We start from the raw sequence: 230,686 nt of genomic DNA, 5'->3' as shown, positions 1-230,686 counted from the left end.
CTCCGCCGCCACGCCTTCCTCCTCGTCCTGCTGGTCCTCGGTACCGCGCTGCGCGTGCTGACCTGGGTCGCCTACCGGCCCGCGCTGCTGTACATCGATTCGTTCCGGTACCTGGACAATCTGCAGGGGCTGCGTGCCGACCAGCTGAACCCGATCGGCTACGACCTGCTGCTGCGGCCGCTGCTCGCGGTCGGCGGCCTCGCGTTCGTCGCCGCGGTGCAGCACCTGGCCGGAATGGCGATCGCGGTGGGGATCTACGCGCTGGCGCGGCGGCTGGGCGCGCGGCACTGGGTGGGCGCGCTGGCCGCCGCGCCGCTGCTGCTCGACGCCTACCAGCTGCAGATCGAGCAGAACATCATGTCCGAGGTGCTGTTCGAGGCACTGCTGCTCGGACTGCTCTGGCTGCTGCTGGCGAAGGGGAAACCGAACTGGCGGCGGATCGCGCTCGCCGGGCTGGTGGTCGGATTCGCGGTGCTGGTGCGGCTGATCGGCATCGCACTCGCCGTGCCGTTCCTGCTGTACGTGCTCGCGGCGGGCCGCGCGTGGCGTTCATCGCGCGGCTGGCGCAACGCCGGCATCGGCGTGCTCGCGATGCTCGTCGTGGTCGTGCCCTACGCGGCGGAAGTCAAGGCGCAGACCGGAAAATGGGGGCTGACCGGCCCCTCGGGCAACATGCTCTACGGCCGTACCGCGGCGGTGGCCGACTGCGCGAACCTGAACCTGGAACCCACGCTGCAGGTCTTCTGCCCGGCCAATCCGGTCGGCACCCGGCGGGTGGACGACTACACGCACGCCGACTTCGACCCGGCCTGGCCCGGGCCGCTGCCGCCCGGCGCGGACAAGAACGCACTCGCCACCGAGTTCGCCTACGAAGTCCTCGAGGTGCAGTGGTGGGACGTCGCGAAGGCGATCATCGGCGACTTCTCGAAGAGCTTCCACTTCGAGCGCGCGAGCGCGGTCAACGACGTCGAGGTCGACCGGTGGCAGTTCCAGCAGACCTATCCGCTGTGGGCCGACGCGCCGCTGGTCGCCGCGTACACCCGTCAGTACGACGGGGTCGACCCGAGCGTCGACGAGCCGATCGCGACGATCCTGCGGCACTACCAGTTGGGTGGCGGCTTCGTGCCCGGCGCGGTGCTCGGGTTCTTCGCCCTGCTCGGGCTGGCCACCGTGCTGCGCCGCAAGAAACCCGGTGACCCGGCACGCGGTGGCGCCCTCTTCGCCGCGGGCGCCGGCCTGTTCCTGCTCTTCGCCTCAGCGGTGTTCGAATTCTCCTGGAGGTACCAGTTGCCCGCACTCGTCCTGCTGCCCGCGGCCGGCGCGCTCGGCTTCACCACGCTCACCGCGGCGAGCCGGCGCCGGCTCGCCGCGTACCCCGACGCGGTCGACGACGGTGCCGTCGCCGACTTCCACGAACGCCATCCCGGCGCGGAGCTGTCCGAGCTGACCGTGGTGATCGCCGCCTACAACGAAGCCGGCGGTATCGGCCAGGTGCTGGAGGACATGCCCGAGGAGTGCCGCGGGCTCCGGGTGGACGTACTGGTGGTCGTCGACGGCGGTACGGACGACACGGCCGCTATCTCCGAGAAGCACGGCGCGTACGTGTGCGTCGCGCCGGCGAACCGCGGGCAGGGCGCCGCGCTGCGCCTCGGGTACCACCTCGCGGCCGAGAACGGCGCGAAGTACATCGTGACCACCGATGGCGACGGCCAGTACGACAACAGCGAAATGGCCGAACTGGTCGGCCCGCTGCTCGACGGGACCGCGGACTTCGTGACCGGCTCACGGCGGCTCGGCCACGAAGAGGCGGACAACCGGATGCGCTGGCTGGGGGTACGGGTCTTCGCGTGGCTGGCGTCGCTGCTGACGCTGCGCCGGATCAGCGACACCTCGTTCGGCTTCCGCGGCATGCGCGCGGACCTCGCCTGCGCCGTCCCGCTGAACGAACCGCAGTACCAGTCATCCGAACTGCTGCTGGGCGTGACGGCGCGCGGGGCCCGCGTGCTCGAGCGGCCGATGAGCATGCGGCTGCGCAAGGCGGGCAAGAGCAAGAAGGGCGGCAGCCTGGTCTACGGCGCGAACTACGCCCGTGTCATGACGGGGACGTGGTGGCGGGGGTACGTGCTGCGTCGCGGGCGAACACGAAGCGGTCGAGCAGCGTGAACTTCAGGACGAACACCAGCGCGTAACTGACCACGTACGCGGCGTCGAGGACCACGACCCACCACACGTGCGGCAACGCGAGTGGCGCGAGCAGGTGGCCGGTGAGCGTGGTCAGGCCCACCGAGGCGAAGCCGCCCAGGGAGATGACGGCGACGTAGGGCAGCAGCTCTCGGCCCATCTCGGGCCGTCCGCGGCGGCCCCACACCCAGCGGCGGGTGAGGAAGAAGTTCAGCACCGCACCGGCGGCGAAGGCTGCGCCGCTGGCCAGCCACGGTGCCCCGCCCACGGCGAGCGCGGTGAGCAGCACGGCCTGGCTGAGCAGCGTCGCGGCCACCGAGCTCGTCGCCGCGCGGGCGAAGCGCACCAGGCCCCGGCGCCGCCGCGGTGGCGAATCCGGTGATTCCTCCGCCGTGCGAGGTTTCACCGGGTTGGTTACCGTCGTCATGTCCCCAGTCTCCCCTCGGGCCGTCCGGACCGCCGAACGGCCCCCCGGCACACAGCGGATTCACAGGTTCCCCCCAGGTGCGCATCAGCACCCGGCCGTTAAGGTTCGGACCCGGTCAGAGCGTCATGTACAAAGAGGAATCAGCGTGCTTGTCGCGTAAACAAAACGAAAGGCTCCTCCATGCGAGTGCTGGTTCTCGGCGGTGACGGATACCTCGGTTGGCCCACAGCGCTGCACCTGTCGGACAAAGGTCACGAAGTGGCCGTTCTGGACAATTTCGCACGGCGCGGTTACGACGTGGAGCTCGGTGCCGAGAGTCTCGTCCCGATCGAAGACCTGTCCACCCGGATCGAAGCGTGGCAGGAGGTGTCCGGCCGGACAATCGCGTCCTACGAAGGCGATCTGCTGGACGCCGGGTTCGTCTTCGACACGGTGCGGGACTTCCGGCCCGAGTCGATCGTGCACTTCGCCGAGCAGCGGTCCGCGCCGTACTCGATGATCGACCGCGAGCACGCGGTCTACACCCAGCACAACAACGTGGTGGGCAACCTCAACCTGCTCTACGCGATCGCCGAGATCGACCCGGACATCCACCTGGTCAAGCTCGGCACCATGGGCGAGTACGGCACCCCGAACATCGACATCGAGGAAGGCTGGCTCGAGGTCGAGCACAACGGCCGCCGCGACCGGATGCTGTACCCGAAGAAGCCGGGCTCGTTCTACCACCTGTCGAAGGTGCACGATTCGCACAACATCGAGTTCGCCTGCCGGATCTGGGATCTGCGTGCCACGGACCTGAACCAGGGCGTGGTGTACGGCCAGCAGACCCCGCAGACCGCGCTCGACCCCCGGCTGGCCACGCGGTTCGACTACGACGCGGTGTTCGGCACGGTGCTGAACCGGTTCGTCATCCAGGCCGTGCTGGGGCAGCCGCTCACTGTGTACGGCGAGGGCGGGCAGACCCGCGGCGTGATCGACATCCGGGACACCGTGGAGTGCATCCGGCTGGCCGTGGAGAACCCGGCCGAGCGCGGTGAGTTCCGCGTGTTCAACCAGATGACCGAGAGCCATTCGGTGGCGCAGATCGCGGACATCGTGGCGAAGTGCTTCCCCGGCCCGGTGCAGATCGAGCACCTGGACAACCCGCGGGTGGAGCAGGCCGAGCACTACTACCACGTCAAGCACACCGGGCTGGTCGAGCTGGGCCTGCAGCCGCACCTGCTCTCCGACACCCTGATCGAGTCGATGTTCGATCTGGTGGGCGCGAACAAGCACCGGGTCAACGACGATCGGCTGCATCCGACCGTGCGCTGGCGGGGCGCGATCAAGTCCTGATCTCCCGGCCGCTCGGCCGTCCGCCCGGGAATTGTCGGTGCCGGATGCGAAGCTGGTCCGGTCAGCCCCGAGAGGGGACGCGGATCGGCCGAGCGGCAAGGGAATCGTGGCAGACGAGGTGGCGGCGCGCTGGAGCGCGGACCGGGTGAGCGGGCTCGCCCCGGACCCGGCGTCGGCGAAAGCCGCGCGGGGGCTGGCGGTCCCGCAGAAGTGGTCCGGCGCCGGAATGTCCGGGCGGGCGTTGTGGGGTGCGTGCCGCGGCAGCGGGCGCACGCCGTACCGCACCGCGGTGGAGCCGGCCGGGCCGGCGTTCCGGTGCAGCTGCCCGAGCCGCAAGATCCCGTGCAAGCACGCGCTGGGGTTGCTGCTGCTGTGGTCGGCCGGGCGGCTGCCCGCGGCGGAGGAGCCGGAGTGGGTGCGCGACTGGATGTCCGAACGCGCCGCCCGCGCGGTCCGGGCGCCGCGTGCCGAAGGGCCGAAGGACCTCGAGGCGGCGGAGAAGCGGGCCCGGGAACGGCTCGCCCGCGTCACCGCCGGTGCCGCCGAGCTGCGGGACTGGCTCACCGACCGGGTGGCTGCCGGTCTGGTGGGGCTCGAACACACGCCTGAGGAGCTGTCCGCGGTCGCCGCCCGGATGATCGACGCGCAGGCGCCCGGCCTGGCCGGCGGCCTGCACCGGGCCGCCGCGCTGGTCGGCCGTGGCCGCGACTGGCCGGAGCGGCTGCTGGCCGAGCTGTCCCTGCTGTACCTGCTCGCCGACGCGGTGACCCGGCTGGACGAGCTGCCCGCCCCGCTGGCGGCGACTGTGCGGAGCCGGCTGGGCTTCCCGGTGAGCACCGCCCAGGTCCGGGAATCCGGCGAACGGGTGGCCGACCAGTGGCTGATCACCGGCGCGGCGGACGAGGAGCAGGACACGCTGCGCACCCGCCGCACGTGGCTGCGCGGCCGGCACACCGGCCGGGACGCGCTGGTGCTGTCGTTCGCCCCGCCGGGCCGTCCCCTGGACAACACCCTGCCGCCGGGCTACGAGACGACCGGAGAACTGGCCTTCCACCCGGGCGCGGTCCCGCTGCGGGCAGTGTTCACCCACCGCGAGAGCACCACCCCGGCCCCACCACCGCACGCGACCGACGCACCCCACGGAACGCCCGGCGAAGCGCCGCACACCAACGACGGACGACGGACCCGCCCCACCGCCGCGGTCGGCTTCGACGCGGACGCCCCCAGTGACGCCGCCCGCCTCAACGCGGACGACCTCACCGACGCCGCCGGTCTCAACGCAGACAGCCCACCCACCGGCCGCGACACCGACAACCCGCCGACCGACGCGGTCCACCTCGACGTCGACAACCTCACCGACGCCGCCGGTCTCAACGCCAACGACCCATCTGCCGAAGCGGGCGGCACGCCCCGGCCCGACGCGCGCGAAGACTCGGTCACCGAAGTGGACCGCCCGAGCGCTCCAGACAATCCTCCCGCCAGCGCGGCACACAGGTCCCCACTCGAAACACGCGGTGGCGCGTACGCCGGAGGCCGCGACCTTTCCAACAACACAGACGACGTGCCTTCCTCCGACGCACCGATTTCCGAGAACGACGACCCACCTGTCCCGGGAAGCACTCCGGAGGACGGAACCGCCCGCCCCTCACACCCCGACGTGGATCTCACCGACCGGTCCCACGACGCAGCTCCTCCGCAAACACCCGCCACCGCCTCGCACCACAGCACTTCCGCGGAACCACCTACCGCCTCCGCACCGCACGCCCCCACTCCCCCCGAACCACCCACTTCCGCCGCGCACCACGGCACTCCTCCGCAACCACCCACCACCTGCCCACCGGATCACCCCGCTTTCCCGGAACCACTCACCACCGCCCAGCACCACCCCACTCCCTCACAGCCGCCCACCGCCTCCGCACCGCACGACCCTGCTCCTCCCGAGCCACCCACCACCACCCCGCACGCCCCCACTTCCCCGCAACCGCCCACCGCCTCCGCAACGCACGACCCTGCTCCTCCCGAGCCACCCACCTCCACCCCGCATGTCCCCACTTCCTCACAACCGCCCACCGCCTCCGCACCGCACGACCCTGCTCCTCCCGAGCCACCCGCCATCACCCCGCACCACCCCACTCCCTCACAACCGCCCACCGCCTCCCCACCGCACGACCGGCCGCACCCCGCGACGCCACCGCTGCGGCCCGTCGCCGGCGCGTCGGCATCCTCCGTACCGCCTCGCCCGCATGCGGCCGGTCCCGAAGCGGCGCAGGCGTTGCCCGGAGTTTCCCCCGCCGTCGCAGGGAAAGCCGCGTCTGCGGGGGACGTTTCGCCGGACGGTGGGGCCGTGGCCGGCGTGCTTGCCGCCCACGCCGGTGCGCTTGCCGCCGATCCGTGGCTCGATCGGTGGCCCGTGGTGCTGTGCGGGGTGGTCCCGGCGAGGCATCCCGGCGGCTGGGCACTGTCCGATGTGGATGGACAGGCCCTTCCGCTGAGCCCGGCGGTGGACCCGTGGCCGTTGCTCGCCGTCGCGGCGGAGGGGCCGGTGACCGTCTCGGGTGAATGGACGGATGCCGGGCTGCGGCCGCTCACCTGCTGGTACCGCGGCGGGATGGTGCGGCTGTGACCGGCCCGAACCCACCCCGCGAGGGCACGCGATGACGACCTGGGACGAGGTGGTCGGCGCGGTGCTGCTCGGCACCCGGCGCCGCGGCGTCGACCTGACCGGACTGCCGGACGGCGTTCGGGCGCTCGCCGAGAGCCGTGGGACAGCGGCCGAGCAGGCGCTCGTCGCGGCCGCGGTGATCACGGGGTACCGCCGAGCCGGGCGGCGGGCCCTCGCCGACGTGCGCCCGGCCGAGCCGGCTGCTCCGGACGGGCGCCCCTTCCTGCCGTCCCGCGCGCGGGAACGCCTGGTGCGGCTGCTGTCCGCGAACCGTCCCGAGCTCCTGGAGGAATGGCTCCACGCGGTCGCCGCCCGGAAGCTGCGGGTCCCGGCCGAGCGGTTGCCCGCGCTCGCCGACGCGGCGCGGGTCCGGGTCTCGCTGCGGGCGCCGCTGGCCGAGGTCGCCGGGGCGGCCGGGGCCTGGCTCGGCCGGCACAACCCGGACTGGGCGTTCCTCATCGCGACCGGCGACGACACCACCGACGCCTGGCAGTTCGGCACGGCCGCGCAGCGTCAGGCCTGGCTCGCCCGGACTCTGCGCACCGAGCCGGACCGCGCGCGGGAGGCGTTGGCCGGTACCTGGCACACCGAGCCCGCCGATCTGCGCGCCACCTTCCTCACCATGCTCGGGGAACATCTCGCCGAACGGGACGAGCAGTTCCTCGAGACCGCGCGCGCCGACCGTGCGGCCGGGGTACGGGACATCGCGCTGCGGTTGTCCGGCCGGTTTCCCCGATCCGCCTTCGGCGAACGGATGGCCGCACGGCTGCGTGCCTGCGTCACGGTCCGCACCCGTGCGTTGCGGGCGGACATCCTCGAGTTCACCCCGCCCGCCCCGGACGACGCGCTGGCCCGCGACGGGATTCGCGTGCCGCCTGGGCCTGGGCAGGGCGCTGCGCGGCTGCGTGCGGTCATCGCCGCGACGCCACTGCGGTTCTGGGTTCCCTTCGGTACGCCGGGGGAACTCGCGGGGATGCTCGTTGCGGGTGTTCCGCTGAACGTGGTGCGCGAAAGCTGGGCCACCGCCGCGCTCCGCCAGCGCGACGAGAGCTGGGCGCAGGCACTCGTGGAAGCCGAACCGAGCGGCCGCGGCACCGCCGAGCTGGTCGGCGTGCTGTCCCCCGCGCGTCAGGCCGCCGCCGTCGCGAAACTCGCCCGCGGGCTGCCGATCGAGACACTCACCCGGCTGATCCTCGATCTGCCCCGGCCGTGGCCGGCGCCGCTCGGGCAGGTGCTGCTCGACTGGGTCGCCGAACAACCCGACCACCGGCTCGTGGCCCACGCGGCCGCGCTCGTCGCCCAAGCCGTGCCCCCGGAATGCCTCGGCCACCCGCTGGCCGACGTCCCGCCGCCGGGCGAGGCGGCGCCGTGGCGCCGCGCCGTCGCCGAAACCCTCACCTTCCGCCGCGAAATGCACGAGGAGCTCTCATGACGTCCGCAGTCCTCCAGCCGCACGCCGAACAGGAGTACGCCGCGGAATTGGCCGCGCTGGCCGCCTCCGACGACCGGGCGAAACCCCCGTCGTGGCGGCTTTCGCCGTGGGCCGTGGTCACCTACCTGCTCGGCGGCCGGCTCGACGACGGTACCGAGATCACCCCGAAGTACGTGGGGCCGCGGCGGTTGATCGAGGTCGCCGTCGCCACCCTGGCCACCGATCGCGCCCTGCTGCTGCTCGGCGTGCCCGGTACGGCGAAGACGTGGGTCTCCGAACACCTCGCGGCGGCAGTGAGCGGGGATTCGACGCTGCTGGCCCAAGGCACCGCGGGCACCACCGAGGAGCAGATCCGCTACGGCTGGAACTACGCGCGGCTGATCGCCGAGGGCCCGAGCGACCGGGCGCTGGTGGAAAGCCCGGTGCTGCGCGCGATGCGTGAGGGCAAGGTGGCCCGGCTCGAGGAGCTCACCCGCGTTCCGGCGGACGTGCAGGATTCGCTCATCACCATCCTGTCCGAGAAGACACTGCCGATTCCCGAGCTGGGCACGGAGGTCCAGGCCCGGCCCGGGTTCACGCTCGTGGCCACCGCCAACAACCGCGACAAGGGCGTGAACGAGCTGTCGAGCGCGCTGCGGCGGCGGTTCAACACCGTCGTGCTGCCGTTGCCGGACACCGCCGAGGCGGAGGTCGAGATCGTCCGCCGGCGGGTCGGGCAGCTGGGTGCCGCGCTGTCGCTGCCCGCCGACGCGGCCGATCTCGCGGAGATCCGCCGCGTGGTCACGGTGTTCCGCGAGCTGCGCTCCGGCCGCACCGAAGACGGGCGCTCCGCCGTCAAGACGCCGTCCGGCACGCTGTCCACCGCGGAGGCGATCAGCGTGCTCACCGGTGGTCTCGCCCTCGCCGCGCACTTCGGCGACGGCGTCCTGCGGGCACACGACGTCGCGGCCGGCATCCACGGCGCGGTGGTGAAGGATCCGGTGGCCGACCGCGCGATCTGGGCCGAGTACCTGGAAACCGTGGTCCGCGAACGCGAGGGCTGGGCCGACTTCTATCGCGCGGGCCAGGAGATCGCCGGATGAGCACGTACCTGCTCGGGATCCGGCACCACGGACCGGGCTCGGCGCGGGCGGTGGCCGCGCGGCTGGCGGAGCTGACGCCGGACGTGGTGCTGATCGAGGGACCGCCGGAGGCCGACCGGCTCGTCGACCTCGCGGCAGGCGAGGACCTGCAGCCGCCGGTGGCGTTGCTGGCGTACGCGGCCGACGACGTGTCGCGGGCGGCGTTCTGGCCGTTCGCGGTGTTCAGCCCGGAGTGGCAGGCGTTGCGCTACGCCACCCGCGCCGGGGTGCCGGTGCGGTTCTGCGATCTGCCCGTGGCACACCAGTTCGCCTCCGGTGAGGATCCGGCCGGACCGCACACCGATCCGCTCGCCGAACTCGCCGCGGCCGGCGGCTACGACGATCCGGAACGGTGGTGGGACGACTTCGTCGAATCGCGCCGCGGCGGCGAGACACCGTTCGAGGTCATCGAGGAGGCGATGACCGCGCTGCGCGAGACCGAACTCCCCGAGGATCCGCACGAGCGGCGCCGCGAAGCCGCCATGCGCCAGGTGCTGCGGAAAACGCGCAAGGAGGGCTTCGAGCGGATCGCGGTCGTGTGCGGGGCGTGGCACGTGCCCGCGCTGGCCGATCCGCTGCCGCCCGCCACCCGTGACCAGTCCGTCCTCAAAGGACTGCCGAAGCGCAAGGTCGTCTGCACCTGGGTGCCGTGGACGCACGGCAGGCTCGCCTCGGCCACCGGCTACGGCGCCGGCGTGCGCTCCCCCGGGTGGTACCACCACCTGTTCACCGCCGCCTCGGACGTGACCACGCGCTGGCTCACGGCGGTCGCCGGAGTGCTGCGGGAGGAGGACCTTCCGGTGTCGACCGCGCACGTGATCGAGGCGGTCCGGCTCGCCGAAGCGCTGGCCGCGCTGCGGGGGCGGGCCTCGGCCGGGCTCGCCGAGGTCGACGCGGCCACCCGCGCGGTGCTCTGCGCCGGCGACGACGTGCAGGCCGACCTGGTCACCCGCCGGCTGGTGGTCGGCGAGCTGCTGGGTGAGGTCCCGGAGTCGGTGCCGCAGGCACCGCTGGCCGCCGACCTCACCGCCACCGCCCGGCGGTTGCGGCTCAAGCGCGAGGCGGTGACCCGGGAGCTGAACCTCGACCTGCGCACCCCGGGCGGGCTCGACCGGTCGCGGCTGCTGCACCGCCTGCTGCTGCTCGATATTCCGTGGGGCGAGCCGGAAGTCTCCTCGATCCGTGGCAAGGGCACGTTCCGCGAGACCTGGACGCTGTGCTGGGAGCCCGGCTTCGAGGTCGATCTGGTCGCGGCGGCCGCGCACGGCACCACGGTGCCCACAGCCGCGGCTGCGGTGGTGCGCGAATCCGTGGCCTCGAGCCCGCCGCTGGCCGACATCACCACGGCGGTGGAGAACTGCCTGCTGGCCGACCTCGGCGACGCGTTGCCCGACGTGCTGACCGCGCTCGACACCCGCGCGGCAGCCGACGCCGACGTCGCGCACCTGATGGCTGCGTTGTCCCCGCTGGCGCGGGCCACCCGGTACGGCGACGTGCGCGGCACCGGAACCGGTCAGCTGCGCGAGGTCGCCGATCGTATTCTCGCGCGGGTGTGCACCGGGCTGGCCCCCGCCGTGCACGGCTTGGACGAGGAGGCCGCCGCACAGTTCTGCGAGCTGATCGAGCAGGTCCACGAAGCGGCGGACCTGCTCGGAGAGGCGGCCCGGGAACGCTGGCTCACCGCGTTGGCCCGGCTCGCCGCCGGTGGTTCGCTGCCGCCGCTGCTCGCCGGCCGGACCGCCCGGCTGCTGCACGACGCCGACCTGCTCGCCACCGCGGACGTCGAACTCCGGCTGGGCCGGGCGCTCACCGCCGGCGTCGCCCCCGCCGACGCGGCAGCGTACGTGGAGGGCTTCTTCGCCGGTGGTGGGCTGCTGCTGATCCACGACGAGCGGATGCTGCACGTCGTGGACACCTGGCTCGGCGCAATCCCACCCGACGTGTTCCCGGAGGTGCTTCCCTTGCTGCGACGGACTTTCGGGGCCTTCGCCGGACCGGAGAAGCGGGCGATCGGAGAACGTGCCGTCGCCCTGTCCTCGGCTGTCCCCGCGGTCGCGCGCGCCGAGGACTTCGGCGACGCCGGGCGCGGCGAGGCCGTGCTGCCGGTCTTCGCCGCCCTGCTGGGAGCCACCCGATGAACGACGAGAGCGCCCGCCGCTGGCGCCTCGTCCTCGGCGGGGAGGAGGACGGCACCGGCCGCGGGCTGTCCGAAGAGGACAGCGGGATAGACGGTGTGCTGGCCGCGCTCTACGACGAACGCAGCGCGAGCACCCGGGGTGGTGATCGGCGCGGCGGCGGACTGGGCGCGTCGGCGCCGCGGGTCGCACGGTGGCTGGGCGACATCCGGCAGTACTTCCCCGGTTCCGTGGTGCAGGTGCTGCAACGCGACGCGGTGGACCGGCTCGGGCTGACCCGGATGCTGCTGGAACCGGAGCTGCTCGCCGCGGTGGAACCGGACGTGCACTTGGTGGGCACGCTGCTGTCGCTGAACGGAGTACTGCCGGAGGAGACGAAGGAGACCGCCCGCACGGTCGTGCGCAAGGTCGTCGCGGAGCTGGAGGAGCGGCTCGCCGAACGCACGCGTTCGGCGGTGCGCGGGGCACTCGACCGCGCGGCCAGGGGCCGGCGGCCGCGGGGCGGGGACATCGACTGGGACCGCACGGTACGGGCAAACCTGCGGCACTACTCCCCCAGCCTCGGCACGATCGTGCCGGAGCGGCTGATCGGCTTCGGCCGCCGCGCGAACAGCGTGCGGCGGGACGTGGTGCTGGCCGTGGACCAGTCCGGGTCGATGGCGGAATCCGTGGTGTACTCCGGGGTGTTCGGCGCGGCGCTCGCCTCGATGCGGGCGCTGAGCACGAAATTCGTCGCGTTCGACACCGCGGTCGCGGACCTCACCGACCACCTCGACGATCCGGTCGACCTGCTCTTCGGCACCCAGCTCGGCGGCGGCACGAACATCGCCCGCGCGCTGGCCTACTGCCAGGGCCTCGTCGAACGGCCCGAGCGGACGCTGCTGGTGCTGATCAGCGACCTGTACGAGGGCGGGGTGCGCGAGGACCTGCTGCGCCGGGTCGCCGAGCTGACCGGCGCCGGAGTACAGGTGGTGACCTTGCTGGCGCTGTCGGATTCGGGCACCCCGTTCTACGACCACGACAACGCCGCGGCGCTGGGAGAACTGGGGGTCCCGGCGTTCGCCTGCACGCCCGACCGGTTCCCGGACCTGCTGGCCGCGGCGTTGCGCCACGAGGACCTGAGCCGCTGGGCGACCGGGGACTAACCACGGACCCGCCGGTGTTGAGACCGATGCGGCCGACCACGCCGCACCCCGACCCAGGAGAGGACGGCAGTCATGAAGGTTCGCACCTCGGTCCGTTCGCTGGCCCGCCGGCCCGGCGCCCAGGTGATCCGCCGGCACGGCAAGGTCCTGGTGATCAACCGGGAGCACCCGCGCGGCAAAGCCCGCCAAGGCTGAACCCCCCGCCACCCGGCGCGGCAAAGCCCGCCAGGGCTGAACCCCCCGCCGCCCGGCGCGGCAAAGCCCGCCAAGGCTGAAATTGCCGCCCGGGTGGCAAAACTGACGAGGCCTGAATCCCACCACCGGCACGACAAAGCCGGCCGGGCCTGTTACCCGGGTGGCAGGCCCGACAAGGCTGACCACCACCAGCACGACGAATCCGCCGGTGCCGAGCACGACCCGCGCGGCGGGAATCGCGCGGCTGGCCGCGGCTGGTGCGACCAAGCCCGCGAGATCTGGTGATGGCGGGCTGCTGCCGGCAGCTCGCCGGCCGGGCGAATCCCGTCCGCGTGCGGCTCAGCCCCTCGCCGGCTGGGGCGGTGAGGTCGGCCGGCGTGAGGTCTGTCAAGCCCCTTTGCCGCGCGGTCTCGATACCGGAACCGCAGCCGAGGCGGCTGAACCTCAGCCAGCGCCACAAGCCGGCCACCACAAGCCCAGCCAACGCCGGAACCCCACCCGAGGCAGCTGGGGCCCCGCCGGGCCGGGTCGGGAACCACCGGTCCGGCGGGGAGATCACGGGTCACCGCAACGGGATCACCTGGGTGGCGCCGAACGTGCCTGCCAGTGCGACTTTCACGGTGCGGCGGCGCACCGTCACCGTGACGTGGTTCTGGCGCTGGGTCGGGTCGGACACGGCGAGCTGCCAGCCCGAATCGCTCCGGCCGAGCGCGAGAGAGACGGGTCCCGAGACAGTGACCTCGTCCACGTTACCCGCACCGTAGAAGTTCGCCAGCAAGGTGTTGTCCCACAGGCGCACCGCTTGCGCTGTCGTGGTGTTGGCCCGGATCCGCCAGGAGAGCGTCGAAGCGGCAGTCCCCGGACGCGAGGCCGTCGGCAGCACCGCGTAAGCGTATTTCGCGTCCACGGGGTTCGTGCCGTGCTCGATCAGCAGCTTCTGGTACCGCCGGGTGTAGGGATCGGTCGTGCCCTTCGTGTTCGCGCCGGTGTCGATGTCCCGCCACGCGCCGGTGCGGTCTTCGCGCAGCGCGGTCACCGAGACCTCGTCCAGTAGGACATACCCGGCCACGTCCTCGAGATGCAGCCACCGCGGATTCCGCAGTGTGCTCGACGTCGCCGGGACGAGCCGTCCGTCGGCCAGCAGCACACGCCGCCCGTTCTCGCCGAGGTTGCGGTTTTCCATCGTCGTGCGCACCGGCTGCCCGGACGTGCCGGTGATTCCGGCACCGAGGCACACGATGCCCGAAGGCGTGAAGAACCACGACTTCTTCGCCGAAACCGTGCCGTCCTCGGAGACGAAATCCATCGCGTACGCGCCGTGGCGGGCGTCCCAGCGCACGCCGCCGACGTGGTCCTTCGTCGACAGCGGCGTGGAGCCCAGCGGACCGGGTGGGCCGGCTTTCGCCGTCGTGCCCGGCAGCAGCAGCGGGTCGACAGTGGGCCAGTACGCGTCGGAGTAGTGGCCTTTCGCGTTCGGCAGGAACAGGTACAGCACGCCGTCGCCGACGTTCCAGCCGTGCTGGTTCATCCCGTTGATCGCCTCGTAGCGGGAGATCCGCGTGGATCCCGCACCGAGCGACGCGGACCAGCCCCCGGTCACGTGCACCATGCGGTCCTGCTGGCCGAACACCCGGTGGGCGGCCACGATCGGCGCCGGCCGGATCTGCCCGGCGAGCATGTCCTGGGCGAATTCGATACCCGGCGTGCCCACGAGGTCCGGTCCGGGGGCGAACCGCTCCGGGTCGGGAATTTCCAGGAACGGCGCGTGACTGCCTTCCGCGATCCACTCGGCGGCGAGGCCGGACAGCTCCGCGCGGGCCTCCCCGGTCGCGGAACGCGCGAGCACGAGCGTGGCGACGGTCAGCTGATGCCCGATGTCGTGGCCGGTTTCGCCCTGCCGCGACAGCATCCGGCCACGCACCGGCTCCATCAACGCACCGGCGTGGACGAACGGTGCGAAGGCGTCGCCGACGAGTGCGTACACCTTGTTCTTCAGCTCCGCCGGCGGCGCGTACTCGGTGCCCTCGGTCACGTGGATCGTGCCGGAAAGCGCGGTCAGCAGCACGATTCCGTAGTGCCCGGCGTACGGGATGGTCTCGTGCTGGAGGAAGGACCCGTCGACGTGGAAGCCGTCGCCAGCGGCCCGGTCGAGCCTGGCGAGCACGCTCGCCGCACCGCCGCCCGCGACGTCGGTGAGGGCGTCGACCCCGGTCCGGATCCACGCCGTGTCGCCGGTCAGCGCGCCGGAGACGATCGAGATCAGCGCTTTGTCCGCTCGGTTGGCGCCGGTTTCGACGACCTCCGGATCGTTCGCACGCCGGTTCGGGTCGCCGGCGAAGCGCTTGACCGGGCTGACATAGCGGGCCAGCTCGTCCGCGGTCAGCCGGTCCGCCACGCTCACCAGGATCTGCAGAAGGTAGTACGGGACGCCGATCTCGTAGGTGTACCAGTTCCCGAGCTCCTCGATATCCGGGTGGTACTGACTGGCGTACAGCAGCTGCAGCGCTTTCCCGATCCGGGCCGGCACCTCCGGGTCAGCGCTGAGCGTGCTGCCGGGAGTGCCCCAGTCCACCGCGATCGCCCGCAACCGCGCGTACATCGAGGTGGTGTAGTCACTACCCGGACCGAGCGGCAGGTCACTCCATAAAGGACCTTCGCCGGACACGGACATGGTGTCATGGTACGACTTCGCCACCCGGCCGAGGTTCTTCAGCGCGGCAGTGCGCTCGGGCGAGGGCCGGTTGATCCCGGTCTGCAACTCCCGGTACCCGGCGACGATGGCAGCGAAGGGATCGGCCGCGGTGCGCCCCGCCGCGCAGGCGGGCCGCACCGCGGCGGTCAACGCGGCCGTGGCCGCTACGACGGCGCCGCCACGCAGCGCGGTTCTCCGGTTCACGGGCATGACAACGCCTCCCAGGAGCAAGAAGTGCGGCTTGCGGATCCGTGGCGGCGGTCTGCTGTTGTGGGTGGTGCGAAAGGGTCAGCGCACCCCGTCGGTGCGGCGGGGCAGCTGCCAGGGATTGGCCTCACGCAGCGGCTCGGGCAGCAGTGCGTCGGGGAAACCCTGCCACGCCACCGGGCGCAGGAACCGCTCGATGGCCGCGGTGCCGACCGACGTCGTGGTCGGCGCGGTGGTGGCGGGGTACGGGCCGCCGTGCTGCTGTGCCCAGCTCACCGTGACACCGGTCGGCCAGTCGTTCCAGAGCAGCCGCCCGGCCAGCCTGGTCAGCGACGGCAGCAGCGCACGCACGTACTCTGCCTCGTCCTCCTCGCCCTGCACGGTCGCGGTGAGCCCGGGGTCGAGCGTGTCCAGCACCTCGATCAGCTCGGCCTGATCGGTGTAGGTGACGATCAGCGAAGCCGGGCCGAAGTGTTCCTCGCGCATCGCCTCACCGCCGGCCAGGAACTGCTTGGCCGTGGTGCTCATCAGGCTCGGCGTGCAGCCGAGCTCCCGCCGGTCGCCGTCCGCCACCACCGAAACGCCCGGCGCTTCCCGTAGTGCGCTCAGCTTGTCCGAGAACCCGGTGGCGATCCGCTCGTTCAGCATGTCCTGCCGCGCGACACCGCCGACGGCCTCGCGAAGGATGTCCTCCAGCCCATGCCCTTCCGGCAGGAACAGCAGGCCCGGTTTGGTGCAGAACTGGCCGGCTCCGAGGCTGAAGGATCCGGTGTAGGCCCTGGCGACCGCTTCGCCTCGCGCGGCGACCGCACCCGGCGTGACCACCACCGGGTTCACGCTGCCCAGCTCGCCGTAGAACGGGATCGGCGTCGGCCGAGCCATCGCGATGTCGAACAGCGCCCGCCCGCCGGGAACGGAACCGGTGAACGAGGCAGCCGCGATCCGCGGGTCCTTCAACGCGCTCACGCCCTCCTCGACCCCGTGGATCACGGCGAACGCGCCGTCGGGAGCCCCGGCGGCGGCCAGCGCGCCGGCCACGATCTCCCCCGTGCGGGAGGAGAGCTTTTCGTGCCCCGGGTGGGCCTTCAGCACCACCGGGCATCCGGCGGCGAGCGCGGCCGCGGTGTCACCACCTGCCACGCTGAAGGCGAACGGGAAGTTGCTCGCGGCGAACACCAGCGCCGGCCCGATCGGCACGAGCGCCCGGCGGATGTCCGGGCGCGCGCCCATCGGCCAGTCCGGATCGGCGTGGTCGACCGTGGCGCCGAGGTACGCGCCGTCGCCCAGCACCTCGCCGAACAATCGCAGCTGGAAGGTGGTGCGGGCCAGCTCGCCCTTCAGCCGGGGCGTGGCGGGCAAGTGGGTTTCGGCGTGCGCGAGCGCGACCAGCTCGTCGGCTTCGGCGTCGAGGGCGTCGGCCACGGCGGTGAGCCAGCCGGCCCGTTCGGCGGGCGTGCTCGCGGCGAACGGGCGCGCGGCGGCGGCCGCCGAGGTGAGCACCCGTTCCAGGTCCGCTGCGGAGGTTTCCAGGCTCATGATCTCCTCGTTCGGTTCACGACGGTTGCTGGGCGGCGGCGACCGCGGAAAGCAGGTCCGGCCAGCGCGCGGGACCGGCCAGGCCCAGATGGTAGAGGTGCAGTTCGGTGGCGCCCGCCTTGCCGAGCTCGCGCACGTACGCCTCGATGTCCGGCACCGGGCTCGCCGCGACGGCGGTGACGTAGCTGCCCACCGCGACGTCCGCGGGCAACGTCTTCCGGGCCGCGGCCACCGTCCGGACGCTTCCCGGGCCCGGCGCCCAGTTTTGCAGGACCACAGCTGCCGTGTCACCGGCAGCGGCCGGGGTGAGCCCGGGCAGCGCACCGGTGGCCCACGGATCCAGCGCACCGTGCAGGACGACTCGCGTACCGGGCTCCAGCTTCTCGAGCACCGCCGCGCGCAGCGTGTCCGTGGCCTGCTGCCGCCCGGCGAGCAGCAGCTCCTTCAGCGATCCCGGGAGCCGGTCCTCGGTCACCGCGATATCGGCCGTGGCCAGCAGCCGGTGCACCTCCGCGCGCAGCTTTTCGCGCACCGCTTGGGGATTCTTGCCGTTCCAGCTTTCGGCACACGCGTCGCAGCAGCAGATCGAAAGCACCCGCGCGACCGCCGGCGCCCACACGCCGTCGGTCTTCTCGTGCTGGTGCTGGTGCACCACGCCGAGCGGACCACAGGCTTCCAGGATCACCGACGACAGCTCGAGTCCCGCGACGGCTTCGGCGACCAGCGTCGCGGCGTACTCCCGCACCGCGGGCTGCGCAGGACACAGCGCCCACGGGTAGGTCTCCCCGAAGCAGTTCTGCACCGCGTAACCCGGAAACGCCGTCCCCAGCTGGGAATTGTGCGTCACCACGAGCCACGCGGCGGCCGGCATCCCCGCGGCGTTCAGCAGACGTACGGCGTCGCCGCCGCTGTCCGGCTGCGCCACCCAGTCCGGAACCGCGGGCACCAGCTCGCGCCCTTCCCACGCCTCTTCGCGCACCGGCCGATAGAACGCCGCGGTGCGCGCGACCACCGACGTGCGCTCAGCCGACCACGGCGTGGCCGCACGGGTGCTGTGATAGCTCAGAGCGACCGCCACCTCGTCGACATCGAGGTCACGCGCGCGTTCGACGAAACCCGGGTCGCCGAGCACGTCCCACGGGTAGGCGTATCCGGTCACCTTCACCGAGTCACCACCTCGCGGTGTTCGGCTCGAATCCCGGCCGGTACCGGCGCATGTAGGTCACGTCGTCCCGTTTGGTCAGTCCACATCGGACGTAGTCCTCGTGCGCGCGGGCGAGCGAGTCCTGGTCCAGCTCGATGCCTAGGCCCGGCTTGTCCGGCACCGGCACGGCACCGCCGGTGAACTCCAGTGCGCCCGGCGTGATCACGTCTGCGGTCTTCCACGGCCAATGCGTATCACAGGCGTAGGTCAGATGCGGCGTCGCGGCGGCCACGTGCACCATCGCGGCGAGGCTGATGCCCAGGTGGCTGTTGGAGTGCATGGACAGCCCGATGCCGAAGCTCTCGCAGGTCACCGACAGTGCCTGCGTGTCCCGCATCCCGCCCCAGAAGTGGTGGTCGGACAGCAGCACGCCGATCGCCCGCGCGCGGAAGGCCGGCTCGATGTCCCCGAAGTTCACCACGCACATGTTGGTGGCCAGCGGCATGCTCGCCCGCTCCGCCACGCGTGCCATGCCCTCGATCCCCGGCGTCGGGTCCTCCAGGTACTCCAGCACGCCTTCGAGTTCCCCGGCCACGCGCGCGCTCGTCTCCGGCGTCCACGCGGCGTTCGGGTCGATCCGCAACGGATGGCCCGGGAACGCCTCGGCGAGGGCACGGATGCCCGCGATCTCCTGCTCCGGCTCGAACACACCACCCTTGAGCTTGATCGAGCGGAACCCGTACTCCCCCACCATCCGCGCCGCCTCGCCGACGAGCGCCTCCGGGGTGACGACCTCGCCCCAGCTGTCCTCGTCCGCGCCGAGGTGCGCGCCGTACTTGTAGAACAGGTAGGCGGAGAACTCGACCGCGTCACGCGCCTTGCCGCCGAGCAGATCCACCACCGGACGGCCGAGCGCGTGCCCCTGCGCGTCCAGGCAGGCCACTTCGAACAGCGAGTACACGCTCGCGATCGTCTTGCGGATGGAGAATCCGCCGATCAGCCCGTGCTCGTCGGTCAGCACGGCGCCGGCCAGCGTGCGCGCGACGACGCGCTTGAGCCCCGGCAGGTCGAAGACGTCGTGCCCGGCCAGCTCCGACACGACCTTGCGCACCTCGCCGAGGAACGCCTCGTCGCCGTAGGACTCGCCCAGCCCGACCACGCCGTCTTCGCAGACCAGCTGCACCACGCTGCGCAACGCGTACGGCTCGTGCACACCCATCACGTTCAGCAGCGGCGGGTCCGCGAACGCGACCGGGGTGAGCACCACGTCCCGGATCTTCATCAACGGGCCTCGATCCGCTTCAGCACTGCGAAGCCGTCTTCGACGATCGTCCCCAGCCGGTCGATCTGCTCGGCAGTCGGCTCTACCAACGGCGGCCGTACCGTGCCGACCTTGTCGCCGCGCAACCGGGCGGCCGCCTTCACCAGCGACACCGCGAAGCCGGGTGTTTCGTCGCGCAACGCCACCAGCGGGACGTAGAACCCGGCGAGCAGCGCGTCCATCGCGGCCTCGTCGCCTTCACCGAGGGCACGGTGGAAACGGTGCGCGATCTCGGGCGCGAAGCAGTGCACAGCCGAGGAATAGCGCGCCACGCCGATCGCCGCGTACGCCTTCGCGGACACTTCAGCGGTCGGCAACCCGTTGAAGAACAGGAACTCCTCCGAACGCCTCGTGCCCAGCGCGCGGATGGTGGTGACGATGCGGGTCATCGTGTCGACGTCGCCGTAGCCGTCCTTGATCCCGGCGACGGACGGGATGTCCAGCAGCTTTGCCGCCGTCGGAGCGCTGAACACACCGGTGCCGCGGTGGTAGACCACCACCGGCACGGTGCTGTCGCCGACCGCGAAGCGCACGTACTCGGCGAGCCCGGCCTGCGGGCCCTTGACCAGATACGGCGGCAGCAGGAGCACTCCGTCCGCACCGCCGGCCTGCGCCGCGGCCACGCCCGCGCGCGCGTTCGCGGCGCCACCGCCGGCCCCGACCCACACCGGGACGCGGCCCGCGGCCACCTCACGCGCCTTCGCCAGCGCAGCGGCGACCTCGTCGGCCGAAAGCGAGCTGAACTCACCGGTGCCGCACGCGACGAACAGCGCGCCGGCACCGGCGGCGATGTGGCCTTCCACGTTCTCCGCGAACCCGTCGAGGTCGACCTCGAGGTCGTCGGCGAACGGCGTCAGCGGGAACGCCAGCAGGCCGTCCAGCGCGATCTCGGTCTGTGCCATCAGTTTCTGCTCCAATGTTCACATTCTTGAATGGAGTCTGTTATCGTGACCATATTCATCCACAAGAACGCAGTTCGGGACGCTAATATGGCCGGACTCACAAGTCAACGCCCCCGGTCGGAGGACGCACATGGCGCAGAAACTCGCCGCCGCAGGCACCCCTGGCACGCCGGAGCACGCCGCGGGTGGCGAGCCGGGCGCGTCGGGCGTGAAGTCCGCCCGGCGCACCATCGACCTGCTCGAGACCTTCGCCGCGAACGACGTGTGGCTCTCCCTGTCGGACCTGCACGCCCGCACCGGGTTCCCACGGTCCAGTCTGCACGGACTGCTGCGCACCCTGCTGGATGCGGGCTGGCTGGAAGCGGACGCGAACTCGGCGCGGTACCGGCTCGGCGTGCGGGCGCTGATCTGCGGGACCGCCTACCTGGACCGCGACGCGATCGTGCCGTTCGCCACCGAGGCGCTGGAGCGCATCCGCGAGAAAACCGGGTTCACCGCGCACTTCGCCCGCCGCAACGGCACCGAGGTCGTGTACCTGGAAACCCGCGAATCACAGCACTCCACCCATCTGGTCTCCCGGGTCGGGCGCACGCTGCCGGCGCACGCCACCGCGCTGGGCAAGGCGCTGCTGGCCGAGCTGACGCACGAGGAGATCGAAGACCTCGTGCCGGCCGAGCTCTCGCCGCTCACTTCGCACACCATCACCTCCCGCGAGGCACTGCACGCCGACCTCGCACGCACGCGTGACCGCGGATACGCGGCCGAGTTCGAAGAAGGCACCCCGGGCGTGCGCTGCGTCGCCGCGGTGATCCCGTACCGCATTCCCGGCACCGACGCGATGAGCTGCTCGATGCCGGTCGGCCAGGTGAGCGATGCCGACGCCGAACGCGTGGGCACGCTGCTGGCCGAAACCACCGCCGAACTCGGCCAGCAGCTGCGCCGGGCCGGCATCCGCTGACCCCCCTTCCCCGCCTCGTGCGTGGCGACGCCGGTTCCGACCGGCCTCGCCACGCACGAGTCCAGCTCTGTTCGCGAGAGGACTCCCCCATGCCAGACCAGCGTGTGCTGATCACCGGAGCGGCCGGCGTCGTCGGCACCCTGATGCGGCCGCGGCTGCGCAAACCCGGCCGGGTGCTGCGCCTGTTGGACCTCGCCGGGCAGCCCGCGGCTGAGCCCGGCGAAGCGGTCGAAATCCTGACCGGCTCGGTCACCGACGCCGCGACGATGGCCGCGGCGTGCGAGGGCGCGGACGCGCTGATCCACCTCGGCGGGCACAGCCGGGAGAACTCGTGGGAAGCCACCCTCGACGTGAACATCAATGGCACGCACACCGTGCTCGAGGCAGCCCGCGAGGCCGGGATCAAGCGGGTGATCCTCGCCTCGAGCAACCACGCGGTCGGGTTCCGCCGCATCGCCGACGCCGGCGAGAGCGGGCTGCCCGCCGATTCGAGCCCGCGGCCCGACACCTACTACGGCGTCAGCAAAGCCGCCATCGAGGCCCTGGGCAGCCTGTACGCCTCGCGTTTCGGCATGGACGTGATCGTGGTGCGGATCGGCTCGTGCTTCGAGACCCCGCTGCCGCTCGGTCCGCGTGGACTGGTCACCTGGCTGTCCCCGGACGACGGTGCGCGACTGTTCGAGGCGTGCCTCAGCGCGCCCTCCCCCGGTTACCGGCTGATCTGGGGCGTCTCGGACAACACGCGGCGGATCTACTCCCTCGCCGAAGCCGAAGCGCTGGGCTACACCTCACACGACGACGCCGAGGTCTTCGCCGAGCAGCTGGCCGGACAGCCCGGACCGTCCGGGATCGCCGCGGAATGCGTCGGCGGACCGTTCTGCACCGCGCCGCTGGGGGCGTTCAACCCGCTGTGACGCACCCGCGCTGAGACACCGCGGCCACCGGCAGCGCGGTCATCGGCACCGCGGCGCGACTGCCTGATCGACCCACCGCATGTCTTCGGCAGTCTGGAGTGGACTGTCGCAGAGGGACAGTCCACTCCGGACTTGCTCACAGCGTCGGGCGCCGTTGCCCACCGCGGCCGGCGACCTCGCCCCAGTCCTGTTCCAGCGCGTCCCGCAGCGCCGGCATCCGCTGTGGCCCGATGCGTTCGGCCAATCCGGCTTTCGGTTCGCGCCGCAGCTCGCGTGCCTGCCGTCGCCGGACGATGCCTTCCGGGGGCGGCACGACGAGTTTCGACCGGCCGAGGTCGGCCATCGGCATTCCGCCGGGGTCGAGCTGGCTCAGCAGGGTCGCGTGCGCGGGACTCACCCAGCCCGGCTCGCCGCGCCGGCCGGTCGTCACGGCGCCGCGAAACCAGTCATGCGCCCGCCACAGCAGGGTGGCGCGAGCGTTCTCCTACGACGAGCTTTCGACCGACGGACCCCCGCTGCCCCACCTTCCGGCGAAACCGGAAGTGGCCGCCGACTGGCGACGGAGGCTGGCCGACTTCACCGAACTCTCGGCCACTACCTGGACGAGCCGCGGTACGCCCCGTTCCGGGAGACCCTGCAGGAACTCGGGGTCCCGCTCTACCTGCACCCGAACCCGTGCCGTCGGACGAATGGCAGATGCTGCGCGGATATCCGGGACTGGACCACGCGACCTGGGGCGGAAACCAGCGCACCGGCGGGCACGCCCTGCGGCTGATCTTCGGCGGCGTCTTCGACTGGTTCCCCGGCGCCCGGCTCATCCTGGGGCACATGGGTGAGTTCCTGCCCGCGCAGCTGTACCGCATCGACGCCCGCTACCGCGACCTGGCCCCCGAGCTGCAGCCTCCGCTGGAGCGGCTGCCCTCGCAGTACTTCGGGCGGAACGTCACGATCACCACGTCGGGGGTGTTCTCGCACGCGGCACTGCTCGACGCGATCGCCGAGATCGGTGCCGGCAACGTGCTGTTCTCCCTCGACTATCCGTTCGAGGCGGGGACTCGCGATTGGTCACAGCCGCGGCAGCGGGAACTTCCCGAGCCAGCGGTCGAAGAACTCCGCCAGCGAACGCCCCGCCTGCTTCTCCGCCAGCGCGACGAAATCCTCGGTACGCACCACTGCGTGCCGGTACTGCGCCGCCCACGCTTTCACCACCGCGAAGAACGCCGCGTCCCCGATTTCACCGCGCAACGCGTGCAGGGTGAGCGCACCGCGCTTGTACACGCGTTCGTCGAACATGCGTGCCGCGCCGGGATCGCCGATCGCCACGTCGGCCGGTTCGGCACGGACGTGGTCGTACCAGCCGCGGGCTTGCGACGCCGTGGACTCTCCGCCGGATTCCTCCGACCACAGCCATTCGGTGTAGGTCGCGAACCCCTCGTTGAGCCAGATGTGCCGCCAGTCGGCCACGGTCAGGCTGTTGCCGAACCACTGGTGGGCCAGCTCGTGGACCACCAGTCGCTCGTGCGTGCGGTGACCGTCCACGTGGTTGGCCCCGAAGATCGACATCCCCTGCGCTTCGATCGGATCGTCCAGTTCGTCGTCGGTCACCACGACCACGTACTCGCCGAACGGATAAGGCCCGAACCATCCTTGCAGCGCGGCCATCATCCGGCCCTGCCGCCCGAAATCGCGGATGAACTGCCGCCGCAGCCGGGGCGGCACGGCGGCCCGCTGCACGACCCCGCTCCCCGGCGAGGACAGTTCGCCGGCCAGCTCGATTTCGTCGTACCGGCCGATCTGCACGCTCATCAGGTACGCCGCGGTCGGCTCCGCCCGCTCGTAGACCCATCTCGTGGTACTCGCCGCCTGATGGCGCGACATCAGGTTTCCCGTCACCACCACCAGGTACGGCGACGAGGCGGCCACCGCGACCCGGTAGGACGCCTTGTCGGCGGGGTGGTCGTTGCACGGGAACCAGGAGGGGGCGCCGACCGGCTGGCTCGCCACCAGCGCGCCGTCGGTCAGCTCGTCCCAGCCGATGTCGCCCCAGCGGCTTCGCACCGGCTTCGGGTTTCCGGAGTAGCGGACCTCCACCCGGAACACCGCACCGGCCGGGATCGGGCGCGCGGGACGGACCTGCAGCTTCAGGCCACGCCGCAGGTACTTGGCGGCCCGGCCCTCGACCAGCACCCGGCCCACCCGGAACTCGCCGAAGTCCAGCGAGAACCGCGACAGCGCCTGAGTGGCCTCGCAGGTGAGCACCGCGGTGGCGGCGAGCCGGTTGGGGCCGATGCGGTAGTCGAGGTCCAGATCGTAGTGCCGGACCCGGTACCCGCCGTTGCCGTGGTCCGGGAGGTACGTGTCGCCGGAGGTTTCCGCACCGGGCGCCGGTGCGGCTGCCTTCGTACTCACCCGAGAAGAACCCCGCTTCCGCCTGCTGTGCTCGTCATCAGCATCGCGCGCCCGCGCCGGGACCGCAACGCTCGCCGTGGACTGTGGCCTGCTACCCGCGCCAGACCGAGATCGGGTTGCCCAGCCAGCGGGTGTCCGCCGGCACCGCGTCGCCCCGGGTCACCAGCGAACCCGGGCCCACCGTGGTGCGCGCGCCGATACTCGCGCCGGGCAGCACGATGCCGTGCTGGCCCAGCGTCGCGCCCTCGGCCACCTCGACCCGGGACATGGTCATGATCCGATCGTGGAACAGATGGGTCTGGACCACGCAGCCGCGGTTGACCGTCGCGCCGTCGCCGAGGGAGACCAGGTCGGACTCCGGCAGCCAGTACGTCTCGAGCCACACGCCCCGGCCGATTCGCGCGCCCATCGTGCGCAGCCAGGCGTTCAGCAGCGGCGTGCCGCCGAGCGAGCCGACCAGCCACGGCACGGCGAACGTCTCCACGAACGTGTCGGCCAGTTCGTTGCGCCACACGAAGGAACTCCACAGCGGATGGTCGACCTCGCGGAACTTCCCGACCAGCAGCCACTTCGCCGCGGTCGCGGTGAGCGCGGCGACGATCCCCGCCGCCAGCAGCACCGGACCGGCCAGCAGCGCGGCCACCAGGAACCCGGCCTCGGCGGCCAGCGCCAGCAGCGTCACCGCGACGCCGACGGTCAGCGCGACCCCGCACATCACCGGCACGATCCGGCACAGCTCCACCAGCGCCCGCGCGGCCTTGAGGTGCAGCGGCGGCGTGTAGGTGCGGCTGGTGTCCGCGTCACCGACCGCCCTGCGCACCGGCAGCGGCGGCATCCCGAGGTAGGACGAGCCCTTCTTCGCCTTGGCCGGCGTGGACGAGAGCACCCCGACCAGTCCGCGTTTGGGCACCGAACGGCCCGGCGCGGTCATCCCGGAATTGCCGAGGAAGGCCTGTTTGCCGATCCGCGCGGGCGCCACGTGCAGCCAGCCGTGGCCCAGTTCGTAGGTGGCCACCATGGTGTCGTCGGCGAGGAACGCACCACTGTCCACTTTGGTCATCTTGGGCAGTGCGAGGACGGTGGACGCCTCGACGCCCCGGCCCACCTTCGCCCCGAGCAGCCGCAGCCACACCGGGGTGAACAGGCTGGCGTACAGCGGGAACAGACCTTCCCGTGCCATGCCCATGAGCCGTTCGGTGGCCCAGACCTGCCACGCGACCCGGCCGTGCACCGGGTGGTAGCCCTCGACCAGGCCGGCCGCGAGCGACCGGACTCCGATCAGCACGAGCAGCGCGTACGCGAGGAAGTAAGCGAGGGTCGCGAGCGGCACCGCGGCGAGCGCGCGAAGCCCGGCGTCGGCGAGCGTCGGCGCGCCGGCGATCGCGGAGCCCAGCACCGCGACTCCGGCCAGCGCGGCGATTCCGGGCAGCAGCCCGAGCGTCAGCGACGTCGCGCCGTAGACCGCGGCCCAGAACCGCGAACGCGGCGGACGGCTCGCCGGCCATTTCAGCGCGTCCTTGACGTCCTTGCCCACGCGGACCGCGGGCGAACCGGCCCAGCGCTGCCCGGCCGGGACCGCACCACGCACGGTCGAACCCGCGGCGATCTCCGCGCCTTTGCCGACCCGCGCGCCGGGAAAGAGTGTGCTGCGTGCGCCGACTCGTGCCTCGGCACCGATCCGGACCTTGCCGATGTGCACCAGGTCGCCGTCGACCCAGTGCCCGGACAGGTCGGCTTCCGGTTCCACCGCGGCCCCGCGGCCGAGCTTGAGGAACCCGGTGACCGGCGGCGGCGAGTGAAGGTCCACGTCCCTGCCGATGCGCGCACCGAGTGCCTTCGCGTACGTGGTCATCCACGACGCGCCGGCCACACTGTCCGCACCGCTGAACCCCGCCAGCTTCTCCGCGGTCCACAGTCGCAAGTGGACACTGCCACCCCGCGGGTAGCTGCCCGGGCGCACGCCGGACAGCAGTATCCGGGCACCGCCCGCGGCGATCGCGATCCGGCCGGCCGGACTGAACAGCACCAGCCAGGCGAGCACCAGCCACGCCCAGTTCAGCGTGGGCGCCCAGGAAAACCCGAGCAGCGCCAGCACGTTCGAACCCGCCCCGGCGAGCGTCGCCCAGCGCAGCCCGACCAGCCCCATCAGCGGGACCATCAGCAGGCTCTGCAGTACGCCCGCGCGCCGCGGGACCGGCGCGATGTCGCGGCGTTCGGTCTCCCGGACCGACAGCGCGTCGAGTTTCGCGGCCAGGTCACCGAGCTTCGGGTGCTGGTAGATGTCGCTGACCGACACGTCGGGGTGCCGGGTCCGGATGCGGGCGATCAGCTGCGCCGCGGTGAGGCTGCCGCCGCCGTGAGTGAAGAAGTCGGCGCGCGCGGTGCTCACCGAGACGCCGAGGATCTCGCCCCAGCCCTCGGCCAGCCACGCCTCGGTGGGGGACAGGCCGGCCGCACTCGCGTCCACAGTGGACAGTGGCCAGGGCAGCGCGGCCCGGTCCACCTTGCCCGAGGTCCGGGTCGGCAGGCCGGCGACCACGGCCAGCAGCGGTACGAGCGCGGCGGGCAGCTGCGCGCGCAGCCGGGTGGCCGCGTCGTCGAGGTCCAGCGACCGGCCGTCCTCGGGTACGAGATAGCCGACCAGCACCTGGTTGCCCGCCTTGGTACGACGGATCGCGGCCGCGCCACCGAGCACGCCGGGCAGCGCCTGGAGCGCCGCGTCGACCTCACCGAGCTCGATGCGGCGGCCACCGAGCTTGACCTGCTCGTCGAGCCGGCCGAGGAACAGCAGGCCCTCGGTCTCCGCGCGGACCATGTCCCCGCTGCGGTACGCGCGCTCCCAGCCGAGTGCCGGCAGCGGTGCGAACTTCTGCGCGTCCTTCTCCTCGTCGAGGTAGCGGGCGAGCCCGGCCCCGCCGATGACCAGCTCGCCGGTCTCGCCCATGGCGACCAGCTCACCGTCGTCGTTCACCACCGCCAGCTGCCAGCCCGCCAGCGGAAGGCCGATACGCACCGGACCTTCGCCGGTCAACTGCGCGGCGCAGGCGACCACAGTGGCCTCGGTCGGGCCGTAGGTGTTCCAGACCTCGCGGCCCTCGACGGCGACGCGTTCGGCCAGCTCCGGCGGGCACGCTTCGCCGCCGAAGATGAGCAGCCGCACGTCTTCCAGCGCGTCCGCGGGCCACAGCGCGGCGAGCGTCGGCACCGTCGACACCACGGTGATGCGCTGCGCGACCAGCCACGGGCCGAGGTCCACCCCCGTGCGCACCAGCGCACGTGGCGCGGGCGCCAAGCAGGCGCCGTGCCGCCAGGCCAGCCACATTTCCTCGCAGGAGGCGTCGAAGGCCACGCTCAGTCCGGCCAGCACCCGGTCGCCCGGCCCGATCGGCTCGTCGGTGAGGAACAGCTGCGCCTCGGCGTCCACGAACGCGGCCGCTGAACCATGCGTGACGGCGACGCCCTTGGGTTTTCCGGTGGAGCCGGAGGTGAAGATGATCCACGCGTCGTCGGCCGGGCCGGGGCGCCCGGTGCGGCCGCCCGGCGTGCCGTGCGCGGTGATGGTGCCGTCGGTGACGACCGCGGCGACGCCCGCCTCGCCGAAGACCAGCTCGGCACGCTCGTCCGGGTCGTCGGCGTCGACCGGCACGTAGGCCGCGCCGACCGACAACGTGGCCAGGATCGCCACGTACAGCTCGGCTGTGCCGGAGGAGATCCGGACGCCGACGCGGTCGCCGAGGCCCACCCCGTGCTCGCGGAGCCGGCGCGCGTAGTCCTCGATCTCCTCCAGGAGCCGCCGGTAGCTCAGCGTGCTGACGCCGTCGTCGAGCGCCGGGGCGTTCGGGTGCCGTTCGGCCGTGGTCGTGAGCACGTCGAGCAGCGTGCGACGGACAACGGCGGACTCGGTGCGGAACAGCGCCGGTGCGAGCGCGGCTTCGACCGCGCGGGCCAGCTCGGTGCTGCCGGAATCAGCGGTCAGCGTCACCGGAGGCCGCCGGCGGGCCGGGCGGCTCCGGGTTTCCGGACGGGGGCGGGCAGGGTCGTACGCTGGGCGCGCAAGCCCATCACTCACCTTTCGCGAGCCTCAATCGGGCTGGCTCTCCGATTGAGGCGCCCGGTGCGAGACGTCCACATTACGCACCCGGGCCCGCCCCATCACGCGAGGGTAACGACCGCGTGGCGGACGTCACCTCTCCCTCGGCGGCGGACGGTCAGCGGCGGCGGGCCGCTTTACCGCCCGCCTTGGGCTTGGGCTTCTTTTCCCGCACCCGCACGTTCACCCGGACGGGACTGCCCGGAAAGCCGAACTGCTCACGGAACTTCCGCTCGATGAAGCGCCGGTAGCCGGCCTCGAGGAACCCGGTGGTGAACAGCACGAGCGTGGGCGGCCGGATGCCGGCCTGCGTCGCGAACAGCACCTTCGGCTGTTTGCCGCCGCGCACCGGCGGCGGGGTGGCCGCGACGAGGTCGGACAGCCACCCGTTGAGCTGGCCGGTGGGCACCCGCTGGTCCCACGACTTCAGCGCGGTGCGCAGGGCGGGCGCGAGCTTGCGCACCGAACGGCCGGTGAGTGCGGAGATGTTCACCTTCTCCGCCCACGGCACGCGCACCAGTCCGCGGTCCAGCTCGCGCACCATGGCGTGCCGGCGGTCCTCGTCGACCAGGTCCCACTTGTTGAACGCCAGCACGCACGCACGGCCCGCCTCGACCACCATCGTGAGCACGCGCAGGTCCTGTTCGGACAGCGGTTCGGCGGCGTCCAGCAGCACGATCGCGACCTCGGCCGCGTCGATCGCGGTCTTCGTGCGCAGCGAGGCGTAGTACTCCGCGCCGTTGGCCGAGTTGACCCGTTTGCGCAGCCCGGCGGTGTCCACGAACCGCCAGGGCTCGCCGTCCAGCTCGACCAGCGAGTCCACCGGGTCGACGGTGGTGCCGGCGACCGAGTCGACCACCGCGCGCTGCTCGCCGGACAGCTTGTTGAGCAGGCTCGACTTGCCCACGTTCGGCTTGCCGACCAGCGCCACCCGGCGCGGTCCGGCGCTGACCGTCCCGATCTCGCGCGGCGCGGTCGGCAGCGCGGCGACGACCGCGTCGAGTAGATCGCCCGAGCTGCGGCCGTGCAACGCGCTGACCGGATGCGGCTCACCGAGGCCGAGCGACCACAGCGACGCGGTGTCGGCGAGCAGCCGGTCGTCGTCCACCTTGTTCGCCGCCAGCAGTACCGGCTTCTTCGAGCGCCGCAGCACCCGCGCGACGGTCTCCTCGGTGGTGGTCGCGCCGACCGTGGCGTCGACGACCAGCAGCACCGCGTCCGCGGTCTGCATGGCCATCTCGGCCTGCGCGGCCACCGCCGCCTGCAGGCCGGTCGCGTCCGGTTCCCAGCCGCCGGTGTCGACCAGCGTGAACCGGCGGCCGCTCCAGTAGGCGTCATAGGCGACGCGGTCGCGGGTCACCCCCGGCACGTCCTGCACCACGGCCTCGCGGCGGCCGAGGATCCGGTTCACGAGCGTGGACTTGCCCACGTTCGGCCGGCCCACCACGGCCAGCACCGGCTGGGCGAGGTCCGCCTCGCCGGCCGCGGCCTCGGCCTCGATCCGCGCGTCGAGCGCGGCGAACTCGGACTCGTCGGACCAGGTCCCGTCGATCTCACCCAGCCCCGCGACCGCGTCCGCGGAGGCGGCATCAAACCCCGCCGACGCACTCTTTCCCGCGGAGGCGGCATCAAACCCCGCCGACGCATTCTTTCCCGCGGAGGCGGCATCAAACCCTGTCATCGTTTCCCACTTCACCTACGGCGTGGCGAACCCGTGTTCGCCACGCCAGTCGTCCAAAGTCCGCACGAGCGCCGCGAGCTCCCCGCGGAGCTCCTCGGTGCCCTGGTCGAGCCCGGTCCGTCCGGGGCCGACCTTCGGCGTGAACGGCTCCCCGACGAGGAGGTCCACGCGGGGGCGCCAGCGCCGGCGGCCGTCCGCCGGTTTGCGCGTGCCCCTGGTCGCGATCGGCAGCACCGTGGCGCCGGTGGCGCGCACGAGCCACGCCGCACCGCGTTCGGCCGCACCGACGTCACCCTCGCCGCGGGTGCCTTCCGGGAAGACACCCACCACGCCACCCGCTTTGAGCACACCCACGGCGGTCATCAGGGGGGCGCGGTCGATCTCGCCCCGGCGTACCGGGATCTGCCCGATCGCCCGGAGGAACCAGCCACCCACCCCGGTGAACAGCTCGGCCTTGGCAAGGAACGCGCTGCGCCGCGGCAGCATTCCGATGATCAGCTGCGGATCGACGTTGGAGCTGTGGTTCCCGATCACCACGACCGGCCCGTCGGCGGGCACGCGGGCACGCCCGTGCACGTGGATCCGGAACGCCGGACGCAGATAGTACCGGCCGGAGAACCGCCCGATGTCGTGCAGGAGTCCGTTCGCGCCCTCGGGAAGGGCGCCGCTCACGAGCCGACCTCGGCCTCAGCCGGGCACCCGGCCAGCAGGCCACGCCGGCAGGCCAGCTCGGACAGCGCCACGATCACCTGGTCGATCGTGAGTTCGGAGGTGTCCACCGGCACCGCGTCCTCGGCCGCGCGCAGCGGCGAGGCGGCGCGGCTGGAGTCGAGCCGGTCGCGCCGCTCCACGGATTCGCGCGCGTCCGCCACGCTGGTGCGGCGGCCGGCGGCGCTGTCCTGGGTGTTCCGGCGAGCGGCGCGGATCTCGGCCGACGCGGTGAGGTAGACCTTGAGCGGGGATTCGGGGGCGACCGTGGTGCCGATGTCGCGGCCTTCGACCACGATGCCGCCGGTCTCGGCGAGCACGTCGGCGATGATCCGGCGCTGGCGGGCGACCAGCAGCTCGCGGACCTGCGGTACCGCCGACACCGCGGACACCGCGCCGGTGACCTCGGGGCCGCGGATCTCCGCGGCCACGTCCTGACCGGCGAGCCGGACCTCGGGGCGTTCCGGATCGGTGCCGATGGCGAACTCGGCGTCGTGGGCGAGGTGCCCGACCGCCTCCGCGTCGCCGGGGTCCGTTCCCGAGCGCAGCACGGCGAGCGTGACCAGGCGGTACATCGCGCCGGTGTCGAGGTAGCCCGCGCTCAGCCGGCCGGCGAGGGTGCGCGCCACCGTGGTCTTGCCGGTTCCGGACGGCCCGTCCAGCGCCACCACCCCGCGTAGGGCTCCGGTCACCGATTCACTCCTCGCGTCGTCCTGGTCGTCGGCCACCGCTCATTCTGCCCGGCGTGCGTGCCGGCCGGTCAGCCGGGCGTCCCGGCGAACCGCGTGACGAGCAGCGCCAGCCGCTCCGCGCGGTATCCCGGCGGCTGGCGCCCGCCGCGGTCCAGCGTGACCAGGCCGTGCAACGCCGCCCAGAACACCTCGGTGAGCGTTCCGGAATCCAGATCCCCCGCGGTCGGAGCGAGCACCTCCCGCAGGGTCTCGAAGCCCGTGCGAAGGATCGGCGGCGTGTCGTCCGCGCCGAACGGCAGATCGGTCGCGAGCGTGAACATCGCGTCGTACAGCGCCGGCTTCTCGTCCGCGAACGACAGGTAGGCCTCCGCCACCGCCCGCACCCCGCCTTGACGGGCCGCGGCGATCTGTTCGGCGAACTCGGTGAAGCCCTCCAGCGCGGCGGCACGCATGATCGCGTCCTTGCCCGTGAAGTGGCTGTAGAGCACCGGCTGGCTGTACTCGATGACCGCGGCCAGCCTGCGGGTGGTGACCGCCTCCCATCCCTCCGCCTCGGCGAGTTCGCGTGCCGCGGACACGATCCGCTGTTCTCGTTCCGCCCGGTCCCGTTCCCGGCGCAGTCGCTGGCCCATGACCCGATACTAGCACTGCTAGACAATCTAGCGTCGCTAAGTTAGCGTTGACAGAATTCCTAGCGTTGCTAGTTACCAGGGGAGAGAATCATGATCGTCACCGCGTACGTGCTCGCCGGTGTCATCGCCGCCGGCATCATCTACATCGGCATCACCTACCTGCTGACCCCGGAGAAGGCCGCCGCGACGTTCGGGCTGCCGGTGCTGCCGGCCGGGAGCACGGCGTTCTTCCGGATCAAGGGCGACCGGGATGTCGCGTCCGGCCTTGCGCTCGGGGCGGCGATGCTCGCCGGCAGCCCGCAGGTGGTGGGCTGGATCGTGCTGGCCGAGTCGTTCGCCGCGTTCAGCGACATGCTGATCGTGCTGCGGTACCGGGGGAAGCGGGCACTCGCGTTCGGCGTGCACGGGGCGACCGGCCTGGTCATGGTGGCGATCGCGCTGACGCTGGTGCTGGCGTGAACCTGCCGGGGGAACTCCTCGAAACGGACAATCGGCGGATGGGTTACCGTGGCGGGTGTGAACGTCGAAGTCACCCCCCTTCCCGGCATCGGTGTCCGCAAAGACTTCGCCACCCGTGGCGGACGGCGCATCGGCGTCGTCACCCAGCGGGACGGCAAGATCGAGCTGATCGTGTCCAAATCGGACGATCCGGATGCCTGTCTCGCCTCGCTGCCGCTGAGCGCGGAGGAGGCCGGCGCGCTGGCCAACCTGCTCGGTGCGCCGCAGCTGGTGGCGCAGCTCAACGAGGAGCACCGCGAGCTGCCGGGCATCAACACCAAGCAGCTGCCGATCACCGAGAACAGCCCGTTCGACGGCCGCACGCTCGGCGACACCGCGATGCGCACGCGCACCAGCGTGTCGATCGTCGCGGTCATGCGGGCCGGCCAGGTGCACCCCTCCCCCACGCCGGACTTCCTGTTCACCGCGGGTGATCTGCTGGTCGTGGTCGGCACCTCGGAAGGTCTCGAGGCCGCCGCCAAAATCCTGAAGCACGGCTGATGGATCACACCGCGCTGTCGCTGATCGAGCTCGGTGCCGTCTTCTTCGCACTCGGGGTGCTCGGCAGGCTGGCCGGCCGGATCGGACTCTCCCCGATCCCGCTGTACCTGCTGGGTGGCCTGTGCTTCGGGTCCGGCGGCCTGATCCCGCTCACCGACATCGGCGATTTCACCCATCTGGCCAGCGAGATCGGCGTGGTGCTGCTGCTCCTGCTGCTCGGGCTGGAGTACTCCGCGGCCGAACTGTTCACCGGGCTGCGCCGTTCGTGGACGGCCGGGCTGCTGGACATCGTGCTCAACGCCGCGCCGGGCGCCGCGGTCGCGCTGCTGCTGGGCTGGGGCCCGATCGGCGCGATCGTGATGGCAGGCGTCACCTACATCTCCTCGTCCGGGATCATCGCGAAGGTGCTCGGCGACCTCGGCCGGCTCGGTAACCGGGAAACGCCGGTGGTGCTGTCCATCCTGGTGTTCGAGGACCTGGTGATGGCGCTGTACCTGCCGATCCTCACCGCGATCCTCGGCGGGGTCAGCCTGCTGGGCGGGCTCGAGGCGGTCGGCATCTCGCTGCTGGTGATCACCGTGGTGCTGGTGATCGCGCTCAAGTTCGGCCGCTACGTCTCCGCGCTCGTGGACAGCGACGACCGCGAGGTGTTCCTGCTGAAGATCCTCGGCGCGGCCCTGCTGGTCGCCGGCCTCGCCTCGGCGATGCAGGTGTCCGCCGCGGTGGGCGCGTTCCTGCTCGGCATCGCGGTGTCCGGGTCGACCGCGCACAACGCGACCCGGCTGCTGGAACCGTTGCGGGACCTGTTCGCCGCGGTGTTCTTCGTGGTGTTCGGCCTCAACACCGACCCGAAGTCGATCCCGCCGGTGCTGGGCTGGGCGGTGGTGCTCGCCGTGGCGACCACGCTCACCAAGGTCGGCACGGGCTGGTGGGCCGCGCGCCGGCAGAACATCGGGAAGCTGGGCCGCGCCCGCGCCGGTGCGGCGCTGGTCGCCCGCGGGGAGTTCTCCATCGTGATCGCCGGCCTCGCCGTCACCGCCGGCGCGGTCGACGGGGAACTCGCCGCGCTCGCCACCGCGTACGTGCTCCTGATGGCGGTGCTCGGCCCGACCGCCGCCCGCGTCGTGGAGCCGATCGCGAAGGCCCTGCAGCGCAAGCGCAAGCCCCCGGCCGAACCGGAACCGAAGACCGAAGCCGCCAAGACCGAGGCCGACAGCCAGCCGGTCACCGGCAGCTGAGCCCGCGGATCACCGCAGATCGCCACTCGCCCGCCCGGCGACGTGTGCCAGCGGACCGGCCGGGAGCCGGTCCGCCCGCGGCCCGGCCGGCACCGCGCCGGCCAGCGGGATCCGCACGGAGGTCTTCGCCAGGTCGAGCGAGAGCTTCGGGAGGTTCGCCGGTGGGGTGATGAAGTCGATGTCGGTGCCGCCGATGACCAGCGCGAGCCGGTGCCCCGCCGGGACGACGTGGTCGGTGCTGGCCAGCCGGAACGTCATGGAGTACGGCGTGCCCGGCGTCAGCGGGGATTCCTCGCTGAGCGACTGGTGGTTGGCCAGGTCGGCCCAGCCGCGGCTGACGATCGTGTAGTCCACGTCCGCGATGTCCGCGCTGGTCGTCTTGTAACAGGCGTCGTCCCCGGTGGCGTTCTCCCCCCAGCAGGTCTCGTCGCTGCCGGTCGTGATGCCCTCGCCACCGGCAGAGAAGTTGCGGATCTTCGCCGGGCCGTAATCCACGAGCATCGCGGACAACCGCGCCGAGTCGGTGCTCGGCGTCGCGGTCACGGTGACCGACGAGGTGCCGGAAACCTGCACCGGCGACGACAGCGCGCCGGTGCTGTAGAGCACCCGGTCCGCGGAGGTCTCCGACGGGTTCGCCGCCCAGGCGTCCTCACCGGTCTTCGCCCGGTCGGTGAACGACGCGGTACCGGACCCGGCGCCGGTGCCCAGCGTCCCGATCCCTGGCGTGCTGCCCGCCTGCAGGTTCAACGTGGTCTCCGACGCGTCCTTCGCCGGGTACGCCGGCTGGTCCGCCCACTGGTCGGGCTCGCGCTCGACGGTGGCCACCGGTTCCTTCTCGATGCCGTTGTCGATGTCCAGCAGGTAGTGGTCGAACCAGCGGTGCAGGGTGTCCACCCATTCGGTGCGCCGGTAGTCGAACGGGTCCACGTGCCCGGTCTGCGACAGCCAGATCTTGCGCTGCACCCCGGCGGCCGCGAGCCCGTCCCACCACTGGCCGAAGTTGATCGTCTTCACGTTCAGGTCGTTGACGCCGTGCGAGACGAACACGCTGGCGTGCACATTCTTCGCCTGCGCCGCGTAGTCCCGCTCGGCCCACAGCGGGCCGTAGTCGCCGTTCTGCGTGGCGCCGTCGGCGAGCTTCTTGTTCTGCGCGGAACAGTCCTGGCCGCCGTTGCGGTTTTCGACGGTCTGCGCGAGCCCGTCCGGGTCGAAGCCGAAGGTCGCGCCGTCGGAGCGGTAGTAGTCGTACCAGGAGCTGATCGCGGAGATCGGCACGATCGTCTTGAGCCCGTCCACCCCGGTGGCGGCGACGCCGTTGGCGATCGTGCCGTCGTAGGACTTGCCGATCATGCCGACGTTGCCGGTGCTCCAGTCCGCACTCACCGCGCTGCCGCCGGATTTCGCGCTGTAGGCGGTGGCGCGGCCGTTGAGCCAGTCGATCACCGTCTTCGCGGACGTGACGTCGGACTTCCCGCCGACGTCGACGCAGCCGGTCGACCGGTTGGTGCCGGCCAGGTCCACCAGCACCACCGCGTACCCGCGCGGGACGAAGTAGTTGTCGTAGTAGAGCGGGAACCCGACCGGACGGCCCTGGTCGTCGTAGGTCTTGAACTCGGTTTCGTTGCCTCGCCCGACCGAGGAGTAGTACGGACTGGCGTCCATGATCACCGGTACCTTCCCGCCCGAGGCGGCGGGTTCGGCGGGACGCACGATGTCCGCGGCGACCCGGTCGGTGACACCGTCTCCGTCCCCGTCGCGGCCGATGTCGACCCACACCGTCTCGCGGATCGCCCCGGCGAAGTCGTACTGCGGCTCGGTGGCCGCCGCAGCCGTGGCCGGGGTGGCCACCAGCCCGGCCGCGAGCACCGCGGCCACGCAGAATCCGGCACGCACGCGCATTCCCTCGCCTCCCAGCGATCTCGGATGATGCTCACGCTAGGAGTGCGCCGGCCCGGCCACCACGGCGGAAAGTGGGGTCTTGCCCGGCGGGCCCGGTGGAGGTGCCCGCCGGTCCGGCTCAGAGACCGACGTTGCGGTACAGCGAACCGACCTCGCCGCGGTTGAGCCGGCGGATCGTGCCCGGACGCTGGCTGCCGAGCTGGACGTCCCCGACCGCGGTGCGCACGAGTTTGCGCACCGGATGCCCGGCCGAGGCGAGCAGCCGGCGCACGATGTGCTTGCGGCCCTCGTGGATCACCAGTTCCACCATGGTCCGGCCGGAGTGCATGTCCTTGACCCGGAACTGGTCGACCTTGACGATCCCGTCCGGCAGCTCCCAGCCGGATCGCAGCTGCTTGCCCAGACCGCGCGGGACCAGGCCCTCGACCTCGGCGAAGTAGGTCTTGAGCACGCGGTAGGACGGGTGCATCAGCCGGTGCCCGAGATCGCCGTCGTTGGTGAGCAGCAGCATGCCCTCGGTGTTCTCGTCGAGCCTTCCGACGTGCACCACGCCGGGCGTCTCCTCCCAACGGCCGCGCAGGTAGTCCCCGACGCACGGGCGGCCCCGGTCGTCGGACATGGTGGAGTGCACGCCCTTGGGCTTGTTGAACGACAGGTAGACCAAGTCGTCGCGCAGGTTGACCCGCGTGCCGTCGACGTGGATCACCGCCTCGTCCGGATGCACGCGGCGGCCCAGCTCGGTGACCACCGCGCCGTCCACCTCCACCCGGCCGGCCTCGATCAGGTCCTCGGCCGCGCGGCGGGACGCGATGCCCGCCTGCGAAAGGACCTTCTGCAGCCGGACGCCGTCGGGATGTTGCTCAGATGTCATCGATGGAGTCCACTTCGGGTAGCAGCGGAGCGATCGGGGGCAGGTCGTTCAGCGACGACAGCCCCAGCCGCTCCAGGAACAGCTCGGTCGTCACGTAGAGCGTGCCGGTCGTCTCCGGATCGGTGCCCATCTCCTCGATGAGCCCCCGCGCCAGAAGGGTCCGGATCACGCCGTCCACGTTCACGCCACGCACCGCCGCGACCCGCGCACGGGTCACCGGTTGCCGGTACGCGATCACGGCGAGGCTCTCCAGCGCGGCCCTGGTCAGCTTCGACCGCTGGCCGTCCAGCAGGAGCTTCTCCACGAACGGGGCGTAGGTGTCCCTAGTGTAGAACCGCCACCCCTCACCGACGCGCCGCAGGTCGATCCCGCTGGCCCGCTCGGTGAACTTCTGCGCCATGGTCGACAGCGCGACGGTCACCCTGGCCACCGGCTGCTCGAGCGTTTCCGCCAGGCTCTCCTCCGCGGCCGGCGAATCGACCACGAGCAACAGCGCCTCGAGCGCGGCCTCCAGCGCCTCGTCGTCCTCGATCGCGGGCAGGCCGCTGTCCTCGGCGTCCTCGACGTTCTCCTCGCCGGACGCGTGGCCGGTCGCGTCGCCGGTCGGGAGGACGGACTCGGGCACAGGAGCGGATCCGGGTCCGTCCTCGACGGCCGGCTCCGCGGTTTCCGGCTCGGCTGCCGGGGTTTCCGGCTCGGCGGCCGCCACCACAGCCTCCGGTTCTTCCGGCGGCTCAGGGTCCCCTTGTGGTGCAACGGTTTCCACCGCGGTCTCGACACCTGCGTCCGCCGGATCCGCAGGGGGCGGGATGTGGTCGTCTTCGGTGCTCACCCGTATTCCTCCTGTTCGGCCGCCGCGCGGTCGTGGGCCGCGGCGGCGGACGCCTCGGCGACCGTGCCGCCGGTCCAGCGGACGTGCAGTTCGGCCAGTGCCTCCAGCTGGTCGAACTGGACGGTCGACTCGCGGTAGAGCTCCAGCAGCGCGAGGAACCGCGCGACGATCTCCACCGTGTGCTCGCAGTCGGCCACCAGTTCCTTGAACGTGGCCTGACCGGACTCGGCGAGCCTCATCCGCAGCAGTGCGGCGTGCTCGCGTACCGACACCCGGCCCATGTGCAGGTGCGCCAGCGACACCGTCGGCGGCGGTTTCGGCCGGAACACCGCCACCGCGATCTCCGCGAACCGCTCCGGTGTGACGCCGAGCATCACCTCGGGCAGCAGCCCGACGTACCGTTCCTCGAGCGCCACCGACCGCGGGTAACGCCGCAGCGCCCCTTGTTCCAGCTCACCGAACAACGCCGCCACCTGCTTGTACGCGCGGTACTGCAGCACCCGCGCGAAAAGCAGGTCCCTGGCCTCGAGCAGGGCGAGGTCGTCCTCGTTCTCCACCTCGGCCGAGGGCAGCAGCCGGGCCGCCTTGAGGTCGAGCAGGGTCGCGGCGATGACCAGGAACTCGGTGGTCTCGTCGAGGTTCCAGTCCGCGCCCAGTGCGCGGGTGTAGGCGATGAAGTCGTCGGTGACCTGGTGCAGCGCCACCTCGGTCACATCGAGCTGGTGCTGGGAGATCAGCTGCAGCAGCAGGTCGAAGGGGCCCTCGAAGTTCTGCAGCCGCACCTTGAACTTCGACGTGCTCAGTTCCTCGGCGAACCCCTCGGGGATGGTGCCGCCGTGCACGGTCTCGTGCACGGCGGGTGCTTCCGGGGGCCCGGCGGCCGCCACGTCCTCGACGGCTTCCGGGGCCGCCGCTTCCGGCTCCGGCTGCACGGCCGATGCCGGTTCGTCCATCAGCCTTCGGCTCCGCCGTCCTCGTCGACCGCACGCAATCGTTGCACCAGCACCGATTCCTCGCCGCGCTGGTCGAGGTCGGCCAGCAGCACGGCGACCGCCTCGCGGACCAGCCTGCCGCGATCGACCACCAGGTCGTGCTTGGCCCGCAGGTTCAGCCGGGCCTGCTCCATCGCGAGCAGTTCCTCACCCGAAACGTAGACGGTGATCTTCGCGTCGTGCTTGGTGCGGCCCGAACCGCTGCGGGTGGCGCCTCGCGTGAGCTGGTCGCCGTCCCGCGGTTTCTTCGCCGGCGGCTCGGCCGGCGCCGGTGCGACGGGGGCCGGGGGCCGTTCGAGTGCGGGGCCGGCGGCGCTGGAGGTGAGGCGGAACAGCTCTGCGGCTCCGGGCAGGGAAGCGCGCCTGCTCACCGAGCGATCACCTCGCGGGCCAGCTGGCGGTACGCCGCCGCGCCGGCGGACTTGGGGGCCCAGGTCGTGATCGGCTCGCCCGCGACTGTCGTCTCGGGGAACCGCACGGTGCGGTTGATCACCGTGTCGAACACGGTGTCGCCGAATGCCTCCACCACGCGAGCCATGACCTCCTTCGAGTGCAGGGTTCTCGGGTCGTACATCGTGGCGAGAATCCCCACTATGTCCAGTTTGGGGTTGAGCCGTTCCTGCACCTTCTCGATCGTGTCGATCAGGAGCGCGACGCCTCGCAGACTGAAGAACTCGCACTCCAGCGGGATGATCACGCCGTCCGCGGCGGTCAGCGCGTTCACCGTCAGCAGGCCGAGCGAGGGCTGGCAGTCGACAAGAACATAGTCGTAGTCGTTCATCACCGGACGAAGGACCCGTAACAACGTGTGCTCGCGCCCTACCTCGGCGACGAGCTGGACCTCCGCCGCGGACAGGTCGATGTTGCTCGGCAGCAGGTCAACGCCGTCGACGCGGGTTTTCCGGAGCACGTCCTCGATCTGCACCGAGCGCTCCATGATCACGTTGTAGACCGTCTGGTCCAGTTCGTGCGGCTGGATGCCGAGTCCGACCGACAGCGCGCCCTGCGGGTCGAAGTCCACGAGCAGCACCCGGCGGCCGCACTCGGCGAGCGCCGCGCCGAGGTTGATGGTCGAGGTGGTCTTGCCGACGCCGCCCTTCTGGTTGCACATGGCGAGCACCCGCGCCGGCCCGTGCCGCTCGAGCGGCGGCGGCTCGGGGACCTCCCGCCACGGCCGTCCGGTCGGCCCGATCCCGCTCTCCGCGCGTTCCTTCGCCCGGGCGCGGGCGCGTTCCGCCCGGGACTTCGGTGCGCGGTCCGGCTCGTCGCCCTCGTGCTCGGCGGGCGTGGCGATCTCCGCGCGGCCCAGGTTCGCCGCGGCCGACCCGGCGGACGCGGCCGGGCGCTCCGGCTGGTTCGGTGTCGGTGTCGGTGTCGACATGGCGGGAAAGCTCCTCTTCGGCGTGGTCCCCGGCAGCCTATGCGGGATTCCGGAGCACCGGCAAAGCGCCGCGCCGGACCGCCGGGGGCGAGTCACCGCAGCGTGCGAACGCCCTTGGCGGTCAGCCGAGTGCGCGCGGATGGGCCGTCGCGTACACCTCGCGCAGAGTTGTGACGGTGACGAGCGTGTACACCTGCGTGGTGGTCACCGACGCGTGGCCGAGCAGCTCCTGCACCACCCGGACGTCCGCCCCGCCTTCCAGCAGATGCGTGGCGAACGAGTGGCGCAGCGTGTGCGGTGAGACGGCAGCCGTGATCCCGGCGCGCTCGGCGGTGTCCTTCAGCACCTGCCACGCGCTTTGACGGGAAAGTCTGCTGCCGCGCGCGTTCAGGAACAGCGCGGAGGTACCTCGTCCGCGCACGGCGAGCCCGGGACGAGCGCGGACGAGGTAGGAGTGCAGCGCTTCCAGCGCGGGGCGGCCGATCGGTACCAACCGCTGCTTGCCGCCTTTGCCGTCCAGCAGCACGGTCCGCTCGTCGTCGTCGACGTCGTCCACGTCGAGCCCGACCGCCTCGGAAATGCGCGCTCCGGTGGAGTAGAGCAGTTCCAGCAACGCACGATCGCGCAGCGGACGTTCGCCGTCCGGCGGCGGAGTGTCGAGCAGCTTGAGCACGTCGGCCACCGGCAGGGCTTTGGGCAGCCGTTTCGCCGCCGCGGGCGGGCGCACGTCGCGGGCCGGATCGTGTTCGGTGATGCCGTCCGCGTGCGCGAATTTGTGCAGGCCGCGCACCGCGACGAGGGCCCGCGCGGCCGAAGAAGCAGCCAGCGGACGGTGTTCGTCGTCGCCCTCGCGCAGCGCGGCGCCGAAGGACGTGACGTGGCCGGGCACCACCTCGGGCAGGCGCTCGACGCCTTCCGCGGTCAGATGGGCGGCGTAACGGCGGAGATCGCGCGCGTAGCTGTCGAGCGTGTTGCGAGCCGTGCCCCGCTCGACCACCAGGTGGTCGAGGTACGCGGCGATCACGTCGGTCACGCCCTGGCTCGTCACGCGGACACTCTAGCTCCGCGGTCCGTGAAGGAGGCCTTCACGGACTACAGGACCGCGCACCGGAGGGGAGGGCGAAGCGTCAGCCTTCGGCGAGCCGCTGGGCGAACCGGCTGGACCGGTCGCGCCACGGTGCGTCGGCCGGGCGGGCCGGTGCGGCGCCGGAGAGCACCGCGTGCGCGGCGAGCACTCCGGACACCGTGGCGCCGTTAACCAGCTCGCCGGCCAGCGCCATGCGCACCGCCTCGGCCAGCGGGAATTTCCGCGCCACGAGGTCGGCTTCCTCCTCGCCGAGCAGTTCACGGTCCACTTCGGACAAGTCACGGGCGAGGAAGACCCGCACCACCTCGTCGGTGAAACCGGGCGAGGCGGCCACGTCGACCAGCGTCACCCAGTCACCGGCGGTGAGGCCGGCCTCCTCGACCAGTTCGCGTCGCGCCGAGTCCACCGGGTCCTCCCCCGGCTTGTCGATCAGCCCCGCGGGCAGTTCCCACAACCGGTGCCCGAGCGGGTGCCGGTACTGATGGATCAGGGTGACCTCGTCGTGCTCGTCGAGCGCGAGGATCGCGACCGCCCCGAGGTGCTCCACGACTTCGCGCTTCGCGGTCTTCCCGCCGGGCATCACCACGTCGTCGATGCGCAGCCCGACGACCCGTCCGATGTGGACGACCTCGCTGCCGGCGACGGTGAACTCGTGCTCGCCGGGGGCGCTCACCGGGCGGCCACGGGCGGTTCGGTCAGCGTGACCGGCAGCCGCTCGGCGACCTTGCGGTCCACCACGGCTTTCACGAACGCGCCGAACAGCGGGTGCGGCCGGGTCGGGCGGCTCTTCAGCTCGGGATGCGCCTGCGTGCCCACGAAGAACGGGTGCACGTCCGCGGGCAACTCCACGAACTCGACCAGCCGCTCGTCCGGCGAGGTGCCGGAGAACACCAGCCCCGCCTCGGACAGCTGCTCGCGGTAGGCGTTGTTCACCTCGTAGCGGTGCCGGTGCCGTTCGGACACCTCGGTGCTGCCGTAGGCCCTGGCCACCTGCGAACCGGCCTTGAGCTTCGCCGGATAGGCACCCAGGCGCATCGTGCCGCCCATGTCGCGCTCGCCGGCCACCACGTCGCGCTGGTCGGCCATGGTGGAGATCACCGGATGCCGGGTGCTCTCCTCGAACTCCGCGGAGTTGGCGTCCTCGATCCCGGCCAGGTGCCGGGCCGATTCGATCACCATGCACTGCAGGCCGAGGCACAGGCCGAGCACCGGCACCCCGCGGGTGCGCGCGTACTCGATCGCGCCGACCTTGCCCTCGATGCCGCGGATACCGAACCCGCCGGGGATCAGCACACCGTCCACATCGGACAGCACGGAGGCCGCGCCGGACGCGGTCTGCGCGTCGTCGGAAGCCACCCACTTGATCTCCACCTTGGCCCGGTGCGCGAACCCGCCGGCACGCAGCGCCTCGGTGACCGACAGGTAGGCGTCGGGCAGATCGATGTACTTGCCCACCACGGCGACCCGCACGACCTCGGCCGGGTTGTGCACGCGGTCGAGCAGGTCGCCCCACACCGTCCAGTCGACGTCGCGGAAGGGCAGCCCGAGCCGCCGCACCACGTAGGCGTCCAGCGCCTCGCCGTGCAGCACCTTCGGGATGTCGTAGATCGACCGCGCGTCCGGGCAGGCGATGACCGCCTCGGAGTCCACGTCGCACATCAGGCCGATCTTGCGCTTGAGGTCCTCCGGGATCTCGCGGTCGGCCCGGCAGACCAGCGCGTCGGGCTGGATGCCGATGTTGCGCAGCGCGGCCACCGAATGCTGGGTCGGCTTGGTCTTGAGCTCACCCGAGGGGGCGAGGTAGGGCACCAGCGACACGTGCAGGAAGAAGCAGTGGTCGCGGCCCACGTCGTGGCGCACCTGCCGGATCGACTCGAGGAACGGCAGCGACTCGATGTCGCCGACCGTGCCGCCGACCTCGGTGATCACCACGTCCGGCGTGCTGCCGTGCTCGTCCGGCTCGGCCGCCGCGGTGATCCGCTTCTTGATCTCGTCAGTGATGTGCGGAATGACCTGCACCGTGTCGCCGAGGTACTCGCCGCGCCGTTCCTTGGCGATGACCTCCGAGTACACCTGGCCGGTGGTCACGTTGGCCTTGCCGTCCAGATCGCGGTCGAGGAAGCGCTCGTAGTGCCCGATGTCGAGATCGGTCTCCGCGCCGTCGTCGGTGACGAAGACCTCACCGTGCTGGAACGGGTTCATCGTCCCGGGGTCGACGTTGAGGTACGGATCGAGCTTCTGCATCGTGACGCGAAGCCCGCGCGAGGTGAGCAACTGACCGAGGCTGGACGCCGTCAGCCCCTTACCCAGAGAGGAGGCGACGCCTCCGGTGACAAAGACAAACTTGGTAGCCCGCGACTGAAGTCCCACGGGCCGCCAGCATATCGCACCCGCGCGGAACCGCTCGGCAGCCCGACCGGCAGCGCGTCGCGCTAGGGTGCTCCGCGTGACGGATGCGCACGAAGACCACTGGGCGGCCCCGGTCGCGAACACCCCTCTCGACGCCGCGGTGCGCGTCCCGGGATCGAAGTCGATCACCAACCGCGCGTACGTACTCGCTGCGCTGGCGAGCGCGCCGACCCGTGTGCGCGTGCCTCTCGACTCGCGTGACACCCGGCTCATGCTCGGCGCACTGGCCACCCTGGGTGCGCGGTCCGAGCAGACCGCGGACGGCTTCCTCGTGCACCCGCTCGGCCCGGCCGGAGGCCGCGTCGACGAGGCCACCGTCACAATGGGCAACGCCGGCACCGTCGCGCGGTTCACCCCGGCGCTGGCTGCGCTGGGCAGCGCCGCGGTGCGGTTCGACGGTGACGAGGCGATCCGCCGGCGCCCGATCGGCCCGTTGCTGACCGCGCTGCGACGGCTCGGCGCGCGCATCGACGACGAGGGCCGCGGCGCTCCGCCGTTCACCGTGCACGGCGAAGGGGGGCTTCGCGGCGGCAAGGTCGATCTCGACTCGTCGGCGTCCAGCCAGTTCCTGTCCGCGCTGTTGCTTGCGGGCCCAGCGTTCGACCAGGGCATCACCGTGCGCCTCGTGGGAGACGCGCCGCCCAGCGAGCCGCACATCGCGATGACGCTGGACATGCTGCGCCGCTTCGGTGCCACTGTGGAGCGTGAAGGCAGCGAATTCCACGTCGCACCGTCGAAGCTGTCCTGTCCGGAGTATGTGGTGGAGCCGGACCTTTCCACGGCGGCACCATTCGCTGCCGCCGCAGTGGTGGCCGGCGGCACCGTACGCGTACAGGGCTGGCCGAAGTACACGACGCAGCCGGGTGACTGGCTGCGCAGCCTGCTGCCCGCGCTGGGCGCGAAGGTGACGCTGGACGACAGCGGGCTCACGGTCACCGGCGGATCGGTGATTCCCGGGGTGGAACTCGATCTGCACGAGGTCGGCGAGCTGACTCCGGTCATCGCGGCCATGCTGTGCTTCGCCGAGGGCCCGTCGGCGATCTCCGGCGTGGCGCACCTGCGCGGGCACGAGACCGATCGGCTCACCGCGCTGGCCACCGAGCTGTCCGGGCTGGGCGCGGGCGTGACCGAAACCGGGGACGGGTTGCGCATCACCCCCGCGCCGCTGCACGGCGGGGTGTTCCGCACCTACGACGACCACCGCCTGGTGATGGCCGCGGCAGTGCTGGGCCTGCGCGTGCCCGGGGTCCGGGTGGAGAACCCGGGCACGGTCGGGAAGACCTTTCCGGAGTTCACCGGGACCTGGGACGGTCTGGCCGGCTGAGGGCCAGCCGGCGGACCTCCTCCGCGACCAGCTCCGGTTCGGTGATCGGCACGAGGTGCCCGGAGCGGTGCGCGTACACCTGCCGCCCGTGCGGCGAATTCGCCACGCGATGTGCGTGCGCCGCGTTCGCCTGCGCCCGCACCGCGGCGTTCATCCCGTCCCCCGCACGGCCGCCGGACAAGATCGTCACCGGGATGCCGCGGGGATCCGGTGGCGTGGTTCGCCAGGCGGCCAGCTCGTCGAGGAACGTCCGCGCCTGCTCACCCATCGTGCGCATCACCTGCGGGGTGAAGGCTTCCCGGACGAGGTCGCGCCGCACGTCGTCCGGGACCGCGCGCAGCATCGGGCGGTACAGCGGCTTCAGCAGTCCCACGGAGGCGAGCCCCACGCCGAGGCGCGCGAAGATCCGCTCGTTCCGGCGGAACCGCGGCGAGAACAGCACTTCCGCGGCTTCGTCGGTCGGCTCGACCAGGGCCAGTCCGGCGATGTCCGCGCCGGTGCGCGCAGCGGCGAGCCGGACGATCGGGCCGCCCGCGCTGTGCCCGGCCAGCACGTACGGCCCCGGACCGAAGTGCGCGAGCACCTCGACCAGGTCCGCCGCCATTCGGTCGAGCGTGCGCCCGGCCGGATCCGGGGCACTGCGCCCGAGCCCGGACCGGTCGTAGACCACAGTGCGCGCGAACTCCGCGACCAGTGGCTGCACCAGCCCCCACGACGAACGGCTCGCCGCGGCACCTGCTTCGAACACCACCTTGGGCGCGTCCGCCGGACCGGGCCGCACCATCGCGTGCAGCCACCTCCCGTCCGAGGTGGACAACCACTCCGGAACACCTTGCGTATGCGCCATTCCCGCCCTCCGGACCACCTCTGCCGCCGGTAGCTCCACTGTGGACACGCGTTCGCCATGCACTGGCACGCGGGACCTCACCCGGCCGGACGCTCGTCCTCGCCGTCCGCACCGAAGAGCGCCCGCAAGGTCACCGCGCGGTTGACCCGGACGTGTTCGGCGGCGAGTTCGCGAGCGCGCGCGGCGTCGCCGGAGGCGATCGCCTCGACCAGCCGGCGGTGCTCGCCCAGCAGGTCACTCCAGTGTTCGTTCTGGCTGGTGAGCCAGCGCAGCCTGCCTTCAAGCGGCTGCAGCACGGTGGAGAGCAGTCCGTTGCCCGCGATCGTCACGATCTCGTCGTGCAACCGGCTGTTGAGCGTCGCGATCCGCGCGCCGTCGCCGCGCTGGGTGGCGCGGGCGGCCTCGGCCAGCAGCCGCTCGAGCCGGCGCAGCTGCGGCTTCCCGGCCCGCTCGGCGGCCAGCCCGGCGGCGAGGCTCTCCAGCGCCTCCCGCACGTCGAACAGCTCCTCGACGTCGACCCGCGCGAGCTGACGCACCACGACCCGCCGCGGCGACTGCACGACCAGGAACCCCTCGGCCTCGAGGCTGCGGATCGCCTCGCGCACCGGCACCCTGGACACCCCGAGGTCCTCGGCCAGCTCCCGTTCCACGAGCCGGTCACCCGGCCGCAGCCGGCCGGTCAGGATCCGCTCGCGCAGCTCGTCGCGCACCCGCTGCCGGGTCGCCGCGAACGGCCGGCGGTCGTCGGTGCTGCTCACCGGTCCCCTCTCTCCGCGGACGCCGGCGAGAACACCCGCCCGGCACCGGCGAGTTTATCGCCGGAAGGGTTGACGCGGCGGGACAGCGGGGTGATATTTGGGATACCAAGCTTTGGGATACCAAATCTGCCGGACCGCTGAGCGGAGGCCCGCATGAAAGCCGCCTCGTCCACCGGAACCACCACCAGCCTGCCCGCCGAGCCGGATCCCCGGCTGTGGAACGCCGATCTCGCCCCTGCCGGGAAACGCACCTGGAAGGTCTACGACATCTTCGCGCTGTGGATGTCCGACGTGCACAACCTCGGCAACTACACCTTCGCCGCCGGGCTGTTCGTGCTCGGCCTCTCGGCCTGGCAGGTGCTCACCGCGCTGCTGTTCGGGTTCGTGGTCATCTTCGCCGGGATGAACCTGATGGGCCGGATCGGGCAGCGCACCGGCGTGCCGTTCCCGGTGGTCGCGCGGATCAGCTTCGGCACCTTCGGCGCGAACCTGCCCGCGCTGATCCGCGCGGTGATCGCGATCTTCTGGTACGGCATCCAGACCTACCTCGCCAGCGTCGCCATCACCCTGCTCGTGCTGGCCATCGACCCGGCGCTGAAACCGTGGACCGAGCACAGTTTCCTCGGCCTGCACGCGCTCGGCTGGATCTGCTTCCTCGCGCTGTGGCTGGTGCAGGCGCTCGTGCTGACCCGCGGAATGGAGGCGGTGCGCAAGTTCCAGGACTGGTGCGGGCCGCTGATCTGGGTGGTGATGATCGCGCTCGCGGTCTGGATCCTCGCCGCCGCGCACTGGCGGATCTCCTTCACCGCCAGCCCGCGCTCGCTGCCGGCCGGGGAGCAGGTGCGCCAGTGGTTCGGCGCGGCCGGGCTGATCCTGTCCACCTACGGCACGCTGATGCTCAACTTCTGCGACTTCTCCCGCTTCGCACCGGACCAGAAAACCGTGCGGCGCGGGAACTTCTGGGGCCTGCCGGTCAACTCCTCGGCGTTCGCGCTGCTGTCGGTCATCGTGACCGCGGGCAGCCTGCAGGTCTTCGGCGAGGCGATCACCGACCCGGCCGAACTGCTGGCCCGCGTGCACAGCACCCCGGTCCTCATCATCGGCGCGCTGACCTTCGCGATCGCCACGATGGGAGTGAACATCGTGGCCAACTTCGTCTCCCCCGCCTACGACCTGGCCAACATCTGGCCGAAGCGGATCTCGTTCACCGTCGGCGGGATGATCAGCGCGGTGGCCGCGCTGTGCGTGCTGCCGTGGAAGCTCTACTCGTCGCCGGTGGTGGTCAACTACTTCCTCGGCGGGCTCGGCGCGTTCCTCGGGCCGCTGTTCGGGATCATGGTCGTGGACTATTACCTGGTGCGGCGCGGGAAGGTCGACGTCGGACAGCTGTTCGCGCGTGAGAGCGTCTACCGCAAGGTGAACCCGCGGGCGATGGCGACGTTCCTCCCGTGCGCGGCGCTGTCCGCGGTGATCGCGCTGGTGCCCTTCTTCGCCCCGGCCGCGCCGTACTCCTGGTTCCTCGGCACCACGACCGCCGGGGCGCTCTACTTCGCCGTCTCGTCCCGGCAGCGGAGGGCCGCATGCGCATCCTCGTGACCAACTGCAACACCACCGAGGCGATGACCAAGGAGATCGAGGCCGGGGCCCGCGCGGCCGCGAGCGCGGGTACCGAGGTCTTCGCGCGCACGCCGTCGTGGGGCCCGGAATCCGCGGAGGGCTGGCTCGACAGCTTCCTCTCCGCGGCCGCGGTACTGGACCTGCTGCGGAACATCGACGAGCCGTTCGACGCCGTGGTGATGGCCGGGTTCGGCGAGCACGGCCGGGAGGGTGCGCGGGAGCTGCTGGACGTGCCGGTGGTCGACATCACCGAGGCCGCGGCGCATCTGGCCGGGCTGCTCGGGCGGCGCTACGGCGTGGTCACCACGCTGGACCGCACCTGCGGGCTGATCGAGGACAGCCTGCACAGCGCCGGCGTGGACCGCAACTGCGTCGCGGTGGCCGGAGCGGGGCTGGGTGTGCTGGAGCTCGGTGACGAGGCCCGCACCGAAGCGGCCCTGCTGACCGCCGCCCGCCGGGTGCGGGACTCCGGCGCCGAGGTGCTCGTGCTCGGCTGCGCCGGGATGACCGGGCTCGACCGGCGGATGTCCGCACTGCTCGACGTGCCCGTGGTGGACGGCGTCGCGGCGGCCGTCCGGCTCGCGGAATCCCTGGTCGCGTTGGGCCTGCACACCAGCAGGGCCGGGTCCTACGCCCGGCCGCTGGACAAGCACCGCCAGTGGCCGAGTGGCTGAGGATCAGGCCGAGGCCCGTACCCGCGCCCGCCCGGTCAGCGCCTTGCTCCACGGCACCCGGCGCAGCACCGTCACGATGGCGAAGGTCAGCGCCACCGTGAGCGGATAGATCACGAACGTCGTCCACGGGGCGCCGTAGCGGTCGCCGACGAACGAGATCAGCGGCGCCAGCAGGGCGAGCGCGAGCGGGTGGGACAGGAACACCGCGAACGAGCGGTCCACCGCCCAGGAGACGAACCTCCCGGCCCGCTGCCTGCCCTCGGCCCATCGGCTGCCCGCCAGGTACAGCCCGCAGACCGCGGCGACGATCCACGGCAGCAGGTACGGCCGGTACGCGTCCGCCGCCGACTCCGGCCACACTCCGTGCCGGACGCTGAGGAAGTAGCCGGTTTCGGTGATGACCAGCCCGGCCACGAGCGCGGCCACGACCCAGCGGACGTGCCCGCGCAGCCAGTCGTGCACCGTCTCGAGGTGGACCGCGGTGACCATGCCGAGGACCGAGTAGAACTGGTAGGGCAGCAGGGTGACGAAGAACCGGCTGAGCACGCCGTAGTCGAGGCTTTCCGGTGGATAGCTCAGGAACACCATCACCGCGATCTGCACCACGCCGGACACCGCGAGCACCGGCAGCGGATGGCGCCGGATGAGCCCCACCAGCTTCAGCAGCAGCGGGAACAGCAGGTACACCTGCAGCGTCACGAGCAGGAAGTACAGGTGGTACCAGGCGGTGCCGGTGCCGATCTCGATCAGCAGCGCCCGCAGCTGACCGGACAGCGGGCCCACCGGCTGCGGCGAGGTCAGCATCGAATAAGCCCAGTAGAGCACCGACCAGACCACGTACGGCACCGCGACCAGCGGCACCCGGCGGCGCCAGAACTTCTTCGCCTGCAGCGGCCGGCTCCGGTACTGGAACATCAGCACGAACGTGGTCAGTGCGAAGAACGCCGCACGGGCGAAGTGCAGCGGTACCTCGAACGCGCCGGCGGGCACGTCTTCCGGATAGGTCGTGGCGACCAGCACGTGGATGAAGATCACCACGGCGAAGGTGAGCACCCGGTACAGGTCCAGCTGTCGCAGGTGGGGCGATTTCGCCGCCGGCGCGGGCGCCGGTTCCTCCGCGTGGGCACGCGGCATCTCGGTGGTCGTCATCGTCGAGCCATGCTCCCGGGGTCGTTGGCGATCATCGTGCCAGATTCGCCTGCCAGGCTGTGAATGACCCATGTTCTCGCTGAGGAGAACCTGATGCAGCCTCACCGGGGTGGGATGTCCGGCACACTCGTCCGGATGCTGGGAACCGGCTGGTTTGTACCACGCGAAAATCGGCGGCGACCCGGGGCTCCCGCACCCTCGAAGGGATCCCCGTGCCGCCGCCGATGCGCGGAAGCCGCCGCTCAGTTGCCCTCGGAACCCACCCCGGGTGCGGGAGCCTGTGCGTTGCCTGCGATGCCGTAGCGGCCGGCGGCGCCCTCGAGCTGTTCCTTCAGCGCCAGCAGGGTCGCCACCCGGCCGGCCTGGGAGTCGACGTTGTCCACAGTGGACAGAATCGAGGTCGACGAGGTGTCCGCGCGGACCACGCCGAGCGGCCCGCTGCCCTCGGCCGAACCCGGATCGCCGGCGAGCACCGTGCCCGCCCCGGAGCGGTCGAGCTGCGCGGCGAACCTCGCGATGGAGGCCGCCCGGTCGCCGGCGCCCTCACCGGACTGCTGCGCTCCGGTGAGCACGATCGCCAGCTGCGCGGGCTGCACCCCCTGGCTCGGCTTGACGAACCCCCCGTCGGTGAGCCCGCCGAGCGCCGCGGCCAGCTCGTCCGGGCTGGACTGCGGCTTGGCGCTGCTCTTGTCCAGCAGCAGCACCGATCCCAGCAGCGCGCCGGCGAGCGTGCCGGAATCACCCGCGGTCGGGAACTGCGCCCCGGCAGGCTGCAGCCGGGTCACCACGTCCCGCAGCTGGTCGGCCTTGGCCGGATCAGTGAACGACTCGGTCAACTGCAGCTCCCCGGTCACCGAGGCACCGGACTGGCCGACGAGCTTCTTGAGCGCGTCGCGGTCGGCCGGGCGGGCGTCCTGCGTGGTGACCAATACCACGCTGCGCTTGTCCAGTGCACCGGCCACGATCTTCGGCCCCATCGAACCGGCGAACGCGTCCGCGTCCGACAGCCGGGCGTTCAGCACGTTGCGCTGCGCCTCCAGATCGGACACCTGGGTGCCCAGGTCCTTCTTCTGGTCCGAGAGCCCGGACAGCAGCGAGCCGTTCAGCGCGGTCGAGCCCAGCACCACGCCGACGGCCAGTGCGAGGAAGCACGCGGTGATGGAAACGATGTGGTAGCGCAGGGAAATCACGTGAAGAGCCCCTTCACCCAGGCGGTGAACGTGGACCAGGTGTGCTGGATCCAGTCCAGGTAGACGGAACCGACGTCGGACACGAGCAGTGCGGCGACCACCACGACGACGGCGGCGAGGACGAGCAGCGCGACGGCGCCGAGTGACACCCGGCTGCGGTGCAGCGTGGCGACGGCTTTGCCGTCGACGAGCTTGGTGCCCAGCTTGAGCCGGGTGAGGAAGGTCGAGGGGTTGGACCCGGACCGGCCGTGGTCGAGGAACTCCCGCAGCGTGGCCTGGAAGCCGACGGTGACCACGAGGCTCGCGCCGTGCGCGTCGGCCAGCAGCAGCGCGAGGTCCTCGGCGTTGCCGGACGCGGGGAAGGTGACCGCGCCGATGCCGAGGTCCTGGATCCGCTCGACGCCAGGGGCGTGCCCGTCCGGCTGCGCGGGCACCACGACCTCACCGCCGCCGCGCAGCGTGGCGGTGCCGATGCCGGTCGGGTCGCCGACGACCACGTCCGGGGTGTAGCCCTGCGTGCGCAGGGTGTCCGCGCCGGCGTCCACCCCGATCAGCACCGGACGGTGCTCGCCGAGGTACTTCTTGAGCCGCTTCAGGTCCTCCGCGTGCCCGGTGCCGCCGGCCACGACGAGCACGTGCCGGTCACGGATGGCGACCTTCAGCTCCGGCACGCCCACGCCGTCGAGGATCAGCGTGCGTTCGCGGCGGAGGAATTCGATGGTGTTCGCGGAGAAGGCCTCCAGCTGGGTCGACATCCCGGCCTTGGCCTCGATCATCTGGTCCGCGACACTCTCCGCGGTCTGCTCCACGCCGGTGGCGAGCTGGCGCTCGCCCAGGTACACCGCGCCCTCGTGCACGCGCAGTTTCGTGCCGTCCTTGACCGTGCGCAGCAGCTCGCCGCCCACCGAGTCGATCAGCGGGATCCCCGCCGCGACGAGGATTTCCGGCCCCAGGTTGGGAAACCGCCCGGAGATCGACGGCGAGGCGTTGATCACGGCGGCGACCTCCGCGGCCACCAGCGCGTCGGCGGTGGCACGGTCCAGATCGAGCTGGTCGAGCACGACGACGTCGCCCGCGCTGACCCGGCGCAGCAGCTCCCGCGTGCGGCGGTCGGCCCGCGCGACGCCGGTGATGCCGGGGAGGGCTTCGTGGTTCCGCGCGAGCAAACCGGTGAGCTTCATGTGGCTGATGGTGACAAACTTGTCCCCGGGAGTACCGCCGACGCGCCGAAGCGGACGTGACTCGTTGTGCTGCCGTGCGCTCGCGCCGTGCTCCGGTTCAGGGGCGGCCGCCGGTCGGTTCGTCCGCGAAACCGAGATTCCACCAGGGGCTCGCCGGATCGTTCAGCAGCAGGTGGTGGACCCGCACGGCACTCCGGTAGTGCTCGCCGAACTGTTCCTCGTCCAGCGCCAGCACCCGGCCCAACACGAAACCGGCGGACAGCTGTGCCCATGACTCGTGGTAGCGGCGGGCGAGCGCACCGGCCTCCAGCACCTGCAGTTCGGCGGTGAGCTCGTCGCAGTGCCCGACTGCCAGGCCACGACGCACCAGCTCCAGCACCCGCGCGACGTCCCAGCCGAACGTGCTGCCCACCACCGCGTCCGGCGGCAGTACCGCGTCCGCCCGGAGCCGCTGCTCGTAGCGCACGATCCGGCGGACCGCGTCGACGAGCGCATCCGCTTGCCCGGACAGGTCGTTCTCCGCGCACCAGCTCGCGACCAGCCGTGCCCACGACAGCGGATCGAGCTCCGCACCACCGCGTGTCCGCAGCGCGAGCGCGACCGCCTCCGGGGTGAACCGGCGGCGGTCACCGAGCAACCCGTCGACCGCGGCACGCCAGCCCGCCGTGTCCGTGACGCCCCACCAGTCCCGCAGCCCACGGACTTCGGCGACGTAGTCGTGGTAGCGCGCGTCGAGCAGGTTCCACGGCTCCGCGACGAGGACCGCCTGCGGCACTCCACAGGCGAGCGCCCGCGCGATCGGGCCGTCCAGATGCCCGTAGCTCACTGTGTTGAGCCGCTCGACCTGCTGTTCCACCGCGGTGAGCCGATGCGGGTTGGCGTCGAGCCACGGCTGCACGACGGACGCGTCGACCCGCCATTGCGCGGACGTGCCGCGGTTGAACACCACCTGCTCCCCCGGGCCGAGGCCGCAGGTGGCCCAGTCGAGGTCGCCGCTGAGGAACACCACACCGGCCCCGAGATCGGGCACCGCACCGCGGGTGAAGACCTGCAACGACGGCTCGCCCTCGTGCGCACAACAGATTCGGGCGGGCACCCACACGCGCTCCCGCGCGAGCTGCTCCGCCTGGTCCCGGTGGATCGGCACGAACAGCTCCTCGTCACCGAGGAGCCCGAGGAACCGGTCGAGGTCGCCGTCACGGCACGCCCTCGTCAGCTCGGCCTCGACGTCGACGGCCGCGGCCCAGGTCATACGCGGTGTTCCGTCCTTCCTGATTCCGGACACGAGTGGCCGGCTGACCGGCTCTGGTGCGCGGCCGGTGCTGGTGCCCGGCCGGTGCTGCGGACGGCGCCGGACGCGGGAGCCGATCCGTTCCCGGGGCGCCGCGCCGCGAGCTTCCGACTTTTCGCTCCTGGGTCGGTTTCCGCCTTCCCGCTCCCAGGTCAGCTTCCGGCTCTCAGGTCAGCTTCCGGCTTCCGGCCCTCGGGCCGCTCTCCGGCGCCCGTGAGTGCCGCGGTCTCTCCGGCCACGGGCTCAGGCTTTCTTGGCCCGTTTGCGTTTTGCCGCACCGCCGGCTTTCCCGGCCGGCGCGGCGCTCTTGTCCTTCTCCGCCGCCGCGAGCAGTTCCTCCGCGTGCGCCCGGCCGGTCTCCGTCCCGTCCATCCCGGCCAGCATGCGGGCCAGCTCGCGCACCCGGTCGCCCTGGTCCAGCAGCTGCACGCCACTGCGCGTGACCCCGCCGCTGGTGCCCTTGTCCACCACCAGGTGCTGGTCGGCGAACGCGGCCACCTGCGGCAGGTGCGTGACGACCAGGACCTGGTGGGTGCGGGCGAGCCGGGCGAGCCGGCGGCCGATCTCCACCGCGGCCCGGCCGCCGACGCCGGCGTCCACCTCGTCGAACACCAACGTCTGCACGGTGTCCGCGTGGGCGAGCACGACCTCGATGGCCAGCATCACGCGGGACAGCTCACCACCCGACGCGGCCTTGTGCACCGGCAGCGGCGGCGCGCCGTCGTGCGCGCGCAGCAGCAGTTCGACCTCGTCGACGCCGTCCGGGCCGGCGTGCACCGCGTGCCCGTCGATGGCCAGCGCCTGCTGGTCACCCCGTTCGGCCGGACGCTGTTCGACGGTGACCTCCAGCTCCGCCTGGCCCATCGCGAGACCGGAGAGCTCCTTGGTGATCGCGGTGGCCAGCTCGGCGGCCGCTTTGCCACGCGCCGCGGAGACCTCGGTGGCGTGCCCCACCAGCTGCTGCGCCAGCTCGTCCCGGCGCGCTGCCAGCGCCCCCAGCGCTTCTTCGGAGGTGTCCATCGACTCGAGCCGGCGGCGGGCGTCGTCCGCCCACGCCAGCACCCCGTCGACGTCCGCGGCGTACTTGCGGGTGAGCCGTTTCAGGTCCGCCTGCCGCGCGAGCACCTTCTCCAGCAGCGCCGGATCGGCGTCCAGGTTCTCCACGTAGCCGCCCAGCTCCGCGCCCACGTCGCCGAGCAGCACGGACGCTTCCTCCAGCCGCGGCACGAGGTCGCGCAGTGCGGAGTCCTCGGCGGTGCTCAGCCGGCGCACGGCCTCGCCCACCAGCCCGAGCGCCCCCGGCGCGTCCGGATCGCCGTCCGCGGAACCGGAGACCGCCGCATGGGCCTCGGTCGCCGTCGCCCGCAGCTCGTCGACCGCGGCGAGCCGCTTGATCTGTTCGGTGAGCTCCACGTCCTCGCCCGGTTCCGGGGCGACCGCGTCGATCTCGACCAGACCGTGCTTGAGCAGATCGGCCTGCTGCGCCATCTCCCGGGAACGGGTCGACCGCTCGGTCAGCTCGGCGAGCACGGCCAGCCACTCCGTCCGCGCTTCGCGGTAGGCCGCCAACGGCTCGCCCACGGCGTCGCCGGCGAACCGGTCGATCACCGCGCGCTGCTCGGCCGGACGCAGCAGACGCAGCTGATCGTTCTGCCCGTGCACGGCGATCACCTGCTCGGACAGGTCGGAAAGCACCCCCACCGGCACCGATCGGCCACCCAGATGGGCTCTGGAGCGGCCGTCGACGGCGACCGTGCGCAAGGCGATCACGCTGCCGTCCTCGTCGACGTCCGCGCCCGCGTCGGTGACGATCCGGCTCGCCGCGTCGTCGTCGCCGAGGGTGAACCGGCCCTCGACGAACGCCTTGAGCATTCCGTTCCGCACCTTGGACGCCTCGGCCCGCCCGCCGGAGAGCAGGTGCAGCCCGGTCACCACCATGGTCTTGCCCGCACCCGTCTCACCGGTCACGACGGTGAAGCCCGGGTGCAGTTCGAGCAGGGCTTCCTCGATGACCCCGAGGCCCTGGATGCGCATCTCGGCCAGCACGAGGCCTACCGTAGCGGCCCCCACCGACCTTCGGGGCGCCCGAGGCCCGGTCAATCCTCTTTTCGCTGGTCGAACACCTGTGCGGGCGCGTCGCGGAAGTCAGACCGCGCGGCCGCCGGAGCGCCGTTCGCGCCAGCTGCGCACCGGCAGGCCGAACTTGTGCACGAGCCGGTCGGTGAACACGCCCTCGCGCAGCCGCACCAGCCGCACCGGCTCCTGCCCGCAGACCACCTGCGCCAGCGCCCCCGGCGGCAGGTCGAAAGTCCGCAGTCCGTCGCAGGTCAGCACCGCTTTCGGACCGGTAGGATCGATCGCGACCGAGATCACCGACGAGGGCGAGACGACCAGCGGACGGGAGAACATCGCGTGCGCGTTGTTCGGCACGACGAGCAGCGCCTCGACGTCCGGCCAGAGGACCGGGCCCCCGGCGGAGAACGCGTAGGCGGTGGAGCCGGTGGGGGTCGCGCACAGCACGCCGTCGCAGCCGAACGACGACACCGGCCGTCCGTCGACCTCGATCAGCGCGTCCAGCACCCGTTCGCGGGTGAACTTCTCGACGCTGACCTCGTTGAGCGCCCACGTCCGGTACAGCTCGGTGCCCGCGTCGGTGACCGTGACGTCGACCGTCATCCGGTCCTCGACGTGGTATTCGCGGTCGACCACTCGCTGCACGGCGTCCCCGAGAGCCTCCGAATCGGCCTCGGCCAGGAAACCCACCCGGCCCAGGTTGACCCCGAGCACCGGCACCCCGGCCGGACGGGCCAGCTCGGCCGCGCGCAGCAGGGTGCCGTCGCCGCCGAGCACGAACACCAGCTCCGCGCCGCGGGCCGGATCGTCCTGGGGCGCGACCACCGTGCACGGCATCGCCATGCAGCCGTCCGGGTCGATCAGCTTCAGCATGTCCTCGTCGGTCACGCGCAGCCGGATCCCGGCCTTGGCGAACCGCTGGGACACCTCGCGGGCGGCCTCCCGGGTGGCCTCCCGGTCCGGGTGCGCCACGAGCAGCACTTCACGTTCGGCGCTGGGGACGGCACCGTCGGAGATGTCGGGTCGGCTGGGAGTCACTGGGGTCCCTCCTGGACGGCGGCCCGCACGAGCCGCTCGGCATCGTCCACAGTGCCACCGGCAGGGGGTTCCGCGCCCGGTTCCGGACGGCGCAGCCACACGAAGTACTCGACGTTGCCGGACGGCCCGGGCAGCGGGCTCGCCACCACTCCGTGCAGACCGAGCCCGAGCTTCCCGGCTTCGGCGACCACGCCGAGCACGGATTCCGCCCGCAGCCGCGGATCCCGCACCACACCGCCGCTGCCGAGCCGGTCCTTGCCGACCTCGAACTGCGGTTTGACCATCGGCACGAGGTCGGCGCCCTCGCCGGCGCAGGCGGCGAGAGCGGGGAGCACGAGCTTGAGCGAGATGAACGACAGGTCGCCGACCACCAGGTCCACCTGCCCGCCCAGCTCGTCCGGGGTCAGGGTGCGCACGTTGGTGCGGTCGAGCACGACCACGCGCTCGTCGGTGCGCAGCCGCCAGTCGAGCAGTCCACGTCCGACGTCGGCGGCGACGACCGTCTTCGCGCCGCCTCGCAGCAGCACGTCGGTGAATCCGCCGGTGGACGCGCCCGCGTCCAGGCAGCGCCTGCCTTCGACGGTGAGCCCCTGCGGGCCGAACGCCTCGAGCGCGCCGAGCAGCTTGTGCGCTCCGCGCGAGGCCCAGCCGGGGTCGTCCTCGTCCTTGACGACGATGGGGGCGTCGGTTTCGACGCCGGTGGCGGGTTTGCCGGCGACCATGCCGCGCACGGTGACCTTGCCGCCGAGGATGAGTGCCGAGGCCTGTTCCCGGGAACGGGCGAGCCCCCGGCGTACCAGTTCCGCGTCGAGGCGGGCCCGTCTGGGCACCGCGATCAGACCTTGTCGATGCTGGACAGGGCCACGGTCAGCTCGGTGTGCACGGCCTCGAAGCGGTCCACGTGCTCGGCGGGCGGCAGCGTGTCCAGGTCGTCGAGCCCGGCGACGGCCTCGTCGATCCCGGCGCGGGGATCGGTCTGCTGCGGGCCGGGGGTCGGCGGTGGCCCGGGAACGGGGTGGACGTTCGGATGCACGTGCCCAAACTACCAGTCAGGCGAGGCCAAGCCGGGTCAGCGCGGCACCGGCCGCGTCGCCCTCGGCGCGCACGGTGCTCACCCCGGTCCGCCAGGCGGCGGCACACAGCGTGCGAAGCAGGTCGAGTGGATCGCCGTCGCCCCGCGCGGTGAGCACGTCGCCCTCTCCGACCTCCCAGCCGGGCCGCGAGCCGACGCGCAGCTCCTCGGCCGGCCGGGTCAGCGCTGTCAGGTCGGAGCCGAGGTGGGTGGGCCGCTCGGCGGGCACGGCACGCAGCAGCGTGGCCGGCGTCGCGACACCGGTCAGCACGCACAGCACGTCGAGCCCGGCCGCGACCGCGCCGGCGATGTCGGTGTCCAGCCGGTCCCCGACGACCAGCGGCCGGTTCGCGCCCGCAGACCGCGCGGCCGTCTCGAACAGCAGCGGCTGGGGTTTCCCGGCGACGACGGGCTCCGCCTCGGTGGCCGTGCGCAGGGCAGCGACCATGGAGCCGTTGCCTGGCAGCAGCCCGCGCTCGCTGGGCAGCGTCGCGTCGACGTTGCAGGCGACCCACAGCGCGCCCGCGCGAATCGCGAGGCACGCTTCGGCGAGGTCGGCCCAAGCGTTGTCCGGGGAGTGCCCTTGCACCACCGCCGCCACGCCGTCGCCCGCCTTGCGCACCGGCGCGAGCCCGGCCGCGGCGACCTCATCCGCGAGCGACTCAGTACCGACGACGAGCACTTCAGCGCCCTTCGACAGCCTCTCGCCGAGCACGGCGACCCCAGCCTGGGCGCTCGTGTGCACCTCAGCGGACTCCGCGGACAAGCCGAGGTCCCGCAGGTGCGCGACGACGTCTTCGGGCGCCTTCGACGCGTTGTTGGTCACGAACCGCACGGCGGTGCCCTGGTTGCGCACCGCCGTCACCGTCTCAGGAGCGCCGTGGATCACCTGCGCGCCGTGGTACACGGTGCCGTCGAGGTCGAACAGCACCGCGTCGTAACCGGCGAGGAGTGCGTCACTCATCCGCGAGTTCCGAAGCCCGCTCGGCGGCGTCGGTCTCCCCTTCGGCGTCGGCTTCGGCAGCGTTGAGGAACCAGCGCACAGCTTCTTCGGCGCGTCCCGCCGCCTGGAGGTTGTCCGCGTACGCGTAGAACAGCCGCGGACTCCACGGGTCACGCCGCTTCGGGTCGAGGTCCGGCCCCTGCAGCGACACGACGGCAGCATCCAGCTGCCCGAGGTCCCGCCGCGCACCGGCCGCGACGATCGCCAGCTCGACGCGGGTGGCCTTGGTGAGCCGTTCCTTGTCGGTCTCCTTGGCCAGGTCGAGCGCCCGCTCCGGCCGTCCGAGAGCGCGTTCGGCGTCGGCGATCACCGCGATGTGCTCGTCGCTGCGGGTCATCCGCCGCACGGCGCGAAGCTCCGACAGCGCCTCCTGCCAGTTCCCCGCGTGGTAGGCGACGAGTCCCAGGGCCTCCCGCACGATCGGCACGCGCGACGCCTTCGTCTTGGCATACCTGGCATGCTCGAGCGCGGCCTCGGTATCGCTGTCGACGAGCCCGCCCGCGGCCGCGAGGTGCTTCCCGACGGTCTCGGCCAGAGCCTTCGGCAACGTCCGCAGCTCCCGCCGGACCTCCTCGTCGAGATCGGAGAACTCGACGTCCTCGGGCAGCTCCGGAGCAGAGAGCAGCTCCCGCGCCAAAGCCGCGTCGTCCATCCCGTCCCGCGAGCCCCGACGCTCCCCCGGCCCACGCCCGGCTGCACGGCTCTCCCGAGCCCCACGCCCATCCCGCGGCGCACGATCCTCCCGCCGTCCACGAGCATCGTCGCGACCCCGGCCGCCACGACCTCGGTCGTCGCGGCCCTGGCCGTCGCGGCTCTCGCGGTCACGGCCTCGGTCGTCGCGGCCTCGGTCGTCACGGCCCCGCTCGTCACGGCCTCGGTCGGCACTGCTCCGAACGTCACGGCCTCGGTCATCGCGGCCCTGCTCATCACGGCCCTGCTCGCCGCGATCCCGTTCGTCACGGCCCTGCCCGTAACGGCCCCGGTCGGCACGGTCGCTGTCGGCACGGTCGCTGTCGGCACTGCCCTGCTCGTCACCGCCCCGGTCATGCTGGTCCCGCTCGTCACGGCCTCGGTCATCGCGGCCCTGCTCGTTACGGCCCTGCTCGTCACGGTCCCGGTCGTCAAGGTCCTGGCCGTCACGGTCCCGGTCGTCAAGGTCCCGGTCGTCACGGTCCCGGTCGTCAAGGTCCTGGCCGTCACGGTCCCGTTCGCCACGGTCCCGGTCGTCAAGGTCCTGGCCGTCACGGTCCCGTTCGCCACGGTCCCGGTCGTCAAGGTCCTGGCCGTCACGGTCCCGTTCGCCACGGCCCCGTTCGTCACCACCCCGGTCCCCACGGCCCTGGCCGAAACCGCCCTGGTCGCCACCGTTCTCGTCGTCGCGGTTCTCGTCCACACGTCGGTCGTCGCTGCTGACGTCGGCCCTGTCATCGCGGTTGTCGCGGTCCTGGCCGTGGCCTGCAGCTGCGGCCGTTTCGCCTTCGCGCGTGGCGCTTTCCGCGTCGTCTACCGGTGTCGCGCCGCTCGGCTGCACTGCCCGGTCGGCCGACTCGCCGCGTTGAGCGGCCTCGCCCGCTCCTGCGTCAAGCCGGGCACCGTCGTCCTGGGCCGCACGTTCGTCGCGAACGTCGCTCTCATTCCGGAATCCACTGCCGGTACGGCTGTCCTCGCGGAACCCACCACGGTCGTCCTGCCGATCCCGGCGCTGACCCTGTTCCTGGTCCCGGAATCCACGACCGGAACCCGGCCGATCCCGGAATCCGTCCCCGCGGTCCCGCCGGTCGCCCGAACCACCGCGGTCGTCCTGCCGGTCGCGGAATCCGCCGTCGCTTCGCTCACCGCGGAAGCCACCACCGGCTCGGTCCTTCCGGAAACCACTTTCGTCCTTGCGGAATCCACGGTCCGGCCGCGCACCGCTGTCGCGATCCCTTGACGGCCGACGGTCATCCTTGCGGAATCCACGGTCGTCCCGATTCCCGGAACGGAAGCCACCCCCACCGGACCCGGAACGCTCCCCGCGGTACCCGCCGGGCCCGCGATCGTCCTGCCGGTCGCGGAACCCACCGGAGCCACGATCGTCCCGGCGATCCCCGCGGTACCCGCCGGAGCCGCGGAAATCTCGGGATCCACGGTCTTCTCGGCGGTCGCCACCGAAGCCACGGTCATCACGCCGGTCCTGGCGGAACCCACCGCCCCCGCGGTCGTCCCGCCGATCGCCACGGGCACCACCGGGCCCGCGATCACCCTGCTGGTCACGGAACCGGCCCGATCCTCGATCGTCACGCCGCTCCCCGCGAAACCCACCCGGTCCCCGGTCGTCGCCGCGACCACCATTGAATCCACGGGACGCACGATCATCACGCTGCCCCTGGCGGAACCCGTCGCCCCCACGGTCGTCCCGCCGATCGCCACGGGAATCGTTCGGACCACGGTCATTCCGCCGATCGTCGCTGAACCCGTTGCTCCCGCGGTACCCGCTGCCCGCGCGGTCGTCCCGCCGGCCGCCACGAAAATCGTTGCCCCCGCGGTCATTCCGCTGGTCGCGGAACCCGCCGGAGCCGCGGAAACCACGGGAGTCACGGTCCCCGGTGCCGCGGGCGTCACCGCGATAGTCCCGTCGGTCGTCGCCGCGGGAGCCGCCATCACGTCGGGTGGCACCACCGCGACGGTCATCGTCGCGGAAGTTCGGCCGGTCGCGACGGTCGCCACGGTCATTGTCGCGCGAGTTCGGACGGTCTTCCCAGCGGCGTGTGGAGCGATCGCCGTAGGCGGATTTGCCCTGCGGTCGCCCGCTGGAGCGGTAGTCGTTGCCGCGGCGGTCGTCGTCGCGTTTACCGGCGTAACCGCGGTTGTCCCGGGGGCCGTCGCCGCGGCCGGGACGGCCGGCGTAGCCGCCGGCGCCACGGGCACCCCGGTCATCCCGCCGTGGCCGTCCCTGGTGACTGCTGTCGCGTCCGCCGCGGTCCTGTTTCGCGCCGCGCCGGTCTCCCCGGGGCGCGTCGGACCGGCTGCCGCGGGAGTCCTGGTCGCGGCGAGCCGACCGTCCGGACCCATCATCCGCTGAGTCCCGTCGACCGAACTCCGACACCTGGCCTCCTGCCATCGAAAACTCTTGAATTCTCACGGGCGGTCCGCTATAGGACCGGCTCTCCATCCTACGGGGCCGTTCGGCGCAGGCCGACGTCGGGCCGTCTGGAGAAGGTGTGGATAGCAGGAGGGGCCCCGGGAGAACCCGTTGTGTTGGGTTCTCGGACCGGGGCCCCTGCTACTTCATGTTGGGTTCGGCGGTGTCCTACTCTCCCACAACCCTTCGGTTGCAGTACCATCGGCGCTGTCAGGCTTAGCTTCCGGGTTCGGAATGGGACCGGGCGTTTCCCTGACGCTGTAACCACCGAAACACTCCGAAACAACACACACCCACCACGCCCCGGGGAGCGTGGGTGGTGGTGTGGTGTTTCAGAACCGTAGAGTGGATGCGTAGCCTCTTCGTGGGCAAGTCCTCGGCCTATTAGTACCAGTCAACTCGACAACACATTACTGTGCTTCCATATCTGGCCTATCAACCCAATCGTCTCTTGGGGGCCTTAACCCACAAAGGGTGGGATACCTCATCTTGGAACAGGCTTCCCGCTTAGATGCCTTCAGCGGTTATCCCTTCCGAACATAGCCAACCAGCCATGCCACTGGCGTGACAACTGGCACACCAGAGGTCCGTCCGTCCCGGTCCTCTCGTACTAGGGACAGCCTTCCTCAAGTATCCTACGCGCGCGGCGGATAGGGACCGAACTGTCTCACGACGTTCTAAACCCAGCTCGCGTGCCGCTTTAATGGGCGAACAGCCCAACCCTTGGGACCTACTCCGGCCCCAGGATGCGACGAGCCGACATCGAGGTGCCAAACCATGCCGTCGATATGGACTCTTGGGCAAGATCAGCCTGTTATCCCCGGGGTACCTTTTATCCGTTGAGCGACACCCCTTCCACCAGGAGGTGCCGGATCACTAGTCCCGACTTTCGTCCCTGCTCGACCTGTCAGTCTCACAGTCAAGCCCCCTTGTGCACTTGCACTCAACACCTGATTGCCAACCAGGCTGAGGGAACCTTTGGGCGCCTCCGTTACCCTTTAGGAGGCAACCGCCCCAGTTAAACTACCCATCAGGCACTGTCCCTCACCCAGATCATGGGCGTAGGTTCAGATTCCCAATCCGACCAGAGTGGTATTTCAACAACGACTCCACCACCACTAGCGTGACGGCTTCACAGTCTCCCACCTATCCTACACAAGCCGAACCGAAAACCAATACCAAACTATAGTAAAGGTCCCGGGGTCTTTCCGTCCTGCCGCGCGTAACGAGCATCTTTACTCGTAATGCAATTTCGCCGGGCCTGTGGTCGAGACAGCCGGAAAGTCGTTACGCCATTCGTGCAGGTCGGAACTTACCCGACAAGGAATTTCGCTACCTTAGGATGGTTATAGTTACCACCGCCGTTTACTGGCGCTTAAATTCTCAGCTTCACCCCCCAAAGGGAGGTTAACCGGTCCTCTTAACGTTCCAGCACCGGGCAGGCGTCAGTCCATATACATCGTCTTGCGACTTCGCATGGACCTGTGTTTTTAGTAAACAGTCGCTTTCCGCTGGTCTCTGCGGCCACCCACCCCTGAACCCGCATGGGGCATCAAGGCGTGTGGCCCCCCTTCTCCCGAAGTTACGGGGGCATTTTGCCGAGTTCCTTAACCACAGTTCACCCGATCGCCTCAGTATTCTCTACCTGACCACCTGTGTTGGTTTGGGGTACGGGCCGTGCATGCACTCACTAGAGGCTTTTCTCGACAGCATAGGATCACCCACTTCACCTCAAACGGCTACGCATCACGTCTCAGCCTGTTGAGCGGCGGATTTGCCTACCACTCGGCCTACACGCTTACACCAGTACAACCACTCACTGGCGGAGCTACCTTCCTGCGTCACCCCATCGCTTGACTACTACGGAATCAGATCCCACGCTCCACAACACCCACCCCGTCCGAAGACGACGAAGATGCGCTTCGGGTGGTTAGTATCAACCGCCTCGCCATGGGCGCACATGCTCGGGTACGGGAATATCAACCCGTTGTCCATCGACTACGCCTGTCGGCCTCGCCTTAGGTCCCGACTTACCCTGGGCGGATTAGCCTGGCCCAGGAACCCTTGGTCATCCGGCGGCAGAGTTTCTCACTCTGCATTCGCTACTCATGCCTGCATTCTCACTCCCACACCCTCCACCACTCGCTTCCGCGGCAGCTTCACCGGATGCAGGACGCTCCCCTACCCACCCACACCACTAGACACAACCCCGAAAGGCTGAGCCGATGTATTGTGTGAGTGACACAGCTTCGGCGGTGTGCTTAAGCCCCGCTACATTGTCGGCGCAGGACCACTTGACCAGTGAGCTATTACGCACTCTTTCAAGGATGGCTGCTTCTAAGCCAACCTCCTGGTTGTCTGGGCAATCCCACATCCTTTCCCACTGAGCACACACTTAGGGGCCTTAGCTGGTGTTCTGGGCTGTTTCCCTCTCGACGACGAAGCTTATCCCCCGCCGTCTCACTGCCACACTCTCACACCACGGTATTCGGAGTTTGGTTGATTTCGGTAACCCGGTAAGGCCCCTAGACCATCCAGTAGCTCTACCCCCGTAGTGAAACATGCGACGCTGCACCTAAATGCATTTCGGGGAGAACCAGCTATCACGGAGTTTGATTGGCCTTTCACCCCTACCCACAGCTCATCCCCTCAGTTTTCAACCTAAGTGGGTTCGGCCCTCCACACGGTCTTACCCGCGCTTCAGCCTGGCCATGGGTAGATCACTCCGCTTCGGGTCTAGACCACGCGACTCACACGCCCTCTTCGGACTCGCTTTCGCTACGGCTACCCCACCCGGGTTAACCTCGCCACGCAGCACTAACTCGCAGGCTCATTCTTCAAAAGGCACGCCATCACCCCATCCCCAAAGGGGAACTCAGGCTCTGACGGCTTGTAGGCACACGGTTTCAGGTACTCTTTCACTCCCCTCCCGGGGTACTTTTCATCTTTCCCTCACGGTACTCGTCCGCTATCGGTCTCCAGGAAGTATTTAGGCTTACCGGGTGGTCCCGGCAGATTCACAGCAAATTCCACGAGCTCGCTGCTACTCGGGAACACCACCAAGACCTACAACGACAGCTTTCGCGTACGGGGCTCTCACCCACTCCGGCCGCCCATCCCAAAGCGTTCCACTAACCATCGCGTACATCCGGAGAAATGTCAGTCTCTCCAAGGTGGGTCCCACAACACCGCCCACACAACCCCTGACAGGTATCACATGCAAACGGTTTAGCCTCATCCGCTTTCGCTCGCCACTACTCACGGAATCACATTTTGTTTTCTCTTCCTACGGGTACTGAGATGTTTCACTTCCCCGCGTTCCCTCCACACACCCTATATATTCAGATGCGGGTGACACCACATCACTGGTGCCGGGTTTCCCCATTCGGAAATCCTCGGATCACAGCTCGGTTGACAGCTCCCCGAGGCATATCGCAGCCTCCCACGTCCTTCATCGGCTCCTGAAGCCAAGACATCCACCATGTGCCCTTAACAACTTGACCACAAAGATGCTCGCATCCACTCTACAGTTCTCAAACACCACACCAGAAACAACAGTGTGTTGCCTCAGGACCCAACAGCGTGCTGAGTGAACAACCAGCCACCCGAGCTCCGTCACCGCTTTCCACGACCCCGAAAGGTCAGTACTCACACGGACTTCGCTCACCGCGACCGGCGATAACCAGTAGTTCCACAATTCCTTGAGCAACCCAGACAGAAACACAATCGGTCCCTCAGCCTGAGCCACCCCACGCCCGTGATCCGGGTATCCCGGGGAACGTGGATGTGTTGTGCTCCTTAGAAAGGAGGTGATCCAGCCGCACCTTCCGGTACGGCTACCTTGTTACGACTTCGTCCCAATCGCCAGTCCCACCTTCGACCACTCCCCCCCTTACGGGTTGGGCCATGGGCTTCGGGTGTTACCGACTTTCATGACGTGACGGGCGGTGTGTACAAGGCCCGGGAACGTATTCACCGCAGCGTTGCTGATCTGCGATTACTAGCGACTCCGACTTCACGCAGTCGAGTTGCAGACTGCGATCCGAACTGAGACCGGCTTTAAGGGATTCGCTCCACCTCACGATATCGCAACCCTCTGTACCAGCCATTGTAGCATGTGTGAAGCCCTGGACATAAGGGGCATGATGACTTGACGTCATCCCCACCTTCCTCCGAGTTGACCCCGGCAGTCTCCCACGAGTCCCCGCCATCACGCGCTGGCAACATAGGATAAGGGTTGCGCTCGTTGCGGGACTTAACCCAACATCTCACGACACGAGCTGACGACAGCCATGCACCACCTGTACACCAACCACAAGGGAAACCACATCTCTGCAGCTGTCTGGCGCATGTCAAGCCCAGGTAAGGTTCTTCGCGTTGCATCGAATTAATCCACATGCTCCGCCGCTTGTGCGGGCCCCCGTCAATTCCTTTGAGTTTTAGCCTTGCGGCCGTACTCCCCAGGCGGGGCGCTTAATGCGTTAGCTACGGCACGGACAACGTGGATGTCGCCCACACCTAGCGCCCAACGTTTACAGCGTGGACTACCAGGGTATCTAATCCTGTTCGCTCCCCACGCTTTCGCTCCTCAGCGTCAGTATCGGCCCAGAGACCCGCCTTCGCCACCGGTGTTCCTCCTGATATCTGCGCATTTCACCGCTACACCAGGAATTCCAGTCTCCCCTACCGAACTCAAGTCTGCCCGTATCGACCGCACGCTGAAGGTTAAGCCTCCAGATTTCACGGCCGACGCGACAAACCGCCTACGAGCTCTTTACGCCCAATAATTCCGGACAACGCTCGCACCCTACGTATTACCGCGGCTGCTGGCACGTAGTTAGCCGGTGCTTCTTATCCAGGTACCGTCAGTCACCCTTCGTCCCTGGCGAAAGAGGTTTACAACCCGAAGGCCGTCATCCCTCACGCGGCGTCGCTGCATCAGGCTTCCGCCCATTGTGCAATATTCCCCACTGCTGCCTCCCGTAGGAGTCTGGGCCGTGTCTCAGTCCCAGTGTGGCCGGTCACCCTCTCAGGCCGGCTACCCGTCGTCGCCTTGGTAGGCCATCACCCCACCAACAAGCTGATAGGCCGCGGGTTCATCCCATACCGCCGAAACTTTCCACCCACCACCATGCGGTGACAGGTCATATCCGGTATTAGACCCAGTTTCCCAGGCTTATCCCAGAGTACAAGGCAGATTACCCACGTGTTACTCACCCGTTCGCCACTCATCCACCACCGAAGTGGCTTCAGCGTTCGACTTGCATGTGTTAAGCACGCCGCCAGCGTTCGTCCTGAGCCAGGATCAAACTCTCCAACAATGCATCCGAGTCTGATCGAGACTACTCAATCAAAATACCTCAAAGAAAAACCCCACGAGGAGGGGTCCATACAAAAAGCTCTACTGGCTTAGTTCACTAGCACACTGTTGAGTTCTCAAGCAACACACCCCGACACAACCCGAACCCCACAAGAGCCCGAACTCCACCGAAGCAGTCATCTCTAGCAAGTTATCAACGGAACACCCACTCAATCACCCTCAGGGCGAGAGCTTGGTTCGTGTCCCTGCAGCCACCCGGTCTCCCTGGCGACTCGAGAAACTTTACACGCCCCCCAACCACCCGAAACAGGGGGGTACCTTAACCGCGTTTCCGCAGTTCAGGGGCTCTGTTCCGGGCGGCCGGAGTAGTCAGCCACCGAGCCGGACGCCGGCCACGTTGCGCTTGCCCTTGCGCACCACGAGCCAGCGCCCGTGGAGTGCGTCGGAAGCGGTCGGCTTCCACTCCTCGTCGCCGACCTTCACGTTGTTCACGTACGCGCCGCCCTCCTTCACCGTGCGCCGGGCGGCGCCCTTGCTGTCCACCAGGCCCCCGGCGAGCAGCAGGTCGACGATGGTCGCGTCCCCGGTCGGCTCGACCTTGCCGGTCGGCACCTCGGCCATCGCCGCGTCGAGCGTGCGCTCGTCCAGCGCGCCCAGCTCACCCCCGCCGAAGAGGGCCTGGCTGGCCGCGATGACCTGCCGGGTCTGCTCCTCGCCGTGCACGAGGTTCGTGAACTCCTCCGCGAGCCGCTTCTGTGCGGAACGCAGGTGCGGGCGCTGCTCGGTGTCCTCGGCCAGCGCCTGGATCTCCTCCTGGCCGAGGAAGCTGAACATCCGCAGGTAGCGGAGCACGTCGGCGTCGCCGACGTTCACGAAGTACTGGTACCAGGCGTACGGCGAGGTCATCTCGGGATCGAGCCACAAGTTCCCGCCACCGGTCGACTTGCCGAACTTTCGGCCCTCCGCGTCGGTGACCAGCGGCGCGGTCAGCGCATGCGCGGTGCCGCTCTCCACCCGGCGGATCAGGTCGACCCCGCCGACCAGGTTGCCCCACTGGTCCGAGCCGCCGACCTGCAGCTTGCAGCCGTACTGGCGGTAGAGCTGCAGGTAGTCCTGCGACTGCAGAAGCAGGTAGCTGAACTCGGTGTAGGACATGCCATCCGATTCGAGCCGGCGCTTCACCGTCTCCCGGTTGAGCATCACGTTCACCGGGAAGTACTTGCCGACGTCCCGGAGGAACTCCAGCACGTTCTGCTGTCCGGTCCAGTTCAGGTTGTTCTCGACGATCGCGCCGGTCGGCGAATCGTCGAAATCGACGAACCGCTCGAGCTGACCGCGGATCCGCCCGGCCCACTCCGAGACGACGTCGAGGGTGTTCAACGAACGTTCCCCGGTGTCCCGCGGGTCGCCGATCATCCCGGTGGCGCCGCCGGCCAGCACGATCGGCCGGTGTCCGGCGCGCTGGAAGCGCTTGAGCATCAGCAGCGGAACGAGGTTGCCCGCGTGCAGGCTGGGCGCGGTCGGGTCGAAGCCGCAATAGAGCGTGAGCGGTCCCTGGCCGAGTTCCCGGCGCAGGGCGTCGATATCGGTGGACTGCGCGATCAGGCCGCGCCAGGACAACTCGTCAAGAATGTGCTCGCTCACGTCTGTAGATCCTCCCGCACCTGGTCAAGCGACTATCGCGCGGGGCGTGCCGTCCGCCGTTTCCCGCCGCGGCGGTAGGTGGAGACAGCAGGCGAACCGTCGACCCAGAACCGCCACGGCGTGTCCATCGCCATCGCGACGCCGACCCGGGGGCCGGTCCGGACCTGGTCCGGGGGCACCCGCTCCCCGGCCAGCAGCCGCACCGGCGACGCCGGATCGGTCAGATCGGCCCCGTTGTCCACACGGTCGAGCCCGAGCACCGACGTCAAAATGGCCGGGCCCTTGGCCAGTTCGCCGTTGCCACGGGCGTTGGGCCGCCGCGCCCGCACCAGGTCGGCGCCCTCGACGACCTCACCCGCGCGCAACAGCACCGCACCCGGCCGGCCGTCCTCGGTGCCGACCACGTTCGCGCAGAAGTGCATGCCGTAGACGAAATACACGTAGAGGTGCCCGGCCGGACCCCACATCACTGCGTTGCGCGGGGTCTTGCCCCGATAGCAGTGCGACGCGGGGTCGTCGAGGCCCCGGTAGGCCTCCACCTCGACCAGCCGCACCCCGACCGTCCCCTCGGCCGCGTCGGCCTCCAGGACCGCACCGAGCAGCAGCCGGGCCAGGTCGACCGGGTCCAGTGCCAGTTCCTCGCGCCGGAACAACCGGTCCACACGCACTCCCCTCGTTTCTCCCTCCAGCCTAACCAGCCGATCCCGCCGGGCTCACTTCAGCCACTGCCGGTGCCCCGACACCCGCTCGACAAGGCGCTCCCGCTGCTCGGCTACCCGATCCGGCGCCGTTCCGCCTCGCGCGTCGCGGGAGCGCACCGACCCTTCGACCGTCAGCACTTCGCGCACCGCAGGGGTCAGCGCGGGATTGATCGCCTGGAACTCCTCGTCGGTCAGCTCGTCCAGGCCGACGCCGCGCGACTCCGCCACGCGCACACTCTCCCCCGCGGCCTCGTGCGCCACGCGGAACGGCACGCCCTGGCGGACCAGCCACTCGGCGATGTCGGTCGCGAGGGTGAACCCGGCCGGGGCGAGTTCGGCCAGCCGCTCGGTGTGGAAGGTGAGCGTGCCCAGCATGCCGGCGATCGCCGGGAACAGCAGCTCCAGCTGTTCGACCGAATCGAAGACCGGTTCCTTGTCCTCCTGCAGGTCCCGGTTGTACGCGAGGGGCTGGGCCTTCAGGGTCGCGAGCAGCCCGGTGAGGTTGCCGATCAGCCGGCCGGCCTTGCCCCGGGTCAGCTCGGCGACGTCCGGGTTCTTCTTCTGCGGCATGATCGAACTGCCGGTGGCCCACGCGTCGTCGAGGGTGACGTAGCCGAACTCGGCGGTGTTCCAGATGATCACCTCCTCGGCGATCCGGGACAGGTGCACCGCGAGCATGGCCACGGCGAAGCCGAACTCGGCGACGAAATCCCGCGACGCGGTGCCGTCGATCGAGTTCTCCACGCTCGTGTCGAAGCCCAGCTCGGTGGCCACCGCCTCCGGGTCCAGGCCGAGCGACGAGCCGGCCAGCGCGCCCGAGCCGTACGGCGATTCCGCGGTCCGGACGTCCCAGTCGCGCAAGCGGGAAACGTCCCGCAGCAGCGCCTGCCCGTGGGCCATCAGGTGGTGCGCGAGGAGGACCGGCTGCGCGTGCTGCAGATGGGTACGACCGGGCAGGATCGCCTCGGGGTGCCGATGTGCCTGCGCCACGAGCGCGTCGACCACGTCCAGCGTGCCGGCGACGACCCGGCGAGCGGCGTCCCGCAGCCACATCCGGAACAGCGTGGCCACCTGATCGTTGCGCGACCGGCCGGCCCGCAGCTTGCCGCCCAGTTCGGTGCCGGCACGTTCGAGAAGGCCGCGTTCGAGGGCGGTGTGCACGTCCTCGTCGGCGACAGTCGGGGTGAACGCGCCCGACACCACGTCCTCGGCGAGGGTGTCGAGCGCCTCGAGCATGCCGGCCAGCTCGGCCTCGGTGAGCAACCCGGCCTTGCGCAGCACGCGGGCGTGCGCGCGGGAGCCGGCAATGTCGTAGGGCGCCAGGCGCCAGTCGAAATGGGTCGATGCGCTCAGCGCCGCCATCGCCTCGGCCGGCCCACTGGCGAACCGGCCGCCCCACAGCTGCACCGGCTGGTCTTTCCCGCTCACGTTCTGCCCTTCTGGATCCGGCGTCTCATGACGCCTGGGTGGTCGGATGCCGGGTCAGGCCCAGCGGACCCCGCCCGGTCACCGGACGGTACCGCGACCCGGCCGGGCGAAGATCGTGCGAGGAGCCGCCGTGCCCGGCGGTCACGGCGCCCGCGTGCAGCACCAGCCGAACGTCGCCGGAAACGCGTTCCTGCGCCTGCCGGATGAACGCGTCGAGCGGCTCCCGCAACGGCGAGAACCACGAGCCGTCGTGCACGAGGTCGGTCCAGCGGCGGTCGACTCCCTGTTTGAACCGGGCCAGGTCCCGTTCGAGGGTGCGGGATTCCAGGTCCTGGTGCGCGGTGATGAGGGCGACCGCGCCGGGTGCCTCGTAGCCTCCGCCCGCGGACAGGTCGAAGCGGCCGACCCCGTGCGCACCGGCGCGGTGACCGAGCCGCTGCACAGCCTCCGCCACGCGTACTGTCTCGCCGTCGAGCGCGACCGGCACACCCCGTTCGAAAGTCACCACGACTTCATCCGGTGCGTCGGCGTTGACCTCCGCCTCCTCGGTGCAGGAGAACAGCGGCGCCCGGTTTTCGCCGCCGCGGCCCCACAATGTGCGCTTGACCGATACCTGCGGACCCTCGGTCGGTAGGCGGCGGTCGTGCGCGTACCGGGCCATCGCAGCGGGTCCGGCGACCGGCTCGAGCACGGGCAGCCCCGGCGCGAGGTCGGTGACCATGGTGGCGAGCGGAGCGTCACCACCATGCGCGATCGCCGACGCACCGCGGTCTTCGGCCACGGCCACGAGGTGACCGGCCAGCACCGGCCGCGCCAGCGACGCGACCAGCGGGTAACGGCCGAGAAGAACCGCGTTGGCCTGCAGGGCTGCCAGGCACTGCTCGTCGGCGAGCTGCTCCCCGGCCCGCACCACGACGACGTCCGCTGCTCCGTCGGCGACGGCACGGCGGCGGACCGTGTCGAGGTCGACATCCCCGGTGCCGAAGTCGACGACGACCGCGATGACGTCGGCCTGCCGCGCGAGCACGCCGAGTGCCGCGGACGAGCCGAACCCACCCGAATAGGCGAGCACGATCTGCCCGGTCACGGTTCTCCTCCTTCCGGTGCTTCGGCCGGCCGTTGCGCGAACGCGGTGAATCGTTCCGCGAGCTCCTGCCCGCTGAGCGGTTCCCGCGCGATCACCGCCACCGTGTCGTCGCCGGCGATGGACCCGACGACCTCCTCCAGCGCGGCCCGGTCGATCGCACTGGCGAGGAACTGGGCGGCCCCCGGCGGGGTGCGCAGCACGGTCAGGTTGCCGGACGCGTCGGCGGACACCATGAGTTCGCCGAGCAGCCTCGCCAGCCGCGACGTGCCGCCCTGGACGCCGCGCACCGGGCTGCCGTCCTCGGGAATGACATAGACCGGTGCCCCGGAATCGGCGCCCCGCAGCTTGACCGCACCCAGTTCGTCGAGGTCGCGCGACAGCGTCGCCTGCGTGACCTCGATTCCCTCGGCCGCGAGCAGCTTCGCCAGTTCGGTCTGGCTGCGAATGGCCATGCTGGACACCAGTTCGGTGATCCGTGCCTGGCGGCCGACCCGGCTGCCGGTCATCGGCCGGACTGCCCGAACAGCCAGACCAGCAGCGCCTTCTGCGCGTGCAGCCGGTTCTCGGCCTCGTCCCAGACCGCGCTCGCCGGACCGTCCAGCACCTCGTCGGTGATCTCCCAGCCCCGGTGCGCGGGCAGGCAGTGCAGCACGATCGCCTCGTCCGCGGCCCGTTTCAGCAGTCCGGCGTTGACCTGCAGCGCCCGGAAAGGCCCCACGCGGTCGAGGCCGTCGTTCTCCTGCCCCATCGACGTCCAGGTGTCGGTGACGAGCACGTCCGCACCCTCGACCGCCTCGCGCGGATCGGTGAACACGGTGGCACTGCCGCCGGTCTCGGTGGAGTGGTGCTTGGCGTCGAGGATCACCTGCTGATCGGGCTGGAAGCCCTCGGGCGACACGACTCGCACGTGCATCCCGGCGGTGGTCCCGCCGAGCAGCAGCGAATGCGCCATGTTGTTCTTGCCGTCGCCGAGGTAGGTCAGCGTGAGACCGGCGAGCCTGCCCTTGCGCTCCCGGATGGTCATCAGATCCGTGAGCACCTGGCAGGGGTGGAACTCGTCGGTGAGCGCGTTGACGATCGGGATCCCGGCGACCGACGCCATCGCGTCGATGCGCTTCTGCGCGAACGTCCGCCAGACGACTGCGTCGACATAGCGGGACAGCACGCGCGAGGTGTCCTCGATGGTCTCCTCGCGACCCAGCTGCATGGACCGGCCGTCGACGATCACCGGATGTCCGCCGAGCTGGCTGATGCCCACTTCGAAGGAGAACCGGGTGCGAGTGGAGTTCTTCTCGAAGATCGCGGCCACTGTGCGCCCGGCCAGCGCCTTCGTCCCGAGCGGGTCGGCTTTCAGCTGGTCGGCCAGGTCGAGCAGTGCGGACTGCTCCGTGCTGGTGACATCGTCGTCGCGGAGGAAGTGGCGGGGCATCAGTCGGTGTCCTTCGTGGTGGTGGAGTCGAGCGCGCCGGGAAGAGCGGCGAGGAAACCGCGGGCCTGCTGCTCGTCGAGCACGAGTGGCGGGGCCAGGCGGACGGTGTCGGGTGCGACCGGGTTGACCAGATAGCCGGCCTCCTGGGCAGCCTTGGCGACGGCGCCGGAAACCGGCTCCCGCAGGCCGATGCCGAGCAGCAGGCCGCTGCCGCGCACCCCGGTCACGAGCGGATGGCCGAGCGCCTCCACGCCGGCGGCGATGTCCTTGCCGAGCGCGGAGACGTGGTCGAGGAGGTTGTCACGGGCGATCGCGCGCAGCACGGCCAGGCCGGCCGCACAGCACACCGGGTTGCCGCCGAACGTGGTGCCGTGCTGTCCGGGCTTGAGCAGGTCGCCGGCAGCACCGACGCCGATGACCGCGCCGAGCGGCAGCCCACCGCCGACCCCCTTGGCGAGCGTGATCACGTCCGGCACGATCCCGGTCTGCTGGAAGCCGAACCAGGTGCCGAGCCGTCCGATGCCGGTCTGCACCTCGTCGAGCACGAGGAGCGCACCGGTCGCCTTGGTGATCTCACGCGCGGCCTGGAGGTACCCGTCCGGCGCGGGAATGACGCCGGCCTCACCGAGCACCGATTCCAGGAACACCGCGGCGGTCTCACTGTCGACCGCGTTGCGCAACGCCTCGATGTCGCCGAACGGCACATGCGTGACCCCCGGCAGCAGGGGCGCGAACGGGTCCCGCTTGCCCGGCTGCCCGGTGAGCGTGAGTGCACCCATGGTGCGGCCGTGGAACGCGCCCTCGGCGGCGACGATCCTGCTGCGTCCGGTGAGCCGGCTGATCTTCAGCGCCGCTTCGTTGGCCTCGGCGCCGGAGTTGACGAACAGGACCTTGCCCTGACCGGACAGCCCCGCGACGTCGAGCAGGGCCTCGGCCAGCTCGACCGCGACCGGGTTCACGTAGAGGTTCGACGTGTGCCCGAGCGTGGCGATCTGCTCGGTCACCGCACGCACCACGTCCGGGTGGGCGTGGCCGAGCGCGTTGACCGCGATGCCTCCGACGAGGTCGACGTACTCATCGCCGGCGGCGTCCCAGACCCGCGCGCCCTCACCTCGGACCAGAGTGAGCCCGGGGGTGCCGTAGTTGTCCATCACTGCCGACTGCCAATGCTGCCGACCGTCCTCATTGGACTTCAAGGTGGTCACGAGTGCTCCGTTCCGGAAGGGGACGATTCGGGCAGGACCATGGTGCCGACCCCGCGCGAGGTGAACACCTCGAGCAGCACCGAATGCGCGAGCCGGCCGTCGATCACGTGCGCGCCACGGACTCCGCCGCGCACCGCGCGCACGCACGCCTCCATTTTCGGGATCATGCCGCTGGCCAGACCCGGCAACAGTTTTTCGAGGCGGTCGACGGAAATCCGGTCGATCAGCGACGACCGGTCCGGCCAGTTCGCGTAGAGACCTTCGACATCGGTGAGCACCACGAGCTTCTCCGCGCCGAGCGCGGCGGCGAGCGCACCGGCCGCGGTGTCGGCGTTCACGTTGTGCACCACCCCGTCGACGTCCGGGGCCACTGTGGACACCACCGGAATGCGTCCGGCGTTGACGATGTCGAGCACCGCGTCCGGATTGACCGCGGCCACTTCGCCCACCAGGCCGATGTCCACCGGCTCACCGTCCACAGTGGCGTGTTTGCGCTCCGCGGTGAACAGGCGCGCGTCCTCACCGGAGATTCCCACCGCGTACGGGCCGTGCGCGTTGATCAGCCCGACCAGCTCCCGGCTTACCTGTCCGACGAGCACCATCCGCACGATGTCCATGGTCTCCGGCGTGGTGACCCGCAGACCACCCTTGAACTCCCCCGGCACCCCCAGCCGCGAGAGCATCGCGGTGATCTGCGGGCCACCGCCGTGCACGACGACCGGATGCAGCCCCGCCAACCGCAGGAACACCATGTCCTCGGCGAACGCGGCCTTCAGTTCTTCGTCGATCATCGCGTTGCCGCCGTACTTGACCACCACGGTCGCGCCGTGGAAGCGCTGCAGCCACGGCAGTGCCTCGATGAGCACGCCGGCCTTCTCGGCGGCGGTGGCGAGCCGCTCGTCCGCGGAAACCAGCCCCTCGGTGCCACTCATGACGAATACGCGCTGTTCTCTTCGACGTACCCGTGCGACAGGTCCGTGGTGTAGATCGTGGCGGCCGCCGATCCGACACCCAGATCCACGACGACGTCGATGGCCCGCCCGGTCAGGTCGGCAGCCGAACGGTCCTCGGCCGTGGTGCCGGCCGCGAACAGCGTGACGCCGTTGATGCTGATCGACAGCGTCTCGGGGTCCAGCCGCGCGGGTGCCCGCCCGAGCGCCATCGCGATCCGCCCCCAGTTCGGGTCGGAGCCGAAGAACGCGGTCTTGACCAGGTTGTCCTCCGCGATCGTACGAGCCACGACGACGGCGTCGGATTCCGAGGTCGCACCCCGCACGGTGATGTCGACGTCCTTGGTCGCGCCCTCCGAGTCCGCGCGCAACTGCAGGACGAGATCGTGGCTCACCGCGGTGAGGAGTTCGGTCAGCTCGGCTTCAGTCGGCTCGACCCCGCTCGCGCCCGAGGCGAGCACCAGCACGGTGTCGTTGGTGGACGTACCACCGTCGACATCCAGCCGGTCGAAGGTGACGTGGGTCGCGGCGCGCAGAGCGCGGTCCAGGGTTTTCCGGTCCACCACGGCGTCAGTGGTCAGGACCGACAGCATGGTCGCCAGATTGGGGGCGAGCATGCCCGCGCCCTTGGCGAAACCTCCTGCGCTCCACCCGTTCTCGTGTCGCGCGAAAGCTTCCTTCGGACGGCTGTCCGTGGTCATCACGCCCTTGGCCGCGTTGAGGCCGGCCTCGGGGGTGGTGCCGAGTGCCTTCACCGCACTGTCCACCCCGGACAGTACGGCGGCCATCGGGAGCCGTTCGCCGATCAGGCCCGTGGAACACACCGCGACCTCGATCGCCCCGGTTTCCAGCACCTCCGCGACCTTTTCCGCCGTGGCGTGCGTGTCCTGGAAGCCGCCGGGGCCGGTGGCCGCGTTCGCACCGCCGGAGTTGAGCACGACGGCCTTCAGCTTCCGCTGCTTGAGCACCTCCTGCGACCACAGCACCGGGGCGGCCTTGATCACGTTGCGGGTGAACACTCCCGCCGCGACGTCCAGCGGGCCGTCGTTGACGACCAGCGTGAGGTCGAGCGCGCCGGATGCCTTGATCCCGGCGGCGACGCCTGCGGCGCGGAAGCCCTGGGGGCCGGTGACGGTCACGGTGCCACTCCCACGGTGGAAAGTCCGGTGGTCTCGGGGAATCCGAGCGCCAGGTTCATCGATTGCACGGCGCCGCCCGCGGTGCCCTTGGTGAGGTTGTCGATCGCGGCGACCACGACCAGGCGGCCCGCGTCGGCATCGACGCCGAGCTGCAGCTGGACGTTGTTCGAGCCGACCGTGGCCCCGGTGGCGGGCCAGGTGCCCGGCGGCAGCAGCTGCACGAACGGCTCGCCGTCATAGGCCTTCTCGTAGACCGCGCGCACCGCAGCCTCGTCCACACCCGCTTCGAGCGGCGCGCTCGCGGTGGTGAGAATGCCGCGCGGCATCGGAGCGAGCACCGGAGTGAACGACACCGTGACCCGCCTGCCTGCCGCGGCCGAGAGGTTCTGCGCGAACTCCGGGGTGTGCCGATGCGCACCGGCGACGCCGTACGCGCTGACGTTGCCCATCACCTCGGAACCGAGCAGGTTCGGCTTGAGGCTCTTGCCCGCGCCGGACGTGCCGGTGACCGACACCACGGTGACGGCCGGTTCGACCAGTCCCGCGGCCAGCGCGGGAGCGAGGGCGAGCGAACCACCCGTCGGGAAACAGCCGGGAACCGCGATCCGCTTGGCACCGGCCAGCTTTTCCCGTGCCCCGGGCAGTTCGGGGAGCCCGTACGACCACTGCCCGGCGTGCTCACCGGAGTACCAGCGCCGCCAGTCGGCCGGATCCGCGAGCCGGTGGTCGGCACCGAGGTCGACGACCAACACCTCCGGGCCGAGCAGCGCCGCGATCCCCGCCGAATGGCCGTGCGGCAGGGCAAGGAACACGACGTCGTGGCCCGCGAGCGTCTCCGGGGTGGTCTCGGCCAGCACCCGCCCGGCCAGCGGAGCGAGGTGCGGCTGGTGCGTGCCCAGTGTCGTCCCCGCGCTGCTCGCCGCGGTCAACGCGCCGATCTCGACCTCGGGATGAGTCAGCAGCAGGCGCAGCAGTTCGCCACCGGCGTACCCGCTCGCCCCGGCCACCGCAATCTTCACCGTCATACGAATGATTATGCACGAGCGTGCAAGCTCAAACAAACAGGGTTCATCCACCTGTCTCACCCCTCCCCTGGCTCCGGAACATCGGTCAGGCACACCGATCCGGCCCACGGACCCGCCACCACCTGCACCGGACCGGCCACGCGCTTCCCGCGCACCGGCGGAACTCCATCCGGCACCGCACCCTCGAACAACTGCCCCAGCGGCCATGGCCGGCCGCGGCCGGGTCACCCCGGCGAGCGCGGCTCAGGCCGCTCCTTCCTCCTCGTCCCGCAGGCTCGGCGGCGTCGGCAGGTGGTTTCCCGGATGCTCCGGATCGCATCCGACCCGCGGCAACCGGGCCCGGATACCACCGGGCGTGCGGGCGAAATGACGTGCGAGGTCGGCGACCGACTCGCCGTCGAGCCACCGGGCCTCGAGTTCGGCATCCATCTCGTCGCTCCACGGCTGTCCCTGCCGCGCGGGCCGGCTGCGGGATCTTCGCCTCCCGCCCGCCCCGGCGAACGTGCGCAGGCTGGTGCCGAGCAGTTCGGCGACCGTCGCGACGGACGCCACGTCGAGGTCGAGCCGTCCCTCGGCGACGGGCTCGCCGTCGGGCCGCTCGCCGCCGATCGTGACGGTGACGCGGTCGGGTTCACCGCCCTCGGTACGGGTGATGACGGCGACCTGGTACTGGATGTCTCCCGACCGGACTTCGGTCCGGTGTTCCTGGATGATCGTCATGGCGGCGAAGGTAGCCGCCACCCCCGACACTTTTCCGACACATAGCGCGATCGGGTGACTGCGCACCGAAACTGTCGGACCCCCGCCCTAGCGTCTTCGGCGACCACGGAAGACGGCTGAGGGGGATCGATGGACGAGCGGAGACCGAGGGTGCCGCGGCCGGGCGGACCGAACCGAAGCACCAGCCAAGATTCAGGACCGGGGCAGACCGGCGAGCACACGCTGGTGCGGTTGGCGCGCCGCGGAATCGGCCTTCTGCCGGGCACCGGCGGCTTTCGGTACCGGTGGCGGCACCGGTTCGCACTGGGCGTCCGATCCGGTGCCCTCGGTGCGCTTCGGCAGCGTGCCGCTCGCGAGGTAGGCGGCCACTTTGTCGTCCACGCACGCCACGCCGGAGAGGGAGCCGGCGTGGGTCGTTCCACCGGGCGCGCTGATCAGACTCGATCGGGGGAACATTCCGCGCACCTCGAGGCTGCCCGCATAGGGCGTGGCCGCGTCCAGTTCCTCGCTGATGAGCAGGATGCCGCCGACCTTCCCGCCATCTACGTGCACCGGCCGCGCGGCCTTCGCGGGCCAGTCGGCGCAGGGCGCGTTGAACCAGGTGTTACCCCACGTCTCGAACGGCGCACGCAGATGAGTCCGCCAGGCGTCGAAGCGCCAGCGGTTCCAGTTGCGCGGCCAAGGCGCGTCGGTGCACTCCACCGACGCGTACACGGCGTAGCTGTTGTCGTCGCCGGGTGGATTCGTCTGGTCGTAGAGGTCCTTGAGCGGTTTCCAGTCACCGCGGTGCACCCAGCCGTCGAAGGCCTCGGCCATCTCCTCCCAGCCGAACACGTAGTAGCCGGCCTGCAGGAACACGTCGGTCCACTCGTCGCCGCCGATCACACCTCCGGCCGCCGAACGGTCGAGCCGTGCCCGCTGCTCGTACCAGAGCTTCTCCACCTCGGTTTCGGTCCCGCCGAGATGGTAGAGGTCGTCGTACTTCGCGAGCCAGGAGAAGTACTCCTTGATCGCGCGGTCGAAGGCCACCTCCTGGTCGAGGTTGCTCCGGTACCAGACCTTGCGCGGATCCACGTTGCCGTCGAGCACCATGCGCCGCACGTGGTCCGGGTAGAGCGTGCTGTAGACCTGGCCGAGGTAGGTGCCGTAGGAGAAGCCGTAGTAGTTGATCCGGGTCTCGCCGAGCGCCTTGCGCAGGCTTTCCAGGTCCTGGGCGACGTCGGTGGTCTTCACGTGGTCGAGGATCGCACCGTTCCCGGCGCAGGCGTCGGCATAGCCCTTCGCCTTCGCCCGCCACGCCTGCTCGGCTCCCGGGACGGAAGGCACGTACTGCGGCCGGTCATAGGAGGCGTACCCGCCATCGCACGTGATCGCCGGTTCACTGGCGCCGACCCCGCGCGGGTCGAAGCCGATCCAGTCGTAGCCGTCACCGGCGTGGTCCGGCACGGACCGGCCGAGCGTCGAGAGGCCGAGACCCGACCCACCCGGACCGCCGGGGTTGACCAGCATCACACCCTGGTACTGCGCGGCCGTGTGCTTGACCCGCGATACGGCGATGCGCACCGTCTCTCCGCCAGGCCGGGCATAGTCCAGGGGAACCACCAGGAAGCCGCATTCGGCACCCGCGCCGGCGAGCCGGCCCGAGGTGCACGGTCCCCAGTCGATCGGCGCCGGCGCGTAACCCGCCGCGTCGGCCGATGCCGCGTCGGCAGGTGGGGCCAGCATCGCGGCCCCGACAGCCGTTGCGGCGAGAACAGCGGCGATTCTCCTCACGGGGGTCCTTTTCGTCCGAGGGCGGCCAGCATCCGGCGGAGCTCCCCGCGACCGAGCACGATCGTCCTTTCCGGTGCGGGGTGCGCCGTCCCCCGTTCACGGGGAGACGGCGTAACGGAGGTGATCACGAATGACCGCGGACAGCAAGTTGGTCGCCGCCGTCCGAAGTGGACTGGCCGAGCTGGCGGACGCGGACCGCGCTCCGGCCATGCAGGCCTACATGAAGTCGGAAATGCCGTTTCGCGGCGTACCGAAGCCGCTGCGCGCGATCCTCACGAGGGCGGTGTTCGCCAAGCATCCTTTGCCGGATCGGGTGAGCTTCATCGCGACCGTCCTCGAGTTGTGGCGGGAGGCCGGCTATCGCGAGGAGCGGTACGCCGCGATCGCGCTGTGCGGGGAGCGCGCGTATCGGCAGTGGCAGGATCCCGGCCTGCTGCCGATGTACGACGAGCTGATCGTCAGCGGGGCATGGTGGGACTACGTCGACGAGCTGGCGATCCGCAGGGTCGGTCCGATCCTGCGGGCGTATCGGGCCGAAGCCACGCCGGTCGTCCGGCGTTGGGCCCTCGACACGGACCGCTGGCGCCGGCGGGCCGCGGTGATCTGCCAGGTCGGCGCCAAGCACGAGATCGATCACGAGCTGCTCACAACCGTGCTCGAGGCGAACGCCGAAGATCCCGATTTCTTCCTGCGCAAGGGAATCGGGTGGGCGTTGCGAGACCACGCCCGGGTCGCACCCGAGTGGGTCCGGACGTTCGTCCGCACCCATCCCGCGTTGTCGGCACTGTCGACCCGGGAGGCGCTGAAGCACCTCGGCTGATCCAGTGGCTCGCCCCCGTGAGCACCACCTGGTGCGGCGGTGCACAGGGGCGGCACCGGTCAGGCGCGCAACGTCGCGCCGAAGCGATCGCCTGCGGCGGCGACGGCCTCGTCACGGGCCTTGGTGGCCTCGTCGACGGTCAGCGTGCGGTCCGGAGCCCGGAAGCGGAGCTTGTACGCGAGCGAGCGCTTCCCTTCGCCGAGCTGCTCACCGGTGTAGACGTCGAAGAGAGTGATCTCCTCGAGCAAGTTCCCGGCGCCCTCGCGGAGCACGTCGGCGAGGTCGGCCGACGGCACGTCCGAGCCCGCGACGAGCGCAACGTCCAGCAGCACCGGCGGGTAGGCCGAGATACTGGGCGCCGGGCGCGAGTCGGGCAGCGGGATGGCGTCGAGATCGAGTTCCATGGCGACCGTCCGGGGTGGCAGGCCCAGTGCCTCGACCACCTTCGGGTGCAGCTCGCCGGCGTGCCCGACCGGCCAGTCCCCCACCCGCAGCTGCGCGCAGCGGCCGGGGTGCCACGGCAGGAGATCCGCCGCCTGCACCGTCAGCGGCATTCCCGCGGCCTCGGCCACCAGCCGGGCGGCCTGCACCGCGTCGGCCCAGCCGGCCTGCTCGCCCTTGCCCCACCAGCCGGTACGGGTGTGCTGACCGGAAAGAACCACCGCAACGTGCTCCGGCTGCGCCGGCACCGCTTCCTCGAGCACGGCGAGCTCCTCGTCGCTCGGCCGGTGCTCGACTCCGAGGTCGGGCACGCTGAGCTGGTTCGGCTTCGGCAGCACCACCTGGCCGACGTGGAACAGCGACACGTCCTTGATCCCCCGGGAGACGTTGCGCTGCACCGTCTCCAGCAGGCCGGGCAGCAGAGTGCTGGCCATCCGGTCGTGATCGGCCTCGAGCGGATTGCGTACCCGCACCGTCGAGCGGCGCACGTCGTCGGCGGGCAGACCGAAGGCGTCCCACACCGTTTCGCTCACGAACGGGAACGGCAGCACCTCCACGTAGCCCGCTTCCGCAAGCGCGCGCGACACGGCGCGGCGGCGGCGCTGGGTGTCGGTGAGGCCCCGGCCGGCAGGCGCGGCGGGCAGCACCGACGGGATGCTGTCGTAGCCCTCGAGCCGCAGCACCTCCTCGACGAGGTCGGCGGGCTGCACCAGGTCGGCCCGCCAGCTCGGCGGTACCGCGGTGACCACCGAGACCCCTTCGTCGGTGGTCCGCACCTGGAGCTTGCAGCCGATCTGGCCGAGGCGGCGCACGGTGACGCCACGCTCGTAACGCACGCCGGCGATCTGGTCGGGCAGGTTGATCGGCATGGTGACCGCTTCGTGCGCAGCGACCTCGCCCACGTCGGTGCGGCCGGGCTGAATCGCGCCTTCGCCGTACTGGCGCAGAAGCCGCGCGGCCAGTTCGACCGCGGCCGCGCACAGCGCCGGGTCGGTGAACCGCTCGAATCGCTTCGCCGCTTCGGAGAACAGCTTGTGCCGGCGCGCGGTGCGGCTGATCGACGCCGGGTTCCAGTGCGCGGCCTCGAGCAGCACGTCCGTGCTTTCCGGAGTGATCTCCGTGCTCGCGCCGCCCATCGTGCCGGCGAGCGAGATCACGCCGCTGTCGTCGGCGATCACGATGTCGTCGGTGTCCAGCGCGCGCTCGGCGTCGTCGAGGGTGGTGAGCTTCTCCCCCGCGTTCGCCCGGCGGACCACGAGTTCGCCCTGGACGGAGCCGGTCGCGAACGCGTGCAGCGGATGCCCGAGCTCCAGCATCACGTAGTTGGTGACGTCGACCGCGAGCGAGATGGACCGGATTCCGGCCAGCATCAGGCGGCGGCGCATCCACCACGGCGTCGGCGCGGTCGCGTCGAGTCCGGTGACCCGGCGCAGCACGAACCGCGGGCAGCCCTCCGGATCCTCGACCCGCACCGGCCACGCGTCGCCCTCGGCGGCCGGCACCTCCAGCGAGGCCGGGTCGCCGAAGGCCACGTCGAGCGCGTTGGACAGCTCGCGGGCCAGGCCGCGGACGGACAGCGCGTAGCCGCGATCCGGCGTCGGCGTGACCTCGATGACGTGGTCGTCGAGACCGAGCAGCTCGCGGGCGTCGTCGCCGGGGCTCGCGGCGCCCGGGGGAAGCACGAGGATGCCGGTGTGGTCGTCGCCGAGGCCCAGCTCCTTGGCCGAGCAGATCATCCCGTCGCTGACCTTGCCGTAGGTCGTGCGCGAGGCGATCGCGAAGTCACCCGGCAGCACGGCACCGGGAAGCGCGACCGCGACGAGGTCGCCCTCGGCGAAGTTGCGCGCGCCGCACACGATGCCGCGGGTCTTGATGCCGTGCGGGCCCTCGTTCTCGATCCGGCCGTCCTGGGCCTGGTCGCCGTCCTCGTCGTCCTCGTCGTCCTCTTCGGACTCCGCCGGCTCCTCGGGTGCGGGATCAGGCTCCTCGCCGACCTCGACGCGGCAGAACCGCACCGGCTTCTTGAAGCCGGTCAGCTCCTCGATCTCGGCCACCCGCCCGACCACGAGCGGGCCGGTGACCGGGCCGAGCTCGCTCAGCTCGTCGACCTCGATCCCGATCCGCACGAACGCGTCCGCCAGGTCCTGGGGCGTGACCTCGGCATCCACGTCGAGATGCTCGGTCAGCCAGCTCACCGGGACTCGCACTACGCCTCCGTTCCGAAGGGAAGGGTGAACCGCACGTCGCCCTCGACCATGTCGCGCATGTCCGGGATGCCGTTGCGGAACTGCAGGGTCCGCTCGACGCCCATGCCGAACGCGAAACCCGAGTACACGCCGGGATCGACGCCGCAGGCGCGCAGCACGTTCGGGTTGACCATGCCGCAGCCGCCCCATTCGACCCAGCCGGCGCCGCCGCGCTTCTCCTCGAACCACACGTCCACCTCGGCGGAGGGTTCGGTGAACGGGAAGAAGTGCGGGCGCAGCCGGGTCCGGGAACGCTCGCCGAACATCGCGCGGGCGAAGGCGTCCAGGGTTCCCTTCAAGTGCGCCATGGTCAGGCCCTTGTCCACCGCGAGGCCCTCGACCTGGGTGAACACCGGGGTGTGCGTGGAGTCCAGCTCGTCGGTGCGGTACGTCCGGCCGGGGCACACCACGTACACCGGCAGGTCACGGTGCAGCAGGCTGCGGGCCTGCACCGGCGAGGTGTGCGTGCGCAGCACCAGACCGGAGTCCTCCTCGCCGACGTAGAAGGTGTCCTGCAGCTGGCGCGCCGGGTGGTCCTTGCCGAAGTTCAACGCGTCGAAGTTGAACCATTCTGCCTCGAGCTCCGGGCCTTCGGCGATCTCGTAACCCATGCCGACGAAGACGTCGCCGATCCGCTCGCACAGGGTGCTGATCGGATGCCGGGCGCCACGCGGGACGCGGTCCCACGGCAGCGTCACGTCCACGGTCTCCTCGCGGAGCACCCGCTCGTCACGCTCGGCCTGCAGCGCCACGCGGCGCTGGTCGAAAGCGGACTGCACGGCCTGACGCGCCTCGTTGACCCGTTTGCCGGCGTCGGCCTTCTCCTGCTTGGGCAGCGCGCCGATCTCCCGGCGGGCGAGCAGCAGTGGTGACTGGTCGCCGAGATGGGCCGGCTTGACGGCGGCGAGCGCGTCCAGGTCTGCCGCGCCGGCGAAGGCCTCCTCGGCCGCCTTGATCGCCGCACGCAGGGTCTCCGGTGCGAGCACGTCGACCGGCTTTTCTGTGGCTCCGGACATGACTCCTCGGCGTCCGCTGGGACTGGTCTGGTCGGCGGCACGCGGGCAGGCCGCCACACGTGCTCATCGGGCAGCTCAGTCTAGTGGATCGGCCGCCGGCCCCGGCCGGTCACCCTCCGCTTCCGCAGCGGCCGCACCGGCTCGACTTCGTCGCCGGCGCTGACCGACGTGGGTCAACGCCCCCGGCGACCCAGCCGGCAGTAAGCACATCGGGTGACTGCTGCGCCTGGTGTCGGGCTGGGCGTGTCAGCCGTGGTGCGACCCGCACGGGGGCAGGACGGCCGCGTCGCAGGCGCGGACTGCGCTCGCCCGGACCGCGCCGGTCCCAGCCCAGCCGTTCTCGGTCGGCAGACGCTGTTGCGGGGCACGCTGAAGAGACCGGGCACGTCGTCGAGGCGAGGATGTCAGCGGTGAGTGGCCATCGCGGTGGTGTAGACGCACACGGCGGCCGCGGTGGCCAGGTTGAGGCTTTCCGCCTTGCCGTACAACGGGATTCGCACCGACTCGTCGGCTGCGGCCAGGACGTCGACGGGAAGGCCGTGGGCCTCGTTGCCGAAGAGCCAGGCCACCGGCGTGGTGAAGCGCAGGGCTTCCAGCGAAGTCGTGGCATAGCCGGAGGCGGCGAAGGTGCGCAAGCCGGCTGCGCGCAGGGCAGTGAGCGCAGCGGGCACGTCGCGGGTCCGGGCCAGCGGGATGTGGAAGATGCTGCCTGCCGCGGATCGGACACTCTTGCCATTGTGCGGGTCCACTGTGTCGCCCGCCAGCAGGACCGCGTCGGCGCCGGCGGCGTCGGCTACGCGGATCACGGTGCCCGCGTTGCCGGGTTCGGACACGTCCACGAGGACCACCACCAGACGGGCCGCGGCGAGCACTGTCTCCAGTGGACGGTCGACCACCGTGCACACCGCCACGATCCCTTGGGGCGTCACGGTTTCCGAGAGACCGGCCGCGGCGCGGTCGGTGATCGGGGACACCGGCACGGCAAGATCGGCGGCGGCGGTGAGCAGCACGGGGTGGGCGGCCGCGGCTCGTTCGGTGGCGAAGAGCTCGTGCACCGTGCCGTGGGCCAGTGCGGACTCGACGGCGTTCGCGCCTTCGGCCAGGAAACGGCCGGTCTTCTCACGTTCCGCGCGCCGGATCAGCTTGCGCGCAGCAACGACCCGGGGGGTCCGTTCGGTGAACGGGACCGCCCCGGGCCGGAAGAGACTGCCGGTCAGGCCGACTTCGCTTCGCCGGTGTTGACGTTCGCCTTGGCGAGCTCGGCGAGCGCGGTGAAGGCGGCGGCGTCGTTGACCGCGAGGTCCGCGAGGATCTTGCGGTCCACCTCGACACCCGCGGCCTTGATGCCCTGGATGAACCGGTTGTAGGTCACGCCGTTGGCACGAGCGGCCGCGTTGATCCGGGTGATCCACAGCTGGCGGAAGTCACCCTTGCGCGCGCGGCGGTCGCGGTAGGCGTAGTTGAGCGAGTGGAGCGTCTGCTCCTTGGCCTTGCGGTACAGCCGCGAGCGCTGGCCGCGGTAGCCGCTGGCCAGGTCGAGAGTCGCGCGACGCTTCTTCTGGGCGTTGACCGCCCGCTTGACGCGTGCCACTGGTCCATCCTGTCGGGTTCGGGGGGTGCGGTGACCCCGGAGTGGTCGGGAAAGTGTGCGGGGAGAAGCTCAGCGGCCGAGCAGGCGCTTGACGCGGCCGACGTCGTTCTGGGCGACCTCGGTGGTGCCCTCGAGACGGCGGGTGACGCGGCTGGACTTCTTCTCCATCAGGTGGCGGCGGCCGGCCTTCTGGCGGCGCAGCTTGCCCGAGCCGGTCACGCGGACCCGCTTCGACGTGCCGCTGTGCGTCTTCATCTTCGGCATGGTTGTCCCTCTTCCGTGCGGCGGCACACCGGTGCCCCGGTGTGCCGCTGACTGTGCTGGTCGGCGCCGGCCTCAGGCCTCGGGCGCCGTTTCGGCCTTGGCCGCCTTCGGCTTCACGTTCTTGTGCGGCGCCAGCACCATGATCATGTTGCGGCCGTCCTGCTTCGGGGACGACTCCACGAAACCGAGCTCGGTGACGTCGTCGGCGAGCTTCTGCAGCAGCCGGTATCCGAGTTCGGGCCGCGACTGCTCACGCCCGCGGAACATGATCGTGACCTTGACCTTGTTGCCGGCCGCCAGGAACCGCGACACGTGACCCTTCTTGGTCTCGTAGTCGTGCTGGTCGATCTTCGGACGCAGCTTCTGTTCCTTGATGACGGTGAGGTGCTGGTTGCGGCGCGAGTCACGGGCCTTCTGCGCACTCTCGTACTTGAACTTGCCGAAGTCCATGAGCTTGGCCACCGGCGGGCGCGCCTGCGGGGCCACCTCGACGAGGTCGAGGTCCGCTTCCTGGGCAAGCCGCAGCGCATCCTCGATCCGGACGATGCCGACCTGCTCGCCGTTGGGACCGACGAGCCGGACTTCCGGCACCCGGATGCGTTCGTTGATGCGTGTATCGGAGCTGATGGGGCCTCCTTGGTCCGAGTGACTTCTTCTCGTTTCGACCTGGTGCCCACAAGACTGAGGCCCCGGCGCCGGCTGCTGCCGGTGCACGGGGCCCGCTCTGTCTCCGATCGCCGGGACGGGAGGATGCCATTACCGCATCCGACCACCTCGGCGAGACCGGACCCGGCCACCTCAGGCGGCGGCGCGGGTGGGAGCGGGGCTCCACTTGCCGCCCCCGATCGCTCGGGGGCTGGTCGCTCGTGGAAGGGTACCAGACGTGTCAGAACAACCTTCTTCACCGCCCCCGTATTCCCCGGACGACCGCAGCCTGGAGGACATTCCGAGCGTCGAGGTGATCAGCCGCGCGGCCGTGATGCTGCTGTCCGCGGGCGCCGAACGGCTCGGCCTGGCCGACGCCGACCCGGAACGCTCGCCGCACCGCGACCTCGACGAGGCCCGCCGCCTCATCACCGCGCTCGCCGGGCTGGTCACCGCGTCGGCAGAATACCTGGGCCTGCACGCCGGCCCGTTGCGCGACGGGTTGCAGTCGCTGCAGAAGGCGTTCCGGGAAGCGTCCGCGGTCCCCGACCCGCCGGGCCAGGGGCCGGGCGAGAAGTACACCGGGCCGGTCTACTGAGGGACCGCTTCCGAGGCAGAGGTGGACGGCCGGGACGGGCGAAGGCGCACGCCGCGGACGGCGCCGGGCTGAATCGCCGGGCACTGGGACGGTGTTCGCCCAGTGAGCGACACACGAGTCCGCGGCGGCACCCGGGCCCGGGTGCCGCCGGGCGACATCCCTGACGGGCCATCGAGAATTCCGCCGCGAGGCACGGCCCGGCGGAAGTCATCGAGAAGCCGGGCGACACAGCGCCGTCGCAGTCATCGAGAAGCCGGGCGACAGAGCGCGAGACACCGGCCCGATAGAGCTTGCCGGACGGCAGTGCTCACATCTAACATGTTAGATGTGAGCACCCTCCCCCGCGTGTCCCGGTCGCTGCTGCGGGATGCGGCGTACGAGCGGATCCGGCACGCGATCATCGACGGCAGCCTGGCGCCGGGCGCTCCGTTGCGGGACGCGGACCTCGCCGAGGAGCTGGGGCTTTCCCGGGCGCCGGTACGGCAGGCGCTGCTGCGGCTGGCCGAGGACGGGCTCGTCGTCTCCAAGCCGCAGAGCTACACGCGGGTCGCCGAGTTCGACGCCGACGACGTGCGGGACGCGGTGCGGCTGGTGCGCGCGCTGCACGAACTCGCCGTGCGGGAGGCGCTCCCCCGGCTCGGGCCGGCGCAGATCGCCGCGATGCGTGCGGCGAACGAGCGGTTCGCCGCCGCGGTCGGGAGCGGGGATGTCGGCGCCGCCATCGAGGCGGACGACGAACTGCACGACGTACCCGTGCGCGCGTGCGGCAATCGCGCGGTCGCCGCGACGCTCGGGCGGTACACACCGTTGCTGCGGCGGCTCGAATACGCGCGGTTCAGCTCGTTGCCCGCGCAGCGTTCGGTCAAGCGGCACAACGAGCTCGTCGCGGCACTCGAGGCCGGCGACGGCGCCACCGCCGCCCGGGTCACCTCGACCATCTGGACCGATCTCGAAGCACTCCTGGAGGATTCGTGAGCCTGGCCGACTTCCCGCGTTTCCCGCTGCTCGTCGGGCCGTCCCCGGTGCACCGCCTGGAACGGCTGACCGGGCAGCTCGGCGGCGCCGCCCTGTGGGCCAAACGCGAGGACCTCAACTCGGGACTCGCCTTCGGCGGCAACAAGACCCGCAAACTCGAGTACCTGGTCGCGGACGCGCTCGCGCACGGCGCCGACACCCTCGTGTCCATCGGCGGTGTGCAGTCCAACCACACCCGCCAGGTCGCGGCGGCCGCGGCCCGCGCCGGCCTGAAAGCCGTGCTGGTGCAGGAAAGCTGGGTCGATTGGCACGATCCGCTGCACGACCGGGTCGGCAACATCCAGCTCTCGCGGATGCTCGGCGCGGACGTGCGGCTGGTCGACGCCGGCTTCGGCATCGGGTTCAAGGAAAGCTGGGAGCAGGCGCTGGCGGAGGTGGAAGCCGGCGGCGGACGGCCGTACGCGATCCCGGCTGGCGCCTCGGACCACCGGCTCGGCGGGCTCGGCTTCGCGAACTGGATCCTGGAACTCGAGGCACAGGAACGGGAACTCGGCGTCTTCTTCGACACGGTCGTGGTCTGCTCGGTCACCGGCAGCACCCAGGCCGGGATGCTGGCCGGGGTCGCGGTGAGCGGGCGGCCACGGCGGATCATCGGCATCGACGCCTCGGCGAAACCGGCCGAGACCCGGGCCCAGATCGGCCGGATCGCCCAGCACACCGCGGATCTGCTGGGCGCAGGGCAGATCGGGAACGTCGTGCTGGACGAGCGCTACCACGCGGGTGTCTACGGCATCCCGGACGAGCGGACGCTCGCGGCGATCCGGACCGCCGCGCACTGCGAGGCGATGATCACCGACCCGGTGTACGAGGGGAAGTCGATGGCCGGCCTGATCGATCTGGTGCGGCGCAAGGAGATCCCGGCCGAGTCGAACGTGTTGTACGCGCACCTGGGCGGGCAGCCCGCGATCAACGCCTACACGAGCGTGCTCGGCTGACCACCCAGCCGCGCGGAGAAGTCCGCGGATACCGCCCGGCCGGCGCAGGTGCACCGGCCGGGCAGCCCGGTCAGTCCAGGACCGCGAGGACGTCGATCTCCACCAGCAGACCCGCGGGCAGGCCGACGTACACCGTGGTGCGGGCGGGCTGCGGGGCGTCGCCGATGAGCTCGTCGTAGACCTCGTTGAACGGCGCGAAGTGGCCGGTGTCGGTGAGGTACACGCGCACCATCACCGCGTCCGCCCAGCTCGCGCCCGCTTCGGTGAGGATCGCCTCGATGTTCTTGAACGCCTGGCGGGTCTGGCCCGCCACGTCCTCGCCGACCACCGCACCGCTGGCCGGGTCGAACGCGACCTGGCCGGCCACCTGCAGGATGTTTCCCTTGCGGACGGCTTGCGAGAACTTCGCCGGCGGCTGCGGCGCGTTCCGCGTGCTGAAGGCCGTCTTGCCCATCATTGCCCCTTTCCGTTCCCCGTCCATCCACTGTGGACGGATGCTTCCCCGGTGGCCGCCAGCAGCTCGGGGGCGAGTGCCAGCAGGCCGTCGTGGTCGAGCAGGACCTTCGGCACCGACATCGACGCCGCGGCCAGCACCTCGCCCCCGGCGCCGCGTACCGGCGCCGCGATGCAGTGGATGAAGTCCTCGTGCTCGGCATTGTCCACGGCGTACCCACGCGCCAGCACCTGCTCGAGCTCCGCCAGGTAGGCCTCGGGCGTGACGATCGTATTCGGTGTCATGCTGGGATAATCCATCCCGTGCGCGATCTCCCGGCGCTGCGCCGGAGGCATGGCGGCGACGAGCACCTTGCCGACCGCGGTGCAGTGCAATGGCGCGCGTTTGCCGATGCGCGAATACATCCGCACCGAGTGGTGACCTTCGTACTTGTCGATGTACACGACCTCGCCGTCTTCGTAAGACGCGAGATGCACCGTGTGTCCCGTCCGCACGTTCAGGGCAGCCAGAGCCTCGTGTGAACTCCGGCGTACGTCCCGGTCCTCCAGCGCCTGGCTGGCGAGGTCGAACAGGGCGCTCCCGAGCCGGTAATGCCGCGCGCCTTCGCGTCGTACGAAATGGTGCGACTCCAGTGTGCGCAGCAGGCGCAGCACCGTCGTCTTGTGGACGCCGATCTCCTCGGCCAGTTCGTCGAGGGTCCGTGCGCCCCGGGCGAGACCGCTGAGCACGGTCAACGCGCGATCCAGGCTTTGGCTCACGTGACCAGCACCCCTTCCCCGGTCAACCGTGCGGCGCCCCAGCCCTCGGCGTCCGCGGTCAACAGCGCCGTGATCACCGGCTGCGGCAGCGGAACGCCGACGTCGTCCTGGGTCAGCAGCGTCGCGGCGGCCTGGAGGTGGCCGCGGCGCAGCCGGGTACGCGGATCCGCGCCCTGCAGCGTGGCGGCCAGGAATCCGGCGGCGAACGCGTCTCCGGCACCGACCGGCTCGACCACGTCGACCCGCAGCGCCGGCGCGAAGAGCGGTTCCTCGTCGCCTTCGGCCAGCGTCGCACCGTGCTCGCCGTGCTTGACCACGAGCGTATGCGGACCAGGCAGGAGTTCCCGCAGCCGCAGCGCGTCGCCGGTTCCCCACACCCGCTCGGCTTCGTCGTCGCCGGTGAGCACGATGTCCGCACGCCCGGCCAGTTCACGAAGCATCGACAGGTCGCGGCCGGTCCACAACGCCGGACGATGGTTGACATCGAACGACACCAGCAGTTCGTCACGCGGCATGTCCAGCAGCGCGCGCACGAGTGCTTCGCAGCTGTCCGACAGTGCGGGCGTGATACCGGACAGGTGCAGCACCCGTACTCCGGAGAAGTCCAGCTGCCCGATCAGCTCCGGCCCCATCCCGGAGGCGGCCGAACCGGACCGGTAGTAACGCACCGGACTGCCGCTCGCGCCGGATTCCTTGAGGTACAACCCGGTCGGCCGGGCCGGATCCACGACCACCGCGCCGACGTGCACGCCCGCGGCGGCGATCTCGCGCACGATCGCGCGGCCGAACGGATCGTCACCGACCGCGCTGACCCACGCACTGGGCACGCCGAGCGCGGGCAGGTGCGAGGCGACGTTCGACTCGGCTCCGCCGACCGTGCGCAGCCAGGTCCGGACCTCGTCCGGCGGGCCGGGTTCGGCCGGCACGAACAAGGCCATCGACTCGCCGATGCAGAGCACCTCCGGCGCACCGGTCGGACTGGTGGTCACAGCTGCATTCCCCGTTCTTTCACCCCGTTGACCAGTGGCGACCCGGATGCTACACCTATGCAACGCATTTTGCGCAACGTCCGTTGCAATATACGCAACCGAGGTCTTCTGATGAACAGCTCCGGCAACGCCGCTCTCGACGCCGCCGTCCACGCCGGGCGCGCGGAACGGATCGACTGGCGGTTCCGCTCGATCGCGCCCACGCTCGCCGGGCTCACACTCGACGAGGCCGCGGCCCGGCGCGCGAACCTGTTCACCGACGGGTTCTTCGGCCCGTTCGTGGTGCTCGACGCGGCGGCGCTGGAACACAACCTGACCACCATGGCGCGGTGGTGCGCCGAACGCGGGATCGCCCTCGCTCCGCACGGCAAGACCACCATGGCGCCCGAACTGTTCGCCCGCCAGCTCGCGCACGGGGCGTGGGGCATCACCGCCGCGAACGCCGGGCACGTGCGGATCTACCGTGCCTTCGGGGTGTCCAGGGTGCTGCTGGCGAACCAGCTCGTCGACCCGTCGGGACTGCGCTGGCTCGCCGCCGAACTGGCCGCGGACCCGGACTTCGAGTTCGTCTGCTGGGTCGATTCCGTGCGCGGAGTCGAGCTGATGACCGCCGCGCTCGCCGGTTCGCCGCGGCCGGTGGACGTGCTGGTGGAGCTGGGCGCCGACGGCGGACGCACCGGCGTGCGCGACGCCTCGACGGCGCTCGCAGTCGCCGAAGCGGTCGCGAAAAGCCCGGCCCTGCGGTTGCGGGGTACCGGCGGTTACGAAGGCGCGCTCTCGCACCACACCGACGACACGGCGCTGGCGAAGATCAGTTCCTATGTGGACGGTCTGCGCGACCTGGCCGTCACCTTTGCCGGGAAGGGCCTGCTCGCCGAGGGCCAGGTCTATGTGACCGCGGGCGGCAGCGCCTATTTCGACCGCGTGGTGGACGAGCTGACGAAGCCGTGGCCGGGTGGCCTCGACGTGCTCCCGATCCTGCGCAGCGGCGCCTACCTCACCCACGACGACGGCTTCTACCGCGAGATCTCGCCTCTCGGCGCGCATCCGCGCATCACCGGTGTCGAAACGCTCCACCCGGCACTGCACGCGTGGGCGCAGGTCACGTCGAAGCCGTCGGATGAGCTGGCCCTGCTGACCGCGGGCAAGCGCGATCTGCCCTACGACGAGGGCATGCCCGAACCGCAGCAGCTGCGCAAGGGCGGCGTGCTCACCGACCTGACCGGGCACACCGTGGCGAAGATGAACGACCAGCACGCCTTCCTCATCCTGCCGGCCGGTTCACCGGTGGAGGTCGGTGACTGGGTGCGGCTCGGGCTGTCGCATCCGTGCACGACGTTCGACAAGTGGCCGCTGCTGCCGGTGGTGGACGCCGACGGCGAGACCGTGACCGACTTCGTCCGGACGTGGTTCTGATGGATCTGGTGATCCGCGGCGCGCAGGTGGCGGACGGAACGGGAGCCGCGGTGACCCGCCGGGACGTCGGGCTCACCGGCGACCGGATCGCCGAGGTCGGCGAACCGGGCACGCTCTCGGCGCGGCGCGTACTGGACGCCACCGGGCTGGTGCTCTCCCCCGGGTTCGTCGACATGCACTCGCATTCCGACCTTCAGCTGCTGGCCGAGCCGGACCACCTCGCCAAGGTGAGCCAGGGCGTGACCACCGAGGTGCTGGGTCAGGACGGCCTCTCCTACGCGCCGGTGGACGACGAGGTGCTGGCCGTGCTGCGGCAGCAGCTCGCCGGCTGGAACGACGATCCGGCGGGATTCGCCTGGGACTGGCGGTCGGTCGGCGAGTACCTCGACCGGCTCGACCGGGGCATCGCGGTGAACGCCGCCTACCTCGTACCGCAGGGCACCGTGCGCATGCTGGCGGTCGGCTGGGCGGACCGGCCGGCCACCGGAGCCGAGCTGAACCGGATGAAGGAGCTGATCGCGACCGGCATGGCCGAAGGCGCGTTCGGCCTGTCGTCGGGGCTCACCTATACGCCCGGGATGTACGCGAGCACCGACGAACTGGTCGAGCTGTGCCGGGTGGCCGGCGAGCGCGGCGGCTACTACAGCCCGCACCACCGCAGTTACGGCGCCGGCGCGCTGGATGCGTTCGCGGAGATGGTCGACGTCTCCCGCCGGGCCGGCTGCCCGCTGCATCTCGCGCACGCGACCATGAACTTCTCGGTCAACAAAGGCAAGGCACCGGATCTGCTGCGGCTGCTGGACGACGCGCTCGACGACGGCTGCGACATCACTCTCGACACCTACCCGTACCTGCCGGGCGCGACCTACCTGTCCGCACTGCTGCCCAGCTGGGCCACCGAGGGCGGGCTGGAGCCGACGCTGGCGCGACTGTCCGAACGCGACACTCGTGAACGGATCCGGATCGCGCTGGAGGAGTCCGGTTCGGACGGTGCGCACGGCGTGCCGATCGACTGGAACGCCATCGAGATCAACGGTGTCCGCCGGGCGGAGAACTCCGCGCTCGTGGGCCACAGCGTCGCCGAATCGGCGCGGACCGCCGGAAAGGCCCCGGCCGAGCTGTACTTCGACACGTTGCTGAACGAGCGGCTCGGCACCTCCTGCCTGATGCACGTCGGGCACGAGGAGAACGTGCGGGCCATCATGCGCCACCGCACGCACACCGGCGGTTCGGACGGCCTGCTCGTGGGCGACCGGCCGCATCCGCGCGCGTGGGGCACGTTCCCGCGCTACCTCGCCCGTTACGTCCGCGAGCTGGGCGTGCTCGAGCTGGCGGACTGCATCGCGCACCTCACCGGGCGCGCGGCACGGCGGCTCGGGCTGACCGACCGCGGCCTGATCCGCCCCGGCTACGCCGCCGACCTGGTGCTGTTCGATCCGGACACGGTCTCGGACACCGCGACGTTCGACGTCCCGCGGCAAGCCGCCGCGGGGATCTCCCACGTCTTCGTGAACGGCGTCGCCGCGCTCGAGGACACCCACCCCACCGGCGCGCTCGCCGGGCACTCCCTTCGGCACCCCGGGAGGGGCAGATGATCGACTGGCTGCAGACCACCACCGGCGGCCTGCTCACCCTGGCCGCGGTGTCCATCGCGCTGCTGCTCGTGCTCATCATCAAAGTCAAGCTCGAACCGTTCATCGCGCTGATCGTGGTGGGGCTGCTCACCGCGCTCGCCGCGGGAGTCCCGGTGGGCACGCTGGTCGGCACCGCGCAGAAGACCTCGGACTCGTTGCTGGAGAAGGGCTTCGGCAGCATTCTCGGGCACATCGCGGCGATCATCGGCCTGGGTACGCTGCTGGGCTCGATCCTGGAGAAATCCGGTGGCGCACGCGTGCTGACGTCCGCGCTGCTGCGGGCTTTCGGCGAGAAGCGCGCACCGCTGGCGATGGGCCTGTCCGGGTTGATCTTCGGCATCCCGGTGTTCTTCGACATCGGCATCTTCGTGCTCGCGCCGCTGGTCTACGCGGCGGCCAAACAGGGCGGCCGCTCGATCGTGCTGTACGCGATGCCGTTGATCGCGGGGCTGTCCATCACGCACGCGTTCATCCCGCCGCATCCCGGTCCGGTCGCCGCCGCCGGGCTGCTGCACGTGGATCTCGGCTGGCTGATCCTGATGGGCGCGGTGTGCGGAATCCCGGCCTGGTTCATCGGCGGCATCCTCTACTCCACCTGGATCGGCAAGCGGGTGAACGTCCCGCTGGCCGAGGAGTTCGCCAACCTGGCGGGCGACGACGAGGACGAGGTCCGCACCCCGCCGTCGCTGGCGCTGGTCGGCGGCATCATCGCGGTGCCGCTCGTGCTGATCCTGCTCGGCACGTTCGGCAGCATCCTGCTGCCGAAGGGCTCGGCTGCCGCCGGCGTCGCGGCGTTCCTCGGCACCCCGGCGATCGCGCTGACCATCGCGACGCTGCTCGCCTCGTGGCTGCTCGGCCGCCGCCGGGGCATGACCGGCGCCGACCTCACCCAGCTCTCGGCCAACGCGCTGCGCCCGGTCGCGATGATCCTGCTGGTGGTGGGCGCGGGCTCGTTCTTCGGTGCGGTGCTGTCCGCGACCGGGATCGGCAAGGCGGTGGCCGGTTCACTCGGCGACGCCGGGCTGCCGGTCATCCTCGCCTCGTACGTGATCAGCTGCGGCCTCCGCATCGCGCAGGGCTCGGCCACGGTCGCGATCGTGACCACCGGCGGCATCGTCGCGCCCACGGTGCTGGAGTTGCACTACTCGCAGCCGCAGCTCGCGCTGGTCGTGGTCGCCATCTCCGCCGGGTCGATCATCGCCTCGCATGTGAACGACGGCGGGTTCTGGATCGTGTCCCGGTACTTCGGGCTGACCGTGACCCAGACGCTGAAAACCTGGACCGCCCTGGAAACAGTCCTTTCCCTGAGTGGTTTCGGCGTGGCAGCATTGGTGATGGCATTGGTCTGAACCAAGTTGGTCTGAACCACCCGGGACGACAGCAGGGAGAATCCGATGGCCGCAGTTTCCCGTCGCACGTTCCTCGGCGCGGCCGGCGCCGCCGGGGCCGCCGGCGTGCTGGGCGCCCCGCTCGCGAACGCCGCGCTGTCCGGCCCGCGTGCCGGGACCACCGCGTACGTCGGCAGCTACACCAGCACCCCGCCGACCGGCCACGGGCTCGACGTGGTCGCCCGGGCCGGCACCGAGCCGGCGTTGTCGGCGGTGCGGACGGTCCCCGGGGTGCCGGACGCGTCGTGGTTCGACCGCAGCGCCGACGGCCGCACGCTGTACGTGACGAACGAAGGCGACCCGGACGGAACGGTCTCCGCGCTCGACGTGAGCACCGCGGGCGAGCCCAAGCTGCTCGGCTCGGTGTCGTCGAAGGGTGCCGCGCCCACGCACCTTTCCGTGCACGCCAGCCAGAAATACGTGCTGGCGGCCAACTACGGCTCGGGCAGCGTGGTCGTGCTGCCGATCGAGGACGGCGGCAAGCTCGGCGAGGCCACCGACCTTCAGCAGCACACCGGCACCGACCGCGAGGCGCACGCCCACCAGGTGGTGAACGACCCGTCCGGCCAGTGGGTGCTCGCGGTCGACCTCGGCACCGACTCGGTCTACGTCTACGCGCTCGACGCCGGGACCGGAAAACTCTCCCTGCACAAGCAGGTCACGCTGCCGGCCGGCGCGGGGCCGCGGCACCTGACGTTCCATCCCGACGGCAAGCACGCCTACCTCGCCCAGGAGCTGCGGCCGGAGATCACCGTGGCCGGCTGGGACGCCGACAAGGGCGAGTTCACCCCGCTCGCAGTGGTCCCGGCCGTGCCCGACGGCAGCACGGGCGACCTCTTCCCGGGCGAGATCGCAGTGTCGCGGGACGGGAAGTTCGCCTACGCCACCGTGCGCGGGCCGAACACGATCGCCACCTTCGCCGTGGACGGCGACGGCGCCGGGCTGGAACTGCTGTCCAGTGTGGACACCGGGGGCAACTGGCCACGGCATCTCGCGCTCGATCCGGACGAGGGCTGGTTCTACGTGTCCAACCAGCGTTCCGGCACGGTCACCTGGCTGCCCCGCGACCCCGCGACCGGCCTGCCCGGCTCGGTCGCCGGTTCCCTCGAAGTACCCAGCGTCAACTCGGTCTTCTTCGCCTGATCCCCTCGTGAGTGGCGAAGCCGGTTCTCACCGGCGTCGCCACTCACGACCAGCTATCCGGGAGTTCCCATGAGACTGCGTCGTTCCCTGCCCGCGTTCGCCGCGCTCGCGTTGCTGGCCGGCTGTGCCCCCGCCCAATCCGGTCCGGCCGGAGCTGGAGGTGACGAGCAGACCGGGACCCTGCGGGTCTGGCTGTTCGACGAAGCCAGTCGCGCCCCCAAGGAAGCCGCGGTGAAGGAGGCCGCCGCCGAGTTCGAAGCCGCGCATTCCGGCGTCCACGTGGACGTGCAGTGGGTCCCGGTGGAGGGCCGCGCCGACAAGTTCTCCGGCGCGTTCAACGATCCGGCCAACGCACCGGACCTCGCCGAGTTCGGCAACACCGACGTCGCCAGCTACGCCGAGACCGGCGCACTGTCCGACCTGTCCGGCGACATCGCGTCCTGGCCGCAGGGCGAGGACCTGCTGCCGTCGGTGCTGGACACCGCGAAGGCGAACGGCAAGACCTACGGCCTGCCCTGGTACACCGGGATCCGCGCGCTGTACTACCGCACCGACGTGTTCACCGAGCTGGGCCTGAAGCCGCCGTCCACGCTCGCCGAGCTGACCGACGACGCGCGCAAGATCCGGGCCGCCAAGCCGGAGCTCTACGGCATCGCCACCGGCGGCAAGTACACCTACGCGATGCTCCCGTTCGTCTGGGCCAACGGCGGTGACGTGGCCGCACAGGACAATGGGAAGTGGACGTCCACACTGGAGTCCGGTCCGGCAGCCGAAGGGCTCACCGGCTATTCCGCGCTGCTCAAGGACGACATCTGCCCGCCGTCGGCCTGTGCGAACCTCACCGGCACCCAGAGCGTCACCGCGTTTGCCGGCGGCAAGGCGGGCATGGTCATCGGCGGTGACTTCAACCGCAAGGCTGTGGAACAGGGCACGGTGAAGGGCAAGTACGCGATCGTGCCGCTGCCGGGCACGAAGCCGGGCTCGATCGCACCCGCGTTCGCCGGCGGCAACCTTCTCGGCGTCTTCGGTGCCAGCCAGCGGCACGGGCTGGCGGTCCAGTTCGCGCAGCTGCTGGCCGGACCGAAGTACCAGGAGAAGATGTACACCGCGATGGGGAACCTGCCGACGCTGACGAGCGTGCAGAAGAAGCTCGCCGCGAACGACCCCTCCCTCAAGGCCTTCGTGGACACGCTCTCCGCGGGAACGAAGTTCGTGCCCGCCACCCCCGGCTGGTCCAAAATAGACAGCCAAAATGTGCTGCCGACGGCGGTACAGCAGATCGCGACCGGCGGCAAGGAGCCGGCCGCCGCACTCGCCGACGCGGCCGCGGCGATGAACAAGAACTTCGGCTGACCCCGTGGCCGTCGGGAAAACCGCGCGCGGCGACGGCCGGGCCGCGGTCCGGTACCTGCTGCCGGCGGGCATCCTGCTCGCCGCGATCCTGGTGTACCCGATCTACCAGCTGGTACTGATTTCGTTCTACGACTACGGCCAGCCGCAGGCCGCGGGCGCGGCACCGCTGGAGTTCCTCGGACTGGACAACTACGCGGCGCTGGTTTCGGACGTGCAGTTCTGGACCGTGCTGGCCAAGACGGTCGGGTTCGCCGCGGTGTGCGTGGCGGGCAGTCTGGTGGTGGGCACCGCGCTCGCGGTACTGGCCACCCGGGTGCGCACGGTGCCGCGGATGCTGTTGTTCCTGGCCGCGCTCGGCGCCTGGTCGACGCCCGCGATCGCCGGTTCGTACGTGTGGCTGTTCCTCTTCGACACCGATTTCGGGCTGGTCAACGAGGTTCTGTCGGGGATCGGGTTCAGCGGGATGGCGCACCATTCCTGGACTTTCGACACGTACGGGGCGTTCGGCCTGGTGGCCGCCGAGGTGATCTGGTGTTCCTTCCCGTTCGTGCTCGTCACCATGTACGCCGGGATCCGCGCGGTACCCGGCGAGGTGCTGGAGGCCGCCGCACTGGACGGCGCGTCGACCTGGCGCAGCACCCGGTCGATCGTGCTGCCGATGGTCCGGCCGCTGCTGACCATCGCCACGATCCAGTCGATCATCTGGGACTTCAAGGTGTTCACCCAGATCTACGTGATGACCAACGGCGGCGGCGTGGCCGGGCGGAACCTGGTGCTCAACGTCTACGCCTACCAACAGGCCTTCGCCGGGCAGGACTACGGCCTCGGCTCGGCGATCGGCGTCGTCATGACGCTGCTGCTGTTGTCCATCACCGGGCTTTACGTGCGCACGCAGCGACGGGCCGGGCAGGAAGGGGCAGCGGCGTGGGGATGACGAACGTGCGGCGCCGCCGGGTGCGCCGTCCCGGACGGCTCGTGGCCGAGATCGTGACCGTGGTGATCGCCGGGCTGGTGGCGTTCCCGCTGTACTGGATGGTGCTCTCCGCATTCAAACCGGCCGGGGAAATCCAGACCGCGGACCCGAAGCCGTGGACGTTCGCACCCACTTTGGACAGTTTCACCCGAGTGCTGACAGTGTCCGGGTTCGGCCGCTACTTCCTCAACAGCCTGGTGGTCGCGCTCGCCGTGGTGGTGCTTTCGCTGCTGCTGTCGTTCCTCTCCGCCGTGGCGCTGACCCGGTTCCGCTTTCGCGGCAGGACCGTGCTGCTGGTGATGATCCTCGTCGCGCAGATGGTGCCGGTGGAGGCGCTGACCATCCCGCTGTTCTTCCTGATGCGCTCGGTCGGCGCCGCGGTGCCGGCGTTCGGGCTGAACGAACTCGGCTCGCTGGTGCTCGTGCACCTGGCGTTCAGCCTGCCGTTCGCGATCTGGATGCTGCGCGGATTCGTCGCGGCGGTGCCGGTGGAGCTGGAGGAAGCGGCCAAACTGGACGGTGCGTCGCGGATGCGGTTCACCTGGCAGATCCTGTTCCCGCTGGTTGCACCCGGCCTGGTCGCGGTGAGCGTGCTCGCGTTCATCCACGCCTGGAACGACTTCCTCTTCGCCAAGACGTTCATCATCTCGCACACCGAGAACCAGACGCTGCCCCAGGCGATCCTGGTGTTCTTCAAACCGGAGGACACCGACTGGGGCGCGGTGATGGCCTCGTCCACCCTGATGACGATCCCCGTGCTGGTGTTCTTCGTGCTGGTGCAGCGGCGGCTCGTCGGCGGGCTGGCCGGTGCGGTGAAAGGCTGACCATGCCCGGTTTCTCGACCCTGCTCCCCCGTCCGGTCTCGGTGACCGAAGTGCCGGGTAGCTGCGCCTGGCCCGCCCCGGTCACCGTGCGCGCCGCACCGGGACTGCCCGCCGAGGGCTACCGGCTGGCGATCACCCCGCACGGCGTCACGCTGTCGGCCGCCGATCCGGCCGGCGAGTACTACGGCCGCCAGACCCTGCGCCAGCTGGCCGGACCGGATGCGTTCCGGGCCGCGTCGATCCACAGTGGACTTCGGCTGCCGTGCGGCATAGTCGAGGATCACCCACGGCTGGGCTGGCGCGGCTGTCTGCTGGACGTCGCACGGCATTTCCGCACTAAGGCCGAGGTGCTGCGGTTCGTCGACCTGCTGGCCGCGCACAAGCTCAACGTGCTGAACCTGCACCTCACCGACGACCAGGGCTGGCGCATCGAGGTGCCGCGGTTTCCGAGGCTGACCTCGGTCGGCGGCTGGCGGCGGTCCTCGATGGTAGGCAGGCACGACGGCCCGGAACGCGACGGCCGTCCGCACGGCGGCTTCTACACCACCGCGGATCTGCGGGAAATCGTGGCGTACGCCGCCGAACGCGCGATCACCGTGGTGCCGGAGATCGATCTTCCCGGTCACTCCAGGGCAGCCATCGCCGCCTACCCCGAACTCGGCCCGGACCCGGCCGCGGACTGGCAGGTCTGGACCTCCTGGGGGGTGAGCACGTCACTGCTCGAACCGTCGGAGTCCACTGTGGACTTTTTCCGCACGGTGTTCGACCACCTGCTGGACATCTTTCCCTCCCCGGTGATCGGCCTCGGCGGCGACGAGGTACCCGGCGCGACCGAGGCGCACGGCCGGTTCGTCCGGACGATCGCCGACCACCTCATCGCCCGCGGCCGGACCCCGCTGGGCTGGGACGAGGTACTCGACACCGGCGCCCTGCCACCGATGGTGATCGGCGCCTGGCGGGACTCCGCCTACGGCGCCCGCGCCGCCGAGCTGGGTCACGACGTGGTGCTCTGCCCGGAAGACCGCCTGTACTTAGACCATCGACAGAGCGACCACCCGGACGAGCCGATCCCGGTCGGCTACCTGCACACGCTCGAAGACGTCTACGGCTACGAGCCCGACCTGGCCGGCCCACGACTGCGCGGGATCCAGGCGCAGCTGTGGAGCGAACACCTGGACAGCGCGCGACGCGTGGACTACGCAGCGTTCCCGCGGCTGTGCGCGTTCGCGGAAGTGGCGTGGAGCGAGGGACCCCGCGACTTCGCCGAGTTCCTCCCCCGGCTGCGCGAGCACCACCTGCCCCGGCTGGACGCCCTCGGCGTGGAGTACCGGCCGCTGGCGGGACCGCATCCGTGGCAGACCCGGCCGGGGGTCCCGGGACGTCTTCGGTGAGCGGCCCGGCGACGGGTTTTCCGGCGCCGGGACAGGGCCACCGGATCGACCCACGCCGTATAGGACGTTATACAGAACGCAGGCGGTACCAGACCTCGGGACGACCGACCTGGCCGTAGCGGGGCTCGCGGTGGGCGAGGCCGTTGTCGGCGAGGTATTCGAGGTAGCGCCGCGCCGTGACGCGGGACGCGCCGATCGCGCTGGCCGCACCGCCCGCGGACAGGCCTTCCGCCGCTCCGGCGAGGGCTTCGGTGATCGCGTCCAGGGTCGGGGCGCTCATGCCTTTCGGCAGCGGCGGGTGTTCGGTCGTGCGCAGCGTGCCCAGCGCCCGGTCGATCTCCGCCTGGCCGGTCACCTCGCCGGAGGCTTCACGGAATTCCGCGTAGCGCTCCAGCTTTTCCCGCAGCGAGGCGAACGTGAACGGCTTCAGCAGGTACTGCACCACGCCCACCGACACCGCGGTCTTCACCAGCGACAGGTCCCGTGCCGAGGTCACCGCGATCACGTCGATCGGCAGGCCGGCCGCACGCAGCGAACGGCACACCGCGAGCCCGTGCGTGTCCGGCAGATAGAAGTCCAGCAGAACCAGATCCACCGGCTCGCGTTCGCAGAACCGCAGTGCGTCGCCGCCGGAATGCACCACGCCGGCGACCTCGAACCCGGCCAGCCGTTCGACGTAGAGCCGATGCGCGTCAGCCGCGACCGGCTCGTCTTCCACCACCAGTACGCGGATCACCGTGGCGCCTCCTGTCTCGGCAGCCGGACGGTGAACACCGCGCCGCCTTCCCCGCCTACGTCGATACTGCCGCCGTAGCGCCGCACGGCCTGCGCCACGAGCGCCAGTCCCAGCCCATGGCCCTCGTCCGCCTTCGTGGACCAGCCGCGGCGGAAGAGGTCTTCGCCGGCGTCCTCGGGGATCCCCGGCCCGTTGTCGGCGACTCGCAGCAGCAGCCCGTCTTCCCCGGACCGCGCGGTGACCACGACCGCGGGCCGGCCGCCCGCGCCGCGCACGGCCGCGTCGATGCTGTTGTCCACCAGATTTCCCAGTATCGTCACCAGGTCCCGGCCTTCGACGCCGGGGCCGAGATCGTCGATCACGGTGTCCGGCGTGATGGTGAACTCGACGCCGCGTTCGCTCGCCTCCGCGGCCTTGCCGAGCAGCAACGCGGCCAGCACCGGTTCGGCGACCGCGTCCATCACCCGGTCGGTCAGCTCTTGGGCCAGCGCCAGCTCCGCGGTCGCGAACTCCACGGCGTCCTCCGGACGGCCGAGCTCGACCAGCGAAACCACGGTGTGCAACCGATTGGCTGCTTCGTGTGCCTGCGAACGCAACGCCTCGGACAGGCTGCGCGCGGTGGTCAGCTCCCCGGTCAGCGTCTGCAGTTCGGTGTGGTCGCGCAAGGTCACGACCGTGCCCTGAGCGCGGCCACCGGAGCGCACCAGCGTGGTGCTGACGAGCAGCACCCGCGCGTCGGTGAGGTGCAGTTCCTCGGTACGGGTTTCCGGTGCGGTGAACGCAGCGATCAGCTCCGGCGGCAACCCGAGTTCGGGCAACGCCCGGCCGACCGGGTCACCGGACAGCCCGAGCAACGTGCGCGCGCCGTCGTTGCACAGCCCGATCCGCCCGTCGCGGCCGACCAGCAGCACGCCCTCGCGCACCGAATGCAGGACCGCCTCGTGGTACTCGAACAGATTGCTCAGCTCCGCGGGCGCGATCCCGCGAGTCTGCCGTTTGAGCCGGGCGCTCACGAGCCAGCCGCCGCACGCACCGACCAGCAGCACAGCCGCGGCGACCCCCAGCAACGGCCACACCCGGTCCTGCAGTTCCGCGGAGATCGCGGCGATCGTGATCCCGACGCCCACGAGCGCGACGACGCGGTGCCTCGCGTCGAACACCGGGACCACCGCGCGGACCGAAGGCCCCAGCGATCCGGTGTAGACCTCGGTGACCACTCCGCCACCCTGCGCGGCCTCGATGTGCCCGAGGAACCGGCGTCCGATCAGCGCCGGATTCGGATGCGTGTAACGGATTCCCTGGGGCGACATGATCGTCACGAAGTCCACGTTCGTATCCGCGAGCACCCGCTGCGCGTAGGGCTGGAGCGTGCCGGTGGGGTCCGCTGTGGACACTGCGCGGGCCACGTCCGGCGCGTCGGCGATGGCACGGGCGACGGCCAGCGACTGCTCCCGCGCGCGGTCGGTCGTGCTGCGCTTCGCGTCCAGATACGCGATCGTGATCCCGCCCGCCACGAGCACCAGCAGTACCGTCAGCTGCAGGATGAGCAGCTGACGGGCCAGGCTCCAGTGGCTCGTGCGGATCCGCGGCGTCGAGGGCACCCGCCCATACCAGCACATCCGCCCCGGTGATGGCAGGCTGGGACGTCCACACCGGACACGGCTGTGCGAACTCAATGAACACAACAGTGACGCCGGTCATATCCTGCCCGCATAGTGACCGGCGTTCCACTTACCCCGAGCTGGAGGCAACGGTGCCGACACCGACCCCCGACGCGGCAGTGCGCAAGCGCGACCGCACCCGTTATCTGTACCTGGCCGTGATCGTCGCCGTCGTGCTCGGCGTGGCGGTCGGGCTGATCTGGCCGTCGTTCGGCAAGGGCCTCGCCCCGCTGGGCACCGGCTTCGTGAACCTGATCAAGATGATGATCTCGCCGATCATCTTCTGCACCATCGTGCTGGGCATCGGCTCGGTCGCGAAGGCGGCGAAGGTGGGCAAGGTCGGCGTCACGGCGCTGGTCTACTTCATCGTGATGTCGACGTTCGCGCTCGCCATCGGCCTGGTGGTCGGCAATCTGATCCACCCGGGCAGCGGCCTGCACCTCAATCCGGCCGACGTGTCCAAGGTGCACGAGCAGTCCGCGGACGCCGAGGGCGGGGTCGACTTCCTGCTCGGCATCATCCCGACCTCGTTCGTCTCGGCCTTCACCGAGGGCCAGGTCCTGCAGACGCTGCTGGTGGCGCTGCTGACCGGGTTCGCCCTGCAGAAGCTGGGCAAGCGCGGCGAGCCGGTCCTGCGGGGCATCGAGCACGTGCAGCGGCTGGTGTTCCGGATCCTGGCGATGATCATGTGGGCTGCCCCGGTCGGCGCGTTCGGCGCGATCGCCGCGGTCGTCGGCGCCACCGGCTGGAGTGCCCTGCGCAGTCTGCTGGTGATCATGCTGGGCTTCTACCTGACCTGCCTGATCTTCGTGTTCGGCATCCTCGGCGCGGTGCTGTGGCTGGGCGCCCGGGTGAACATCTTCAAGCTGCTGCGCTACCTCGGACGCGAGTTCCTGCTGATCCTGTCCACCTCGTCGTCGGAATCGGCGCTGCCGCGGCTGATCGCGAAGATGGAGCACCTCGGCGTGAGCAAGCCGGTCGTCGGCATCACCGTGCCGACCGGGTACTCGTTCAACCTCGACGGCACCGCGATCTACCTGACGATGGCGACGCTGTTCATCGCCACCGCACAGGACCAGCCACTGGCGCTGGGTGAGCAGATCACCTTGCTGCTGTTCATGATCATCGCGTCCAAGGGCGCGGCGGGCGTGAGCGGCGCGGGCATCGCGACACTGGCCAGCGGGCTGCAGTCGCACCGGCCGGAGCTGGTCGACGGCGTCGGGTTCATCCTCGGCATCGACCGGTTCATGTCCGAAGCCCGCGCACTGACCAACTTCGCGGGCAACGCGGTCGCGACCGTCCTCATCGGATCGTGGATGAAGGAGTTCGACCGCGGGCGTTCGAAGCAGGTCTTCAGCGGCGACGCGCCGTTCGACGAAGCCACATTGCTCGACGACGGCCATTCCGCCCCGGCGGAACCGCCGAAGGAGCAGGTGCCGGTGACGTCGGGCAGCTGATGATCCCTCCCCGGCGCCTCTCCCGCCGGGGACCGCCTCGCATGCTCCGCGTGCGAGACAGGTGCCGTGGCCGTGAGCGTCCCCCGTGCTCACGGCCACGGCGCTGTTGTGTGTTCAGCAGGCCGTGTTCCCGTCGTAGGCGACGCGGGAGACGGCGATCGCCTCCCGGTGCCGTTCCGCCCAGCCGACGAGCCCGGACAGCGTCTCGTACAGCTCACGGGCCCTCGGCGTGGCCTCGTACTCCACCCGCGGCGGGATCGTCGGGTACACCGTGCGCACGAGCAGGCCGTCGCGTTCCAGGTTCCGCAGCGTCAGGGTGAGCATCCGGCGGCTGATGCCCTCAACCGACCGTTCGAGAGCGGTGAACCGGACCGGGCCGCGCATCGCCTGCAGCAGGATGCCGATCGCCCACTTGCCGCTGATCCGGCTGATCACCTCGAGCACCGTGCACGCCTCGATTTTCTCCGGGTCCACGGCGCCGGCCTGGTCGGTCACAGCGATGTTCCCCTGGGACATGAAAGTGCCTCCTTCTCCGGCCGTCCATGGTCACACATGATGGTCGCAGTAACAAGAGATGCCCTGGCTATGAGCTGGGGAAACTCGTTCTGCGAGCAGGTGGAGGACTCGAAATGCCGGAAACTGCCCGTCACCGCGGTGCTGCGCTCGCGGTGCTGTGCGCCGCCTCGCTGATGGTGGTGCTCGACGGGAGCATCGTCGCCGTCGCGCTGCCCGCGATCCAGGCGGATCTGGGGTTCAGCGCGCCGGGGCTGGCCTGGGTGGTGAACGCCTACCTGGTCGCCTTCGGCGGGCTGCTCCTGCTGTCCGGACGGCTGGGCGACCTCGCCGGACGGCGCCGGGTCTTCCTGACCGGGCTCGCCGTGTTCACCGCCGCTTCGCTCGCCGCGGGGCTGGCGCCGAACGCCGCTTCATTGGTAGTGGCCCGGTTCGCCCAGGGCGTCGGCGGGGCTCTCGCGTCGGCGGTGGTGCTGGGGTTGATCGTCACGATGTACCCCGAACCGGGACCACGGGCTCGCGCGATCGGGGTGTACAGCTTCACCCAGGCCGCGGGCGCCTCGATCGGTCTCGTCGCCGGCGGTGCACTCACGCACGCGTTCGACTGGCACTGGACCTTCTACGTCAACCTGCCGATCGGTGTCGCGGCGCTGGCGCTGGCACCGCTGGTGGTCGAAGCCGACCGCGGAACCGGGCTGCGCGACGGGATCGACGTGCTCGGCGCACTTCTCGTCACGGGCGGCGTGATGCTGCTCGGATACGGCATCGTGCTGCCCGGCTGGACGTTCACGACGGTGGGCGCGCTGGCCGCGGCGACGGTGCTGCTGGCCGGCTTCGTGCTGCGCCAGGCGCGGGCTCGCACGCCCTTGCTTCCCCTGCGGCTGCTGCGCATCCGGGCGGTCGCCGGGGCGAACCTGACCATGGTGGTGATGGTTGCCGGGTTCCTGGGATTCCAGTTCGTGACAGCGCTGTACCTGCAGCAGGTGCTCGGCTTCGACGCGCTCGGCACCGGACTCGCTTTCCTGCCCGCGCCGGTGATGATCGCCGTGTTCTCCCTCGGCTTGTCCGACCGGTTGAGCACCCGCTTCTCCCCGCGCGCGGTGCTCGTGGCCGGGCTGCTGGTCACCGCGATGGCGTTCCTGCTGCTGACCCGGGTACGCGCGGACGGCGGCTACTTCCTGCACGTGTTCCCGGCGCTGGTGCTGATGGGCTCGGGCGCCGGAATGGCCATCCCGGCACTGATGGGGCTCGCGATGTCCGCCGCCGGACCGGCCGACTCCGGCGTGACGTCCGGCCTGATCACCACGACCCAGCAGGTCGGCGCGGCGATCGGCACCGCGGTACTGGCGTCCGCGGCGGCCGCCCGCACCGGCGAGCTGCTCTCGACGGCCACTCCGGCGCGGGAGGCACTGGCCGCGGGCTTCCGGTTCGCGTACGGCTTGAGCGCCGGCCTGGTGACTTTCGCCGCGGTGCTCGCCGGGGTGGCCCTGACGCCGCGACGACGCCCAGCGGAGTTGCGCACCGCAGACGTCGGGCCGACTGGGTAGGCGGCAAGACCGCGAGGTGGGTGGTGCAGCGCCGTCGCGTGACGGCGCTGCGTTCCGCGCTCAGCGAGGGAAACAGCCGGCTTGGGGGCAGGAACGGCTGTGCCTGCGGTATCGCAGTAAGCAGGTCCGCCGCACGGTACCCGCAGCCGGAGAGTCGGTCGGCCGGCGTAGGCGCGCCGAATGCGGCGGCGGTACCCGCGGCAGCCGCAGCGGTGACGCACCGGCTGGATCCGCCTGTCAGTCTGGCGATCCGACCAGGTAGGCGGAGAGCCCGCGGTGGCCCCGGCTCATCATCCACGCGTGGTTCGCGCGGAAGAACGGCCGGGCCACTCCGTCGAGGCGGCGCAGGAGGAGTTTGCGGGCCCGGACGTGCTGGGTGATCTCCAGACGCGTGCCGCCGCCGACGGGGTGCAGTACGCCGGCGAGGATGCCGTCGAGGTCACCGCCGAGGCGGACTCGCACCTGGCCGCCGACCGGGTCCTGGTGCTCCCGGCGCATCGACACCACCAGCCGGTAGGGCAGCCGCGACCGGCAGACGACTTCCGCGGTGTCGTCGTCGATCCGCCGCACCGTCCGCACGTCCGGCCACCAGCGGGGATAGGATTCGAGGTCGACCACCGCGTCGAACACCCGCGCCACCGGCACGTCCGGCAGCCACCAGCTGCTGCGGAACCGGTACTCGGCACCCGCCACCCGCTGCCTCCCCGTCCGGCCATCGCGGCCCACCACGTCACCTCCGCCACCTCACCGCACGGCCACTGTCCGCGCCGCTGCTCGCATGCTAGATCGCGGCGGGCCGGTGTTCTCGCTGCTTCCCGCGCACAACCAGGCGTCCAGGTTCGGACGGCCCCCTACACACCAGGAGCAGGCACCGCGACCGCCCCGGCCGGCACCGCTGTGACACCGCCCGAGGACGCGGGTGCCTTTCCTGGGACCGACCGCACGACGACCGGTTTCCTGACGGGCTTCCCCCGCCCTGTTCGGGCGCGCCCCAGCTTCCGGCGAGGCAGCCTGGCCGGAGTGCGCGTCGGGCGGGCCGGGCTTCAGCAGGGTCGCTGTCCCCGCCGCCCGGCGAGCGGGGCTCCCGACCTCCCCGTGCGCGTCTTCCTGCGAGCCGCCACCGCATCGTCCGCCACATCACCGCTGGCCACGGCACGGGCGGCCACGGCACCGCTGGCCATGGCACTGCCCACGACGGCACGGGCGGCCACGGCACCGCTGGCCATGGCACTGCTAACCGTGACAGCGCCAGCCTTGGCACCAGCGGCCACAGCACCACCCGCCGCCGCACGCTGACCAGGACAGCGCCAGCCTTGGCAGCGCCAGCCTCGGCACCAGCAGCCACTACACCACCAGCCGCGGCACAGCTGACCATGGCATCGCCCGCCACGGCATGCCGCCATCGCACAAGCGGCCACAGCCCCGCCACAGCCCCGACCGCCACAGCACCACCGGCCACTGCACCGCCCACCACCGCGTCGACCGCCACAGCACCACCGGCCACGGCACCACGTCGCCCGCCACGGCACCACGGGACAGCGGCAATCTGCCGCGGGACAGGACCCGACCGGCACGAGCGACACGACCCGGCACCGGCCCCGACCCGGCCGGTGCGGGCGTGGCAAGGCCCTGACCCGGCACGGGACGGCGGGGGGTCAGGCCGGGTTCAGTACCTGCCGGAGGAAGTCGCCGGTGTAGCTGCCCTCGGTTGCCGCCACCTCCTCCGGGGTGCCCTCGGCGATGACGATGCCGCCGCCGGAACCGCCTTCCGGGCCCATGTCCACGATCCAGTCGGACGTCTTGATCACGTCGAGGTTGTGCTCGATCACGATCACCGTGTTGCCCTTGTCCACGAGGCCGTTGATCACGCCGATCAGCTTGCTGATGTCCTCGAAGTGCAGACCGGTGGTGGGCTCGTCGAGGATGTACACCGTCTTGCCGGTCGAGCGCTTCTGCAGTTCGCTGGCCAGCTTCACGCGCTGTGCCTCACCGCCGGACAGCGTCGGCGCCGGCTGGCCGAGGCGCACGTAGCCGAGCCCGACGTCGACCAGCGTCTGCAGGTGCCGGTGGATGGCCTTGATCGGCTCGAAGAACTCCGCGGCCTCCTCGATCGGCATGTCCAGCACGTCGGACACCGTCTTGCCCTTGTAGTGCACCTCGAGCGTCTCCCGGTTGTAGCGGGCACCCTTGCACACCTCGCACGGCACGTAGACGTCCGGCAGGAAGTTCATCTCGATCTTGATCGTGCCGTCGCCCGCGCACGCCTCGCAGCGGCCGCCCTTGACGTTGAACGAGAACCGGCCCTGCTGGTAGCCGCGCACCTTCGCCTCGGTGGTCGCCGCGAACAGCTTCCGCACGTGGTCCCACACGCCGGTGTAGGTGGCCGGGTTGGACCGCGGGGTGCGCCCGATCGGCGACTGGTCGACGCGCACCAGCTTGTCGACGTTACCCAGCCCGTTGACCCGGGTGTGCCGCCCGGGCACCTGCCGCGCTCCGTTGAGCTTGTTGGCCAGCACCTGCGCCAGAATGTCGTTGACCAGGGTGGACTTACCCGAACCGGACACCCCGGTGACCGAGACCAGGCAGCCGAGCGGGAACGACACGTCGATCCCGCGCAGGTTGTGCTCGCGTGCGCCCACCACGGTCAGCTGCCGCTTCTTGTCCACCGGACGGCGGATCCCGGGCACCTCGATCTCGCGCCGGCCGGACAGGTAGGCGCCGGTGAGCGATTCCTTGTTCTTCAGGATCTTCTTGTACGGTCCACTGTGGACGATGTGCCCGCCGTGCTCGCCCGCGCCGGGGCCGATGTCGACCACCCAGTCGCTGGACCGGATGGTGTCCTCGTCGTGTTCCACCACGATCAGCGTGTTGCCCAGGTCCCGCAGCCGGGTGAGCGTCTCGATCAGCCGGTGGTTGTCGCGCTGGTGCAGGCCGATGGACGGCTCGTCCAGCACGTACAGCACACCCACCAGGCCGGAGCCGATCTGCGTGGCCAGCCGGATGCGCTGCGCCTCACCGCCGGACAGCGTGCCCGACGCGCGGTCGAGCGAGAGGTAGGTCAGCCCGACGTCGAGCAGGAACCGCAGCCGCGCCTGGATCTCCTTGAGCACCGCACCGGCGATCATCGCCTCGCGCGGGCCGAGCACCAGCTCGTCGAGGAACTGCGAGGACTCCGCGATGGACAGCGCGCACACCTCGGCGATGGACCGCTCGCCCTGCGTCGCGTGCTCCAGCGTGACCGCCAGGATCTCCGGCTTGAGCCGGGTGCCCTGGCAGGCCGGGCACGGCACCTCGCGCATGTAGCCCTCGTACCGCTCACGCATGTATTCGGACTCGGTCTGCTCCATGCGCCGCTCGAGGAAGGGGATGACGCCCTCGAACGCGGCGTAGTACGAACGCTGCCTGCCGTAGCGGTTGCGGTAGCGGACGTGCACCTGCTCGTCGACGCCGTGCAGCACCGCCTTCTGCACCCGCGCGGGCAGCCGCCGCCACGGCGTGTCCATCCGGAACCCGACCGCCTCGGACAGCGATTCCAGCAGCCGCAGGAAGTAGTCGGCGCTCTGCCCGCCCGCCCACGGCGCGATGGCGCCCTCGCCCAGCGACAGCTCGTCGTCCGGCACCACCAGCTCCGGATCGACCTCCTTGCGGATGCCGATCCCGGTGCATTCCGGGCACGCGCCGTACGGCGAGTTGAAGGAGAACGAGCGCGGCTCCAGGTCCTCGATCGCCAGCGGGTGCCCGTTGGGACAGGCGAGGTTCTCGGAGAAGCCGCGCACCCGGTGCGGATCGCCCTCGGGCACGTCGACGAACTCCAGCTCGACCAGCCCGTCGGCCAGCCGCAGCGCGGTCTCCACCGAATCGGTGAGCCGCTGGCGCGAGCTCGACTTGACCGTGAGCCGGTCGATGACCACGCCGATCTGGTGCTTCTCCTGCTTCTTCAGCTTCGGCGGATCGGTGAGCGGATGCACCACGCCGTCGACGACCACGCGCGCGTAGCCCTGCTGCTGCAGGTTCTGGAACAGGTCGAGGTACTCGCCCTTGCGCCCGCGCACGACCGGCGCGAGCACCTGGAACCGCGTGCCCTCCGCCATCTCCAGCACCTGGTCGACGATCTGCTGCGGGGTCTGCTTGCTGATCGCCTCGCCGCACTTCGGGCAGTGCGCCTTGCCGGCGCGGGCGTAGAGCAGCCGCAGGTAGTCGTAGACCTCGGTGATGGTGCCCACCGTGGAGCGCGGGTTGCGCGAGGTGGACTTCTGGTCGATCGACACCGCGGGCGAGAGGCCCTCGATGAAGTCCACGTCGGGCTTGTCCATCTGGCCGAGGAACTGCCGCGCGTACGCCGACAGCGATTCGACGTACCGCCGCTGGCCCTCGGCGAAGATCGTGTCGAAGGCGAGGCTCGACTTGCCCGACCCGGACAGACCGGTGAACACGATCAGGCTGTCGCGGGGCAGATCGATATCCACGCCGCGGAGGTTGTGCTCGCGCGCACCGCGAACAACGAGGCGATCAGCCACGCCCACGTCCCTTCAGTCATTCTCGGCTTCGGTGCCCGCCGCCGGCGGACGCCGCCCAGGCTAGGCGCGACCACCGACAAAAACCGCACCGCGGGTCTGCTGCCTGGGGTTTTGCGGGTTTCGCCGGCGCCGGACGGGCGCGTACCACGGCCGGCGCCCGGCAGGTCGCCGGGCGCGGGCGGGACCCGGTCCACGATACAGGCCACGCTCGGGCGGCCGGACCGGTGCGTCCTCCGCGCGGACGGGTGGATCGGCCGGGGCGGCCCCGGCTACCGTGGGGTCTCGTGAACATCGCCGACACCTACACCGGACACGTCGAGCCGGGCGCCGACGCCGCGCGCCGCACGCTGGCCGGCCTGACCGTCACGAAGCTGTCCGTGGGCCCGATGGACAACAACGCGTACCTGCTGGTGTGCCGGGCCGAGAACGAGGCGCTGCTGATCGACGCGGCGAACGACCCGGATCGCATCTCCGACCTCGTCGGCCACGGGCCGGACCGCCCCGCGCTGCGCACGGTCGTGACCACCCACCAGCACCACGACCACTGGCAGGCGCTGGGCGCGGTGGCCGGCGCGAACGGCGCGAACACCGCCGCGCACCCGCTGGACGCCGAACCCCTGCCGATCCCCCCGGACTTCCTGGTCGAGCACGGCGACACGCTGCGGTTCGGGCAGGTGACGCTGGAGGTGATCCACCTGCGCGGGCACACCCCCGGCTCGATCGCGCTGCTGTACCGCGACCCGGAAGGTCACCCGCACCTGTTCACCGGCGACTCGCTGTTCCCGGGAGGGGTGGGCAAGACCTCGTCACCGGAGGACTTCACCTCGCTGCTGGACGACGTGGAGACCCGGATCTTCGGCGAACTACCGGACGACACGTGGGTGTACCCTGGCCACGGCGACGACACCACGCTGGGCGCGGAGCGGCCGAAGCTCGCCGAATGGCGCGAGCGGGGCTGGTGAGCTGACAGCGGGCCGGGCGGACCGCGAAGGGCCCGTCCGGCCCGGCGCGCTGATGACCGGTCAGCCCTGGCGTTCGTACGGCAGCTTCTCCCCCGCCTCGACCGCGAACGGCAGGTGGTTCCCTTCCGGTGGAAGGGGGCAGGTCGCGAAGTCCGTGAACGCGCACGGGAGGTTGACCGCCCGGGTGAAGTCCAGCGTGACCGCCCCGTCCGGGCCGGGCGGGGGCACCGGCAGGGAGCGGTTCGCGGGGTAGGTGGTCACGCCGCTCGTCGCGTCGGTGAACAGGACGTTGAAGCCGCCTTCCTTGCCGTTGAAAGCGGTCAGGGTGTGTTCGGTGCCGTCGCGGGTGAAGCGGATCCGGCCGGGGGCGGTGTACACGTGGGAAAGACCTTCGACGACCGCGCCCACGGTGGTCGGGCGCGGTTCTTCGAACGGTTCGAACCGGCCGTGCAGCACCCAGGACGGGTCGGGCTCGTACGCGGGCACGCCGTGGAAGTCGTGCAGTACCTCGGCTTTCGGATCGTGCACCCGGATCAGGTAGCCGGACCGGCGGGCGATCTCGACCTCGACGTGACCCGCGGTCACCCGGGTGCCGGCGCCGCTGTTGACCAGGGAGACGCGGTGGGGGCCGGTGATCGGCGTGCCTTCGTGGCGCAGGTCGGCGCCTTCCGGGTCGACGTAGGCGGCCTCGGCGTCCTGCCACCAGCGACCGGGCAGGCCCGGATAGGCCCGCGGGCGGTCCTCGAGCCAGTCCAGGGAGACCAGGGCGAGCCAGCCGTACGGGTCGGCGAGCGTCTTCTCGCGCGCGGCCTTCCAGTCCTGCCACTGCTGAGTGAAGTCCTCGGTCATGTCCGGCTCCTTCCGCTGCGGGTGCCGGGCACAACGCCTCTGCGGCCCCGGCATTCCGCGTCCCAGGATGCGGGAGCGGTAGGGTCGCCGCCGTGGCGGAGCGGACGGACCAGGCGGTGGAGATCTACACCGACGGCGCGTGCAGTGGCAATCCCGGACCCGGCGGATGGGGTGCGCTGCTGCGGTACGGCCGCCACGAGCGCGAGCTCTACGGCGGCGAGGACACCGTCACGACCAACAACCGGATGGAGCTGATGGCCCCGATCCGCGCGCTGGAAAGCCTCACCCGGCCGTCGGTGGTGAAGATCTACACCGACAGCACCTACGTGCGCAACGGGGTCACGCAGTGGATGCCGCGCTGGAAGAAGAACGGCTGGCAGACCCAGGCGAAGCAGCCGGTCAAGAACGCCGACCTCTGGCAGCGTCTCGACGACGCGGGCGAGCGGCACGAGGTCGAATGGCTGTGGGTCAAGGGACACGCCGGCCTGCCGGAGAACGAACGCGCGGACCGGCTCGCGGTCAAGGGTGCGCAGGAAGCGTCGAAAGCCGGGGTGCAGCGGGCCCGTGGCTGACCGCGACCAGGGCTGTGCCTGCGGGCTGCCCGAAAGCTACGACGTGTGCTGCGGTCCGTTCCACCGCGGGGAAAAGCAGGCCCCGACAGCCGAGCGGCTGATGCGCTCCCGGTACAGCGCGTTCGCCGTCGGCGACGCCGGCTACCTCGTGACCACCTGGCATCCCCGCACCCGGCCAAAACGGCTGCGGCTCGATCCCGCACAGGAGTGGACCCGGCTGGACGTGCTCGGGCACACCGGCGGTTCCCTGCTGGAGAACGAGGGCACGGTCGAGTTCCGCGCGCACTACCGGTACCGCGGCCAGGAGGATTCGCTGCACGAGAACAGTCGGTTCGTCCGTGAAGCAGGCCGCTGGCTCTATCTCGACGCGCTCGCCTGACTCCACAGCCGGCGTTCGGCGGCGTCCGGATCCGAGACGGTGGTGCTGACGTCGTCGAAGAGCCGCGTCACCCGTGAGCCCGGTTCGTACCGCGGCCACCCCGGTTCGCCGGTGGTGACGAAGCGGTGCCAGGCGCCGAACATCTCGGTGGCCATCGCGCGCAGCCGGCCGGGACCCGGCCGGGCGATGGCGAACAGGAAGCGCCAGTTCGGATTGCCGACGTCGTCGAACACGAACGGCAGGTCGACCCCGTGCGCCGCACCCAGCCCCCGGCCGCGCGGCGCGATCCGCCAGTCCAGCCGGTACATCCACGCCGGGCCGCCCGCCCCGTGCTGGGCTTCCGCGAGCCGGATCGCGGGCAGCCACCAATCGCCGGCAGTACGCACGCGGTTCACCAGCTGGTCCTCGGGCCAGTCCGGCAGCAGCTCGCGGTAGACGGCGGCGGCACGGGTGATGGCGTCCTCGTCGAGCATCGTGGAACCGGTGCCGAGCAGCTTCGCGCCGCCGGTTTGCAACCAGGAGAACAAATCCTGCTCATCGGCTGTGGTGCCGACGAGCAGCCGTACGTCACGGGCAGCTCCGTCGGCGACCGCTTCGCCAGGACGGCGAGGCAGCAGTTCGCCACCCACGACCACCCGGTAGGGCACGAGCGTGCCGAGCGCCCCCGTCACACGTTGCTGAGCCGCCAGGATCTGTGCCACCGGCACCGTGGCGAACGCTTCGGCGGGCACAGCCAGCTCCTCCAGCACGGCTTTGCCGACCGTCTCGGCCTCCGCCGCGGTGTGCACCACGGAACCGACGCCGGTGCCGCTCTGCACGATCGCCTGCTGGAACAGCCCGCGCGCCGCGGGAACCGCGAGCAGGGTGCCCACGGTGCGTCCACCGTTGGACTGCCCGGCGAGCGTGACCCGGCCCGGGTCCCCGCCGAACGCGGCGACGTCGTCACGCACCCACTCGAGCGCCAGAACCTGGTCCTGCAGCGACAGATTGCCTTCGGACACCCTGGGAAGGCGCAGCATGCCGAGCACTCCGAGGCGGTACGCGACGGTCACCACGACCACCCCGCGACGGGCGTAGGCGGAACCGTCGAACTGGTGTGGCGAGCCGAGCACACCGCCACCGCCGTGGATCCACACCAGCACCGGATGCGGACCGGGCTCCTCCGGCGAGTAGACGTTCACGTACAGGCAGTCCTCGTCGCCGATGAACCGCTTGCCGGTGATGTCGGGCTGCGGAGCCTTTCCGGCGAACCCGGTCGCGTCACGCACCCCGGTCCACGGCACGACCGGGACCGGGGGGCGGAACCGCACCGGCGGCTGCGCGAACGGCACGCCGAGGAACACCCGGACGCCGTCCCGCCGGACGCCGCGCACCGCCCCGGCCCGGGTCTGCGCCGTCGTCGCGGAAACTGTCGTCACGGAACCAGCCTAGTGCGGCCCCCGAGCGCGACCGGGGGTCGGCGGGTGATGATTGTCGCGTGCACATCGCGGCGGAATTGGTCGCCCTGGTCCTGACGGTCCTCATCGTCACGGTCGGGGCGCGTCGGTTGGACTGGTCGGCACCGCTGTGCCTGGTCGCGGTGGGAGTCGCGGCGTCGTTCGTGCCGGGGGTGCCGGAGTACGAGCTCGACCCCGAGGTCGTGCTGATCGGGCTCCTGCCCCCGCTGCTGTACTCGGCCTCGATCCAGACGTCGCTGGTCGCGTTCCGCCGGCTGCGCGGGCCGATCGCGCTGCTGTCGGTCGGCCTGGTCGTGTTCACCGCCTTCGGCGTCGGGCTGGTCGCCTGGGCGGTGGTGCCCGGATTGCCGCTCGCCGCCGGGATCGCGCTGGGCGCGGTCGTCGCACCGCCGGACGCGGTGGCCGCGAGCGCGGTCGCGCGCCGGGTCGGCATGCCCCGCAAGCTCGTCCGGCTGCTGGAGGGCGAGAGCCTGTTCAACGACGCGGCCGCGCTCGTCGCCCTGCGCACCGCGATCGCGGCCATCGCCGGGGCGGTCAGCCTCTGGCAGGTCGGGCTGGACTTCCTGCTCGCGGCGGCCGGCGGGATCGTCGTCGGGCTCGTCGTCGGCGTCGTGGTGGCGTTCCTGCGCGCCAAGCTGGAAGAGCCGATCACCGACACCGCGCTGTCGTTCGCGGTGCCGTTCGCCGCGTACCTGCTGGCCGAAGTCGCGCACGGGTCAGGCGTGCTGGCCGTGGTGATCGCCGGGCTCATCCAGGGGCACCAGGCACCGCGGATCCAGTCGGGCCCGTCACGGCTGGCCAGCAGGCTCAACTGGCAGACCGTGCAGTTCCTGCTGGAGAACATGGTGTTCCTGCTGATCGGCCTGCAGCTGCGGCGGATCCTCGCCGAGGTCGGCAAGAGCGGGCTTTCGCTGTGGACGCTGATCGGCATCTGCGCGGCGGTGCTCGGCGCGACCATCCTCACGCGAGTGCTGTGGATGGCCGGCATCGGCACGGTGAAACGGCTGCTGCACCGTCTCGGCGCCGATCGCAGCAAGATCTGGCCGTGGCGCTACTCGGCGGTGATCTCGTGGGCGGGAATGCGCGGCGTGGTCACGCTCGCCGCGGCGTTCGTGCTGCCCGCGGACACCCCGCAACGCGCGGTGCTCGTCCTGGCCGCGTTCGTCGTCGTGGCCGGCACGCTCGTGCTGCAGGGCATGACGCTGCCCGCGCTGGTCCGGCGGCTGCGGCTGCCGCGCCCCGATCCCGCGCAGGACGCGCTGCAGGAAGCCGCTGTGCTGCACGACATGACCCGCGTCGCGCTGCGCAAGCTGGACGAACTGCAGCGCCCGGAGGATCCGCCGGAAGTCCTGCAGCGGCTGCGTGACCGGCTGCAGGACCGCTCGGACTCGGCGTGGGAACAGCTCGGCAGGCAGAGCACGCTGGCCGAAACCCCCAGCGACGCCTACCGCAGGCTGCGGATCCGGTTGCTGGACGCCGAACGCGAGCAGTTCCTGGAAGCCCGCGACCAGGGCACGGCCGACGACGCCGTGCTCCGCCGCATCCTGGCCCGGCTCGACATCGAGGAATCCATGCTCGACCGGGACGACGAGGAACCCCCGCAGGAGGGCCGCGAACTCAGCACACCCGCGGCGACCGCCGGTTCGTGCAAGCACCTCGCCCACGAGTGGACCGAACAGCCGCCGAGCTCGTCCGACAGCTGCACCGCCTGCGTCGAAGAGGGCACCACGTGGGTGCACCTGCGGAAATGCCTGAAGTGCGGCAACGTCGCGTGCTGCGATTCGTCACCGGCCAAACACGCGTCGCAGCATTTCCACGAAAGCCGCCACCCGGTGATGCGCAGTCACGAACCGGGCGAGTCCTGGCGGTGGTGTTTCGTCGACAAGCAGTTGGGCTGAGCCCGCCGCCGTGGATAGGGTCGGAGCATGAGCACGCCCGAGCAGGAGATCGAGTACCGCCAGCACCGTTTCACCCCGCCGCCAGGGTCGACCGAGATCTTCCTGGTGCGCCACGGGGAATCGATGCCCGCGAAGGCGAGCGAGCCCTTCGACCTCGTCGGTGGTCAGGCCGATCCGGACCTCGCGCCGGAGGGCCGCGACCACGCCGCTCGGGTGGCGCGGCGGCTGGCCGGGGAACGGCTCGACGCGCTGTACGTGACCACGCTGCGGCGCACCGCGCAGACCGCCGCACCGCTGGCGGAGAAGCTCGGCCTCGCCCCGTCGGTGGAGCCGGAGCTGCGGGAAATCCACTTGGGCGACTGGGAGAACGGACTCTTCCGCAAGTACACCACCGAGGGGCACCCGGTCGTCGAGGAGCTGTGGGCGCGGCAGCGCTGGGACGTGATCCCGGGTGCGGAGTCCGACGAGGCGTTCGGCAGCCGGATCCGCGCCGCGCTCACCCGGATCGCCGCGGCCAACCCGGACCGGCGGGTGGCGGTGTTCACCCACGGCGGCGTGATCGGCGAAGTCTTCGCGCAGGCCAGTCGCGCGCTCGACCGGTTCGCCTTCCTCGGCGCGGACAACGGCTCGGTGTCCCATCTGGTGGTGCACGGGGAGAACTGGCTGGTGCGCCGCTTCAACGACACCGCTCATCTGGCCGCGCCGCTGGGCTGAGCCGCCGTCCGGCGGATCCGGCCGTCCGCGACGAGCTGCACGGTCACCAGCACGGCGATCGATTCGGCCGCCAGCAGCCCGAGCAGCACCAGCACCTGCGTCGTCCCGGCCTGCAGCGGGCTCGCCCCGCCGAGCAGCACCCCGACGTACGCGCCGGGAAGCGTCACCAGCCCGACCGTGCGGGTCTGGTCGAGCGCCGGGATCAGGGCCTGCCCGGCCGAGGGGCGGCAGATCTCCAGCGCTGCCTGCCGGGGCAGGAAACCGAGTGCCAGCGCGGCCTCGTACTCGCCGTGCCGGGTCGCCAGTTCGTCGAGCGCCCGGCGGGCGGCCTGGGAAGTGGCGGTCATCGTGCCGCCGATGACGATCCCGGCAACCGGTACGAGCGCGATCGGACGCGCGGGCACGACCCCCGAACCCAGCACCAGCGCCAGCACCGGCACCACCCCCGAGGCCAGCGCGAGCGCGATCCAGCCGGCCTGGCGCGGGACCCCGATCCGCGTGGCGGACGTCCCGGTCGCGATGGAGAACATGGCGAGCACGAACAGTCCCGTCAGCCAGTCCGAACGCAGGATCACGGTGATCACCAGCGAGACGAGCGCGAGCTGCGCGACCGCCCGGACCGCGGCCACGAGCACGGCGCGGCCCTGCCCGAGCCTGCCGTAGCGGACCACTGCGGTCCCGGCGAGCGCGAGCACCACCAGCACCGCCACCAAAGCCGGCCCGAATCCGATCGCTGCGTTCACGATCGCGATCCTGCCGCAGCGGTCTCAGGCGAAACAGCTGAGCAGGGTGCCCGTCCCGGTCACGGACTGCCGCGCCACCACAGCGCCGTTCACCCGGATGCGGCAGGCCAGCTCACCCGTCCCGGTGTTCTGCGCGACCAGGCTGGAGAACAGCGGCACGCCGGCGGGCGCGGTCCGCAGCACAGTCATCGACCACGGCGCATCGACTTCGGCCTGCTGCTCGAGAGCGCCGCCCGCCCCGATGTAGGTGAGGTTGCGCCCGCCTCCGGACCCGGTCAGCTCGTACACGACGACGAGAGTCCGGTCCTGGCCCGCCGCGGGGGCACCGCCCGGGCCTGCCGGCTGATCCGGCCCGGTGGAGCCGCTCTGCCCCGGCGCACCATTTTCCCCTGGTGCGCCGTTCTGTCCTGCTGCGTCGTTCTGGCCCGCCGTGCCGTTCTGTCCTGTCGCACCGTTCTGCCCCGCCGCGCCGGCTCGGCCATCCGTGCCTGTGCCGCCGTCCGTGCCGGTACGGCCTGCCGCGCTCGTCGCGTCGTCCGTGCCGGGCCGGGTGCCATCGCCTGCGGAGCCGGGCTGCCCGTCCGCGCCCGGAAGCCGGCTTCCCTCCGCCGGGTCCGCGGCGCCTTCGCTGCGCGCGGCCTGCCCGGTCCGCGTGGCCGGCCCGGTGCCGGTGGCGGGGATGGCGTACCAGGCGACCACGGCGGCGACCACGGCCACGCCGAGCACGACCACCACGCTGCCGAGCGGCCGCAGCCGGCCCGCTCTCCCCCGGTCCGCCGTGGACCGGTCCGTGCCAGGAACACCCATCGAGAGGTTTCCGCTCCTCGGGCGCACTCCGCCGGAGTACGACTGGGCAGGACATCCGATATCTCGCCGGATCGTCACTCGGCGTTAGCCGTTTCGAGATATCCGATGGTTATTCACCCTAACGGGTGGATGTCGATGTCGCTCAAGGGCGTGGTGACCACGGACGATGCTCGTCATCGTGCTGTACCGACTCGGACACGGAGCGTGACGCGTCAGTCCACGGGTCCTGGCTCGGTGACCGGCCCGAGGAGCGGCTGCCGCGCCGAACTCCTCGCGGATTTCGCGGTGGAGACCCTCGACGTCCACCTCTCCGGGATCGCGTGTCCGCCGGGAGGAAAATCCCGCCGCCCATTGCGGACCTCGGCCAAAGCACCGATCGGGGCGATGCCGGTTTTCTGTCGTACCCGCCGGGCAGAATCACGGGCGTGTATCAGGAGACCCCGGCACCGCAGGCGTTGCGCTCCGTCGTGCGCTGCCTCTGGCGTTCGGTCCAGCACGTCCCGAAGCGGATCGTGCCCGACGGCTGCGTCGACCTGGTCGCCGGCGGCGAGGAGGTCTTCGTGGCCGGGCCGGACACCGCGGCGTGGATTTCCGAGGTCGCCCCGGACACGCAGCTACGCGGGCTCCGGCTGCGGCCGGGGGCGGCGGCCGCGGTACTCGGCGTCGCCGCCGACGAGCTGCGCGACCAGCGCGTCCCGCTGGCGCGGCTGTGGAACGCCTCGTGCGCCGAGGAAATCCTCGACGGACGTGCGCTCGCCGACGTCGTGCGGCGCCGGCCCGCCGCGACCGACACGGCCGTCGACCGGATGCTCACCCACCTGGCCCGGGCACCGGCGCGGATCGGCGCCGGTCCGTCCGGGCTCGGCGAACGGCAGCTGCGCCGCAGGTTCACCCTCGCCGTCGGCTACGGACCGGCCACCTACCTGCGCGTGCTCCGCCTCCAGCGGGCGATCGCGCTGGCCCCCGCCAGTGCGGACCTCGCCGCTCTCGCGACCGCCGCCGGCTACGCGGACCAGTCCCACCTTTCCCGGGAATGCCGCTCCCTCACCGGGCTGCCACCACGCACCTACTTCTCCTGATCCACGGCCCGGTTCTGGTGCCGGGCAAGGAAATGCGCAGTGTCCACAGTGGCCGGGTACAGGGCCCGGTAGTGCGCGTAGAACTCGTCGTAGGTGTCCGCGCGGGCCGGGTCGGGGCGGATCACCTCGGCGACCGGGTTCCAGGCTTCGATGTCCGGCTCCAGCCCCACCGCGACAGCGGCCAGGAACGCGTCGCCGAAGGCCGCGCCGACCGTTTCGCTGGGCAGGTACTGGTCGGTGCGGGTCACGTCGCTCACGATGCCCGTCCACACCCGGCCCTGGGTGCCGCCGCCCACCGCCACCAGCCGCCGCGCCGGGCCGCCCATGGCCTCCAGGTTGTGCCGGACCCCGTAGGCAGTGCCCTCGAGAGCCGCGCGGTACAGCTCGGCCCGGCCGTGCCCGGTGGTCAGCCCGGCGAGCACCCCACGCGCGTCCGGGTCCGGGACGGGTGTGCGCTCCCCCGCGAAATACGGCAGCATCAGCAGCCCGCGGCTGCCGGCCGGGACCGCGCCGGCCGCGGCCACCAGCCGGGCGAAATCCCCGTCGAACAGTTCGCGCAGCCAGTCGGTGATCGCGCCCGAGGTGGCCATCCCGGCAGCCAGGGAATGACTGCCGGGGAACACCCCCCGCGTCGCCCAGAGCCCGGACACCGGACGCGGTGCGGCCGTCTCCCGGATGAGGAACATGGTGGTGCCGTACATGACCATCGTGTCGCCCGGCTCCCGCACGCCGGCGCTGGCCGCCTCGGCCCAGGCGTCGATCGTGCCGCAGGTGACCGGAAGACCGGCGGGCAGGCCGGTCCGCGCGGCGGCCTCGGCGGTGACCGTGCCGGCCACCTCGGTCGGCCAGGCCAGCCGGGGCAGCGAAACACCCGGCGCGACGAGGGCGGACCAGTCGGCGGCCCAGTCCCCGGCTCGCAGGTCGTACATCGGATCGCACTGGCTCGCCGAATGGTGGTCGAGCACGTACTCGCCGGTGAGCCGCTGGACCAGGTACGAACTCGCCATCAGGAACTGCCGGGCGCGCGCGGCCACCTCGGGTTCGCGCCGGTACAGCCAGCGCCATTTCGGGCCCACCGCCTGACTGGACAGCGCACTGCCGCAGCGCTCCACAATGGAGTCCGCACCCAGTTCCGCGGTGAGCTCCGCGATCTCCGCGCCGGCCCGGGTGTCCACGCCGTAGAGGATGGCCGGGCGCAATGGCCGCCCGGCTTCGTCGGCGGGCAGCAGCACCGGGCCGATGCCGCTCACCGCGAGCCCTGCGGGCGGGGTGTCCGCGGCCGCGAGCAGCTCCCGGACCAGCGCGGTGAATCCGGCCCACCACACCGTTTCCGCGTCGTGTTCGAACCAGCCGGGACGGGGGCGGGAGGTGGTGTGCGGACGGCTCGCGCGCGCCAGTACAGTGCCGTCCACGCCCACCAGGACGCCCTTGGCACTGGACGTGCCGATGTCGATGCCGAGCAGCGGGCCCGGTTGCACCGCGGCACCTCCGGTGAGCTGACGGTAAACGATTACCGAGGACGCTATTCTTCGGTCACCGGAGTGTCAAGGAAGCCAGGACGAGGAGGCACGGTGGCCACCATCAGCGATGTCGCCGCCCGGGCGGGGGTCTCCACGGCGACCGTGTCCCGCACCCTGAACGGCAAGTCCACTGTGGACCCGGAACTCGCCGCGCGGGTGGTCGCCGCGGCGCAGGAGCTCGGGTATCACCCCAACGGGCTGGCCCGGAACCTGCGCCGCCAGGAGACCGCGGTGCTCGCCCTGATCATCTCCGACGTGGAGAACCCGTTCTTCACCGCACTCGCCCGCGGCGTCGAGGACCTGGCGCAGATGTCGGGATACTCGGTGGTGTTGTGCAATTCGGACGAGAACACGGACAAGGAGCGCCGTTACCTCGAGGTCGCACTGCAGGAGCGGGTCGCGGGCGTGGTGCTCTCCCCCACCGGCCCGGCCACGGACGTGGGGATGCTGCGCCGGCTGGACACTCCGGTGGTGGCGGTCGACCGGCCGCTCGCCGGCACCGACGGCGACCAGGTCCTGGTCGACAGCCGCCGTGCCGCCCGGGACGCGACCCGGCACCTGGTCGCCGGCGGGTACCGCAGGGTCGGCTGCCTCAGCGGACCGGCCGGGGTGCGCACGGCCGACGACCGGCTGACCGGCTACCTGGACGCGGTCGGCGCGGAGAACGCGCTCTACCGGCGTGCCCGGTACCGGGCCGAGGGCGCCCGACTGGCGGCCGGCGAGCTCCTGGACCTGCCCGTCCCGCCGGAGGCCCTGCTCATCGCGAACAGCACGATGGCGATCGGCGTCCTGGAGGCCCTGGCCGCGAGAGACCTCCGTCCGGGCCGCGACGTGGGCCTGGTCTCCTTCGACGACGCCCCGTGGGCCACGCTGATCGATCCACCGCTGACCGTGGTGGCCCAGCCCGCGTACGAAATCGGCCGCGTCGCCGCGGAACTCCTGCTCGCCCGCATCGCCGACGGCACCCGCCCCGCGGTCACGAAGACACTCGACGCCCGCCTCATCGAACGCCAAAGCTCCCACCGCTGACGGCACCCGTCATACCGACACCGGAACCACCGGACATCGACGCCGGAACCACCGACCGCCCGGCCGGCCCGCGCGGGGCATGGAAACCTCGCAGCCCGGCCACCCATCCGAAGCCGCAGTCCATGCAACGAAGGCAAAGTCGAGAGACCGAAGCATTGACGGGCCGACGGTGATTCCCGCTGGGCGGGCGTCACAGTACGAGGGTCACCGGGCGACTGCCGCGTGGCCGGTGACCCGCTGGACGAATCAAGCCCACCCGCCGGTACGGGCAACCCCGCTCCCCCCTGCGCCGGCGACGCCCACCCGCCGAAGCCCCAAGCCCGGCGACCCCGCCGGTCACGCCGCTCGGCCCGACCCGTCGCGCCGAGCGATCCGACCCGACCCGTCGCCGAGCGGTCCGACTCGCCACCCCGCGCCACACGGCCCGCTGCCCACGGCTCGCCCCCACGGCTGGCTTCGACTTCCCAGGCTCGCCCCGCCCGCTCCACCGCGGCTCACCCTGCTCTCCACAGCGAGGTCCGCTCCCTGAGTCTCGACCCGCCCCGCGCCCCAAGACTCGCCCTGCTCACCACGATCCACCCGGCTCGCCCCGTCCCCCGGAACTCAGCCCGCCGGCCACGACTCGCCCGGCTCGGCCCACGCCCCCAAGCTCGACCCGCTGCGTCCCTCAAGGCCCAGCCGCTCACCACGACTCGCCCGGCGTGCCGCGCCCGGTTCCCCAGGCCCCGGCCCGCTCGCCACGACTCACACGATTCGGCCGGGCCCAAGCTCGAGCCGCTGCGTCGCCCAAGGCTCGGCCGGGACGACGTGCCTGGGGGCCGGCCACATGGCCGGCCCCCAGGCACGTCCCACCCCCTGTCCCCCCAGCACCGGCGGTTGCCGGAGCCCGCGTGAGCCCGAGGCGGAGAAATCGTTTACCATCTCGAACGTAAAGGCGCCCTCACGGAGTGTCAAGGACACAAAAGCCTGGACAACCCGGTCCGCACGCGGCAGACTGGCCCGATCTTGCCTACTCCTCGTGTTGATTGATGTGCGATGCGTGTCGATCTCTGGTGAATTCACGCACAAAGCGGTGAGAAACCGCACGAACCCGCACACACGCGTTAGTCTGGGCGCATGTCAGTCGCGCTGGAGAACGTCCTCGCCAGAGCCGGCCTCAAGGCCGATGCGAACGCCTTCCTCACGCTCGTGGAGGACGCTGCCCGCCGGTTGTCCCCACCGAATCCCGACCCCGCGCACTACTTCTCCCCCGACCAGGTCGCCGCGCTCGGCGACGTCGGGCTCGATCTGAGCCCCGGCGCCGAAGGGGAACCGGACTTCCGCGCGCGTACGGTCGCCGCGCACGCCGTGCTGGCCGATTCCGCGCTGTCGGTCGTACAGGCCGCGGAGCTGCTGAACGTCGACGACAGCCGGATCCGGCACCGGCTCAAGGCGGGCAGGCTCACCGGCTGGAAGGACCAGGGCTGGCGGCTGCCCGCCTGGCAGTTCACCGGCTCCGGCGTACTGCCCGGCCTGGAGTTCGTGCTGCGCGCGATCCCCGAGGACCAGCCGGCGCTCGTCGTGGCCGCGTTCATGAACACCCCGCAGTCGGACCTGGTGATCAACGACCGGCCGGCCACGCCGCGGCAGTGGCTGCTCGCCGGCGGCGACCCGGACCCACTGGCCCAGCTGGTCGCCACGCTCGGCTCGCCGTTCTAGGCTGAGCCGTCAAGATCACCGACACAGGACGGACGACCCCCGACGCATGGCCCGGCTCCCCCTGCCACCGGCGCGGTCCGTACTGCTCAAGGAGCTGGACCGCGACCACGACGTGGTGGCCATCCAGCCCGAGACCAGGCTGGTCCGCATCTTCACCGCACACGGCAATCACCCGCAGCAATGGAACACGTTCCGCTTCACCGGCCCGCTCCCGCACGGACGGTTCGACCAGCAACCGCCCGGACGCGGCGGACAGCCGGTCACCGATCCGGCCAACGGCGTGCTGTACTTCGGGCTGACCGTCCGCACCAGTATCGCCGAGGTCTTCCAGACCACCTCCACCGTCGACCGCACCACACGCGGGCCGCGGCTGGTCGTCGTGCGCCCCGTCCGGACACTGCGGATGCTCGACCTCAGCGGCCTGTGGCCGACCCGGGTCGGTGCCTCGCAGGAGATCTCCAGCGGCCCGAAGAAAATCACCCAGGCCTGGGCGCGCGCGATCCGCACCGCGATGCCCGAGCTGGACGGCCTCTGGTACCGCTCGTCGATGGACTCCGGCGGCCCCGCGGTGTGCCTGTGGGACCCGCCCGCCGGCGCGGCGCTGCCGATCGCCCCGGACGTCCTGCTGCCGCTGGACCATCCGGGGCTCGACGTGCCGCTCGGCCGGGTGTGCGAGGAGCTGAACTACACGCTGCTCAGCTGAGGTGGCGTGCCCACCAGTCCAGCACCGCGGCGAGCCGCTGCACGCGGTGCCGCGGGCGGCCCGAACGGGTCAGCTCGTGGCCCTCGCCCGGGAAGAGCAGGAACTCCGCGTCGGCACCCGCCCGGCGCAGCGCGACGAACATCCGCTGCGCCTGTTCCAGCGGGCAGCGCCAGTCCTGTTCGGAATGCACCACGGCGAAGGGGATCCGCACGTCGGCGGCGTAGCTGAGCGGGCTGCGCCTGCGCTGTTCCTCCGGGTCGGTGCCGACGTAGGCCTCGGCGAAGAAGTAGCCGATGTCCGAGCTGCCCGCGAAGGAGTCCCAGGCGTTCACGGCACGCTCACTCCACGCGGCGCGGAACCGCTCGGGGTGCTTCGCGGCGAGCCAGCTGGTCATGAACCCACCGTAGGAACCACCCATGACACCAGCGCGGGACGAGTCGATGTCCGGCCGTTCGAGTGCCTTGTCCAGCAGCGCGAGCACGTCATCGACGTCCACCGTGCCCATGTCGCGCACGATCGCGCGCCCGTGCGCCTGCCCGTAGCCCGCCGACCCGCGCGGGTTGCCGAGCACCACCGCGTAGCCGGCCGAGGCGTACACCTGGGCTTCGTCGAACACCGCCCATCCCTGCTGGGTGAACGGCCCGCCGTGCACCACCCGAAGCACCGGATGCGGCCCTTCGCCCTGGGGCAGCACCAACCATCCGTGCACCGAATAGCCGTCCCCAGCTGTGGTGTTCAGCTCCTCGACCCGGCAAAGGCCCCTCTCTCGCACCGTCTTCGCGTAGTCGGTGAGCACGCGGGGCCCCGCTTCCCCGAGTAGCACGACCTCGCCCGCGGTCTCCGTCGTCGCGACCACCGCCACCACGGTGCCGCCGTCCTCCGCGAATCCGTGGACCGACACCTGACCGCCATGGAGCACGCGCAGGCTGTCCAGCTTGGCGCTTTTCGCCGAGACGGGCACCGCGCACAACTCCACAGCGCCACGGTTGCGCACCGCTACGAGCACCTCGTCTTCGAGCGGGATCGGTGCCCCGGCGCCGGCTTCGACGTCGACAGTCTCCACATCGGTGAGCCGCCGCGGCTCCGCGTCCGCGACCACCGCGTAGAGCCCGGTGTTGCACGCGACCACGACGCCGTCCGCGTACGACGTCCCCACGAAGTAGAGGGTGCCGTCCGGGCCGAACACCGGATGTCCGGCATCGCCGGGGCAGGACGCCACCACCTCGGGCGCGCCCCCGCCGGCCGGGAAGGTCACCAGGTCGCACGACAGCGTCTCGACCCGGTCGAACTCCTGCGGCACGACCACCACGAGGCGTTCGCCGTCCGGGGTCCAGGCCGGATCGTGGACGTCGTAGTCCACCGGCGACAACGGCTGCGGCTCGACGTCCTCGGCGGTGTCGAGCACGAACAGTCGCTGGGGCCGGTCGCGCAGAAAGCCGGTGTTGTCGATCCGGTAGTCCAGGCGCGTGATCCGCCGGGGCGCCTCCGCGGCCGGTTCCGGTGTCCGGCCCTCGGCGTCCTCGGTGCCGTACCGGCCGCCCTCCGGCATCCGGGCGGTGCAGGCGAGCCGCCGCGAGTCCGGCGCCCACACCGGTCCTTCCGCGCCGAGCGGGAACGACGTCAGCTTGCGTGCTTCGCCGCCCTCCGCGGGCATCACGTACACCTGCGGGCTGCCCTCGGCACCGGTGCCCTCGCCCGCGCGCAGGAACGCGACCCATCGCCCGTCCGGCGAGATCGCCGGCGCCGAGTCACGCGGGCCGTACGTCCAGAACGTGTTGCCCGCGCCGGAGAGCGAGACCCGGTGCAGGGTGGCATCGGTGCGGTCGGCCTCGAGATCGGGCCTGCTCACCGCAGTGAGCAGCAGGTCACCGCGCAGCGCGAGGGTACCGGGGACGACGAGGGCTTCGATGTCGGCAGGACGCATGCCGACGACCGTACCTGATCCTTAGCAAAGCGAACGACTATTTCGCCTCGGCCGCCGCCCGCTCGTCGCGGCGGGCCTTGGACAGGCTCGCCACCGTGGTCACGGTCAGCACGACCACGATCACGCCGAGGGACACCCAGTTGTTGATGTCGAGCCAGTCCGGCGCGGCGTGGTACTCGTGCAGTGCGTGCAGCACCAGCTTCGCGCCGATGAAGGCGAGGATCACCGCGAGGCCGTAGCTGAGGTACACCAGTTTGTTCACCAGCCCGCCGAGCAGGAAGTACAGCTGCCGCAGGCCCATCAGCGCGAACGCGTTGGCGGTGAACACCAGGAAGGCGTCCTGGGTGATGCCGAAGATCGCCGGGATCGAGTCCACCGCGAAGAGCAGGTCGGCCGAGCCGATCGCGACGATCACCAGGAGCATCGGCGTGATCATCCGCTTGCCCTGGTGGCGCACCAGGTACTTGTGCCCGTGGTAGTCGTCGGTGACCGGGAACAGCTTGCGCACCCAGCGGGTGACCGCGTTCTCCTGGTACTCCTCGCCTTCGTCCTTGCCGCGCACCATGCTGATCGCGGTCCAGATCAGCACCGCACCGAACAGGAAGAAGACCCACACGAACTGGTTGATCAACGCCGCGCCGACCGCGATGAACACGCTGCGCATCGCCAGCGCGAGCAGGATCCCGACCAGCAGCACCCGGTGCTGGTGGATCACCGGCACCTTGAACGAGGCCATGATGATCATGAAGATGAACAGGTTGTCGACGCTCAGCGAGTACTCGGTGATGTATCCGGTGAAGAACTCGACACCCGGGTCGTGCCCGGCGAAGAACCAGACGCCGGCCCCGAACAGCACCGCGCACGCGATGTAGAAGACCACCCACCGCGCGGCCTCACCGGTGGTGACCTCGTGCGGCTTGCGGTCGACGATCACGAGGTCGAGGGCGATCAGGGCGAGCAGTCCACCGACCGTGGCGAACCACAGCCACACGGGAACGGTCATGAAAACGAAACCTCCGGATAGTGCGCAGCAGCAACTAACCGGAGGTCTCTTCCGCCGATCTCACGATCGGCCGACGGTGCCGGGCCCCGGGTTCTCCACCCACCGCGACCGAAACGATCACCGTGGCGCGCGAGTACCGGCAGCCGTGCTGACGACACCGCCGCGGAGGAATACTCCCCTCACAGCGCGTTCAGTGTGCCGGTTACCGGAGGCGAACGCCAGCGGGGGTTGCCCCCGTCACCGGACCGGCCGTGTTAACTCCGTCACCGGCCACACCAACGAGTGAGAACGATGTCTGATCCGTGTGAACCCGGAGCGGGGTTCTCAGGAGTGACTTTCTTAGAGGTAGTCATGACCGAAAAGGCGCCTTCACCTGCGAATTCGTCGCCTTCACACCACAGCGGGAGACCCAATGACGCCTCATGTTCACGATCAAGCGACGGACCAGCCGGCGTGCGAAGCACCGCGACGCTCGGCGTGGTTCTGCCGGGCGATCAGCAGCAGGATCCGGAACCGCGGGCGACCGTCGGGCAGCAGCTCCCCGCCGTGGATCGCAGCCCAGCGCTGCCACGGATCCAGCGGCCGGCGCAGCGTGTCGCGCGCGAATTCCTCGACGTCGAACCCGTAGCTCGTCTCGCCGGCGAGCACTTTGATCACGGTCGCCGTCCACGACAACCGACTCGGCATTGCGCTCGACAGCTCGGGCAGTGACCCGGTCGCCGAGCTCACGGTGGCACGGGATTCGTTCGTCGAAGCGCTCGCGACCGCCGGGTTCACGGTGACGGCATGGGATGCCGTCGAGGCACTGTCGAACGCCGAGGTGGGCCGACGCATCGAGGCGTCCTCGATCCCCCCGATGGTGAACGTGAAGGAATTCGCAGCGCTGTGCGGATTCAGCTCACACCAACGGATCTACGAACTGGACACCGAGCGGCGCAAGGCCGCCGAAGCCGGCCAGCTGCACACCTTCCCGACGCCGGTCGTGCCGGGCTGGTGGATCAAATCGGCCGCCGAGCGGTACGCCTCGACCCGGAAAACGAAGCCCGGCCCCGCGCCGCGCCGGAAGTAACGACCGTCGCCGGTGCGGGGCCCCTTGACCGAGCAGTAGCACGACCTCGGCGGCGCGTGGCCCGACCCGGTCAGTGCCGATTCAACTCAGAGGCGGCCTGTTGCTTCCGGTGAGCCGTAGCGCTGGCTAGCGGTGGTGCCATAACGCCTATCCATACGTCGTCGGTTGGTCTTTTCGGGTGAGACGAGGCGATTCGGCCGACGACAAAGAGAACGGACTCTAGCGTCGACTGCCGAGGGGGATGGCAATGGGGAGTTGCCGATTCCGCAGTACGCGGCAGAGCTTTCGCCTCATGTCGCCCTCGTTGTCCAACCAGACGAACGAGGAGGGACTGTCGATGAGGATAAGAAATCACCTCTGGCCGGTTGTGGTCGTAGGAGCCACGGTGTTCGCAGCACTACCGACGCCGATGGTATCGGCGGCCACCGCCGCACCACTGGTGTCTCACGAGGCAGCGGTGCCCGGTATCGCACCCACGAGCGATGCCGATGAGGGTGTGTACACCGATGAAACCGGGAAACGGCTGGGGTGCACGCCGGTAACGGGTGTCGACAACCCGCACCGCTCGAAAACAGGTATCGCCGCGTCAGGGCACGCCTGGTGGGAAAAGGGGGATTGCACCAACGACACGGCAACCATTCTGGTCTGCCTGTACGAGTACTACACCGACGGCACGTGGCGGCGGAAAGCGTGCGCTGAGAACGGCAACGTGAAGCCGGGCAGCGGAAGCACTGTGCGGGTACCCGTACGTCGTGACTGCGACACCACCGCGTCCACGTCGTGGCGCAACCAGGCCGACGTGGATGTCAACGACGAGATCGACAGCAGCGGGGTGGGCATGCGACAGGCGGATATCCCGTGTCAGGTGACCGGGCCCGATCAGTAGGTCGGTGCGATCATGGCCGGGTGGACAGTGAAATGAACAGCAGCGCCCGCCCTGGTCTGGTCGAGGGTGCCCGCGGAATAGCGGGCACCCTCACCGCCGCGCTCTACGGCACGATGACCCCGCACCCGTGGCTGGCCCCGGATGCGGACACTGACGCTTACTCGGCTTTCCACACCTGCTCGCGGATGATGGGCTGGCTACACGACGACCAGGAGCGCCCAAGCCTGTGGGGCATGAACGACGCCGACGCTCCCACGCGCACCTCCGGCTCAGAGCCGAATTCCGAGCCCGTGGCGTGGTTCCAGGTGGAGGCTCAACGGGTCGCGCGCGACCAACCCTTACCGGCACAGCCGGTCCTACAGTGCGCGACAGCTGCGATGACCCGGCTCGGAGCACTCGAACTGGACGCGGTGCAGATGTTGCTGCCCGTGCAGGTCCTCGATACTGCCGACGCACCCGGCCCATTGCTGTCCCCGTCGCTGCGCACTGCGCACTGGTTCGCCGACAGTGATCCCACTTTGCGTACCCCGGTACAGGTCACCCTCGACTCGGGGCAGTCTCCAGCTATTCCGGCGGTCAGCGATGTGCTGGCTTCCATCGAACAGCCGGCCTTCGCTGTCAGCTCCTACGAAAACGGTCACACGCCGATCACGCCATGGTTCGACGACAGCTTCTGGAACGGCCCGCCACAGCACGCGGTCGTCTTTACCGGCACTCTCGCCGAATGGTCCCCCAGCGCGATCGGATGGCTCGCCGGCCTTACTGCCGACCTATACGCCCGTCATCGCCTCACCACCCCCCTACTGATGACCGTGCAGCGAGGCCAAGCCTGAGCTAGTAGTGTTTTGTTAGGTGTGTCGTTGTGGCTGGTCAGGTGGTTGATGTGGTCTCCTGTGCGGGTGTTTCCGGAGGAGATGGACGAGGTTCGTCCGGTGATCGAACAGTTCGCTGAGCGGATGTTCGGTGGGTTCGCGCGGCGTGATCAGAGAGTGAAAGGTGAGCTGTACCTGCGTGGGCTGATGCTGGACGGCAAACGCAAGTCGATGCAGCCGATGGCGCAGCGGCTTGAGGTCGATCATCAGCAGTTGCAGCAGTTCGTCACCACCTCGACCTGGGACCACGTCGAGGTCCGGCGACGCCTGACCGGATGGGCCGGGGAGTTCATCGCCCCGGATGCCCTGGTCATCGATGACACCGGGTTTCCCAAGGACGGCAAGGATTCCCCAGGTGTTGCGCGGATGTATTGCGGTGCGCTGGGCAAAACGGGGAATTGCCAAATCGGGGTGAGCGTCCACGCGGTCACCGACTGGGCCTCGGCCGCGATCGACTGGCGGCTGTTGCTGCCCGAGTCCTGGGACGACGAGAAAGCAACCGACGGCGGGGCCGCAGCCGAGATCCGGCGTCGGCGGGCACGCAGTGCGATCCCAGACGAACCGCGACATCGGGAGAAGTGGCGGACATGCTCGACGAGGTCATCGGTGAGTGGGGACTGCCGAGCCGGCCGGTGGTGGCCGACGCCGGCTACGGCGACGCCACCGAATTCCGGCTCGGCCTGACCGAACGTGGCCTGACCTACGCCCTCGCCGTCAGCCCGACCGCGACCGCCCACCCCGCCGAGGCCGCGCCGGTGACCCCGGCCTGGAAGGGCACCGGCCGCCCGCCACAGCCGCGCTACCCCGACCCGCCACAGGACCTGAAATCCCTCGCGATGGCCGCCGGACGATCAGCAGGCCGGTACGTCCCCTGGCGACACGGATCACGCAAGACTCCCGGCAACCCCACCGCGAGCATGCGCTCCCGGTTCCTCGCGCTGCGCATCCGCCCAGCTAACCGCAACATCCCCCGCGACAGCGACGGCAGCCTGCCCGAATGCTGGCTGCTGGCCGAGTGGCCTCCCGGCGCACCCGAGCCCACCGACTACTGGCTCTCCACCCTCCCTGCCGACACGAAACTGCGGCACCTGGTCCGGCTGGCCAAAATCCGCTGGCGCATCGAACACGACTACCGCGAACTCAAAGACGGCCTCGGCCTCGACCACTTCGAAGGCCGCTCCCGGCTCGGCTGGCACCGCCACGTCACCCTCACCGCCGTCGCCCAGGCCATCTGCACCCAGCTCCGCCGCACCCCACAAGCCCCTGCGCAGGCCTGACCCTCTACGCAGTCCTGCACCAACTCCAGACCCTGCTCGCGGCCTGGACCGGCACCTGCCACACCTGCCGACAACCCATCCAGACCCCCACCCCGCAACAGAAACCCCAACTCAACAGCACCTAACAAAGCACCACTAGGGACCGAGTTGGACACAGCCAGCGGCCGGCGGCGCAGTCGGCCTCCTGCTGAAGCAGCAGCACGACTGCTGCGGCGCGGGCTGTCACCGCGGAGGCTCAGCAGTGTCCGCATCGGGCAGTGGCGTAGTGCCGGAGGTGATGACGGTGTGCTCCATCGGCGACCGGTGTCCGTCTGCGGTCTCGACCCAGTAGTAGCGGCCGTTGCCGAGCGTGGGCATCGGGCCTCGACGCGGTCGCAACCACTCGCGCGATGAACGCCGCGTCGCTCTCCCCCGCCTGGCACTCGATGACGTACTGGCCAGAAGACAGTGCAGCAAGAACAGGCGCCGGCAGAGGAAACACCCCTGTAGTCAGATACGTGACGCTCGGCACATCACGCAGTTTCACGCCATCGGCCCAACTTTCGAGCCACGGATAACGGGGCCTCACGAAGACCAGATAGTCCCCATGCGCAATTGGGCGATCATGAATCACCATGGAGGTAACGACGCGTGAGCACTCCTGTCAATGCTGTACCCCCAGTCCACATCTGGTTCTACGCATTCGCGATCCTGGGAGCATTTCTCGCGGTCCCGCACCTGGTCATCGGCGTACTGGCTGGCCGCCGCAGCTGATGACGGTGCACGCCGCGGCGACCGTGGGCGCATGGCTCGCCGGAATCCAGTACGACCCGCGGCGCCGAAGCCGGTTGTCGAGAATCGCCTCGATCGATGCCGAGGTCGACGAATTCGAACGGAGATTCCGCGAGGGTAGATTGTAGTCATTTTGTCGGAATTTGAAGGTAGGCCGCTTCCCCCGGCCGCGCCTCACTTCTCCTGACGCACCAGTCGCACGCGATCCTTCACCGGTACGTCCCGGCGCCCCCGGCCGATCTTTTTCACCTGCAGCTCGCCGATGTACTCCGGCACGAGCAATCGTCGCGCCACCAGCCGCCGATTCTCCAGCGGCAGCACGGCCCACCGCTTCGCAACATCCGGGCCCGGCTCGATCACGCCGTCGAGGACCGACGGCTGCAGGTTCTTCTCCTGCTGGCGCAACTTGGCGATTCGCTCCTGGTTGGCGGCCGCGATCGGTGCAACGAATTCAAGCGTGAACCCCGGCTCTTCCCGCGCCACACGGCCGGACAGCTCGTCGCGCCGGTCGATGGCTGCGAGCAGATCAGCGCGCACCCGCGCCAACTCAGCACCCGCGGCGTCACCGGCCTGGTTCAGCACGCAGTAGCAGTCAGGGTCGGCGAGCCAGTGCAGCAGCAGCTTTTCCGTGAAAACATCAAGATCGGCGCTGACGATGCTGACGCATCCGGTCGGCTCTCCGCACGCGTAGCGGAGCTCGCCCTTCCGACCCGTCTTCACGCGTAAACCGTCTCCGCATGCGCCGCACTTCGCGATGTAGCTGAGCCAATGCTTCGCCGCACCCGGGCGCCACTTCTTCCGCTGCGGATCTCGGAGGATCCTCTGCACCTGGTCGAACACGTCCGGATTGACGATCGGCTCCCACGCAGCAGGCGAGTACTGGACACCGTCGCCCGGCCGCGATCGTGCGCGCCACTCCGGATCGTGTCTTCGCCGGCCAGCGTAGGCGGCAAGCGTCAACATCGATCGGAGGTGCGATTGGCTGAACGGGCCGCCACTGCGTTTCACGATCCCACGCGTCTTGAAGTCTTGGGCGACCGAGTAGATCGAGCCGCCTGCCGCGAATCGCTCGAAGAGCTCGGCGACGATGGGTGCCTCGTCGGGATGGTGCTCCTGCTCGATCAGTTCACCGGTGCGCTCGTTGTAGCGGCGTCGGAAGCCATACGGGATCTGGGCGTGCGGCAGGCCGTTCGCGAACGCGCTCTGCGTGCCACGACGGATCCGCACGGACGATAGTCCCGTCTCGTATGGGGCGTCCGCAGCTGCGTGGATGAGGTCCCGCCGGTCGTGCGGATCGCTTGGGTCCATCAGCCGCCCGCGGACCTCGATCCAGAACTTCACCCCACGCGCTTCAGCAAGCTCGATCAGCTCCAGCCACTCGCGCTCTTGCCTCGACCCGCGGCTGTTCTCGAACGTCATCAGGATGCGGCCCGCGAAAGTGCCGGCCTTGAGATCCGCGATCAGGCGCTCGAAGCCCTTGCGCGGCTTCCGAGCAGTACGGGACGCGCTGCCGACGTCCCGGTAGGTCTCGACGATGGTCCAGTTCTCGCGCTCGGACGTACGCTGGTTGAGCTCGTGCTGATCCTCTGGCGACCGCTCCCGCCCGAAGCGGTCTTTCGAGACGCGCAGCAGGTCACAGACCGGTAGCGGGCTTGAATCCAGCGGGGACATGGACTTAGAGTACCCCTGCTGAGGCGATTCTCAGGAAACCTCCCATAACGTCGGCGCGTGCCCCGAATCCCGCTCCCGCGCACGCGCGGAACCCGGCTGACCGCGCTCGCCGCGGTCGTGGTGGTCGTCGCGGCCGCCGTGGTGGTCTGGACCACCAGCGACTCCGGCCCGGCCCCGGTCCGGACCCAGGACGCGTTCGCCGAGCTGCCCGCCGCACCCGGCTCCACCGAGCGGGTCCGCATCGACACCACGACCTACTACCCCGAACAGACCCCCGCGCCCGCCGTGCTGCTGGCCCACGGCTTCGGCGGGGACAAGACCAGCGTGGACCCGCAGGCCCGGGAGCTCGCCGAGCGCGGGTTCCTCGTGCTCACCTGGTCCGCCCGCGGATTCGGCCGCAGTACCGGCAAGATCGGGCTCAACGACCCGGACGGCGAGGTGGCCGACGCCAGCCGGCTGATCGACCGGCTGCTGGCCGGCCACGACGTGGCCACCGGAGCCGACGGCGCGCCGGAGCTCGCGGTCACCGGCGCGTCCTACGGCGGCGCGCTTTCGCTGCTGCTGGCCGGCACCGACCAGCGGGTGCGCGCGATCGCCCCGGTGATCACCTACAACGACCTGGCGCAGGGGTTGGTGCCCAACGCCGCGGCTCAGGCGGACCGGACGGCGCGGACCCCTGCGGCCGGCGCGTTCGCCGCGGACGGGGTCTTCAAGAAGAGCTGGGCCGGCATCTTCTTCTCCGCCGGCTCCGGTGCCACGGCGAGTGGTTCGTCCTCGGCCGAAGCTCCCGAAGCCGGTCAGGAGACCAGCGACAACGGCGACACCGCGGGCAACAGCGGAACCTCCCCGCAGGCCGCCGCCCCGCCCGGCGGGCAGCCCGGCCGGGCACAGCCGCCGGCCGCCGACCCGTGCGGGCGGTTCACCGCCGAGGTCTGCCAGGCCTACACCGAGCTGTCGACCACCGGGAAGGCCGGTGCGCAGACCACCGCGCTGCTGCGCCGGGTCTCCCCTGCCTCGGTCACCGGCCGGATCACCGTGCCGACGCTGCTCGTACAGGGGGAAAGCGACACGCTGTTCGGTCTCGACCAGTCCGATGCCACCGCGCGGCAGATCACCGCGGCGGGCGGTCCGGTGCGGACGATCTGGTACACCGGCGGTCACGACGGCGGCGTCCCCGGCCCGCAGCTGCGCGGGAAGATCGGCGACTTCCTGTGGTCCGCGCTGACCGGCGACGGCGATCCCGGCAAGGGCTTCAGCTACGACGTCCAAGGCACCTTGCGCGCCAACGGAACCCCGTCCGTGCGCACGATCTCGGCGGACGCCTACCCCGGCCTCGCCGGCGGGAGCACGGAGCGCCGGCAGGTGACGCTCGCCGGTCCGACGCAGAACGCCGTACGGCCCGCGGGGGCGAATCCCGCGGCGGTCAGCGGCATTCCCGGGCTCAACGGGCTCGCGGCCGGTTCGTCCCGGCTGGCACCGTTGTTCGGCTCCGATCCGCCGGGCCAGTCCGCGCAGTTCGCCGCGGCGCCGTTCGACAGCCAGGTCCTCGTGGCCGGCTCGAGCACCGTGCGGCTGCGGATCGCGGCCGATCCGGCGCATCCGCTGCCGGAGGCGGTGCTGTTCGCCAAGCTCTACGACGTGGGCACGGACGGCACCCGGGTGCTGCCGGCCAACGCGGTGGCGCCGCTGCGGGTTTCCGGGCTGCCCGCGGACGGCACCCCGGTGGACGTCACGGTGACCCTGCCGGGTGTCGTGCGGCCGGTGGAGGCCGGGCATTCGCTGCGGCTGGTCGTCGGCACCACCGATCAGTCCTATTCGGTGCCCGCGCAGCCGGGCGTGTTCCGCATCGGTCTCGCTCCCGGCAGCGCACTGCAGGTCCCGGTCGTGCCCGGCACCTCGGCCGGTGCACCGGCGCCGGTCGGGCAGCTGATCGGCATCGGGGCGACGCTCGTGGTTGCCGTCGCGGTGCTGCTCGTGGCCGCGGTGCGGCGCCGCCGGTCGCACGACGTCGACCCGGAGCTGGCCGGTACCCCACTGGTGATCACCGGGCTGCGCAAGCAGTACGCGGGCGGGTTCGTGGCGGTCAAGGACCTGTCGTTCCGGGTGGAACCGGGGCAGGTGCTGGGGCTGCTCGGCCCCAACGGCGCGGGCAAGACGACCACGCTGCGCATGCTGATGGGCCTGATCACGCCCACCGCGGGCGAGATCCGGGTCTTCGGCCACCGGATCACACCGGGCGCGCCGGTGCTGTCGCGGATCGGGTCCTTCGTGGAGGGTTCCGGATTCCTGCCGCATCTGTCCGGCAAGGCGAACCTGGAGCTGTACTGGGCGGCCACCGGACGGCCCGCGGACAAGGCGCACTTCACCGAAGCACTGGAGATCGCCGGGCTCGGCGACGCGGTGCACCGGCGGGTGAAGACCTACAGCCAGGGGATGCGGCAGCGGCTCGCGATCGCCCAGGCGATGCTCGGCCTGCCGGAGCTGATGGTGCTCGACGAGCCGACCAACGGGCTCGACCCGCCGCAGATCCACCAGATGCGCGAGGTGCTGCAGCGGTACGCGGCGACCGGGCGCACCGTCGTCGTGTCGAGCCATCTGCTGGCCGAGGTCGAGCAGACCTGTTCGCACGTCGTGGTGATGCACCGCGGCACGCTGGTGGCTTCGGGCGAGGTCGGCGAGCTGGCCGCGGCCAGCGGGGAGGCCACCTTCCGGGTGGGCGATCCGGCGGCCGCGGCGGCGGCGCTGAAGGCGATGGACGGGGTCTCGGACGTCGAGGTCGAGGGCGACCTGGTGCACGCCGGTCTCGACGGCCTCCCGAGGGCCGAGGCAGTGGCGGCGCTCGTGCGGGCCGGGGTCGCGGTGGAGCAGGCCGGGCCGCGGCGCCGGCTGGAAGACGCGTTCCTGCAGCTGGTGGGAGAGGACTCATGAGCACCGAAGTACCTACTCCCTACCTGGAAGGTAGGGCGGCATGACCACCGAGAACGGTGCCGGCGGGGTGCACACCGACCCCGCGGCTCTGCGGGAGCTGAGCGCACTGGCCACCGCGGAGCGGGCCGAGGTCGGCCCGGACGGTGCGGTGGCCGGCTACCGGGCGGCACGCACGTTGCGGCTGGCCGTGGAGTTGCGGCGGCAGCTGCGCCGGCGGCGGACCCAGCTGGTGCTGGCGTTCGTCGCGGTGCTGCCGTTCATCCTGGTGCTGGCGTTCGAGATCGGGCAGGCCAGCCCGAACCGCCGTTCGGGCGGGTTCGTGGACCTGGCGACGGCGAGCGCGCCGAACTTCGTGGTGCTCGCGCTGTTCGTGTCGGGCACCTTCCTGCTGCCGATGATCGTGGCGCTGTTCTTCGGCGACACGATCGCCAGCGAATCGTCGTGGTCGAGCCTGAAGTACCTGCTGGCGATCCCGGTGCCGCGGCACCGGCTGCTGCGGCAGAAGGCGGTGGTGTCCGGGCTGTTGTCGGTCGCCGCGCTCGTGCTGCTGCCGCTGATGTCGTTGCTGGTCGGCACGATCTGGTACGGCGCGGGGGACGCGATCAGCCCGACCGGCGACGCGATCGCCTTCGGCGACAGCCTGCTCGCGCTGCTGCTGTCCATTGTGTACATCGTGGTGCAGCTGGCCTGGGTGGCCGGGCTGGCGCTGCTGCTGAGCGTGTCCACCGAGGCCCCGCTCGGCGCGGTGGGCGGCACCGTGCTGGTGGCGATCCTGTCGCAGATCCTCGACCAGATCACCGCGCTGGGCGGGCTCCGCAACTATCTGCCCACGCACTACTCGTTCGCCTGGATCGACCTGATCTCCACCGACATCGACTGGACCAATCTGGCCAGTGGCGCGCTGTCGGCGGTCCTCTACGCGACGGTGTTCCTGCTGCTGGCCGGACGGCGGTTCGCGCGCAAGGACGTCACGAGCTGACCCGGCCGCCGTCCGGTCCGCGCGCTCAGCCGACGGACCGGGCCGGACGGCGGTACCGTGCTGCGCGTGACGATCCACCTGGAACTGCGCGAGGACATCGCGTGGGCGACCCTCGACCACGGCCTGGACATCGAAACCTGCACCCGGCTGGTTCTCGCACTCGAGGAGGCGGACGCGGCCGGTGCCCGCGCGCTGGTGCTCACCGGCACCGGGGACACGTTCTCCCCCGGCATTGACGCGACCCGGCTCGCCGAGGGCGGGGCCCGCTACGTCGAGGAGTTCCTGCCCGCGCTGTCGGATGCGCTGCTGGCCGTCTTCGGTTTCCCGCATCCGGTGGTGGCCGCCGTCAACGGCCACGCGACGGGCAGCGGACTCGTGCTGGCCGCCGCGTGTGACCACCGCGTCGCCGCCGACGGCGCCGGCCGGATGGGTGTGCCACAGCTGCTCGCGGGCGCGCCGTTCCCGTTGGCAGCGCTGGAAATTCTGCGCTGCGCCTACGGGACCGGCCCGCTGCCCGCGCTCGCCTACAGCGGCGCGGGCCTGACCGTCGAGGACGCACTGGCCCGCGGGCTGGTGGACGAGGTCGTGCCCGCCGGGGAGCTGCCGGCGCGGGCCGGGGAAATGGCGGTGCGGCTGGCCGGGGTGCCAGCCGAGGCGTTCGCGCACACGAAAGCCCAGCTGCGCCAGCCCTACCACGAACGTATCGCGGAAAACCGGGTCGCCGACGATGCTCAGGTGCAACGGCTGTGGAGTGCCGAATCCACCCTTGCCGCGGTCAAGTCCTCTGTAGACGTGTCCTGAGCCCTACGGAAGTCGGCATCCGATCGGATGGCGCGGGTGCCGCCGTCTTGCCGTGCACCGGCCGGCCTGTGAGGATCCGCTGGTTGATCTCCGGCTTCGCGAAGGGAACCACGTGCGCAGGCTGCTGGGTTTCTCGTCCGTAGTGCTCGCCGTCGCCGGCCTCGTGGCGGTGGCCCCCGAGGCGGGCGCGTCCGATGGGGAGGACATCGCCGACGCGCTGGCCGCCGTCCCCCGGCTCACCGTCGTGTCGGAGGATGCGGCGCCCGAGGGGTTCCGCTTCTTCGAGCTGAAGTTCACCCAGCCGGTCGACCACCGGCATCCGGGCGGGCGAACCTTCGAACAGCGGTTCACCTTGCTGCACCGGGACGTCAGCGCGCCCACCGTGGCGTTCACGAGCGGCTACAACGTGTCGCTCTCGCCGAACCGCTCCGAGCCGACGCGGATCGTCGACGGCAACCAGCTGTCCATGGAGTACCGGTACTTCACGCCGTCGCGGCCGGAGCCGGCGAACTGGTCGCGGGATCTCACGATCTGGCAGGCCGCGACCGACGAGCACGACGCGGTGCAGGCGTTCAAGAAGATCTACCGGGGCCGCTGGCTCGCGACCGGCGGCAGCAAGGGCGGCATGACCGCGACCTACTACCGCAGGTTCTTCCCCGGCGACGTGAACGGCACGATCCCCTACGTCGCCCCCAATGACGTCGTCGACCCGGTCGACAGCTACAACCGCTTCCTCGCGAACGTGGGCAGCCCCGAGTGCCGCGCCTCGCTGAGGGCGATCCAGCGGGACGCGCTGCAGCGGCGGGACGAACTCGGCGCACTCGCGAAGGCCGACGCCGCGGAGAAGGGCTACACCTTCACCACCGTGGGCTCGCTCGACGAGTCGCTGGAGATCGCGGTGATCGACGCGTACTTCGCGTTCTGGCAGTACCAGCCGGAGTCGGCGTGCGCTTCGGTGCCGGAACCGGGCGCGCCGGCCGCGGACGTGTGGGCGTGGTTCGAGCAGGTGGAAAGCCTGAACACCTACTCGGACCAGCAACTGGACGGGTTCGTGCCGTACTACTACCAGGCGGCGGTGCAACTCGGCTCGCCCGAGGCGTACGACAGCTACCTGCGCGACCTGCTGCGCTACCCCGGCGCCGACCAGCCAGGGACCTTCGTGCCCGCATCGGTGCGGCTGCCCCGGTTCGACCACCTCGCGATGCCGGACATCGACTTCTGGGTGCGGACACAGGGCCGGGAGCTGTTGTTCGTCTACGGCTCGAACGACCCGTGGGGCGCCGAACCGTTCCGCCTCGGCTTCGGCAGCAAAGACTCGTACCGCTACTTCGTGGCGGGCGGCAACCACGGCTCGACCATCGCGCAGCTGCCTGCCGAGCAGGCCGCCGAGGCCACCGCGACGATCCGTCGCTGGGCGGGCCTGCCGGCTTCGCCCGCCTCGGCCCGCACGTACGCAGCCACTACCCCGGCAGGCTTCCCCGGCTTCGACGCGAACGAGCTGATGGCGGACCGCCCGCGGCTGTGAGCAGCCGGCGGCGCGGCCGCACCCGGCGCCGGTGGTCAGTTCGGGCTCAGCTCGACCAGAGGAAGGTCGGTCTGCGGGAAGTCGTCGCCGATGTAGAGCAGCGGTTCACCGGCGATCTTGGCCGTGGCATACGAGTGGCAGTCGCCCAGATTGAGCCTCGCCGCATGGCGGCCCTTCCCGAACCGCTGGAACGCTTCGACGGCAATGTCGGCATGCTTCGGCTCGAACGGGATGGTGAGCACACTCCACTCCTGCAGGAATCTCTCGTACAGACTCCGGCCGCGCATGCCGAATTTGGCCAGCATGACGATCCCGGCCTCGGTCCGGGTGGGTGCGCCGATCTTGGGCGCTGGGTCGGCCGCCAGGGCTCGTTCCAAGGCCATGCTTTCCGGTTCACGATTGATGATCGCGATGATGGCCGACGTATCGATGATCACACGCCCTCCGGCCCGAAACCGAGAATCTCTTCCTGCTCTTCCTTGGTGATCGGCACTCCCAGCTGTTCGGGCGGCAACTGAGACCAGACCTCCTCCTCCAGGAAACGGTGCAATCGCTTCAAGCGTTGCTCGGTGGTTTCCGGATGCACTGCCAGCCGGTCCCGGAATTCACGCAGCGCGGTCCGGACGGCGCCCGTCTTCGTATCGCCGGTCAACGAGGCGATCTCGGCAGCCAGCCGCTCGGCCTCGGGGTCCTTGATGTTCATGGCCATGGTGTAAAGGTACCAGAATGGTGTAACTACTTAATGCCAGCGGCGTCCATCCCCCGGAGTTCCTTCTTCAGGTCGGACACCTCGTCGCGCAACCGGGCGGCCAGCTCGAACTGCAGGTCACGGGCCGCCTGCATCATCTGGTCGGTCATCTGCTGGATCAGGTCGGCCAGCTCGGCCCGCGGCATGGACGAGACGTTCTTCTCGTTCAGCACACCCGAGCTGCGCACGCGGTCGCCCTGTTCGGGCTTCTTGCCGCGGGAGGAGTTACGGCCCGAGCCACCGACCGCGACCGATTCCTCGGAGTCCTCCGCCTCGCTGTAGACGCGGTCCAGGATGTCCGCGATCTTCTTGCGCAGCGGCTGCGGATCGAGGCCCCGCTCGGTGTTGTACTCGATCTGCTTGACCCGGCGGCGGTCGGTCTCGTCGATCGCGTACCGCATCGAGTCGGTGATCTTGTCCGCGTACATGTGCACCTCGCCGGACACGTTTCGCGCCGCGCGGCCGATCGTCTGGATCAGCGACGTGCCGCTGCGCAGGAAGCCCTCCTTGTCCGCGTCGAGGATCGCGACCAGCGACACCTCGGGCAGGTCGAGACCCTCGCGCAGCAGGTTGATGCCGACCAGCACGTCGAAGTCGCCGGCCCGCAGCTGGCGCAGCAGCTCGACCCGGCGCAGGGTGTCCACCTCCGAGTGCAGGTAGCGCACCCGGATGCCCAGCTCGAGCAGGTAGTCGGTGAGGTCCTCGGCCATCTTCTTGGTGAGCGTGGTGACCAGCACCCGCTCGTCCTTCTCGGCCCGCTCGCGGATCTCGTGCACCAGATCGTCGATCTGGCCCTCGGTGGGCTTCACGACCACCTTCGGATCGACCAGGCCGGTCGGCCGGATCACCTGCTCGACGAACTCACCGCCGGTCTGCCCCATCTCGTACGGGCCGGGGGTGGCCGACAGGTACACCGTCTGCCCGATCCGGTCGGAGAACTCCTCCCAGGTCAGCGGCCGGTTGTCCACCGCGCTCGGCAGCCGGAAGCCGTAGTCGACGAGGTTGCGCTTGCGGCTCATGTCGCCCTCGTACATGCCGCCGATCTGCGGCACGGTCTGGTGCGATTCATCGATGACCAGGAGGAAGTCCTCCGGGAAGTAGTCGATCAGGGTGGCCGGTGCCGAGCCCGCGGACCGGCCGTCGATGTGGCGCGAGTAGTTCTCGATGCCGGAGCAGAACCCGACCTGCCGCATCATCTCGATGTCGTAGGCGGTGCGCATGCGCAGCCGCTGCGCCTCCAGCAGCTTGTTCTGCTTCTCCAGGTCGGCCAGCCGCTGCTCGAGCTCGGCCTCGATGCCGTGGATGGCCTTCTCCATTCGCTCCGGGCCCGCGACGTAGTGCGTGGCCGGGAAGATCCGCACCTCGTCGACCTCGCGCACGATGTCCCCGGTGAGCGGGTGCAGGTAGTACAGCTTGTCGACCTCGTCGCCGAAGAGCTCGACCCGGATGGCCAGCTCCTCGTAGGCCGGGATGATCTCCACCGTGTCGCCGCGCACCCGGAAGGTGCCGCGCGCGAACGCGATGTCGTTGCGCGTGTACTGCACGTCGACCAGTGCGCGCAGCAGCACATCGCGGTCGACCGTGCCGCCGACCTCGAGCTTGGTGGACCGGTCGAGGTAGGACTGCGGGGTGCCGAGGCCGTAGATGCAGGACACCGAGGCGACCACGATCACGTCGCGCCGGGACAGCAGGTTCATCGTGGCCGAGTGGCGCAGCCGCTCGACGTCGTCGTTGATCGACGAGTCCTTCTCGATGTAGGTGTCGGTCTGCGCGATGTAGGCCTCGGGCTGGTAGTAGTCGTAGTAGCTGACGAAGTACTCGACCGCGTTGTGCGGGAACAGCTCGCGCAGCTCGTTGGCCAGCTGGGCGGCCAGCGTCTTGTTCGGCGCCATCACCAGCGTGGGCCGCTGCACCCGCTCGATCAGCCACGCGGTGGTGGCCGATTTGCCGGTGCCCGTGGCGCCCAGCAGCACGACGTCCTTCTCGCCCGCCTTGACCCGGCGTTCGAGGTCGTCGATGGCGGCGGGCTGGTCACCGGCCGGCTGGTACTCGCTGACCACCTCGAACCGGCCACCGGTGCGGGGCACTTCGGAGACCGGGCGGAAGTCGGACTGCGCGAGGACGGGGTGTTCGGTTGCGAAAGCCACGCCTCCAGGGTAGGCGCCACCTCCGACAGTTTCCGCCGCACCCGGTCCGACCTGCGCGGACGTGCCCGTGACTGCCGCGCACGGGCACCTCGGCGGCCGGTCCGCCCACCGGCACCGCCGTCCGGTACCGGGCAGGATGGGCGGATGACCGACGTGCACCCGCCCAAGGTGGAGACCTTCGACCCGGCCGCCCGCGTGAACGTGGACAACAAGGGCTTCCACCGGGAGGTGGACGAGTTCCGCGAGGAACCGTTCGGGCTGTACCTGGCCCGCCCGGCGCCCGGGCGCGCGCAGTTCCACTACCTCGAGTCCTGGCTGCTGCCCGGCCTGGGGCTGCGGATCACCGACTTCTGGTTCTCCCCGGGCCACGAGCGCGACCAGGACTTCTACCTCGACGTGGTGCGGGTGCACCGCGACGGCCAGCGCTGGACGGCCACCGACCTGTACCTGGACCTCGTGCTCAAGGACAAGGTCTCGGTGCGGGTGATCGACAGCGATGAGCTGCTCGCCGCGGTCACGGCTGGGCTGCTCCCCCAGACCGAGGGCGAGTACGCGCTGGAGACCGCGTACGCCGCGGTGGAAGGCCTCGCCGTGCACGGTTACGACCTCGACGCCTGGTTGTCCGCGAAGGGCGTCACAGCGACCTGGCGTCGCCATCCCGTCCGGTGAGCCCCCGGGGAAAACCCCACCCGCTCCGGCGGGCAACCGCATTACCCGCGCGCCGCCGACCGGCCACGATCTGACCACTATGGACAGCAACGTGAACGGGCGCCTCGGCGAGCAGGTGACCCTGGACCTCGTGGACCGGCTCTACCGCGAGCACGCCGAGGCACTGCGGGCCGCGCGCGAGGCACAGCGGGCACACCGGCGTGCGCATCCGGCGATGAAAACGCAGCTCGACGATGTCGAAGCGGAGATCACCTACCTGCTGCTGCGGCATTTCCGCCCGGAGAAGGTGGTGGAGATCGGTTCGCTGCACGGCTGGTCGACCAGCTGGATCCTGCGCGCGCTCGCGGACAACGGCACCGGCCGCCTGATCACCGCCGACCTGATCGACCACGCCACCGGGACGGTGCCGGAGTCACTGTCCGCCGGACGCTGGGAATTCCGCAAGGGGGACGCGAAAACGCTGACCGGCGACTGGCGTGCCGAGGTCGGCTACCTTTTCGTCGACGCCGACCACCGGGCGCGCTTCGCGAAGTGGTACCTCGCCGAGGTCTTCCCGACGCTCGCCCCGGGCACCCCGGTGAGCGTGCACGACGTGTTCCACCGGGCCACTCCGCTGCCCTTCACCGAAGGGGCGGAAGTGCTGCGCTGGCTCGAACGCACCGGGACCCGGTACTTCACCGCTTCCCGTGCCCGTGCCCCGCGCACCCACGCCCGGCTCGGCGAGCTGCGCCGTGAGCTGGGCCTGACCGAGTCCGTCCACACCGGACGCGACAACCCGATGCTGTACTTCCGCGTCGCGGCCCGATCGGCGTGAAGCAGCGCATCAACCGATCGGTGGATGCCGGGAGCACCGTTCCGAGGATCCGCTCCGCCCCCGTCGCACGGGACTCTGGTAGCCGGCACAGACGGGTACCGGAAAGGGGGCGGCGGAAATGCCGGTCATCGAGGAACGCGAGCACGAACGCCGCGCCGGTGGAACCGGGGGCCTCCCGGCCGGACCGGGGACGGTCGCGGACTTCGCCCGCGTCCCGGTGTTCGCCATCGCCGCGGCGCTGCTGATCCTGCTCGCGTTCACCGCGAACCGCTTCGGCTACATGGGCGACGAGCTGTACTTCATCGCCGCGGGCAGGCATCTGTCGTGGGGTTACGTGGACCAGCCGCCGCTGCTGCCACTGCTGGCCCGCGCGATGGAGGCACTCGGGCCCGGGTCGCCGTTCGTGCTGCGGATCCCGGCGATGCTGGCGATGGCCGCGGGAGTGGTGTTCACCGCCCTGATCGCCCGTGAACTCGGCGGCCGGGTCCGGGCCCAGGTGCTCAGCGCCGCGATGTTCGGGGTCTCCACGGTCTTCGTGGCCGGCGGCCACTATCTGGCGACCTCGACGCTCGACCCGTTCCTGTGGACGGTGCTGATCTGGCTCCTCGTCCGGTGGATCCGCACGCGACGCGACGGCCTGCTGCTCTGGGCGGGTGTGGTCACCGCGGTGGCGCTGTACGTGAAGTTCCTGATCGGCGGCTTCTGGCTGGTGGCCGGCCTGGCGCTGCTGGTGTGCGGGCCACGGGAGCTGCTGCGCCGCCCGGCGCTGTGGGGCGGCGCGGCGATCGCGGCGCTCGCCCTGGTGCCGACGCTCGTGTGGCAGGCCCGGCACGGCTGGCCGCAGCTGGAGATGGGCGCCTCGATCGCCCAGGAGGTCGGCCAGACCGCGGGTGGACGGCTCATGTGGCTACCGGAGGTGCTGCTGATGGCCGGGATCCCGGCCGGGGCGACCCTCCTGGGCTACGGGCTGTGGCGGCTGCTGCGGGAACCGCGGCTGCGTTCGTACCGGTTCCTCGGCTGGACCACGATCGGGCTCGCCGTGGTGTTCCTCGCGGTCAACGGCCGGTCCTACTACCTCGCGGGCATGTTCCCGATCTGCTGGGCGGTGGCCGCGGTCGAGCTGGAGACCGGGCGGGCCTCCCGCCGGTGGCGCTGGATCGCGACCTGGCCGGTGTACGTGCTGGCCCTGGTGCTCATGCTGCCGGGCACGTTGCCGGTGTGGCCGCAGACCTGGCTGGCGAAGTACCCGACGCTGCCCAGGCCGATCTACACCGTCGCCGAGATCGGCTGGCCCGAGGCGGCCCGCTCGGTCGCCGGGACCTTCGGACGGCTGCCCGATCCGGCGCACACCGCGATCGTCACCGGCAAGTACTGGGCGGCGAGCGGCCTCGACTACTACGGCCCCTCGCTCGGGCTGCCCGAGCCGGCGAGCCCGAACCGCGGCTACGCCACCCTGGCCACGCCGCCGGAGACCGCTCGCGACGTGCTGTACATCGGGGACGACCCGCGTCCGTTGCTCGGGCATTTCACCGGGGTGCAGCCGGTTGGCGCGGTCGACACCGGCGCGGCGAAGCCCAGCGCCGCCGACGGGACGCGGATGTGGCTGGCCAGTGGCCGGCTGCAGCCGTGGGACCGGCTGTGGCCGAAGCTGTTCACCGTGGCGAGCTGAGGCCGTGTGCCCGGCGCCACAGCACTGGGGGTGGCGCCGGGCACCGGTCCGTAAGGTGCGCCGGACCGGGCCCCGACAGCGGACAGGGAGCAGGATGGACGCCGTGACCACTGCCGGTGCACCGAACCGGGCGGACCGCGCGCTCCCCGGGTTCGCCTGCCGGCCGGTCGCGTTGCTGGCGGCCGGCATTGCCGCGGTGCTGCTGGCGACGGCCGGCCGGTACGGCTACTTCGGCGACGAGCTGTACTTCCTCGCCGCGGGCAAGCACCTGTCCTGGGGTTACGCCGACCAGCCCGCGGTGCTGCCCGCGCTGGCCCGGCTGATGAACTCGCTCGCCCCCGGTTCGCTCGTCGTGTTCCGGATCCCCGCGGTGCTGGCGACCGCGGCGGGAGTGATCTGCACCGCTCTCCTCGCACGGGAGCTGGGCGGCGAGCGCAAGGCGCAGACCCGGGCCGCCGCCGCGTACGCGATCTGCGGTCAGTTCGCGGGCAGCGGCCACTACCTCGCGACGTCCACTGTGGACCCTCTGTTGTGGACGATCGCGATCTGGCTGCTGGTGCGCTGGATCCGCACTCGCCAGGACAATCTGCTGCTGTGGCTGGGCGTGGTCACCGCGGTCGCGCTCAACGTGAAGTTCCTGATCGGCGCGTTCTGGGCGGTCACCGCGGTGACCGCGCTGGTGTTCGGGCCGCGCGACCTGCTGCGCCGGCCGAAACTGTGGGCCGGCGCCGGGATCGCCGCGCTCGCCTGCGTGCCGACGCTGTGGTGGCAGGCCGCGAACGGCTGGCCGCAGCTGGGGATGGGGGACGCGGTGTCCCGGGAAGTCGCGGAGGCCGGCGGGCGGGCGACATTCGTGCCCGCGCTGCTGGCGGGCGCCGGGCTGGTGATCGGCGCGCTGGGCGTGCTCTACGGCACGGCCGTGCTGCTGGGCAGCGCGCGGCTGCGGCCGTACCGGTTCCTCGGCTGGACCGCACTCGGCGTGGCCGCGGTGTTCCTCGTGTCCGGCGGGCGGTTCTACTACGCGGCGGGCACGTTCGGGCTGCTGTGGTCCGCCGCCGCGGTGCACCTGCAGGAGCGGCCACCGGCCCGGTGGTGGCGCTGGGTGCCGACGTGGCCGGTGTTCGTGCTTTCCGCGTTGTACAGCCTGCCTTACGCGCTCCCGGTGTGGCCGGCGCACTGGCTGGTGGACCACCCCGCCGCGCCGCATCCGGCGTACGCGCTGGAAGAGGCCGGCTGGCCGGACCTGGCCGCGTCGGTCGGCACCGTGTACCGCACGCTGCCTCCGGACCAGCGGACGCACACCACGCTCGTCACCGCCGGCTACTGGCAGGCCGGCGCACTCGACCGGTACGGGCCGGAGCAAGGGTTGCCCGAGGCCTACAGCGCGAGCCGTGGGTTCTGGTACTTCGGCCGTCCCGGTGACGACGCGGACAGCGTGCTGTTCGTCGGCCGGGACCCGGCGAAGCTGCTCCCCCACTTCCGCACCTCGCGCGTCGTCGGTGAAGTCGACAACCGGCTGGGTGTGCCGAACTCCAGCCGGCACCTGCCGATCTGGCTGCTGTCCGGGCGAACCGGGGGATGGGCGGAGATCTGGCCGCAGCTGAAGGATCTGAAGGCGTGATGGGCCGCCGGGTGGAACTCGACTGGCGGGGTTCGCTGATGCCGCCGGTGGCGACCCGACCCGGTGATTCGCCGATGCCGTGGCACTACTGGTTCACCCGCGGCGAAACCCTGACGTCCTTCCTGCTGCTGGTCCTGCCCACGGTGCTGAGCACCACGCTGACCGACCGGCCGTCCGGCTACCGGCCCGCCACCCTCGCGGTGGCGGCTGCTGCCGCGGTCTGGCTGGTGCTCCGGGCCGTTCTGCTCGGCACACCCGCCAGGGAACACCCGGTGTTCACCGCGGTGCATTTCGCCGGGGTTCTCCCGCTCGCCGCCGTGCTCCAGAGCCGCGACCCGTACTTCGTCCTGTTCATGGTGTACGCCTACTTCGCGGCGATGCGGATGCGTCCGATGCCGCTGGCGATCACCGGCGTCGCGCTCACCTCGGCGCTGATCAACACGATGAGCAACGGCGGTCCGATCCGGGCGCTGGCCGACCAGCCGTGGATCTGGCTCACGCTGATGCTCCTGCAGACGGTGGCGATCGGCGGCGGTGGCGCGGTGTTCGCCGCGGTCGGCAGGCAGAACGAGGAACGCCGCCGCACTCTCGAGCGGCTCGCGGCCGCCGAGGCGGAGAACCGGGGGCTCCAGCAGCAGCTGCTCGTGCAGGCGCGGGAGGCCGGCATGCTCGACGAACGCCAGCGGATGAGCCAGGAAATCCACGACACGCTCGCCCAGGGCTTCACCGGCATCATCACCCAGCTCGAAGCCGCCGACCAGGCCCGGGACGATCCGGCGACCCGGCAACGGCACCTGCGGGCGGCCGCCGCGCTCGCCCGGGAGAACCTCAGCTCCGCCCGTCGTTCGGTGGAGGCACTGCATCCGGAACCACTCGACGCGGCGACGCTGCCCGAGGCGCTCGCCGGTGTGGTCGACCGGTGGAGCGCGCAGACCGGCGTGCCCGCGACGTTCTCCGCCACCGGCACCGTCGCGTCGCTGCATCCGGAGCTGGAGGCGACCCTGCTGCGCATCACCCAGGAAGCACTGTCCAATGTGGCCAAGCACGCGCGGGCGGGCCGGGTCGGGCTCACCCTGTCCTACATGGGCGACGAAGTGACACTCGACGTCCGCGACGACGGCGCCGGCTTCGACCCGGCGGCCCCGCCCGCGGACGAGGGCGGCTTCGGGCTGCCCGGGATGCGGCGGCGGGCCGGACGCCTTGCCGGCACGCTGACCGTGGAGTCCGAACCCGGCGGCGGCACGGCGGTCTCGGTGAACCTGCCCGCCGTTCCGGCTGCCACACTGGAAAGCACACACCACGAGGGGGCTCCCGGATGACGGTCACGCTGCTCATCGCCGACGACCACCCGATCGTCCGGGACGGCCTGCGCGGCATCTTCACCGGCGAGCGCGGGTTCGAGGTGCTGGGCGAGGCCGCGAACGGAGCGGAAGCGGTCACGTTCGCGGAGGCACTGCGTCCGGACGTGGTGCTGATGGATCTGCGCATGCCCGGCACCGACGGCGTCGCCGCGATCACCGAGCTGGCCCGCCTGGGCAATCCGGCGCGGGTGCTCGTGCTGACCACCTACGACACCGATTCCGACGTGCTGCCCGCGATCGAGGCCGGGGCGACCGGCTACCTGCTCAAGGACGCTCCCCGGGAGGAGCTGTTCCGGGCCGTGCGCGCCGCCGCCCGCGGCGAATCGGTGCTCTCCCCCGCGGTGGCCAGCCGGATCATGGGCCGGCTGCGCGCCCCCGCCCAGGAACCCTTGTCGCAGCGCGAGATCGAAGTGCTCACCCTGGTCGCCCGCGGTTCGACCAACAAGGAAGCGGCCAAGCAGCTGTTCATCAGCGAGGCGACCGTGAAGACCCATCTGCTGCACGCGTACGCGAAGCTCGGTGTGAAAGACCGGGCCGCCGCGGTCGCGGTCGCGCTGGGGCGGGGGTTGCTGAGCTCGCGCTGAGTCTCACCGAAGACCCGGTGCGCCCTCGTCCCGTCCAGGCCACAGCTCCCCGTCGCGGGCGGCGATCCGCGCCGCCACCCCGGCCACGAATTCCCCGGCCGGCAACGGATCCAGCCGCCGGCCATCGCGCAACCGCACTGCTGCCGAACCCGCAGCCGCCTCCCGCGCACCGACCACCGCCTGGTACGGCACCAGCCGGTGGTCCCGGACGCGCGCGGCCAGGCTGCCGCGGTCCGCCGGGACGACCTCCACGCGCAGACCGGCGTCCAGGCACCGCTGTTCCAGCGCCGCCGCGGCCGGAAAGTCGGCGTCCCGCACCGGAAGCACGACGACCTGCACCGGAGCCAGCCACGGCGGGAACGCACCACCGTGCTCCTCGAGGAGCTGGGCCAGTACGCGTTCCAGGCTGCCGAGGATGCTGCGGTGCACCAGAACCGGCCGGTGCGCGCGGCCGTCCGGCCCGGTGTACTCCAGGCCGAACCGCTCCGGCTGGTGGACATCGACCTGCACGGTGGACAGGGTCCATTCACGACCGGCGCTGTCGGCGACCTGGACGTCGATCTTCGGGCCGTAGAACGCGGCCTCGCCCGGGGCACGTTCGTAGTCGAAGCCCTCCAGCGCTTCGGCGAGCAGTTCGGCCGACCGTGCCCAGTTTTCCGGCGCACCGGCGTATTTCCCGCCCTCGCCGGGCAGTGAAAGGCGGTACCGGACGGGTTTCACGCCGAGGTCCGCGTGGACGCGGCGGATCAGCTCCAGCGCGCCGCGTACCTCACCGGCGACCTGCACGGGCGTGCAGAACACGTGCCCGTCGTTGAGCTGGATCGCGCGGACCCGGCTCAGCCCGCCGAGCACCCCGGTCGGCTCGGCCCGGTACATCCCGCCCAGTTCGGCCAGCCGCACCGGCAGTTCGCGGTGGCTGCGGCCACGGGACCGGTAGATCAGCGCGTGGTGCGGGCACAGGCTGGGCCGCAGCACGAGTTCCTCGCCACCGGCCCGCATCGGCGGGAACATGTCGTCGCGATAGTGCTCCCAGTGTCCGGAAAGCTCGTACAGCTCGCGTTTCCCGAGGACGGGCGAGCACACGTGCCGGTAGCCGGCCCGACGTTCGGCCGCACGCACGTACTCCTCCAGCACGTGCCGCACGGCCGCGCCGTCGGGAAGCAGGTAGGGCAGGCCGGCGCCGATGAGCGGATCGCCGCCGAACAGGCCGAGTTCGCGGCCGAGCCTGCGGTGATCGAACCGGTGGTGGTCAGGCAGGTCGTGGTCGGGCCGGTCGTGGTCGAGCACGTGGTGTTCGGGCCGGTCGTGGTCGCCGGGCCGGTCGTGGTCGAGCACGTGGTGTTCGGGCCGGTCGTGGTCGGGCATCTCGTGGTCGCACACCGTGGTCTCCTCGTTCGTCACGGCGGGGCGAGGAGACCGCAGGGCGAAGCCCGGGGTACTCGCCCCGGGCTCGGTGTCAGTGGTCAGCGCGCCGGGACGGGATCCGGCGTGGTCGTGTTCGCGGCGCGCTGCATGCCGTCGACGGTAACGGTGCTTGCGGACGGCCGCACCCGGTTTTTCCGGGTCACGGTTGCCAGGAGCTGTTCGCCGCCCACGATTCGGCCCGCACGAAGGCCTCGTTGACCCAGCCCTGCTTCGCCTCGGCGTAGTGCTCGACTGTGCCGTCCGCAGCGTGTTCGCGAGCGAGCTGCTGCTTCACCGCGGCGTACTGCTCGCGCTCTTCGGGGTGCGCGCGGATCCAGTCGCGGAACAACAGCGCCAGCCGCCACGCCGGCGTTTCGGTGGAGCGGACGTGCAGGTTCACCGCTCGCTTCGGGTCGGCGCTCATGTGCAGCCGCTTCGGCCACGGCGTGCCGCCGCTCTGCGGATCGTCGACCCACTCCCCCTCCCTCCGGGGGAATCCGGCGTCCGCCAGCACTTCCGCGAGTTCGTCTGCATCGTCCACAGTGGACACGGTGAGCTGGAGATCGAGGATGTCCTTCGCGGGCAGCCCGGGCACTGCCGTGGAGCCGATGTGGTCGGCGCGCACCAGGCGCGACCCGGCGATCTGACGCAGCCGCGCGAGCCGGCGTTCGGCCTGCAGCGGCCAGGTCGGATCGTAGGCGGAAAGCACCGGCGAGGCAGGGGGCCGGGGCTTGCGCAGCCGCAGGTTCGCCTCATACGGCACGAGCCGGTCCGCCCACAGCGCGTCCACCTCGGCGAGCACGACGTCACGCGGACCACCGTTGTCGAGCCAGACGTCGGCCACCGCGCGGCGCTGTTCCTCGGCCGCCTGCGAGCGGATCCGCGCCCGGGCGTCGTCCTCGGTCATGCCGCGCACCTCGATCAGCCGGCGGACGCGGACCTCGACCGGCGCGTCCACGACCACCACCAGGTGATACGCCGGGGCGAGGTCGTTCTCCACCAGCAGCGGAACGTCGTGCACGAGCACCGCGTCCTCCGCGGCCGCGGCCATCAGCTCGCCGGTGCGCTGCCCGATCAGCGGGTGCAGGATGCCGTTCAGCCGTCGGCGCGACTCCTCGTCGGCGAACGCGCGGGCGGCCAGCGCAGCCCGGTCGAGCGACCCGTCCGCGGCGAGCACGTCCGGCCCGAAGGCTGCGGTGAGCGCGGCGAGCCCCGGGGTGCCCGGTTCGACGACCTCGCGGGCGATCCGGTCGGAGTCCACCACCACGGCGCCGTGCTCGGCCAGCCGGTTCGCCACCGTCGACTTCCCCGAACCGATTCCACCCGTCAGGCCCACTCGCAACATGAGCCACACCCTAACCAGCGGGCTCGTCACCCGCTCAGGGGACGACGAGGCTGTGCACGTGCACCAGCACGGGTAATCGCACACCCACAACGCAAACGCAAGCACATTCCGTCGCGTTGTCCGACTGATATGGGTGACACGCCGCGTGGTTCCGCCGTTTTCGGGTCGCGGATGCGTAGCGTGCGCTGCGAAAACGTCGCCCACACGGAGGAACGGATGGCGGACAAGCACGTCGGGAAGCACCGGCTCGGCACGCCCGGACTAGTGCACTGCGTTGCCTACCGCCAGGTCGCCGACGCACTCGCGGAGTACCGGCGCACGTGGTTGAGCGCCCTGCTGGTCCCCGCCCAGCACAGCCTGGCCGGCCTCCGCCGCCGCGCCCTCGCCGCGGCCCGCGAACGCACCTGGGTTCCGGCCGTCTCGACGCCCTGAGCACCGGATCAGCTGATCGCCTGGCCCGCGTAGCCGACCCGTGCACCTGCCGTCTCCACTTCCTGAGCACCGGGCCGGCTGGCCGTCTCACTACCGACCTGCGAAACCCAGCCGGGTACCGGCCGCCTCCAACCCTGAGCACCGGGTCAGCTGGTCGCCTGGCCACCGGCGCGCGAAACCCACCCGGGTATCTGCCGTCTCCACTTCCTGAGCACCGGGTCAGCTGGCCGCCTGGCCACCGGCGCGCGAAACCCACCCGGGTATCTGCCGTCTCCACTTCCTGAGCACCGGGTCAGCTGGTCGCCTGGCCACCGGCGCGCGAAACCCACCCGGGTATCTCCCGTCTCCACCCCCTGACCGCGGGGGCGGGTCCGTTCCCCGGGCGCCCCGGTCAGGCCGGTTCGGTCTCGATCACGATTTCGTGGCTCAGGGTGCGGTGGACGGGGCACTTGTCGGCGATCTCGAGCAGTTTCGTGCGCTGCCCGTCGTCCAAGTCGCCCTCGAAGGTGATTTTCCGGGTGATCCGGCTGAGCATGCCGTTCTCGGTTTCGCAGTGTTCGCAGTCCCGGGCGTGGATCCGGTCGTGGCGCAGCCGTACCTCGGTGCGGACCAGCGGGATCCCCTTGCGGTCGGCGTACATCCGCACGGTCATCGCGGTGCACGTACCCAGCGACGCGAGCAGCAGGTCGTACGGTGTGGGACCGGCGTCGTCCCCGCCGACCGAGGTGGGCTCGTCGGCCAGCAGTTCGTGCGCCGCGGTACTGACGCGCTGCGTGTAGCGGCCGCTGCCGGCATCGGTGACGACGACGGTGCCGGGCTCCGGTTGGGTCATGGCGGGGGTTCCTCCGGCTCGGTGACGCGATCCCGGCGTCGCGTGTGGACGGTGGCGGGCCCGGGCGGCGCGATCCGGGCGCCGGGCGACATTCCCAAGACGCCGCGGATATCGTATCTTCTGCAGCGAGACGCGGAGGCTCTTCCCGCGCGGCACGGGTACAAGGGGGTGGAAAGCGTGGCCACCCGGCACCTTTCGACACAGCCGGCCGAGCAGCAGAACCGGCGGCGGTTCCTCGACGCGGCGCTGGCGGTCCTCACCGACCGCGGCGTCGCCGGGCTGACCGTCCGCGGGGTGGCCGAGCGGGCAGGGGCGTCGACCATCACCGTCTACACCCGGTTCGGCGGCCGCGTCGGGCTGCTCGACGCGCTCTACGAGCGCGCGTTCGACCTGATGCGCGAGGAACTGCGGGCGACACCGCCGGACACCGAGGACGGGGTCACCGATCTGCTCGAGGTCGCCCTCGCCTACCGCCGTTTCGCCCTGGCGAGCCCCGCCCGCTACGCGCTGATGTTCGAACGCTCGATCCACGACTACGATCCGGACCCGGCACTGCGCTCGGCCGTGGTGCGCACGACGTTCGCGGAGTTCGTCGCGAAGGTCGACCGGATCTGCCCCCCGGAAACGCTCGCCCGCGACTCCGGCTACCTGCTGTGGACGGCGATGCACGGCCTCGTGAGCGTGGAACTGACCATCCGCTCCCAAACCCACATCGACGACTGGTTCCTCGACCCCACGGCGGAAGCCCACACCCAGATGTACCGCCGCGGCGTCCTGGCGATGATCACCGGCCTGGGCCTGCGCGCCTGACCGGCGCACCAGCCACACCCGGACCCGCCGACCCCACGGACGGCGTCCCCGCAGGACCAGCGTGGGTCACGGTCACGATCACGGAGCAGGGCGCACGGGGCGGCTACCGCATCAGCGCACCGGGACCCGTATGGCGCAACAAACCTCCGTGCACCGCACCGGGTCCTTTGCTGCCCCCGACGCGAGAGCACCCGGCGGGAGACCACAACCAGCACCGCCGCCTACGTCAAACCGGACGACGACCAGCATCAGCGACCATCCCGCACGGACGACGACCAGCACAACCGGCCGCCCACACCGGATGACACCAGCCCAAGACCAGCACCGCCGCCCGCCCACGCCAGGTCCGGTCCGCAATCTGGACCGCCTCGCACCCGGCCCACTTCCGTGTCCGGCCCACACCGCATCCCGCCCACTGCACGCACGGCCACCCCGGACACGGCCACGCCAGGCGCGACCACCCCGGAGAGGGCCCACGCCACACACCGCCACCCCCCATCCAGTCCACTGCAGACACGGCTTCCCGCGGCACGGCCTCCCGGGACACCCGGCCTACCCGGCTGCGGCCCACACACGGCCACCCCTCATCCACTGCAGACACGACCTCCCGGTGCACGGCCTGCCGGGACACCCCGGCTGCGGCCCACACAGCCACCCCGGACACGGCCACACCAGACACTGCCCACCCCGGCCGCACCCCGCACACGGCCGCGGCCCCGGTCCGAAAAGGACCGGGGCCGCGGGTGGATCAGGTGCTACCGAGCGGGCTCACGCACCGCCGGAGAGCTTCTCGCGCAGGGCCGCGAGCTGCTCGTCGCTGGCGAGCGTGCCGCCGCTCTTCGCCTCGACCGGGGCCGAGGTGTAGCTCTGGTCGCCGCCCTCGATGCCGGTCGCGGCGTCCGCGGCGGCTTCGGCGTCGGCCTCGGCGGCCTTCTTGACCTGGGCCATGTGGGCCTCGTAGCGGGTGTGGGCCTCGGCGTAGCCGCGCTCCCACTCCTCGCGCTGCTTGTCGAAGCCTTCCTGCCACTCCTGGGTGTCCGGGTCGAAGCCCTCGGGGTAGATGTAGTTCCCCTCGTTGTCGTACTCGGCGGCCATCCCGTATTGGGTGGGGTCGAACTCGGTCTCCGGCGTGACGCCCTCGTTCGCCTGCTTCAGCGACAGCGAGATGCGGCGGCGCTCGAGGTCGATGTCGATGACCTTGACCATGACGTCGCCGTTGACCTGGACGACCTGCTCCGGGATCTCCACGTGGCGCTCGGCCAGCTCGGAGATGTGCACCAGGCCCTCGATGCCCTCCTCGACGCGCACGAACGCACCGAACGGGACGAGCTTGGTGACCTTGCCCGGCACGATCTGGCCGATCGCGTGGGTACGGGCGAACTGGCGCCACGGGTCTTCCTGGGTCGCCTTCAGCGACAGCGAGACACGCTCACGGTCCATGTCGACGTCCAGGACCTCGACCGTGACCTCCTGGCCGACCTCGACGACCTCGGACGGGTGGTCGATGTGCTTCCAGGACAGCTCCGAGACGTGCACCAGGCCGTCGACGCCACCGAGGTCCACGAAGGCACCGAAGTTGACGATGGACGACACGACGCCCTTGCGGACCTGGCCCTTGGCGAGCGCGTTGAGGAACTCGCTGCGCACCTCGGACTGGGTCTGCTCCAGGTAGGCGCGGCGGGACAGGACCACGTTGTTGCGGTTCTTGTCCAGCTCGATGATCTTCGCCTCGAGCTCGCGGCCCACGTACGGCTGCAGGTCGCGCACGCGGCGCATCTCGACCAGCGACGCGGGCAGGAAGCCGCGCAGGCCGATGTCCAGGATGAGGCCGCCCTTGACGACCTCGATGACGGTGCCCTTGACGGGCTCGTCCTTCTCCTTGAGCTCCTCGATCGTGCCCCAGGCGCGCTCGTACTGGGCGCGCTTCTTGGACAGGATCAGGCGGCCTTCCTTGTCCTCCTTCTGGAGGACCAGGGCCTCGACCTCATCGCCTACGGTGACAACCTCGGCCGGGTCGACATCGTGCTTGATGGAGAGCTCACGCGAGGGGATGACACCCTCGGTCTTGTAGCCGATGTCGAGCAGGACCTCGTCGCGGTCGACCTTGACGATCGTGCCCTCGACGATGTCGCCATCGTTGAAGTACTTGATCGTCTTGTCGATCGCCGCGAGGAAGTCTTCCTCCGACCCGATGTCGTTGATGGCGACCTGCTGGGGCCCGGCGGGGGCGGTCGGGGCGGTGGCGGTGTCGGTGGTCATGAGTGCGGGTTGCTCCGGTGGATGGGTATCGTAGGTGGTCGGTCGGCTACCAGGTGCAGCACGCCGCGGGCGTCCGACGACGAGGCATACGGCGACCCTGCATCAAACGTCCGGCGAGCAAACGTTCCACCAGTGAACGACCGCGGTATGACCCGCTGACGGTGCGCGGCCCCGGCTGGTAGAGACCCGGGCAGCGCGGACCCACTGCGCTGACACTTATCGTACGCGGGCTCCGGTACCGGACACAATCAGGGTCGCCATCGGCTCCCGCTACGCTGCGGGCAACGCCCCGGCCGCCGGGGACATTCCCCCGAAAGCCGCGCTGACGAGCCGATCTTCGTCCCGCGCCCAGCCCGCACCAGCCCCCCGCACCCAGCCCACGCACCAGCCACGAGGAGCCGTGATGCCCGAACCCGCAGCCTCTTCCGCGGACGCGACGGCGAGCACCGAGCAACGGCTCGGCACGACCGGTGTCGCGCACCGGGACGTCGGCGGCGCGGAAGCCGAATCGGCGAACCTCGCGTGGTGGGACACGGACGCCGATGACTACCACGCGACGCACGGCGAGTTCCTCGGCGACGCAGACTTCGTCTGGTGCCCCGAGGGCGTGTGTGAAGAGGACGCCCGGTTGCTCGGCGACGTACGCGGCCGCCGCGTGCTCGAGGTCGGCTGCGGGCAGGCCGCGTGCTCGCGGTGGCTCGCCGCGGCGGGCGCGGACGCAGTGGGCACCGACTTGTCCGCGGGCATGCTGCGGCACGCTCGCGCGGGCAACGACCGCACTGGCGTGAGCGTCCCCCTCGTGCAGGCCAACGCCGAGCGGCTGCCGTTCTCCGACAGCAGTTTCGACGTAGCGTGCTCGGCGTTCGGCGCGCTGCCTTTCGTGCCTTCGCTGGAGACGGTGTTCGCGGAGGTGCGTCGGGTACTGCGGCCGGGCACGCCGTGGGTCTTCTCGGTGACTCACCCGATGCGTTGGATCTTCCCGGACGACCCCGGCCCGCAGGGGCTGACCGTCACCCAGCCGTACTTCGACCGCACGCCGTACGTGGAGGTCGACGACGGCGGTGCGGCCACCTACGTCGAGTACCACCGCACTGTCGGCGACTACGTGCGCGCGCTCGCCGCCACCGGTTTCGCCCTCGAGGACCTGCTGGAGCCCGAGTGGCCGGCCGGGCACACCCGTACGTGGGGCCAGTGGAGCCCGCTGCGCGGCAGGCTTTTCCCCGGTACGGCGATCTTTCGCACCCGCCGCGGCTGAACGGTTACGCTGCGCCGGGTGAGCCACACCGAGCGCTTCGCCGCGCTGGACCCGCTTCTGCCGCCACCTCCGCCGGAGGCCGAAGGGGAGGCGATCGTGGCCGTGACGGCCACTGGGTCCCGAGTTTCCGGTGTCCTGCAACGGTATCGGCACGAGGCGGGCGACGCCGCGTTGCTCTGGTCGGCCGCACAGGTGTGGCAGCTGTTCCCCGATCCCGCGACTTCCGGCACCGAAGGGTTCGACGCGCTGCTCGGTGCGTTCCGGTCCCGAATGGACACCGAACCGGCCGAGCCCGACTCGGCGTGCGTGGTCAACTGGCCGAGCCGGGACGCCGAGGCGATCCGCGCGTTCCTCGACCACGGTCTGGTCCCGCTGGCCGCTCTCGCCGTGCGCACCGGACAGGCGCCACCCGCGCCCGTCACGGGCGGCCCGGACATCCGATGTGCGGGACCGGAGGACTTCGGCACCGTGCTGGACCTGTGCACCACCACCTTCGACTACACCGGCCTCGTGGCGCACCGCCGCCGCGACCAGACCGCCGAACTCCTGCGTCCCGCGCTGCGCCGGGCTCTCGACGAGCCCACCACCTGGCTGGCCGAGCGAGATGGCGAGGTGACCGGGCTCGCGCAGTGCGGCTGGATCGAATCCGCACTGGGAAACCAGGCCGGCGAACTGCTGCCGCCGGGCCGGTGGGGTTATGTCAACAACGTGGTCACCGCGCCCGCGCACTGCGGTACCGGTGTCGGCCGGGCGCTGATGGCTCGCGCTCACCGCGAACTGCACGAGCAGGACGTCGTCGGCACGTACCTCTACTACAACCCGCTCAACCCGCTCTCCTCGGTGTTCTGGCACCGGCAGGGCTATCGTCCACTGTGGACGTCCTGGGAGGCGCACCCGGCGTCCGCCCTGCGCTGACTCACCTGGTGGTGTGACGTGGCACGGCTCGGGTTGCCCGGCCACCGGAGACCGCGCTAGCTTTTGAACTGACTGGTCAGTTCAAAAGACGGGAGTGTGGCCGTGCAGGTCCACGCCGACCGGGTGTCCCTCGACGGGCCCCACGGTCCCTTGCTGCCCCCGACCTCGCTCCGCGTCGCGGAAGGCAGCCTCACCGTGGTGCACGGCGAGCCGGGGGTCGGGATCACCGCGCTGGCACTCGCGCTTTCCGGGCGGCTGCGTCCGACCACGGGCACGGTCACCGCCGACCCGGCCGGTGACCTGCGGAGCCTGGTGGCCGTGGTGGACGCGCCCGGGGTCAGCGAACCGGACGAGGCGCTGACCCTGCGGGTGGTCGCCGGCGAGGAGCTCGCGCTCGCGCACCGGCCGGCCGGCAAACCCGACGTGCAGGCCTGGCTGTCCGCGCACGACGCGGCGCCATTCGCCGAGACGCGGTTCGAAAACCTCGAGCCGGCGCTGCGCATCCGGCTGCTGACCGAGCTCGCCGCCGAGCGGGCCGGGGTCCGGGTGCTGGTCCTGGACACCCCGGACCGGCACACCAGCGAGGTCGCGACGTGGACCGGCGTGGCCCGGGCGCACGCGGAACGCGGATTCGCGGTCGCCGTGCTCGCCGCGACCACCCCGCTCACGGCGCTGCCGCAGCCGCCGGCCCGGATCGGGGCGGCCGAGCAACCGGACCCGGTGCGGTTCAGCGCCCCCGAAGCCGGCTCGGCGACCGAGGCCGATGCCGGAAACGAGAACGAGACCGCCGAAGGAGACCGGGCATGACCACCCCCGACAAGCGCGCCGGCGGCCTGAACGCGTTCCGGATCGCGCGCAACGAGCTGCGCCGGCTGTCCACCGGCGGGTTGCCGAAGCTGGCGCTGGCCGCGCTGGTGCTCGTTCCGTTGCTCTACGCGTCCTTCTACCTCTACGCCAACTACGATCCCTACGGCCGGCTGGACAAGCTGCCCGCGGCCGTGTTCACCGAGGACGCCGGCGCGAAGGACTCCTCGGGCGCGGAGCGCAACGTCGGGCGCGAGGTGACCGGCGAGCTGCTGGACTCCGGCACGTTCCAGTGGCATGAAGTGTCCGAAAAGGACGCTCGCGACGGGGTGCGCGACGACAGGTACTCGTTCGCCATCGGCATTCCCCGCGACTTCTCCGCGGCACTGCTGTCGTCCGGGAACTTCACTCCCCAGCAGGCGACGATCACGCTCACCACCAACGACGCCAACAACTACCTGTCCGGCACGATCGCGAAACAGGTGGCCGACCAGGTCCGCAAGACCATCGCGGAGAAGGTGGGCAGCGAGGCCGCCGACCGGTTCCTCGTCGGGTTCTCCACCATCTACGGCAAAATCTCCGAAGCGACCGACGGCGCCGAGCAACTCGCCGACGGCGCGGCCACCCTGCAGACCGGGCAGCACCAGCTCGCCGACGGCGCGAGCCGGCTCGCGGACGGCTCCGGCACACTCGCCACCGGGCTGGGCACGCTGAAGTCGAGCACCGCCGAGCTGCCCAGCCAGACCCGCAAGCTCGCGGACGGCGCCGGACAGGTGGCCGACGGCAACCAGAAGGTGGCCGATGCCGCCTCGCTGGCGGCTTCGGCGTCGGCGGACCTGCAGAGCCGCCTCGACGGATACCGGTCCCAGCTGAGCACCCAGCTGCACGACGCCGGACTGTCCGAGGCCCAGGTCGAGGACATCCTGAACCGGCTGGACACCCTGCGCTCCCCCGTCGACCAGGCGAACGGCAAGATCCAGTCGGCCAACGGAGACGTGCAGAAGCTCGCGAGCGGCGCCCGGCAGGTCTCCGACGGGGCACAGCAGCTCGCCTCCGCCGCACCCCAGCTGTCGAGCGGCATCGCGCAGGCCTCCGACGGCGCGAACCAGCTGCGGGACGGGGCGGCGAAGCTCGACGACGGCGAGAAGACCGCGGTCACCGGCACCGATCAGCTCGCGAGTGGTGCCAGCCAGCTGCGCGACGGCCTGTCGTCGGGGTTGTCGCAGATCCCGAACCCGGACGATCCGACCCGCACCGCCACCGCGAACACGATCGCCGACCCGGTCGCCGTGACCTCGAACGGCGTGGCCTCCGCGGGCACCTACGGCGCCGGACTCGCGCCGTTCTTCATCGCGCTGGCGACCTGGATCGGTGCGTTCGTGCTGTTCCTGCTGATCCGGCCGCTGTCCACCCGGGCGCTGACCGCCGGTGCGTCGCCGCTGCGGGTCGCGCTCGGCGGCTGGCTGTCCTCGGCGGTGCTCGGGCTGGCCCAGGTGGTGGTGCTGTTCGCCGCGGTGACCTGGCTCGTCGGCATCCACGTGGCGCATCCGCTCGGCGCGATCGGGTTCGCCTTCCTCGTGTCACTCGCGTTCACCTCGGTGGTGCACGCGCTGAACGCGTTCTTCGGCGCGGTCGGCAAGTTCCTCGGACTGGTCCTGCTGGTGCTGCAGCTGGTCAGCGCGGGCGGCACATTCCCGTGGCAGACCATCCCGGACGCGCTGTACCCGCTGCACGTGGTGCTGCCGATGGGGTATGCGATCGACGGCTTCCGGCACCTGCTCTATTCCGGGGCGTCCCTGCAGATCCTCGGGGACGTCGGAGTGCTGCTGGCCTACCTCGTCGGCGGGATCCTGCTGTCCACGCTGGCCGCGCGCAAGCACCGGGTCTGGTCGGTGTCGGCACTCAAACCCGAGCTCAGCCTGTGAGGGAGGCGACGAAGCAGAAGCTCTTCGAGGCCACCCTGCGGCTTTCGGCCGGCAAGGGGCTGGTCGGGCTGACGGTCGACGAAATCGCCGCCGAAGCCGGCGTGGCCAAGGGCACTGTGTACTACAACTTCGGTTCGAAGGACGGTCTGGTCGACGCGCTGCTGCGATTCGGCGTGGACCTGCTGGCCGGGCGGCTGCGCGCGGCCACCGCGGCCGGCCCGGAGGCCGACCCGCTCGAAGTGATCGAGGCACAGGTGGACGCCACCCTGGAGTTCATCGGCGAGTACCCGGGGTTTTCGCAGATCGTGGTGAGCGAGCTGTGGCAGACGCCGGGCCGGTGGCACGACACTCTTTCGCTGCTGCGCGAGGACATCATCGCGATCATGAAGACGCAGCTGGAACGGCTCGACGCGGCGCGGCGGCTGCCCGAGGGCGTCCGGATCCCGACCGCGGCGGCGGGACTGTTCGGCACGATGCTGGTCGTCGCGCTCGACTGGCAGGTGTTCCAGCCCGCGCGCACCCGGGCCGAGGTGCTCGACTCGGTGATGGTCCTGGTGCGCGGGCTGGGCCGGCGGTGAACAGGCAGGCGGTGAACGGGGCCCGGGCGGCCGGGCCCCGCGGGGGCGGTCAGCCGCAGTTGGCGCAGCAGCCGCAGCCCTTGCCGGTGCAGGCGGCGCAGCAGCCGTGGCGCAGGAACGTCGTGAAGAGCCGCTTGAGCATGTCTCGGTCCTCCGGATAGATGGTCATCGGCGCATCTCACGCTAAGTGCCCGTGCCCGGACGCGGATACCGCTGACCGGGCGGGTGCGCAGGGTGAATCCGCTGCGTCATCGTGCAGCTGCACGATTTCCTGCTCGTGCGGCGGATGACGAATGTGTCCACTGTGGACTTCCTGAAGCACCCCCGGCACCCCTTTCCGGCGGATAGTCTTTCGAGATGGCCGGTTTGAGGACGGAAGCGCTGCAGTGGGCAGCGCACACGGTGGCCCCCGGGGCGCGGGTGGCCGAGGTGCGGGGCATGCGCGACGGGAGCAGTCCCTGGCTGATTCGCTGGGAACGTTCCGGAGCGATCGAAGCAGCCGTCCTTCGAGTGGGTGGTTCCTCCCGGGAGCGACTGGTCACCGAAACCGCTGCGCTGCACCTGGCGGAACGGCATGCGCTCGCGGCTCCACGGGTGCTCGCGACCGACCTCGACGGGAAAGAGTGCGGGGAGGCGGCCTTCCTGACCACCGTTCTGCCCGGAACGAGCCGGATCCCGCGGTCACCGTCACCGTCTCGGCTGCGAGCACTCGGTGCGGCGGCGGCCGCCCTGCACGCCGTCGCCACGGACCCCGCCCCCGGTCTCCCGTTCCGGCGCTGGCCGATGGACACGTCGTCCGCGGGTTTCGTGATGGAACGGGATGCGCCCGCTGACTCGCCCTTGCGGGCCGAGGTGCGGGAGCGCCTCGCCGAAGTCCCGGTGCCCCAGGAGCCGTCCGTCCTGGTGCACGGCGACCTGTGGCAAGGCAACACGATGTGGGCCGGCGACGAGTGCACCGGCCTGGTCGACTGGGACTGCGCCGGCGCCGGCGCGGCCGGATCAGACCTCGGCAACCTGCGGTGCGACGCCGCGATCCTGGCCGGCCTGCCAGCCGCCGAACAGGTCCTCGACGGATGGCAACAGGCCGCGGGCCGCCCGGCGGAGCACGTCGCGTACTGGGACCTCACGGCGGCGCTGAGCACCCCGGCCGACCCGGCGAAATGGCTTCCCGCCATGCACGGCCAAGGCCGCACCGACCTCACCGCCCCGACCGTGTACCAACGCCGGGACGCCTTCCTGCAGGATGCCCTCGACCGGCTCGTGCGATCGTAAGCCGCTCCCCGCATCCGGACCCTGGTGAGTGCCCACGCCGGTGAGAACCGGCATCGGCACTCACGAGGCCGCGGGGAAACTCAGTGTGCAGCCTCGTTCCACGAGCGGCCGTAGCCGATGGAGACCTCCAGCGGGACGGCCAGCTCGTAGGCCGAGCCCATGCCCGCGCGGACCAGCTTCTCGACCTCTGCGCGTTCGCCGTCGGCGACTTCCAGAACCAGTTCGTCGTGCACCTGCAGCAGGACGCGGCTGCCCAGCCCCGCCTCGGTCAGGGCGCGGTGCACGTTGAGCATCGCGACCTTGATGATGTCCGCCGCGCTGCCCTGGATCGGCGCGTTGAGCGCCATGCGCTCGGCCATTTCGCGGCGCTGCCGGTTGTCGCTGGTGAGGTCGGGCAGGTAACGGCGGCGGCCGAAGATCGTCTCCGTGTACCCGCGCTTCGCCGCCTCGCCGACCACCGACTGCAGGTAGTCGCGCACCCCGCCGAACCGCGCGAAGTACGCCTCCATCTGCTCCTTCGCCTCGTCGGTGGAAATGCGCAGCTGCTGGGAGAGCCCGTACGCGGACAAGCCGTAGGCCAGTCCGTAGGACATCGCCTTGACGCGGTAGCGCTGCTCCGGCGTGATCTCCTCGGCCGGCACCGAGAAGGCCCGCGAGGCCACGAACGTGTGCAGGTCCTCGCCGCTGTTGAAGGCCTCGATCAGGCCCTCGTCCTGCGACAGGTGCGCCATGATGCGCATTTCGATCTGGCTGTAGTCCGCGGTCATCAGCTCGGTCCAGCCCTCGCCGACCACGAACGCGTCGCGGATGCGCCGGCCCTCCTCGGTGCGGACCGGGATGTTCTGCAGGTTCGGCTCGATCGACGACAGCCTGCCGGTGGCCGCGATCGTCTGCTGCAGCGTGGTGTGGATGCGCCCGTCGTCGGCGATCGACTTGATCAGACCCTCGACCGTGGTCCGCAGCCGGGTCGCGTCGCGGTGTTCCAGCAGGTGCTGCAGGAACGGGTGCTCGGTCTTCTCGAACAGGCCCTGCAGCGCCTCGGCATCGGTGGTGTAACCGGTCTTGGTGCGCTTGGTCTTCGGCATGCCCAGCTCGTCGAACAGCACCACCTGCAGCTGCTTCGGCGAACCCAGGTTGATCTGCTTGCCGATCACCCCGTAAGCGGCGTCCGCGGCCTGCGTGACCCGGTTGAGGTAGTGCGCCTCGAGCTCGGTGAGCTGGTCGGCGTCGACCGCGATGCCCGCCGCTTCCAGCTCGGTGATGACCTCCAGCAGCGGCAGTTCCAGCTCCGCCAGCAGCTTCGCGCCGCCCAGCTCGCCGAGCTCGGTCTCCAGCGCGCCGCCCAGCTCGGCCACCGCGCGGGCGCGCACCAGCTCGTCGGAGATCTCCTTCTGCTCCAGTTCGTCCGCCCCGCCGTCGAGCAGGGACAGCTGACCGTCGCCGTCGCCCGATTCCGAACGCAGCTCTCGGTGCAGGTAGCGCAGTGCCAGATCGTCGAGCCCGAACGTGCGCTGCCCGGGCCGCGCGAGGTAGGCGGCGAGCGCGGTGTCCATGACCAGCCCGGCGAACGTCCAGCCGCGGGCCCGCACCGCGTGCAGCGGCACCTTCAGATCGTGGCCGATCTTGCGGATCCCGCCGTCGGCGAACCACGCCGACAGCGCCCGGTCGTCCGCCTCGTCCATCGCGGTGACGTCGACGTGGGCACCCTCGCCGTCGGCCGCGGCGAAGGACACCGCGCGCAGGTCCGACCGGACCGAGGAACCGGTGGTGCGAAACGCCAGCGCGACCGGCTCGCCCGGACCGGTGTGCGCGCCGAGCCACTCGGCCAGCGCACCGGGCGCGAGCGCGGAACCGGACACCTCGAAGCCCTCCTGGGCCTCCGGCTCGGCGCTGCTGAGGGTGGCGAAGAGCCGGTCGCGCAGCACCCGGAACTCCAGCTCGTCGAACAACCGGTGCACTGCTTCGCGGTCCCACGGGCGCAGCTCCAGCTCGGTGGGCGTGGCCGCCAGCGGCACGTCCCGGACCAGCTCGGTGAGCTCGCGGTTGAGCGTGACCGAGGACAGGTGCGCGCGCAGCGCGTCGCCCACCTTGCCCTTGACCTCGTCGACCCGGTCGATCAGCTCGGCCAGCGTGCCGAACTGGCGGATCCACTTGGCCGCGGTCTTCTCCCCCACCCCCGGGATGCCGGGCAGGTTGTCCGACGGATCGCCGCGCAGCGCCGCGAAGTCCGGGTACTGGCTCGGGGTGAGGCCGTACTTCTCCTCGACCGCGTCCGGGGTGAAGCGGACCAGGTCCGACACCCCGCGCTTGGGGTAGAGCACGGTGACCCGGTCGCCGACCAGCTGCAGCGCGTCCCGGTCGCCGGTGCAGATCAGCACGTCGAAGTCCGCCACGGCGGCCTGTGTGGTGAGTGTGGCGATGATGTCGTCGGCCTCGAAGTTCTCCTTGACCAGCGACGGGATGCCGAGCACCTCGAGCACTTCCTTGACCAGGTCGACCTGGCCGCGGAACTCGTCCGGGGTGGTGCTGCGGTTGGCCTTGTAGTCGGCGTAGGTCTCCGACCGGAACGTCTTGCGGGACAGGTCGAAGGCCACCGCCAGATGCGTGGGTGCCTCGTCGCGCAGCAGGTTGATCAGCATCGAGGTGAACCCGAACACCGCGTTCGTGACCTGCCCGGTCTTGGTGCGGAAGTTCTCCGCGGGCAGCGCGAAGAACGCACGGTAGGCCATCGAATGACCGTCGATGAGCAGCAGCCGGGGCCGCTCGGCGGTGGTGGTGGCGCCTGTGGCGTTGGCAACGGTTCGGTTCTCACTCGGGCTCACGGGGCCGAGTCTAAGGTGAGGGTCCGACACTCTTGCGTGTCGCATACGTTGAGGAGCGTGGAGTGACCGAACAGGCCACCGGAACGGCGCTGGAGTCGTTCGCGGGCATCGATCCCGCGGCGGCCGGCCAGCAGCTGAACGACAAGATCGGGCTGAAGATCATCGAAGCCTCTTCCGAACGGGTCGTCGGCACCATCCCGGTCGAGGGCAACCTGCAGCCCTACGGCCTGCTGCACGGCGGCGCGAACGCCACGGTCGCCGAGGCGCTCGGTTCGGTCCTCGCCGCGCTCAACGCCGGGCCGGACCGCGCCGCGATGGGCCTCGAGCTGTCCTGCACGCACCACCGGGCAGTCCGCTCCGGCACGGTCACCGCCGTCGCGACTCCCCTGCACGTCGGCCGCGGCACGATCACCACGGAGATCGTGCTCACCGACGACCAGGACCGGCGCACCTGCACCGCCCGGCTGACTTGTGTGGTCCGGGACCGGCCACCAGGCTCCTGAGGAGCAGCCAGATCCGCCCCCGCACCCCGATCCGAAGCCCCGACGCGGTTCGTCACGATCAGGCTTAGGGGTGCCCGCCACAACCCTCAGCCGACGCCGAGGTAGGCCTCCTTGATGCTCGAGTCGGCGAGCAGTTCGCGGCCGGTGCCGGTTTTGGTGATCCGGCCGGTTTCCAGTACGTACGCGCGGTGCGCCCGGGACAGCGCCTGCTGCGCGTTCTGCTCCACCAGCAGCACCGTGGTGCCCTGCCGGTTGATCTCGGTGATGATCCGGAAGATCTGCTGGATGAACTGCGGCGCCAGGCCCATCGACGGCTCGTCCAGCAGCAGCAGCCGGGGCTTGGCCATCAGCGCCCGCCCGATCGCGAGCATCTGCTGCTCGCCACCGGACATGGTGCCGCCGACCTGGGTGCGGCGTTCGGCCAGCCGCGGGAACAGCTCGAAGACCCGGTCGAAGTCCGCCTGCAGGCTCTTGCGGTCTTTGCGCGCGTACGCGCCCATGTCCAGGTTCTCCAGCACCGTCATGCCGGGGAAGATCCCGCGGCCCTCCGGGGACTGCGAAATCCCGCGCACCACCCGCAGGTCACCGCGCAGCCGGGTGATGTCCTCGCCGTCGAACCGGATCGAGCCGCCGGACACCGGGCGGATCCCGGAGATGGCCCGCATCGTGGTGGACTTGCCGGCGCCGTTCGCGCCGATGAGGGTGACGACCTCGCCCTCCTCCACCGTGATGGACAGGCCGGACACCGCCTGGATCCGGCCATAGTGGACGGACACTTCGGACAGTTCAAGCAACGTCATCGTCGGGCACCCCCAGGTAAGCGGCGATCACCGCGGGATCCTCGCGGATCTGCGCGGGCAGTCCTTCGGCGATCTTCTTGCCGAACTCCAGCACCACGATCCGGTCGGTCACGCCCATCACGAGCTTCATGTCGTGTTCGATCAGCAGGACGGTGTACCCGTCGTCGCGGATCGTCCGGATCAGCCCCATGAGCTCTTCCTTCTCCGCCGGGTTGAACCCGGCGGCCGGCTCGTCGAGGCACAGCAGCTTCGGCTCGGTGGCCAGCGCCCGGGCGATCTCCAGCCGCCGCTGGTAGCCGTAGGGCAGGTTCTTCGCCCGGTCCGCGGCGCGGTCGGCGATACCGACGAACTCCAGCAGTGCCATCGCCCTGTCGATCGCCTGCTTCTCCTCGCGGTGATGGCGCGGGGAACGCAGGAGCGCGCCGAGCAGGCTGGTGCGGTGGCGCGCGTCGGTACCGACGACCACGTTCTCCAGTGCGGTCATCTCGCCGAAGAGCCGGATGTTCTGGAACGTCCGCGCGATGCCGAGCTGGGTGATGGCGTGCCGAGAGGCCTTGGCCAGTGGACGGCCCTCCAGCCGCACCTGCCCGGACGTCGGCCGGTAGACCCCGGTCATCGCGTTGAAGCAGGTGGTCTTGCCGGCACCGTTCGGCCCGATCAGGCCGAGGATCTCGCCGCGCCGGATGCCGAAGGACACCGAGTCCAGCGCGACCAGCCCGCCGAAGCGCACCGTGACGTCGTCGACGTCCAGCAGTGTCTGCCCGACCGAGACCTCCATGTCCCGGTCGGGCGCGACGGCCTCGAAAACCTCGGTCTGGTGCTCGGCGAACTGCGCGGCGGTCATGTTCGCGACTTCGGCCACCAGCCCGCCCTCGGCCGGGACCTCCGGGCGGTTGCCGTTGCCAGGGGCGGTCATACCTTCTCTCCCGGGTTCTCGGTGGCCAGTGAACCGTCGCTGCTGACCTGCTCACCCTTGCCCAGCAGCCGGCGGTAGGCCTGCCTGCCGTAGGTGAGCAGCCGCTGCCGCGCGCCGAGCAGGCCCTGCGGGCGGAAGATCATCAGGATGATCAGCGCCAGGCCGAAGATCAGGTACTTGTACTCCGCGATCGCCTGGAACCGCAGCGGGATGTAGGCCACCACCACCGCGCCCAGCAGCACGCCGACCTTGTTGCCCGCACCGCCGAGGATCACCGCGGCGAGGAACAGCATGGACGTGACGACGTCGAACTTCTGGTTGTTCACGAAGCCCAGCTGCCCGGCGTAGAGCGCGCCGGAGAGCCCGCCGATCGCGGCACCGCCGACGAACGCCCAGATCTTGAACTTGAACGTGGGTACACCCATGATCTCGGCCGCGTCCTCGTCGTCGCGGATGGCCACCCACGCGCGGCCGACGCGGCTGCGTTCCAGGTTCCCGACCAGCAGCAGCACCAGGATGATCAGCGTGACGCACAGCCAGTACCACGGGGTTCCGTTGGTGTTGCTGAACAACGGGCTGCCGTCGGCGTTCGTGCCCGGCGGATGCCCGACACTCTGGAACCCGCGGTTGCCGCGCAGCGGCGTCACGTTGTCGGCCAAGAGCCGCACGATCTCGCCGAACCCGAGCGTCACGATCGCCAGGTAGTCCCCGCGCAACCGCAGCGTCGGCGTCCCGAGGATCACCCCGAAGATCATCGTGACCACCATCGCGATCGGCAGCACGACGAGGAACGGCAGCTTGGACAGGGACGAGTCGGGGCTGGTGAACAGCGCCATCACGTAGGCGCCGATCGCGAAGAAGCCGACGTACCCGAGGTCCAGCAGGCCCGCCTGGCCGACCACCACGTTGAGTCCGATGGCGACCAGCGCGTAGCGGGACACCTCGAACATCGCGGTCGCGAAGTCGTAACCGGGCTGGGTGGTGAGGATCGGCGGGTTGAGCACCGGCAGCAGGTAGATGATCACCACCAGCGGGATCAGCACCGCCCACTGCTGGACCCGGGGCAGGTTGTTCCACCAGTCCGACACCGGGCGCCTGCGCTTGGCCGCGGCGTGGGCGGGCGGGGTCGAGGTCACCGTCATACCCGCGCCTTTCCGAGCGACTCACCGAGGATGCCGGTGGGCCGGATCATCAGGATCAGCACCAGCAGCACGAACGCCACGACGTCGCGCCACTGCCCGCCGAACAGCGACTGGCCGTAGTTCTCCACGACGCCGAGCAGCAGACCGCCGAGCAGCGCGCCGCGCAGGTTGCCGATACCGCCCAGCACCGCGGCGGTGAACGCCTTGATGCCGAGGATGAAGCCGCCCTGGTACGAGGCGCCCTGCGGGATCTTCATCATGTAGAACAGCGCGGCCGCCCCGGCCAGCAGGCCACCGATGAGGAACGTGGTCATGATGACGCGTTCCTTGTTGACGCCCATCAGCGTCGCGGTGTCCGGATCCTGTGCCACCGCGCGGATTCCGCGGCCGAACCGGGTCCGGTTGACGAACAGGTCGGTGCCGGCCATCAGCAGGATCGAGGCGATCACGGTGATGATGGTGACGTTGGTGACGCTCGCGCCGAAGATCTCGAAGACCTCGTCGTTGCGCAGCAGCCGAATGCTGTTCTCCGGGTTGCCACCGCGCCAGATGAACAGGATCTGCTGCAGCACGAACGAGGCACCGATCGCGGTGATCAGGAAGACCAGCCTCGGCGCCCCGCGTTTGCGCAGTGGCCGGTAGGCGACCCGTTCCAGCACCACCGCGGTCCCGCCGGAGACGGCCATCGCCGCGATGAGCGCGAGCAGCAGGAACCCGACCAGTTCGAAGATCGGCAGCTCCGCGGTCGCACCGGGGCGGAACCCGAGGCCGTAGAAGACGAACCACGTCGCGTAGGCGCCGTAGATGAACACCTCGGAGTGGGCGAAGTTGATCAGTTTGAGCACGCCGTAGACGAGGGTGTACCCCAGCGCCACGAGCGCGTAGATGCTGCCGTAGGACAGACCGTCGATCGTGTTGCTCCAGAACTGGTTCAGGAACGAATCGACGTCGAAGTTGATCCAGCTGTCGCCCTGGGCCAGGACGAGGGAGCCGAGGTCATGGGTCATCGACACACTAGTTCTCCAAGTGGGGCCGGGGTGTGCGCGTGGCGGCGTCGAGCCGCCCGCCGCACACCCCGGTACCGCGCAGGGCCGAAGGGGTTACTTGATCTCGGTGTTGCGGACGATCTTCCCGCCGTCGACCTTGTAGGACCACACGGTCGTCTTCGCCAGCTCGCCGTGCGAGTCCCACTTGAAGTGCTTGGTGAGGCCCTGGCCGTCGTAGTTCTTCACGAAGTCCAGCATCCCGGCGCGGTCCTTCTTGCCCGCGTCGACGCCCTTGAGCAGGATCGTCGCGATGTCGTACGCCTCGGGCGAGTAGGTGCCCGGGTCCTTGCCCGCCGCGGCCTTGTACGCCTCGGTGAACTTGGTGAACTGGTCGGCGGGCACGCACGGGCAGGTGAAGTAGGCCTTGCTCGCGGCGTCGCCGGCACCCTTGACGAACTCGTCGTCCTTCACCCCGTCCGGACCGACGAACTTGGCCTCGACCCCGGCGTCGCTCAGCTGCTGGGCGAACGGAGCGCCCTCGCGGTAGTAGCCGGAGTAGAACACCGCGTCCGGGTTCGCGCCCTTGACCTTGTTGACCACCGCGGAGAAGTCGGTCTGCTTCGACTTGACGCTGTCGCTGCAGGTCGCCTTGTCGCCGAGCGCCTTGGTGATCGACGCGGCGAGACCGGTGCCGTATTCGGAGTCGTCCTGGATCACGCAGACCTTGGACGCCTTCAGCTCGCCGGTGATGAACTTCGCGGCGGCCGGGCCCTGGGTGCTGTCGTTGCCGAGCCCGCGGAAGAAGGTCTTCCAGCCGTTCTGCGCCAGCCCGGGATTGGTCGCCGCCGGGGTGACGCTGACCAGGCCGGCCTGGTCGAAGATGTTGCCGACCGCCTTCGACTCACCGGAGAACGGCAGGCCGATCACTCCGATGATGGCCGGGGTGTTGACGATCTGGTTCACGATGCCGGGCGCCTTGTCCGGCGTGCCCTCGGTGTCGTACTGCTTCAGGGTGACCTTGCAGCCCGGGTTGGCCTTGTTGTGCTGATCCACGGCGAGCTTCGCGCCGTTGAGGATGTTCTGTCCCAGCGCGGCGTTCTCACCGTTGATGGTGCCGGCGTAGGCGAGCGAGACCGGCGAGCACTGCGCTTTGCCGTCGCCTGCCGGATCCGCCGCGTCGGCCGCCGCCGACGGCGCCGCGCCCTGCGGGCCGGCACTGTCCCCGCCGGAGCCGGTGTCGGTACGGGCCGCGCACGCGCTGAGCGAAATCGCCCCCGCCGCCGCCAGCACGATGACCTTCGTGAGTCGTGCTCTCTGCACTCGTTCCTCCATATGCCACCCGCACGCTCGGTGAACGACGGGGCCTCACTGGGACTTCGACTGGCCGCTGAACGTAGCCGCCGGACGAGGCGTTGCACAGAGTCACAGCACGTCTTGTATCCACATCGTGACGGTCATCAGAGCGTTAACCCACGATTTACACTCGATCATCCCAACGGGAATCTCCGAGTACTAACACTGCGTGTGCGCGATTCTGCCCGAACGGAGCCCTTGACTTACGGCCTGATCGATGGTCGCAGTTTAGGAACTCCGGGTCCGCCGTCGCGGCCCGAAGCACGACGACCGCGTCCCGAGGTAGCAAATCTGCCCGTTTGCGCAGCGCACAGCCGCCGCGGACAGCACGAAGCGGGCGCGACCCGACAGGGGCACGCCCGCTTCCGCGGTGCTGCGGGGACGGGTCAGCCGATGCTCTCCACCACGGCCTCGGCCACCGCCTTCATCGTGCTGCGGCGGTCCATCGCGGTGCGCTGGATCCAGCGGAAAGCGTCCGGCTCGGTGAGGCCCTGGCGGCTCATCAGCAGGCCCTTGGCCCGGTCGATGACCTTGCGCGTCTCGAGCCGGTCGGTGAGGCCGGCGACCTCCGCCTCGAGCGCCTGCAGCTCGGAGAACCGGCTGACCGCCAGCTCGATCGCGGGCACCAGGTCGCGCTTGGCGAACGGCTTGACCAGATACGCCATGGTGCCCGCTTCCCGGGCCCGTTCGACGAGATCGCGCTGGCTGAACGCGGTGAGGATGACGACCGGGGCGATCCGGTCGCCGGTGATCTTGGCGGCCGCCTCGATGCCGTCCAGCTTGGGCATCTTGACGTCGAGGATCACCAGATCCGGCTTGAGGTCGGTGGCGAGGCTGATGGCTTCTTCGCCGTCCCCGGCCTCGCCGACCACCTCGTAGCCCTCTTCGCGCAGCATCTCGACCAGATCGAGCCGGATGAGCGCCTCGTCCTCGGCGACGAGCACGCGGCGCTGCGGCACGGTATCGGTACCGGCCTCGGCAGCCTGTTCGGTCACCGGTGTCCTCCTGGCAGTTCGACGGGACGGTGCGTCGCGGTCACCCGCGAACCGCAAGCCTACCGGGAACGATGCAGTTCTCACGATGGCGTTCACCACGAAGTGGCGGGCGTGACACTGCCCCGACCAGGGCCACGAAGCCGCGATCCCGTAGAGTCCCCCGCGACCGGCCCCCGTAGCCCAACTGGCAGAGGCAACGGATTCAAAACCCGTCCAGTGTGAGTTCGAATCTCACCGGGGGCACGTACAGCATCCACACAAGCCGATCCTGTGCGTTGACCAGGTGTTTTGCGTGTGGATCGCATGGTCTTACTCGTCTTTTCCGCCTGGACGGCGATCTGGGGTGGCTCGTCGGCAGGTAGTCGGATCTCGATGGTGCTCCCCTCGGTGTCGTCGATCAGGCGGACCGCGAGTTGCCGGGCCTCGAACAGGCTCCGTAGGTGCTTCTCGGGTGCGTCGGCGAGGTTCATCGCGAGGAACGGTAGGGCGAGATCGTGCTCGCCTTGCCCGGGTCCGTTTCGTCAGCAGCGTCGAGGTCAGCGATCGCCGCTTGCGCTGTCTTCTTCTGTGCCTCCAGTTCGTTGTAGGTCGTGCGCAGGCCCTGGGTGAATGGGGCATCGGGTTCGCCGTCTTGCGCCTGGCGCAGGGCCGAGGTCTGCCGGCGCGTCAGCTCCGACAGCACGCGGTGCAGCCGTTCGCGACCGGCGAGAAACCGGGACACCGCCAAGCGGCAGGGTTGAGCGCCGCCAGGACTTCTCAGTCCTGCTGTTTGAGATAGTTTCGAATATTTTTGTCGAGGTACGACACAAAGGAGATGGGCGTGACCACAGGAGGCGACAGGAAAGATGATCCGCTGTACTACGTATGGGCAGCCTGCTGGTCCGCATCAAGTTCTCTCGTAGTGCTGTTTTCGCTCGTCGCCTCGCTGGCGTATGCCGATGACAGCCGGCGCGTTCGACTCATCCAGGCGGGTCAAGCGCTGTTGTTCCTGTTTTTACTCCGAGTACTGCCGAGAATGTGTCTATCCCTCATGAGATCGACCTCGGAGTCATCGGCCGGCGAGAGTGCCCGACACAGTCCGAAACTGGCCATCAGATCCGGATCACATGCCGAAGGGTTCCACCCTTTCTAGTCACGCTGGCTCAAACTCGTCAAGTCGAGATCCGATTTCAAGCATGAGTCGCTCCGGATCGTCCCTACGGCAAGGCGTCCATACTTTGGCCCGTAGGAGTCATCGTTCTGGCGATCGCAGTCCTGCTCTTCGCTGCCCCCTTCGGAATATACCTCGTACATAGAAGGAAAAAAGAACCGTCGTGACAGCGATGCGCTCATGTCCACCCGGCGCCCTTCTCCGCTCGTCCGGTGTGCGCTGGTAACGGTTGGTCGCTGTCCAGGTCAGATCGTCGTTGCCAGGCAGGCAGGCCGGCTTGATTCGGTGGCCCGATTTCGTGGGCCTCTTCCCGATCGCGGACGAAACCGGTCGGCCCAGTCGATCAGGCCGGCCGGGATTCAGGTGATGCGGGCACAGGGTCCTCGGCGGTGCGGTCGACGAGTCAGTGGTAGCCGTTCGACCGGGGCCGGTCACGGTGGTGAAAATCGTCGAACTCGTCCAGCGGGACGCTCGTGGTGAGTCGCCCGACGCGAGTAGGGAACGGATCGGTGGTCACCTGTCCGGCTCGGGGGCGGAGGTCCCGTTAGGCTCCGGGTGAGCGATGCCTGTTTCCGGCCAGCCGAGGAGGAACACTCACGTGTCGGACGACGAAGCGCTGCTGCAGCTGCGGGTCGGGGACGCTGTCCAGGTGCGCGAGGCGTTCGAAGAGCTGCCGCTGATGGTGGCCGCGATGGACGGCCCGCAGTTGCGGTTCGTGGCTGCGAACGCCGCCTACCGGGCACTCGCCACATCATCGGAGTTCATCGGCGCACCCTTGCGTGAGGTTTTCCCCGAAGGCGGTGGACAGCAGATCTTCGAAGCGGTTGAGCGGGTCTATGACACCGCCGAGCCGTACACGATGAACGAGTGGCGTATGCAGCTCGGCGCCGACGAGACCGGCCAGCCCCGGGAGATGTACCTCGACGTGCACCTCGCGCCTCGTTTCACCGACGACGGCGCGATCCGCGGCGTCGTCGGTTACATCACCGACGTCACCGCCCGGGCCCAGCAACGGCTGGCCGCCCAGGCCCAGGCCGCCGACGTCGAACGCCGCTACCGCCAAGCCCGTGACGTGATCGCCGCCCTGCAACGGGAGCTGCTGCCATCCGGCCTGCCGGTCCTGCCTCGGGTGCACATCGCCGGCAGCTACCTGCTCGCCGACGCCGACACGGCCGCCGGCGGCGACTGGTTCGACGGGGTCACCCTCCCCGGCGGCCAGGTCGGGCTGGTGGTCGGCGACGTCGTCGGACACGGGGTGTCCGCGTCCGCGGTGATGGGACAGCTGCGCGCGATCACCGCCGAGCGGCTGCAGGCCGGCGCGACCATCCCAGAGGCTCTCACCGCTCTCGACGCAGTCGCCAACCGCATTCCCGGCGCCCACGCCGCGACGGTGTGCGTGGCGATACTCGACCCGAACGACGGGTCGCTGACCTACTGCACGGCCGGGCACCCGCCCCCGCTGCTCGTCCCCGCCCACGGGGAGCCGCGATACCTGGACGTCACCGGCGCGGGCCCGCTGGGCGTCGGCGCGGCGTTTCCTCTCGCCACCGCCCAGCTCGACCCCGGCGACGTCCTGCTCATCTACACCGACGGCATCGTCGAACGGCCCGGCCGGGACATCGCGGCCAGCACCGTCGAGCTGGCTCAGGTGGCCGCGGACACCGTCGCCGGGCGGGGGCTGCGGACCGCGGAGACGTCCCCGGTGGAGCGGGTGTGCACGCAGACGATCGAGCTGCTCACCCGTGCCACCGGGCACAGTGACGACATCACGTTGCTGGCCGCCCAGCTCGTGACCCCGGCCCCCATCCTCTCGCTCACCGCCGCGGCGACGAGCGAGTCGCTGGCCGAGATCCGCGTCGCTCTCGACGACTGGCTCGACATCGCCCACGTCGGCGCGACGGACGCCGACGCGCTGCGGCACGCGGTGGTGGAGCTGGTCACCAACGCAGCCGATCACGCCTACGTGGACTCTGCCGACCAGCACACCGTGACGGTCACCGGCGAGGTTACCGACACCGGTCACGCCGAGCTGCGCGTCGCCGACGAAGGTTCGTGGCGAGAGCCACGCCCCTCACCCGATCGGGGACTGGGCCTGCAGGTCACCGCGAACCTGATCGACAACCTCCAGATCGAGCACGACGCCACCGGCACCACCGCCGTCGTGCGTCACCGCCTGACCCGGCAGGTTCCCTTGCTCACCACCGGCACACGGCCCTCGGGAACCGCGGTGCAGCGGTCTGCGCAGGCGGATCCGCTGCTGGTCCTCGAGCAACCGTCCACCTCCGGGGCGCGTTTCCGGATCGACGGGCCCGTGGACGGGGCGACCGCGGGCACGGTCGAGCGGGAGATCTCGTTTGCGGGCTCGACCGGGGCCCGGTCGCTCCTGCTCGACCTGACCGGGGTTTCCCACCTGGCCAGCGCGGGTGTCGCGGTCCTGCACCGGCTCGCCGCCCGGCACAGCGGCAACGGCGGTGAACTGCGCCTCTACGCGCCGCCGGGTACCAATGCCGACATGATCATGACGCTGGTCGGCCTGGTACACCACACCACCGACCCGGACCTCGGAACCGGCGAGCAGCATCCGGCGGCCACCGAAGATCCGTGATCGAGCGCACCGCTTCGCCACTGAGCCGAACCCCACGGGGCGAGCTCTGGTCCTGGGCTGCGCCGAATCCGCACGTCCGGGCTGCGACGCCGCTCTTGTCAACCGTGAGCGGCTGCATCTCGTCGAAGACCCACTGTGCGGTCGCGGCGTCGCCGACCTGAGCCGAGATTGTTCGCTGCAGAGACGCCCGTCGCCGTGCCGGGACGGACAGGACGCGCCACGGTGCCGCGCCCGCGTGGACAGGTGTGTCAGCGCGGAGGACTCTGGCTTGCGAACCTTCGTCAAGAGCACCCTGGAGTGGGTGCTGGTGGCTGGTGTGACGGTGACGGTGTTGCGGGCGGATCACGCGGTGGTCCTGGCGTTGTCCGACGCTGCGGGCAACACCTCCTCGCCCGATCTCATGTCGGATGTGCTGAATGCCCCGGTCGGTGATCCTGACGTACAACCAGCCGGAAAGTGTTCCGGATTAAGTGAAGTCCACCACCTGCACCTCGCGCCCCTGCTCGAGTCGCTCAGCCCGGTCCGCGACCGGCATCCCGCGCTGTGACCGGTCTCAGCGCGGGATCCGTTCCCCCGAAGCACAAGGCGCAGCCCCCGCTGACGTCTCAGCCGCGCCGGCGCGGGCGGCGTTCCGGTCCGGGCCCGCTCTTCGTGACACCGGGCAGGATCGCGCTCGCGACCACGTCGAACAGGTGTCCGGCGCGGGACGCGAGCGCGGGCTGATCGCCGAGCCAGGCGAGCGCGGCGATCAGCGCGAACAGATCGGTGCCGTCGAGATCGGTCCGGGCCACGCCCGCCGCCTGGGCACGGACGAGCAGCCGCGCCCCGGCGGCGCGCAGAGTGACACACGAGGCGTGGAGCGCGGATCCGGTGTCCTCGATGGCGGCCGCCATCAGCACGGTCACCCCTCGGTACTCGGTGGTCCACGTGACACAGTCGCGCACCCACGAGACCAGAGCGTCTTCGGGTGAGCACGTGTTTTCGAGCTCGTCCGCCTGCGCCGCCATCTCGTCGAAATGGGTGCGCAGCAAGGCATCGAGCAGCGCTTCCCGGGTCGGGAAATGCCGCAGCAGCGTGGCGAGCCCGACGTCGGCCCGGCGGGCAATGTCGCGCAGCGACACCGTCACGCCCTCCTCGGCGAGGGCCGTACCCGCCACCGCGAGCAGCTGGTCGCGGTTCTTCCTGGCGTCCGCCCGCATCTGACTCCTCTTGACTAACCGGATCAGTGAACCATATATTCGGATCGGTGAACCACTTATGCGGTTCACCGATACGGTTCAGCGTATCCCGCGCTGCGGGCAGGAGAAACGATGGCGACACACACGATGCGGGCAGTCCGGCTCCACGAGCACGGTGGCCCCGAGGTCCTGCGTTACGACGAGGTGCCGGTCCCCGAGCCGCAACCGGGCGAGGTACTCGTCCGCGTGCACGCGATCGGCGTCAATCCTCCGGACTGGTACCTGCGTGGCGGGATGACCACGATGCCCGGGGAGACCGAACCGTCTCTCCGCTTGCCGGTGATCCCGGGGACGGACGTGTCGGGCGTCGTCGAGGCCGTCGGCCCGGACGTCGAGACCATCGGCCCGGACACTGCCCCGGGCGCCGGCGGTTTCGCCCCCGGTGACGAAGTCTTCGGCATGCTGCGGTTTCCCAGCTTCAACGGCAACGCGTACGCCGAGTACGTGGCCGCGCCCGTCTCGGATCTCACCCGCAAGCCGGCCGGGATCGACCACGTGCACGCCGCCGGGGCGCCGATGGCCGGGCTCACCGCGTGGCAGTTCCTGATCGAGGTGGGACATGACCATCCCTCGCCCTTCCAGGAAAAGCCGCACCAGCCGACGACGCTCGACACCGAGACGACCGTGCTCGTCAACGGTGCCGCCGGCGGCGTCGGACACTTCGCGCTGCAGCTCGCGAAATGGAAGGGCGCACAGGTCGTCGCCGTGGCGTCCGGCGCGCACGAAGCGTTCCTGACCGGCCTCGGCGCCGACCGGTTCATCGACTACACCCGGAACCGCCCCGAAGAACTGGTCACCGGCGCCGACCTCGTGCTCGACACCGTCGGCGGACCCGGCAGCAGCCGCCTCCTGCGCACGCTGAAGCGGGGCGGCGCCCACTTCGCCGTCTTTCCCGGGGACTTCGACGACGAAGAAATCGCGAAGCTGGGCGTCACCGTCTCGATCGCCCAAGTCCGGTCGAACGGCAGCCAGCTCGCCGAGCTAGGTCATCTCCTGGACACCGGTACGGTCCGTGTCGCGATCGACAGCACATTCGCGCTCGCGGACGCCCGGCTCGCGCACGAACGCGCCGCCCGAGGGCATCTGCAGGGCAAGCTCGTGCTCACAGTATGAGGAGCACCTTCAGTTGAAGGCGGCCAGTGAGACGTGCTGCCACTCGCGCCAGGTGCTCAACCGCTGCTCGTAGAGGGCCGCGACGTCGGGGAAGGACTTGCCGAGGAAAATCCGCAGCGGAGGCCACTCGGCATCGACGACCCGGAGCACCGCCTCACGCGTGGCGCGCGGATCACCGACCTCGAATTCCGGCGCGGTAGCCGAACGGACCCCGGCGTAATCCGGATGCGACGCACTGTGGCAGGCCCCTCGATCCAGCCAATCCGTGGCATAGGGCCCGGGCTCGACGTTCGTGATATGCACGCCGAAAGCGACCACCTCCTGAGCCAGGGACTCCGACAAGCCCTCGAGAGCCCATTTCGAGGCGTGGTAGGCACCGATGCCGGGGAACGCACGCACACCGCCCTCACTGGTGACCTGCAAGATCCGGCCCGCCCCTTGGGCGCGCATCAGGGGCAGCGCCGCCTGCGTCACCCAGACCGCACCGAAGAAGTTCGTCTCGAGCTGCGCCCGGAGTTCGTCCTCGCCGATCTCCTCGACCATGCCGAAGTGGCCGTAGCCGGCATTGTTGACCACGACATCCAGCGAACCGAAATGCGCGTGGGCACGCCGTACGGCCTCGTGCACCGCGGCCCGGTCGGTGACGTCGAGCCGCAGTGCCAACACCGCGTCCCCGTACCGCTCGGCCAACGGGGACAGCCGCCCGACGTCCCGGGCGGTCGCCACGACGTGATCGCCGCGTTCGAGCGCGGCGTCCGCCCACTCGCGTCCGAAGCCCCTCGAACTACCCGTGATGAACCACGTTTTCACCATGATCAACGCTTCCTGCCGATGAAGTTCCGTCCCCGATCGTGCCGCCGGACCAAGGGATGCCACCAGCGAAGACTTCGCATACGAGGCATGCGTACTCCGAATGTCAGCGGATCGTGGATCCGGCCGGGCATAATCATCAGCGCATTGCCGGTACGGAGTACTTGTGGCCCATGCACGAGCGGAGTGATCGTGACGGAGGAACTGGATCTCAATCTGCTGCGTGTGTTCGACGCGCTGATGGACACCGGAAGCGTCAAGGAGGCCGCCGCACGCCTGCACTTGTCGGCACCCGCGACCAGCCGGGCACTCAGCCGGCTGCGACGCGAGATGAACGACGCCATCCTGGTGCGGGCGGGCCGCGGTCTCGTTCCCACCCCGTTCGCCCGGCGCTCGGCGGCGACGGTCAAAACACTGCTCGACGCCGCGGACGGCCTGCGGACCAATCCCGCCGGCAGCGACCCGCGGTCCTGGCGGCGTACCTTCACCATCCGCCTCAACGACGCCCTCGTCCCGGTCCTCGCCCCGCGGCTCACCCGCCGGATCGCCGGCGAGGCGCCCGAAGTCCGCCTGCGGTTCGCCCGGCAGGACTCGAAGGAACCCGATCTCCTGCGCGACGGCTCGATCGACCTGGATGTGACGGCTGCGGTCCCGTCGCCCCCCGACCTCCACACCGCGAAGCTGTTCACCGACCGCTTCGTCGCCGTCGTCGCCGCCGACTCGGAATTGGGCCACGCCCCGCACCTGACCGCGGACGACCTCTGCCGCCATCCCCACGTCTCCGCTTCGCGTCGCGGGCTCTTCCGCGGTCCACTCGATGACGCGCTGGAACGGATCGGGCGTTCCCGCCACGTCGCCGCGGTCGTCCCCTCCTACACCGTGGGCGCGCTCATGGCTCTCGAACAGGACGTCCTCTGCCTGGTCCCGCGCGTGACGGCCGCACACCTCATCGAACGAGGCGTCCCGCTGCGCGCTCACCAGGTGCCCTTCGACTTGCCCGCCACCGACATCGAACTGCGCTGGCACCGTCGCCTCCACGACGATCCCGCCTCGCGATGGCTTCGTGACCGCATCCGTGCCGTCATCCAGCCGCTCACCGCCGCGCCGAGTGGATGAGCCGGCCACAACACACCGCTCGCCGCCCAGGGAGCCGGTAGGCCCGCGGCATACGATTCGTGCCGTGACAGAGCTGACGCTGACCGGGTTGCGGGTCATGGTCGAAGTGGTCCGGCGTGGGTCCTTCACCGCGGCCGCCGAAGCTCTCGCCTACACGCAATCCGCTGTGTCGCGCCAGATCAGTGCCCTCGAGTCCGCCGTGGGGACCCCGTTGTTCGAACGGCAAGCGCGCGGGGTCCGGCCGACGGCGTCCGGCGAGGCGCTGCTGCGGCACGCCCGGCAGGCGCTCGCCCACGTGGAGGCGGCTGAGCTGGAGATCGCCGGTCTGCGTGACCGCGTCGCGGGTCGCCTCGCCGTCGGGGCATACCCGACGGCGGCAGCGGCGCTCGTTCCGCGCGCGATCGCGCGCCTGCGGGCGGCGCATCCGGGCCTCACGGTGAGCCTGTGGGAAGCGAGCAGCCCGGCACAGCTCCGCCGGCTGCGCGCCGGGCGGCTCGAGGTGGCCGTGGTGGCGACCGGGGACGGACTGCCGGACTACGACCTCACCGGCCTGCGCACCGAAATCGTCCGCAACGGCCGCGGTCTGGGCGTCGCCGTCAGCACCGACCACCCGCTCGCCGCCCAGGACGAGGTGCACGTCGACGAGCTCGGGCAGGAGGCATGGATCGTCGGCGCCGGCGGCGCGGGCGAACCGCAGTTCGGGGCTTGGCCCACCCTCGCGGCTCCTCGCGTGGCCCACGAGGTACGCGGCTGGCCGACCCGGCTCGGGCTCGTCGCGGCGGGACTCGGCGTTTCGGTCCTGCCCGGGCTCGCGGCCGGCACCGTCCCGGACGGAGTGAAATGGCTGCGTGTGCACGATCCCGGGCTGGTGCAGCAGAGACAGACAGTGCTGGTCACGCCCGTGGACCGGACGCCCGGTGCGCGCGCCCTGCTTCGGGCGGTACAGGAGGAGACGGCAAGCTCCGCCGGGTGACCGGCGGTACCGGGCGGCCTCCGCTGCATCGCCGGTGCGGGCATCGGCTTTCTCCGAGCAGGACAATCGAGCGGTACTCACCATCGACCCGCCCACCGGGATGATCCGCCGACGCGAATCCCGCCTTCCGGGCGGTGGCCGAAGCCATTCCCGGACCTCGGCCACTGGGATGCCGGGCTTCGCCACATCGTCGTGCAGCGAGCACGTTGCCGGTCCACGGGCGGGTTTCGGCCGGGGCCGGGCGGGTAGCCGGGGCGGGCACCACGATCGGAGGGCGGTCGCGGTGGAGAGGACAGCCCGGGTTCCGGGGAGGTAGTCACATGACGAGCTTGATCACCGGATCGAATGCCTCCGGCACGGCGGATCCGGCCGAGGGAATCCCGGCCGACGGCCGTACCGGGGACACGCTGGGGAGCGCGGCCGAGCATGCTGCGGTTCGGATCCCGGCCCAGGCGACGGTGACTTCGCCGCTGCGCCGGCTCTCCGCGATGGCCTCCGTACGCAGGTGGGAACAGCGCACCACTCCGGCGTTGATGCACGAAGCGGTGCTCGGCGGCGCGGGTGCGCGCGAGGTCGCCGAATCGGCCGGGCTGAGCGTGGCCGAGGCACACGTGTGCTGGACCGAGTGGGCCGCGCTCCGTCTGGTTTCGCCCCGCCCCGGAGAGATGCCGGAGCTCACCGTGCAGCAGTTCCTCCGCGTGCACGGTGCGTTCGCCGGGGAACTTGCGCCCCACGACGCCTGAACCCGCGCAAACGCCTCGGGTCCACTGTGGTCCGTCGAGCGGAACCCGTTATCCGGTAATGATTTCGACCACGCCGTCCGCGGTGCCGGTGACATAGCGCGTTCCGGTTTCGGGGTCGACGGCGACCGTGTTCGGCTGCCGTACGGTCGGGATCGTGGTGACCACCCGGGGCGTGGCACCACTCAGGTCGATGCCGACGAGCTGGTTTTTGGCCGTCAGCGTGACCCACAGGCGGTCACGCTTCCCGTCGTAGGCCACTCCGTACGGCGTTCCGGGCAGATCCAGCTCCGCGAGCAGGTGCGCGGGGGCCACCGGGTCGAACAGGCGGATCGCGCTGCCCCGCGTGTCGACGACCGCGAAGTCGCCGCGGCGGTCGACCGCGACGTGGGTCGGGCCGGCGCCGGCGGGAAGCCGGGCGGTGCGGGTGAGCGTGCCCGCGTCGTAGACGGACAGGTCGTTCTGGCGGACGTCGACGAGGCCGACGAGATTTCCGGCGGCCGCGAGCCCGGCCGGCTGTGTCACATCGGTGAAGGTGTGGATCACCTTGCCCTGTTCGGTGACGGCGACACTGCGGCCGAACTCGTTGGCGGCGAACATCCGGCCGTTGGCAGCACGGGTGGCGTCGTGCGGTGAGGCACCCGTCGGCACGCTTCCGGCGACGCGTCCGGACGGCAGGTCGACGGTCAGCAACCGGTTCGAGTTCTCGTCCGGCACCAGGACCGGGCCGCCCGGCGCGGCCAGCTGCAGGTGCCGCAGATGCCCGGGCAGCGGCACTCGTGCGGCGACTTCGCCGGTCGTGGAATCGAGCAGGGCGAGCACGTCCGGGTCCCGGACACCGACCGCGACCCGGTGGGTGGCCTCGTCCGCGACGACGCCCTCCGCGCCGGCGCCGACCGGAACCACCCGTCCGGCCGGGGCGGCGGTCACCGGCGGGGACTGCGCCGGTTCGGCCGCAGGCGGGAGCTTGGGTGGAGCGGATGGCGCGGGTGGCGGAGACGGTGTGCTGCACGCTGTGGCCAGCAGCAGGGTCGAGGCCAGGACGGCTGCTCGTCGCATACTCCAGCACGGTAGTTGCGCAGCGTCACCACTGCCGCACGTGTAAGGGGCCCGTAATGAGGGAACCCACTGCAGACAGTCAGCGGAGACGAGAGGCGACGATGAGCACACTGCAAGCGCGCCTTCCGGTCCGGACGGCACCGGAGACGAAAACGCACATGCTGGTCGCGGACGGCACGATCACCATCGCCGCCACGGGAGTGTTGACCGCATCGGATGCCCGGCTCGTGGCCATGGAACTCGCCGAGGCGTTCGACCTGTGCGGGGGTGTGGTGGTGCTCGACCTCACCGGCTGCCGGGCCGATCGTGCCGCCGTCCGCACCGCGATCACCGAGGCCCGGGCGCAGGTCCCCGGCAGCCAGTGCCACCTGCAGGTCGTGACCGCCGACGGCGCCGGCCGCGTCAGCTGACCTCGTTCAGCTTGCCGGTGGCGACGTCGAAGACGAAGCCGCGGACCGAGTCCTTCCGCGGCAGGAACGGGCTCGTCCGGATCCGGGCGATCGACTGGCGGACGTCGGCCTCCAGGTCCCCGAACGCCTCGGCCGCCCAGGCGGGCTTCACGCCGACGTCCTCCTGGATCGACTTCTTGAACTCGTCGTCGGTGAAGGTCAGCATGCCGCAGTCGGTGTGGTGGATCAGGACGATCTCCTCGGTACCGAGCAACCGCTGGCTGATCGCCAGCGAACGGATCGCGTCCTCGGTGACCACACCTCCCGCGTTGCGGATGACGTGCGCCTCCCCTTCCCCGAGGCCGAGCGCGCCGTACACGTTGAGCCGGGCGTCCATGCAGGCGAGCACGGCGACGTGCTTGGCGGGTGGCAACGGCAGCGGCCCGGAGAACTCCGCCGCGTACCCGGCGTTGTTCTCGAGCAGTCCATCGGTGACCGACATGGCGAAAACCTCCCGGAACGATGTGCGAGGTCCCGAGTGGACCGCCCCATGCACGTATGCGCAACCGTTCTCATGACCTGGAAGCCCACGCCGAACAATGCGACGCCGAGGGAGCGCTCCGTCCACTTCGGACAGTGAAGGGCCCCCGGTGGCGGGGTGAGGATGGACGCCTCGCCTCATCCTCACCCGCCACTGCGCTCGCGACGCGGGGCGATCCGGCCGCGTCCGCGCTGACACAGCCGGGCCGCAGCAGCCACGGGTACGGCACGACCCCCAAGACGTGCCGTGCCCGCCCCGGGCGGGGACCGAGCCCCTCGCGAGCGGTACACCCAGGTTTACCGGGGGCCGATGACAGCTCGATGACAGCAGGCAGATCGCCTCGTCAACGCCCCTCCCGCGGGCGTGCCCGTCCGGTAGGGTCCGGACGGGCAAGGGGGCGGACACCAGCGAGGAACGGGGTGCTCAGCTGTGGTTTTCGGGGTTCGCGGGATCACCTTGCCCGACCGCGCGGTCCGCACCTTCGTGGTGGACGGCGACCGGCTGCGCGAAGGCGACTGCACCGAACTCGTGTCCGACGGCGGCTGGATCCTGCCCGGCCTGGTCGACATGCACACGCATCCGGGTTCGGAAGGACCGTCGGATCCCTTCGACGACGCGAAGCTGCGCCGCCACCTCGAAGACCACCGCGACGCCGGCGTGCTGCTGGTCCGGGTGCCGGGCTCGACAGTCCGGATTCCCGCCTGGGCCGAGCAGGATCTGGCATTGCCGCGGATCCGCTCGGCCGGGCGGTGGCTGGCGCCGGAGGGCTGCTTCTACCCGGGTTACGGACGGGAGGTCGGCGAGCACCAGCTGGCCGAGGCCGCGGTCGAAGAGACCAAAGCCGGCTCGGGCTGGTGCAAGATCATCGGCGACTGGGAGCCCGGTGAGGCGTCCACCTCGCTCGGTGCGCTCACCGCGGCGGTGGCGGCGGTGCACGAGATCGGCGGCCGGGTCGCGGTGCACTGCCAGACCGCCGAGGGCGGCCGCCACGCGGTGCTCGCGGGCGCGGACAGCATCGAACACGGGATGCACTTCGACGTCACGCTGCTCGACCGGATGGCGGCGCAGGGCATGGCGCTGGTCCCCACGTTCACCACGTTCGCGGGAATCGCCGGCCGGGCCCGCGAGCGCGCGCCGGGCCCGCTGCGCGACTGGGTGCTCGAGGGCTGGGAAGGCATGCCGGCCATCGTCCGGGCCGCCTACGAGGCCGGGGTCACCGTGCTGGCCGGCACCGATTGCCCGCCCTACGGCAACATCGCGACCGAGGTCGGCTGGCTGGCCGAGGCCGGGCTGCCGGCCGAAGCCGCGGTCGGCGCGGCGGCCTGGACGGCACGCGCGTGGCTGGGCGAACCGGGCCTGGCCGACGGCGCACCGGCAGACCTGGTGGTCTATGAGGCAGACCCGACCTCCTCCCCTGGCGTACTGGCCCACCCGAAGAGGATCATCCTCGGTGGCCGGGTGATCCGCTGAGCGCACCGGCACGTCCGGCTCGAGCAGGTGGGAGGTGAGTGGGTGACCGGTACCCGGACTCCCGGATTCGGCGTGCTCGGGCCGCTGTCCGCGGTCGTCGGCGGCGCCCCGGCCCCGCTGGGCTCGGCCAAGACCCGCATCGCGCTCGCCACCCTGCTGCTGGGCGCGAACCACGTGGTGTCGGTCGAGGAGCTGATCGACCGGTTGTGGAACGGCGAGCCGCCGCGGGGCGCCCGGAACGCGGCCCAGGCCTACGTGATGCGGTTGCGCAACGTGCTGGGCGAAGCCGGGGTGCTGATCCGCACCCAGCCGCCGGGGTACCTGCTCGCGATCACCCCGGACATGCTGGACCTCGGCCGGTTCCACGCCCGGGTCGGCGCGGCGGAGCGGGCCCGTGCGGCGGCCGACCCGGCGGCCGAAGCCACCGAGCTGCGCGCCGCGCTGGCGCTCTGGCGGGGTACCCCGCTGGCCGACGTCCCGTCCGAGCTGATCCAGGCACAGGAGGCCACCCGGCTGGCCGAGGAGCGGCTGCGGGCCTGGGAACGGCTGGTGGACCTGGAGCTGGAGCTGGGCCGGCACGCCGAGGTGATCGGTACGCTGCACACCCTCACCGAGGAGAACCGCCTGCGGGAACGGTTCTGGGCTCAGCTGATGCTCGCGCTGGACCGGTCCGGCAGGCAGGCCGACGCGCTGGCGGTGTACCGCCGGGTCACCGTGCTGCTGCGCGACGAGCTGGGCCTCGACCCCGGCGAGGCACTGCGCCGGCTGCATCAGGAGATCCTGCTCAACGACGGCGGCACGGACGCGTCCGGGAAGGCCGCGGGCTGGACCGCGCCGTTCCAGCTGCCCGCCGACGTCGCCGACTTCGTCGGCCGCACCGGACTGCTGGCCGCGATCCGGGAGCTGGTCACCCGGCCGGGCCGCAACCGGCTGGCGGTGCCGGTGGTGGTGCTCGCCGGGCCGCCCGGGGTGGGCAAGACCGCGCTGGCCACGCACGCCGGGCACGAGCTACGGGGCGAGTTCCCGGACGGCGTGCTGCACGTCAACCTGCGCGGCTATTCGACCAGTCCGCCGCTGGCGGCGACCGACGCGCTCGCCCGGTTCCTGCGTGCGCTCGGCATCGCCGCCGAACGCATCCCGCACGAGATCGACGAGCAGAGCGCACTGCTGCGGTCCCTGCTGAGCGGGCGGCGCGTGCTGATGGTCCTGGACAACGCGGCGAGCCCCGAGCACGTCCGCCCGCTGCTGCCGTCCGATCCGTCCTGCGCGGTGCTGATCACGAGCCGGGACGAACTGCGCGGCCTGGTCGCCCTGGACGGCGCGCGGCGGCTGCCGGTCGGGGTCGTGTCCGCGCAGGAGGCCCGGGCGATGGTGGGCAACATCGTCGGGGCCGAGCGGGTCGCCGCGGAACCCGGCGCGGCCGGCGCGTTCGCCGCGGCGTGCGGCTATCTGCCGCTGGGGCTGCGGATCGCCTCGACCAATCTGGCCGGCGCGGCAAGCCGGTCCATCGCCGAGTACGTGGCCCGGCTGCGGCCCGGCGCCAAGCTCGACGCGATGGAGATCGAGGGCGACGACCAGGCCGCCGTGCGGCTCGCCTTCGATGTCTCCTACAGCACCGTGAAACCCGCCCTTTCGCAGTTCTTCCGGACACTGAGCGCGATCCCCGGTCCGGACTTCGACGACCTCGCCGCGGCCGCGGTGACCGGCACCGAACCGGCCGCCGCGCACCGCATGCTCGACCGGCTGGCCGCGACGAACCTGATCGGCGCCGGCGCGCCCGGCCGGTTCCACTTCCACGATCTGATCAAGGAGTTCGCCGCGGAGCGGGCCCGGGACCAGGATCCGGCCGGCGAGCGGGAGGCCGCGCCGGCACGGCTGGCCGGCTGGTACCGGCAGCGGACCTACACGGCCTGCCGGCTGCTCTACCCGGACGCGCATCTGCTCGGTGCCGCGCCGGACGGGCCGCCGCCGTGGCCGGACGCCGCCGCGGCGCTGGACTGGCTGGAGACCGAGGCGGAAAACCTGGTCGCCCTCGTGTGCGCGCGTCCGGCCGGGGTGGCGGTCTGGGAACTCGCCTACGCCCTGCTCCCCTACCTGCAGCGCAGCCGGCAGGATTCGCTCTGGCAGTCCGCGTTCACCGCCGCGCTCACCGCGGCCCAGCACGCCGGCGACCGCCCCGGGCAGGCCGCCATCCACCGCGCCCTCAGCCGCATGCAGTTCCACCACGCCCGGTACAGCGAGTCCGAAACGCATATGCTCGAGGCGGCGCGGCTGTTCCGGGAGTCCGGCGATCCCGTCGGTGAGGCGCGGGCACACACCGGGCTCGGTTCGATCTACGGTGAACTCGGCAGGCTCGACGAGTCGATCGTCCACTTGGAACAGTCGCTGCGGCTGGGCGGGGACACCGCGGGGCGCAGCACCACGCTGTTCGATCTCGGGATGACCCGGATCCACCTCGGCCGGGTGCGCGAGGCCTCGGCGAACCTGGAACAGGCGCAGGAGCTGGCCCGCCGGCAAGGGCTGCCGCACCTGCAGCTGCGATGCGCCGGCGCGTTCGCCTTCCGGGACCTGTGGGCGGGACGGCTGCGTTCCGCGGCGTATGCCTTCGGCGAAGCGCTCGACGGGTGGGCGCAGCTGCAGTTTTCCCCGGGTGTCACCGAAATCGTGCGCAACCTGGCGGAAACCTGTGTGGAGGCAGGGCTTCCGGTGCTCGCCCGTGATCTCGGCGGCCGGACCCTGGCCTGGGCCCAGGCGGCCGAAACGGTGTGGCTGGTCATCGGTTCCCACGTCGTCCTTGGCGACGCCGCGCTGGCCGGGGACGACCTCTACGCCGCGATGCGGCACTTCACGCAGGCGCAGGCGCTCAGCGGTGGTGCGGCGTACTGGGCTCCGGCGATCGACCGTGGTCTCGCGGCCGGCCATCGCCGCTCCGGCGAGCTGTCCGAGGCCGCCGCGATCGCGACGCGGGGGCTGGCCGAGGCCCTGCCCCGGGATCGCGGCCGGGCGCATGCCGAACTGTCCGCTGTCCTGCTGGCCCAGGGTGATCCGGCGGGTGCGAGCACCCACGCCGGTCTCGCGGAGGCGCTGGCGGAAGAGTACGGCTACCGGCTCGATCGCGCTCGTGCCCAGCGCGCCGCGGCCGCGGCGCACCGCGCAGCCGGCGACACCGCCTCGGCCGCGGACCAGCAGAAGCGGGCAGCCGCCGTGGTCGATGCCGTACGCGCCGAGGCGGATCCCATGCTGCGCAAGGTCGTGGCGCGGGTTCCGCCGCGCGACGCGGCTTGATCGCCGTTCACGGGCCCGTGCAGGGGGCTTTCGGGGGCGGGGTCATTGGCCGGTGTGCAGATACTCGGCGTCGAACAACGTCCTCGGGATCGTCACCTTCACCACGGCGAATTCGTCGGTGGTACTGAGATCCACCAGCAGCGGCCCGGTACCGGCGACCTCCCGCACCTGTGCCGACAGCCACGCCAGCTCCGTGTCGACGTCGTCGAAGGCGCCCGGTCCGGATGGCTCGTACTCGGCCCAGGACAGCGTGGGGGCGTCCGGCTCGACGAGGTTCTCGGTGGACAGGCGCACCCGCTGGTACACCGCCGGCAGGTCGTCGCGGCTGCCCGCGATGCCGGTCAGCCTGCTCTGCACCGCCTCGGTCAGCGCACGGGACAGGGCGACGTGCGGGTCCAGGTGCGTGCCCCATCCTCCGCAGGCGACCGGAAAGTCCGGGCTCCACACGCGAGCGGCGAAGCACGGGACGCCGAACCGGCCCTCGACCGTCGTGATCGTCACCGTCGCGCCCGCCGCCCGCACGCGCTCGATCAGCGGGGCGCACACGTCGTCGGTGAGCGAGCCGGGATCGACGTAGGACCACGGGGCGCCACGCGGGATCCGGCTGAGGGAGTCGCGTTCGATGATCTCGTAGATCGCGTGCAGTGCCGCTTCCGCCCGGGTGTTGCCGGAGGCCAGGCCGTTGCTGCTCCAGAGGAAACCGGGCGGTGTCCACGGCCGTACCGGCGGCGGCAGGCCGACCAGCGGCCACGGCACCGGGACCGCCCGGCCGTTTCCGGTGTCGATCCCGGCCACCCAGTCGAGCGGGGTCTGCTCGGTGACGAGTGAGCCGGGCCCGGTGACGACTCCGGCGACGGCGTAGGGCAGCCCGAGCTCCGCGGCCGGCGTCGCGCGGTGGCTGAGCGGGTTCGGCACGTTCTCCGCGTGCCACAGCTCGATGGACTCCATCGCGGCGGAAATCCGCGCCAGCACAGCGGTCTGGCCCTTCCCCTGGGAAACGGTGAGGCTACGGGCCAGCGGGCGGACCGCCATCATCACCGGCACGCCCAGAATGTCGAGCCCGGTGACGTCGGCGACGCGGGTCACGCCGTAACGAGCCAGCACCGGCTCCACCACAGCCCACGTCTCCTCCGGCCGCCGCACCCGATGCGTACCCGCGAAGAACACCTTCGCCGCACCAGCCGTCACGACCGCACACCCCGCCCGGCCCGCCCGGTCAGAAACCTGCTCCGCAGGAAGAACGGCCGCACCGCCTCGACGGCATCGCCCAGCGAACCGAATCCCCGGTCCCTGGCCGCCGCCAGCAGCGTGGGGGCGTCGTCTGGGGGCACGCCCCACACCGTCGCGAGGTGTCCGGTCAGCACAGCGGGCTTGAGCTGGCCGACGTGCTGGCCGCTGGCCCACGACGCGACCTCGGCGTTCACGACCTCCGCCTCGGCCACCGCCCGCCGGGCCACCGGGTCGGCGGCCACGCCGGGTTCGGCCCTGGCGAGGTCGCTGACCGGGCACTGCGGCTGGTAGGACCGGGTGAGCAGCCGCAGCAGCGCCTCCTCGCGGGGCAGCGCCGCCACCTCGTCCGGGGTGAGCCAGTGCCCGAGCTGCCCGGCGGTCAGGGTCTCCGGGGTCAGCCCGTGGCGCGCCGCGATCCGCAGCGCGCGGGCGGGCAGCTCGTCCGCCGGGCCCGGTCCGGCCAGGTGGCCCAGCACGTACCGCCGCCACCGCACCGGGAAATCGTCGAGATGGAGCTGCTGGTAGCGGATCGTGGCACCCACCGACACGTCGGTGCCCTCGACCGGTTCGACCGCGAAGTCGGTCTGCCATTCGGTGATGAACCGGTTGCGCCAGTCGTCGTTCTCCGCCCAGCGGCCCGGATCGGCGGGCGGCAGCTCGCCGCGGGCGATCGCGGTGAGGGTGTCGAGGGTGTCCGCCGCCTTGACGTCGGCTGCGCGGGCATCGCGGGCCAGGAAGGCGCGCAGCCGGGCGACATCCTCGTTTCCGGCTTCCAGTGCCTGCCAGGTGCGCTCGGTGTAGTGGCAGCTTTCCGCGCCCTCGACCACGGACCGCGCGGCTGCCGCGGAAAACACCCCGGCCCGGCGGGCAGCCTCGGCCGCGTGCCGGACGGCGACCAGCGCCACAGTGAGCTTGCGGTACTCCGGCGCTTCGCCGTGCATCACGGCGACCTCGTCGTCGCCCTCGAGCACACCGTCGCGGTACTGCTCGAAAACCACGCCGCGGCCGAGCATCCCGTACGGATGCAGTTCGGCGGCGCGGATCGCGCCCATACTGGCGCAGCCCACCACCTGCACACCGGCCTGCAGCAACGCGAGGATTTCCTTGTGCCGCACCGAGGCACTGTGGTGGTAGTAGCCGTCGACCAGCACCACCATGTCACCGCGGGTGAAGCGGTGGCGCAGCAGGTCGCCGTGTGCCACCGGCGGGTGCAGCACCGCCTCGGGCAGGCAGCTCAACGCTTGCGGGCCCGACAGGGTGGGGCCCAGGAAGACGTGCACGGCCGCGGCGGCCGCTCCGGTCCGCCGATCGGCGTCGATCAGTTGAACTCCCGGCCGCCGAGGATCACGACGACCTCCGACCACGGGTCGAACAGCTCGGCCGCCACCACGTCGCGCCGGGCGCTGTTGATCTGCTCGATCACGTCGTCCATCGATTCTCCCTCGTCGACCGCAAGATCACGTGCGTCGGGGGCGAGCCTACTACAGGCGCGGCTTCGCGGGGGCGAGTTTGCGCAGGCTGGTGGCCAGGACGAGGACCGCGAGCACGAAGGCGCCGGCGTAGAGCGAAACCCCGCGCCAGCCGTCCGCGCTGTAGGCGAGCCCGCCCACCGAGCCGCCCACGCTGGACCCGAGGTAGTAGCAGAACAGGTAGACCGCCGGGCCCTGCACGCCCAGCGTCGCCGCCCGCGGGCCGACCCAGCCGCTGGCGACCGAATGCGCGGCGAAGAAGCCTGCGGTGGTCACGACCAGCCCGGCCACGACGAGGACGAGATTGTCCGCCAGCATCAACGCGAGCCCGGCCAGCGTGATCGCCACGGTGACCGGCAGCATCCGGGGCCGGCCGAGGGTGTCCACGAGCCGGCCCGCGACCGTCGAGGAGGCCGAGCCGGCCAGGTAGACCACGAAGACCAGGCCGACGAGCACCGGCGACAGCGAGAACGGCGGTGCCAGCAGCCGGAAGCCCAGGTAGTTGTAGACGGTCACGAAGCAGCCCATCAGCAGGAAGCCGCAGGCGAAAAGCCGGACGAGCCCGGAGTCGGTGAACGCCCGTCCGATCGACGTGGCCAGGTGCCGTACCCGCGGCGGGCTCGGCTCGAAGAACACCGACGGCACGATGCTCACGCGGAACACCACCGCACATCCCAGCGCCACGACGCCGACGACGGCGAGTGCCCACCGCCAGTTCGAGACGTCCAGCACCAGGCTGGCGATGACCCGGCCGGCCAGTCCCCCGATCCCGTTTCCGGCGATGTACAGCCCCATCGCGGTCCCGAGCGAACGACGGTCGATCTCCTCGGACAAGTACGACATCGCGGTCGCCTGCAATCCGGCGAGCGCGAGCCCCTGCAAGGCGCGCAAGACGAGCAGCACCGTGAACGACGGGCTCACTGCCTGCGCCACCCCGAGCACTGCGGCGGTGAAGAGCGAAGCCGTCATCACCGGCGTGCGCCCGACCACGCCCGACAGCGCGGTCAGCGGGATGACCCCGACCGCCAGGCCCGCGGTGCCGAGAGAGACGGCGAGACTGGCCTGCGCCGGGCTGAGGCCGAAATCGGTGCTCAGCGCGGGCAGCAGCGCCTGCACGCAGTAGAGCGTGGTGAAGGTCGCCAGCCCGGAGGCGAACAGCGCCAGCGTGATGCGCCGGAAGCCGGACGTGCCACGGAGGTGCGGCAAGGCCGCAGTCTGCGTGCTCGTATCTGTCACGTGGGCAGATCGTAAGCAGCCGCAAGTTATGCGTCCAATACCCGGCGGCAGGCGGAACAATGCACTGGTGCATCGGTCAGCGCCACCGTGCCGCTGACCATGCGGTTCACCGGGCCGGGCCCGGCGCCGGGCACCTCGGACGAGGCGCCGGAGAGAGCAAGCTCACCGCTACCGGATGCGCAACCTGCGCATCATCTTCAGTCCGGAAAGCATCCCCTCGACGTACTTTTCGTAGGCCTGCCCCGGGCGCGGGCTCATCACCTGCTTCTTGAGCACCGCCACGTTCTGCACGTCGGTGTACTTCAGCAGCCCCTGATCGCCGTGCCGGGCGCCGACGCCGGAGTTCTTCACCCCGCCGGACGGCGTGCCCTTGGCGGCGAACGCGGTCGCCAGGATGTCGTTGATGTTGACGTTGCCGGACTCGATGCGTGCCGCCACTGCCCGCGCGGCCGCGGCGTCGCGGGACCAGACCGAGGCGTTCAGGCCGTAGTCGGTGTCGTTGGCGAGTCCGATCGCTTCGTCGACCGTGCGATACGGGTACAGCGCGACGACCGGGCCGAAGGTTTCGGTGACCCCGCACAGCATGTCCTGGGTGACGCCCTCCAGCACCGTCGGTTCGAAGAACGCCGGACCGAGGTCGGGACGGGGTTTCCCGCCGCACACCACGGTGGCTCCCTTGGCCACGGCGTCCTCGACGTGCGACTGGACGCGGCCCAGATGCTCCACCGAGACGAGCGAGCCCATCTCCGGGCCGAAGTCGTAGGCGGCCCGGACGTCGAGCGCCCGTGCCTTGGCCACGAACGCGTTCTTGAACTCCTCGTACCGCGACTGCGGCAGGTAGATCCGTTCGACGTGCATGCAGATCTGGCCGGTGTTGCCGAACGCGCCGAAGATCGCCCCGGACGTGGCCTCTTCGAGGTCGGCGTCCTCCAGGACGAGCATCGGGTTCTTGCCGCCGAGTTCGAGGCAGCAGCCGATGAGGTTGCGTCCGGCCTGTTCCCCGATCGCCCGGCCGGTGGCGGTCGAACCGGTGAACATCACGTAGTCCGCGCGGTCGATGACCGGCGGGCCGACAGCCGGCCCCTCCCCGCAGACCACCTGGAACAGTCCCTCCGGCAGACCCGCTTCCTCCAGCAGCGCTATGCCGTAGAGCGGCGAGAGCGCGGTCTTGTTGTCCGGCTTCAGCACGACCGCGTTGCCCGCCATCAACGCCGGGATCGCGTCCGAAATCCCGGTGGCGAACGGAAAATTCCACGGCGCGATGACGCCGACGACGCCCTTGGGCAGCCGGATTTCGGTCGACGAGGTCAGCAGTGGCACCGGCCCGCCGCGTTTCCTCGGTGCCAGCAGTGCGGCGGCGCGCTTCAGGTAGTGGCTCATCACCATCGGCGGGTCACAGCTCTCCTCGATCGCCATCCGCCGGTTCTTGCCGCTTTCGACCTGGATGAGGTCGGCGACCGTGCGCGCGTTGCCGACGAAGAGCGCGTGCGCCCGCTTGAACACCGCGAGCCGCTGTTTCAGCGGGGTGGCCGCCCACTTCCGCTGCGCCGCGCGCGCGGTCGCGAACGCCTGCTCGATGTCTTCCGGCGTGGACTGCGGCAGCTCGGTGAGCACATCGCCGGTGTAGACCTCGGTGAGTTTCCAGGTCTCGCCCGACGATCCGGGCACCCGGGCGACCAGCTGCCGCAGGAACGGCCCGGTCACCGAGGCGGGGCGGGTGAGGGCGGGCGGGGCGAGGGTCATGTCCGGCTCACTTCCCGGAGAGGACGAGCTGTGCGCCCCTCTCCCCGATCATGATGGCGGGTGCGTTGGTGTTGCCGCCGGTGATCGACGGCATGATCGAGGCGTCGCAGACCCGCAACCCCTCGACCCCGCGGACCCTGAGGTCGGGGCCGACGACCGCCAGCTCGTCGACACCCATCCGGCAGGTGCCGACGCCGTGGTAGACCGAAGTCGCGCGGTTCAGGATCGCGTCCCGCAGCTCCTGGCCGCGCAGCCCGGCGCCCGGGTGCAGTTCCTCCTTGACCGACCCCTTGAACGCCTTCGACGCGAAGATCTCGCGCACCATCTCCGACCCCTCGGCGAGCACCTCGAGGTCGGCCGGGTCGGCCAGGTACTGCGGGTCGATCAGCGGCGTCGCGGCCGGATCGGCCGAGGAGAGCCGCAGGGTGCCCCGGCTCTTCGGATAGATCATCGTGCTCAGCACGGTGAGCGCGGGACGTTTGTCGACCGCGTGCCGGATCGGCGCGTCCTGGTTGGGCGAGACGTAGGCCCAGGGCAGCAGATGCAGCTGCAGGTCGGGAACCGCCTCGGCCTGCGAGGTCCGCAGGAACGCGACCGCCTCGAACACCGAGTTCGCGAGGAAGGTGGTGCCGGGCCGCAGCAGCTCCCTGGCCAGGCCGCGCGCGAAGTACGGTGCGGTGCCCTTGTTGCGGCAGGAGGACACGCGGAAGGTCAGCGCGTGGAACATGTGGTCGTGCAGGTTGTCGCCGACCGGCAGGTCCGCGAGCACGTCGATGCCGTGCTCCCTCAGGTGCTCGGCGTGCCCGATCCCGGAGAGCATGAGCAGCTGCGCGGAGCCGACGAACCCGGCGGAGAGGATGACCTCCTTGCCGGCCCGGACGGTGCGCCGGGTGCCGTCGGCGTCGAGTACCCGGACACCGGCCGCGCGGCCGTTCTCGAAGACCACTTTCTCGGCCAACACGCGGGATTGCAGTTCGAGCGTGCCGGGCGCGAGGTGGTGGAGGTAGCCGCGGGAAGCGCTGTAGCGCAGGCCTTCGGCGGCGTTCTGCTGCATCCGGCTGACGCCCTCCTGCGACGCGGCGTTGTAGTCGCCGAGGATCTCGCAGCCGAGCGCGCCGGAGGTCGCGTCGAGGAACTGCAGGGTGCCTTCCTGCGGGATCTTGTTGCGGGTGATGCGGATCGGGCCGCCCGCGCCGCGGAACGCGCTTTCGCCGTCCTCGAAGTCTTCCATCCGCTTGTAGGCGGTGTTGACGCTTTCCGCGTCCCAGCCGGTATTGCCCTGCGCGGCCCAGGAATCGTAGTTGGCCCGGTTGCCGCGGACGTAGACCATGCCGTTGACGGAGCTGGATCCGCCGACGACCTTGCCCCGCGGCACCGGCATCCGACGATCGAGAACATGTTTCTGTTCGACGGAGTAGTATCCCCAGTCGACGATCTGCTTCACCTGCGGCACCGCGTGCATCGGAGCGACCAGCCCGGGCTTGCGCACCAGCAGCTGCTCGTCACTCTTCCCGGCTTCGAGCACGATTACGCTGGCCCCGGACTCCGCCAGGCGTCCGGCGACCGTCGCCCCCGAACTGCCCGACCCGACGACCACGTAGTCGGCCTCGACCCCACGCGCCGCCCTTTTCGCCATGTCCGCTCCTCGCCCGGCCGCCGCCACAGACTATAACCTGTTCTAGTTCCGTCTCACGGTATAGCGGCGGCGCGCGGTCCGCAATGGTGCGACCGAGCCATGGCGAGGGCAGGGCGGCGGTGACCTGCGATCCCGAAAGCCCGTCCGTGCAGCGCACTGACCCGACTTTCGGCCGGTGGGCGCTCGGGGTCCGGTTGGCTACTGTCTGTGCGTGCGGATCCTGGGTGCGTTGTTCACCGTCCTCGTGGCCATCGGCGTCGTCGCTCCGCTTCCCGCGGTGGCGGAGGCCTCCGCCACCGCCGATCCGGCCGGCTGGACCGGACCACTCAGCACCCGCGGCCGTTACGTCGTCGACGCCACCGGCAGCCGGTTCAAGCTGAAGTCCGCCAACTGGCACGGCGCGAGCGGAACGTGGAACGGTTCCGGCGACGTGGCCGATCCGGCGAACCACCACGCGGGTGAGCAGGCCTACCAGACTCCGCTGGGCCTGGACCGGGTCCCGATCGACACGGTGCTCGACGGGCTGGCCGAACTCGGCCTCAACAGCGTGCGTCTGCAGTTCTCCAACGCGATGATCCACGACCCGGCTCCGGTGCCCGACCTGCCCGCCAACCCGCAGCTGCACGGCCTGACGCCGCTGGAGGTCTACGACCGGGTCGTGGACCGGCTGACCGCGCGCGGTTTCGCGGTGATCCTCAACAACCACACCACGACCTCGCGCTGGTGCTGCGGGCTCGACGGCAACGAACGGTGGGATACCGCGCAGACCGAACAGCAGTGGCAGGACGACTGGCTGTTCATGGCCCGCCGCTACGCCTCGAACAAGCGGGTCGTGGGTGCGGACCTGTACAACGAGGTCCGCCGCAACGCACTCGAGGATCCCGGCTGGGGCACCGGAAACGGCGCCGACTGGCAGCGCGCTAGCCAGCAGGTGGCCGACCGCATCCTGGCCGAGGCGAATCCCGATCTGCTGATCATCGTGGAGGGCATCAACTGGACCGGGCTGCCCGTGGACGGGCTGCCGCACGGCCGGCCGACGCTCGAACCGGCGCGCACGCTGTCGCACACCCTGGTCGAATCGGGAAAGCTGGTCTACTCCGCGCACTTCTACGGCTACACCGGCCCGAACCACTCCGGCGCGACCGGCGTCGGCGAGACGCACGATCCGCGTTACCGCGACCTGTCGCCGCAGGAGCTGCGCGATGTCCTGTACCGGCAGGCGTTCTTCGTCTCGGCGGAAACCGGCAAGCACTACACCGCTCCACTGTGGATCAGCGAGTTCGGGGAGGGCCGGGGCACCACCGACGCGGCCTCGCGCGCGTGGTTCGAGAACTTCGCGGACTACCTCGCCGAAACCGACACGGATTTCGCCTACTGGCCCGCGGTCGGCTTCCAGAGCGGCGGCAAGGGAGACGGCTGGGCGTTGCTCGCGTGGGACACCGACGGCTCCCGCATCGACATCCTCGACGGCACCGACTGGCGCGGCCCCGCGTGGCGCCGTCTGGTGAACGCCCCGTCCCGCACCGGCCGAATTCCGCCGGCCGAGCACTGGTCCATGCTCACCCTCGACCACGCCGACTTCCCGGCCTCGCTCGCGGTCCGCGCGAAACCGGACTGGGACTCCGGCGCCCGCAAGGCGACCTGCCCCGACGGCCAGCGCCTCGCCGGCCTGGCCCACACCGGCAACCGCGGCCTGTGCACCGGAACTCTCCCGCTGCCGGCCGACTACACCGCCGTGCACGACGAAACGTATGTGGATCACGACTGGGCGAGCGGCTACACGAAGGTCCAATGCCCGCCGGAGCACGCGGTGGTCGGCTACAGCGTGCGGGGCGCGGCGTTCTCGGCCGTCCTGTGCGGCCGCTCGGACACTCCCCTCGGCCACACCGATCGTACGGTGTGGTTCGACCGCGACGACAACCGTCCGCCGGACGACCCGGGCGGCGACTTCGCCTCGGGACGCTACAAAGGACAGTGCGCACCCGGAGAATCCGTCGCGGGCGTGGCATACACCCGACGCGCCGGGTCGCTCGGGACGCCGGACGCACTGCTCTGCCGTGCGTGATTCCCGCGACCGGGCCACTCCAGGGCGGTGGACCCTCTACTGTGGACTCATCGGGAGGATCAGCCGGGATGCGGGATGGTGTCCCGGCAGGGCCGGAGTTCGGTCTCCGTGCCGGGCAGTGCGCCCCGAGTTGCGTAGGCAGCACGGGTGCGAGCCACCGGACACCTGCAGGCGCAGCCGGTGGCCTGCGGGCAGCCGGTGTGCGCAGGAGTCCAGTGACAGCCATACCAGGCCGTCCTCGGCGTTTGCCGGGCCGAGACGGACCAGCGTCTCGGAGAAGGTGCGGAGCAGGCGTTCTCGTCGACGTCGCAGAGCCGCGCGAAGAGATCCGCGTGCCGGTTTCCGCGACTGTGGTCCAGTTCCACCACGGGCATGCCGATGATCTCGAGTGCTTCCGTAGCGGCGAGGTGGTGAAGGTCAGCACGTCCGGGCGAGCTTCGAGGTCGCGCCCGGGCAGGACCTCGTACTGGCGCAGGGTCTGCCACAGCATGAGATCCTGCCAGCCACCCACCAGCCTGATCGGCACCTCGTCCGTGTCCAGTGCGGCGTTCGCCTGCCGGGGTTCCCAGAACGGGTCGTCCGGTCCGGGGTGCTCCCGCAGTGCACACTGCGTCGCGCCGACGTCGGACGCACCGTAAGTGGCCAGTCACCCGTCGAACCACGCATGTCCGCGTACCCAGCCGGCGATGTCCAGCGCGTCGGCGGCCTTTGTCTCCATGACCAACGCCCGAAGCTGACCACCGGAACCCGAGGTGCCGCGGCAGCTCTGCACCACCTGGTAGCCCCGTCCGGCGAACACCCGGGCTTCGGCGTTGATCGGCAGCCCACGCCCGTACGGCGTGCGGATCAGCGCGGTGCCCCCAGCGTTCCGGTCGGCTGGTAGTGGTCGGTGAGCAGCGTGATCCCGTCGCGGCTCGGCGCCGGGACGCCGCGCTCCACCACGAACGCATACCGCGTCCGCGGCAGCTTGCGCCCCTCCGGCGGGTGGCCCGCGGCCGGTGCATGCCATCCTGGGCGCGCACGCAGCAGGCGAACGAGAGGACAGTCGTGGGCGTTGTCGGGTGGATCGTGCTGGGCTTGATCGCCGGGGTGATCGCGAAGATGCTCATGCCGGGCAAGGATCCCGGCGGCTGCATCATCACCATCCTGCTCGGGATCGGCGGTGCCTTCGTCGGCGGCTGGATCGGCAAGACGCTCTTCCACACCGACCTCGGCACGTTCTTCGACCTGCGCACCTGGGGCCTGGCGATCCTCGGCGCGCTGGTCATCCTCACCGGGTACCGGCTGGTCTTCGGCAGGCGAAGGCGGGACTGACCGCCCACGGCCACCGTTCCCGGAAGTGGTTGCGAGACAAGGAATCGGCGAGCGTGCTCACCCGGCCGACAGCGGGAAGTCGATCAGCTCCTCGGAGACTTTCCAGATGCGGCGGGCGTCGTCCGCGCTGCGCAGGCGCGAGTACAGCTTCTGTTCGGCCGGCGCGCCGGCGAGGTGCTGGAAACCGTCGGGGCCGTAGAGACGACCGCCTTCGGCGCTGGGTGAGGTCGCCGCGTAGAGCGCGGGCAGCAACGCCGTCTCGACCTTCCCGAACAAGATGCCACGCGCGGACAACGCCCGGATGAAGCGGGCCTTCACCGTGGCGCGGTCGCGACCGACCTCCGGACGCGCGGCGAGCAGGTTCGTCGGCGACACCCCGGGATGGGACAGATTGCTCGTGATCCCCCAGCCGCCCTCCCGGCTGCGCCGGTCGAGCTCCAGACCGAACAGCCCGAAGGCGATCTTCGACTGGCTGTAGGCCTGGTTTCCGTTGTACCGGCGCTCCCACTGCAGGTCGTCCCAGTTGACCGAGTGCTGGTTCGCCGCGACGCTGATCTGCGAGGTGACCCGCGCCTTGCCCGCACGCAGCAACGGAAGCAGCCGGGCCACCAACGCGACGTGCCCGAGATGGTTCGTCCCGAACTGCAGCTCGAAGCCGTCCTTCGTGGTCTGCCGGTCCGGCGGCGTCATCACCCCCGCGTTGTTCACCAGGAGATGGATCGCCCGCCCCTCCCCGACCAGCTGATCGGCGACCGCGGCCACCGACGCCAACGACGACAGATCCAGATCACGCAACGACAGCCGGGCATCAGGATGCGCACCGCGGATCTTGGCGATCGCGACTTCACCCTTGCGCGGGTTGCGGACCGGCATCACCACCTCTGCCCCCGCACCGGCGAGCCGGGTCGCCAATCCCAGCCCGACACCATCACTGGCACCGGTGACCACCGCGAGCTTGCCCGTGAGATCGGGGACCCGGATGTCCGGCGTGGTCTTCGGCATTCTTGTTCCTCCCGCTGGATTCCTGCGCCGGTCCGGACAGCTCCGCCGGATGCGATCTGACAACTGTCAGATTAAGTGTATTCTCACCGGTGTCAAGTTCTGTCACCCAGGTGGGGACACCGGCACGGGAAGGACGCACGCATGGCGACAGGGGAACCGGTGGCGGGCGCGGTACGACGGCCGGGACGTCCCGGCACGGACGCACGTCCGGTTCCCACCGAAGCCGAAGTCCTCCGGCGCGGGATGGAAGCGTTCGCCGAACTCGGCTACGACCGGACCTCCGCCAGGGAACTCGCGAAACGCCTCGGTGTCAGCCACAACTTCATCAACGACCGCTACGGCTCCAAGGCCCACTTCTGGCGAGCCATCGTGGACTCCCTGCTCGAACACGACCAGAAGGAACGTCAGCGACTCCTCGAAGCCGACCTCGGCGACGCCGAGCGAGTCCACGCCGTCATCACCCACTTCTACCAAGCCGCCGTCGAAGCACCACTGCTCGCCCGGCTCCTCGCCGACGAATTCGGCCGCGAATCCGAACGGCTCGACTACCTCTACACGCAGTACCTGCACCCGACGCTCGGGCCGCTGATCCCGGCCATCGAACGGCTCATGGCCGCCGGAGCGCTGCCGACCGTCCCCATCGACGTACTCTTCTTCGCCGTGTTCAGCCCGGTCACCGCACTCGTCCAGCTACCCCTCGCACGCCGGCTCGGCCGCAAACAACCCGTCACGCGCGAATCCCAGGAGTGCGCCGCACGCGACCTAGCGGACCTCATCGTGAACGGGTTGCTCGGCCGGCACGCGCGCTGAGCCCGCTCCGCCCTCGTTTCGCGGCAGACGCGTGGCCGGGTCACGCCGGGCCGAAGAACCCGCGCAACGCCTCGGTGACCAGCTCGGGCTGTTCCTCGGGCAGGTAGTGATCGCAGGGCAGGGCGTGACCGCGGACGTCGCCGGCGTAGTCCCGCCAGATGCCGAGCACGTCGTAGCTGCGGCCGACGAAACTGTGTTCGCCCCACAGGGCCAGCAAAGGCGCGGCCACGGTGCGGCTCGCGTCTTCCTCGTCGTGGACCAGGTCGATGCCGGCCGCGGCGCGGTAGTCCGAACAGGACGCGGCGATCGCCGCGGGAGCGGAGAAGCAGCGGACGTACTCGGCCATTGCCGCGGGGTCGAACGCGGTCCCGCCGTGGTGACGGGCGGTCATCCGGGCGGTGATCCAGAACTGCGGGTCCGCACCGATCAGCCGCTCCGGGATGCCGTTGCCCGCGGCCAGGAAGAACCAGTGGTAGTAGCCGAGGCCGAAATCCTTGTCCGTGTGGGCGAAGGCGTACCGGGTCGGCACGATGTCCAGCACGGCCAGCGCCGACACCGCCTCCGGCGCGTCGAGGGCGAGCCGGTGTCCGACCCGGCCGCCACGGTCGTGCCCGGCGACGCCGAAGCGCGGGAAGCCGAGTGATTCCATCACCAGCAGCTGGTCACGGGCCATGGTCCGCTTCGAGTACTCCGCGTCACCCGGACCCGGTGCGGGCTTGTCGCTGTCGCCATAGCCGCGCAGGTCCGCGAGCACGACAGTGTGGTCGGCGGCCAGCGCCGGCGCGACCTGATGCCAGATCGCGTGCGTCTGCGGATAGCCGTGCAGCAGGAGTACCGGCGGACCGCTCCCGCCGACCATGCAGTGGATCCGGACGCCGTCGGCGGCCACCTGGTGCCGGGTGAAGGAGGCGGGAAGCGGAAGGCTCATACCGGGTTCTCCGTTCGGGATCGTCGGGAAGCTCGCCGACGTGACGCCGGCCGGCCGGGTCGAGCGTACGGCTGCCGGGACCGCACCCGCGGGCGGACGGACTGGTCCACATCGGACAGTGGAACCGACTGCGGCGGGGACGACTTCCCGGGCGATGCACCGGCGCCGGGAAGCCGGCCGCGGCGCCGAGCGCGGTGAGCGTCCGCGCCAGTTCGTCCGCCGACCACCGCCGGATCGTCGCGCAGTTCATTCACGCGGACGACGGGACCCGGCACCTGTGCGGACGTCCGGGCGATCGCGGAGGTGTGCCACGAGCGGGGAGGTACCAGGCCGCGGACTGGCTCCACCGCGAACGTCACGTCGCGGTGGAGCTCGCCGAGCATCGCGGTCTCGAGGGACATCGAGCTGCCACACGTGGAGAATGTCGACTCGCCGGCGCCGACCGCGTCGGCCATCAGCTCCTGTGTCCAGCACCGGAGCCCTGTCGTGGCCCATGGCTCCGGATAGCCCTCGGCCGCCGCTGCCAAACGTCCGGACGCCCGGCGACCGGGACCCGTTCGACCGGGCCCCAGTCAGTCCACAGTGGACAGAAAAGAGGCCCGGACCGTCCCCCGCCGGGCCGGCGGTTCAGGACACCTTCGGGGCCGCCCGCGCTCCGAAGTGGACATACCGCTCCCCGGTCGCGAGAGTGTAGAAGACGACCGGCGTCCACGCGCTGGCACCGGGGGCGCGGTACACGAACCTCGTGTCGTCCAGCGGAATCAGCTCGTACTCGGTGACCGGATCCGGATCGAGTTCCGCGAGCGGGCCGCTCAGGGTCAGCCGCAGCCGCGCGCCGTCCTCGCCCTCGAGAACCTCCGTCCGCACCGACGCGCGTTCGTAGACCCCGAGGTGCGGCCGCAGGTCCACTTCGGGCGGGACCGCGGACGGTTCCGGCAGACCGGACGGCCGGATGCCGGCCAGTTCGCCGAAGATCTCGCCGAACAGCTCGCGGTAGAGCCCGGCCGTGTCGCCGCCGTTGGTGAGCAGCGTGACCGCCAGCCCCTGCTCCGGCAGCAGCCGCAGGAACGCCGACTGGCCGATCGTGCCGCCGTCGTGGCCGACGACCAGCTGCCCGTCCCAGAGGAACCGGATCCAGCCCAGGCCCCAGGAGTCGCCGAGCGTGGCCTTGTCCGGCAGGTCCACCTCTTTTTCGGTCATCGCGGCCGCCTGGTCCGCGGCGAGCACGCGCGCACCGTCCGGGCCGAGGCCACCGGTCAGGTGCAGCCGGGCGAAGGCCAGCACGTCCGCCGCGGACGCGCTGATCAGCCCGGCCGGGCCCATCGACCGCGGCAGCGTCCAGACCGGCGTCGGACGTGGCTCCTCGTCGCCGGTCGCGATGTGCCCCACCGCGGCGCGGAACAGCAGCGCTTCCTCCGGCAGCGTCACCGTGTGCGCCAGGCCCAGCGGTGCGAACAGCCGCTCCCGCACCGCCGCGTCCCAGGTCTTGCCGGTCAGCTTCTCGATCACCCGCCCGGCGAGCACGAATCCCGAATTGCAGTAGGAGAACGTGGCGCCGAGTGGGTGGTTCTGCGTGACCTCGCCGAGCCGGCCGGTGTACTTCTCGACGCAGTCGTCACCGCGGCCGGTGTCGGTGAAGACGTCGCCGTCGATGCCGCTCGTATGGGTCACCAGATGCCGCGTGGTCACGCCCTTCGCGGCCTCCGGATCGGCCAGGACCAGCTCCGGCAGCACGTCGGTGACCGGCGCGTCCAGGTCCAGCAGGCCTTCCGAGACGAGCTGCATGATCACCGTGGTGGTCCAGACCTTGCTGATCGAACCGATCTGGAACAGCGAGTCGCCGGTCACCTCGACCCCGGTGGCCTTGCTCAGCACGCCGAAGCTCGTGACCACCGGCTGCTCCTCGTCGAGGCGCAGAATGCCCAGCGCCGCACCGGGAACGCGGTGCTTGCGGGCCAGCTCGGCCAGCCGGCGCCGCCAGTGAGCGGCGTCGATCACCGGCCGTCCGGCCGCGTACTGCTCCACCCAGCCGAGCACGCGGCGGTTGAAGTCCATCCGGTGCGAGGGCTTCCCGTCCACGATGAACAGATGCGACGCGCCGGGGTAGAGCACCAGGCGAGTGGGCACTTCCCGTTCCCGCAGCGCGGAGAACCACTGTTCGGCCTGCCCCACCGGGCACCGGTCGTCCTCGGCGCCGTGCACGACGAGCGTCGGTGTGCGCACCTGTCCCACCTGCGCCAGCGGCGAGTTCGCGGCGTCCGCCCCGCCCAGTTCGGCGACGTCGAGGTAATGCCCGGCGTCGGACGTCCCGGCCATGCTCACCAGGTCGCTGACCACCCCGCCGGCGACCGCCGCGGCGAACCGGTCGTCCCGGCTGGTCAGGTAGCAGGTCATGAAGCCGCCGTAGCTGTACCCGGCCACCGCGAGCCGCTCCGCGTCCGCGGTCCCTTCCGCGACCAGCTGATCGAGCGGTTCGAGGAAATCGCGTGCGTCCGCGGTGCCCCAGCCGCCGACCCCGGCGGTGAAGAATGCTTCGCCGTACCCGTCGCTGCCGCGGGGGTTCAGCAGCAACACGGCCCAGCCGCGGCCGGCGAGTTCCTGGTGGTAGAGGTGCACGGCGTCGGCCGTGGCGTTCCAGGCGTTGTGCGGCCCGCCGTGGATGTCGAGCAGCAGCGGGAGCGGGCCGGTGCGGGCCGGATCGCGCAGTAGCCAGCCCTGCACGACCGTGCCGTCCGACACGGTGAACTCCCGTTCCTCGTGTGCGAACAACTCGACGTCGGCGAGGCTGTGCCGAGTGCGGACCTCCACCTTCCCACCGGCGACGGTGGCGACGATGGCGACTTCCCCGTACGAGGTCGGCGTCGCCAGCGTGAGGGCAGCCGTGTCGCCGACGACGGAAAGGCCCGCGACCGTGGTGCCGGCGCCGCCGGCGACCAGCCGCGGCGCGCCGCCCTCGACATCGACCGCGTACAGGTGCGTGCAGCCACGATCGCGGACGCAGAACAGGACGGTGCGGCCGTCGCCGGTCAGCTGCGGCAGCCCGCCGGGATAGGCCGGCCCGCCCGGCATGACGTTGCGATCGAGGGACGCGGCGAGATCGGTGGTCTCCCCGCCGTCGAGCGGCACCCGCAGCAGACCGGCATGCCCCGGCCTCGGGTCCGCGCGGCCGACGACCAGCAGCGCGCTGCCGTCGGCGGTCCAGGTCACGGCTCCGGCGACGCCCTCGTCGGAGCCGACGAGGCGAGGCTCCGCCAGGCGGTCGGCCTGGTCGAGAACGTAAGCGGCGGAACGGAGGGTGAGATCGGCACGCGGGTCGAGGGCCGCGGAGAAGGCCAGCAGGCTGCCGTCCGGGGACCAGGCGGGCGTGCCCGCGTTCCAGTCGCCCGAGGTGACCTGGCGGACCTCGCCGGTGGCGACGTCGAGGACGTGCAGGTGGCTGCGCACCGTACGCAGCAGGCCCGCGCCGTCGGCCTTGTACTCCAACCGTCCGGCGACCACCGGCACGGTCGCCCTGGCGGGGTCGTCCTCCCCCGGCTCGGCCGCCGAGTCGACCGGGGCGGAGAAGGCGAGCGCCCCGCCGTCCGGACGCCACACCGGGCTGCCCGCGCCGAGCGGGAGTGTGGTGACCTGCTCCGGCTCACCGCCGTCGGCGGGCAGCAGCCACACCTGGCCCGGGCCGTCCTGGGCCCGCACGAAGGCGATCCGCCTGCCGTCCGGGGACCATGCGGGGGCGGCGTCGCCCGGACCGCGGGTCAGCCGCCGCGCTTCCCCGCCGGCGGCCGGGACCTGCCACAACGCACGGGTGTCGCGATCGGCCTCCTCGTCGGCGGTCCGCAGGACGTAGACGATGCGGCTGCCGTCCGGGGACAGCGCCGGCTCCGCCGGGATTTCGAGCGCGGTCAGGTCGTCGATGCGGACACGCCGGGTCATGCGGGGCTCCTCCTCGAGTGGATGCTCATACGGGATTTCTGCGGCCGGTGCACGGGAACCGGGCGGCCGGCGTTCGCACCGGCAGGCGAACTCGCCAGGATCCGGGCAGGTCCCCCTCCTCGCGATCGGGTTCCGCCATGCTAGGCCGCCGGAGTGGCCGCGGGTTCGTCCGAACCGACGAGACCCGCCCGGACATTCGGGCCCGGCGGACGGAACTCCGCCCCGCAGCGCCTCGGCCGCACGGGCGAACCGGGGAAACGCGTCGCGCTCGGGCACCCGCGTCCCGCGCCTGGGCGAACACCGCGACCGCGTACCGGCCGCCGTCGGCGTACTCCCTCACGTCGAAGCAGCAGGTCCGCCGCCGCGGCCCCGCCCACCGGTACCGGGCAGCAGGACACTCGAGCCGGGCACGGCCGCCCGGCCGGTGATCTCCGTTGTCCGCATCGGACACTCCTTCCGTCCACACCGGACCGGCGGGATGGGAACGGGCTTGCCCTCAGGACTCGCCGGACGCGGTGCCGGAACCCGCCGCGGGTTTCGGCAGCAGGCGCAGCTGCAGCATCGCGGCGAAGCGCTGTTCCGGGTCGTCCAGGTCGATCCCGCCCACCTCGGCCAGCCGGCGCAGCCGGTAGCGGAACGTGTTCGGATGCACGTAGGCCATCGCCGAGGCGGCCACCACGTCGCCGAAGGCGTCGAGCCAGCAGCGCAGCGTGTGCACCAGCTGGGACTGGTGGCGCGCGTCGTACTCCTGCAGCCGGGCCACCGGGCCGGCCACCTCGTCCCCGCGGGCCGCGGCGAGGTCGGCCAGCTCCAGCATCAGCGCGTCCACGTGGACGTCGGCCGCGGTCGCCACCCGGCGGACGCCGTCGTGCGCCAGCAGGACCCGCAGCGCCCGGTCCGCGCCGTCCCGGGAACGCCGGAGACCGGACCCGTCCGAGGCCGGCGGGCCGATGCCGATCGCCGCGGCGGTGCGGTGCCCGGTGCGCTCGAGGAAGGCCGAGGCCAGGCGCACGGCGCGCTCCGCCCGGTCCTCGGGACCGTCCGGCATCGGCACGATGCCGTACGCGACGTCGCCCACCAGCGCGACCGCCGACCGCGGCTGGACCGCGCCCAGGTGCATGGCCAGCGCGTCCGCGAGCCGCTGGCGGTCGGCCGCCCGGCGCACGTCGTCCTCGGGCGTGGCCGACGGAGCGCCGGCCACCCCCATCGCCAGTACGGTCGCCGGCTGGCCGAGCAGGCCGAGCCGCGCGATCGACTCGGGCGCCGACGGGCCGCCCTCCAGCGCAGTGCTCACCAGGTCCGTGCGCAACCGGCGTTCCACGTCCGCGCCCGCGCGCAGCCGCAGCAGGTGCAGCGCGACGACCTTCGACGCGTCGACGAGTGCCTGGGTGCGTTCCGCGCTGAGCGGCCCGGGCACGGCCGCCCAGATCGACCCGAGGACTTCGTCGCCCGCACGGACCGCGATCGCGACCCTCGGCACGGCCATCGCGAAGTCCTGGTCCGCCGGATCCACGTACACCGGCCCCGGTTCGCGGTAGAGCCGCTCGAAGACGCCGGCGCGCTCCAGGCCGCGGGTGTAGCGGGGCGGCACCTGCCGGCCCAGGATCGTCTCGACGCGCCCGTCGTCGGCCTCGTCCTGCCGTCCGGAGAACGCCAGCACCCGCGAGGATCCGTCCTCGATGGTCACCGGCCCGTCCAACAGCGCCGCGACCGCGTTGGCCACCGCGAACAGATCCCCGGACGGCACCCCGCCCAGCGTCTGCGGAGCGCTCTCGCCGACGTCGCCCTCGGCGAGAAGGGTGCGCAGCAGCGCGGCGAGCTGCGCCCACGACGCACCGCCGGCCAGGCCGAGCAGCGCGACCCCCGACTTCTCCGCGGCACGCCGCACCTGCGGAGTCGGCTCGACCGGCAGCCGGACGACGAGCGCCGCCGCGCCCTGCTCGCCGTAGCCGTGCAGGAGCCGGACGAGGTCGTCGGGTTCCCGCACACCGACGCCCAGCACCACCGCGTGGGCGGGCGGCTGCCCGGTGTCCAGCGGATCGTGGATGACCACCCCGCCGAGGCGCCGCCGCGAACTGCGCACACCCGCGACCGGTTCCAGCAGCACGCCCCCGAGATCGTCGAGAACGCGCGCCAGGCTGGTGTGGGGCTTGACGGGCACCGGCGTGAGCACCACCCGAAGGTAACCGCGGTCACATCGAACCGGGTTGGTCCGATCGCACCGAATCTAGCACCGAAGTGGTCGGAGGCTACGAATTCAGCCACTCCTTGCGGGTCGTCACCTCGGCGAGCTTCGCCGGGATCGGCGTGACCCCGAGGCCGGGCCCGGACGGCACCGGCAGCCGCCCGTCGGCCAGCACGAACGGCTCGGTGATGTCGGTGCGGTAGAACCGGTCCGAAGCCGAGGTGTCGCCGGGCAGGGTGAAGCCCGGCAGCGAGGCGAGCGCGACGTTGGCCGCCCGGCCCAGCCCGGTCTCGATCATCCCGCCGCACCACACCGGCACGCCGTGCGCGGCGCAGACGTCGTGCACCCGCCGCGCCTCCAGGTAGCCGCCGACCCGGCCGGGTTTGATGTTCACGATCCGGCAGGCGCCGAGCGCGATCGCGTCCGCGGCCGAGCGGGCCGAGACGATGGACTCGTCCAGGCAGATCGGCGTGCGCAGGTGCCGGGCGAGCTCGGCGTGCCCGCGCACGTCCTCCTCCTCCATCGGCTGCTCGATCAGCAGCAGCCCGAACGGGTCCAGGCGCTGCAGCTGCGCCACGTCGGAGAGGGTGTAGGCGGTGTTGGCGTCCACCTGCAGCAGCACGTCGTCGCCGAAGCGCTCCCGGACCGCGCGCACCGGCTCGACGTCCCAGCCGGGCTCGATCTTCAGCTTGATCCGCAGGTACCCGGCGTCGAGGTAGCCGCCGACCGCGTCGAGCAGCTGCGGGATCGAGTCCATGATCCCGATCGACACCCCGCACGGCACGGAGTCCACAGTGGACCCCAGTGCGTTCGCGAAGGACATCCCGTGTGCGCGCAGCTCGGCGTCCAGCACGGCCATCTCCAGCGCGCCCTTGGCCATCCGGTGGCCCTTGAACGGGGCCAGCAGCGGGGCGACCTTGTTCGCGGTCAGCTCGCCTGCCCGCAGCAGCGCCGGTACGAGGAAGGTGCGCAGCACGTGCTCGGCGCCGTCCACGTATTCCGACGAGTACAGCGGATCGGCCATCGTCACGCACTCGCCCCAGCCCTCCCCCGCCGAGGTCACCACCCGCACCAGCAGCACGTCCCGGACGTCCTGCGTACCGAACGACGTCCGGAACGGCGCCACCAGCGGCATCCGGACCCGCAGCAGCTCGACCCCATCGAGTTTCACGATCACTCCTTCTTCGTCAGCACGTACCAGCCGGCCCGGTCGAATCCGGTGACCACGGCCCCGTCCGCCAGCAACCCGGACAGCACCTCGCCCAGCGCGCTCCGCCACGACAGCGCCAGCGGCGGGTCGGTCCGCCGCAGCGCCTCGATGTCCGAGGGCACCGCGACCAGCACGGTCGGCGCGCCGGCCGGTCCGGTCACCGGCCCGCCGTCCGCACCGGCCGACAGCGCAGCCTCCGCGCCGTGGCGCCGGAGCGCGGCCGCGTCCTCGTGCGGCGGATCGCCGAGCGCCGCGGCGCGGGCGGACGCGCTGGTGAGGTCCCAGGCGATCAGGAGCCGGTCGGTGGGCGTGGCCCCGTTGATGCTGTCGTGCATCGGACCGTAGAAATCGGGGAGGTAGGCCGCCGCACGGGCACCGAGCTTGCTCAGGTTGAAGTGCGCGTTGCGGCGCACCAGCGGATCGAACGTCCAGGAGATCCTCGTGACGTCCTGGCGCAGCGCCCAGGCACGCTGGTGCTGTTTGAGCGCGAAGCCGAGGCCGCGGCCGAGTCCTTCCGGGGCGACGCCGGCGATGTGGCTGTGCAGTCCTTTCGACGGCGGCCCGAAGAACCCGAAGCAGGCACCCAGCAGCGCATCGCCGTCGTAGGCGCCCGACACGTAGTTGCCGGCCGAGGACATCGCCCGCAGCAGCTCCGTGGTCACCGGCCGGCTGTCCGGGGCGGGCCGCCAGATCGAGTCGAGCAGGCGGCACACCGCGGTGAGGTCGGCGAGGTCGGACAGCTCCCGGATCGCCACCCCCGACGCGGAGGCCGCGGCAGCAGCCGCCGCCTCCGCCTCGTCGCGTACCGAGGCGTCCCGTACCAAGTCAGTCATTTCCCCCGCCCAACACGGTTTTCGTGAGCGCCGTCAGCAACGCCGTGCGCCGGGGCAGCTCGGCCACGAGCACGTGCTCGGCCTCGGCGTGCGCGCCGCCGCCCACCGCGCCGAGGCCGTCCAGCGTCGGAACCCCGAGCCCGCCGGTGAAGTTGCCGTCCGAGGCGCCGCCGACCGAGGCCGAGGTGAGTGGCTCGAGTCCGAGGTCCGCCGCCAGTTTCCCGGCCAGCTCGAACAGACCAGACGAGGCGGACGCCTCCAGTGGCGGCCGGTTGATCCCGCCCTCGATCCGGATCCGGGCGCCGGCGACTACCGGCTGCAGACTGCGAACCGCCCGGTCCACGCGCTCCTGTTCCGCGGCGTCCCAGGCACGGACGTCCACCGCGACACCGGCCGCGGCCGGCACCGTGTTCGTCGTCGTACCGGCCGAAAGCGCGGTGGGCACCACGGTCGTGCCCCGCTCGCCGTCGGCGAGGCCCGCCACCGCGAGGATCTGGTGTGCGACCTCGATGCCGGCGTTGATCCCCTTCTCCGGTTCGAGACCCGCGTGCGCGGCGCGTCCGGTGATCTCGATCCGGTACAGGGAAACGCCTTTGCGCCGGCACTTCAACGCTCCGCCGTCACCGGACGCTTCGAGGACGAACGTCGCGGCACAGCCGCGGGCTTCCTCCTCGATCAACGGCCGCGAACGCGGGGAGCCGATCTCCTCGTCTCCGGTCACGAGGATCGTCAGGCCAGCACGGTCCTCCAACGCCGCCGCGGCGTGCAGGGCCATCACCACGCCCGCCTTCATGTCGAAGCAGCCGGGCCCGCGCAACACGCCGTCCTGTACCGAAAACGGGTGGGTCGTGAGCGAACCCAGCGGCCACACGGTGTCGTGGTGGCCGAGCAGCAGCACCCGCGCCGGACCGGAGCCGAAACGCCAGCGCACATGGGTGCAGCCGTCGGTGCGCACGAACTCCGGCTCCACGCCGAGCAGGCGCCGGCCGATCGCCGCCACCACCTCCGCGCTCCGGGCGACGGACGCGTGGTCCTCGGACGGCGATTCGCAGCACACCAGGGTTTCGATGTCCGCCAGGAGCGTGTCGAGGCCGGTCACCGAGGCTCCCCTCGCAACGGAGCGCCGGGCAGGGCCCCTGCGCGCAGGACACCGTCGGCGACCACCGGTTCCCCGCCGACGAACAGGTGCCGGACGCCGAGCGAAGGACGCGTCGGATCGGAGAACGTCGCCGTATCGGTGATCACCGCCGGGTCGAGCACCACCAGGTCGGCGTCGGCGCCGACCGCGAGGTGCCCCTTCGCCCGTGCGGCCGGGGCCACGTCGTCGAGGATCCGCGCGGGCAGGTACGAACAGCGGCGGAACGCTTCCAGCCAGGTCCAGCTCCCGGTCTCCCGCACCATCAGGCGAAGCGTCTTGGCGAACGTGCCCGCCGTGCGCGGGTGCGTGGTGCCGCCGGGCGGCAGCGGCCACTCGGTGCTTTCGTGGCGGCCGTCCGGCCAGTACACCGGCATCGCGTCGCTGGCGACGATCGAATCCGGGAACGCGAGCGCTTCGCGCAGCAGCCCGCGGTCGCGCTCGGACCGCTCGTCGAGGAATTCCAGGATGCACGGCGCGCCCGGATCGTCGGCCCGCACCTGCCGCAGCCGCGCCTCGTCGGCGATCCGCTCGCCCGATTCGAGCAGGACGACGCTGGCGGGCCCGAGTCCTTTCAGCCGCAAGCGTTCCGGCGAGATGAACGCGGCGCCGACCGCGGTGCTGCCCGCCCCGTACGGATAGGCCTCGACGGTGACCCGCGACCCCGCCCGCCGGGACTTGTCCAGGGTGGCGAGCACGCGTTCGATGTGGTGGCCCGAGGTGCTGTTGACGTGGCAGTGGTGCATTGCCGCGCCGGTCTCGGCCGCGACGTCGGCGATTTCCGCGGAGCCGTCGACGGGGGTGTCCGGATCGACCTCGATCAGCTCGCGGACGTGCGTGTAGGTCGGCACCCCGGCCTTCGCCGCGAGCCGCGCGACGGCCACGAACTCCGCCGGATCGGTGGCGGGCGCGTATCCCATCAGGATCCCGATGCCGAGGGCCCCCGCGGCGATCTCCCCCTCCAGCAGCGACAGCCACTCGGCCAGTTCACGCGGGGACGACGAACGCTGCCACCGCGGATTGCCCAGCACCGCGAGCGAGGACTCGATCCGCGCGTCCGGCGCGATCCCGGCGAGCACCTGCGCCCGCGCACCGCCCCAGGACGCGGAGAAGCCGTAGTGCAGGGGCCGCCCGGCCGCACCCGCCTCGGCGTAGGCCCGCTCGAGCGGCATCACCCCGGCCTCGAGATCGAGGGCGGTGGTGACGCCGTCCATCGCCTGCAGCCGCTGTCCGGCGATCGAATGCACGTGGCTGTGCAGGTCGACGAACCCCGGCCCGACGACCAGCCCGTCCGCCTCGACGATCTCCGCCCCCGGCGGGGCCTCCAGCCCGGGCCCGACCGCCGCGATCCGGCCGTCGGTCACGAGCACGTCGGCGGGTCCTTCGAACCCGCCGGCCGGATCGACGACCCGGCCGCCCCGCACGAGTGTCTGCATGGATGTCTCCTCCCGAACGCCGCTGCACCCGACCCTAGGCGGCGCCCGGGCGGTGCCGATTCGTCGGAGCCGACGAACCGGCACCCCGGGATTGATCCGAGCCGACGAACGGCCGGGGCAGCCAGCCGGCGTCCACAAAGGACTCCCCTCGGCCGGCGGCCCGGCGGCGAGGTCAGCGGGCAGCGGGCGCACGCGTCGCGAACGGGCCTGTCGGCGCGAACGCGTACTCGGCGAACCGGTCGCCGATCAGCCGGTGCGCGACCGCGTCCGGGTGCAGGGCGTCCAGCAGCGGGAGTTCGGCGGCGTCCTGTTCGCCGTACAGCGTGGTTCCGTCGAGGTAGTGCAGGTTCGGATCGGCCCGGTGCCCGGCGAGCTCCGCCAGCGTGTCGCGCACGACCCGCAGGGTGAGCCGCCCACGCTCCTGGTCCGCGCTGTCACCCGTCGCGACGAACGTGACGTGGCCGGTGCGGAACGTGTCCGGATCGAAGGCGCCGGGGCCGGGCGTGTCCTCGTGGATCCCGCAGAAGATCGGTGAGATCAGCACCAGCGGCGTGTCCGGATGCCCGTCGCGGAGGGTGTCCAGGAAACCGTGCACGGCCGGGACGAACGCGCGCAGGTGCATCGCGTCCAGGTTCACCACGTTGATGCCCAGCTTCACACTGAGGAAATCGGCCGGGGCGTCGCGCATCACCCGTGCGGTGAACTGGTCCACGAGCGCGCTGCCGCCGAGCCCGAGATTGCGCAGCTCCACGCCGCCGCGGCGGGCGGCGACCGCCGGCCAGGTCCCGGTCGGCACGGCCGCGTTCGACCCGTGGCTGATCGAACTGCCGTGGTGCAGCCAGACCGGGCCGCGACGCTCGGCGGGCCGGACCGGCTCGTCGGTCCACAGTCCGGCCAGCTCGACCGATTCGTTGTGCGGCAACCACAGCTCGACCAGCTTCGCACCGGCAGGCAGCCCGTCGAAGACGACCGGATGCGCGGGACCGGGGCGCACCTCGGTCTGTCCGGTGGTGAGGTCGATCTCGATCAGGTCCCCGCCGGACAGCGGCGCGCTCGCGAAGAACTCGCCGTCCACGACGAGGTCGACGCAGCCGCGCGGACGGTCCGTGCCGCGGTAGGCGACCCACGTCGGATGGGTGAGCAGCTCGACGGTCCGCGCCGAGGTGGTCATGACCAGCCGCACGCCGGAGGGCTGGCCTTCCATCATCAGCAGCCGCGGCTCCGGGAACTGCGCGCGGACCCATCCGGGCAGCCGATGCGGCCGCAGGCCACGGGCGGTTTCCTCGAGTTCGGCGGCACCGCGGAAATACGAGGCGCTCAGCGGTGTGGTGATCATGGGGCGGTGGTGTCCTTTCCGGATCCGGCGGGCCAGGCGCGCAGCAGCGCGTCGAGCACGTCGACAGTTTTGTGCCACGAGACTTCGGGGCCGGGACGGCTGTGGTCGAAGCTGCCGATGCGTTCCAGCGAGAGAAAGCCGTTGAGGGTGCTGCCCAGCACCCGCACGGCGTGCACGTGTTCCTCCTCGGGCACCGGGTAGCCACGCAGCACCGCGGCCGTCAGCACGACGACGTCACGAGCGCCGTCGGAACGCACAGCGGTAGCTCCGACACGGCGCTGCAGCGACTGCCACCGGCCGGGCGACTCCCGCGCGTACGCCCGGTGCGCGGCCGCGAAGCCGTCGAGCGCCGCCCGCCCCGCCCGGCCCGCGATCGCCTCCGCGATCCGGCCGGAAAGCTCGGCGAGCGCGAGCGCGCTGATCCCGTCCAGCAACGCTTCCCGGTCCCGGACGTGCGAGTACAGACTCGGTGTCCGCACGCCGAGCCGCCGTGCCACCGCGGAGAGGCTGACGGCTTCGAAACCGTCCTCGTCGGCGACGACGGCGGCTTCGGCGATCACCGAAGCCGCGGAGAGCGGAGTACGAGTCATGGGGTCAGCCTATAGTATTTAGGCAAACTCCTACAGGGAATAACCGGCAGATGTGCGCACGCTCACCGGCGGAGCACTTCGGCGGGCTCCCCGGCCGCACCGGGGGCCTGGAGCGGCCGGGGACCTCGAAGACCTGCGCACCGGATCAGCGACGAGTTCGAGCAGCCCTGGCGCGGCCGGTCTCAGCGGACCTCCGGCACCGCCCTGCCGTGTATCCGGCGGCCACGCAACGCGGCCAGCGCCTCGTCCGCCGACGCCCGGCTCCGCCGTCAGGCGATCTGCGGGTCGCAGCGTCGGCGGCGACCTGGTTCGCGAGCCAGACCAGATCGGGGCCAAGGCCCGGGCACGACCTCGTGTGCACCGAGCCGGAGCAGGCTCTCCCCGTGCGCGTCCGGGTGCATGGTCGAGGCAAGCACGCAGGCGCCACCGAGCCGGGCGAGTGCCGTCGGCGGCCGGGCGTTGCACCACACCGGCCGCCTCCCACCCGGGCACGTTTCCGTCCGGGGCTTCGGCGGGCAGTTCGGGCTCCCCGAAATCGAGCGACACCGCGACGCACTCGAGGCCCGGCTGGCGCACACCGACCGGCGTCCGGGCCGACGTCCGTCCACTCAGGACTTCAGCAGTCGCTACCGGGCAGCGGTGGCCGCGCTGCCGGGCAGTATCCCGATGAGCCCGCCGGTCAGCTCGCCGTGATCGCCGGGTCGCTGGTCGAGGCCGCGCCGGTTTCGACGTGCCCGGCGGCCCGGCGGACGAAGGCCTCGTCCTGGCCGGTCTTCACGGTGACGTCGTACCACCCGTTCGCCTGGTCCACGCCCCAGCCGGGCACGTCCCGGGTACCGCCCGCGGCCACGTCGTAGGAGTACTCCTTGCCGGAGTCGTAGGCGTCGGCGGCGGTGAACCGGACACTCTCGCCGGTGGGGTTGGCGAAGCTCAGCGTGACGTGACCGCTCGCCGCGTCGTGCCGCGCGGTCACCTCCGGGCCCACCGCCGAGACCGCGCCGCCGAACTCCCGGAGCCAGCCGTTGGGGCCGAACACGGAGAGCTGGTACTTCTCGCCCGAGAGCTCCCAGCTGTCGGCCACCGTCTGGCCCGCGCCGACCGTGTACACCCACGGAATGTCCGTGCGCGCCGTCGAGGTGATGTGGAAAGCCGCCCCGGCCGCGCCCGAGTTGGTGAAGTTCAGGTGCAGCCGGCCGTCCTTCGCCTCGGAGTCCACCACGAGGTCGTAGGGCAGGGCGCGGGCTTTGCGCAGCCCGGATTCCTGTGCGGGCACCGACCCGGTCTCGGGCGGCACCGGGTGGTAGTCGGGCGGCGTGCTGTGGTCCGGAGGCGGCGCGTAGCTGCCGGTGTCCGGCAGGTTCGGCACTGCGCTGTTCGCGCCGGTGAAGTCGAAAGCGTGGGTGAGATCGCCGCAGACCGCGCGCCGCCAGTCCGAGATGTTCGGGTTGTGCACGCCGAAACGCTGCTCGATGAGCTGGATCACCGAGGTGTGGTCGAAGGTCTGCGAGCAGACCCAGCCGCCCACGCTCCACGGCGAAACGACCAGCAGCGGCACCCGCGGACCCAGCCCGTAGGGCACGTCCTTGGTGTAGGAGGCGTCCGCCCCGCCGGTGTAGATCTCCCCCGCGGTGTCCACAGTGGAGAGTCCCCAGTCGCCGTTCAGCGGCGGAACCGGCGGCGGCACGTGGTCGAAGAAGCCGTCGTTCTCGTCGTAGGTGATCAGCAGCGCGGTCTTGCTCCACACGTCCGGGTTCGACGTGAGCGCGTCCAGGATTCCGGAGATGTACCAGGCACCGTAGTTGGCCGGCCAGGACGGATGCTCGCAGTAGGCCTCCGGCGCGGCGATCCAGGACACCGACGGCAGATCGCCCGACTGCACGTCGGCGCGCAGCCGGTCGAACAGCCCGTCGCCGTTCTTCACGCTGGTGCCGGTGCGGGCCTTGTCGAACAGCGGATCGCCTGCCGCGGCGTTGCGGTACTGGTCGAAGTACAGCAGCGAATTGTCGCCGTAGTTGCCGATGTACTGGTTTTCCGTCCAGCCCCACTTGCCCGGTTCGTCCAGGCCCTCCCCGGAGTCCTGGTAGAGCTTCCAGGAAACGCCTGCGCGCTCCAGGATCTCCGGGAACGTCGTCCAGCCGTAGCCGGCTTCCTCGTTGCCCAGCACCGGTCCGCCGCCGGAGCCGTCGTTGCCCACCCAGCCGGAGTAGAGGTAGTACCGGTTCGGGTCGGTGGAGGACAGCATCGAGCAGTGGTAGGCGTCGCACACGGTGAAGGCGTCGGCCAGCGCGTAGTGGAACGGGATGTCGCGGCGGGTCAGGTACGCCATCGTGGTGGTGCCCTTGGCCGGGATCCAGTTGTCCCAGAGTGCCTTGTTCCAGGCCGAATGCGTGCCGTTCCAGTCGTGGTTGAGGTCCTCGATGAAGGTCAGGCCGAGGTTGTCCTCGTCGGGACGGAAGGGCAGCGTCACCTTCCCGCCGTTGTCCGCCTGGTGCCACACGTTCTCGCCGCTGCGCAGCGGGATCGTCCGTGGATCACCGAACCCACGCACCCCGTTCAGCGTGCCGAAGTAGTGGTCGAACGACCGGTTCTCCTGCATCAGCACGACGATGTGCTCCACATCGGCCAGCGTCCCGCTGCGGATCGCGGCCGGGATCGAAGCCGCCCGCGCGACGCTGGGCATCGCCGAGCTGACCGCGGCGGCCGCGGCGGCCTGGAGGAAGGTGCGACGGTTGAGCGCTGGCATCGTTTTCTCCTCGCGAGCCCCGGGTGGCCGTGCCGCGCGGCCGGACCCGGTCCCGGGAACGGCCGCACGGCACGGAATACGGCCGACCGTACTGCAAACGCCCGAATCATGCGGCCCGCCGCGGCGGCGTGTCAACCGACGATCGTCCACTCCGCCACGCCCGGTGACACGGGGGCAGCCGGGTGGCGACGAACGGGCAACCGGCAGGCGACGAGCACGGCGAATCCACTGTCACAGCAACGATCCCGGGCTTTGTCCGGTGCAGCCCAGCGGGCCGGCTCAGCCCAGCGGGCCGGCTCAGCCCCGCGGACCGGCTCAGCCCCGCGGACCGGCTCGGCTCAGCCCCGTGGGCCGGTGCAGCCCAGCGGGCCGAGTCAAGCTTCCAGGCCGGCGGCCGCGCGGGCCGAGTCAAGCTTTCCAGCCGACTTGGGCACTCGGGCCGACTCAGCCAGGCGAACCGGTCCACTCCCGAACCGGCTCAGCCCCACAGCCGGACTCAGCCCCGCGGGCCGAGCAGAGCCAGCGCGGTCGTGACCGCCGTCTCCCGGACGTCGTCGATCCGGCCGCCGTCCTCGATCGTGGTGGCGATGAGTTCACGCAGGCCGCCCAGCAGCACGATCGCCACCGGGCGCGAGGCGCGGCCGACGCCGGCCGCGCGCAGTTCTTCGGTGTCGGTGAGGGTCTGGATCATCGTCACGAAGTTCTCCATCAGATCCCGCTGCAGCTGCCGGGACAGCAAGCCCAGTGCGGGCACGTCCCGGATCCAGCTGACCGTGACCGCGGGCTCGCCGGTCGCGATGTCCAGCCAGGCCCCGACCGCGCGGCGAACCTGGTCCCACCAGGGCGCGGCCGGGTCCACCGCGGCCGAGATCCGCCGGATCATCTCGCCGTTCGTCTCGGTGATCAACGCGACGAAACACGTGTCCTTACCGGAGAAGTGCTCGTAGAACGTCCGCCGCGAGGTCCTGGCCAGTCGCACGATGTCGGCGACGGTGGTGTCCGGATAGCCCCGTTCGGCAATCGATTCCGCCAGCCCGGCGAGCAGCCGCTGCCGGAAACCGGCCGGCGCCGCGGACCGGGTCCGTGCTGTGGTCACCGGAGGCACGCCATCCCTTCCCTCGTGAACGCAGGTCCTTCTCATCGCAGATCCTCTTGAACGCAGGTGGTACATCAGCGTACCATCGGCGCGGTACGCGAACGTACCACCGGGAGGGACCGCAGATGACGACTTCACGCCTGCCCGCCGGACCGAGCGCCCCCTGGTTCGTGCAGGCGGTCTACGCGCTCACCCGGCCACGGCGCGGGCTCGGCCGGATCCGTGACCGCTACGGCGACGCGTTCACCGTGAAGTCACCGGTGTTCGGCCGGGTGCTCGTGCTCGGCGACCCGGCGGAGATCAAGCAGCTGTTCCAGCTCGGCCCGAACCTCGCGGAAAACGTGGAGCCCAATCTGGGCCGGGTGCTCGGCCCGGGCTCATTGTTCGCGCTCACCGGGGACGAACACCGCAAGCAGCGCAAACTGCTCGTCCCGCCGTTCCACGGCCGCCGGCTCGCCGCCTACGAGCGGATCATGCAGGAGGAGACCGACCGCGAGTTCGCGAGCTGGCCGCAGGGCCGGGAGTTCGCCACGCTCCCGTCGATGATGCGGATCACGCTCAACATCATCCTGCGTGCGGTGTTCGGCGCGGACGGCCCCGAGTTCGACCGGCTCCGCGAGCTGCTGCCGGCGCTGGTCGAACTCGGCTCGAAGCTGGCCGTGCTGCCCATCCCCACCGTCGACTGGGGCCGGTGGAGCCCGTGGGGCCGGTTCCGGATCATGCGCCGCGAGTACAACGGCATCATCGAGCACCTGATCGCCAAGGCGGAGCGGGAAGGCGACCTCGACGCGCGCGAGGACATCCTCGCGCTGATGTTGCAGGCCCGCTACGACGACGGCACCCCGATGAGCCACCGGGACATCGCCGACCAGCTGCTCACCATCCTCAGCGCCGGGCACGAGACCACCGCGACCACGCTGGCCTGGGCGGTGGAACGGCTCCGCCGGCACCCGGACGTCCTCAGTGCACTGTCCGAAGAGGATCGAGAGGGCGGCAAGGCGCTGCGCGAGGCGACCATTGTCGAGGTGCAGCGCACCCGGCCGGTGATCGACGTGGTCGGCCGCAAGATCCACGCCGATGGCGTCCCGCTCGGCCGCTGGACGCTGCCGAAGGGGCTCACCGTCCTGGTCGGCATCTCACTGGTGCACGAGAATCCGGACGTCTTCCCGGATCCGGCGAGGTTCGACCCGCAGCGGTTCGTGACCGCGAAACCCGATCTGTACGAATGGATTCCGTTCGGCGGCGGCGCCCGCCGGTGCCTGGGTGCCGCGTTCGCGAATCTGGAGATGCACGTGGTGCTGCGGACGCTGCTGCGTGATTTCGACCTGGCTGCCACGACCGCGCCGGGCGAGGCGTGGCACTCCCGCGGCATCGCGAACGCTCCCGGCAAGGGCGGGCTCGCGGTGGTGCGCCGGCGCCGCACCGATCCGGCCGCCCCCGCACCGGCTTCGACGGCGGGTGCGAGGTGAGCACCGAGCCGGCCGAAGCTGCCGGGCAGTCCGGCGATCCAGCTCACCGGCACACCTCGGCGAGCACGGGATTGTCCGGCACGAAGAGAGGACCACGAACGACGATGCCCCCATCCCGTCCCAGGCTCACCGGCCGCCCGGTGGTGATCACCGGCGCCGCCTCCGGGATCGGCCGCGCCCTCGCGCAGCGGCTCGGCAGGCTCGGCTCGCCGGTCGCGCTCGCGGACGTCGACGAACGCGGTCTCGAGCAGACCGCCGCCGGGCTGCCCGGACCGGTGCTCAGCCGGGTCCTCGACGTCCGCGACGCCGGAGACCAGCTGAAGTTCGCCGGCGAGGTCGGCGAGTGGCTGCCCGCCCCGCTGGCCGCGGTGTTCAACAACGCCGGGGTCGCGCTGTCCTCGACGGTGGCCGACGCCGTCGCCGAGGACGACGCGTGGCTGCACGACATCGACTTCCACGGCGTGGTCAACGGCACCCGGGCGTTCCTGCCGATCCTCGCCGGGCAGGGTCACGGCGCGATCGTCAACACCTCCAGCGTGTTCGGGCTGGCCGGTATCCCGTACCAGAGTGCCTACTGCGCGGCGAAATTCGCCGTCCGCGGGTTCACCGACTCGCTGCGCCAGGAGCTGCGCGGCAGCGGGCTGAGCGCGATCACCGTGCATCCGGGCGGGATCAAGACCGGCATCGTCCGCAATGGACGGATGCGTCAGGACCCGGGCGGGCGTGACCGCACGAAGCAGGAGCTGGCCGCGGCGTTCGAGGCGAGCGCGAGGACGACCCCGGAGCAGGCCGCGCGGATCATCCACCGGGGCGTCGAGCGTGGCAAGGCGCGTATTCTCGTCGGACCGGATGCCTACCTCTTCGACGCCCTCGTGCGGGTTTCGCCCACCCACTACTACGACCTGCTCGGCCGGCTGCTGTCCGGCCGCCGTTCCCCGAGCTAGGAGGCCGCCCGTGCCCACCGAACACGTCGATGTGCTGATCGTCGGTGCCGGATTGTCCGGTGTCGGCGCCGCGCACCACATCCAGTCCGCGTTCCCGGACCGGACGTACGCGATCCTCGAAGCGCGGGACGCGCTCGGCGGCACCTGGGACCTGTTCCGGTACCCGGGCGTGCGGTCCGATTCGGACATGCAGACCCTCGGGTACCGGTTCCGGCCGTGGACTCAGGACAAAGCCATCGCGGACGGGCCGTCGATCCTCGACTACATCCGCGACACCGCGGCCGACGCGGGCATCGACCGGCACATCCGGTACGGCCACCAGGTTGTCTCCGCGGCATGGTCCACAGAGGACTCCCAGTGGACGGTCACCGTGGACCACGCCGGCGAGACCGCGCAGCTGACCACGAACTTCCTGTACCTGTGCACGGGCTACTACCACTACGACGGCGGGCACACGCCCGCGTTCCCCGGGATCGAGGAGTTCGGCGGCGAGGTGGTGCACCCCCAGCAGTGGCCGGCCGACCTGGACTACGCCGGCAAGGACGTGGTCGTGATCGGCAGCGGCGCCACCGCGGTCACCCTCGTGCCGGCCATGACCGACCAGGCCCGGCACGTGACCATGCTGCAGCGCTCCCCCACCTACGTCGCCGCGCAGCCGGGGGTGGACAAGCTCGCCAACCGGCTGCGGAAGCTGCTCGGCGACCGCCTCGGCTACACCGTCACCCGCTGGAAGAACGTCTTCAAGACCATCGCGGTCTACCAGCTCAGCCGGCGCCGTCCGGCGATGGTACGGTCGTTCCTGCGCAAGAACGCGATCCGGCTGCTGCCGCCCGGATACGAGGTCGACAAGCACTTCAAGCCGCGGTACAACCCGTGGGACCAGCGGCTGTGCCTGTCCCCGGACGGGGATCTGTTCGCCGCGATCCGCCGTGGCCGGGCTTCGGTGGCGACCGACGAGATCGTCGGCTTCACCCGGACCGGGATCCGGCTGCGCTCGGGCACCGAACTGCCCGCCGACCTCGTCGTCACCGCCACCGGGCTGCGGCTGCTCGCGCTCGGCGGCATCCGGTTCTCCGTCGACGGCCGCCCGGTCCAGCTGCCGGAAACCATGGCGTACAAGGGATTGATGCTCAGCGGCCTGCCCAACTTCGTGTTCACCATCGGCTACACCAACGCGTCGTGGACGCTGAAGGCCGACCTGGTCAGCGAGTACACCGTGCGGCTGCTGCGGCACCTGGACGACGGCGGATACGACCAGGTGGTGCCGGTGCAGGACGGCCCGGGGGTCGAGGAGCGGCCGCTGCTCGACTTCGCGGCCGGGTACGTCCAGCGCTCGGTGCACGAGTTCCCGCGGGCCGGTTCGCGACGGCCGTGGCAGCTGGGCATGAGCTACGCCAACGACGTCCTGCTGCTGCGGCACGGCCGGATCGACGACGGCACCCTGCGGTTCAGCCGGACCCGGAAGCCGGCCACCGAACCCGTGTCCGAGCCGGGGTGACCACCGGCGGCTTGACTTCACGTGCTTGAGGTTCTGCATGCTGTCGGTATGCAGACCGGAGTAGCGGGCGAACAGGCGTGGCTGACGATTCGCGAAGCGTCCCGGCGCAGCGGGCTCAGTGAGCCGACGTTGCGCTACTACGAGCAGATCGGGCTGGTCGGCCCGGTACCGCGCGACCCGAGCAGCGGGCACCGCAGGTACGACGCCGAGACCATGGACACCCTCGACACGCTGGGCTGCCTGCGCTCGGCGGGACTGCGCGTCGAGGACCTGCGGCGGTACCTCGGCCTGCTCGCCCGCGGCACCGCGGCCGCTGCCGAGCAGCGGGAGCTGTTCGACCAGCACGCCGACCGGCTCGAGGCCGAGATCGAGCGGTTGCGGCTGCGCTTGGAGTACCTGCGGCTCAAGGCACGGCTCTGGGACGCCCGTGACCACGGTGACGAGGCCGCGGAGCAGCGGCTCGTCCCGCGGATCCGCGCGCTGATCGAGCGTTTCCGGCCATCCGCGAGGGGCTGACGACGATGAACGACGAACTCCGCGGCGGTGCGCTGGTCCTGGTCACCGGTGGCACCGGATACCTCGGCGGCCACACCGTCACGCGGCTGCTGGCCGAGGGCCACCGCGTCCGCACCACCGTGCGCGACCTCGGCCGGGCAGCCGAGGTCCGGGCCGCGGTGGGCGCCGCCTCGCGAAATCTGGAGGTGGTGGCCGCGGACCTGGGCGCCGACGAAGGCTGGGCCGAGGCGACCGAGGGCGTGGACTACGTGCTCCACGTCGCCTCCCCGTTCCCGCCCAGCTCGCCGGAGAGCGACGACGAGGTGATCCGCCCGGCCCGGGACGGCACCGTGCGGGTGCTGGCCGCCGCCCGCGAAGCCGGTGTCCGGCGGGTCGTGCTGACCTCCTCGTTCGCCGCGGTCGGCTACAGTGCCGCGCCGCGCGCGGAGTACACCGAGGCCGACTGGACCGACCTCGCCGACCCGAACAGCGCGTACGTGCGGTCGAAGGTCGTCGCCGAACGAGCCGCGTGGGGCCAGGTGCGCGCGGCCGGCGGCCCCGAGCTGGCGGTGATCAACCCGGCCGGCATCTTCGGCCCGGTCCTCGGCGGCCGGCCGTCGTCGTCGGTCGCGCTGGTCCAGGCGATGCTCGACGGTGCGATGCCGCGGGTGCCGCCGCTGTCCTTCGGGGTCGCCGACGTTCGTGACGTCGCCTCCCTGCACCTGCTGGCGATGACGCATCCCCGTGCCGCGGGTGAGCGGTTCCTCGCCGCGGGCCGGGCGGCGATCAGCTTCCTCGACCTGGCCCGGATCGTGGCCGAGAGCGTCGGCGGGCCCCCGCGCGCCATCGAGGAGCTGACCGACGAGCAGGTCCGGGCCGCCGCCGTGACCGACCCGGCCATGCGGGAGGCGGCCACTCGCCTCGGCCGCGTGCCGGTCATCCGGACGGACAAGGCGCGGAGGCTGCTCGGGTGGACGTCCCGCCCGATCGAAGAGACCGTGGCCGACACCGCCCGCAGCCTGCTGGCGCTCCGGACCGCGTGACCTTCGGGCGCGGTCACCCGCCCGGCTGGACGCGCAGGCTCGTCAAACCGGCCGCCGCCGTGCCGTGCACTCGCACCGCCACGTACCGCGCGGTGCCGGGCAGCGGCACGGTGCTGCGTCGCCGCCGCGCTGGGGTGGGCGCGGTGGTGTACGTGCGTCCGTCGACGCTCGTTTCGACGGTCACCTTGGGGACCCGCCCGCCGGTCCAGGTGAGTTCGGCCTGGCCGAGCGGCTGGGCCGCACCCAGGTCGACGACCATTCGGCCGTCGGTGCCCGGGCGCCAGGAGGTCCGTTCGTCGTCGTCCACCGCGGACGCGGGGGCGGACATGCCCGCCGGCAGCGGCTCGGTCGGGAACGTCGTGGCGCCGGCGGCGAGATCCGTCAACGGGTAAGGCCGGGTGGCGCGAGCGGTGACGGTGGCTGTGCGGCCACCCGGGACCACGACCGGCCGCGCCTGTTCGTCCGCGGGCTGGACCTGCAGCCGCACCGGCGGCCCGGCCGCAGCGGTGAGGCGCAGCGTGGCGGCATCGGTGACGGTGGCCCGCACGCCAGCGCGGCTCGCGCGGAGGGTGAACCACGCCGGTTCGACCCGTCCTTCGGACGCGCCCAGCGAGACGGTCAGCACGCTACCGTCCTTTGTGGTCACTTGGTCGCCGCGGTAAAGCGCGACCACTTCCCCGTCCGCGGGTACCGTGACCGTCGCCTTCGCGGCCGAGCCGGACAGGTTGAACAGCACCAAGTGCCCGTCCAGGACGGACGCGCGCACGACCGCGTTGCCGGACACCGGCCGTGGCGCCGCTGTGGGAAAAGCACTGGGATCCGGATGGCATTCGACGTGCAGTGGCGCGGTGCCGCCGTCGGAAAGCACGATCTGGTCGCCGGTGACGGTGACCGGGTGCGGTGAGCCGGTCACCCGGAATCCGGCGCGCCCGTCGACGTCGAGCCAACCGCCCTTGGTGCTGAGCACCGGACGCGGATACGTCGTCACGGTCGTCCACGTGACCCCGTCCGGCGAGGTTTCGATGCGGTAGCGCCGCCCAGCCGCGGCTTCCCAGACCACCTTGACCCGGTCCAGCCGCTTCGGAGAGCCGAAATCGACGGCGATCCAGCTGTCCACGCGTGGCCGGTCTGCTGTGGACACTGCCCAGCGCGTGGACGCGTCACCGTCGATCGCGTTCTTCGCTTCCTTGCCTGGCGCGAATGAAGAGGCCGACGCAGTTCCTGTCGCGGCGAGGTCCGTTTCCTGCGTGCCGTCTCGGATTTCAAAGGACCACAGCGAATAGCCGTACGTCGGATCGGGTTGCACGCCGAGCAGGCGAACGTGTCGCGCAGTCACCGCCGGGAAGCTGACTTCATCGGTCCGCCCGCCCTCCGGAGGCGCCGGGCTGACCGGCACCGTCACGGTGCCCTCGGCGGTGCGGTAGGTGCGTTCGCCGCGCAGGCCCGGAACCCCTGGCATGTCCAGGTTGTGGACCGTCACGACGCCCTCGCCGGCTGCCAGGCCCGTCGACGCGTACACCGCGGCACCCGAAGGCAGGGTGGCGAATCCCGCGTAGCCCTCAGCGAACTTCAGCACCGCCGCGGTGGCGCCGAAACCGTCGCGGACCTTCGTCCAGACGGCAGCGTGCCGTTCGAGCACCTTCAACGCCGTCGAAGGCAGGAACATCGGCGTGCTGCCACTGATCCCGAACAGCCAGTCGTCGTGGTGCGGTTGCCAGGCGAACTTGGTGTAGCCCGGCTTCGTCACCGCCGCCGCCCAAGCCTCCGGCGTCCGGTGCGCGAGCAAGCCCGGCCCCGCACCGAAATCGCGGGCGCCCACCGCGTAGGCGTCGAACTCCCTCTGGCTCACCGGGCGCACCGGGCCACCGTGACTCGCGCGCCATTCGTGCAGCAGATAGCTGATCGCGATCTCCGCGCGTGCTTCCGGCTCGTACTTCGGCTCGCCGGAAAACTTCGTGATCCGATCGACCGGCGGATATGCCTGATACGGCTCGAGCCGCGCTACCAGCTGTTCCTCGGCCCGTGCGGCGTAACGGTCCCCGAGGACCTGTGCGCGGAACGCGAGCGGAAGCACATCCCGTCCGTAGAGATGTTCGCGATCCGCCACCATCGGCATCAGCGGCTCACCGGCGTCGCTTGCCATCAACAGCATGGTGTGCCACAGGCGTTCCCCGTTCGGCTGCGCGGTCAGCACTTCCGGCAGCGGCTGTCCGGCGAGCAGGAAGTGCAGGGCGTTGCGTCCTGACGTACGCCAGAGTTCCTCTTGGTAGTGCGGCCCGAACGAACCGTGGTTCTCGACGAGGAAGGTGTCGTACAGGTTCTCGGCGGTGTTGGCCGAAACCGCTACGCCGTCCACCACCCTCGGGTTGGCCAGATCCGCCGGCGGAAAGCCGATTTCGTTGCGGCTCCACGT

188 protein-coding genes, 1 tRNA gene, 3 rRNA genes and 2 pseudogenes (2 of these 194 cut by a window edge) are annotated in these 230,686 nt (G+C 70.9%); 83 read left to right on the top strand and 111 right to left on the bottom strand.

Translation table 11 applies throughout. The features are described 5' to 3' along the window. Positions 1 to 2,163, top strand: the 3' portion of a protein-coding gene (locus BJY18_RS02680) for a glycosyltransferase (RefSeq protein ID WP_184777374.1). 12 nt of this gene lie to the left of the window's left edge; the window shows 2,163 of its 2,175 coding nt (coding positions 13-2,175); its start codon lies off the left edge, out of view; the stop codon is at positions 2,161 to 2,163. Here BJY18_RS02680 and BJY18_RS02675 read toward each other — a convergent pair. Continuing rightward, entirely contained in the window at positions 2,093 to 2,608 is a 516-nt protein-coding gene (locus BJY18_RS02675) for a GtrA family protein (RefSeq protein ID WP_184777373.1), read from the bottom strand. The genes BJY18_RS02680 and BJY18_RS02675 overlap by 71 nt on opposite strands. Before the next feature lie 180 nt (positions 2,609 to 2,788). Here BJY18_RS02675 and BJY18_RS02670 point away from each other — a divergent pair, with 180 nt between their 5' ends. The 7 genes from BJY18_RS02670 to rpmJ all read left to right on the top strand — a co-directional run bounded on the left by BJY18_RS02670 (position 2,789) and on the right by rpmJ (position 12,633). Further along, positions 2,789 to 3,943, top strand: a complete 1,155-nt coding sequence (locus BJY18_RS02670) for an NAD-dependent epimerase/dehydratase family protein (protein WP_184777372.1) — start codon at positions 2,789 to 2,791, stop codon at positions 3,941 to 3,943. A 106-nt stretch (positions 3,944 to 4,049) separates the two neighbouring features. Beyond that, the gene (locus BJY18_RS36600) at positions 4,050 to 6,566 is read left to right on the top strand and encodes an SWIM zinc finger family protein (RefSeq protein ID WP_312873710.1); all 2,517 of its coding nucleotides are present in this window, start codon (positions 4,050 to 4,052) and stop codon (positions 6,564 to 6,566) included. Between the two features lie 31 nt (positions 6,567 to 6,597). After that, on the top strand, positions 6,598 to 8,037 hold the full coding sequence (locus BJY18_RS02655) for a DUF5691 domain-containing protein (RefSeq protein WP_184777371.1): 1,440 nt from the start codon (positions 6,598 to 6,600) through the stop codon (positions 8,035 to 8,037). Next, positions 8,034 to 9,119, top strand: a complete 1,086-nt coding sequence (locus tag BJY18_RS02650) for an ATP-binding protein (RefSeq protein WP_184777370.1) — start codon at positions 8,034 to 8,036, stop codon at positions 9,117 to 9,119. The genes BJY18_RS02655 and BJY18_RS02650 overlap by 4 nt, the downstream gene beginning before the upstream one ends. Then, on the top strand, positions 9,116 to 11,296 hold the full coding sequence (locus BJY18_RS02645; protein ID WP_184777369.1) for a DUF5682 family protein: 2,181 nt from the start codon (positions 9,116 to 9,118) through the stop codon (positions 11,294 to 11,296). The genes BJY18_RS02650 and BJY18_RS02645 overlap by 4 nt, the downstream gene beginning before the upstream one ends. Next, positions 11,293 to 12,438 carry a VWA domain-containing protein gene (locus tag BJY18_RS02640; RefSeq protein ID WP_184777368.1) on the top strand — a complete coding sequence of 382 codons (1,146 nt, stop codon included), beginning with the start codon at positions 11,293 to 11,295 and terminating at the stop codon, positions 12,436 to 12,438. The genes BJY18_RS02645 and BJY18_RS02640 overlap by 4 nt, the downstream gene beginning before the upstream one ends. A 72-nt stretch (positions 12,439 to 12,510) precedes the next feature. Beyond that, positions 12,511 to 12,633 carry a 50S ribosomal protein L36 gene (gene rpmJ / locus BJY18_RS02635; RefSeq protein ID WP_184777366.1) on the top strand — a complete coding sequence of 41 codons (123 nt, stop codon included), beginning with the start codon at positions 12,511 to 12,513 and terminating at the stop codon, positions 12,631 to 12,633. Between the two features lie 562 nt (positions 12,634 to 13,195). Here the strand turns inward: rpmJ and BJY18_RS02630 are convergent. The 5 genes from BJY18_RS02630 to BJY18_RS02610 all read right to left on the bottom strand — a co-directional run bounded on the left by BJY18_RS02630 (position 13,196) and on the right by BJY18_RS02610 (position 20,435). Next, positions 13,196 to 15,535 carry a polysaccharide lyase 8 family protein gene (locus BJY18_RS02630; protein ID WP_184777364.1) on the bottom strand — a complete coding sequence of 780 codons (2,340 nt, stop codon included), beginning with the start codon at positions 15,533 to 15,535 and terminating at the stop codon, positions 13,196 to 13,198. Between the two features lie 78 nt (positions 15,536 to 15,613). Next, positions 15,614 to 17,068 (bottom strand): aldehyde dehydrogenase (NADP(+)), encoded by a 1,455-nt coding sequence (locus tag BJY18_RS02625; protein WP_184777363.1) that lies wholly within the window; start codon positions 17,066 to 17,068, stop codon positions 15,614 to 15,616. A gap of 16 nt (positions 17,069 to 17,084) precedes the next feature. Next, on the bottom strand, positions 17,085 to 18,233 hold the full coding sequence (locus BJY18_RS02620) for a hypothetical protein (protein WP_184777361.1): 1,149 nt from the start codon (positions 18,231 to 18,233) through the stop codon (positions 17,085 to 17,087). 4 nt (positions 18,234 to 18,237) lie between these two features. Beyond that, a complete protein-coding gene (locus tag BJY18_RS02615; protein ID WP_184777359.1) occupies positions 18,238 to 19,494 on the bottom strand; it encodes a glucarate dehydratase family protein in 1,257 nt (418 codons plus the stop codon). Further along, positions 19,494 to 20,435: a 5-dehydro-4-deoxyglucarate dehydratase gene (locus tag BJY18_RS02610; RefSeq protein ID WP_184777357.1), complete on the bottom strand. Its 942-nt coding sequence runs from the start codon at positions 20,433 to 20,435 to the stop codon at positions 19,494 to 19,496. Before BJY18_RS02610 ends, BJY18_RS02615 begins: the two co-directional genes overlap by 1 nt. 130 nt (positions 20,436 to 20,565) lie before the next feature. Here BJY18_RS02610 and BJY18_RS02605 point away from each other — a divergent pair, with 130 nt between their 5' ends. Both BJY18_RS02605 and BJY18_RS02600 read left to right on the top strand, forming a co-directional pair. Then, the gene (locus BJY18_RS02605) at positions 20,566 to 21,393 is read left to right on the top strand and encodes an IclR family transcriptional regulator (RefSeq protein WP_221457519.1); all 828 of its coding nucleotides are present in this window, start codon (positions 20,566 to 20,568) and stop codon (positions 21,391 to 21,393) included. A gap of 89 nt (positions 21,394 to 21,482) precedes the next feature. Further along, the gene (locus BJY18_RS02600) at positions 21,483 to 22,307 is read left to right on the top strand and encodes an NAD-dependent epimerase/dehydratase family protein (protein ID WP_184777355.1); all 825 of its coding nucleotides are present in this window, start codon (positions 21,483 to 21,485) and stop codon (positions 22,305 to 22,307) included. Between the two features lie 136 nt (positions 22,308 to 22,443). Here the strand turns inward: BJY18_RS02600 and BJY18_RS02595 are convergent, their stop codons facing one another. Further along, entirely contained in the window at positions 22,444 to 22,737 is a 294-nt protein-coding gene (locus BJY18_RS02595; RefSeq protein ID WP_184777354.1) for a hypothetical protein, read from the bottom strand. Between the two features lie 266 nt (positions 22,738 to 23,003). On the opposite strand from BJY18_RS02595, the pseudogene BJY18_RS37940 reads away from it, so the two are divergent. Continuing rightward, a pseudogene (locus BJY18_RS37940) lies at positions 23,004 to 23,348 on the top strand (amidohydrolase family protein); the annotation flags it as partial. Positions 23,349 to 23,372: 24 nt separating this feature from the next. On the opposite strand, the gene BJY18_RS02585 reads toward BJY18_RS37940, so the two are convergent. The 6 genes from BJY18_RS02585 to BJY18_RS02560 all read right to left on the bottom strand — a co-directional run bounded on the left by BJY18_RS02585 (position 23,373) and on the right by BJY18_RS02560 (position 32,519). After that, positions 23,373 to 24,716 (bottom strand): M1 family metallopeptidase, encoded by a 1,344-nt coding sequence (locus BJY18_RS02585; RefSeq protein WP_184777352.1) that lies wholly within the window; start codon positions 24,714 to 24,716, stop codon positions 23,373 to 23,375. A 91-nt stretch (positions 24,717 to 24,807) separates the two neighbouring features. Further along, positions 24,808 to 28,698, bottom strand: coding sequence for a Pls/PosA family non-ribosomal peptide synthetase (locus tag BJY18_RS02580; RefSeq protein WP_184777350.1), 3,891 nt, complete (start codon positions 28,696 to 28,698; stop codon positions 24,808 to 24,810). Positions 28,699 to 28,924: 226 nt separating this feature from the next. Then, the gene (gene der / locus BJY18_RS02575; protein ID WP_184784372.1) at positions 28,925 to 30,367 is read right to left on the bottom strand and encodes a ribosome biogenesis GTPase Der; all 1,443 of its coding nucleotides are present in this window, start codon (positions 30,365 to 30,367) and stop codon (positions 28,925 to 28,927) included. Positions 30,368 to 30,502: 135 nt separating this feature from the next. Next, positions 30,503 to 31,159 carry a lysophospholipid acyltransferase family protein gene (locus tag BJY18_RS02570; RefSeq protein ID WP_184777348.1) on the bottom strand — a complete coding sequence of 219 codons (657 nt, stop codon included), beginning with the start codon at positions 31,157 to 31,159 and terminating at the stop codon, positions 30,503 to 30,505. Beyond that, on the bottom strand, positions 31,156 to 31,866 hold the full coding sequence (gene cmk, locus BJY18_RS02565; RefSeq protein ID WP_184784371.1) for a (d)CMP kinase: 711 nt from the start codon (positions 31,864 to 31,866) through the stop codon (positions 31,156 to 31,158). Before cmk ends, BJY18_RS02570 begins: the two co-directional genes overlap by 4 nt. 89 nt (positions 31,867 to 31,955) lie before the next feature. Next, a complete protein-coding gene (locus BJY18_RS02560) occupies positions 31,956 to 32,519 on the bottom strand; it encodes a TetR/AcrR family transcriptional regulator (protein ID WP_184777346.1) in 564 nt (187 codons plus the stop codon). 90 nt (positions 32,520 to 32,609) lie between these two features. Here BJY18_RS02560 and BJY18_RS02555 point away from each other — a divergent pair, with 90 nt between their 5' ends. Genes BJY18_RS02555 through BJY18_RS02545 form a run of 3 tightly spaced genes read left to right on the top strand, consistent with a single transcriptional unit; the run spans position 32,610 to position 34,756 of the window. Next, on the top strand, positions 32,610 to 32,978 hold the full coding sequence (locus BJY18_RS02555; protein ID WP_184777345.1) for a DUF4267 domain-containing protein: 369 nt from the start codon (positions 32,610 to 32,612) through the stop codon (positions 32,976 to 32,978). 57 nt (positions 32,979 to 33,035) lie between these two features. Beyond that, positions 33,036 to 33,518, top strand: a complete 483-nt coding sequence (locus tag BJY18_RS02550; RefSeq protein ID WP_184777343.1) for a cation:proton antiporter regulatory subunit — start codon at positions 33,036 to 33,038, stop codon at positions 33,516 to 33,518. Further along, complete coding sequence (locus BJY18_RS02545; protein ID WP_246458745.1) at positions 33,518 to 34,756, top strand: cation:proton antiporter; 1,239 nt, start codon at positions 33,518 to 33,520, stop codon at positions 34,754 to 34,756. The genes BJY18_RS02550 and BJY18_RS02545 overlap by 1 nt, the downstream gene beginning before the upstream one ends. Before the next feature lie 9 nt (positions 34,757 to 34,765). Here BJY18_RS02545 and BJY18_RS02540 read toward each other — a convergent pair whose 3' ends face one another. The 9 genes from BJY18_RS02540 to pyrG form a co-directional block, all read right to left on the bottom strand. After that, on the bottom strand, positions 34,766 to 36,655 hold the full coding sequence (locus BJY18_RS02540) for a Xaa-Pro dipeptidyl-peptidase (RefSeq protein WP_184777341.1): 1,890 nt from the start codon (positions 36,653 to 36,655) through the stop codon (positions 34,766 to 34,768). 118 nt (positions 36,656 to 36,773) lie between these two features. After that, positions 36,774 to 37,526: a pseudouridine synthase gene (locus tag BJY18_RS02535; RefSeq protein WP_184777339.1), complete on the bottom strand. Its 753-nt coding sequence runs from the start codon at positions 37,524 to 37,526 to the stop codon at positions 36,774 to 36,776. Then, positions 37,516 to 38,358 (bottom strand): SMC-Scp complex subunit ScpB, encoded by an 843-nt coding sequence (gene scpB, locus BJY18_RS37680; protein WP_184777337.1) that lies wholly within the window; start codon positions 38,356 to 38,358, stop codon positions 37,516 to 37,518. The genes BJY18_RS02535 and scpB overlap by 11 nt, the downstream gene beginning before the upstream one ends. Then, positions 38,355 to 39,311: a segregation and condensation protein A gene (locus BJY18_RS02525; RefSeq protein ID WP_221457516.1), complete on the bottom strand. Its 957-nt coding sequence runs from the start codon at positions 39,309 to 39,311 to the stop codon at positions 38,355 to 38,357. Before BJY18_RS02525 ends, scpB begins: the two co-directional genes overlap by 4 nt. Next, complete coding sequence (locus tag BJY18_RS02520; RefSeq protein ID WP_184777335.1) at positions 39,311 to 39,721, bottom strand: cobyrinic acid a,c-diamide synthase; 411 nt, start codon at positions 39,719 to 39,721, stop codon at positions 39,311 to 39,313. The genes BJY18_RS02525 and BJY18_RS02520 overlap by 1 nt, the downstream gene beginning before the upstream one ends. Then, positions 39,718 to 40,731: a ParA family protein gene (locus BJY18_RS02515; protein WP_184777333.1), complete on the bottom strand. Its 1,014-nt coding sequence runs from the start codon at positions 40,729 to 40,731 to the stop codon at positions 39,718 to 39,720. Before BJY18_RS02515 ends, BJY18_RS02520 begins: the two co-directional genes overlap by 4 nt. Before the next feature lie 121 nt (positions 40,732 to 40,852). Further along, positions 40,853 to 41,755: a site-specific tyrosine recombinase XerD gene (gene xerD, locus BJY18_RS02510; RefSeq protein ID WP_184784369.1), complete on the bottom strand. Its 903-nt coding sequence runs from the start codon at positions 41,753 to 41,755 to the stop codon at positions 40,853 to 40,855. A gap of 103 nt (positions 41,756 to 41,858) precedes the next feature. Beyond that, positions 41,859 to 42,491: an NUDIX domain-containing protein gene (locus BJY18_RS02505; protein WP_184777332.1), complete on the bottom strand. Its 633-nt coding sequence runs from the start codon at positions 42,489 to 42,491 to the stop codon at positions 41,859 to 41,861. Next, on the bottom strand, positions 42,488 to 44,188 hold the full coding sequence (pyrG, locus tag BJY18_RS02500) for a CTP synthase (protein ID WP_184777330.1): 1,701 nt from the start codon (positions 44,186 to 44,188) through the stop codon (positions 42,488 to 42,490). The genes BJY18_RS02505 and pyrG overlap by 4 nt, the downstream gene beginning before the upstream one ends. Positions 44,189 to 44,264: 76 nt before the next feature. On the opposite strand from pyrG, the gene aroA reads away from it, so the two are divergent. Continuing rightward, a complete protein-coding gene (gene aroA, locus BJY18_RS02495; protein ID WP_184777328.1) occupies positions 44,265 to 45,551 on the top strand; it encodes a 3-phosphoshikimate 1-carboxyvinyltransferase in 1,287 nt (428 codons plus the stop codon). Here the strand turns inward: aroA and BJY18_RS02490 are convergent. Together BJY18_RS02490 and BJY18_RS02485 are read right to left on the bottom strand one after the other, a co-directional pair. After that, the gene (locus tag BJY18_RS02490) at positions 45,520 to 46,398 is read right to left on the bottom strand and encodes an alpha/beta fold hydrolase (protein ID WP_184777326.1); all 879 of its coding nucleotides are present in this window, start codon (positions 46,396 to 46,398) and stop codon (positions 45,520 to 45,522) included. The genes aroA and BJY18_RS02490 overlap by 32 nt on opposite strands. Before the next feature lie 77 nt (positions 46,399 to 46,475). Beyond that, complete coding sequence (locus BJY18_RS02485; RefSeq protein ID WP_184777324.1) at positions 46,476 to 47,156, bottom strand: GntR family transcriptional regulator; 681 nt, start codon at positions 47,154 to 47,156, stop codon at positions 46,476 to 46,478. 153 nt (positions 47,157 to 47,309) lie between these two features. Between BJY18_RS02485 and BJY18_RS02480 the strand changes: the two genes are divergently transcribed. Together BJY18_RS02480 and BJY18_RS02475 are read left to right on the top strand one after the other, a co-directional pair. Next, entirely contained in the window at positions 47,310 to 48,752 is a 1,443-nt protein-coding gene (locus tag BJY18_RS02480) for an NCS1 family nucleobase:cation symporter-1 (protein ID WP_184777322.1), read from the top strand. Further along, entirely contained in the window at positions 48,737 to 49,447 is a 711-nt protein-coding gene (locus BJY18_RS02475) for an aspartate/glutamate racemase family protein (protein WP_184777321.1), read from the top strand. Before BJY18_RS02480 ends, BJY18_RS02475 begins: the two co-directional genes overlap by 16 nt. A 3-nt stretch (positions 49,448 to 49,450) precedes the next feature. Here BJY18_RS02475 and BJY18_RS02470 read toward each other — a convergent pair whose 3' ends face one another. The 10 genes from BJY18_RS02470 to BJY18_RS02425 form a co-directional block, all read right to left on the bottom strand. Then, positions 49,451 to 50,596, bottom strand: coding sequence for an acyltransferase (locus BJY18_RS02470; RefSeq protein ID WP_184777318.1), 1,146 nt, complete (start codon positions 50,594 to 50,596; stop codon positions 49,451 to 49,453). Positions 50,597 to 50,838: 242 nt separating this feature from the next. Further along, positions 50,839 to 51,786, bottom strand: coding sequence for a copper transporter (locus BJY18_RS02465; RefSeq protein WP_184777316.1), 948 nt, complete (start codon positions 51,784 to 51,786; stop codon positions 50,839 to 50,841). Next, on the bottom strand, positions 51,783 to 52,967 hold the full coding sequence (gene steA / locus BJY18_RS02460) for a putative cytokinetic ring protein SteA (protein WP_184777314.1): 1,185 nt from the start codon (positions 52,965 to 52,967) through the stop codon (positions 51,783 to 51,785). Before steA ends, BJY18_RS02465 begins: the two co-directional genes overlap by 4 nt. A gap of 97 nt (positions 52,968 to 53,064) precedes the next feature. After that, positions 53,065 to 54,219 carry a DUF1266 domain-containing protein gene (locus tag BJY18_RS02455; protein ID WP_184777312.1) on the bottom strand — a complete coding sequence of 385 codons (1,155 nt, stop codon included), beginning with the start codon at positions 54,217 to 54,219 and terminating at the stop codon, positions 53,065 to 53,067. 282 nt (positions 54,220 to 54,501) lie between these two features. After that, complete coding sequence (recN, locus tag BJY18_RS02450; protein WP_184777310.1) at positions 54,502 to 56,304, bottom strand: DNA repair protein RecN; 1,803 nt, start codon at positions 56,302 to 56,304, stop codon at positions 54,502 to 54,504. Between the two features lie 99 nt (positions 56,305 to 56,403). Beyond that, positions 56,404 to 57,369 carry an NAD kinase gene (locus BJY18_RS02445; protein ID WP_312873709.1) on the bottom strand — a complete coding sequence of 322 codons (966 nt, stop codon included), beginning with the start codon at positions 57,367 to 57,369 and terminating at the stop codon, positions 56,404 to 56,406. Beyond that, positions 57,366 to 58,199 (bottom strand): TlyA family RNA methyltransferase, encoded by an 834-nt coding sequence (locus BJY18_RS02440; RefSeq protein WP_184777308.1) that lies wholly within the window; start codon positions 58,197 to 58,199, stop codon positions 57,366 to 57,368. The genes BJY18_RS02445 and BJY18_RS02440 overlap by 4 nt, the downstream gene beginning before the upstream one ends. Positions 58,200 to 58,204: 5 nt before the next feature. Next, a complete protein-coding gene (locus tag BJY18_RS02435) occupies positions 58,205 to 58,402 on the bottom strand; it encodes a hypothetical protein (protein WP_184777306.1) in 198 nt (65 codons plus the stop codon). Between the two features lie 16 nt (positions 58,403 to 58,418). Then, complete coding sequence (locus BJY18_RS02430; RefSeq protein WP_184777304.1) at positions 58,419 to 59,405, bottom strand: HAD-IIA family hydrolase; 987 nt, start codon at positions 59,403 to 59,405, stop codon at positions 58,419 to 58,421. After that, positions 59,398 to 59,871, bottom strand: coding sequence for a tetratricopeptide repeat protein (locus BJY18_RS02425; protein ID WP_246458743.1), 474 nt, complete (start codon positions 59,869 to 59,871; stop codon positions 59,398 to 59,400). The genes BJY18_RS02430 and BJY18_RS02425 overlap by 8 nt, the downstream gene beginning before the upstream one ends. A gap of 30 nt (positions 59,872 to 59,901) precedes the next feature. On the opposite strand from BJY18_RS02425, the gene BJY18_RS36595 reads away from it, so the two are divergent. Continuing rightward, entirely contained in the window at positions 59,902 to 61,374 is a 1,473-nt protein-coding gene (locus tag BJY18_RS36595) for a hypothetical protein (RefSeq protein ID WP_246458742.1), read from the top strand. A gap of 1,346 nt (positions 61,375 to 62,720) precedes the next feature. Here the strand turns inward: BJY18_RS36595 and rrf are convergent. The 15 genes from rrf to BJY18_RS02345 all read right to left on the bottom strand — a co-directional run bounded on the left by rrf (position 62,721) and on the right by BJY18_RS02345 (position 80,938). Beyond that, a 5S ribosomal RNA gene (gene rrf / locus BJY18_RS02415) occupies positions 62,721 to 62,837 on the bottom strand. Between the two features lie 92 nt (positions 62,838 to 62,929). After that, positions 62,930 to 66,068: ribosomal RNA gene (locus tag BJY18_RS02410) — 23S ribosomal RNA — on the bottom strand. 299 nt (positions 66,069 to 66,367) lie between these two features. Further along, positions 66,368 to 67,886: ribosomal RNA gene (locus BJY18_RS02405) — 16S ribosomal RNA — on the bottom strand. Together the 16S, 23S and 5S rRNA genes form the textbook arrangement of a ribosomal RNA operon. Before the next feature lie 368 nt (positions 67,887 to 68,254). After that, a complete protein-coding gene (gene tyrS, locus BJY18_RS02400; RefSeq protein ID WP_184777300.1) occupies positions 68,255 to 69,529 on the bottom strand; it encodes a tyrosine--tRNA ligase in 1,275 nt (424 codons plus the stop codon). Positions 69,530 to 69,561: 32 nt separating this feature from the next. Continuing rightward, positions 69,562 to 70,197 carry a DNA-3-methyladenine glycosylase gene (locus BJY18_RS02395; RefSeq protein WP_184777298.1) on the bottom strand — a complete coding sequence of 212 codons (636 nt, stop codon included), beginning with the start codon at positions 70,195 to 70,197 and terminating at the stop codon, positions 69,562 to 69,564. Between the two features lie 45 nt (positions 70,198 to 70,242). Then, positions 70,243 to 71,658, bottom strand: a complete 1,416-nt coding sequence (gene argH, locus BJY18_RS02390) for an argininosuccinate lyase (protein WP_184777296.1) — start codon at positions 71,656 to 71,658, stop codon at positions 70,243 to 70,245. Between the two features lie 25 nt (positions 71,659 to 71,683). Next, entirely contained in the window at positions 71,684 to 72,745 is a 1,062-nt protein-coding gene (locus BJY18_RS02385) for an argininosuccinate synthase domain-containing protein (protein WP_184777294.1), read from the bottom strand. Continuing rightward, complete coding sequence (locus tag BJY18_RS02380) at positions 72,742 to 73,251, bottom strand: arginine repressor (protein ID WP_184777292.1); 510 nt, start codon at positions 73,249 to 73,251, stop codon at positions 72,742 to 72,744. The genes BJY18_RS02385 and BJY18_RS02380 overlap by 4 nt, the downstream gene beginning before the upstream one ends. Further along, positions 73,248 to 74,174, bottom strand: a complete 927-nt coding sequence (argF, locus tag BJY18_RS02375; RefSeq protein ID WP_184777290.1) for an ornithine carbamoyltransferase — start codon at positions 74,172 to 74,174, stop codon at positions 73,248 to 73,250. The genes BJY18_RS02380 and argF overlap by 4 nt, the downstream gene beginning before the upstream one ends. Further along, entirely contained in the window at positions 74,174 to 75,379 is a 1,206-nt protein-coding gene (locus BJY18_RS02370) for an acetylornithine transaminase (RefSeq protein WP_184777288.1), read from the bottom strand. The genes argF and BJY18_RS02370 overlap by 1 nt, the downstream gene beginning before the upstream one ends. Continuing rightward, the gene (argB, locus tag BJY18_RS02365; protein WP_184777286.1) at positions 75,376 to 76,311 is read right to left on the bottom strand and encodes an acetylglutamate kinase; all 936 of its coding nucleotides are present in this window, start codon (positions 76,309 to 76,311) and stop codon (positions 75,376 to 75,378) included. The genes BJY18_RS02370 and argB overlap by 4 nt, the downstream gene beginning before the upstream one ends. Continuing rightward, entirely contained in the window at positions 76,308 to 77,468 is a 1,161-nt protein-coding gene (gene argJ / locus BJY18_RS02360) for a bifunctional glutamate N-acetyltransferase/amino-acid acetyltransferase ArgJ (RefSeq protein WP_184777284.1), read from the bottom strand. The genes argB and argJ overlap by 4 nt, the downstream gene beginning before the upstream one ends. After that, positions 77,465 to 78,493, bottom strand: coding sequence for an N-acetyl-gamma-glutamyl-phosphate reductase (gene argC / locus BJY18_RS02355; RefSeq protein WP_184777282.1), 1,029 nt, complete (start codon positions 78,491 to 78,493; stop codon positions 77,465 to 77,467). Before argC ends, argJ begins: the two co-directional genes overlap by 4 nt. Positions 78,494 to 78,736: 243 nt before the next feature. Next, positions 78,737 to 79,213, bottom strand: coding sequence for a helix-turn-helix domain containing protein (locus BJY18_RS02350; protein WP_184777280.1), 477 nt, complete (start codon positions 79,211 to 79,213; stop codon positions 78,737 to 78,739). A gap of 192 nt (positions 79,214 to 79,405) precedes the next feature. Then, entirely contained in the window at positions 79,406 to 80,938 is a 1,533-nt protein-coding gene (locus BJY18_RS02345; protein ID WP_221458362.1) for an alpha/beta hydrolase, read from the bottom strand. A 178-nt stretch (positions 80,939 to 81,116) separates the two neighbouring features. On the opposite strand from BJY18_RS02345, the gene BJY18_RS02340 reads away from it, so the two are divergent. Next, the gene (locus tag BJY18_RS02340; protein WP_184777276.1) at positions 81,117 to 81,806 is read left to right on the top strand and encodes a DNA alkylation repair protein; all 690 of its coding nucleotides are present in this window, start codon (positions 81,117 to 81,119) and stop codon (positions 81,804 to 81,806) included. A gap of 59 nt (positions 81,807 to 81,865) precedes the next feature. Here the strand turns inward: BJY18_RS02340 and pheT are convergent, their stop codons facing one another. From pheT to infC, 6 genes are all read right to left on the bottom strand, one after another. Next, positions 81,866 to 84,454, bottom strand: a complete 2,589-nt coding sequence (gene pheT, locus BJY18_RS02335; RefSeq protein WP_184777275.1) for a phenylalanine--tRNA ligase subunit beta — start codon at positions 84,452 to 84,454, stop codon at positions 81,866 to 81,868. Then, complete coding sequence (gene pheS / locus BJY18_RS02330) at positions 84,454 to 85,509, bottom strand: phenylalanine--tRNA ligase subunit alpha (RefSeq protein ID WP_184777273.1); 1,056 nt, start codon at positions 85,507 to 85,509, stop codon at positions 84,454 to 84,456. Before pheS ends, pheT begins: the two co-directional genes overlap by 1 nt. A gap of 404 nt (positions 85,510 to 85,913) precedes the next feature. Then, entirely contained in the window at positions 85,914 to 86,726 is an 813-nt protein-coding gene (locus BJY18_RS02325) for a TrmH family RNA methyltransferase (RefSeq protein WP_184784367.1), read from the bottom strand. Beyond that, the gene (gene rplT, locus BJY18_RS02320; RefSeq protein ID WP_184777271.1) at positions 86,723 to 87,100 is read right to left on the bottom strand and encodes a 50S ribosomal protein L20; all 378 of its coding nucleotides are present in this window, start codon (positions 87,098 to 87,100) and stop codon (positions 86,723 to 86,725) included. Before rplT ends, BJY18_RS02325 begins: the two co-directional genes overlap by 4 nt. Positions 87,101 to 87,169: 69 nt before the next feature. Next, positions 87,170 to 87,364, bottom strand: coding sequence for a 50S ribosomal protein L35 (rpmI, locus tag BJY18_RS02315; RefSeq protein ID WP_184777269.1), 195 nt, complete (start codon positions 87,362 to 87,364; stop codon positions 87,170 to 87,172). Between the two features lie 72 nt (positions 87,365 to 87,436). Beyond that, positions 87,437 to 87,991 (bottom strand): translation initiation factor IF-3, encoded by a 555-nt coding sequence (infC, locus tag BJY18_RS02310; protein ID WP_184784366.1) that lies wholly within the window; start codon positions 87,989 to 87,991, stop codon positions 87,437 to 87,439. Between the two features lie 256 nt (positions 87,992 to 88,247). On the opposite strand from infC, the gene BJY18_RS02305 reads away from it, so the two are divergent. From BJY18_RS02305 to BJY18_RS02295, 3 genes are all read left to right on the top strand, one after another. Next, positions 88,248 to 88,607, top strand: a complete 360-nt coding sequence (locus tag BJY18_RS02305; RefSeq protein WP_184777267.1) for a DUF1844 domain-containing protein — start codon at positions 88,248 to 88,250, stop codon at positions 88,605 to 88,607. Between the two features lie 327 nt (positions 88,608 to 88,934). Beyond that, positions 88,935 to 89,582, top strand: coding sequence for a GntR family transcriptional regulator (locus BJY18_RS02300; RefSeq protein WP_376774635.1), 648 nt, complete (start codon positions 88,935 to 88,937; stop codon positions 89,580 to 89,582). Continuing rightward, the gene (locus BJY18_RS02295) at positions 89,579 to 90,577 is read left to right on the top strand and encodes a 1-aminocyclopropane-1-carboxylate deaminase (protein WP_184777263.1); all 999 of its coding nucleotides are present in this window, start codon (positions 89,579 to 89,581) and stop codon (positions 90,575 to 90,577) included. Before BJY18_RS02300 ends, BJY18_RS02295 begins: the two co-directional genes overlap by 4 nt. Positions 90,578 to 90,647: 70 nt before the next feature. On the opposite strand, the gene BJY18_RS02290 is transcribed toward BJY18_RS02295, so the two are convergent. From BJY18_RS02290 to BJY18_RS02280, 3 genes are read right to left on the bottom strand one after another with little or no spacing between them, the layout of a single operon-like run. Next, positions 90,648 to 91,031: a RidA family protein gene (locus BJY18_RS02290; RefSeq protein ID WP_184777261.1), complete on the bottom strand. Its 384-nt coding sequence runs from the start codon at positions 91,029 to 91,031 to the stop codon at positions 90,648 to 90,650. Further along, a complete protein-coding gene (locus BJY18_RS02285) occupies positions 91,031 to 91,789 on the bottom strand; it encodes an IclR family transcriptional regulator (RefSeq protein ID WP_184777259.1) in 759 nt (252 codons plus the stop codon). Before BJY18_RS02285 ends, BJY18_RS02290 begins: the two co-directional genes overlap by 1 nt. After that, positions 91,786 to 92,778, bottom strand: a complete 993-nt coding sequence (locus tag BJY18_RS02280) for a sugar kinase (RefSeq protein ID WP_312873708.1) — start codon at positions 92,776 to 92,778, stop codon at positions 91,786 to 91,788. The genes BJY18_RS02285 and BJY18_RS02280 overlap by 4 nt, the downstream gene beginning before the upstream one ends. Before the next feature lie 111 nt (positions 92,779 to 92,889). Between BJY18_RS02280 and BJY18_RS02275 the strand changes: the two genes are divergently transcribed. From BJY18_RS02275 to BJY18_RS02240, 8 genes are all read left to right on the top strand, one after another. Next, a complete protein-coding gene (locus BJY18_RS02275) occupies positions 92,890 to 94,194 on the top strand; it encodes an amino acid deaminase (RefSeq protein ID WP_184777257.1) in 1,305 nt (434 codons plus the stop codon). Further along, positions 94,194 to 95,789, top strand: coding sequence for an N-acyl-D-amino-acid deacylase family protein (locus BJY18_RS02270; protein ID WP_184777255.1), 1,596 nt, complete (start codon positions 94,194 to 94,196; stop codon positions 95,787 to 95,789). The genes BJY18_RS02275 and BJY18_RS02270 overlap by 1 nt, the downstream gene beginning before the upstream one ends. Continuing rightward, positions 95,786 to 97,177 carry a GntP family permease gene (locus BJY18_RS02265; protein ID WP_184777253.1) on the top strand — a complete coding sequence of 464 codons (1,392 nt, stop codon included), beginning with the start codon at positions 95,786 to 95,788 and terminating at the stop codon, positions 97,175 to 97,177. Before BJY18_RS02270 ends, BJY18_RS02265 begins: the two co-directional genes overlap by 4 nt. A gap of 45 nt (positions 97,178 to 97,222) precedes the next feature. Continuing rightward, positions 97,223 to 98,359 carry a lactonase family protein gene (locus BJY18_RS02260; protein ID WP_184777251.1) on the top strand — a complete coding sequence of 379 codons (1,137 nt, stop codon included), beginning with the start codon at positions 97,223 to 97,225 and terminating at the stop codon, positions 98,357 to 98,359. Between the two features lie 69 nt (positions 98,360 to 98,428). After that, a complete protein-coding gene (locus BJY18_RS02255; RefSeq protein ID WP_184777249.1) occupies positions 98,429 to 99,712 on the top strand; it encodes an extracellular solute-binding protein in 1,284 nt (427 codons plus the stop codon). 4 nt (positions 99,713 to 99,716) lie between these two features. Continuing rightward, positions 99,717 to 100,646, top strand: a complete 930-nt coding sequence (locus BJY18_RS02250; protein ID WP_184777247.1) for a carbohydrate ABC transporter permease — start codon at positions 99,717 to 99,719, stop codon at positions 100,644 to 100,646. After that, complete coding sequence (locus tag BJY18_RS02245) at positions 100,643 to 101,509, top strand: carbohydrate ABC transporter permease (RefSeq protein WP_184777245.1); 867 nt, start codon at positions 100,643 to 100,645, stop codon at positions 101,507 to 101,509. Before BJY18_RS02250 ends, BJY18_RS02245 begins: the two co-directional genes overlap by 4 nt. Positions 101,510 to 101,511: 2 nt before the next feature. Further along, positions 101,512 to 102,900, top strand: coding sequence for a beta-N-acetylhexosaminidase (locus BJY18_RS02240; RefSeq protein ID WP_184777243.1), 1,389 nt, complete (start codon positions 101,512 to 101,514; stop codon positions 102,898 to 102,900). Positions 102,901 to 102,967: 67 nt separating this feature from the next. On the opposite strand, the gene BJY18_RS02235 is transcribed toward BJY18_RS02240, so the two are convergent. Beyond that, the gene (locus tag BJY18_RS02235; protein WP_184777241.1) at positions 102,968 to 103,636 is read right to left on the bottom strand and encodes a response regulator; all 669 of its coding nucleotides are present in this window, start codon (positions 103,634 to 103,636) and stop codon (positions 102,968 to 102,970) included. Beyond that, on the bottom strand, positions 103,633 to 105,255 hold the full coding sequence (locus tag BJY18_RS02230; protein WP_184777239.1) for a sensor histidine kinase: 1,623 nt from the start codon (positions 105,253 to 105,255) through the stop codon (positions 103,633 to 103,635). Before BJY18_RS02230 ends, BJY18_RS02235 begins: the two co-directional genes overlap by 4 nt. 134 nt (positions 105,256 to 105,389) lie before the next feature. Here BJY18_RS02230 and BJY18_RS02225 point away from each other — a divergent pair, with 134 nt between their 5' ends. Further along, positions 105,390 to 106,754 (top strand): cation:dicarboxylate symporter family transporter, encoded by a 1,365-nt coding sequence (locus BJY18_RS02225; protein ID WP_184777237.1) that lies wholly within the window; start codon positions 105,390 to 105,392, stop codon positions 106,752 to 106,754. Positions 106,755 to 106,868: 114 nt separating this feature from the next. Here the strand turns inward: BJY18_RS02225 and BJY18_RS02220 are convergent, their stop codons facing one another. Continuing rightward, positions 106,869 to 107,270, bottom strand: coding sequence for a winged helix-turn-helix transcriptional regulator (locus tag BJY18_RS02220; RefSeq protein WP_184777235.1), 402 nt, complete (start codon positions 107,268 to 107,270; stop codon positions 106,869 to 106,871). A gap of 113 nt (positions 107,271 to 107,383) precedes the next feature. On the opposite strand from BJY18_RS02220, the gene BJY18_RS02215 reads away from it, so the two are divergent. After that, positions 107,384 to 108,814, top strand: coding sequence for an MFS transporter (locus BJY18_RS02215; RefSeq protein ID WP_184777233.1), 1,431 nt, complete (start codon positions 107,384 to 107,386; stop codon positions 108,812 to 108,814). 237 nt (positions 108,815 to 109,051) lie between these two features. Here the strand turns inward: BJY18_RS02215 and BJY18_RS02210 are convergent, their stop codons facing one another. Continuing rightward, positions 109,052 to 109,507: an SRPBCC family protein gene (locus BJY18_RS02210; RefSeq protein WP_184777231.1), complete on the bottom strand. Its 456-nt coding sequence runs from the start codon at positions 109,505 to 109,507 to the stop codon at positions 109,052 to 109,054. A gap of 962 nt (positions 109,508 to 110,469) precedes the next feature. After that, positions 110,470 to 113,331: an excinuclease ABC subunit UvrA gene (uvrA, locus tag BJY18_RS02205; protein WP_184777229.1), complete on the bottom strand. Its 2,862-nt coding sequence runs from the start codon at positions 113,329 to 113,331 to the stop codon at positions 110,470 to 110,472. A gap of 284 nt (positions 113,332 to 113,615) precedes the next feature. Between uvrA and BJY18_RS02200 the strand changes: the two genes are divergently transcribed. Beyond that, complete coding sequence (locus tag BJY18_RS02200; protein ID WP_184777227.1) at positions 113,616 to 114,293, top strand: MBL fold metallo-hydrolase; 678 nt, start codon at positions 113,616 to 113,618, stop codon at positions 114,291 to 114,293. A gap of 60 nt (positions 114,294 to 114,353) precedes the next feature. On the opposite strand, the gene BJY18_RS02195 is transcribed toward BJY18_RS02200, so the two are convergent. After that, the gene (locus BJY18_RS02195) at positions 114,354 to 115,142 is read right to left on the bottom strand and encodes a DUF1684 domain-containing protein (RefSeq protein ID WP_184777225.1); all 789 of its coding nucleotides are present in this window, start codon (positions 115,140 to 115,142) and stop codon (positions 114,354 to 114,356) included. Positions 115,143 to 115,234: 92 nt separating this feature from the next. Between BJY18_RS02195 and rnhA the strand changes: the two genes are divergently transcribed. After that, positions 115,235 to 115,714 (top strand): ribonuclease HI, encoded by a 480-nt coding sequence (gene rnhA / locus BJY18_RS02190; RefSeq protein ID WP_184777223.1) that lies wholly within the window; start codon positions 115,235 to 115,237, stop codon positions 115,712 to 115,714. After that, positions 115,707 to 116,093: a YchJ family protein gene (locus BJY18_RS02185; protein ID WP_312873707.1), complete on the top strand. Its 387-nt coding sequence runs from the start codon at positions 115,707 to 115,709 to the stop codon at positions 116,091 to 116,093. The genes rnhA and BJY18_RS02185 overlap by 8 nt, the downstream gene beginning before the upstream one ends. On the opposite strand, the gene BJY18_RS02180 is transcribed toward BJY18_RS02185, so the two are convergent. Next, positions 116,072 to 117,511 carry a carboxylesterase/lipase family protein gene (locus BJY18_RS02180; protein ID WP_184777221.1) on the bottom strand — a complete coding sequence of 480 codons (1,440 nt, stop codon included), beginning with the start codon at positions 117,509 to 117,511 and terminating at the stop codon, positions 116,072 to 116,074. The genes BJY18_RS02185 and BJY18_RS02180 overlap by 22 nt on opposite strands. 59 nt (positions 117,512 to 117,570) lie before the next feature. Here BJY18_RS02180 and BJY18_RS02175 point away from each other — a divergent pair, with 59 nt between their 5' ends. Together BJY18_RS02175 and BJY18_RS02170 are read left to right on the top strand one after the other, a co-directional pair. Next, positions 117,571 to 119,448: a Na+/H+ antiporter gene (locus BJY18_RS02175; protein ID WP_184777219.1), complete on the top strand. Its 1,878-nt coding sequence runs from the start codon at positions 117,571 to 117,573 to the stop codon at positions 119,446 to 119,448. A 27-nt stretch (positions 119,449 to 119,475) separates the two neighbouring features. After that, positions 119,476 to 120,162 carry a histidine phosphatase family protein gene (locus BJY18_RS02170; protein WP_184777217.1) on the top strand — a complete coding sequence of 229 codons (687 nt, stop codon included), beginning with the start codon at positions 119,476 to 119,478 and terminating at the stop codon, positions 120,160 to 120,162. Here BJY18_RS02170 and BJY18_RS02165 read toward each other — a convergent pair. Together BJY18_RS02165 and BJY18_RS36590 are read right to left on the bottom strand one after the other, a co-directional pair. Beyond that, the gene (locus BJY18_RS02165; protein ID WP_376774634.1) at positions 120,138 to 120,905 is read right to left on the bottom strand and encodes an ABC transporter permease; all 768 of its coding nucleotides are present in this window, start codon (positions 120,903 to 120,905) and stop codon (positions 120,138 to 120,140) included. The genes BJY18_RS02170 and BJY18_RS02165 overlap by 25 nt on opposite strands. 24 nt (positions 120,906 to 120,929) lie before the next feature. Continuing rightward, on the bottom strand, positions 120,930 to 121,712 hold the full coding sequence (locus BJY18_RS36590) for an MmpS family transport accessory protein (RefSeq protein ID WP_246458740.1): 783 nt from the start codon (positions 121,710 to 121,712) through the stop codon (positions 120,930 to 120,932). A gap of 425 nt (positions 121,713 to 122,137) precedes the next feature. On the opposite strand from BJY18_RS36590, the gene BJY18_RS02155 reads away from it, so the two are divergent. Beyond that, entirely contained in the window at positions 122,138 to 122,791 is a 654-nt protein-coding gene (locus tag BJY18_RS02155) for a helix-turn-helix domain-containing protein (RefSeq protein WP_184777215.1), read from the top strand. On the opposite strand, the gene BJY18_RS02150 is transcribed toward BJY18_RS02155, so the two are convergent. Beyond that, on the bottom strand, positions 122,779 to 124,269 hold the full coding sequence (locus BJY18_RS02150; protein WP_184777213.1) for an FGGY-family carbohydrate kinase: 1,491 nt from the start codon (positions 124,267 to 124,269) through the stop codon (positions 122,779 to 122,781). The two genes, BJY18_RS02155 and BJY18_RS02150, sit on opposite strands and share 13 nt — an antisense overlap. Positions 124,270 to 124,362: 93 nt before the next feature. Here BJY18_RS02150 and BJY18_RS02145 point away from each other — a divergent pair, with 93 nt between their 5' ends. From BJY18_RS02145 to BJY18_RS02135, 3 genes are all read left to right on the top strand, one after another. Next, complete coding sequence (locus tag BJY18_RS02145; protein WP_184777211.1) at positions 124,363 to 125,340, top strand: LacI family DNA-binding transcriptional regulator; 978 nt, start codon at positions 124,363 to 124,365, stop codon at positions 125,338 to 125,340. 1,116 nt (positions 125,341 to 126,456) lie between these two features. Further along, complete coding sequence (locus tag BJY18_RS02140) at positions 126,457 to 127,038, top strand: DNA-binding protein (RefSeq protein ID WP_184777209.1); 582 nt, start codon at positions 126,457 to 126,459, stop codon at positions 127,036 to 127,038. A gap of 46 nt (positions 127,039 to 127,084) precedes the next feature. Further along, positions 127,085 to 127,741 (top strand): RES family NAD+ phosphorylase, encoded by a 657-nt coding sequence (locus tag BJY18_RS02135; RefSeq protein WP_184777206.1) that lies wholly within the window; start codon positions 127,085 to 127,087, stop codon positions 127,739 to 127,741. Here the strand turns inward: BJY18_RS02135 and BJY18_RS02130 are convergent. The 3 genes from BJY18_RS02130 to BJY18_RS02120 form a co-directional block, all read right to left on the bottom strand. Next, positions 127,734 to 129,665, bottom strand: a complete 1,932-nt coding sequence (locus tag BJY18_RS02130; protein ID WP_184777204.1) for a S9 family peptidase — start codon at positions 129,663 to 129,665, stop codon at positions 127,734 to 127,736. The two genes, BJY18_RS02135 and BJY18_RS02130, sit on opposite strands and share 8 nt — an antisense overlap. Positions 129,666 to 129,702: 37 nt before the next feature. Then, positions 129,703 to 130,668 (bottom strand): TerC family protein, encoded by a 966-nt coding sequence (locus BJY18_RS02125; RefSeq protein ID WP_184777202.1) that lies wholly within the window; start codon positions 130,666 to 130,668, stop codon positions 129,703 to 129,705. Between the two features lie 432 nt (positions 130,669 to 131,100). Continuing rightward, positions 131,101 to 131,325 (bottom strand): hypothetical protein, encoded by a 225-nt coding sequence (locus tag BJY18_RS02120; RefSeq protein ID WP_184777199.1) that lies wholly within the window; start codon positions 131,323 to 131,325, stop codon positions 131,101 to 131,103. On the opposite strand from BJY18_RS02120, the gene BJY18_RS02115 reads away from it, so the two are divergent. The 4 genes and pseudogenes from BJY18_RS02115 (at position 131,318) to BJY18_RS02100 (ending at position 134,772) form a co-directional block, all read left to right on the top strand. Beyond that, positions 131,318 to 131,737 (top strand): hypothetical protein, encoded by a 420-nt coding sequence (locus BJY18_RS02115; RefSeq protein WP_184777197.1) that lies wholly within the window; start codon positions 131,318 to 131,320, stop codon positions 131,735 to 131,737. The two genes, BJY18_RS02120 and BJY18_RS02115, sit on opposite strands and share 8 nt — an antisense overlap. Positions 131,738 to 132,122: 385 nt before the next feature. Then, a complete protein-coding gene (locus tag BJY18_RS36270) occupies positions 132,123 to 132,623 on the top strand; it encodes a hypothetical protein (protein WP_221457506.1) in 501 nt (166 codons plus the stop codon). 20 nt (positions 132,624 to 132,643) lie between these two features. Next, complete coding sequence (locus BJY18_RS02105; protein ID WP_312873706.1) at positions 132,644 to 133,456, top strand: hypothetical protein; 813 nt, start codon at positions 132,644 to 132,646, stop codon at positions 133,454 to 133,456. A gap of 66 nt (positions 133,457 to 133,522) precedes the next feature. Beyond that, positions 133,523 to 134,772, top strand: a pseudogene (locus BJY18_RS02100) (IS701 family transposase). A gap of 945 nt (positions 134,773 to 135,717) precedes the next feature. Here BJY18_RS02100 and BJY18_RS02095 read toward each other — a convergent pair. After that, positions 135,718 to 137,214: a recombinase family protein gene (locus tag BJY18_RS02095; RefSeq protein WP_184777195.1), complete on the bottom strand. Its 1,497-nt coding sequence runs from the start codon at positions 137,212 to 137,214 to the stop codon at positions 135,718 to 135,720. 57 nt (positions 137,215 to 137,271) lie between these two features. On the opposite strand from BJY18_RS02095, the gene BJY18_RS02090 reads away from it, so the two are divergent. The 4 genes from BJY18_RS02090 to BJY18_RS02075 all read left to right on the top strand — a co-directional run bounded on the left by BJY18_RS02090 (position 137,272) and on the right by BJY18_RS02075 (position 143,447). Then, positions 137,272 to 140,142 carry an alpha/beta fold hydrolase gene (locus BJY18_RS02090; protein ID WP_184777192.1) on the top strand — a complete coding sequence of 957 codons (2,871 nt, stop codon included), beginning with the start codon at positions 137,272 to 137,274 and terminating at the stop codon, positions 140,140 to 140,142. 40 nt (positions 140,143 to 140,182) lie between these two features. After that, a complete protein-coding gene (locus BJY18_RS02085) occupies positions 140,183 to 141,121 on the top strand; it encodes an ABC transporter permease (RefSeq protein WP_184777190.1) in 939 nt (312 codons plus the stop codon). A 66-nt stretch (positions 141,122 to 141,187) separates the two neighbouring features. Next, entirely contained in the window at positions 141,188 to 141,922 is a 735-nt protein-coding gene (locus tag BJY18_RS02080; RefSeq protein ID WP_184777188.1) for an enoyl-CoA hydratase/isomerase family protein, read from the top strand. 112 nt (positions 141,923 to 142,034) lie between these two features. Further along, positions 142,035 to 143,447: a S28 family serine protease gene (locus tag BJY18_RS02075; RefSeq protein WP_184777187.1), complete on the top strand. Its 1,413-nt coding sequence runs from the start codon at positions 142,035 to 142,037 to the stop codon at positions 143,445 to 143,447. Positions 143,448 to 143,482: 35 nt separating this feature from the next. Here the strand turns inward: BJY18_RS02075 and BJY18_RS02070 are convergent, their stop codons facing one another. From BJY18_RS02070 to uvrB, 3 genes are read right to left on the bottom strand one after another with little or no spacing between them, the layout of a single operon-like run. Next, complete coding sequence (locus BJY18_RS02070; protein ID WP_184777185.1) at positions 143,483 to 143,884, bottom strand: type II toxin-antitoxin system VapC family toxin; 402 nt, start codon at positions 143,882 to 143,884, stop codon at positions 143,483 to 143,485. After that, on the bottom strand, positions 143,881 to 144,156 hold the full coding sequence (locus BJY18_RS02065; protein WP_184777183.1) for a type II toxin-antitoxin system VapB family antitoxin: 276 nt from the start codon (positions 144,154 to 144,156) through the stop codon (positions 143,881 to 143,883). The genes BJY18_RS02070 and BJY18_RS02065 overlap by 4 nt, the downstream gene beginning before the upstream one ends. Before the next feature lie 26 nt (positions 144,157 to 144,182). Continuing rightward, positions 144,183 to 146,342, bottom strand: a complete 2,160-nt coding sequence (gene uvrB / locus BJY18_RS02060) for an excinuclease ABC subunit UvrB (RefSeq protein WP_184777180.1) — start codon at positions 146,340 to 146,342, stop codon at positions 144,183 to 144,185. A gap of 144 nt (positions 146,343 to 146,486) precedes the next feature. Between uvrB and BJY18_RS02055 the strand changes: the two genes are divergently transcribed. The 6 genes from BJY18_RS02055 (at position 146,487) to BJY18_RS02030 (ending at position 153,060) form a co-directional block, all read left to right on the top strand. Then, on the top strand, positions 146,487 to 147,011 hold the full coding sequence (locus tag BJY18_RS02055) for a ribonuclease FAU-1 family protein (protein ID WP_184777178.1): 525 nt from the start codon (positions 146,487 to 146,489) through the stop codon (positions 147,009 to 147,011). 79 nt (positions 147,012 to 147,090) lie between these two features. Next, complete coding sequence (locus BJY18_RS02050) at positions 147,091 to 147,825, top strand: class I SAM-dependent methyltransferase (RefSeq protein WP_184777176.1); 735 nt, start codon at positions 147,091 to 147,093, stop codon at positions 147,823 to 147,825. A 118-nt stretch (positions 147,826 to 147,943) separates the two neighbouring features. Then, complete coding sequence (locus BJY18_RS02045) at positions 147,944 to 149,494, top strand: ArnT family glycosyltransferase (RefSeq protein WP_184777174.1); 1,551 nt, start codon at positions 147,944 to 147,946, stop codon at positions 149,492 to 149,494. 94 nt (positions 149,495 to 149,588) lie between these two features. Continuing rightward, positions 149,589 to 151,115 carry a glycosyltransferase family 39 protein gene (locus BJY18_RS02040; protein ID WP_184777172.1) on the top strand — a complete coding sequence of 509 codons (1,527 nt, stop codon included), beginning with the start codon at positions 149,589 to 149,591 and terminating at the stop codon, positions 151,113 to 151,115. Further along, entirely contained in the window at positions 151,115 to 152,434 is a 1,320-nt protein-coding gene (locus tag BJY18_RS02035; protein ID WP_246458738.1) for a sensor histidine kinase, read from the top strand. The genes BJY18_RS02040 and BJY18_RS02035 overlap by 1 nt, the downstream gene beginning before the upstream one ends. Next, positions 152,431 to 153,060 carry a response regulator gene (locus BJY18_RS02030; protein WP_184777170.1) on the top strand — a complete coding sequence of 210 codons (630 nt, stop codon included), beginning with the start codon at positions 152,431 to 152,433 and terminating at the stop codon, positions 153,058 to 153,060. The genes BJY18_RS02035 and BJY18_RS02030 overlap by 4 nt, the downstream gene beginning before the upstream one ends. A 3-nt stretch (positions 153,061 to 153,063) precedes the next feature. On the opposite strand, the gene thrS is transcribed toward BJY18_RS02030, so the two are convergent. Continuing rightward, positions 153,064 to 154,461 (bottom strand): threonine--tRNA ligase, encoded by a 1,398-nt coding sequence (gene thrS / locus BJY18_RS02025; protein ID WP_312873705.1) that lies wholly within the window; start codon positions 154,459 to 154,461, stop codon positions 153,064 to 153,066. 163 nt (positions 154,462 to 154,624) lie between these two features. Then, positions 154,625 to 155,809, bottom strand: coding sequence for a dephospho-CoA kinase (gene coaE / locus BJY18_RS02020; protein WP_184777168.1), 1,185 nt, complete (start codon positions 155,807 to 155,809; stop codon positions 154,625 to 154,627). Positions 155,810 to 156,025: 216 nt separating this feature from the next. Between coaE and BJY18_RS02015 the strand changes: the two genes are divergently transcribed. After that, the gene (locus BJY18_RS02015; protein WP_184777166.1) at positions 156,026 to 156,241 is read left to right on the top strand and encodes a hypothetical protein; all 216 of its coding nucleotides are present in this window, start codon (positions 156,026 to 156,028) and stop codon (positions 156,239 to 156,241) included. A gap of 391 nt (positions 156,242 to 156,632) precedes the next feature. Here BJY18_RS02015 and BJY18_RS02010 read toward each other — a convergent pair whose 3' ends face one another. Next, positions 156,633 to 157,073 (bottom strand): OsmC family protein, encoded by a 441-nt coding sequence (locus tag BJY18_RS02010; protein ID WP_184777164.1) that lies wholly within the window; start codon positions 157,071 to 157,073, stop codon positions 156,633 to 156,635. A 177-nt stretch (positions 157,074 to 157,250) separates the two neighbouring features. On the opposite strand from BJY18_RS02010, the gene BJY18_RS02005 reads away from it, so the two are divergent. After that, a complete protein-coding gene (locus BJY18_RS02005) occupies positions 157,251 to 157,883 on the top strand; it encodes a TetR/AcrR family transcriptional regulator (RefSeq protein ID WP_184777162.1) in 633 nt (210 codons plus the stop codon). A 768-nt stretch (positions 157,884 to 158,651) separates the two neighbouring features. Here the strand turns inward: BJY18_RS02005 and rpsA are convergent. Then, entirely contained in the window at positions 158,652 to 160,142 is a 1,491-nt protein-coding gene (gene rpsA, locus BJY18_RS02000; RefSeq protein WP_184777161.1) for a 30S ribosomal protein S1, read from the bottom strand. Positions 160,143 to 160,545: 403 nt separating this feature from the next. On the opposite strand from rpsA, the gene BJY18_RS01995 reads away from it, so the two are divergent. From BJY18_RS01995 to BJY18_RS01970, 6 genes are all read left to right on the top strand, one after another. Further along, positions 160,546 to 161,397, top strand: coding sequence for a class I SAM-dependent methyltransferase (locus BJY18_RS01995; RefSeq protein WP_184777159.1), 852 nt, complete (start codon positions 160,546 to 160,548; stop codon positions 161,395 to 161,397). 18 nt (positions 161,398 to 161,415) lie between these two features. Continuing rightward, positions 161,416 to 162,312, top strand: coding sequence for a GNAT family N-acetyltransferase (locus tag BJY18_RS01990; RefSeq protein WP_184777157.1), 897 nt, complete (start codon positions 161,416 to 161,418; stop codon positions 162,310 to 162,312). Between the two features lie 102 nt (positions 162,313 to 162,414). Further along, the gene (locus tag BJY18_RS01985) at positions 162,415 to 163,119 is read left to right on the top strand and encodes an ABC transporter ATP-binding protein (protein ID WP_184784357.1); all 705 of its coding nucleotides are present in this window, start codon (positions 162,415 to 162,417) and stop codon (positions 163,117 to 163,119) included. Positions 163,120 to 163,145: 26 nt separating this feature from the next. Then, positions 163,146 to 165,041, top strand: a complete 1,896-nt coding sequence (locus BJY18_RS01980) for a YhgE/Pip domain-containing protein (RefSeq protein WP_184784356.1) — start codon at positions 163,146 to 163,148, stop codon at positions 165,039 to 165,041. Continuing rightward, a complete protein-coding gene (locus BJY18_RS01975) occupies positions 165,038 to 165,619 on the top strand; it encodes a TetR/AcrR family transcriptional regulator (protein WP_184777155.1) in 582 nt (193 codons plus the stop codon). Before BJY18_RS01980 ends, BJY18_RS01975 begins: the two co-directional genes overlap by 4 nt. A 357-nt stretch (positions 165,620 to 165,976) precedes the next feature. Further along, positions 165,977 to 166,891 carry an aminoglycoside phosphotransferase family protein gene (locus tag BJY18_RS01970; RefSeq protein ID WP_184777153.1) on the top strand — a complete coding sequence of 305 codons (915 nt, stop codon included), beginning with the start codon at positions 165,977 to 165,979 and terminating at the stop codon, positions 166,889 to 166,891. 80 nt (positions 166,892 to 166,971) lie between these two features. Here the strand turns inward: BJY18_RS01970 and polA are convergent, their stop codons facing one another. After that, positions 166,972 to 169,713 (bottom strand): DNA polymerase I, encoded by a 2,742-nt coding sequence (gene polA / locus BJY18_RS01965; RefSeq protein ID WP_184777151.1) that lies wholly within the window; start codon positions 169,711 to 169,713, stop codon positions 166,972 to 166,974. A 62-nt stretch (positions 169,714 to 169,775) separates the two neighbouring features. Between polA and BJY18_RS01960 the strand changes: the two genes are divergently transcribed. After that, positions 169,776 to 170,216: a PaaI family thioesterase gene (locus BJY18_RS01960; RefSeq protein ID WP_184777149.1), complete on the top strand. Its 441-nt coding sequence runs from the start codon at positions 169,776 to 169,778 to the stop codon at positions 170,214 to 170,216. Positions 170,217 to 170,302: 86 nt separating this feature from the next. Here the strand turns inward: BJY18_RS01960 and BJY18_RS01955 are convergent, their stop codons facing one another. The 6 genes from BJY18_RS01955 to BJY18_RS01930 form a co-directional block, all read right to left on the bottom strand. Further along, positions 170,303 to 171,016 carry an ABC transporter ATP-binding protein gene (locus tag BJY18_RS01955; RefSeq protein ID WP_184777147.1) on the bottom strand — a complete coding sequence of 238 codons (714 nt, stop codon included), beginning with the start codon at positions 171,014 to 171,016 and terminating at the stop codon, positions 170,303 to 170,305. Then, positions 171,003 to 171,932 (bottom strand): ABC transporter ATP-binding protein, encoded by a 930-nt coding sequence (locus BJY18_RS01950; protein WP_184777145.1) that lies wholly within the window; start codon positions 171,930 to 171,932, stop codon positions 171,003 to 171,005. The genes BJY18_RS01955 and BJY18_RS01950 overlap by 14 nt, the downstream gene beginning before the upstream one ends. Beyond that, entirely contained in the window at positions 171,929 to 173,074 is a 1,146-nt protein-coding gene (locus BJY18_RS01945; protein WP_184777143.1) for a branched-chain amino acid ABC transporter permease, read from the bottom strand. The genes BJY18_RS01950 and BJY18_RS01945 overlap by 4 nt, the downstream gene beginning before the upstream one ends. Further along, entirely contained in the window at positions 173,071 to 174,081 is a 1,011-nt protein-coding gene (locus BJY18_RS01940; RefSeq protein WP_184784355.1) for a branched-chain amino acid ABC transporter permease, read from the bottom strand. The genes BJY18_RS01945 and BJY18_RS01940 overlap by 4 nt, the downstream gene beginning before the upstream one ends. 93 nt (positions 174,082 to 174,174) lie before the next feature. Beyond that, positions 174,175 to 175,350, bottom strand: coding sequence for a branched-chain amino acid ABC transporter substrate-binding protein (locus BJY18_RS01935; RefSeq protein ID WP_184784354.1), 1,176 nt, complete (start codon positions 175,348 to 175,350; stop codon positions 174,175 to 174,177). A 449-nt stretch (positions 175,351 to 175,799) separates the two neighbouring features. Beyond that, positions 175,800 to 176,408 (bottom strand): ANTAR domain-containing response regulator, encoded by a 609-nt coding sequence (locus tag BJY18_RS01930; protein WP_184777141.1) that lies wholly within the window; start codon positions 176,406 to 176,408, stop codon positions 175,800 to 175,802. Between the two features lie 169 nt (positions 176,409 to 176,577). Between BJY18_RS01930 and BJY18_RS01925 the strand changes: the two genes are divergently transcribed. Beyond that, positions 176,578 to 176,651: transfer RNA gene (locus BJY18_RS01925), tRNA-Leu, on the top strand. Between the two features lie 223 nt (positions 176,652 to 176,874). Here BJY18_RS01925 and BJY18_RS01920 read toward each other — a convergent pair. After that, complete coding sequence (locus BJY18_RS01920) at positions 176,875 to 177,129, bottom strand: hypothetical protein (protein WP_184777139.1); 255 nt, start codon at positions 177,127 to 177,129, stop codon at positions 176,875 to 176,877. A gap of 1,027 nt (positions 177,130 to 178,156) precedes the next feature. On the opposite strand from BJY18_RS01920, the gene BJY18_RS01915 reads away from it, so the two are divergent. Both BJY18_RS01915 and BJY18_RS01910 read left to right on the top strand, forming a co-directional pair. Further along, positions 178,157 to 180,163: a SpoIIE family protein phosphatase gene (locus BJY18_RS01915; protein ID WP_221457499.1), complete on the top strand. Its 2,007-nt coding sequence runs from the start codon at positions 178,157 to 178,159 to the stop codon at positions 180,161 to 180,163. A gap of 268 nt (positions 180,164 to 180,431) precedes the next feature. After that, a complete protein-coding gene (locus BJY18_RS01910; RefSeq protein ID WP_184777136.1) occupies positions 180,432 to 180,710 on the top strand; it encodes a hypothetical protein in 279 nt (92 codons plus the stop codon). A 58-nt stretch (positions 180,711 to 180,768) separates the two neighbouring features. On the opposite strand, the gene BJY18_RS01905 is transcribed toward BJY18_RS01910, so the two are convergent. Next, positions 180,769 to 181,362, bottom strand: coding sequence for a TetR/AcrR family transcriptional regulator (locus BJY18_RS01905; RefSeq protein ID WP_184777134.1), 594 nt, complete (start codon positions 181,360 to 181,362; stop codon positions 180,769 to 180,771). A gap of 111 nt (positions 181,363 to 181,473) precedes the next feature. Between BJY18_RS01905 and BJY18_RS01900 the strand changes: the two genes are divergently transcribed. Continuing rightward, positions 181,474 to 182,514, top strand: a complete 1,041-nt coding sequence (locus tag BJY18_RS01900; RefSeq protein ID WP_184777132.1) for an NADP-dependent oxidoreductase — start codon at positions 181,474 to 181,476, stop codon at positions 182,512 to 182,514. Between the two features lie 9 nt (positions 182,515 to 182,523). Here BJY18_RS01900 and BJY18_RS01895 read toward each other — a convergent pair whose 3' ends face one another. Beyond that, complete coding sequence (locus tag BJY18_RS01895) at positions 182,524 to 183,327, bottom strand: SDR family NAD(P)-dependent oxidoreductase (protein WP_184777130.1); 804 nt, start codon at positions 183,325 to 183,327, stop codon at positions 182,524 to 182,526. Positions 183,328 to 183,516: 189 nt separating this feature from the next. Here BJY18_RS01895 and BJY18_RS01890 point away from each other — a divergent pair, with 189 nt between their 5' ends. The 3 genes from BJY18_RS01890 (at position 183,517) to BJY18_RS01880 (ending at position 186,156) form a co-directional block, all read left to right on the top strand. Beyond that, positions 183,517 to 184,440, top strand: coding sequence for a LysR family transcriptional regulator (locus BJY18_RS01890; RefSeq protein WP_184777128.1), 924 nt, complete (start codon positions 183,517 to 183,519; stop codon positions 184,438 to 184,440). A gap of 64 nt (positions 184,441 to 184,504) precedes the next feature. Further along, on the top strand, positions 184,505 to 185,413 hold the full coding sequence (locus BJY18_RS01885; RefSeq protein ID WP_184777126.1) for a LysR family transcriptional regulator: 909 nt from the start codon (positions 184,505 to 184,507) through the stop codon (positions 185,411 to 185,413). Positions 185,414 to 185,733: 320 nt separating this feature from the next. After that, entirely contained in the window at positions 185,734 to 186,156 is a 423-nt protein-coding gene (locus tag BJY18_RS01880) for a hypothetical protein (RefSeq protein WP_184777124.1), read from the top strand. Positions 186,157 to 186,204: 48 nt separating this feature from the next. Here the strand turns inward: BJY18_RS01880 and BJY18_RS01875 are convergent, their stop codons facing one another. Then, positions 186,205 to 187,212: a YncE family protein gene (locus BJY18_RS01875; protein WP_184777122.1), complete on the bottom strand. Its 1,008-nt coding sequence runs from the start codon at positions 187,210 to 187,212 to the stop codon at positions 186,205 to 186,207. Between the two features lie 101 nt (positions 187,213 to 187,313). Here BJY18_RS01875 and BJY18_RS01870 point away from each other — a divergent pair, with 101 nt between their 5' ends. Further along, a complete protein-coding gene (locus BJY18_RS01870) occupies positions 187,314 to 187,622 on the top strand; it encodes a hypothetical protein (RefSeq protein ID WP_184777120.1) in 309 nt (102 codons plus the stop codon). Here BJY18_RS01870 and BJY18_RS01865 read toward each other — a convergent pair. Beyond that, the gene (locus tag BJY18_RS01865) at positions 187,615 to 188,103 is read right to left on the bottom strand and encodes a beta-class carbonic anhydrase (RefSeq protein ID WP_184777118.1); all 489 of its coding nucleotides are present in this window, start codon (positions 188,101 to 188,103) and stop codon (positions 187,615 to 187,617) included. The two genes, BJY18_RS01870 and BJY18_RS01865, sit on opposite strands and share 8 nt — an antisense overlap. A gap of 468 nt (positions 188,104 to 188,571) precedes the next feature. Here BJY18_RS01865 and BJY18_RS01860 point away from each other — a divergent pair, with 468 nt between their 5' ends. Further along, complete coding sequence (locus tag BJY18_RS01860) at positions 188,572 to 189,612, top strand: amidohydrolase family protein (RefSeq protein ID WP_184777116.1); 1,041 nt, start codon at positions 188,572 to 188,574, stop codon at positions 189,610 to 189,612. Between the two features lie 42 nt (positions 189,613 to 189,654). Then, the gene (locus tag BJY18_RS01855; RefSeq protein WP_184777114.1) at positions 189,655 to 192,897 is read left to right on the top strand and encodes an AfsR/SARP family transcriptional regulator; all 3,243 of its coding nucleotides are present in this window, start codon (positions 189,655 to 189,657) and stop codon (positions 192,895 to 192,897) included. Between the two features lie 42 nt (positions 192,898 to 192,939). On the opposite strand, the gene BJY18_RS37675 is transcribed toward BJY18_RS01855, so the two are convergent. The 5 genes from BJY18_RS37675 to BJY18_RS01830 all read right to left on the bottom strand — a co-directional run bounded on the left by BJY18_RS37675 (position 192,940) and on the right by BJY18_RS01830 (position 200,211). After that, on the bottom strand, positions 192,940 to 194,085 hold the full coding sequence (locus BJY18_RS37675) for a YcaO-like family protein (protein WP_184777112.1): 1,146 nt from the start codon (positions 194,083 to 194,085) through the stop codon (positions 192,940 to 192,942). Next, entirely contained in the window at positions 194,082 to 195,407 is a 1,326-nt protein-coding gene (locus BJY18_RS37670) for a TfuA-like protein (RefSeq protein ID WP_184777110.1), read from the bottom strand. The genes BJY18_RS37675 and BJY18_RS37670 overlap by 4 nt, the downstream gene beginning before the upstream one ends. Before the next feature lie 201 nt (positions 195,408 to 195,608). After that, a complete protein-coding gene (locus BJY18_RS01840; RefSeq protein ID WP_184777108.1) occupies positions 195,609 to 196,832 on the bottom strand; it encodes an MFS transporter in 1,224 nt (407 codons plus the stop codon). Between the two features lie 168 nt (positions 196,833 to 197,000). Continuing rightward, positions 197,001 to 198,575, bottom strand: coding sequence for a succinic semialdehyde dehydrogenase (locus BJY18_RS01835; RefSeq protein ID WP_184777106.1), 1,575 nt, complete (start codon positions 198,573 to 198,575; stop codon positions 197,001 to 197,003). Positions 198,576 to 198,582: 7 nt separating this feature from the next. Beyond that, the gene (locus BJY18_RS01830) at positions 198,583 to 200,211 is read right to left on the bottom strand and encodes a GMC family oxidoreductase (protein ID WP_184777104.1); all 1,629 of its coding nucleotides are present in this window, start codon (positions 200,209 to 200,211) and stop codon (positions 198,583 to 198,585) included. 211 nt (positions 200,212 to 200,422) lie between these two features. On the opposite strand from BJY18_RS01830, the gene BJY18_RS01825 reads away from it, so the two are divergent. Beyond that, entirely contained in the window at positions 200,423 to 202,276 is a 1,854-nt protein-coding gene (locus tag BJY18_RS01825) for a glycoside hydrolase family 5 protein (RefSeq protein WP_184777102.1), read from the top strand. A 36-nt stretch (positions 202,277 to 202,312) separates the two neighbouring features. Here BJY18_RS01825 and BJY18_RS37935 read toward each other — a convergent pair whose 3' ends face one another. Together BJY18_RS37935 and BJY18_RS37665 are read right to left on the bottom strand one after the other, a co-directional pair. Further along, entirely contained in the window at positions 202,313 to 202,492 is a 180-nt protein-coding gene (locus BJY18_RS37935; RefSeq protein ID WP_376774751.1) for a CocE/NonD family hydrolase C-terminal non-catalytic domain-containing protein, read from the bottom strand. Between the two features lie 430 nt (positions 202,493 to 202,922). Continuing rightward, positions 202,923 to 203,093: a CocE/NonD family hydrolase gene (locus BJY18_RS37665; RefSeq protein WP_376774750.1), complete on the bottom strand. Its 171-nt coding sequence runs from the start codon at positions 203,091 to 203,093 to the stop codon at positions 202,923 to 202,925. Positions 203,094 to 203,323: 230 nt separating this feature from the next. Between BJY18_RS37665 and BJY18_RS01805 the strand changes: the two genes are divergently transcribed. Continuing rightward, positions 203,324 to 203,590, top strand: coding sequence for a GlsB/YeaQ/YmgE family stress response membrane protein (locus BJY18_RS01805; protein WP_184777098.1), 267 nt, complete (start codon positions 203,324 to 203,326; stop codon positions 203,588 to 203,590). 57 nt (positions 203,591 to 203,647) lie between these two features. Here BJY18_RS01805 and BJY18_RS01800 read toward each other — a convergent pair whose 3' ends face one another. Continuing rightward, a complete protein-coding gene (locus tag BJY18_RS01800; protein ID WP_184777096.1) occupies positions 203,648 to 204,592 on the bottom strand; it encodes an SDR family oxidoreductase in 945 nt (314 codons plus the stop codon). Positions 204,593 to 204,733: 141 nt separating this feature from the next. Here BJY18_RS01800 and BJY18_RS01795 point away from each other — a divergent pair, with 141 nt between their 5' ends. Then, on the top strand, positions 204,734 to 205,402 hold the full coding sequence (locus BJY18_RS01795; RefSeq protein ID WP_184777094.1) for a TetR/AcrR family transcriptional regulator: 669 nt from the start codon (positions 204,734 to 204,736) through the stop codon (positions 205,400 to 205,402). A gap of 40 nt (positions 205,403 to 205,442) precedes the next feature. On the opposite strand, the gene BJY18_RS01790 is transcribed toward BJY18_RS01795, so the two are convergent. From BJY18_RS01790 to BJY18_RS01750, 9 genes are all read right to left on the bottom strand, one after another. Further along, a complete protein-coding gene (locus BJY18_RS01790; protein ID WP_184777092.1) occupies positions 205,443 to 206,330 on the bottom strand; it encodes an alpha/beta fold hydrolase in 888 nt (295 codons plus the stop codon). A 627-nt stretch (positions 206,331 to 206,957) separates the two neighbouring features. Next, a complete protein-coding gene (locus BJY18_RS01785; RefSeq protein WP_184777090.1) occupies positions 206,958 to 210,260 on the bottom strand; it encodes a serine hydrolase in 3,303 nt (1,100 codons plus the stop codon). A 496-nt stretch (positions 210,261 to 210,756) separates the two neighbouring features. Further along, on the bottom strand, positions 210,757 to 212,421 hold the full coding sequence (locus tag BJY18_RS01780; RefSeq protein ID WP_312873703.1) for a PucR family transcriptional regulator: 1,665 nt from the start codon (positions 212,419 to 212,421) through the stop codon (positions 210,757 to 210,759). Between the two features lie 88 nt (positions 212,422 to 212,509). Next, entirely contained in the window at positions 212,510 to 213,616 is a 1,107-nt protein-coding gene (menC, locus tag BJY18_RS01775; RefSeq protein ID WP_184777086.1) for an o-succinylbenzoate synthase, read from the bottom strand. A gap of 2 nt (positions 213,617 to 213,618) precedes the next feature. Next, positions 213,619 to 214,488, bottom strand: a complete 870-nt coding sequence (locus BJY18_RS01770) for a GNAT family N-acetyltransferase (RefSeq protein WP_184777084.1) — start codon at positions 214,486 to 214,488, stop codon at positions 213,619 to 213,621. Further along, positions 214,481 to 215,587: a M20 family metallopeptidase gene (locus tag BJY18_RS01765; RefSeq protein WP_184777082.1), complete on the bottom strand. Its 1,107-nt coding sequence runs from the start codon at positions 215,585 to 215,587 to the stop codon at positions 214,481 to 214,483. Before BJY18_RS01765 ends, BJY18_RS01770 begins: the two co-directional genes overlap by 8 nt. Further along, a complete protein-coding gene (locus BJY18_RS01760; RefSeq protein ID WP_184777080.1) occupies positions 215,584 to 217,059 on the bottom strand; it encodes an amidohydrolase family protein in 1,476 nt (491 codons plus the stop codon). The genes BJY18_RS01765 and BJY18_RS01760 overlap by 4 nt, the downstream gene beginning before the upstream one ends. Positions 217,060 to 217,231: 172 nt before the next feature. Further along, complete coding sequence (locus tag BJY18_RS01755) at positions 217,232 to 218,395, bottom strand: GDSL-type esterase/lipase family protein (protein ID WP_184777078.1); 1,164 nt, start codon at positions 218,393 to 218,395, stop codon at positions 217,232 to 217,234. Then, positions 218,392 to 218,985 (bottom strand): TetR/AcrR family transcriptional regulator, encoded by a 594-nt coding sequence (locus BJY18_RS01750; RefSeq protein WP_184777076.1) that lies wholly within the window; start codon positions 218,983 to 218,985, stop codon positions 218,392 to 218,394. The genes BJY18_RS01755 and BJY18_RS01750 overlap by 4 nt, the downstream gene beginning before the upstream one ends. A 399-nt stretch (positions 218,986 to 219,384) precedes the next feature. On the opposite strand from BJY18_RS01750, the gene BJY18_RS01745 reads away from it, so the two are divergent. Continuing rightward, positions 219,385 to 219,678 carry a hypothetical protein gene (locus BJY18_RS01745; protein WP_184777074.1) on the top strand — a complete coding sequence of 98 codons (294 nt, stop codon included), beginning with the start codon at positions 219,385 to 219,387 and terminating at the stop codon, positions 219,676 to 219,678. On the opposite strand, the gene BJY18_RS01740 is transcribed toward BJY18_RS01745, so the two are convergent. Together BJY18_RS01740 and BJY18_RS01735 are read right to left on the bottom strand one after the other, a co-directional pair. Beyond that, positions 219,665 to 221,728, bottom strand: a complete 2,064-nt coding sequence (locus BJY18_RS01740) for a phosphocholine-specific phospholipase C (protein ID WP_184777072.1) — start codon at positions 221,726 to 221,728, stop codon at positions 219,665 to 219,667. The genes BJY18_RS01745 and BJY18_RS01740 overlap by 14 nt on opposite strands. A gap of 496 nt (positions 221,729 to 222,224) precedes the next feature. Next, a complete protein-coding gene (locus BJY18_RS01735) occupies positions 222,225 to 222,824 on the bottom strand; it encodes a TetR/AcrR family transcriptional regulator (RefSeq protein WP_312873702.1) in 600 nt (199 codons plus the stop codon). A 125-nt stretch (positions 222,825 to 222,949) separates the two neighbouring features. Between BJY18_RS01735 and BJY18_RS01730 the strand changes: the two genes are divergently transcribed. The 5 genes from BJY18_RS01730 (at position 222,950) to BJY18_RS01710 (ending at position 228,273) form a co-directional block, all read left to right on the top strand. Then, a complete protein-coding gene (locus tag BJY18_RS01730) occupies positions 222,950 to 224,293 on the top strand; it encodes a cytochrome P450 (protein ID WP_184777068.1) in 1,344 nt (447 codons plus the stop codon). A gap of 104 nt (positions 224,294 to 224,397) precedes the next feature. Further along, positions 224,398 to 225,237, top strand: coding sequence for an SDR family NAD(P)-dependent oxidoreductase (locus tag BJY18_RS01725; protein WP_184777066.1), 840 nt, complete (start codon positions 224,398 to 224,400; stop codon positions 225,235 to 225,237). A gap of 10 nt (positions 225,238 to 225,247) precedes the next feature. Then, positions 225,248 to 226,735, top strand: coding sequence for a flavin-containing monooxygenase (locus BJY18_RS01720; protein WP_312873701.1), 1,488 nt, complete (start codon positions 225,248 to 225,250; stop codon positions 226,733 to 226,735). A 48-nt stretch (positions 226,736 to 226,783) separates the two neighbouring features. After that, positions 226,784 to 227,251, top strand: coding sequence for a MerR family transcriptional regulator (locus BJY18_RS01715; RefSeq protein ID WP_184777063.1), 468 nt, complete (start codon positions 226,784 to 226,786; stop codon positions 227,249 to 227,251). Positions 227,252 to 227,256: 5 nt separating this feature from the next. Continuing rightward, positions 227,257 to 228,273: an NAD-dependent epimerase/dehydratase family protein gene (locus BJY18_RS01710; RefSeq protein ID WP_184777061.1), complete on the top strand. Its 1,017-nt coding sequence runs from the start codon at positions 227,257 to 227,259 to the stop codon at positions 228,271 to 228,273. Between the two features lie 13 nt (positions 228,274 to 228,286). Here BJY18_RS01710 and BJY18_RS01705 read toward each other — a convergent pair whose 3' ends face one another. Continuing rightward, positions 228,287 to 230,686, bottom strand: partial view of a discoidin domain-containing protein gene (locus BJY18_RS01705; RefSeq protein ID WP_184777058.1) — the 3' portion only. The gene runs 720 nt beyond the window's last position; the window shows 2,400 of its 3,120 coding nt (coding positions 721-3,120); the start codon falls outside the window, past its right edge; its stop codon occupies positions 228,287 to 228,289.

Origin of the sequence: Amycolatopsis jiangsuensis, assembly GCF_014204865.1 — a bacterium.
GTDB lineage: Bacteria > Actinomycetota > Actinomycetes > Mycobacteriales > Pseudonocardiaceae > Amycolatopsis > Amycolatopsis jiangsuensis.
The sequence above is the reverse complement of the archived record's forward strand: the minus strand, read 5'-3'. Positions and strand labels throughout refer to the sequence as shown.

Coding starts and splice junctions, on each gene's coding strand:
- BJY18_RS02605 (WP_221457519.1), top strand. CDS start 20,566: ATGGCGCAGAAACTCGCCGCCGCAGGCACCCCTGGCACGCCGGAGCAC.
- BJY18_RS01950 (WP_184777145.1), bottom strand. CDS start 171,932: ATGACCGCCCCTGGCAACGGCAACCGCCCGGAGGTCCCGGCCGAGGGC.
- BJY18_RS01870 (WP_184777120.1), top strand. CDS start 187,314: ATGAGCACACTGCAAGCGCGCCTTCCGGTCCGGACGGCACCGGAGACG.
- BJY18_RS02630 (WP_184777364.1), bottom strand. CDS start 15,535: ATGCCCGTGAACCGGAGAACCGCGCTGCGTGGCGGCGCCGTCGTAGCG.
- BJY18_RS02130 (WP_184777204.1), bottom strand. CDS start 129,665: ATGCGTCCTGCCGACATCGAAGCCCTCGTCGTCCCCGGTACCCTCGCG.
- BJY18_RS02050 (WP_184777176.1), top strand. CDS start 147,091: ATGGACAGCAACGTGAACGGGCGCCTCGGCGAGCAGGTGACCCTGGAC.
- BJY18_RS36590 (WP_246458740.1), bottom strand. CDS start 121,712: ATGGGTGTTCCTGGCACGGACCGGTCCACGGCGGACCGGGGGAGAGCG.
- BJY18_RS02430 (WP_184777304.1), bottom strand. CDS start 59,405: ATGAGTGACGCACTCCTCGCCGGTTACGACGCGGTGCTGTTCGACCTC.
- BJY18_RS01790 (WP_184777092.1), bottom strand. CDS start 206,330: ATGAGCCTTCCGCTTCCCGCCTCCTTCACCCGGCACCAGGTGGCCGCC.
- BJY18_RS02525 (WP_221457516.1), bottom strand. CDS start 39,311: ATGGACGAACCGGCATCGGCCGTGCAGCCGGAGCCGGAAGCGGCGGCC.
- BJY18_RS02215 (WP_184777233.1), top strand. CDS start 107,384: ATGCCGGAAACTGCCCGTCACCGCGGTGCTGCGCTCGCGGTGCTGTGC.
- BJY18_RS01800 (WP_184777096.1), bottom strand. CDS start 204,592: ATGCCGAAGACCACGCCGGACATCCGGGTCCCCGATCTCACGGGCAAG.
- BJY18_RS01905 (WP_184777134.1), bottom strand. CDS start 181,362: ATGCGGGCGGACGCCAGGAAGAACCGCGACCAGCTGCTCGCGGTGGCG.
- BJY18_RS01755 (WP_184777078.1), bottom strand. CDS start 218,395: ATGATCACCACACCGCTGAGCGCCTCGTATTTCCGCGGTGCCGCCGAA.
- BJY18_RS02480 (WP_184777322.1), top strand. CDS start 47,310: ATGAAAGCCGCCTCGTCCACCGGAACCACCACCAGCCTGCCCGCCGAG.
- BJY18_RS02340 (WP_184777276.1), top strand. CDS start 81,117: ATGACCGCGGACAGCAAGTTGGTCGCCGCCGTCCGAAGTGGACTGGCC.
- BJY18_RS02650 (WP_184777370.1), top strand. CDS start 8,034: ATGACGTCCGCAGTCCTCCAGCCGCACGCCGAACAGGAGTACGCCGCG.
- BJY18_RS02610 (WP_184777357.1), bottom strand. CDS start 20,435: ATGGCACAGACCGAGATCGCGCTGGACGGCCTGCTGGCGTTCCCGCTG.
- BJY18_RS01945 (WP_184777143.1), bottom strand. CDS start 173,074: ATGACGGTGACCTCGACCCCGCCCGCCCACGCCGCGGCCAAGCGCAGG.
- BJY18_RS02230 (WP_184777239.1), bottom strand. CDS start 105,255: ATGTGCTGGTATGGGCGGGTGCCCTCGACGCCGCGGATCCGCACGAGC.
- BJY18_RS02240 (WP_184777243.1), top strand. CDS start 101,512: ATGCCCGGTTTCTCGACCCTGCTCCCCCGTCCGGTCTCGGTGACCGAA.
- BJY18_RS02260 (WP_184777251.1), top strand. CDS start 97,223: ATGGCCGCAGTTTCCCGTCGCACGTTCCTCGGCGCGGCCGGCGCCGCC.
- BJY18_RS01785 (WP_184777090.1), bottom strand. CDS start 210,260: ATGACCCGGCGTGTCCGCATCGACGACCTGACCGCGCTCGAAATCCCG.
- BJY18_RS01795 (WP_184777094.1), top strand. CDS start 204,734: ATGGCGACAGGGGAACCGGTGGCGGGCGCGGTACGACGGCCGGGACGT.
- BJY18_RS02640 (WP_184777368.1), top strand. CDS start 11,293: ATGAACGACGAGAGCGCCCGCCGCTGGCGCCTCGTCCTCGGCGGGGAG.
- BJY18_RS02245 (WP_184777245.1), top strand. CDS start 100,643: ATGACGAACGTGCGGCGCCGCCGGGTGCGCCGTCCCGGACGGCTCGTG.
- BJY18_RS02470 (WP_184777318.1), bottom strand. CDS start 50,596: ATGACGACCACCGAGATGCCGCGTGCCCACGCGGAGGAACCGGCGCCC.
- BJY18_RS02600 (WP_184777355.1), top strand. CDS start 21,483: ATGCCAGACCAGCGTGTGCTGATCACCGGAGCGGCCGGCGTCGTCGGC.
- BJY18_RS01875 (WP_184777122.1), bottom strand. CDS start 187,212: ATGCGACGAGCAGCCGTCCTGGCCTCGACCCTGCTGCTGGCCACAGCG.
- BJY18_RS01770 (WP_184777084.1), bottom strand. CDS start 214,488: ATGACTGACTTGGTACGGGACGCCTCGGTACGCGACGAGGCGGAGGCG.
- BJY18_RS02275 (WP_184777257.1), top strand. CDS start 92,890: ATGAACAGCTCCGGCAACGCCGCTCTCGACGCCGCCGTCCACGCCGGG.
- BJY18_RS02380 (WP_184777292.1), bottom strand. CDS start 73,251: ATGACCGGCAGCCGGGTCGGCCGCCAGGCACGGATCACCGAACTGGTG.
- BJY18_RS02345 (WP_221458362.1), bottom strand. CDS start 80,938: ATGCTGGCCCCACCTGCCGACGCGGCATCGGCCGACGCGGCGGGTTAC.
- BJY18_RS01740 (WP_184777072.1), bottom strand. CDS start 221,728: ATGCCAGCGCTCAACCGTCGCACCTTCCTCCAGGCCGCCGCGGCCGCC.
- BJY18_RS02540 (WP_184777341.1), bottom strand. CDS start 36,655: ATGCGCGTGCGTGCCGGATTCTGCGTGGCCGCGGTGCTCGCGGCCGGG.
- BJY18_RS02265 (WP_184777253.1), top strand. CDS start 95,786: ATGATCGACTGGCTGCAGACCACCACCGGCGGCCTGCTCACCCTGGCC.
- BJY18_RS02645 (WP_184777369.1), top strand. CDS start 9,116: ATGAGCACGTACCTGCTCGGGATCCGGCACCACGGACCGGGCTCGGCG.
- BJY18_RS02455 (WP_184777312.1), bottom strand. CDS start 54,219: ATGACCTGGGCCGCGGCCGTCGACGTCGAGGCCGAGCTGACGAGGGCG.
- argC (WP_184777282.1), bottom strand. CDS start 78,493: ATGACGGTGAAGATTGCGGTGGCCGGGGCGAGCGGGTACGCCGGTGGC.
- BJY18_RS02560 (WP_184777346.1), bottom strand. CDS start 32,519: ATGGGCCAGCGACTGCGCCGGGAACGGGACCGGGCGGAACGAGAACAG.
- BJY18_RS02055 (WP_184777178.1), top strand. CDS start 146,487: ATGACCGACGTGCACCCGCCCAAGGTGGAGACCTTCGACCCGGCCGCC.
- BJY18_RS02255 (WP_184777249.1), top strand. CDS start 98,429: ATGAGACTGCGTCGTTCCCTGCCCGCGTTCGCCGCGCTCGCGTTGCTG.
- BJY18_RS01995 (WP_184777159.1), top strand. CDS start 160,546: ATGCCCGAACCCGCAGCCTCTTCCGCGGACGCGACGGCGAGCACCGAG.
- BJY18_RS02170 (WP_184777217.1), top strand. CDS start 119,476: ATGAGCACGCCCGAGCAGGAGATCGAGTACCGCCAGCACCGTTTCACC.
- pheS (WP_184777273.1), bottom strand. CDS start 85,509: ATGTCCGGAGCCACAGAAAAGCCGGTCGACGTGCTCGCACCGGAGACC.
- BJY18_RS02625 (WP_184777363.1), bottom strand. CDS start 17,068: ATGAGCCTGGAAACCTCCGCAGCGGACCTGGAACGGGTGCTCACCTCG.
- BJY18_RS02270 (WP_184777255.1), top strand. CDS start 94,194: ATGGATCTGGTGATCCGCGGCGCGCAGGTGGCGGACGGAACGGGAGCC.
- BJY18_RS01970 (WP_184777153.1), top strand. CDS start 165,977: ATGGCCGGTTTGAGGACGGAAGCGCTGCAGTGGGCAGCGCACACGGTG.
- BJY18_RS02655 (WP_184777371.1), top strand. CDS start 6,598: ATGACGACCTGGGACGAGGTGGTCGGCGCGGTGCTGCTCGGCACCCGG.
- BJY18_RS01895 (WP_184777130.1), bottom strand. CDS start 183,327: ATGGTGAAAACGTGGTTCATCACGGGTAGTTCGAGGGGCTTCGGACGC.
- BJY18_RS01880 (WP_184777124.1), top strand. CDS start 185,734: ATGACGAGCTTGATCACCGGATCGAATGCCTCCGGCACGGCGGATCCG.
- BJY18_RS02675 (WP_184777373.1), bottom strand. CDS start 2,608: ATGACGACGGTAACCAACCCGGTGAAACCTCGCACGGCGGAGGAATCA.
- steA (WP_184777314.1), bottom strand. CDS start 52,967: ATGAAGCTCACCGGTTTGCTCGCGCGGAACCACGAAGCCCTCCCCGGC.
- BJY18_RS02045 (WP_184777174.1), top strand. CDS start 147,944: ATGCCGGTCATCGAGGAACGCGAGCACGAACGCCGCGCCGGTGGAACC.
- BJY18_RS02475 (WP_184777321.1), top strand. CDS start 48,737: ATGCGCATCCTCGTGACCAACTGCAACACCACCGAGGCGATGACCAAG.
- BJY18_RS02065 (WP_184777183.1), bottom strand. CDS start 144,156: ATGGCCATGAACATCAAGGACCCCGAGGCCGAGCGGCTGGCTGCCGAG.
- BJY18_RS01725 (WP_184777066.1), top strand. CDS start 224,398: ATGCCCCCATCCCGTCCCAGGCTCACCGGCCGCCCGGTGGTGATCACC.
- BJY18_RS01900 (WP_184777132.1), top strand. CDS start 181,474: ATGGCGACACACACGATGCGGGCAGTCCGGCTCCACGAGCACGGTGGC.
- BJY18_RS02670 (WP_184777372.1), top strand. CDS start 2,789: ATGCGAGTGCTGGTTCTCGGCGGTGACGGATACCTCGGTTGGCCCACA.
- BJY18_RS01745 (WP_184777074.1), top strand. CDS start 219,385: ATGGTCGAGGCAAGCACGCAGGCGCCACCGAGCCGGGCGAGTGCCGTC.
- BJY18_RS02615 (WP_184777359.1), bottom strand. CDS start 19,494: ATGAAGATCCGGGACGTGGTGCTCACCCCGGTCGCGTTCGCGGACCCG.
- BJY18_RS01955 (WP_184777147.1), bottom strand. CDS start 171,016: ATGACGTTGCTTGAACTGTCCGAAGTGTCCGTCCACTATGGCCGGATC.
- BJY18_RS01710 (WP_184777061.1), top strand. CDS start 227,257: ATGAACGACGAACTCCGCGGCGGTGCGCTGGTCCTGGTCACCGGTGGC.
- BJY18_RS01940 (WP_184784355.1), bottom strand. CDS start 174,081: ATGACCCATGACCTCGGCTCCCTCGTCCTGGCCCAGGGCGACAGCTGG.
- BJY18_RS02140 (WP_184777209.1), top strand. CDS start 126,457: ATGTCAGTCGCGCTGGAGAACGTCCTCGCCAGAGCCGGCCTCAAGGCC.
- BJY18_RS01865 (WP_184777118.1), bottom strand. CDS start 188,103: ATGTCGGTCACCGATGGACTGCTCGAGAACAACGCCGGGTACGCGGCG.
- BJY18_RS02195 (WP_184777225.1), bottom strand. CDS start 115,142: ATGACCGAGGACTTCACTCAGCAGTGGCAGGACTGGAAGGCCGCGCGC.
- BJY18_RS01830 (WP_184777104.1), bottom strand. CDS start 200,211: ATGGCGAAAAGGGCGGCGCGTGGGGTCGAGGCCGACTACGTGGTCGTC.
- BJY18_RS02515 (WP_184777333.1), bottom strand. CDS start 40,731: ATGTCGACACCGACACCGACACCGAACCAGCCGGAGCGCCCGGCCGCG.
- BJY18_RS02035 (WP_246458738.1), top strand. CDS start 151,115: ATGGGCCGCCGGGTGGAACTCGACTGGCGGGGTTCGCTGATGCCGCCG.
- BJY18_RS02535 (WP_184777339.1), bottom strand. CDS start 37,526: ATGACATCTGAGCAACATCCCGACGGCGTCCGGCTGCAGAAGGTCCTT.
- BJY18_RS02015 (WP_184777166.1), top strand. CDS start 156,026: ATGGCGGACAAGCACGTCGGGAAGCACCGGCTCGGCACGCCCGGACTA.
- BJY18_RS01750 (WP_184777076.1), bottom strand. CDS start 218,985: ATGACTCGTACTCCGCTCTCCGCGGCTTCGGTGATCGCCGAAGCCGCC.
- BJY18_RS02290 (WP_184777261.1), bottom strand. CDS start 91,031: ATGGGCAAGACGGCCTTCAGCACGCGGAACGCGCCGCAGCCGCCGGCG.
- BJY18_RS01730 (WP_184777068.1), top strand. CDS start 222,950: ATGACGACTTCACGCCTGCCCGCCGGACCGAGCGCCCCCTGGTTCGTG.
- BJY18_RS02555 (WP_184777345.1), top strand. CDS start 32,610: ATGATCGTCACCGCGTACGTGCTCGCCGGTGTCATCGCCGCCGGCATC.
- BJY18_RS02010 (WP_184777164.1), bottom strand. CDS start 157,073: ATGACCCAACCGGAGCCCGGCACCGTCGTCGTCACCGATGCCGGCAGC.
- BJY18_RS02095 (WP_184777195.1), bottom strand. CDS start 137,214: ATGTCCCCGCTGGATTCAAGCCCGCTACCGGTCTGTGACCTGCTGCGC.
- BJY18_RS02030 (WP_184777170.1), top strand. CDS start 152,431: ATGACGGTCACGCTGCTCATCGCCGACGACCACCCGATCGTCCGGGAC.
- BJY18_RS01715 (WP_184777063.1), top strand. CDS start 226,784: ATGCAGACCGGAGTAGCGGGCGAACAGGCGTGGCTGACGATTCGCGAA.
- coaE (WP_184777168.1), bottom strand. CDS start 155,809: ATGTTGCGAGTGGGCCTGACGGGTGGAATCGGTTCGGGGAAGTCGACG.
- BJY18_RS02135 (WP_184777206.1), top strand. CDS start 127,085: ATGGCCCGGCTCCCCCTGCCACCGGCGCGGTCCGTACTGCTCAAGGAG.
- argF (WP_184777290.1), bottom strand. CDS start 74,174: ATGCCCCGCCACTTCCTCCGCGACGACGATGTCACCAGCACGGAGCAG.
- BJY18_RS01835 (WP_184777106.1), bottom strand. CDS start 198,575: ATGACCCTCGCCCCGCCCGCCCTCACCCGCCCCGCCTCGGTGACCGGG.
- BJY18_RS02085 (WP_184777190.1), top strand. CDS start 140,183: ATGACCACCGAGAACGGTGCCGGCGGGGTGCACACCGACCCCGCGGCT.
- BJY18_RS02125 (WP_184777202.1), bottom strand. CDS start 130,668: ATGACCGTTCCCGTGTGGCTGTGGTTCGCCACGGTCGGTGGACTGCTC.
- rpmI (WP_184777269.1), bottom strand. CDS start 87,364: ATGCCGAAGATGAAGACGCACAGCGGCACGTCGAAGCGGGTCCGCGTG.
- BJY18_RS01760 (WP_184777080.1), bottom strand. CDS start 217,059: ATGCAGACACTCGTGCGGGGCGGCCGGGTCGTCGATCCGGCCGGCGGG.
- argB (WP_184777286.1), bottom strand. CDS start 76,311: ATGAGTGGCACCGAGGGGCTGGTTTCCGCGGACGAGCGGCTCGCCACC.
- rpsA (WP_184777161.1), bottom strand. CDS start 160,142: ATGACCACCGACACCGCCACCGCCCCGACCGCCCCCGCCGGGCCCCAG.
- BJY18_RS02350 (WP_184777280.1), bottom strand. CDS start 79,213: ATGACGATCATCCAGGAACACCGGACCGAAGTCCGGTCGGGAGACATC.
- BJY18_RS36595 (WP_246458742.1), top strand. CDS start 59,902: ATGCTCGAGCGCGGCCTCGGTATCGCTGTCGACGAGCCCGCCCGCGGC.
- BJY18_RS02490 (WP_184777326.1), bottom strand. CDS start 46,398: ATGGCGCATACGCAAGGTGTTCCGGAGTGGTTGTCCACCTCGGACGGG.
- BJY18_RS02545 (WP_246458745.1), top strand. CDS start 33,518: ATGGATCACACCGCGCTGTCGCTGATCGAGCTCGGTGCCGTCTTCTTC.
- BJY18_RS02220 (WP_184777235.1), bottom strand. CDS start 107,270: ATGTCCCAGGGGAACATCGCTGTGACCGACCAGGCCGGCGCCGTGGAC.
- rpmJ (WP_184777366.1), top strand. CDS start 12,511: ATGAAGGTTCGCACCTCGGTCCGTTCGCTGGCCCGCCGGCCCGGCGCC.
- BJY18_RS02040 (WP_184777172.1), top strand. CDS start 149,589: ATGGACGCCGTGACCACTGCCGGTGCACCGAACCGGGCGGACCGCGCG.